This window comes from Brevundimonas sp. GCM10030266, assembly GCF_042666595.1.
Classification (GTDB): Bacteria; Pseudomonadota; Alphaproteobacteria; order Caulobacterales; family Caulobacteraceae; genus Brevundimonas.
The window spans coordinates 50,606-271,880 of sequence record NZ_JBHTCY010000001.1; the positions used below are offsets into that span (position 1 = coordinate 50,606).

At 68.5% G+C, this 221,275-nt stretch carries 228 protein-coding genes, 2 tRNA genes and 1 pseudogene (2 of these 231 cut by a window edge); 114 read left to right on the plus strand and 117 right to left on the minus strand.

The window, feature by feature from the left end; all coding sequences use genetic code 11:
* From ACFQQC_RS00360 to ACFQQC_RS00385, 6 genes are all read left to right on the plus strand, one after another.
* A protein-coding gene (locus ACFQQC_RS00360; RefSeq protein ID WP_376858595.1) for a VOC family protein crosses the window boundary here: on the plus strand, window positions 1-335 show its 3' portion. It extends 61 nt beyond the left edge of the window; the window shows 335 of its 396 coding nt (coding positions 62-396); its start codon lies off the left edge, out of view; its stop codon occupies window positions 333-335.
* Window positions 332-1,000, plus strand: a complete 669-nt coding sequence (locus ACFQQC_RS00365) for an SDR family oxidoreductase (RefSeq protein WP_376858597.1) — start codon at window positions 332-334, stop codon at window positions 998-1,000. Before ACFQQC_RS00360 ends, ACFQQC_RS00365 begins: the two co-directional genes overlap by 4 nt.
* Before the next feature lie 15 nt (window positions 1,001-1,015).
* On the plus strand, window positions 1,016-1,414 hold the full coding sequence (locus ACFQQC_RS00370) for a heme-binding protein (RefSeq protein ID WP_376858599.1): 399 nt from the start codon (window positions 1,016-1,018) through the stop codon (window positions 1,412-1,414).
* 51 nt (window positions 1,415-1,465) lie between these two features.
* Window positions 1,466-2,287, plus strand: coding sequence for an SDR family oxidoreductase (locus ACFQQC_RS00375; protein ID WP_376858601.1), 822 nt, complete (start codon window positions 1,466-1,468; stop codon window positions 2,285-2,287).
* A gap of 63 nt (window positions 2,288-2,350) precedes the next feature.
* Entirely contained in the window at window positions 2,351-2,872 is a 522-nt protein-coding gene (locus tag ACFQQC_RS00380) for a nuclear transport factor 2 family protein (RefSeq protein ID WP_376858603.1), read from the plus strand.
* A gap of 96 nt (window positions 2,873-2,968) precedes the next feature.
* Window positions 2,969-3,913 (plus strand): DUF808 domain-containing protein, encoded by a 945-nt coding sequence (locus tag ACFQQC_RS00385; protein ID WP_376858605.1) that lies wholly within the window; start codon window positions 2,969-2,971, stop codon window positions 3,911-3,913.
* A 53-nt stretch (window positions 3,914-3,966) separates the two neighbouring features.
* Here the strand turns inward: ACFQQC_RS00385 and ACFQQC_RS00390 are convergent, their stop codons facing one another.
* Window positions 3,967-4,419 (minus strand): DUF3617 domain-containing protein, encoded by a 453-nt coding sequence (locus ACFQQC_RS00390; protein WP_376858607.1) that lies wholly within the window; start codon window positions 4,417-4,419, stop codon window positions 3,967-3,969.
* A 216-nt stretch (window positions 4,420-4,635) separates the two neighbouring features.
* Here ACFQQC_RS00390 and rpmB point away from each other — a divergent pair, with 216 nt between their 5' ends.
* On the plus strand, window positions 4,636-4,932 hold the full coding sequence (gene rpmB / locus ACFQQC_RS00395; RefSeq protein ID WP_376858609.1) for a 50S ribosomal protein L28: 297 nt from the start codon (window positions 4,636-4,638) through the stop codon (window positions 4,930-4,932).
* A gap of 114 nt (window positions 4,933-5,046) precedes the next feature.
* A complete protein-coding gene (locus tag ACFQQC_RS00400) occupies window positions 5,047-6,777 on the plus strand; it encodes a M1 family metallopeptidase (RefSeq protein WP_376858611.1) in 1,731 nt (576 codons plus the stop codon).
* A 9-nt stretch (window positions 6,778-6,786) separates the two neighbouring features.
* Here ACFQQC_RS00400 and ACFQQC_RS00405 read toward each other — a convergent pair whose 3' ends face one another.
* Window positions 6,787-7,566 (minus strand): transglutaminase family protein, encoded by a 780-nt coding sequence (locus ACFQQC_RS00405; protein ID WP_376858613.1) that lies wholly within the window; start codon window positions 7,564-7,566, stop codon window positions 6,787-6,789.
* Window positions 7,567-7,728: 162 nt separating this feature from the next.
* Between ACFQQC_RS00405 and ACFQQC_RS00410 the strand changes: the two genes are divergently transcribed.
* Window positions 7,729-8,115, plus strand: coding sequence for an OmpA family protein (locus ACFQQC_RS00410; RefSeq protein ID WP_376858614.1), 387 nt, complete (start codon window positions 7,729-7,731; stop codon window positions 8,113-8,115).
* Between the two features lie 30 nt (window positions 8,116-8,145).
* On the opposite strand, the gene ACFQQC_RS00415 is transcribed toward ACFQQC_RS00410, so the two are convergent.
* From ACFQQC_RS00415 to ACFQQC_RS00425, 3 genes are all read right to left on the minus strand, one after another.
* Window positions 8,146-8,706 (minus strand): HNH endonuclease, encoded by a 561-nt coding sequence (locus ACFQQC_RS00415; protein ID WP_376858616.1) that lies wholly within the window; start codon window positions 8,704-8,706, stop codon window positions 8,146-8,148.
* 158 nt (window positions 8,707-8,864) lie between these two features.
* Window positions 8,865-9,512 (minus strand): trimeric intracellular cation channel family protein, encoded by a 648-nt coding sequence (locus ACFQQC_RS00420; RefSeq protein ID WP_376858618.1) that lies wholly within the window; start codon window positions 9,510-9,512, stop codon window positions 8,865-8,867.
* Window positions 9,513-9,529: 17 nt separating this feature from the next.
* On the minus strand, window positions 9,530-10,186 hold the full coding sequence (locus tag ACFQQC_RS00425; protein WP_376858620.1) for a DNA-3-methyladenine glycosylase family protein: 657 nt from the start codon (window positions 10,184-10,186) through the stop codon (window positions 9,530-9,532).
* A gap of 133 nt (window positions 10,187-10,319) precedes the next feature.
* Between ACFQQC_RS00425 and gluQRS the strand changes: the two genes are divergently transcribed.
* Window positions 10,320-11,165 carry a tRNA glutamyl-Q(34) synthetase GluQRS gene (gene gluQRS / locus ACFQQC_RS00430; RefSeq protein ID WP_376858622.1) on the plus strand — a complete coding sequence of 282 codons (846 nt, stop codon included), beginning with the start codon at window positions 10,320-10,322 and terminating at the stop codon, window positions 11,163-11,165.
* On the opposite strand, the gene ppk2 is transcribed toward gluQRS, so the two are convergent.
* Window positions 11,162-11,911, minus strand: a complete 750-nt coding sequence (gene ppk2, locus ACFQQC_RS00435; RefSeq protein ID WP_376858624.1) for a polyphosphate kinase 2 — start codon at window positions 11,909-11,911, stop codon at window positions 11,162-11,164. The two genes, gluQRS and ppk2, sit on opposite strands and share 4 nt — an antisense overlap.
* 138 nt (window positions 11,912-12,049) lie before the next feature.
* Between ppk2 and ACFQQC_RS00440 the strand changes: the two genes are divergently transcribed.
* The 3 genes from ACFQQC_RS00440 to ACFQQC_RS00450 all read left to right on the plus strand — a co-directional run bounded on the left by ACFQQC_RS00440 (window position 12,050) and on the right by ACFQQC_RS00450 (window position 14,465).
* Window positions 12,050-13,219: a serine hydrolase domain-containing protein gene (locus tag ACFQQC_RS00440; RefSeq protein ID WP_376858626.1), complete on the plus strand. Its 1,170-nt coding sequence runs from the start codon at window positions 12,050-12,052 to the stop codon at window positions 13,217-13,219.
* 51 nt (window positions 13,220-13,270) lie between these two features.
* A complete protein-coding gene (locus ACFQQC_RS00445; RefSeq protein WP_376858628.1) occupies window positions 13,271-14,032 on the plus strand; it encodes an extensin family protein in 762 nt (253 codons plus the stop codon).
* A 229-nt stretch (window positions 14,033-14,261) separates the two neighbouring features.
* Window positions 14,262-14,465 (plus strand): cold-shock protein, encoded by a 204-nt coding sequence (locus ACFQQC_RS00450; RefSeq protein ID WP_376858629.1) that lies wholly within the window; start codon window positions 14,262-14,264, stop codon window positions 14,463-14,465.
* A 164-nt stretch (window positions 14,466-14,629) separates the two neighbouring features.
* Here the strand turns inward: ACFQQC_RS00450 and ACFQQC_RS00455 are convergent, their stop codons facing one another.
* On the minus strand, window positions 14,630-15,304 hold the full coding sequence (locus ACFQQC_RS00455) for a hypothetical protein (protein WP_376858631.1): 675 nt from the start codon (window positions 15,302-15,304) through the stop codon (window positions 14,630-14,632).
* A gap of 333 nt (window positions 15,305-15,637) precedes the next feature.
* Here ACFQQC_RS00455 and ACFQQC_RS00460 point away from each other — a divergent pair, with 333 nt between their 5' ends.
* Both ACFQQC_RS00460 and ACFQQC_RS00465 read left to right on the plus strand, forming a co-directional pair.
* Window positions 15,638-15,976, plus strand: a complete 339-nt coding sequence (locus ACFQQC_RS00460) for a type II toxin-antitoxin system RelE/ParE family toxin (protein WP_376858633.1) — start codon at window positions 15,638-15,640, stop codon at window positions 15,974-15,976.
* Between the two features lie 11 nt (window positions 15,977-15,987).
* Window positions 15,988-16,284, plus strand: a complete 297-nt coding sequence (locus ACFQQC_RS00465; protein ID WP_376858635.1) for a helix-turn-helix domain-containing protein — start codon at window positions 15,988-15,990, stop codon at window positions 16,282-16,284.
* Between the two features lie 57 nt (window positions 16,285-16,341).
* Here ACFQQC_RS00465 and ACFQQC_RS00470 read toward each other — a convergent pair whose 3' ends face one another.
* From ACFQQC_RS00470 to ACFQQC_RS00480, 3 genes are all read right to left on the minus strand, one after another.
* Complete coding sequence (locus ACFQQC_RS00470) at window positions 16,342-18,000, minus strand: AIPR family protein (RefSeq protein WP_376858637.1); 1,659 nt, start codon at window positions 17,998-18,000, stop codon at window positions 16,342-16,344.
* A 90-nt stretch (window positions 18,001-18,090) separates the two neighbouring features.
* Window positions 18,091-20,436, minus strand: a complete 2,346-nt coding sequence (gene uvrB / locus ACFQQC_RS00475) for an excinuclease ABC subunit UvrB (RefSeq protein ID WP_376858639.1) — start codon at window positions 20,434-20,436, stop codon at window positions 18,091-18,093.
* Between the two features lie 93 nt (window positions 20,437-20,529).
* Complete coding sequence (locus tag ACFQQC_RS00480) at window positions 20,530-21,438, minus strand: hypothetical protein (protein WP_376858641.1); 909 nt, start codon at window positions 21,436-21,438, stop codon at window positions 20,530-20,532.
* Window positions 21,439-21,564: 126 nt separating this feature from the next.
* Here ACFQQC_RS00480 and ACFQQC_RS00485 point away from each other — a divergent pair, with 126 nt between their 5' ends.
* The 4 genes from ACFQQC_RS00485 (at window position 21,565) to ACFQQC_RS00500 (ending at window position 23,971) form a co-directional block, all read left to right on the plus strand.
* Window positions 21,565-22,074, plus strand: a complete 510-nt coding sequence (locus tag ACFQQC_RS00485) for a methylated-DNA--[protein]-cysteine S-methyltransferase (RefSeq protein WP_376858643.1) — start codon at window positions 21,565-21,567, stop codon at window positions 22,072-22,074.
* A 62-nt stretch (window positions 22,075-22,136) separates the two neighbouring features.
* Window positions 22,137-22,835 carry a hypothetical protein gene (locus tag ACFQQC_RS00490; RefSeq protein ID WP_376858645.1) on the plus strand — a complete coding sequence of 233 codons (699 nt, stop codon included), beginning with the start codon at window positions 22,137-22,139 and terminating at the stop codon, window positions 22,833-22,835.
* Window positions 22,828-23,037 (plus strand): helix-turn-helix transcriptional regulator, encoded by a 210-nt coding sequence (locus tag ACFQQC_RS00495; RefSeq protein ID WP_376858647.1) that lies wholly within the window; start codon window positions 22,828-22,830, stop codon window positions 23,035-23,037. Before ACFQQC_RS00490 ends, ACFQQC_RS00495 begins: the two co-directional genes overlap by 8 nt.
* A 109-nt stretch (window positions 23,038-23,146) precedes the next feature.
* Window positions 23,147-23,971 (plus strand): sulfite exporter TauE/SafE family protein, encoded by an 825-nt coding sequence (locus tag ACFQQC_RS00500; protein ID WP_376858649.1) that lies wholly within the window; start codon window positions 23,147-23,149, stop codon window positions 23,969-23,971.
* Window positions 23,972-24,036: 65 nt separating this feature from the next.
* Here the strand turns inward: ACFQQC_RS00500 and ACFQQC_RS00505 are convergent, their stop codons facing one another.
* Together ACFQQC_RS00505 and ACFQQC_RS00510 are read right to left on the minus strand one after the other, a co-directional pair.
* Window positions 24,037-24,546 (minus strand): TIGR02281 family clan AA aspartic protease, encoded by a 510-nt coding sequence (locus ACFQQC_RS00505; RefSeq protein ID WP_376858651.1) that lies wholly within the window; start codon window positions 24,544-24,546, stop codon window positions 24,037-24,039.
* A 112-nt stretch (window positions 24,547-24,658) separates the two neighbouring features.
* Window positions 24,659-24,889, minus strand: a complete 231-nt coding sequence (locus tag ACFQQC_RS00510) for a DUF1289 domain-containing protein (RefSeq protein ID WP_376858653.1) — start codon at window positions 24,887-24,889, stop codon at window positions 24,659-24,661.
* Window positions 24,890-25,043: 154 nt separating this feature from the next.
* Here ACFQQC_RS00510 and ACFQQC_RS00515 point away from each other — a divergent pair, with 154 nt between their 5' ends.
* Window positions 25,044-25,202 (plus strand): hypothetical protein, encoded by a 159-nt coding sequence (locus tag ACFQQC_RS00515; protein ID WP_376858655.1) that lies wholly within the window; start codon window positions 25,044-25,046, stop codon window positions 25,200-25,202.
* Between the two features lie 209 nt (window positions 25,203-25,411).
* Window positions 25,412-26,209, plus strand: a complete 798-nt coding sequence (locus tag ACFQQC_RS00520) for a crotonase/enoyl-CoA hydratase family protein (RefSeq protein ID WP_376858657.1) — start codon at window positions 25,412-25,414, stop codon at window positions 26,207-26,209.
* Here ACFQQC_RS00520 and ACFQQC_RS00525 read toward each other — a convergent pair.
* Entirely contained in the window at window positions 26,196-27,350 is a 1,155-nt protein-coding gene (locus tag ACFQQC_RS00525; protein WP_376858659.1) for an MFS transporter, read from the minus strand. The two genes, ACFQQC_RS00520 and ACFQQC_RS00525, sit on opposite strands and share 14 nt — an antisense overlap.
* Window positions 27,351-27,403: 53 nt before the next feature.
* Between ACFQQC_RS00525 and ACFQQC_RS00530 the strand changes: the two genes are divergently transcribed.
* On the plus strand, window positions 27,404-28,273 hold the full coding sequence (locus ACFQQC_RS00530; RefSeq protein WP_376858661.1) for a LysR substrate-binding domain-containing protein: 870 nt from the start codon (window positions 27,404-27,406) through the stop codon (window positions 28,271-28,273).
* A 13-nt stretch (window positions 28,274-28,286) separates the two neighbouring features.
* Here the strand turns inward: ACFQQC_RS00530 and ACFQQC_RS00535 are convergent, their stop codons facing one another.
* Genes ACFQQC_RS00535 through ACFQQC_RS00545 form a run of 3 tightly spaced genes read right to left on the minus strand, consistent with a single transcriptional unit; the run spans window position 28,287 to window position 31,251 of the window.
* Window positions 28,287-29,300, minus strand: a complete 1,014-nt coding sequence (locus ACFQQC_RS00535) for an HlyD family secretion protein (protein ID WP_376858663.1) — start codon at window positions 29,298-29,300, stop codon at window positions 28,287-28,289.
* A gap of 26 nt (window positions 29,301-29,326) precedes the next feature.
* Window positions 29,327-30,082 carry an ABC transporter ATP-binding protein gene (locus ACFQQC_RS00540; RefSeq protein WP_376858665.1) on the minus strand — a complete coding sequence of 252 codons (756 nt, stop codon included), beginning with the start codon at window positions 30,080-30,082 and terminating at the stop codon, window positions 29,327-29,329.
* Entirely contained in the window at window positions 30,079-31,251 is a 1,173-nt protein-coding gene (locus ACFQQC_RS00545) for an ABC transporter permease (protein WP_376858667.1), read from the minus strand. Before ACFQQC_RS00545 ends, ACFQQC_RS00540 begins: the two co-directional genes overlap by 4 nt.
* A gap of 189 nt (window positions 31,252-31,440) precedes the next feature.
* Between ACFQQC_RS00545 and ACFQQC_RS00550 the strand changes: the two genes are divergently transcribed.
* Window positions 31,441-33,534, plus strand: a complete 2,094-nt coding sequence (locus ACFQQC_RS00550; RefSeq protein WP_376858669.1) for a S46 family peptidase — start codon at window positions 31,441-31,443, stop codon at window positions 33,532-33,534.
* A 172-nt stretch (window positions 33,535-33,706) separates the two neighbouring features.
* Complete coding sequence (locus ACFQQC_RS00555) at window positions 33,707-35,779, plus strand: S46 family peptidase (RefSeq protein ID WP_376858670.1); 2,073 nt, start codon at window positions 33,707-33,709, stop codon at window positions 35,777-35,779.
* A gap of 165 nt (window positions 35,780-35,944) precedes the next feature.
* On the opposite strand, the gene pgsA is transcribed toward ACFQQC_RS00555, so the two are convergent.
* From pgsA to ACFQQC_RS00585, 6 genes are all read right to left on the minus strand, one after another.
* Window positions 35,945-36,580 carry a CDP-diacylglycerol--glycerol-3-phosphate 3-phosphatidyltransferase gene (gene pgsA / locus ACFQQC_RS00560; protein WP_376858672.1) on the minus strand — a complete coding sequence of 212 codons (636 nt, stop codon included), beginning with the start codon at window positions 36,578-36,580 and terminating at the stop codon, window positions 35,945-35,947.
* Window positions 36,581-36,649: 69 nt separating this feature from the next.
* Window positions 36,650-37,273 (minus strand): carbonic anhydrase, encoded by a 624-nt coding sequence (locus tag ACFQQC_RS00565; RefSeq protein ID WP_376858674.1) that lies wholly within the window; start codon window positions 37,271-37,273, stop codon window positions 36,650-36,652.
* A gap of 43 nt (window positions 37,274-37,316) precedes the next feature.
* Complete coding sequence (locus ACFQQC_RS00570; RefSeq protein WP_376858676.1) at window positions 37,317-40,373, minus strand: tetratricopeptide repeat protein; 3,057 nt, start codon at window positions 40,371-40,373, stop codon at window positions 37,317-37,319.
* A 67-nt stretch (window positions 40,374-40,440) separates the two neighbouring features.
* Window positions 40,441-42,342, minus strand: a complete 1,902-nt coding sequence (gene uvrC, locus ACFQQC_RS00575) for an excinuclease ABC subunit UvrC (RefSeq protein ID WP_376860813.1) — start codon at window positions 42,340-42,342, stop codon at window positions 40,441-40,443.
* A gap of 49 nt (window positions 42,343-42,391) precedes the next feature.
* Window positions 42,392-42,838, minus strand: coding sequence for a DMT family transporter (locus ACFQQC_RS00580; RefSeq protein ID WP_376858678.1), 447 nt, complete (start codon window positions 42,836-42,838; stop codon window positions 42,392-42,394).
* A gap of 9 nt (window positions 42,839-42,847) precedes the next feature.
* Window positions 42,848-43,321, minus strand: a complete 474-nt coding sequence (locus ACFQQC_RS00585) for an NUDIX domain-containing protein (protein ID WP_376858680.1) — start codon at window positions 43,319-43,321, stop codon at window positions 42,848-42,850.
* Window positions 43,322-43,348: 27 nt separating this feature from the next.
* Between ACFQQC_RS00585 and ACFQQC_RS00590 the strand changes: the two genes are divergently transcribed.
* The 6 genes from ACFQQC_RS00590 (at window position 43,349) to ACFQQC_RS00615 (ending at window position 46,219) form a co-directional block, all read left to right on the plus strand.
* Entirely contained in the window at window positions 43,349-43,480 is a 132-nt protein-coding gene (locus ACFQQC_RS00590) for a hypothetical protein (protein WP_376858681.1), read from the plus strand.
* A complete protein-coding gene (locus ACFQQC_RS00595; RefSeq protein ID WP_376858683.1) occupies window positions 43,473-44,231 on the plus strand; it encodes an SDR family oxidoreductase in 759 nt (252 codons plus the stop codon). Before ACFQQC_RS00590 ends, ACFQQC_RS00595 begins: the two co-directional genes overlap by 8 nt.
* Before the next feature lie 3 nt (window positions 44,232-44,234).
* Complete coding sequence (folB, locus tag ACFQQC_RS00600) at window positions 44,235-44,630, plus strand: dihydroneopterin aldolase (protein WP_376858685.1); 396 nt, start codon at window positions 44,235-44,237, stop codon at window positions 44,628-44,630.
* Between the two features lie 81 nt (window positions 44,631-44,711).
* Window positions 44,712-45,416 (plus strand): hypothetical protein, encoded by a 705-nt coding sequence (locus ACFQQC_RS00605; protein ID WP_376858687.1) that lies wholly within the window; start codon window positions 44,712-44,714, stop codon window positions 45,414-45,416.
* A gap of 13 nt (window positions 45,417-45,429) precedes the next feature.
* Entirely contained in the window at window positions 45,430-45,825 is a 396-nt protein-coding gene (locus ACFQQC_RS00610; protein ID WP_376858689.1) for a hypothetical protein, read from the plus strand.
* A 106-nt stretch (window positions 45,826-45,931) separates the two neighbouring features.
* Complete coding sequence (locus ACFQQC_RS00615; RefSeq protein WP_376858691.1) at window positions 45,932-46,219, plus strand: GNAT family N-acetyltransferase; 288 nt, start codon at window positions 45,932-45,934, stop codon at window positions 46,217-46,219.
* A gap of 6 nt (window positions 46,220-46,225) precedes the next feature.
* On the opposite strand, the gene ACFQQC_RS00620 is transcribed toward ACFQQC_RS00615, so the two are convergent.
* The 3 genes from ACFQQC_RS00620 to ACFQQC_RS00630 all read right to left on the minus strand — a co-directional run bounded on the left by ACFQQC_RS00620 (window position 46,226) and on the right by ACFQQC_RS00630 (window position 50,645).
* Window positions 46,226-46,540, minus strand: a complete 315-nt coding sequence (locus ACFQQC_RS00620) for a hypothetical protein (RefSeq protein WP_376858693.1) — start codon at window positions 46,538-46,540, stop codon at window positions 46,226-46,228.
* A gap of 119 nt (window positions 46,541-46,659) precedes the next feature.
* The gene (gene dusA / locus ACFQQC_RS00625; protein WP_376858695.1) at window positions 46,660-47,685 is read right to left on the minus strand and encodes a tRNA dihydrouridine(20/20a) synthase DusA; all 1,026 of its coding nucleotides are present in this window, start codon (window positions 47,683-47,685) and stop codon (window positions 46,660-46,662) included.
* Between the two features lie 128 nt (window positions 47,686-47,813).
* Window positions 47,814-50,645: a M16 family metallopeptidase gene (locus ACFQQC_RS00630; protein WP_376858697.1), complete on the minus strand. Its 2,832-nt coding sequence runs from the start codon at window positions 50,643-50,645 to the stop codon at window positions 47,814-47,816.
* 123 nt (window positions 50,646-50,768) lie between these two features.
* Between ACFQQC_RS00630 and ACFQQC_RS00635 the strand changes: the two genes are divergently transcribed.
* A complete protein-coding gene (locus ACFQQC_RS00635) occupies window positions 50,769-51,071 on the plus strand; it encodes a UBP-type zinc finger domain-containing protein (RefSeq protein ID WP_376858699.1) in 303 nt (100 codons plus the stop codon).
* Window positions 51,072-51,080: 9 nt separating this feature from the next.
* On the opposite strand, the gene ACFQQC_RS00640 is transcribed toward ACFQQC_RS00635, so the two are convergent.
* On the minus strand, window positions 51,081-52,943 hold the full coding sequence (locus ACFQQC_RS00640; protein ID WP_376858701.1) for a monovalent cation:proton antiporter-2 (CPA2) family protein: 1,863 nt from the start codon (window positions 52,941-52,943) through the stop codon (window positions 51,081-51,083).
* Window positions 52,944-53,088: 145 nt separating this feature from the next.
* Between ACFQQC_RS00640 and ACFQQC_RS00645 the strand changes: the two genes are divergently transcribed.
* The 5 genes from ACFQQC_RS00645 (at window position 53,089) to ACFQQC_RS00665 (ending at window position 59,737) form a co-directional block, all read left to right on the plus strand.
* Complete coding sequence (locus ACFQQC_RS00645) at window positions 53,089-54,828, plus strand: von Willebrand factor type A domain-containing protein (RefSeq protein ID WP_376858703.1); 1,740 nt, start codon at window positions 53,089-53,091, stop codon at window positions 54,826-54,828.
* 67 nt (window positions 54,829-54,895) lie between these two features.
* Window positions 54,896-56,092, plus strand: coding sequence for a winged helix-turn-helix domain-containing protein (locus ACFQQC_RS00650; protein ID WP_376858704.1), 1,197 nt, complete (start codon window positions 54,896-54,898; stop codon window positions 56,090-56,092).
* Window positions 56,093-56,325: 233 nt separating this feature from the next.
* Entirely contained in the window at window positions 56,326-56,889 is a 564-nt protein-coding gene (locus ACFQQC_RS00655) for a TetR/AcrR family transcriptional regulator (RefSeq protein ID WP_376858706.1), read from the plus strand.
* On the plus strand, window positions 56,886-58,577 hold the full coding sequence (locus ACFQQC_RS00660) for an MFS transporter (RefSeq protein WP_376858708.1): 1,692 nt from the start codon (window positions 56,886-56,888) through the stop codon (window positions 58,575-58,577). The genes ACFQQC_RS00655 and ACFQQC_RS00660 overlap by 4 nt, the downstream gene beginning before the upstream one ends.
* Window positions 58,578-58,612: 35 nt before the next feature.
* Window positions 58,613-59,737 (plus strand): HlyD family secretion protein, encoded by a 1,125-nt coding sequence (locus ACFQQC_RS00665; protein ID WP_376858710.1) that lies wholly within the window; start codon window positions 58,613-58,615, stop codon window positions 59,735-59,737.
* Between the two features lie 159 nt (window positions 59,738-59,896).
* Here ACFQQC_RS00665 and ACFQQC_RS00670 read toward each other — a convergent pair whose 3' ends face one another.
* Complete coding sequence (locus tag ACFQQC_RS00670) at window positions 59,897-61,390, minus strand: aldehyde dehydrogenase family protein (protein WP_376858712.1); 1,494 nt, start codon at window positions 61,388-61,390, stop codon at window positions 59,897-59,899.
* 93 nt (window positions 61,391-61,483) lie between these two features.
* On the opposite strand from ACFQQC_RS00670, the gene ACFQQC_RS00675 reads away from it, so the two are divergent.
* The 3 genes from ACFQQC_RS00675 to ACFQQC_RS00685 all read left to right on the plus strand — a co-directional run bounded on the left by ACFQQC_RS00675 (window position 61,484) and on the right by ACFQQC_RS00685 (window position 64,551).
* Window positions 61,484-61,894 carry a CBS domain-containing protein gene (locus tag ACFQQC_RS00675; protein ID WP_376858714.1) on the plus strand — a complete coding sequence of 137 codons (411 nt, stop codon included), beginning with the start codon at window positions 61,484-61,486 and terminating at the stop codon, window positions 61,892-61,894.
* A 96-nt stretch (window positions 61,895-61,990) separates the two neighbouring features.
* On the plus strand, window positions 61,991-62,563 hold the full coding sequence (locus tag ACFQQC_RS00680; RefSeq protein WP_376858716.1) for a hypothetical protein: 573 nt from the start codon (window positions 61,991-61,993) through the stop codon (window positions 62,561-62,563).
* Between the two features lie 212 nt (window positions 62,564-62,775).
* The gene (locus ACFQQC_RS00685; RefSeq protein WP_376858718.1) at window positions 62,776-64,551 is read left to right on the plus strand and encodes a PAS domain-containing sensor histidine kinase; all 1,776 of its coding nucleotides are present in this window, start codon (window positions 62,776-62,778) and stop codon (window positions 64,549-64,551) included.
* Between the two features lie 3 nt (window positions 64,552-64,554).
* Here the strand turns inward: ACFQQC_RS00685 and ACFQQC_RS00690 are convergent, their stop codons facing one another.
* The 17 genes from ACFQQC_RS00690 to ACFQQC_RS00770 form a co-directional block, all read right to left on the minus strand.
* Window positions 64,555-65,049 carry a periplasmic heavy metal sensor gene (locus ACFQQC_RS00690; RefSeq protein ID WP_376858720.1) on the minus strand — a complete coding sequence of 165 codons (495 nt, stop codon included), beginning with the start codon at window positions 65,047-65,049 and terminating at the stop codon, window positions 64,555-64,557.
* A complete protein-coding gene (locus tag ACFQQC_RS00695) occupies window positions 65,046-65,474 on the minus strand; it encodes a hypothetical protein (protein ID WP_376860814.1) in 429 nt (142 codons plus the stop codon). The genes ACFQQC_RS00690 and ACFQQC_RS00695 overlap by 4 nt, the downstream gene beginning before the upstream one ends.
* Window positions 65,475-65,479: 5 nt before the next feature.
* Window positions 65,480-66,043 (minus strand): RNA polymerase sigma factor, encoded by a 564-nt coding sequence (locus ACFQQC_RS00700; RefSeq protein WP_376858722.1) that lies wholly within the window; start codon window positions 66,041-66,043, stop codon window positions 65,480-65,482.
* 65 nt (window positions 66,044-66,108) lie between these two features.
* Entirely contained in the window at window positions 66,109-66,693 is a 585-nt protein-coding gene (locus ACFQQC_RS00705) for an EF-hand domain-containing protein (RefSeq protein ID WP_376858724.1), read from the minus strand.
* A gap of 62 nt (window positions 66,694-66,755) precedes the next feature.
* Entirely contained in the window at window positions 66,756-69,635 is a 2,880-nt protein-coding gene (locus tag ACFQQC_RS00710; RefSeq protein WP_376858726.1) for a bifunctional [glutamine synthetase] adenylyltransferase/[glutamine synthetase]-adenylyl-L-tyrosine phosphorylase, read from the minus strand.
* Window positions 69,632-71,068, minus strand: a complete 1,437-nt coding sequence (locus tag ACFQQC_RS00715) for an ATP-binding protein (protein ID WP_376858728.1) — start codon at window positions 71,066-71,068, stop codon at window positions 69,632-69,634. The genes ACFQQC_RS00710 and ACFQQC_RS00715 overlap by 4 nt, the downstream gene beginning before the upstream one ends.
* On the minus strand, window positions 71,068-71,466 hold the full coding sequence (locus ACFQQC_RS00720; protein WP_376858730.1) for an endonuclease domain-containing protein: 399 nt from the start codon (window positions 71,464-71,466) through the stop codon (window positions 71,068-71,070). The genes ACFQQC_RS00715 and ACFQQC_RS00720 overlap by 1 nt, the downstream gene beginning before the upstream one ends.
* A gap of 64 nt (window positions 71,467-71,530) precedes the next feature.
* Complete coding sequence (locus tag ACFQQC_RS00725; protein ID WP_376858732.1) at window positions 71,531-72,202, minus strand: response regulator transcription factor; 672 nt, start codon at window positions 72,200-72,202, stop codon at window positions 71,531-71,533.
* A 69-nt stretch (window positions 72,203-72,271) separates the two neighbouring features.
* Window positions 72,272-73,816: a Do family serine endopeptidase gene (locus ACFQQC_RS00730; protein WP_376858734.1), complete on the minus strand. Its 1,545-nt coding sequence runs from the start codon at window positions 73,814-73,816 to the stop codon at window positions 72,272-72,274.
* 111 nt (window positions 73,817-73,927) lie between these two features.
* Complete coding sequence (locus tag ACFQQC_RS00735; protein WP_376858736.1) at window positions 73,928-74,419, minus strand: cytochrome c-type biogenesis protein CcmH; 492 nt, start codon at window positions 74,417-74,419, stop codon at window positions 73,928-73,930.
* Complete coding sequence (locus tag ACFQQC_RS00740; RefSeq protein WP_376858738.1) at window positions 74,416-76,398, minus strand: heme lyase CcmF/NrfE family subunit; 1,983 nt, start codon at window positions 76,396-76,398, stop codon at window positions 74,416-74,418. The genes ACFQQC_RS00735 and ACFQQC_RS00740 overlap by 4 nt, the downstream gene beginning before the upstream one ends.
* The gene (gene ccmE, locus ACFQQC_RS00745; protein ID WP_376858739.1) at window positions 76,395-76,865 is read right to left on the minus strand and encodes a cytochrome c maturation protein CcmE; all 471 of its coding nucleotides are present in this window, start codon (window positions 76,863-76,865) and stop codon (window positions 76,395-76,397) included. The genes ACFQQC_RS00740 and ccmE overlap by 4 nt, the downstream gene beginning before the upstream one ends.
* A complete protein-coding gene (gene ccmI, locus ACFQQC_RS00750) occupies window positions 76,862-77,668 on the minus strand; it encodes a c-type cytochrome biogenesis protein CcmI (protein ID WP_376858741.1) in 807 nt (268 codons plus the stop codon). Before ccmI ends, ccmE begins: the two co-directional genes overlap by 4 nt.
* Before the next feature lie 37 nt (window positions 77,669-77,705).
* Window positions 77,706-79,070 carry a hypothetical protein gene (locus tag ACFQQC_RS00755; protein ID WP_376858743.1) on the minus strand — a complete coding sequence of 455 codons (1,365 nt, stop codon included), beginning with the start codon at window positions 79,068-79,070 and terminating at the stop codon, window positions 77,706-77,708.
* A gap of 86 nt (window positions 79,071-79,156) precedes the next feature.
* Entirely contained in the window at window positions 79,157-80,602 is a 1,446-nt protein-coding gene (locus tag ACFQQC_RS00760; RefSeq protein WP_376858745.1) for a sensor histidine kinase, read from the minus strand.
* Window positions 80,599-81,279, minus strand: a complete 681-nt coding sequence (locus ACFQQC_RS00765) for a response regulator transcription factor (RefSeq protein ID WP_376858747.1) — start codon at window positions 81,277-81,279, stop codon at window positions 80,599-80,601. The genes ACFQQC_RS00760 and ACFQQC_RS00765 overlap by 4 nt, the downstream gene beginning before the upstream one ends.
* A gap of 8 nt (window positions 81,280-81,287) precedes the next feature.
* On the minus strand, window positions 81,288-81,572 hold the full coding sequence (locus tag ACFQQC_RS00770) for a hypothetical protein (protein WP_376858749.1): 285 nt from the start codon (window positions 81,570-81,572) through the stop codon (window positions 81,288-81,290).
* Window positions 81,573-81,875: 303 nt separating this feature from the next.
* Between ACFQQC_RS00770 and ACFQQC_RS00775 the strand changes: the two genes are divergently transcribed.
* A complete protein-coding gene (locus tag ACFQQC_RS00775; protein ID WP_376858751.1) occupies window positions 81,876-82,247 on the plus strand; it encodes a hypothetical protein in 372 nt (123 codons plus the stop codon).
* A 450-nt stretch (window positions 82,248-82,697) separates the two neighbouring features.
* Here ACFQQC_RS00775 and ACFQQC_RS00780 read toward each other — a convergent pair whose 3' ends face one another.
* From ACFQQC_RS00780 to thiD, 3 genes are read right to left on the minus strand one after another with little or no spacing between them, the layout of a single operon-like run.
* A complete protein-coding gene (locus tag ACFQQC_RS00780) occupies window positions 82,698-83,507 on the minus strand; it encodes a PhzF family phenazine biosynthesis protein (protein WP_376858753.1) in 810 nt (269 codons plus the stop codon).
* Window positions 83,507-84,079 carry a nucleotidyltransferase family protein gene (locus ACFQQC_RS00785; protein ID WP_376858755.1) on the minus strand — a complete coding sequence of 191 codons (573 nt, stop codon included), beginning with the start codon at window positions 84,077-84,079 and terminating at the stop codon, window positions 83,507-83,509. Before ACFQQC_RS00785 ends, ACFQQC_RS00780 begins: the two co-directional genes overlap by 1 nt.
* Window positions 84,076-84,873 (minus strand): bifunctional hydroxymethylpyrimidine kinase/phosphomethylpyrimidine kinase, encoded by a 798-nt coding sequence (thiD, locus tag ACFQQC_RS00790; protein WP_376858757.1) that lies wholly within the window; start codon window positions 84,871-84,873, stop codon window positions 84,076-84,078. Before thiD ends, ACFQQC_RS00785 begins: the two co-directional genes overlap by 4 nt.
* A 126-nt stretch (window positions 84,874-84,999) precedes the next feature.
* Between thiD and ACFQQC_RS00795 the strand changes: the two genes are divergently transcribed.
* Window positions 85,000-85,422: a DUF1579 family protein gene (locus ACFQQC_RS00795; protein ID WP_376858759.1), complete on the plus strand. Its 423-nt coding sequence runs from the start codon at window positions 85,000-85,002 to the stop codon at window positions 85,420-85,422.
* A 99-nt stretch (window positions 85,423-85,521) separates the two neighbouring features.
* Window positions 85,522-86,766, plus strand: a complete 1,245-nt coding sequence (locus tag ACFQQC_RS00800) for an NAD(P)/FAD-dependent oxidoreductase (RefSeq protein ID WP_376858761.1) — start codon at window positions 85,522-85,524, stop codon at window positions 86,764-86,766.
* Here the strand turns inward: ACFQQC_RS00800 and folP are convergent.
* From folP to ruvC, 20 genes are all read right to left on the minus strand, one after another.
* Complete coding sequence (folP, locus tag ACFQQC_RS00805; RefSeq protein WP_376858763.1) at window positions 86,750-87,562, minus strand: dihydropteroate synthase; 813 nt, start codon at window positions 87,560-87,562, stop codon at window positions 86,750-86,752. The two genes, ACFQQC_RS00800 and folP, sit on opposite strands and share 17 nt — an antisense overlap.
* The gene (locus tag ACFQQC_RS00810; protein WP_376858765.1) at window positions 87,562-87,864 is read right to left on the minus strand and encodes a winged helix-turn-helix domain-containing protein; all 303 of its coding nucleotides are present in this window, start codon (window positions 87,862-87,864) and stop codon (window positions 87,562-87,564) included. Before ACFQQC_RS00810 ends, folP begins: the two co-directional genes overlap by 1 nt.
* A 2-nt stretch (window positions 87,865-87,866) precedes the next feature.
* Complete coding sequence (locus ACFQQC_RS00815; protein ID WP_376858767.1) at window positions 87,867-88,517, minus strand: hypothetical protein; 651 nt, start codon at window positions 88,515-88,517, stop codon at window positions 87,867-87,869.
* A gap of 73 nt (window positions 88,518-88,590) precedes the next feature.
* Window positions 88,591-89,802: an acyltransferase family protein gene (locus tag ACFQQC_RS00820; protein WP_376858769.1), complete on the minus strand. Its 1,212-nt coding sequence runs from the start codon at window positions 89,800-89,802 to the stop codon at window positions 88,591-88,593.
* Window positions 89,803-90,348: 546 nt separating this feature from the next.
* Entirely contained in the window at window positions 90,349-92,301 is a 1,953-nt protein-coding gene (gene ftsH / locus ACFQQC_RS00825; RefSeq protein ID WP_376858771.1) for an ATP-dependent zinc metalloprotease FtsH, read from the minus strand.
* A 36-nt stretch (window positions 92,302-92,337) separates the two neighbouring features.
* Window positions 92,338-93,744, minus strand: coding sequence for a tRNA lysidine(34) synthetase TilS (tilS, locus tag ACFQQC_RS00830; RefSeq protein WP_376860816.1), 1,407 nt, complete (start codon window positions 93,742-93,744; stop codon window positions 92,338-92,340).
* A complete protein-coding gene (locus ACFQQC_RS00835; RefSeq protein WP_376858773.1) occupies window positions 93,627-94,526 on the minus strand; it encodes a tol-pal system YbgF family protein in 900 nt (299 codons plus the stop codon). The genes tilS and ACFQQC_RS00835 overlap by 118 nt, the downstream gene beginning before the upstream one ends.
* Window positions 94,527-94,565: 39 nt before the next feature.
* Window positions 94,566-95,645, minus strand: coding sequence for a DUF3667 domain-containing protein (locus ACFQQC_RS00840; RefSeq protein ID WP_376858775.1), 1,080 nt, complete (start codon window positions 95,643-95,645; stop codon window positions 94,566-94,568).
* Between the two features lie 108 nt (window positions 95,646-95,753).
* Window positions 95,754-96,308 (minus strand): peptidoglycan-associated lipoprotein Pal, encoded by a 555-nt coding sequence (gene pal / locus ACFQQC_RS00845; protein ID WP_376858777.1) that lies wholly within the window; start codon window positions 96,306-96,308, stop codon window positions 95,754-95,756.
* 139 nt (window positions 96,309-96,447) lie between these two features.
* Window positions 96,448-97,806, minus strand: a complete 1,359-nt coding sequence (gene tolB / locus ACFQQC_RS00850) for a Tol-Pal system beta propeller repeat protein TolB (RefSeq protein ID WP_376858779.1) — start codon at window positions 97,804-97,806, stop codon at window positions 96,448-96,450.
* 115 nt (window positions 97,807-97,921) lie between these two features.
* On the minus strand, window positions 97,922-98,740 hold the full coding sequence (locus ACFQQC_RS00855) for a TonB C-terminal domain-containing protein (RefSeq protein ID WP_376858781.1): 819 nt from the start codon (window positions 98,738-98,740) through the stop codon (window positions 97,922-97,924).
* Between the two features lie 4 nt (window positions 98,741-98,744).
* Window positions 98,745-99,200, minus strand: coding sequence for an ExbD/TolR family protein (locus ACFQQC_RS00860; RefSeq protein ID WP_376858783.1), 456 nt, complete (start codon window positions 99,198-99,200; stop codon window positions 98,745-98,747).
* 2 nt (window positions 99,201-99,202) lie between these two features.
* Window positions 99,203-99,928, minus strand: coding sequence for a protein TolQ (gene tolQ / locus ACFQQC_RS00865; RefSeq protein WP_376858785.1), 726 nt, complete (start codon window positions 99,926-99,928; stop codon window positions 99,203-99,205).
* A gap of 155 nt (window positions 99,929-100,083) precedes the next feature.
* On the minus strand, window positions 100,084-100,509 hold the full coding sequence (locus ACFQQC_RS00870; protein WP_376858787.1) for a hypothetical protein: 426 nt from the start codon (window positions 100,507-100,509) through the stop codon (window positions 100,084-100,086).
* A 4-nt stretch (window positions 100,510-100,513) separates the two neighbouring features.
* Complete coding sequence (gene ybgC, locus ACFQQC_RS00875) at window positions 100,514-100,981, minus strand: tol-pal system-associated acyl-CoA thioesterase (RefSeq protein WP_376858789.1); 468 nt, start codon at window positions 100,979-100,981, stop codon at window positions 100,514-100,516.
* Window positions 100,978-101,346, minus strand: coding sequence for a hypothetical protein (locus ACFQQC_RS00880; RefSeq protein ID WP_376858791.1), 369 nt, complete (start codon window positions 101,344-101,346; stop codon window positions 100,978-100,980). The genes ybgC and ACFQQC_RS00880 overlap by 4 nt, the downstream gene beginning before the upstream one ends.
* A 50-nt stretch (window positions 101,347-101,396) precedes the next feature.
* Window positions 101,397-101,891: a hypothetical protein gene (locus ACFQQC_RS00885; RefSeq protein WP_376858793.1), complete on the minus strand. Its 495-nt coding sequence runs from the start codon at window positions 101,889-101,891 to the stop codon at window positions 101,397-101,399.
* Window positions 101,888-102,934, minus strand: coding sequence for a Holliday junction branch migration DNA helicase RuvB (ruvB, locus tag ACFQQC_RS00890; protein WP_376858795.1), 1,047 nt, complete (start codon window positions 102,932-102,934; stop codon window positions 101,888-101,890). The genes ACFQQC_RS00885 and ruvB overlap by 4 nt, the downstream gene beginning before the upstream one ends.
* Window positions 102,935-103,087: 153 nt before the next feature.
* Complete coding sequence (ruvA, locus tag ACFQQC_RS00895) at window positions 103,088-103,711, minus strand: Holliday junction branch migration protein RuvA (RefSeq protein ID WP_376858797.1); 624 nt, start codon at window positions 103,709-103,711, stop codon at window positions 103,088-103,090.
* Window positions 103,708-104,223 (minus strand): crossover junction endodeoxyribonuclease RuvC, encoded by a 516-nt coding sequence (gene ruvC, locus ACFQQC_RS00900; RefSeq protein ID WP_376858799.1) that lies wholly within the window; start codon window positions 104,221-104,223, stop codon window positions 103,708-103,710. Before ruvC ends, ruvA begins: the two co-directional genes overlap by 4 nt.
* A 100-nt stretch (window positions 104,224-104,323) precedes the next feature.
* On the opposite strand from ruvC, the gene ACFQQC_RS00905 reads away from it, so the two are divergent.
* Together ACFQQC_RS00905 and ACFQQC_RS00910 are read left to right on the plus strand one after the other, a co-directional pair.
* Entirely contained in the window at window positions 104,324-104,728 is a 405-nt protein-coding gene (locus ACFQQC_RS00905; protein ID WP_376858801.1) for a MarR family winged helix-turn-helix transcriptional regulator, read from the plus strand.
* Window positions 104,721-105,947 carry an MFS transporter gene (locus ACFQQC_RS00910; RefSeq protein ID WP_376858803.1) on the plus strand — a complete coding sequence of 409 codons (1,227 nt, stop codon included), beginning with the start codon at window positions 104,721-104,723 and terminating at the stop codon, window positions 105,945-105,947. Before ACFQQC_RS00905 ends, ACFQQC_RS00910 begins: the two co-directional genes overlap by 8 nt.
* Before the next feature lie 120 nt (window positions 105,948-106,067).
* On the opposite strand, the gene ACFQQC_RS00915 is transcribed toward ACFQQC_RS00910, so the two are convergent.
* A complete protein-coding gene (locus ACFQQC_RS00915) occupies window positions 106,068-106,766 on the minus strand; it encodes an MgtC/SapB family protein (RefSeq protein ID WP_376858805.1) in 699 nt (232 codons plus the stop codon).
* A 36-nt stretch (window positions 106,767-106,802) separates the two neighbouring features.
* Window positions 106,803-107,363, minus strand: coding sequence for a hypothetical protein (locus tag ACFQQC_RS00920; RefSeq protein WP_376858807.1), 561 nt, complete (start codon window positions 107,361-107,363; stop codon window positions 106,803-106,805).
* Between the two features lie 338 nt (window positions 107,364-107,701).
* Between ACFQQC_RS00920 and ACFQQC_RS00925 the strand changes: the two genes are divergently transcribed.
* The 3 genes from ACFQQC_RS00925 (at window position 107,702) to ACFQQC_RS00935 (ending at window position 110,396) form a co-directional block, all read left to right on the plus strand.
* The gene (locus ACFQQC_RS00925) at window positions 107,702-108,508 is read left to right on the plus strand and encodes a hypothetical protein (protein ID WP_376858809.1); all 807 of its coding nucleotides are present in this window, start codon (window positions 107,702-107,704) and stop codon (window positions 108,506-108,508) included.
* A 79-nt stretch (window positions 108,509-108,587) separates the two neighbouring features.
* On the plus strand, window positions 108,588-110,177 hold the full coding sequence (locus tag ACFQQC_RS00930; protein WP_376858811.1) for a ShlB/FhaC/HecB family hemolysin secretion/activation protein: 1,590 nt from the start codon (window positions 108,588-108,590) through the stop codon (window positions 110,175-110,177).
* A gap of 9 nt (window positions 110,178-110,186) precedes the next feature.
* Window positions 110,187-110,396, plus strand: a complete 210-nt coding sequence (locus tag ACFQQC_RS00935) for a hypothetical protein (protein ID WP_376858812.1) — start codon at window positions 110,187-110,189, stop codon at window positions 110,394-110,396.
* On the opposite strand, the gene ACFQQC_RS00940 is transcribed toward ACFQQC_RS00935, so the two are convergent.
* Together ACFQQC_RS00940 and ACFQQC_RS00945 are read right to left on the minus strand one after the other, a co-directional pair.
* Window positions 110,381-111,010 carry an energy transducer TonB gene (locus tag ACFQQC_RS00940; protein WP_376858814.1) on the minus strand — a complete coding sequence of 210 codons (630 nt, stop codon included), beginning with the start codon at window positions 111,008-111,010 and terminating at the stop codon, window positions 110,381-110,383. The genes ACFQQC_RS00935 and ACFQQC_RS00940 overlap by 16 nt on opposite strands.
* Window positions 111,011-111,014: 4 nt before the next feature.
* Entirely contained in the window at window positions 111,015-111,788 is a 774-nt protein-coding gene (locus ACFQQC_RS00945; RefSeq protein WP_376858816.1) for a YebC/PmpR family DNA-binding transcriptional regulator, read from the minus strand.
* Window positions 111,789-111,944: 156 nt separating this feature from the next.
* Between ACFQQC_RS00945 and ACFQQC_RS00950 the strand changes: the two genes are divergently transcribed.
* Window positions 111,945-112,145, plus strand: a complete 201-nt coding sequence (locus tag ACFQQC_RS00950) for a hypothetical protein (protein WP_376858817.1) — start codon at window positions 111,945-111,947, stop codon at window positions 112,143-112,145.
* 13 nt (window positions 112,146-112,158) lie between these two features.
* Here ACFQQC_RS00950 and ACFQQC_RS00955 read toward each other — a convergent pair whose 3' ends face one another.
* The gene (locus tag ACFQQC_RS00955; protein ID WP_376858819.1) at window positions 112,159-112,596 is read right to left on the minus strand and encodes an acyl-CoA thioesterase; all 438 of its coding nucleotides are present in this window, start codon (window positions 112,594-112,596) and stop codon (window positions 112,159-112,161) included.
* Between the two features lie 199 nt (window positions 112,597-112,795).
* Here ACFQQC_RS00955 and ACFQQC_RS00960 point away from each other — a divergent pair, with 199 nt between their 5' ends.
* Entirely contained in the window at window positions 112,796-113,929 is a 1,134-nt protein-coding gene (locus ACFQQC_RS00960) for a zinc-dependent alcohol dehydrogenase family protein (protein ID WP_376858821.1), read from the plus strand.
* On the opposite strand, the gene ACFQQC_RS00965 is transcribed toward ACFQQC_RS00960, so the two are convergent.
* On the minus strand, window positions 113,926-114,666 hold the full coding sequence (locus ACFQQC_RS00965) for an NYN domain-containing protein (RefSeq protein WP_376858822.1): 741 nt from the start codon (window positions 114,664-114,666) through the stop codon (window positions 113,926-113,928). The two genes, ACFQQC_RS00960 and ACFQQC_RS00965, sit on opposite strands and share 4 nt — an antisense overlap.
* 123 nt (window positions 114,667-114,789) lie before the next feature.
* Between ACFQQC_RS00965 and ACFQQC_RS00970 the strand changes: the two genes are divergently transcribed.
* Window positions 114,790-115,224, plus strand: a complete 435-nt coding sequence (locus ACFQQC_RS00970; protein WP_376858823.1) for a hypothetical protein — start codon at window positions 114,790-114,792, stop codon at window positions 115,222-115,224.
* Window positions 115,225-116,485: 1,261 nt separating this feature from the next.
* Entirely contained in the window at window positions 116,486-117,388 is a 903-nt protein-coding gene (locus tag ACFQQC_RS00975) for a DUF3883 domain-containing protein (protein WP_376858824.1), read from the plus strand.
* Here ACFQQC_RS00975 and ACFQQC_RS00980 read toward each other — a convergent pair.
* From ACFQQC_RS00980 to ACFQQC_RS00995, 4 genes are all read right to left on the minus strand, one after another.
* The gene (locus tag ACFQQC_RS00980) at window positions 117,381-117,578 is read right to left on the minus strand and encodes a hypothetical protein (RefSeq protein WP_376858826.1); all 198 of its coding nucleotides are present in this window, start codon (window positions 117,576-117,578) and stop codon (window positions 117,381-117,383) included. The genes ACFQQC_RS00975 and ACFQQC_RS00980 overlap by 8 nt on opposite strands.
* Window positions 117,579-117,631: 53 nt before the next feature.
* Window positions 117,632-118,384 (minus strand): SseB family protein, encoded by a 753-nt coding sequence (locus ACFQQC_RS00985; protein ID WP_376858828.1) that lies wholly within the window; start codon window positions 118,382-118,384, stop codon window positions 117,632-117,634.
* A 120-nt stretch (window positions 118,385-118,504) separates the two neighbouring features.
* Window positions 118,505-119,068: an OmpA family protein gene (locus ACFQQC_RS00990; RefSeq protein WP_376858830.1), complete on the minus strand. Its 564-nt coding sequence runs from the start codon at window positions 119,066-119,068 to the stop codon at window positions 118,505-118,507.
* Complete coding sequence (locus tag ACFQQC_RS00995; protein ID WP_376858831.1) at window positions 119,068-119,271, minus strand: hypothetical protein; 204 nt, start codon at window positions 119,269-119,271, stop codon at window positions 119,068-119,070. The genes ACFQQC_RS00990 and ACFQQC_RS00995 overlap by 1 nt, the downstream gene beginning before the upstream one ends.
* A gap of 40 nt (window positions 119,272-119,311) precedes the next feature.
* Between ACFQQC_RS00995 and ACFQQC_RS01000 the strand changes: the two genes are divergently transcribed.
* Entirely contained in the window at window positions 119,312-120,154 is an 843-nt protein-coding gene (locus ACFQQC_RS01000) for a hypothetical protein (RefSeq protein ID WP_376858833.1), read from the plus strand.
* A 36-nt stretch (window positions 120,155-120,190) separates the two neighbouring features.
* On the opposite strand, the gene lepA is transcribed toward ACFQQC_RS01000, so the two are convergent.
* Entirely contained in the window at window positions 120,191-121,999 is a 1,809-nt protein-coding gene (gene lepA / locus ACFQQC_RS01005; RefSeq protein WP_376858835.1) for a translation elongation factor 4, read from the minus strand.
* 227 nt (window positions 122,000-122,226) lie between these two features.
* Between lepA and ACFQQC_RS01010 the strand changes: the two genes are divergently transcribed.
* Together ACFQQC_RS01010 and ACFQQC_RS01015 are read left to right on the plus strand one after the other, a co-directional pair.
* Window positions 122,227-123,375, plus strand: a complete 1,149-nt coding sequence (locus tag ACFQQC_RS01010; protein WP_376858837.1) for an efflux RND transporter periplasmic adaptor subunit — start codon at window positions 122,227-122,229, stop codon at window positions 123,373-123,375.
* A gap of 15 nt (window positions 123,376-123,390) precedes the next feature.
* The gene (locus ACFQQC_RS01015) at window positions 123,391-126,522 is read left to right on the plus strand and encodes an efflux RND transporter permease subunit (protein WP_376858839.1); all 3,132 of its coding nucleotides are present in this window, start codon (window positions 123,391-123,393) and stop codon (window positions 126,520-126,522) included.
* Window positions 126,523-126,827: 305 nt separating this feature from the next.
* Here ACFQQC_RS01015 and ACFQQC_RS01020 read toward each other — a convergent pair whose 3' ends face one another.
* A complete protein-coding gene (locus ACFQQC_RS01020) occupies window positions 126,828-129,467 on the minus strand; it encodes a TonB-dependent receptor (protein ID WP_376858841.1) in 2,640 nt (879 codons plus the stop codon).
* Between the two features lie 244 nt (window positions 129,468-129,711).
* Window positions 129,712-130,911, minus strand: coding sequence for a Na+/H+ antiporter NhaA (gene nhaA / locus ACFQQC_RS01025; RefSeq protein ID WP_376858843.1), 1,200 nt, complete (start codon window positions 130,909-130,911; stop codon window positions 129,712-129,714).
* A gap of 193 nt (window positions 130,912-131,104) precedes the next feature.
* Between nhaA and ACFQQC_RS01030 the strand changes: the two genes are divergently transcribed.
* From ACFQQC_RS01030 to ACFQQC_RS01085, 12 genes are all read left to right on the plus strand, one after another.
* Complete coding sequence (locus ACFQQC_RS01030) at window positions 131,105-132,523, plus strand: protein adenylyltransferase SelO (RefSeq protein ID WP_376858845.1); 1,419 nt, start codon at window positions 131,105-131,107, stop codon at window positions 132,521-132,523.
* 102 nt (window positions 132,524-132,625) lie between these two features.
* Window positions 132,626-132,844, plus strand: coding sequence for a hypothetical protein (locus ACFQQC_RS01035; RefSeq protein ID WP_376858847.1), 219 nt, complete (start codon window positions 132,626-132,628; stop codon window positions 132,842-132,844).
* A complete protein-coding gene (locus ACFQQC_RS01040; RefSeq protein WP_376858849.1) occupies window positions 132,841-133,035 on the plus strand; it encodes a helix-turn-helix transcriptional regulator in 195 nt (64 codons plus the stop codon). The genes ACFQQC_RS01035 and ACFQQC_RS01040 overlap by 4 nt, the downstream gene beginning before the upstream one ends.
* A gap of 62 nt (window positions 133,036-133,097) precedes the next feature.
* Window positions 133,098-134,075, plus strand: coding sequence for a TraB/GumN family protein (locus ACFQQC_RS01045; protein WP_376858851.1), 978 nt, complete (start codon window positions 133,098-133,100; stop codon window positions 134,073-134,075).
* A 305-nt stretch (window positions 134,076-134,380) separates the two neighbouring features.
* Window positions 134,381-134,803 (plus strand): DoxX family protein, encoded by a 423-nt coding sequence (locus ACFQQC_RS01050; RefSeq protein ID WP_376858852.1) that lies wholly within the window; start codon window positions 134,381-134,383, stop codon window positions 134,801-134,803.
* Between the two features lie 157 nt (window positions 134,804-134,960).
* Window positions 134,961-135,446: a MerR family DNA-binding transcriptional regulator gene (locus ACFQQC_RS01055; protein ID WP_376858853.1), complete on the plus strand. Its 486-nt coding sequence runs from the start codon at window positions 134,961-134,963 to the stop codon at window positions 135,444-135,446.
* 2 nt (window positions 135,447-135,448) lie between these two features.
* Complete coding sequence (locus ACFQQC_RS01060; protein WP_376858855.1) at window positions 135,449-137,233, plus strand: acyl-CoA dehydrogenase C-terminal domain-containing protein; 1,785 nt, start codon at window positions 135,449-135,451, stop codon at window positions 137,231-137,233.
* 122 nt (window positions 137,234-137,355) lie between these two features.
* On the plus strand, window positions 137,356-138,519 hold the full coding sequence (locus tag ACFQQC_RS01065; RefSeq protein WP_376858857.1) for an acyl-CoA dehydrogenase family protein: 1,164 nt from the start codon (window positions 137,356-137,358) through the stop codon (window positions 138,517-138,519).
* Window positions 138,520-138,558: 39 nt separating this feature from the next.
* The gene (locus tag ACFQQC_RS01070; protein WP_376858858.1) at window positions 138,559-138,816 is read left to right on the plus strand and encodes a type II toxin-antitoxin system Phd/YefM family antitoxin; all 258 of its coding nucleotides are present in this window, start codon (window positions 138,559-138,561) and stop codon (window positions 138,814-138,816) included.
* The gene (locus ACFQQC_RS01075; RefSeq protein WP_376858860.1) at window positions 138,813-139,073 is read left to right on the plus strand and encodes a Txe/YoeB family addiction module toxin; all 261 of its coding nucleotides are present in this window, start codon (window positions 138,813-138,815) and stop codon (window positions 139,071-139,073) included. Before ACFQQC_RS01070 ends, ACFQQC_RS01075 begins: the two co-directional genes overlap by 4 nt.
* On the plus strand, window positions 139,070-139,789 hold the full coding sequence (locus tag ACFQQC_RS01080; RefSeq protein WP_376858862.1) for a 16S rRNA (uracil(1498)-N(3))-methyltransferase: 720 nt from the start codon (window positions 139,070-139,072) through the stop codon (window positions 139,787-139,789). The genes ACFQQC_RS01075 and ACFQQC_RS01080 overlap by 4 nt, the downstream gene beginning before the upstream one ends.
* A gap of 194 nt (window positions 139,790-139,983) precedes the next feature.
* Window positions 139,984-141,345, plus strand: a complete 1,362-nt coding sequence (locus ACFQQC_RS01085; RefSeq protein WP_376858864.1) for a glutamate--cysteine ligase — start codon at window positions 139,984-139,986, stop codon at window positions 141,343-141,345.
* On the opposite strand, the gene ACFQQC_RS01090 is transcribed toward ACFQQC_RS01085, so the two are convergent.
* On the minus strand, window positions 141,346-141,732 hold the full coding sequence (locus ACFQQC_RS01090) for a hypothetical protein (protein WP_376858866.1): 387 nt from the start codon (window positions 141,730-141,732) through the stop codon (window positions 141,346-141,348).
* A 120-nt stretch (window positions 141,733-141,852) separates the two neighbouring features.
* Between ACFQQC_RS01090 and ACFQQC_RS01095 the strand changes: the two genes are divergently transcribed.
* The 8 genes and pseudogenes from ACFQQC_RS01095 (at window position 141,853) to ACFQQC_RS01130 (ending at window position 147,990) form a co-directional block, all read left to right on the plus strand.
* Window positions 141,853-143,412 (plus strand): ATP-binding protein, encoded by a 1,560-nt coding sequence (locus ACFQQC_RS01095; protein WP_376858867.1) that lies wholly within the window; start codon window positions 141,853-141,855, stop codon window positions 143,410-143,412.
* A gap of 63 nt (window positions 143,413-143,475) precedes the next feature.
* Window positions 143,476-144,111 (plus strand): hypothetical protein, encoded by a 636-nt coding sequence (locus ACFQQC_RS01100; RefSeq protein ID WP_376858869.1) that lies wholly within the window; start codon window positions 143,476-143,478, stop codon window positions 144,109-144,111.
* Between the two features lies 1 nt (window position 144,112).
* A complete protein-coding gene (locus ACFQQC_RS01105) occupies window positions 144,113-144,541 on the plus strand; it encodes a hypothetical protein (RefSeq protein ID WP_376858871.1) in 429 nt (142 codons plus the stop codon).
* Between the two features lie 67 nt (window positions 144,542-144,608).
* Window positions 144,609-144,740: pseudogene (locus ACFQQC_RS01110) on the plus strand (DUF72 domain-containing protein); the annotation flags it as partial.
* Window positions 144,741-145,188: 448 nt separating this feature from the next.
* Entirely contained in the window at window positions 145,189-145,938 is a 750-nt protein-coding gene (locus ACFQQC_RS01115) for a DUF72 domain-containing protein (RefSeq protein WP_376858873.1), read from the plus strand.
* A gap of 111 nt (window positions 145,939-146,049) precedes the next feature.
* On the plus strand, window positions 146,050-146,241 hold the full coding sequence (locus ACFQQC_RS01120; protein ID WP_376858875.1) for a hypothetical protein: 192 nt from the start codon (window positions 146,050-146,052) through the stop codon (window positions 146,239-146,241).
* A 150-nt stretch (window positions 146,242-146,391) separates the two neighbouring features.
* A complete protein-coding gene (phbB, locus tag ACFQQC_RS01125) occupies window positions 146,392-147,117 on the plus strand; it encodes an acetoacetyl-CoA reductase (RefSeq protein WP_376858877.1) in 726 nt (241 codons plus the stop codon).
* Window positions 147,118-147,198: 81 nt separating this feature from the next.
* Entirely contained in the window at window positions 147,199-147,990 is a 792-nt protein-coding gene (locus tag ACFQQC_RS01130) for a DUF4908 domain-containing protein (protein ID WP_376858879.1), read from the plus strand.
* A 3-nt stretch (window positions 147,991-147,993) separates the two neighbouring features.
* Here ACFQQC_RS01130 and gloB read toward each other — a convergent pair whose 3' ends face one another.
* Complete coding sequence (gene gloB, locus ACFQQC_RS01135) at window positions 147,994-148,716, minus strand: hydroxyacylglutathione hydrolase (protein WP_376858881.1); 723 nt, start codon at window positions 148,714-148,716, stop codon at window positions 147,994-147,996.
* Window positions 148,717-148,761: 45 nt separating this feature from the next.
* Here gloB and ACFQQC_RS01140 point away from each other — a divergent pair, with 45 nt between their 5' ends.
* The 5 genes from ACFQQC_RS01140 to ACFQQC_RS01160 all read left to right on the plus strand — a co-directional run bounded on the left by ACFQQC_RS01140 (window position 148,762) and on the right by ACFQQC_RS01160 (window position 153,476).
* Window positions 148,762-149,535: a class I SAM-dependent methyltransferase gene (locus ACFQQC_RS01140; RefSeq protein WP_376858883.1), complete on the plus strand. Its 774-nt coding sequence runs from the start codon at window positions 148,762-148,764 to the stop codon at window positions 149,533-149,535.
* 9 nt (window positions 149,536-149,544) lie between these two features.
* Complete coding sequence (locus tag ACFQQC_RS01145; RefSeq protein ID WP_376858885.1) at window positions 149,545-150,045, plus strand: SixA phosphatase family protein; 501 nt, start codon at window positions 149,545-149,547, stop codon at window positions 150,043-150,045.
* Window positions 150,042-150,398 (plus strand): DUF952 domain-containing protein, encoded by a 357-nt coding sequence (locus ACFQQC_RS01150; RefSeq protein ID WP_376858886.1) that lies wholly within the window; start codon window positions 150,042-150,044, stop codon window positions 150,396-150,398. Before ACFQQC_RS01145 ends, ACFQQC_RS01150 begins: the two co-directional genes overlap by 4 nt.
* Window positions 150,389-151,426 (plus strand): quinone-dependent dihydroorotate dehydrogenase, encoded by a 1,038-nt coding sequence (locus tag ACFQQC_RS01155; protein ID WP_376858887.1) that lies wholly within the window; start codon window positions 150,389-150,391, stop codon window positions 151,424-151,426. Before ACFQQC_RS01150 ends, ACFQQC_RS01155 begins: the two co-directional genes overlap by 10 nt.
* A 67-nt stretch (window positions 151,427-151,493) precedes the next feature.
* Complete coding sequence (locus tag ACFQQC_RS01160) at window positions 151,494-153,476, plus strand: ATP-binding protein (protein WP_376858889.1); 1,983 nt, start codon at window positions 151,494-151,496, stop codon at window positions 153,474-153,476.
* Here ACFQQC_RS01160 and ACFQQC_RS01165 read toward each other — a convergent pair.
* A complete protein-coding gene (locus tag ACFQQC_RS01165; RefSeq protein WP_376858891.1) occupies window positions 153,440-153,883 on the minus strand; it encodes a very short patch repair endonuclease in 444 nt (147 codons plus the stop codon). The genes ACFQQC_RS01160 and ACFQQC_RS01165 overlap by 37 nt on opposite strands.
* A gap of 111 nt (window positions 153,884-153,994) precedes the next feature.
* The gene (locus tag ACFQQC_RS01170; RefSeq protein ID WP_376858893.1) at window positions 153,995-154,480 is read right to left on the minus strand and encodes a peroxiredoxin; all 486 of its coding nucleotides are present in this window, start codon (window positions 154,478-154,480) and stop codon (window positions 153,995-153,997) included.
* A gap of 129 nt (window positions 154,481-154,609) precedes the next feature.
* On the opposite strand from ACFQQC_RS01170, the gene ACFQQC_RS01175 reads away from it, so the two are divergent.
* Window positions 154,610-155,179 carry a YqgE/AlgH family protein gene (locus tag ACFQQC_RS01175; RefSeq protein ID WP_376858895.1) on the plus strand — a complete coding sequence of 190 codons (570 nt, stop codon included), beginning with the start codon at window positions 154,610-154,612 and terminating at the stop codon, window positions 155,177-155,179.
* Between the two features lie 99 nt (window positions 155,180-155,278).
* On the opposite strand, the gene ACFQQC_RS01180 is transcribed toward ACFQQC_RS01175, so the two are convergent.
* From ACFQQC_RS01180 to coxB, 11 genes are all read right to left on the minus strand, one after another.
* A complete protein-coding gene (locus ACFQQC_RS01180) occupies window positions 155,279-156,946 on the minus strand; it encodes a putative bifunctional diguanylate cyclase/phosphodiesterase (protein WP_376858897.1) in 1,668 nt (555 codons plus the stop codon).
* A gap of 26 nt (window positions 156,947-156,972) precedes the next feature.
* Window positions 156,973-157,563, minus strand: coding sequence for a GNAT family N-acetyltransferase (locus tag ACFQQC_RS01185; protein ID WP_376858899.1), 591 nt, complete (start codon window positions 157,561-157,563; stop codon window positions 156,973-156,975).
* Between the two features lie 24 nt (window positions 157,564-157,587).
* Window positions 157,588-158,799, minus strand: a complete 1,212-nt coding sequence (locus ACFQQC_RS01190; RefSeq protein WP_376858901.1) for a M16 family metallopeptidase — start codon at window positions 158,797-158,799, stop codon at window positions 157,588-157,590.
* Window positions 158,800-158,846: 47 nt separating this feature from the next.
* Complete coding sequence (locus ACFQQC_RS01195) at window positions 158,847-159,626, minus strand: SURF1 family protein (RefSeq protein ID WP_376858903.1); 780 nt, start codon at window positions 159,624-159,626, stop codon at window positions 158,847-158,849.
* Entirely contained in the window at window positions 159,619-160,008 is a 390-nt protein-coding gene (locus ACFQQC_RS01200) for a DUF983 domain-containing protein (RefSeq protein ID WP_376858905.1), read from the minus strand. The genes ACFQQC_RS01195 and ACFQQC_RS01200 overlap by 8 nt, the downstream gene beginning before the upstream one ends.
* The gene (locus ACFQQC_RS01205) at window positions 160,005-160,913 is read right to left on the minus strand and encodes a cytochrome c oxidase subunit 3 (protein ID WP_376858907.1); all 909 of its coding nucleotides are present in this window, start codon (window positions 160,911-160,913) and stop codon (window positions 160,005-160,007) included. Before ACFQQC_RS01205 ends, ACFQQC_RS01200 begins: the two co-directional genes overlap by 4 nt.
* 58 nt (window positions 160,914-160,971) lie before the next feature.
* Window positions 160,972-161,544, minus strand: coding sequence for a cytochrome c oxidase assembly protein (locus tag ACFQQC_RS01210; protein WP_376860818.1), 573 nt, complete (start codon window positions 161,542-161,544; stop codon window positions 160,972-160,974).
* Window positions 161,545-161,546: 2 nt separating this feature from the next.
* The gene (locus tag ACFQQC_RS01215) at window positions 161,547-161,726 is read right to left on the minus strand and encodes a hypothetical protein (protein ID WP_376858909.1); all 180 of its coding nucleotides are present in this window, start codon (window positions 161,724-161,726) and stop codon (window positions 161,547-161,549) included.
* 5 nt (window positions 161,727-161,731) lie between these two features.
* Window positions 161,732-162,694 carry a heme o synthase gene (cyoE, locus tag ACFQQC_RS01220; RefSeq protein ID WP_376858911.1) on the minus strand — a complete coding sequence of 321 codons (963 nt, stop codon included), beginning with the start codon at window positions 162,692-162,694 and terminating at the stop codon, window positions 161,732-161,734.
* Between the two features lie 72 nt (window positions 162,695-162,766).
* Window positions 162,767-164,431 carry a cytochrome c oxidase subunit I gene (gene ctaD / locus ACFQQC_RS01225; protein WP_376858913.1) on the minus strand — a complete coding sequence of 555 codons (1,665 nt, stop codon included), beginning with the start codon at window positions 164,429-164,431 and terminating at the stop codon, window positions 162,767-162,769.
* 24 nt (window positions 164,432-164,455) lie between these two features.
* On the minus strand, window positions 164,456-165,448 hold the full coding sequence (gene coxB / locus ACFQQC_RS01230; RefSeq protein ID WP_376858915.1) for a cytochrome c oxidase subunit II: 993 nt from the start codon (window positions 165,446-165,448) through the stop codon (window positions 164,456-164,458).
* A gap of 245 nt (window positions 165,449-165,693) precedes the next feature.
* Here coxB and ACFQQC_RS01235 point away from each other — a divergent pair, with 245 nt between their 5' ends.
* From ACFQQC_RS01235 to tldD, 4 genes are all read left to right on the plus strand, one after another.
* Entirely contained in the window at window positions 165,694-166,059 is a 366-nt protein-coding gene (locus ACFQQC_RS01235) for a PadR family transcriptional regulator (protein WP_376858917.1), read from the plus strand.
* A complete protein-coding gene (locus ACFQQC_RS01240; RefSeq protein ID WP_376858919.1) occupies window positions 166,056-166,634 on the plus strand; it encodes a DUF1700 domain-containing protein in 579 nt (192 codons plus the stop codon). The genes ACFQQC_RS01235 and ACFQQC_RS01240 overlap by 4 nt, the downstream gene beginning before the upstream one ends.
* 15 nt (window positions 166,635-166,649) lie before the next feature.
* Window positions 166,650-167,426, plus strand: a complete 777-nt coding sequence (locus ACFQQC_RS01245) for a GIN domain-containing protein (protein WP_376858921.1) — start codon at window positions 166,650-166,652, stop codon at window positions 167,424-167,426.
* A gap of 105 nt (window positions 167,427-167,531) precedes the next feature.
* Window positions 167,532-168,962 (plus strand): metalloprotease TldD, encoded by a 1,431-nt coding sequence (gene tldD, locus ACFQQC_RS01250; protein ID WP_376858923.1) that lies wholly within the window; start codon window positions 167,532-167,534, stop codon window positions 168,960-168,962.
* Between the two features lie 84 nt (window positions 168,963-169,046).
* Here tldD and ACFQQC_RS01255 read toward each other — a convergent pair whose 3' ends face one another.
* Complete coding sequence (locus tag ACFQQC_RS01255) at window positions 169,047-170,006, minus strand: TraB/GumN family protein (protein WP_376858925.1); 960 nt, start codon at window positions 170,004-170,006, stop codon at window positions 169,047-169,049.
* A 171-nt stretch (window positions 170,007-170,177) separates the two neighbouring features.
* Here ACFQQC_RS01255 and ACFQQC_RS01260 point away from each other — a divergent pair, with 171 nt between their 5' ends.
* A complete protein-coding gene (locus tag ACFQQC_RS01260; protein ID WP_376858927.1) occupies window positions 170,178-172,229 on the plus strand; it encodes a TonB-dependent receptor plug domain-containing protein in 2,052 nt (683 codons plus the stop codon).
* Between the two features lie 128 nt (window positions 172,230-172,357).
* Window positions 172,358-174,439, plus strand: a complete 2,082-nt coding sequence (locus ACFQQC_RS01265) for a TonB-dependent receptor plug domain-containing protein (RefSeq protein ID WP_376858929.1) — start codon at window positions 172,358-172,360, stop codon at window positions 174,437-174,439.
* Between the two features lie 100 nt (window positions 174,440-174,539).
* Here ACFQQC_RS01265 and ACFQQC_RS01270 read toward each other — a convergent pair whose 3' ends face one another.
* Window positions 174,540-176,381 carry a peptide MFS transporter gene (locus ACFQQC_RS01270; RefSeq protein WP_376858931.1) on the minus strand — a complete coding sequence of 614 codons (1,842 nt, stop codon included), beginning with the start codon at window positions 176,379-176,381 and terminating at the stop codon, window positions 174,540-174,542.
* A 164-nt stretch (window positions 176,382-176,545) separates the two neighbouring features.
* Here ACFQQC_RS01270 and ACFQQC_RS01275 point away from each other — a divergent pair, with 164 nt between their 5' ends.
* From ACFQQC_RS01275 to ACFQQC_RS01320, 10 genes are all read left to right on the plus strand, one after another.
* Window positions 176,546-177,484 (plus strand): hypothetical protein, encoded by a 939-nt coding sequence (locus ACFQQC_RS01275; RefSeq protein WP_376858933.1) that lies wholly within the window; start codon window positions 176,546-176,548, stop codon window positions 177,482-177,484.
* A gap of 39 nt (window positions 177,485-177,523) precedes the next feature.
* Entirely contained in the window at window positions 177,524-178,720 is a 1,197-nt protein-coding gene (locus tag ACFQQC_RS01280) for an isoaspartyl peptidase/L-asparaginase family protein (protein ID WP_376858935.1), read from the plus strand.
* On the plus strand, window positions 178,717-179,190 hold the full coding sequence (locus tag ACFQQC_RS01285) for a methyltransferase family protein (protein WP_376858937.1): 474 nt from the start codon (window positions 178,717-178,719) through the stop codon (window positions 179,188-179,190). Before ACFQQC_RS01280 ends, ACFQQC_RS01285 begins: the two co-directional genes overlap by 4 nt.
* Window positions 179,191-179,210: 20 nt before the next feature.
* Window positions 179,211-179,447 carry a hypothetical protein gene (locus ACFQQC_RS01290; RefSeq protein ID WP_376860820.1) on the plus strand — a complete coding sequence of 79 codons (237 nt, stop codon included), beginning with the start codon at window positions 179,211-179,213 and terminating at the stop codon, window positions 179,445-179,447.
* Window positions 179,448-179,528: 81 nt separating this feature from the next.
* A complete protein-coding gene (locus ACFQQC_RS01295) occupies window positions 179,529-180,284 on the plus strand; it encodes a hypothetical protein (protein WP_376858938.1) in 756 nt (251 codons plus the stop codon).
* Window positions 180,285-180,342: 58 nt separating this feature from the next.
* Window positions 180,343-181,356 carry a fumarylacetoacetate hydrolase family protein gene (locus tag ACFQQC_RS01300; protein ID WP_376858940.1) on the plus strand — a complete coding sequence of 338 codons (1,014 nt, stop codon included), beginning with the start codon at window positions 180,343-180,345 and terminating at the stop codon, window positions 181,354-181,356.
* An 84-nt stretch (window positions 181,357-181,440) separates the two neighbouring features.
* Window positions 181,441-181,974 carry a DUF1453 domain-containing protein gene (locus ACFQQC_RS01305; RefSeq protein WP_376858942.1) on the plus strand — a complete coding sequence of 178 codons (534 nt, stop codon included), beginning with the start codon at window positions 181,441-181,443 and terminating at the stop codon, window positions 181,972-181,974.
* A gap of 104 nt (window positions 181,975-182,078) precedes the next feature.
* Entirely contained in the window at window positions 182,079-182,924 is an 846-nt protein-coding gene (locus ACFQQC_RS01310) for a hypothetical protein (protein WP_376858944.1), read from the plus strand.
* 99 nt (window positions 182,925-183,023) lie between these two features.
* Window positions 183,024-183,108: transfer RNA gene (locus ACFQQC_RS01315), tRNA-Leu, on the plus strand.
* 142 nt (window positions 183,109-183,250) lie between these two features.
* Window positions 183,251-184,090: a hypothetical protein gene (locus ACFQQC_RS01320; RefSeq protein WP_376858946.1), complete on the plus strand. Its 840-nt coding sequence runs from the start codon at window positions 183,251-183,253 to the stop codon at window positions 184,088-184,090.
* A 234-nt stretch (window positions 184,091-184,324) separates the two neighbouring features.
* Here ACFQQC_RS01320 and ACFQQC_RS01325 read toward each other — a convergent pair whose 3' ends face one another.
* Window positions 184,325-184,459, minus strand: a complete 135-nt coding sequence (locus ACFQQC_RS01325) for a hypothetical protein (RefSeq protein WP_376858948.1) — start codon at window positions 184,457-184,459, stop codon at window positions 184,325-184,327.
* Between the two features lie 280 nt (window positions 184,460-184,739).
* Between ACFQQC_RS01325 and ACFQQC_RS01330 the strand changes: the two genes are divergently transcribed.
* The 7 genes from ACFQQC_RS01330 to ACFQQC_RS01360 are packed head-to-tail and all read left to right on the plus strand — an operon-like array spanning window position 184,740 to window position 193,370.
* Window positions 184,740-184,832, plus strand: a complete 93-nt coding sequence (locus ACFQQC_RS01330) for a potassium-transporting ATPase subunit F (RefSeq protein ID WP_376858950.1) — start codon at window positions 184,740-184,742, stop codon at window positions 184,830-184,832.
* A gap of 13 nt (window positions 184,833-184,845) precedes the next feature.
* Complete coding sequence (gene kdpA / locus ACFQQC_RS01335; protein ID WP_376858952.1) at window positions 184,846-186,549, plus strand: potassium-transporting ATPase subunit KdpA; 1,704 nt, start codon at window positions 184,846-184,848, stop codon at window positions 186,547-186,549.
* Window positions 186,550-186,561: 12 nt separating this feature from the next.
* Window positions 186,562-188,631, plus strand: a complete 2,070-nt coding sequence (gene kdpB, locus ACFQQC_RS01340) for a potassium-transporting ATPase subunit KdpB (protein ID WP_376858954.1) — start codon at window positions 186,562-186,564, stop codon at window positions 188,629-188,631.
* A gap of 31 nt (window positions 188,632-188,662) precedes the next feature.
* Window positions 188,663-189,400: a TorF family putative porin gene (locus ACFQQC_RS01345; protein ID WP_376858956.1), complete on the plus strand. Its 738-nt coding sequence runs from the start codon at window positions 188,663-188,665 to the stop codon at window positions 189,398-189,400.
* An 11-nt stretch (window positions 189,401-189,411) separates the two neighbouring features.
* The gene (gene kdpC, locus ACFQQC_RS01350) at window positions 189,412-189,999 is read left to right on the plus strand and encodes a K(+)-transporting ATPase subunit C (protein ID WP_376858958.1); all 588 of its coding nucleotides are present in this window, start codon (window positions 189,412-189,414) and stop codon (window positions 189,997-189,999) included.
* Window positions 189,996-192,671 (plus strand): DUF4118 domain-containing protein, encoded by a 2,676-nt coding sequence (locus tag ACFQQC_RS01355; protein ID WP_376858960.1) that lies wholly within the window; start codon window positions 189,996-189,998, stop codon window positions 192,669-192,671. Before kdpC ends, ACFQQC_RS01355 begins: the two co-directional genes overlap by 4 nt.
* Window positions 192,672-192,680: 9 nt before the next feature.
* Window positions 192,681-193,370 (plus strand): response regulator, encoded by a 690-nt coding sequence (locus ACFQQC_RS01360; protein WP_376858962.1) that lies wholly within the window; start codon window positions 192,681-192,683, stop codon window positions 193,368-193,370.
* Between the two features lie 15 nt (window positions 193,371-193,385).
* Here the strand turns inward: ACFQQC_RS01360 and arsC are convergent, their stop codons facing one another.
* The gene (gene arsC / locus ACFQQC_RS01365; protein ID WP_376858964.1) at window positions 193,386-193,733 is read right to left on the minus strand and encodes an arsenate reductase (glutaredoxin); all 348 of its coding nucleotides are present in this window, start codon (window positions 193,731-193,733) and stop codon (window positions 193,386-193,388) included.
* An 80-nt stretch (window positions 193,734-193,813) separates the two neighbouring features.
* Here arsC and ACFQQC_RS01370 point away from each other — a divergent pair, with 80 nt between their 5' ends.
* The 6 genes from ACFQQC_RS01370 to ACFQQC_RS01395 all read left to right on the plus strand — a co-directional run bounded on the left by ACFQQC_RS01370 (window position 193,814) and on the right by ACFQQC_RS01395 (window position 201,410).
* Complete coding sequence (locus ACFQQC_RS01370; protein WP_376858966.1) at window positions 193,814-195,070, plus strand: multidrug effflux MFS transporter; 1,257 nt, start codon at window positions 193,814-193,816, stop codon at window positions 195,068-195,070.
* Window positions 195,071-195,123: 53 nt separating this feature from the next.
* The gene (locus tag ACFQQC_RS01375; RefSeq protein ID WP_376858968.1) at window positions 195,124-197,064 is read left to right on the plus strand and encodes a M1 family metallopeptidase; all 1,941 of its coding nucleotides are present in this window, start codon (window positions 195,124-195,126) and stop codon (window positions 197,062-197,064) included.
* A 300-nt stretch (window positions 197,065-197,364) separates the two neighbouring features.
* Window positions 197,365-198,450 (plus strand): 4-hydroxyphenylpyruvate dioxygenase, encoded by a 1,086-nt coding sequence (gene hppD / locus ACFQQC_RS01380; protein WP_376858970.1) that lies wholly within the window; start codon window positions 197,365-197,367, stop codon window positions 198,448-198,450.
* Entirely contained in the window at window positions 198,451-198,639 is a 189-nt protein-coding gene (locus ACFQQC_RS01385) for a hypothetical protein (protein ID WP_376858972.1), read from the plus strand.
* Between the two features lie 9 nt (window positions 198,640-198,648).
* Window positions 198,649-199,101, plus strand: a complete 453-nt coding sequence (locus ACFQQC_RS01390) for a hypothetical protein (protein ID WP_376858974.1) — start codon at window positions 198,649-198,651, stop codon at window positions 199,099-199,101.
* Window positions 199,102-199,265: 164 nt separating this feature from the next.
* A complete protein-coding gene (locus ACFQQC_RS01395; protein ID WP_376858976.1) occupies window positions 199,266-201,410 on the plus strand; it encodes a putative bifunctional diguanylate cyclase/phosphodiesterase in 2,145 nt (714 codons plus the stop codon).
* 4 nt (window positions 201,411-201,414) lie between these two features.
* Here the strand turns inward: ACFQQC_RS01395 and ACFQQC_RS01400 are convergent, their stop codons facing one another.
* Genes ACFQQC_RS01400 through ACFQQC_RS01410 form a run of 3 tightly spaced genes read right to left on the minus strand, consistent with a single transcriptional unit; the run spans window position 201,415 to window position 206,865 of the window.
* Window positions 201,415-204,699, minus strand: a complete 3,285-nt coding sequence (locus ACFQQC_RS01400) for an error-prone DNA polymerase (RefSeq protein WP_376858978.1) — start codon at window positions 204,697-204,699, stop codon at window positions 201,415-201,417.
* The gene (locus ACFQQC_RS01405) at window positions 204,696-206,306 is read right to left on the minus strand and encodes a Y-family DNA polymerase (RefSeq protein WP_376858980.1); all 1,611 of its coding nucleotides are present in this window, start codon (window positions 206,304-206,306) and stop codon (window positions 204,696-204,698) included. Before ACFQQC_RS01405 ends, ACFQQC_RS01400 begins: the two co-directional genes overlap by 4 nt.
* Complete coding sequence (locus tag ACFQQC_RS01410; protein ID WP_376858982.1) at window positions 206,212-206,865, minus strand: hypothetical protein; 654 nt, start codon at window positions 206,863-206,865, stop codon at window positions 206,212-206,214. Before ACFQQC_RS01410 ends, ACFQQC_RS01405 begins: the two co-directional genes overlap by 95 nt.
* Window positions 206,866-207,020: 155 nt before the next feature.
* Between ACFQQC_RS01410 and ACFQQC_RS01415 the strand changes: the two genes are divergently transcribed.
* Window positions 207,021-208,172: an N-acetyltransferase gene (locus ACFQQC_RS01415; RefSeq protein WP_376858984.1), complete on the plus strand. Its 1,152-nt coding sequence runs from the start codon at window positions 207,021-207,023 to the stop codon at window positions 208,170-208,172.
* On the opposite strand, the gene mscL is transcribed toward ACFQQC_RS01415, so the two are convergent.
* The 8 genes from mscL to aroA form a co-directional block, all read right to left on the minus strand.
* Complete coding sequence (gene mscL / locus ACFQQC_RS01420) at window positions 208,169-208,594, minus strand: large-conductance mechanosensitive channel protein MscL (RefSeq protein ID WP_376858985.1); 426 nt, start codon at window positions 208,592-208,594, stop codon at window positions 208,169-208,171. The two genes, ACFQQC_RS01415 and mscL, sit on opposite strands and share 4 nt — an antisense overlap.
* A 14-nt stretch (window positions 208,595-208,608) precedes the next feature.
* Window positions 208,609-208,890: an integration host factor subunit beta gene (locus ACFQQC_RS01425; protein WP_376858987.1), complete on the minus strand. Its 282-nt coding sequence runs from the start codon at window positions 208,888-208,890 to the stop codon at window positions 208,609-208,611.
* Between the two features lie 240 nt (window positions 208,891-209,130).
* Entirely contained in the window at window positions 209,131-210,834 is a 1,704-nt protein-coding gene (gene rpsA / locus ACFQQC_RS01430) for a 30S ribosomal protein S1 (RefSeq protein WP_376858989.1), read from the minus strand.
* A gap of 163 nt (window positions 210,835-210,997) precedes the next feature.
* A complete protein-coding gene (gene cmk / locus ACFQQC_RS01435; RefSeq protein ID WP_376860822.1) occupies window positions 210,998-211,645 on the minus strand; it encodes a (d)CMP kinase in 648 nt (215 codons plus the stop codon).
* Window positions 211,642-211,926 (minus strand): hypothetical protein, encoded by a 285-nt coding sequence (locus tag ACFQQC_RS01440; RefSeq protein ID WP_376858991.1) that lies wholly within the window; start codon window positions 211,924-211,926, stop codon window positions 211,642-211,644. Before ACFQQC_RS01440 ends, cmk begins: the two co-directional genes overlap by 4 nt.
* Complete coding sequence (locus ACFQQC_RS01445) at window positions 211,916-212,179, minus strand: hypothetical protein (protein WP_376858993.1); 264 nt, start codon at window positions 212,177-212,179, stop codon at window positions 211,916-211,918. Before ACFQQC_RS01445 ends, ACFQQC_RS01440 begins: the two co-directional genes overlap by 11 nt.
* Window positions 212,176-212,505, minus strand: a complete 330-nt coding sequence (locus tag ACFQQC_RS01450) for a hypothetical protein (RefSeq protein WP_376858995.1) — start codon at window positions 212,503-212,505, stop codon at window positions 212,176-212,178. The genes ACFQQC_RS01445 and ACFQQC_RS01450 overlap by 4 nt, the downstream gene beginning before the upstream one ends.
* A 44-nt stretch (window positions 212,506-212,549) precedes the next feature.
* The gene (aroA, locus tag ACFQQC_RS01455) at window positions 212,550-213,845 is read right to left on the minus strand and encodes a 3-phosphoshikimate 1-carboxyvinyltransferase (RefSeq protein WP_376860824.1); all 1,296 of its coding nucleotides are present in this window, start codon (window positions 213,843-213,845) and stop codon (window positions 212,550-212,552) included.
* Window positions 213,846-213,981: 136 nt separating this feature from the next.
* On the opposite strand from aroA, the gene ACFQQC_RS01460 reads away from it, so the two are divergent.
* The 4 genes from ACFQQC_RS01460 (at window position 213,982) to ACFQQC_RS01475 (ending at window position 215,633) form a co-directional block, all read left to right on the plus strand.
* Window positions 213,982-214,446 (plus strand): TIGR02300 family protein, encoded by a 465-nt coding sequence (locus ACFQQC_RS01460; protein ID WP_376858997.1) that lies wholly within the window; start codon window positions 213,982-213,984, stop codon window positions 214,444-214,446.
* Window positions 214,447-214,625: 179 nt separating this feature from the next.
* Window positions 214,626-214,701 (plus strand) — tRNA-Ala (locus ACFQQC_RS01465).
* 167 nt (window positions 214,702-214,868) lie between these two features.
* Window positions 214,869-215,288, plus strand: a complete 420-nt coding sequence (locus ACFQQC_RS01470; RefSeq protein ID WP_376858999.1) for an Hsp20 family protein — start codon at window positions 214,869-214,871, stop codon at window positions 215,286-215,288.
* Window positions 215,289-215,372: 84 nt separating this feature from the next.
* Window positions 215,373-215,633 (plus strand): DUF1150 family protein, encoded by a 261-nt coding sequence (locus ACFQQC_RS01475; protein WP_376860826.1) that lies wholly within the window; start codon window positions 215,373-215,375, stop codon window positions 215,631-215,633.
* Between the two features lie 143 nt (window positions 215,634-215,776).
* Here the strand turns inward: ACFQQC_RS01475 and ACFQQC_RS01480 are convergent, their stop codons facing one another.
* The 7 genes from ACFQQC_RS01480 to ACFQQC_RS01510 all read right to left on the minus strand — a co-directional run.
* Window positions 215,777-216,244 carry a PTS sugar transporter subunit IIA gene (locus ACFQQC_RS01480; RefSeq protein ID WP_376859001.1) on the minus strand — a complete coding sequence of 156 codons (468 nt, stop codon included), beginning with the start codon at window positions 216,242-216,244 and terminating at the stop codon, window positions 215,777-215,779.
* 74 nt (window positions 216,245-216,318) lie between these two features.
* Window positions 216,319-216,978, minus strand: a complete 660-nt coding sequence (gene hpf, locus ACFQQC_RS01485) for a ribosome hibernation-promoting factor, HPF/YfiA family (protein WP_376859003.1) — start codon at window positions 216,976-216,978, stop codon at window positions 216,319-216,321.
* Window positions 216,979-217,065: 87 nt separating this feature from the next.
* A complete protein-coding gene (gene rpoN / locus ACFQQC_RS01490) occupies window positions 217,066-218,574 on the minus strand; it encodes an RNA polymerase factor sigma-54 (protein ID WP_376859005.1) in 1,509 nt (502 codons plus the stop codon).
* 144 nt (window positions 218,575-218,718) lie between these two features.
* The gene (locus ACFQQC_RS01495) at window positions 218,719-219,411 is read right to left on the minus strand and encodes a hypothetical protein (protein ID WP_376859007.1); all 693 of its coding nucleotides are present in this window, start codon (window positions 219,409-219,411) and stop codon (window positions 218,719-218,721) included.
* Window positions 219,412-219,542: 131 nt separating this feature from the next.
* On the minus strand, window positions 219,543-220,127 hold the full coding sequence (locus ACFQQC_RS01500; protein ID WP_376859009.1) for a hypothetical protein: 585 nt from the start codon (window positions 220,125-220,127) through the stop codon (window positions 219,543-219,545).
* A gap of 3 nt (window positions 220,128-220,130) precedes the next feature.
* Window positions 220,131-220,646 carry a hypothetical protein gene (locus tag ACFQQC_RS01505; RefSeq protein WP_376859011.1) on the minus strand — a complete coding sequence of 172 codons (516 nt, stop codon included), beginning with the start codon at window positions 220,644-220,646 and terminating at the stop codon, window positions 220,131-220,133.
* Window positions 220,647-220,765: 119 nt separating this feature from the next.
* On the minus strand, window positions 220,766-221,275 hold the 3' portion of the coding sequence (locus tag ACFQQC_RS01510) for a TonB-dependent siderophore receptor (RefSeq protein WP_376859012.1). It continues 1,593 nt past the right edge of the window; the window shows 510 of its 2,103 coding nt (coding positions 1,594-2,103); the start codon falls outside the window, past its right edge; the stop codon is at window positions 220,766-220,768.

The window sequence follows — 221,275 nt, forward strand, 5'->3', positions numbered from 1 at the left end:
TCCGCATCGTCGCCGAATGGGTCTACGCCGACGAACAACGGGCCTATCTGGCCCCGCCGACCGACGACCATTTCTACGTCGAGGTCCTGGGCGGCGGCGAGCCCGCCCCGATCGAGGTTCGCCCCTACACCGACCTGGGCGACAGCCTGAAATACCGTGGCTACCACCACTTCTGCCTCAACGTCGCCAGTGTCGATGCGACGGTGGAGGCCCTGCGCGCCCGCGGCGTGACCATCGTCACAGAGCCGTTCGTGCTGGAGGCCATCAGCCGCAAGCTGGCCTTCTTCTGCGACCCCTTCGGCAACCTGATCGAGCTGGCCGAGGTGCTGTCGTGAGCGGCGCGGTCCTGATCGTCGGCGCCGGTCCGGGCATCGGGCTGGCGGCCGCAGAGCGGTTCGGCCGCGAAGGCTGGACCGTCGTCCTCGGCGCCCGCAATCCGCGCGCGCTGGACGCCATGGTCGCCCGTCTGGTCGGCCAGGGCCTCGACGCCCACGGCCTGATCGTGGACGCCACCGACGCCGCCGCGATCCAGTCCGCCGTCCGCAACGCCGACCGTCTGACCGGCGGCATGACAACGGTCCTCTACAACGCCGCCGTCGTCCGGCAACAGGACCTGTTCAGCATGACTGACGCCGAGGTCTCGGCCGACGTCGCCGTAAACATCACCGGCGGGCTGAACACCATCCGGGCGGCCGAAAGAGTCTTCGCCGAACGGGGCGGGACCATCCTGGTCACCGGCGGCGGACTGGCCCTCAGCCCTCACGCCGGCTGGGCCAGCCTTGGCCTCGGCAAGGCGGCGTTGCGCAATCTCGTCGAGGGACTGGCCCCCGATCTGGACCAGCGCGGCATCCGCATCGCCATCGCCACGGTCGCCACCCTGGTCGCCCCCGACAGCGCCGAAGCCACCGGCGTCGCCGAGACCCTTTGGGCGCTCGCCTCTGATCCCTCAACCGGCTGGGAGCGGACCTATCCGCCCCTTTCCCTCAACCAAGCCGCCTGACCCAAGGACAACGCCATGATCACCTCCGACCAGGCCCTGACCATCCTCGCCGCCGCCACGACAAAGGCGAACGAACTGGGGATCGCCGCCAATATCGCCGTGCTGGACGCCGGCGCCCACCTGAAGGTCTTCCACCGGATGGACGGCGCGGTGCTGGGCTCCATCGACGTCTCGATCGGCAAGGCTCGGACCAGCGTCCTCTTCGGCATCACCAGTGAAGCCGTCTGGGACTACTGCAAGCCCGGCGCTCCGGCCCCCGGTCTGGACCGCTCCAACGGCGGCCTGATGACCTTCGCCGGCGGCGTTCCCCTCGCCTTCGAAGGCGGCCTGATCGGCGCCGTCGGCGTCTCGGGCGGCAGCCCGGCGCAGGACGCCGAGATCGCCCGGGCCGGCGCCGCTGCCCTCTCCCTCTGAACTGCCCACCACCACCCCGACTGCAAACCTTCAAATCAAAGGAACACGACCATGACCACCACCCGCAAAACCATCCTGATCACCGGCGCTGGTTCGGGCTTCGCTGAAGCCGCCGCCATCGGCATGGCCCAGGCCGGCCACCGCATCATCGCCACGGTGCAGATTTCGCCCCAGGTCACGCCGCTGCGCGAAAAGGCCAAGGCCCTCGGCCTGAAGGACTTCGAGGTCCTCAAGCTGGACCTGCTCGACCCCTACGACATGGCTTACATCGAGAAGCTGGCCCCGGAGGTGGACGTGCTCTGGTCAAACGCCGGCGTCGGCGAGGCTGGTCCGGTGTTTGAAATCCCTTTGGACCTCGTGCGCCGCAACTATGAGGTCAACGTCTTCGCACCGCTGGCTCTGAGCCAGGCCTTCGTGAAGACGTGGATCGCCGCCGGCCAGAAGGGCAAGAAGGTCGTCTTCACCTCGTCGATGGGCGGCCTGTTCACCCCGGCCAACTGGGGCGTCTACGTCTCGACCAAGCATGCCCTGGAATCGATCGCCGAAGCGATGCAGCAAGAGATCGCCCCCCATGGCCTGAAGGTCCAGACCATCAACCCGGGCGCCTACTACACCGGCTACAACGAGACGATGGCGGACACGCCGTTCCGCTGGCTGGACGATGCGGTGAACGTCACCAAGCGCGCCGCCCTGCGGGCCGAGTTCGACGCCTTCCTGTCGGCTCCGGACGGACACATGGACGCCCGGGAACAGATCGACCGCATGATCGAGATCGTCCCCGCCGACGAGGGCCTGTTCCGCAATGTCTCGCCCAAGGCGACCGAGGACATGCTGAAGGCCCACCAACTGGCCGCCTGGGACAACCGGATCTGATCTCGCCTGAGCCGCCGCCCCCGCAACGGGCGGCGGCTTACTCTTTTCGACAGGAGACCTGACATGCGCCCGATCCTGACCACCCTCGCCGCCCTGACCCTCGCCTTGACCGCCACTCCCGGAGTGACCGCCGTGACCCGCGTTCCCGACATTTCCGCTACACAGGCCTCGAGCCATACCGATGCCGAACTTCGGAATCTGGCGGCTGTCCAGACCGCCTTCGACGCCTGGCGCGCCGGAACGGGCGGCCCGTTCGACCTGCTGGCCGAAGACGCCGTCTGGACCATCACCGGACGCTCGGACGCGGCCGGAACCTATGAGGGCAAGGCCGCCTTCATCGACCGCGTGATCGCCCCGTTCAATGCCCGGATGATCGCGGGCATTCGTCCGACGATCCGCTCGATACACGTCGACGGCGACACGGTGATCATCTTCTTCGACGCCTCCGGCATGGCCCACGACGGCCTGCCCTACGACAACACCTACGCCTGGTTCATGACCTTCAGCGGCGACCGGGTGATCCGCGTCTCCGCCTTCTACGACTCCCTCGCCTTCAACGCCCTGTGGCGTCGGGTCCAACCCTAGGCGGCGCCGCCGAACACGGGGCGGGACGCATCGACACCCGCCCCGGCTTCGCTTACCTCTGCCGCCTCCTCTTTTCTCTCAGGCGCAGACCTTCCCATGCCCTCCGGACTGATCGCCCTGCTCGATGACGTGGCGGGGATCGCCAAGATGGCGGCGGCGTCGATCGACGATGTCGGCGCTGCGGCGGGCAAGGCGGGAGCCAAGGCGGCGGGCGTGGTCATCGATGACGCGGCCGTTACGCCCAAATACGTCACCGGCCTGTCGCCCAGCCGCGAACTGCCGATCATCGGCAAGATCGCCGTCGGCTCGATCCGCAACAAGCTGCTGCTGATCCTGCCGGTGGCCCTCCTGCTGAGCAGCTTCGCGCCCTGGGCGCTGACGCCCATCCTGATGCTGGGCGGAACCTACCTCTGCTTCGAGGGCGCGGAGAAGCTCCTGGAGATGTTCGGCGGCGGTCATCATGACGACGCCGGGGAAACCTCCGACGACCCCGCCCATCTGGAGAAGAAGACCGTTTCCGGCGCCGTGCGCACAGACCTGATCCTGTCAGCCGAGATCATGGTCATCGCCCTGAACGACGTCGCCGACCGCCCGCTCCTGACCCAGGCCAGCGTCCTGCTGGTCGTCGGCGTCGCCATGACCATCGTCGTCTATGGCGCGGTCGGCCTGATCGTGAAGATGGACGACATCGGCCTGCACATGGCGCAGAAGCCCTCGCGTCTCAGCCAGACCATCGGCCGGGGGCTGGTGAAGGGCATGCCGATCATCATGTCAGCCCTCTCCGTCATCGGCACCTTCGCCATGCTGTGGGTCGGCGGCGGCATCCTGATGCACGGGACGCACGAGCTGGGCCTGCACTGGCCGGCGGAACCGGTCGAGCATCTGGCCCACGCCGTCGCCCATGCAACCGGCCCGCTGGGCGGCCTGCTGGGCTGGCTCGTCACCGCCCTGATTTCGGCGGTCATCGGCGTGGTCATAGGCGGCGGCGTCGCCTTCGCCCTGCACCAGATCGCCCGCCTCAAGCCCGACGCCGCCCACTGAAGCAAAAAGGCCCGGGATCGCTCCCGGGCCTCTTCGTTCAGGCGCGCATCGCCTCAGAAATATTCGGCGTCGGCCGGGCAGGTCGCGCTGATGCGGCGGGCATTGATCGAGGCCGGCAGATAGGGCGTGCCGCGCGCCAGCTGGGCGCCGCCGCGGAACGAGAACTGCTCGGACTGGTAGGTGCCGTTCAGGCGCACGTTCACCCGGCGATTCTTGCGGTCGGTGCAGGTGCCCTCGAAGCGAGCCACGCCGTTGCCGACCTGGCGCACCGGATAGGTGCAGCTCCAGCGGCGCGTCGACAGGCCGCCGAAGAAGCGGTTGATCTCGCTGGGCCGCACGCATTTCTGCTCGGTGTCGCGAATCCCCACCGCGCTGGTGGTGTACTCCCAGTAGCCGGGCAGCACGGTGGCGGGGCCGGTCTGGGCGGCGCGCGGGGTCGTCGGCGCGGCCAGCATCAGGGCCCCGGCGATGGCGGGAACGGCGACAACGGCGGCGCGGGTCAGCATGGTCTTCATCCTTGCCCCTCGAAAAACGGGTCGGCTCATGGGTAGAGGGGATATATGGCGGGAATTGAACGGGGGCTGAACGGTTCCCGGCTCCGGACGCCTTGACGCCCGCCGGACTCTTCCTCTATACGCCCCACCTCTCGCGCTGGACGGTGTCTCGCGCGCACCTGTTTCATGCGTCTGCGCCCGTCGCGGACCGCTCCGAAGGATAGTCAGATGTCGCGTCGTTGCGAACTCACCGGTATCGGCCCCATGGTCGGCAACAGCGTGAGCCACTCGAACATCAAGACCAAGCGTCGCTTCCTGCCGTCGCTGAAGGCCGTCAAGGTGACCTCGGACGCCCTGGGTCAGACCTTCTCGCTGCGTATCTCGAACGCCGCCCTGCGCACCCTCGACTACAAGGGCGGCCTGGACGCCTTCATCGTCAAGGCCCGCGACGAGCAGCTGTCGATCGCCGCCCAGCGCATCAAGCGTCAGGTCAAGGCCAAGCTGGCCGAGCAAGCCGCCGCCTAAGCGACGCCGCTCAGAAAGAGTTCTGAAGAGGCCGGTGGAAACGCCGGCCTTTTTGTTTGCCTGAACGGTCCCGCCCGGCCAGTCTGCCCGCCTGTTCGCCGGGGAGCCTGTCTCGTGTCCAAGTCCGTCCGCCGCGCCGCCCTTCTGGGCGCCTCCCTGTTCGCCCTGGCCGCCCCGGCCCTCGCGCAGGAGGTCGATCCCGCGACGGTCGAGGTCACCCGCGATTCGACCCCCTTCACCCTCGCCACGGACCAGCCGCGCACGCCCGAGCAGGAGGCTGTCCGTTTCGACAAGGCGGACCTGTCGATCAAGGTCATCCCGGACGAGAAGCGGATCGAGGGCGTCGCCGTCCTGGACTTCACCGCCCTCGCCCCGGTCAGCATCCTGCCGGTCGAACTGGATACCCTGCTGCCGGTCTCGTCGGTGCAGGTCGATGGTCGTGAGATCGAACAGGGCGAAGGCGGCTGGCGCAATCCGGAGGGCCGTCTGTGGATCGATCTGGGCCGCGACCTGGCCGCCGGCGACACCGTCCAGATCCGCATCGCCTACGCCGGCGCCCCGCGCGTCGCGCCGCGCGCGCCATGGGACGGCGGCTTCGTCTGGGCGACCGCCCCGTCGGGCGAGCCGTGGATCGCCACCGCCGTCCAGCCCGAGGGCTGCGACATCTTCTGGCCCTGTATCGACAGTCCGCTGGCCGAGCCGGGCCGCGTCGACCTGCACATCACCATCCCGTCCGACCTCGCCGCCCCGTCCAACGGCCGTTTCCTGGGCAAGACGGACCACGGCGACGGCTGGACCACCTGGAACTGGTCCGCGGCCAATCCCAACACCTACGCCATCGCCCTGAACATCGGGCCGTACGAAGAGATCAGCGCCGACTATCGCAGCCGTTTCGGCAACACGATCCCGATGTCCTACTGGTATCTGCGCAGCGACGATCCGGAGAAGGTCCGCGCCCTGTTCGCCGAGTTCGCGCCGATGATGGACTTCTACGAATCCACCGTCGGCCCCTTCCCCTTCGGCGACGAGAAGATGGGCGTGGTCGAGACCCCGCACCTGGGCATGGAGCACCAGACCATCAACGCCTACGGCAATGAGTACCGGCTGGACGGCAAGGGCTACGACTGGCTGCTGCACCATGAACTGGCGCACGAATGGTTCGGCAACCAGATCACCAACGCCAACGCCGACGACATGTGGCTGCACGAGGGTCTGGGCAGCTATATGCAGCCCCTCTACCTGCGCTGGCTGCGCGGCGAGCGCTATTTCCAGGCCGAACTGCTGAAGCAGCGTAACGGCCTGCTGAACCGCTATCCGGTCGTCTCGGGCACGCTCAAGTCCGAGGATGAGGTCTACAAGGGCGACGTCGGGCCGGGGAACGACATCTACAACAAGGGCTCGCTGATCGCCCACTCCCTGCGCCTGCTGATCGGCGACGAGGCCTTCTTCCGCTCGGTGACCCGACTGGTCTATGGCCGCCCTGATCCGCGCCCCGGCAATTTCACCACCCGCTTCGCCTCGACCCCTGACTTCCTGGCCATCGTCAATGACGAGACCGGACAGGACCTCGGCTGGTTCTTCCAGGGCTATCTCTACAACGCCGCCCTGCCCGACCTGCGCCAGACCCGCGAGGGCGAGACGCTGCGGCTGGAGTGGGTCACCGGCGACGGCCAGACCTTCCCCATGCCGGTCGAGATCGAGATCGACGGAGAGGTCGTCACCGTGCCCATGACCGGCGGCCGGGGCCAGATCACCGCCCCCGCGACCGCCCACATCCTGATCGACCCGCAGAACAAGGTGCTGAAGCGCGAGGTCTTCATCGAGGAATGGCGCGCCGGGTTCTGACGCCCTGCGTCAGTCGGCGGCCACCGCGCTGACCGACTGACGCACGAAGCTGCACGTCCCCTGGGTCGTCAGGAAGGCGATATCCGCCGCATCGCGCCCGCAGGCGATCCGCACCAGCCCCTCGACCGGCGCCAGCCCGGTCGGGTCCACCAGCCACCAGCCGTCCGACAGCCAGACCTCGAAGATGGCGTGGAAGTCCGGCGGCGTCAGGTCGAAGGCATAGGCGCTGACCGCCCGCGCCGGAATGCCCGACGCCCGGCACAGGGTGATGCCCAGATGGGTGAAGTCGCGGCACACGCCCGCCCGGTCGATGAAGGTCCGCGCCGCCGTCGTCTCGCTGTCCGACGATCCCGGCTCATAGTCGATATTGGCCTTGATCCAGTCGAGGATGGCCAGCACCCGCTCGCCCCCGACCGTGCCGCCGAAGGTCCGCTCCACGAACCGTCCGAACTGGTCCGACGGGCAGTAGCGGCTGGGGTTCAGATAGGTCAGCACCTCGGCCGGCAGATCATTCCAGTCATGCTGCACCGTCACCGGCGGCAGCCCCTTCAGGATGCCGTTGTCGACCACCGCCTCATAGGTCAGGGCCACCTCGCCGCTCAGGTGCGCCCGTAGGGTCCGCGCCCCGAACTCGTCGTCCTGGTTCTCGATGAAGTCGACATGCGGCGTCGCGGTCAGCCGCTCCTCGAGGATGTTCTGCCCCGGCCAATGCGCCACCTGCAGCTTGTAGATGGCGTCCGTCGGAGGATCGAAGCGATAGACGAGTTCGGCGCGGACGCGGATTTTCATGGCGGCTCGAATGCGGCGACAAAGGCCCGCCGTCAACGTGGGGATTCGAGCGGTGTTCCGTGGGCCTCTCCGCGCTACCACCGGGTCGACACGACCTTTTATTGTGTGCACCGCCTCACCGTGCGAGCCTGCGGCGGCTCTCGACCGAACCTGGAGGGTACGATGCTCCGCGCTGTACTGGCCGCTGCTGTGCTCCTGTCGGCACAACCGGCGTCCGCCCATGAATGGGCGGGCTGGTTCGAGTACGGACGCACCGAGCTTTCGGCCCGGGGCTATCAGGTGGCTGCGGAGGTCGCCGATTACGCAAGGCGCGTTGAGCTGCGCCGTATCGTCATTACCGGCCATATGGACACAGCCGAAGCGGTGGAGTTCAGCGATGAGCTGTCCCGGCGCAGGGCGCAGGCCATGGCGATGGAAATTGTCCGGCTGGGCGTCAGACCTGACATCATCGAACTTCGCGGGAATGGTGCGGGAACGCTCGCCCGGCCCACACCCGGAGGCGTTCAGGAGCCTCTCAATCGACGCGTGATCGTTGACGCCCATCGCTGATGGCGGGACGCCAATTCGCCGTTGGCTGACCTACGGCTCCAGCTCGATATCCCAGTACAGATAGTCCAGCCAGCTCTGGTGCAGGTAGTGCGGCGGGAACCTCCGCCCGTGTTCCTGCAACTGCCAGGCGCTGGGCCGGTGCGGCGCGCGGCGGATCGCCATCTGGGCCTGCTGCGGCGTGCGGCCGCCCTTGCGAAGATTGCAGGGGCCGCAGGCGGCGACGATGTTCTCCCACGTCGTGCGGCCGCCGCGACAGCGCGGGATGACGTGGTCGAAGGTCAGTTCGGTGGAGTCCCCGCAGTACTGGCAGACAAAGCCGTCGCGCAGGAAGACGTTGAAGCGGGTGAAGGCGGGCTGCCGGTCCTGATCCACATAGCTCTTCAGCGCGATCACGCTGGGCAGCTGGATTTCCATGGACGGGCTGCGCACGACCTTGTCGTACACCGAGACCACATCGACGCGGTCCTGATACACCGCCTTGACCACCTCCTCCCACGGCCAGATCGACAACGGATAGTAGGACAGCGGCCGGAAGTCGGCGTTCAATACCAGAGCGGGCCAGCCCGAGGGGGGACGACTGAGGACCTGCATCAGGTCCGCTCCGCGGTACGGAGGGTTATCAAGGCGACAGGACTGAAGACACGTCTCCTTCCCTCGTCATGCCCCTTTCAGGGCAATCAAACCCTATCCCCGATTCGATCCCTTGGCGATGACCGGACGACGACGCTTTCGCGACGGTCGCGGCGGACTCAGCGCGTCACCGTTCCGGGGAAGGCCGGCAGGCTCCAGCCCCAGACCAGCGCCCCGGCGCGCAGCGCGAAGCCCAGCGAGGCGCCGACGAAGGCCGCCGGCCACAGGTCCAGCCCGGCCACCCGCGCCACCACGAACACCGTCGCCGCCAGCAGGGCCGCCGAAACGGTGATCTCGCGCCTCAGCAGGATCGACGGCTCGCCCGCCAGCAGGTCGCGCACCACCCCGCCGAAACAGGCGGTCAGCGCCCCCATGACGATGCAGATCAGCGGCGCGATGCCGAAGGCGCTCGCCTTGGCCGCCCCCATCACGCCGTAGGCGGCCAGCCCGAAGGCGTCGAGCCACAGCAGGGCCCGGAAACGCCAGGGCCTCGCCCCCACCAGCCACACGGCCAGAGAGGCGACCAGGCAGACGGCGATATAGCGCCAGTCCTGCACCCAGAAGACCGGCGCACCGATCAGCAGGTCACGCAGCGTCCCGCCGCCGACGCCGGTGATGGCGCCGAAGAAGGCGAAGGTCACAAGGTCATGCTTCTGGCGCGCGGCGGCCAGCGCCCCGGTCGCGGCGAACACGGCCACGCCCGCGAAATCGAGCGCGCCGAGAACCGTCTCGGGATTGGCGATGGCGGGGTCGACCAGAGGCGTCATGGTCACAACCCTAGCCGCTATGCGGGCGGGTTCTCCAGCACGATCTCGCCGCGCTTCACCGCCCCGTACCAGGCCCACAGCAGATGGGCCGCGACGCTGCGATGCGGGGACCACAGCTCGGCCCGCAGATTGGCCGCCTTTTCCTTCGGCCGTTCAGGCGACCCGTCGGCCCAGCGCATCGCTTCCTGCAGGGCGATGTCCCCGCCGGGAAAGACATCCGTCCGCCCCTCGCAGAACATCAGGAAGGTGTCGGCGGTCCACCGGCCGACGCCCTTGATCGCGACCAGCTTCGCCACCGCCTCTTCGTCCGACAGCCGCTCCAGATGGTCGAAGTCGATCCGCCCCTCCACATGCGCCCGCGCGATCTCGTGGCCATAGGTCGCCTTCTGGATCGACAGTCCCATGGCCCGCAGCGCCTCGATATCCGTGGCCAGCGTCCGCTCGGGCGTCACCTCCCCGCCCAGCCCGTCGAACACCCGCTTCCAGATGGCGGCGGCGGACTGCACCGAGACCTGCTGCTCCACGATCATCCGGAACAGCCCCTCGAACCCGCCCGTCCGCGCCCGCCATGCGAAGACGGGCATGCTGGCGTGCGCCGTCGCCAGTCGCGGGTCGAGCGCGATCAGCGCCTCGCGGGCGGCGGCGATCTGTTCAGGGCCGGGGACGGAAGGCATCGGGTCTCATCGACAGGGGACGACGGCTGATCTAGGCGTGGATCATGCTCTGGAGGACCGACCTGATCCATTCAGCCCCGCCCGCGCAAGCGGCGCCGGGCGATGACGTCCGGAAACCGCGAGGCCGCGCCCGATGATCACCCGCTTCGCCCCTTCCCCCACCGGCCGTCTGCACAAGGGCCACGCCTTCTCGGCCCTGACCGCATGGACGGCGGCGAAGGCCTCGGGCGGCCGCTTCCTGTTGCGCATCGAGGACATCGACCCCACCCGCTGCAAGCCCGAGTTCGACGCCGGCATTCTGGAAGACCTGCACTGGCTCGGCCTCGACTGGGAAACGCCGGTGCGTCGCCAGTCCGAGCACCTGACCGACTATGCCGGCGTTGTCGACGTGCTGGACCGGCGCGGCCTGCTGTACCGCTGCTTCCGCACCCGCAAGGAAATCCTCGACGCCATCGGCGACGCCCCGCACGGCAGCGCCGAGGCCGTCCGGCCCGGTCCGCATCCGCCGGAGGAGGAAGCCGCCCTGCTGGCCGAGGGCCGGGCCTTCGCATGGCGGTTGTCGCTCGACCGCGCCCGCGAGGCGCTGGGCGACCGGGCCTGGGACGCGCTGGCCTTTGTCGAGGAGGGCGAGGCCCCCGACGGCGAGCGCGGCCTGATCCGCGCCCGGCCCGAGACCGCCGGCGACGTCGTCGTCGCCCGCAAGGACGCCGGGACCGCCTACCATGTCGCCGTCACCCACGATGACGCCCTGCAGGGCGTGACCCACGTCATCCGCGGGCTCGACCTGTTCGAGGCGAGCCACATCCAGGTCCTGCTGCAGGCCCTGATGGGCTGGCCCACCCCGACCTACCGCCACCACCGGCTGGTCAGCGGCCCCGACGGTCGTCGCTACGCCAAGCGCGACGGCTCGGTCACCCTGGCCCATCTGCGGTCGGAGGGCCTGTCCCCCGCCGCACTGCGGGCCGAGCTGGGATTCTAGCGGAACAGCCGGTCGAGGTTGTCCGCCGCCGGGAAGACGACCTTCGGGTCCGGCGCCTCCACCTTGCCCCCCGGCCCGCCGATGCTGTTCAGCACATGGCGGATGATGTTCAGCCGCGCCGTCTTCTTGTCGTCCGTCGCCACGGCGGTCCAGCGGGCGGCGCGGGTGTCGGTCTCCTCCAGCATCCGGTTACGCGCGCCGCTGTAGGCGTCCCAGCGCGCCTCGGCCTCGGCGTCCAGCGACGACAGCTTGAACTGCTTCAGCGGGTCCTCCCGCCGCTCGGCCAGCCGCTGCGCCTGCTCCTGCCGCGAGATGTCCAGCCACAGCTTGATCAGCACGATCCCGTCGTCCGTCAGCATCCGCTCGAAGCGTGGCGCGTCCTTCAGGAACTGGGCGTGCTGTTCGGGCGTGCAGAAGCCCATCACCGGCTCGACCCCGCCGCGATTGTACCAGGAGCGGTTCAGGATCACCGTCTCCCCCGCCGCCGGCAGGTGGCCGACGTAGCGCTGGAAATACCACTGGCTGGCCTCGCGCTCGGTCGGCTTGGGCAGGGCGACGACCCGCGTCTGGCGCGGCGACATGTATTCGGTCAGCCGCTTGATCGCCCCGTCCTTGCCCGCCGTGTCCCGGCCCTCCAGCACGATCAGGGTCCGCAGCCCCTGCGCGATGGTCCAGGCCTGCGTCTCCACCAGCGCGACCTGCAGCCGCTCCAGCGCCTTGTCGTAGTCTTCGCTTTTCTTGCCCATGCGCCCACCGTGCGCGCCCGCGACGATCAGGGCAATGTTGCAGGCGTGTTTCAGGGCCTGCCCCAAACCTTTCCGCGTTCTAACGTGTAGCCGACCGTCGATACGGCTAAGCCTGACGCCTCGCACAGGAGACCCCGGATGATCGCTTCCCGCCGCCGCCTGCTGACCGGCCTCGCCGCCGTCCCCGTCGCGGGCGCCCTGCCCCGCCTGTCCCACGCCCAAACCCCCGACCAGACCCCCACGCCGACTCCGCAGCCGCGCCCCGCCGCCGACGCCGCGCTGGATGAGGTCTTCGCCAGCGCCGCCCCGCCCGCCGTGGCCGCCGGCATCCTCGGCGCCGACGGAGTGATCTGGTCCGGGGTGCGCGGCGTGCGCCGCCAAGGCGAGCCCGACCTCGCCACCCTCGACGACCGCTGGCACCTGGGCTCCAACACCAAGGCCATGACCGCCGCCGTGCTGGCCCGGCTGATCGAGCAAGGCCGCGCCCGCTGGGCCATGCCCCTGTCCGAGGCCTTCCCCGGCCTGACGATAGACAGCGGCTGGGACGGCCTGACCCTCGATGATTTCCTGCACCACCGCGCCGGCCTGCTGGACGGGCCGGTCATCAACCGCGACTGGCTGGTCGCCTCGCGCGCCGACGCCCGCCCCCTGCCCGAGCAGCGCCGCGCCCTCGTCGAACGCGTCCTGGCCGCCCCGCCCGCGGGCCCGCGCGGCGCCTTCGCCTATGGCAACGCCAACTACATCCTCGTCGGCGCGGCCATCGAGCGGATCACCGGCCAGCCGTGGGAAGAGGTCATGCGGGCCGAGCTCTACACGCCGCTGAACCTGGCCACCGCCGGCTTCGGCCCGCCGCCCGGCCGGGACGCCCCCTGGGCCCACCGCCTGATCGGCGAAGCCCGCACCGCCATCCCGCCCGAGCATCCCGGCGCCGACAATCCCCTGGCCCTCGGCCCGGCGGGCACCGCCCACATGAGCCTGCCCGACTACGGCCGCTTCATCAGCGCCGTGATGGGCGGCGCCCCCGGCTGGCTCAGCGCCGACAGCCTGACGCGCCTGATCACCCCGCCCGCCGGATCGCCGCCGCCCTATGCCTGCGGCTGGGGCGTGCGCGAGCAGCCGTGGGGCGGCGTCGGCGGGCCCGGCCCGGTCATCGGCCACGACGGCTCCAACACCATGTGGCACTGCACGGTCGCCGCCGCCCCGCAGCGCAAGCGCGCGATCATCGTCCTGACCAACGACGGCCCCAGCGGCCGCGCCGCCTGTCAGGCCCTGTCGGCGAAGCTGGTTCCCATCGCCTTCGCCGCCTGAGGGCCGATCGGCCCTTGCCCGCGCCGCCGGGGCGGTTAACCCTGTCCCGGCATGAAGCGCGACTTCGCCGATTTCTGGAACCTGCTTTGGGAGGCCGCGCTGGGCGTCTGCGCGGCCTTCGCCCTGCTCAACGCCTTCGCCCCGCACCAGGACCTGCCCTGGAAGCCGCTGGACCTGAACCACCCGATTGGTCAGGCCACCGCCGCCAAGGTCAGCGATTTCGAAGTCACCCGCGCCTCCGCCCCGGAGGAGGTGACCGCCGTCACCGAGGCCTGCATGCGCACCCTGCGAGAGGCGGGGGTGCAGGTCGAACGCGCCGACGACCGCGACGACGGCGGCTTCTGCGTCGTCCAGGGCGCCGTGCGCCTGACGGGCGGCGACATAACGCCGCTGTCTCCGGGCGGTCTGGTCATGCAGTGCCCGCTGGCGGTCCGCTACGTCATCTGGGACCGGCAGGTCCTCCAGCCGGCCGCGCAGGAGATCCTCGGCTCCCCTGTCGCGCGAGTGGAGAACTACGGCTCCTACGCCTGTCGCCGCATCTACAACTCCGACCAGGCCGACGCCCGGCCGAGCGAGCACGCCCGCGCCAACGCCCTCGATATCGCCGCCGTGACACTGGAGGACGGCCGCACCGTCTCCATCGTCAACGACTGGAACGGACAGGGGCCGGAGGCCGAGCCGAGGGCCCGTTTCCTGCGCCGTCTCAGGGACGGGGCCTGCCGTGTCTTCTCGACCGTTCTGACCCCGGACTATAACGCGGCCCACCGCGACCACCTGCACGTCGACGGGGCCTCGCGCGGGCTTTGCCGTTAGGGAAGGAAAGCGACACGGTAAAGCTTCGCTTACCCTGTTCGCCTTGCGAGTGAATCGCTTTGCTGTTGACCGGCGCTGTTTTGCGGGTGAGAACTTCGCCCGCAGTCCGGATTTCACGCGGTCTCCATCCCCGCGTAGCGCTCCTTCTACCGAACGAGCTTGTCCAGATGGGCTGACGGACGACCCCGCCGGGGCGTCCGCCTGGAAAGCGCGTTTACGGAGACGCATTATGGCGACCGGCACGGTCAAGTGGTTCAACCCGACGAAGGGTTTCGGTTTCATCCAGCCTGATGGCGGCGGTCAGGACGTCTTCGTCCACATCACCGCTGTTCAAAAGGCCGGCCTCGCGGGCCTGGATGAGAACGCCAAGGTCGAATACGAGCTGGAATCCCAGCGCGGCAAGACCTCGGCCGTGGACCTGAAGATCCTCTAAGGATCGACACCCACGTCGAAGAATACGGGCGCGGAGGCTTCGGCTTCCGCGCCTTTCTTTTTGGGCCGCGATCAGAAGGCTCCGCCTTCTCGACCCGACGCGGCCGCGCGTTTTCTTTTGCCTGACAGGGTTGGCGCCTCTCACCGAAAAATCGCGAAACCCTGTCATCCCGACACTCCCTGACCCTTATCCACCTCGGCCTGCACCGCGCGGCGGCGGATGAGGTCGTCCTTGAGGGTGGCGTAGGGCTCGGGCAGGTCGCGCCCGGCGAACAGGTCTTCGGCAAGATTGAGGGCGCGTTCGCGGATGAAGAGCTGCATCTGCTGATAGCGGAACTCGGCGCTCTCCTCGGCGTCGGCCACATCCGCGTCCGCCCAGTCGAGGATGGCGTCCAGCCGGGCGATCTCGGCGGCGGCGCGGGCCAGCCGCAGGGCGTTCAGCCCCTCCCCCGTCTTCAGCGCCGACATGGCCCCGGCCAGCGCCTTGCGCGCCAGATCCTGCGGCCGGATGGTCAGGGGCGCGCGCCAGTGCGCCAGCACCTCGGCCTCGCGCGCGGCCTCCGGGTCCATCGGGACGGCGTCGGGCGATGAGGGTTCAACGCCGGGACCGACCCCGGCCTGTCGGGCGATGGCCCGCGCCCCCGGCGGGATCAGCCAGGGGGTGACGCGCGCGGCGAAGGCCGCCTTGGTCCAGCCCTCGCGCCCGGCGCGCCGCCGGATCGAGGTCTCCGACACCCCGAACCGCGCCGCCACCGCCGGCGCCGACATCCCCGACAGATAGGCGCCCCGGATCAGCCCCCAGGTCTCCGGACTGGCCGTCACATACCGTGTGCGCGGCAACCGCCGCCGCCGTGAAGTTTCCTGCATCGTCGCCTCCCCGAATGTTCAGCCTCCGACGCGCGGAGTCTGACACGCCGGTGCGTCGAATTTGGTCGTAGGGGCGAGATGGCAGGGTTTGGTGGGCGGGTTTGGCAGGGAGGGAGGGTGTCGGGAGTGGTGGGCGAAGACAGATATTTGTTCTTGATTTGTTCGATTTTCGCCACCTACAGTCAGCCTAGGGCACCGCGTTGCGTTTCGTATCTTTTATAGTACAATCATTCCTGCTCTGTCGGAGAGCGTCGAACCTGTGAGCGAGGGGAATGGTAATGAACACGATCCGAAAGGTCGGGGGATATGTACGTTGTCCACTTCTACAGAACGCCAACCGGCAATCCCGTCATTCAGGAGTGGCTGCGCGACTTCGATAAGCCGGATCGGGCGATCCTTGGCTTCGACCTCAAACGGATCCAGTTCGGGTTTCCGATGGGGCTTCCGCTTTGCCGCTCTCTCGGAGACGGCCTTTGGGAAGTCCGCTCGACCCTGACCGACCGTCGCGAGGCGCGGATGATCTTCTTCCATGACCGGGCGAACCGCTCGCTGGTCGTGGTTCACGGCTTCATCAAGAAGTCGCAGAAGACGCCAAAGGCCGAGATCGACATCGCCCTGCGCCGCATGAAGGAACGCAGCCTCTAGAGAGGCCGCCCATGACAGACCCCAAGTTCCGCGATCCCTCGGACCTCGACACCCTGGACGCCTTCCTCGACGAAGAGGGCATCCGCGAGGAGGTCACCCTGCGCGCGATCAAGAGCGTCATCGCGCTCCAGCTCCGCCAGGCGATGAAGGACCGCAACCTGACCCTCTCCGCCATGGCCGCCGAAATGGACACCAGCCGCGCCCAGTTGAACCGGGTGCTGGACCCGGACGCGGCCAATGTGACGCTGGAAACGCTCAGCCGCGCCGCGAAAGTGGTGGGGCGGGGGTTGAAGGTGGAACTGGTTTAGTGAGGTTTTGGAAAAGAGCGCGCGTCTCCCCTTCTGCCTCATCATTCGAATAGCGGCTCAGGCCATAACCCCGAGAAGCTCAAGTTGTTTGTCCTGATTTTTGAATACGTTGCCAGGATATGCGTCTGAGAAACGTCCGTTAATTTCAAAAATCAACTTTGGGAGTGCCTCATCGATCAACTTCTGAATCTGAGCATCTGACGTCACCTCCCCTGTCCTCATTTTCTCGAAAACGAAGTACAGAAGGAAACGGTTTCCATGAACCGCCACTAACCGATCACGGCCTGACATATTAGCTGCATGCTTCGCGAGATGATCATCAACCAAGCGCATGATCTTAACTTTGCGCCACAGGTCTTGAGCTGTGGTGGAGGCGTTGAATAGCTTTACATACGGCTCCTTTTTTGGATTCTCCCACAAGCCGCTGATGTACCTCTTCGAGGCTACCGCCAAGCGAAGTTCGCCTGACGAACAAGCAGCCGCGATAGTGGCCGCGCGGATATCGAACCCGTGGTCACGAGGAGGTTCGCTATCACCACGTCGAAATGAGTATGTCAGACTCTGTTGGGCCGCCTCTTTACGAAGGCGTTCTTGGTTGGGATCTGCGGCGACAAAATCTACCGGGTTCAGATCGTTTTGCGTATTATTGGCGTTAGTGACGCTGGTGGCGAAATCTTCGGGCGTATCCTTTAGAGAAATGATTCGGATCGGCACTCGCGCATCATCCAGCGCTGCGCCAGCTTTCCGAGTACGCAATAGAGTTCCAATGGTCTGTGCACCATTGATGACGCTAATCCGTTTGATTTCAAAGACACCGCTTTCCGTTCGAGCACCCCCCATTGGGGTTTTTGCAAAAGTCTCGCAAATCGCAGTCACACCGTTGTTGAAATACCAAAAGTGACTGGGCTCAGATTCAGCAGTGGAGAAGATTGAATCGTTCACTTCTGACTTCTCAATCGTGAACCTCAAGTTCTCCGCAAACAACTTATTACCGTGCTTCTCGTGCCAATCCGCAAGATCATCAGCAGCTATAGTTCCATAAACAGCCTCATATGGACTCTGAATTTTCCCCCAATGCGACAGAAGAGCGGAAACATCTATATTAGCAGGCCGAGCCTGATACCTCGCAGCAATAGCGCCGTGAGATAAATCAAACTCTATAAATTCAATAAAATCTGGATTGTATTTATTCTGATCAGAAATAAATTTCTTCAACTGCGCGTTGATGTGTTTTGATAGAGGCTCCGCACTAGTATGAGCAAAAATCATAACGACACGCGTCTCAATGTCCGTCAGAGATTTTTCTATATCGGACTGAAATCTATGTAGATTTGCGTTAAGTGGCGACCAGTCTAAATTTAGAACGGACTTCACGCCGTCCCGGAACCTAGTCACTTCAGCGAGGTCAATGCCGCCAGCCGGATTTTGTTTAAATTTACTTTGTACGAAATAGATTCTTTTCGAAGCTTGATCGACGAATACGGCGTCTATTCCGTCGTCATCGCCACCGTCCGTAATAGAGTTTGCAGCATCTTCAGGGGACACTCCAGTGTGCGCGAGCAACGAAAGCGCTGCGTAACCCCTAGTGCGAAAAAACGGTTCTTGATGATCCGCAGACTTGGACGAAACATCGCCCATATCGATTTTACCATCGAAGATTTCGTGCAGTCGGGCAGCGATCTGCTGAACTGTCAGTTGAGCGGGGGAGTTGGTCATTGTAGCTGCGAATCGTTGACGACGGCATCACGATGCACGTGGAGGTGGCCGTTGAGAAGCGAATGCTCGCTGAGGTGATAGCCCGCCCCCTCACCGCCCCTTCCGGAACGCCTCCGCCTTCTCCGCCGCAGCCTCGGCCCGCCAGCGTTTCGGCGCCGACTTGTCGACCTCTTCCCCCGCCCCGGTCAGGGCTTCGTTGGCGAACTCGAGGTCGAGGAGCTTCATCTTCTTGATCTCGTCGCGCAGGCGGGCGGCTTCCTCGAACTCGAGGTTGGCGGCGGCGTTGCGCATGCGGCCTTCCAGGTCCTTGAGGGCGGCCTGGAAGTTGGAGCCGATGAAGGGTTTGGCCTCCTCGGCCACGCCCGGGCGGGTCAGGCGGTCCATCTCGCGGGTCTCATAGGGCGAGGCCATGATCTCCTTGATGTCGCGCTTGACCGATTCCGGCGTGATGCCGTGTTCGGCGTTGTAGGCCTCCTGCTTCTCGCGCCGGCGGTTGGTCTCGGCGATGGCGCGCTCCATCGAGCCGGTCATGCGGTCGGCGTAGAGGATGACGCGGCCGTCCACGTTCCGGGCGGCGCGGCCGATGGTCTGGATCAGGCTGGTTTCGGAGCGCAGGAAGCCCTCCTTGTCGGCGTCGAGGATGGCGACCAGACCGCACTCGGGAATGTCGAGGCCCTCGCGCAGCAGGTTGATGCCGATCAGGACGTCGAATGAGCCCAGACGCAGGTCGCGCAGGATCTCGATGCGTTCGAGGGTGTCGACGTCGGAGTGCATGTAGCGGACGCGGATGCCCTGCTCATGCATGTATTCGGTCAGGTCCTCGGCCATCTTCTTGGTCAGGGTGGTGACGAGGGAGCGGTAGCCCTTCGCCGTGGTCTGGCGGACCTCGTCGATGACGTCGTCGACCTGGTTGCGGGTGGCGCCGGAGACGGGGCGGATCTCGACCGGGGGGTCGATCAGGCCGGTGGGGCGGATGACCTGTTCGGTGAAGACGCCGCCGGTCTGGGCCAGCTCCCACTGGCCGGGGGTGGCGCTGACGTGGACGGTCTGGGGCCGCATGGCGTCCCATTCGTCGAACTTCAGCGGGCGGTTGTCGATGCAGGAGGGCAGGCGGAAGCCGTACTCGGCCAGGGTCGATTTGCGGCGGTAGTCGCCGCGGTACATGGCGCCGATCTGGCCGATGGTGACGTGGCTCTCGTCCACGAACAGCAGGGCGTTGTCGGGGATGTATTCGAAGAAGGTGGGCGGCGGCTCGCCGGGGGCGCGGCCGGTCAGCCAGCGGCTGTAGTTCTCGATGCCGGCGCAGGAGCCGGTGGCCTCCATCATCTCCAGATCGAAGCGCACGCGCTGTTCGAGACGCTGGGCCTCCAGCAGCTTGCCGTTCTCGACCATCCAGTCGAGCGTCTCCTTCAGCTCGGCCTTGATGCCGGTCATGGCCTGGTTCAGCGACGGGCGCGGGGTGACGTAGTGGCTGGCGGCGTAGACGGTGATCTCTTCGAGGTCAGCGGTCTTCTTGCCGGTCAGGGGGTCGAACTCCTGGATGGATTCCAGCTCGTCCCCGAACAGCTGGATGCGCCAGGCGCGGTCCTCCATGTGGACGGGGAAGATCTCGAGGGTGTCGCCCCGCTTGCGGAACATGCCGCGCTCGAAATGCAGGTCGTTGCGCTTGTACTGCAGCGCAATCAGGTCAGCCCGCAGCTTGGCCTCGTCGATCTGGTCCCCGACCTTCAGGGTAAAGGTCATGGCCGTATAGGTCTCGACCGAGCCGATGCCGTAGATGCAGCTGACCGAGGCGACGACGATGACGTCGTCCCGCTCCAGGATCGCCCGCGTCGCCGAGTGGCGCATCCGGTCGATCTGCTCGTTTATGGACGAGTCTTTTTCGATGTAAGTATCTGATTTCGGAACATAAGCTTCCGGCTGGTAGTAGTCGTAGTACGAGACGAAATACTCGACCGCATTGTCCGGGAAGAAGCTCTTGAACTCGGAATAGAGCTGGGCCGCGAGGGTCTTGTTGTGGGCGAGGATCAGGGCCGGGCGCTGGGTCTGTTCGATGACCTTGGCCATGGTGAAGGTCTTGCCCGAGCCGGTGACGCCCAGCAGCACCTGATCGCGGTCGCCCTCCTCCGCCTGTTCGACCAGTTCGGCGATGGCGGCGGGCTGGTCGCCGGCGGGGGTGTATTTCGTCTCCAGCCGGAAGGGGACGCGCTTCTTGTCGCCGGGCCGGTCCGGGCGGTGCGGGACCCAGTCGGCGGGCTTGCCGGGCGCTTCCTCGGGCGTCAGGCGGGGGCCGGAGACAGGCGCGAACATGGGCATGCGCGAGCCGCCCGCGCCGACGGGACCGTCCTGGATGAAGGGGGCCTGCGCCTCCTGCATGCCCGGAGAGTGGACAGGCTTGGGCGTGCCTTGCGGGGTCGGACGGGTGGAACGGGCCATGAACGCAATCTAGTCAGCGGAAGGGGCGCGCGCCAGTGACGCACGCCCCTTCGAGGTTCGCCTGCTGACAGCAGGTTGGCAGCAGCGCGAGGCTTATCGGCGGATGCGGGCGCGGGTCTCCAGATCGCTGATCCGGCGCTCCAGATAGGTGCGGTCATCCGACGACGGCTGGATGCGGCTGTAGGCGGCCTCCAGACGGGTCAGGTCGCCGAGTTCGACGCGGATCTGGGCCTGAACGGAGCTGCTGAGGCCCGAGGACGACAGGGCGCGCTCGACGTTGGTCAGGCGGGTGCGGTTGTCGAGATAGCCGCTGTTGCCGCCGCCGGGGCCGTCTCCGACACGGGCGTCCAGGGCGTCGAGGCGGCTGTCGAGATCGTCGCGCTCGGTGGAGGTCAGGCGGCCGTCGCGCAGGTAGTTGGCCTCGACCCGGATCAGATCCTGATAGTCGGTCTTCAGCCGGGTGCCCTGGGTGCGGGTCAGGCGGCGGGCGCTGACGGCGGCGTCGACGCGGGCCTCGAAGTCGCGGCGACCATCGGCGACGCTGCTGCGGCCCGAGGAATAGTCCGAGCCGCCGGCTTCAACGCGCTGGGAAAACTCACGGTACTGGGCGACCAGATCGGCGCGCTCCTGCGTCGTGACGCGGCCGTCAGCGGTGTAGCGGGCCTCGAGATCGACGAGATCCTGGTATTCATTGCGCAGGCGGTTGGCCTCGCTGCTGGACAGGCGGCCCGAGCGGACGTCGGTGTCGAGCCGGGTCTGGAACTGGGCGCTCTGGTTGGACAGGGGCCGACGACCGCGGCTCCATTCGGATTCCAGCGAGGTCGAGACGCCCAGCCGGTCGCCGAACAGGGCGCCGAGGATGGCGCCGAAGGCGTCCTGCTGCTGGGTCGACTGCGGCTGCTGTTGGGTGGAGCCGTAGGGCGTCTGGGCCATGGCCAGCGGGGCGGCGGCCAGCACGACGGCGCCGGCGGCGATAGCGGAAAGATGTTTGGCGGAAGGCATCGGGTCATCTCCGACCGTTGTTCGGGTCGGGAGAACGACGGCGCCGGAGGATGGTTGCCTTACGCCGTCGGGGTGAAGGTCCGAAAGCCGCGAGCCTTTCGCGCGAAGTCGGGGCAGGATGCGGGGATGATCCTGACCGTCTCCACCCTGCCCTCCCCCGTCGGCCCGCTGGCGCTCGCCTGCGATGCGGAGGGGCGGCTGCGCGGGGTGTCGTTCGGCGAGGGGCTGGAGCGCTGCATGCGGCGCGAGTATCCGGGCGCGATGCTGGTCGAGGGCGGGACGCCGGAGGCGTTGCGGACGGGGCTGGAAGCCTATTTCGGCGGCGATCAGGCGGCGCTGCACCGCGTCCCCTGGTCGCTGGAGGGCGCCGTGGCCGCCGAGGGCTTCCAAGCGCGGGTCTGGCGGGCGCTGGCGGAGATCCCGGCGGGCCAGACCATCAGCTACGGCGAGATGGCCAGACGCGCGGGCGAACCGGGCGCGGCGCAGGCGGCGGGCGTGGCCCTGAACCGCAATCCGATCGCCGTGGTCCTGCCCTGCCACCGCGTCGTCGGAGCGGACGGCGCCATGGTCGGCTTCGGCGGCGGGCTGGAGCGCAAGACCTGGCTGCTGAGACACGAAGGCGCCCTGCTGCTCTGACCGCTTGACTCATGTAACCCACAGGTGACATGTAACCCGTAGGTGACACGAGAGGCAGGGCCATGCGGACGAGAAGCGCAGCGGAGATCGAAAGACAGCGGGCACTCCGGTTCAACATCGCAGCGATCCTGCTGGTGCTGGGCGTGCTGATCGCCGCCACCTCGATGTACCTCAGAGACAATGCCGCGCCTGACCAGCTGACGCTGCTGGCTGTGACAACCTTCGCAGGCATCGCCATGATCTTCATCGGGCTGGGCGGACTGTTCGCCTTCCGTCGCGACCTGGCCGAACAGGTTCGCGACGGCGAGGGCAGCTATCGCGACCGCGTGCAACGCCATTGGGTCGGCGCCCTGGCCGTCCTTCCGGCCGGAACGCTGGGCCTGACACTGGTCGCCATGATCCGCGCAGAGGAGTGGCTGAGCGGCGAGGACACGAGCTTGAGCGGGGTCCTCCTGGCCGGGGTGGCCGTGGTGCACCTGCTGATCATTCCCCTGATGCTGATGGGGTGGGACGGCGGCTACCGGAAGATGAAGCGCCTGCTCGATGACGAACTGACCCGAGCGTATCGCGCCAGCGCCATCACCTGCGCCTTCTGGGTGCTGCTGGTCGGAATCGCGGGAGCCTATCTGCTGGGGCTCTGGAACGCGGACGCGGCCGTCATCGCGATGCCGCTGGTCCTGTGGGTCGCGGCGACGACGGCGGCGCTGCGTTTCGCGCAACTGCACCGCCGGGCGGAGCGGGAGATGGGCGCCGATGACTGAGGCTCGCCTCGGCTCTCGCCTCAAAGAAGTTCGACAGGCGGCGGGCCTGACGCAGGCGGAGCTGGCCGAGAAGGCCGGGGTGTCGCGCAAGACCATCAACACCGTCGAGAACGGGGTCTTCACCCCCTCCACCATCCTGGCGCTCAGCCTCGCGCGGGCGCTGGATGTGAAGGTCGAGGATCTGTTCTGGCTGGCGGACTGAAGGCAGAAGCAGAAGGATCGCACGCGTTGGCGAAGAGCGCAGCCTCCCTATTGCCTACTGCCTATCTGCCTGCTGCCTTTCCCCGCCCGAGCCGCTACACCCCCTCCCCATGACCGCCCTCCCCCTGTCCGAAATCCTGATCCTGCTGGCTGCGCTGGTCGCGGCGGGCTTGGCCGGAGGCTTGGTGGCGGGGCTATTCGGCGTCGGCGGGGGCACGGTGATCGTGCCTGTGCTGTTCTATGCCTTCGAGGTGCTGGGCGTCGGAGGCGAGAGCAATCTTCACGTCGCGGTGGGCACCTCGCTGGCGACCATCGTGGCGACCTCGTTGCGGTCGCTGAAAGCCCACCGCAGCCACGGCGCGGTTGATGAGGCGGTGCTGAAAAGCTGGACGCCCTGGGTCGGGATCGGCGGACTGATCGGCGCGGCCATCGCCGGCGTGGCCTCGATGGAAGGACTGGCGATCGTCTATGGTGTCTGTCTGGCCCTGATCGGTCTGCAGCTCGGCCTGCTGCCGGAGCGCTTCACCCTGGCGAAAGATCTGCCGACAGGATGGATGCGTCGGGTCGTCGGGTCGGTGATCGGCGGACTGTCGGCCATGATGGGGATCGGCGGCGGCAGCTTCGGCGGACTGGTGATGACCCTGTGCGGACGGCCGATCCATCAGGCGGTGGCGACGGCCTCGGGCTTCGGCGTGGCCATCGGCGGGGCGGCGGCGCTGGGCTTTCTGGTGTTCGGCTGGGACGCCGCCGGACGGCCGCCGTTCTCGATCGGCTACATCAACATCCCGGCCGCCATCATCATGGGCGTGCTGACCACCGCCGTCGCGCCCTGGGGCGCCAAGCTGGCGCACCGGCTGGACAAGCGCGTCCTGCGCCGGGTTTTCGCCCTGTACATGATCGGCACGGCGCTGTCGGTGGTGGTGAAGGCGTTGTGAGGGAGCGGGCAGTAGGGTCGCAGACGGCTGGCGGAGGACGCGATCGTCCTACTGCCTATTGCCTTCTACGGATTCAGCGTCAGCGCCGCCGGGGTCGCGGTGAAACCGGACAGGCGACCAAGGTAGCTCATGCCCAGCAGGGAGTGGGGCAGGCCTTCGGCGACCACCAGAGCCTCCACCGCCTCGACCTGCGCGCCGGACACCGAGACAGACTGCAACTGCACGGGCGCGGCGCGAACGGGGCCGGACGCCGTCACCAGCCGGGCGTCGAAATTCTCGGGCGTCAGCCCCAGGCCTAGCCGGACCGCGTCTTCCTTCGTCAGGACCATGACGCTGGCGCCGGTGTCGACCATGGCGCGGATGGTGCGACCATGAATCCGGACATCGGCCCAGTAGTGGCCGTCGGACGCCTTGAGCACCCGGGCGGGACCACCCGTGGCGGGCGCGCTGATCGCGACGGTCTCGGCGGCGCGCGCCTCGCTTCGCAGCCCGGCCTGATCCATCCACCACAGGACGGTCAGGGACGAGGCGACGGCGAGCCCGACGACACCGAGCGAAGACAGGTTGAAACGCATCGACACACGCATCCGCGACAGCCACCGCGTCCTGCGGCGTCCGTTTTCTGTCGCACAGGGCCGATTGGGATGCGGTGAAGGAGGATGGTGGACGAAATCTGAATCCGCGGCGTCAGGCCGGCCCCAGCTTCGCCGGGTCGATGCGGGAGCGCCGCGACGGCAGCTCGGTCATGATCTCCGCGCGCCGGTCGTCGGACAGGGCGCTCCAGCCGCCGATCTCCTGCAAGGTGCGGTAGCAGCCGAGGCAGAGCCCCGTCGGACCATCAACGATGCAGACCTTGACGCACGGCGTCACGACCGGTCGCGGAGGTTGTCGGGCGGCGTCAGAAGCGGTTGATGACATCTGGATAAAATATGGTCCGCTACCGGAGTAAAAAGGATTGCAATTCGCATCAAGCTACGCTACATGGATCATGACGCGAAACGACTATGACGGTGAGACCCCCGATCAGCACGACGTGTCTCTTTTCATCGTTCAACGAAAGGAGACATCACAGATGAACGATAAGGACCGTAACCTTCAGCACGCCATGATGAGCTTTGCGCTCTGGGGCGGCATGCTGGTGAACACGAAGAACACCAATGGAGCGGGCGATCGCGTGATCAGCCACCCCTCCAACTTCGTGCCGATCAAGATCGACAGGGCGCGCCGGTAAGGCGAGACCCGGATTCGAAGAACACAGAACCCCGGGCCGCAAGGTCCGGGGTTTTTGCTTGCCAGAAGGGCGCTACCGCTCGCGACGCGGTCGCTCGCTGCTTGAGCGAATGGCGAGTGGCAGGTTTGCGCCTTGGGCGGGCGCGGGCCAGAAGAGAGTTGAGATCACCTCGCCCCCTCGAACCTCGAACCTCGAACCTCCTCCCTTCCATGACCCTGATCCACATTGAACGTCGCGGCCCGATCGAGCTCTGGACGCTGGACCGCGCGGACCGGCTGAACGCCCTGCCCGATCCCGGCGACGGCGCCGCCTTCGCCCGCGCCTGCGAGGCGGTGAACGCCGACCGCGCGGTGCGCTGCGTGGTCCTGACCGGGGCCGGGCGCGCCTTTTCGGCGGGCGGCGACCTGAAGGCCATGCGCGACAGGGCGGGCGCCTTCGCCGGCGCCGGCGCGGACATTCGCGAAGGCTACCGCCGCGAGGTTCAGCTGATCGTGCGCGCCCTCTACGGGCTGGAGGTTCCGCTGGTGACGGCGGTGAACGGGCCGGCGATGGGGCTGGGCGGCGACATCGCCGGACTGGCCGACATCCGCATCGCCTCCGAACAGGCCACGTTCGGCGCGCCCTTCCTGCGGCTGGGCATACTACCGGGCGATGGCGGGGCTTGGCTGCTGCCGCGCAACGTCGGCTATGCCCGGGCCGCCGAGATGCTGTTCACCGGCCGCACGGTGGACGCGCGCACGGCGCTGGAGTGGGGGCTGGTCAACCGGGTGGTCCCGGCCGACGCCCTGATGGAGGAGGCGATGAAGACGGCGGGCGAGATCGCCGCCCAGGCACCGCATGCGCTGCGCATGACCAAGGCCCTGTTGCGTCAGGGCCGCGACGCCACCTTCGACCAGATCCTGGAAATGACCGCCGCCATGCAGGCCCTCGCCCACCTGACCGAGGACCATGCCGAGGGCGTGGCCGCCGTGCTGGAGAAGCGGACGCCGGAGTTCAGGGGGCGCTGACCGGGCGCAGGCCCAAGGTCAGGGCGAAGACGCCCAGACAGATCAGGCTGGACAGGGCGAGCGCCACGAGGGGAGACACCCCGATCGCCAGCGCATAGGCCGCTGGCGCGACGGCCTGCAGATAGCGGGCGGGGGTCAGCACCAGCGCCTGCCGCACGGCGTAGCGCTCCGGCCCGAAGACGTGCAGCGGCAGCACGCCCGAGGCCACGGACAGCAGGCCGTTGCCGAGCCCCTGCCCTACCGCCAGCAGGGGCGCCAGACGCGCGCCGCCGAGAACGGCGAGCGCCGCGCCCATCGGATGGAACAGGGCCGCGACGCGAACGGTCAGCACCGGATGCGAGCGATGCAGGACCAGCAGGTCGAACAGGCGCGCGGCGACCGCGCTGGCCGCCGTCAGTCCTGCCGCCCAGGCCGCATGGACCGGGCTGAGACCCAGATCGCCGAGCAAGCGCGGCAGATGAGCCCCCATGGCGGTCGAGACCATCCAGCCCCCGGCGAAGACGCCCGCGATCTGGACCATCCGGCGGTCCCACAGGATCGGCTGCGACGGGGCCGCCTTCGAACTGGAAGGCGATGCCCGATAGCCGGGCAGGAGCAGGGCTGTCAGCGGCAGACAGACCAGCAGGTGAGCCGCCGCCCAGACCAGACAGGCCGCGCGCCAGTCGGCGGCTTCGATCACCGACCGGCTGATCGGCCACCCCAGCCCGCCGCCGAGCGCGCCCAGCAGGGACACGGCGGTGATCGACCGCCGGGCCGCCGCGCCGTGGATCTGGACCAGCAGGGCGAAGGCCGTGCCGTACATGCCGATGGACATGCCGAGCCCCAGCAGGGCCACGCCGATCAGCAGGACCAGGGCTGAAGGCGCCAGCCCCATGAGCAGCAGCGCGCCGGTAAAGGCGACATGCGCCGCGCCGAGCACACGCCGCCCGCCCCGCCTCTCGATCCAGCGCCCGCCAAACGGGGTGAGCACCGCCGAGATCAGGAAGGCGACGGACAGGGCGGTGAAGACAGCGGCGGGCGGCAGGTCGAAACTGCGCGCCATCGGCTCTCCCAGCACACCCAGCAGATAGTAGCTGGAGGCGAAGGCGACCATCTGGCCGAGGCCGAGAACGGGAACGACGAAGTAGGCGCGGAGGGACATGGCGCTGGATCGCGGGATTGCCCGTCCGGTGAAAGCGACATATCTGCTGAAGCATGTTCGAAAACCTCACACCCCGGACCGGCCTGCCGTCGCTGAACGGTCTGCGGGCGTTCGAGGCGATGGGGCGCACCGGCAGCGCCACCCGCGCGGCGCAGGAGCTGAACGTCACCCACAGCGCGGTCAGCCGACAGGTGAAGGCGCTGGAGGCGGCGCTGGGCGTGCGCCTGTTCGAGGGGCCGAAGCATCAGCTGCGCCTGACGGAACGGGGGCGGACCCTGTTGGCCGGGCTGACCGAGGGGTTCGATGCGCTGGCCGCCGCGGTGGGGCGGGTGCGGGAGCGGCGCGAACTGCGGCTGGCCGTGCACCCCAGTCTGGCGGTCAAATGGCTGGTGCCCCGGCTGGCCGATCTGGAGACGCGCCATCCGGAAATCGTGCTGCATGTGACCGAACTGGAGAACCGCGCCCTGCGCCAGCGCGGCGCCGATCTGGCGCTGCGGCATGTCGACGGCGCGATGCGCGACACGCCGGGGCTGGAGGTGCTGGCGGAGAACCGGATCGGGCTGGTCTGCGCGCCCGACCTGTCAGACTCGCTGGCGACGGCGGCCCGGTTGACCACCCGGACGCGCGAGATCGCCTGGACGGAGTGGAGCGCGCTCAGCGGCCATGCGCCGCCCGGCGGTCGCAACCGGGTGCTGCCGCATCAGCATGTGGTGCTGGACGCCGCCCTCGCAGGCCTGGGCGCGGCGGTGCTGCCGTGGATGATCGTGGCGGACGATGTGGGCGCCGGGCGACTGGTCGCGCCCTTCGGCTTCATCCAGAGCGACGGCGCGCTGGCGCTGATCCGCAACGGCGGCGAGCCGGACAGCGCCGAGCGGACCCTGATCCGCTGGCTGAAGGATCAGGCGCGCGCGACCCACGCCTGATCCGTTTTCTCGATCACCCCTGGCGGGCGGGAGCCTGCATCGACCGGTTGGCGGGGACGCCGGTGCTGACGGTGCGCGGGGCGCCGGCGGTCTGGCCGGGCTTCATGAACTTGACCAGCACGCGCTGGCCGATCAGCAGGGGCGCGTCGCCGGCGGAGACCACCACCTCGACGACCCGCTCGTCCGAGCGTTGCGAGGGATCGTCCGACGCCAGCTTGCGGGCGCCGAAGACGGCGGCGCGGCGCATGACCGCTCCGATATAGACCTTGGACGGATCGCCTTCGGGGGTGATCTCGACGGCCTGGCCGTCGCGGATGTTCGGGATGTCGCTCTCGACGATCTCGGCACGGGCGATGCGCGGGGCGTCGGGCTCGAGGTCGAACATGTTCGACACGTTCAGGGTCGAGGCGCCCGCGCCCGGATTGGCGTAGCGGCGCACGATGCGGCCGTCGGCCGGCGAGCGGATGATGGTCAGTTCGACGTTATAGGCGGCCTGGTCGCGGCGGGCGCGGGCGGTCTGGACAGCGGCCTGCTGGGAGCCGAGACGGGCCTGGGCCTGGGCGATGGCGTCGCGGGCCTGATCCATGCGCTGGGCGGCGACGAAGTTGGTGGCGACCAGACCTTCCAGACGCTCGTACTCGCGCTGGGCGGTGCGGATGTCGACCTGGATCAGGCGCAGCTGGCTTTCGGCCGCGGCCAGATCGGCGTTGGCAGTCTGCAGCGACAGGCGAGGCTCATCGTCCTCCTGACGGGCCAGGATCTGGCCGGCGACGACACGGTCGCCTTCCTGCACCAGCACCTCACGGACGACGCCGCCGCGACGGGCCGCGATCTGGATAATGCCGCCCTCGATATCGATCTTGCCGTTGGCGATGGCCGCATAGGGGCTCTCGACCTTCTCGGCGTCGGCCTTCTCGTCGGCGGCCTTCTTGGCGGCCGCCTGTCCCTGCAGGAACAAGAATACGGCGACGACCAGGGCGATCGCGACCAGGCCGATCCAGAGCCATTTGTTCTTGAGGATGCGCATCGAAATTCTCGGTCCGGAAAGGGCGTTCAGTGCGACGCCAGGGCGGCGTCAGGATTGGGGGTGCGGCGTTCGTCGCTGATAATGACGCCGTCCTCGATGTGGATGACCCGGTCGGCCCAGGCCTCGAGGCGGGGATCGTGGGTCACGCAGATGACCGCGGCGCCGTGTTCGGTGGCGGCGCGACGCAGCAGGCGGATGACCACCTGACCGTTCTCGCCGTCCAGCGCCGAGGTCGGTTCGTCGGCGAAGAGGATGTGCGGATCCTTGGCCAGGGCGCGGGCGATGGCGACGCGCTGCTTCTCGCCGCCGGACAGGGCGGTCGGACGCTGGTGCAAGCGGTGGCCGAGGCCGACCTCCTCCAGCGCCAGCTGGGCGCGCTTCTTCGCATCGCCCTTGGACAACCCCTGGAACTTCAGCACGATCTCGACCTGCTGCAGGGCCGACAGGGCCGGGAACAGGTTGAAGCCCTGGAAGATGAAGCCGCAGTGGTCGAGGCGGAATTTATCGATCTGGCCGGAGGAGAAGCTCCACAGGTCATCGACGTCCAGCGCATCGACACGGCCCTTCTCGGGACGCAGCAGGCCGGACAGGGCCGCGATCAGGGTCGACTTGCCCGAGCCCGACGGTCCCATGACCATGGTCAGGTCGCCGTGACGGGCGTCGAAATCCACGCCCTTGAGCACCTCGACATAGCTCTTGCCGGACTTGAACCTCTTGATCAGGCCCTTGGCCTCGATCGCGAAATCGCCGTGCTTTCCGTGAACCTTGGTGTGGCCGGTCATCGCAGCAGGTCCGCCGGTTGGCTGTTCTTGAGGATGCCGAGCGACAGCAGGCCCGACAGCATGGCGATCAGGATCAGGCCGCCGCCGACGATAATCAGCAACATCGGCGGCAGGGCGATGATCACCGCATTGGCCAGCGCCAGCAGGGACACCAGCCAGGTCAGGAAGATCGCCGCGACCACGCCGACACAGCCGACCCAGAAGCTGAGCTCCATGACGATGCGGCGCAGGCTGCCCATGCCGACGCCCAGCGCGCGCAGGGAGGCGAACTCCTTGATGTTGGCCATGATGGCGCCGCGCAGGGTCTGCCATGTGATGGCCACGCCGATGATGGTGCCCAGCACCACGCAGCCGCCGATGATGATGACGAGAATGCCTTCCTCAAACATGGCGCCGGCGTTGGCGTCGGCCAGTTGCTGGCGGGTCCAGGCCTTCCACTGACCGTCGCCCTGGACGTTCAGTTCCTCGGCCACGCGCTCGGCTTGCGACGGGTCGCTCAGCTTGATCATCAGCGGACCGACGCGCGGCCCGGTGGATGTCTGGCCGAGCATCCGCAAACTGTCGCGCGACATGACAACCGAGGCCTGCATCATGTTCGGATAACCGCGGGTGATGCCGACCACAGTCACTGTCGATCCGTTGAACATGGCTTTCTCGCCAAGCTTCACGCCCAACTTTGGCAGGGCGGTCTCGTCAACGGCGACGGTGAAGGGCTGCCGCAGGGCATCGACCAACTCAGGTGAGTAGTCCGTAGGAATAGTCACTGCGCCTGGCGTGGTGTCGATGATCTGGACGGAGACCTGCTCCTGACGCGGCGCCCCTTGTCGGGCCCGCTCCGCCTGCGACATGGTCGGGTCATAGTTCTTGACCGACTGGAACTGGCCCCATCCCCGATCCAGTGGTTGAACCTCAACCACCGCCGGATTGCGATAGGCCAAGGGAATGAAGCGACGCGGCACGCCCGTCGATCCATTCATCAGGCTCTTGGCCCCGGGCTGCATGATGATGATGTCGGCGCTGGAGCGCTCGATGGTCGCGGTGAAGCCCTTGCCGATGCCGATGAAGACGCCGGTCATGGCCAGCACGAGCAGGCCCGAAAGGGCCAGCGCCATGACCGCGGCCATGTAGCGGCGCCACTCGTAGAGCAGGGTTGAGAGTGCAAGCGACATAGAGTGTGACGTTTCCCCGACGTTCCCCGCTATCTGACGATCCCTGCGGTTGTGGCCAAGTTAAATCGGGGTAAGGCGACCGGCGGTCAGGCAGAGACCTGTGCGGTAATCCGTGGACGACCGCGGAGGAGTGGCGCTAGTTATGCTGTAACAGGTCGGCGATCGGGATCGACCTGACGGAGAAAACCCATGCTGTTCCGCTCGCTGCGGTCCGCCGTACAGGCGACCGCCTCCATCATCGCCGTCGGCGGCGCCATGGCCATTATCGGCGCCCCGGACACCGCCAAGGCGGACGAGGGGATGTGGACCTATGACAACTTCCCCATCGCGACGGTGAACCAGCGCTATGGCACCCGCATCGACCAGCAGTGGCTGGACCGCGTGCGCAACGCCTCGGTCCGCATCCAGGGCTGCTCGGCTTCCTTCGTTTCGCCGGAAGGCCTGATCCTGACCAACTGGCACTGCGTCGTCGGCTGTTCCCAGGAGCTGTCGTCGCCGCAGGAAGATCTGGTCAAGAACGGCTTCCTGTCGGCGACCCGCGAGGAAGAGCGCCGCTGCCCCGGCCAGACCGCCGAGGTCCTGACCGAGATCGTCGACGTCACCGACCGCGTGCTGGCCGCCGGCGAGGGCCTGGAAGGGGCCGCCTTCAATGCCGCCCGTTCGGCCGAGATCAGCAAGATCCAGCAGGAAGCCTGCGCCGGCGACGCCAAGTTCAACTGCCAGGTCATCAGCTTCTACCGCGGCGGCAAATACGCCCTGTACAAGTTCCGCAAGTACGACGACGTCCGCCTCGTCTTCGCGCCGGAAAACCAGGCCGCCTTCTTCGGTGGCGACCCCGACAACTTCAACTTCCCGCGCTACGCGCTCGATGCCGCCTTCCTGCGCGCCTACGAGAACGGTCAGCCGGTCAACGTCGGCCCGAACCACCTGCGCTGGAACCCGAACGCCCCGGCGGAGGGCGATGTGACCTTCGTCTCGGGCAACCCCGGCTCGACCTCGCGCCTGCTGACCATGAGCCAGCTGGAGCGCCTGCGTGACCAGCAGCTGCCGGTAACCCTGATCCAGGCCTCGGAGCTGCGCGGCCGCCTGCTCGAGTACTCGCTGACCGGCGATGAGGCCAAGCGCGTGTCGTTCGACCCGATCTTCGGTCTCGAGAACAGCTTCAAGGTCTTCTACGGCCAGCAGGGCGCCCTGACCGACCCGGCCTTCATGGCCAAGAAGCGTGAGGAAGAAGCCGAACTGCGCGCCCGCGTCGCCGCCGATCCCGCGCTGGTCCAGCGCATCGGCGATCCGTGGGCCGATCTGGAGCGTGTGCAGTCGACCGCCCGCGACCTGTACCTGCCCTTCCGCCAGCTGGAGCAATCGGCCGGCGGCGGCTCGCAGCTGTACGCCTACGCCCGCGCCATCGTGCGCGCGTCGAAGAACACCAGCCTGACCGAGGCGCAGCGCACCCAGATGGCGACCGCGATCGCTGCCGAGACGCCGATCTACACCGACATGGAGGAAATCCGCCTCCGTTACTGGCTGTCGAAGACCCGTGAGTATCTGACGGTCGACAATCCGCAGGTGAAGGCGCTGCTGGGCCGCGAAAGCCCGGAAGCCCTGGCGGACCGCCTGATCTCGGGCACCAAGCTGGCCGACCCGGCCTTCCGCGCCCAGGCCCTGACCATGACGACCGAGCAACTGATCGCCGCCGATCCGCTGTTCGCCTTCGTGGCCGCCAACGATGACGCCGCCAAGGCCATCGGCGACCGCTGGAACGCCGAGGTCAACGCCCCGACCGCCCGCGCCGCCGAGAAGGTCGCCCAGGCCCGCTTCGCGGTCTACGGCACCAACCTGTACCCTGACGCCACCTTCAGCCTGCGCCTGTCCTACGGCCAGGTTCAGGGCTGGAGCTACCGCGGCGTGACCGTGCCGCCCTTCACCTACATGGGCGGCCTGTACGAGCGCGCCACCGGTTCGGAGCCGTTCAACGCCGCCCAGGCCTTCATCGACAACGAGGCCCGGGTGAACAAGGAGACGGTCTACGACTTCACCTCGACCAACGACATCATCGGCGGCAACTCGGGCTCGCCCGTGATCAACGCCAACGGTGAAGTCATCGGCACGGCCTTCGACGGCAACATCCACTCGCTGGGTGGGTCGTTCGGCTATGATCCGGAGCTGAACCGCACGGTGTCGGTCTCGACCGCCGCCGTCACCGAGGCCCTGCGCAACATCTACCCGAGCCCGCGCCTGCTGCAGGAACTCGGCGTGGACCAGCCGCAGCGTCGCCGCCGGTAAAGACTGAAGCCCTTCTCCCCCGGGGGAGAAGGTGGCTCGCGGAGCGAGACGGATGAGGGGGCAGGTTGACGCCTGTCCCCTTTTTCCGTTCTGGATGCCGTCAGAGCCCCCTCATCCGAGCCCTTCGGGCCCACCTTCTCCCCCGAGGGGAGAAGGAAGACTGGAGTTGAACATGCGCTACACCCCCGCCCTCGCCGCCGCCGTTCTGACCCTCGCCGCCGGCTCCGCCGCGAAGGCGGAGGAAGGCATGTGGACCTTCGACAACTTCCCGATCGCCCGCGCCAACCAGACGCTGGGCACGAACATCGATCAGGCCTGGCTGGACCGGGTGCGACTGTCGTCGGTGAAGTTCGGCGGCTGTTCGGCGGGTCTGGTCTCGGCCAGCGGGCTGGTGATGACCAACAACCACTGCGTCGCCACCTGCGTGGCCAATCTGTCGACGCAGGAGACCCACTACGCCGAGACCGGCTTCACCCCGCGCAGCCGCGAGGAGGAGCTGAAATGCCCGGGCGGCACGGCGGAAATCCTGACCGACATCAGCGACGTGACCGAGCGCATGCAGGCCGCCGGCGCCGGCCTGTCGGGTCAGGCCTTCACCCGCGCGCGTGACGCCGAGGCCAGCCGCATCGAGCAGGAGGCCTGCGGCGGGGCGACGGACAAGCGTTGTCAGGTCGTGACCCTGTACCGCGGCGGCCAGTTCAAGCTGTACACCTACAAGCGCTATTCCGACGTCCGTCTGGCCTGGGCGCCCGAAGATCGCGCGGCGACCTTCGGCGGCGATCTGGACAACTTCTCCTTCCCGCGCTTCGCCATCGATGCGGCCTTCATCCGCCTGTACGAGAACGGCGCCCCGGTGGAGACGCCGACCCACTTCAAATGGAACGCCGACCAGCCGGTCGAGGGCACGCCGGTTTTCGTCACCGGCAGCCCGGGCGCGACCCAGCGCCTGCTGACCCAGGACCAGCTGTTCAGCGTGCGTGATGTGGTCCTGCCGATGGACCAGTTGATCGCGTCCGAACTGCGCGGCCGCCTGATCCGCTACTCGGAAGAGGGCGAGCGTCAGGCCTTTGAGGCGATGGACCCGATCGTCTCGATCGAGAACACCTACAAGCGCGGGCTGGGCCGGATGCGCGCCCTGACCGACGCCAGCTTCATGGCCATGAAGGCCGAGCAGGAAGCCGACTTCCGCGGTCGCGCCGAGGCCGGCGTCGGCGCCGACAATCCCTGGACGACCCTGACCGGCGTGCAGCCGATCCTGCGCGAAAGCTATCCGGCCTACGCCCTGCTGGAAGGCACCACCGGCATCGGCACCACGCCGGTGGCGGGCGGCTCGCAACTGTTCCTCTGGGCGCGGACGCTGGTGCGCGGCGCGCAGGAGCGGGAGAAGCCATCGGCCGAGCGTCTGCCCGAGTTCGCCGACAGCCGTCTGGCCGGCGTGCAGAGCGGTCTGTTCGCCGAGCGCCCCGTCTATCCGGGTCTGGAGCAGGTCCGCATGGAATGGTGGCTGTCCAAGACCCGCGAGTGGCTGACGGTCGACAACGCCAACACCCGCGCCCTGCTGGGTCAGGAATCGCCGGAAGGCCTGTCGGCGCGCCTGATCGAGGGCACGACGCTCGCCGATCCGGCGGTGCGCCGCGCCCTGTGGGAAGGCGGTCTGGCGGCCATCGAGGCTTCGGATGATCCGCTGATCCAGTATCTGCTGCGCATCCAGGAGCCGACCCGCGCGGTCCGCGCCGCCTGGGAAGAGCAGGTTCAGGCCCCGACCGACCGCGCCTCGGAACGCCTCGCCGCCCTGCGCTTCCAGGCCTATGGCGACACCGTCTATCCGGACGCGACCAGCACCCTTCGCCTGACCTACGGCAAGATCGAGGGCACGGACGTGCCGGGCCAGCGCTTCGGCGCCTTCACCACCTTCAGCGGCCTGTGGGACCGCGCGACGGGCGCCGCGCCGTTCGATGTCGCGCCGAAGCTTCTGGCCGCGCGCGACCGCATCGACGGCTCGACCGTGCTGAACATGGCGGTGTCGTCCGACACCATCGGCGGCTCGTCGGGCTCGCCGGTCGTGACGGCGGCGGGCGAGATCGTGGGGGCGAATTTCGACTCCACCGTCCTGACCCAGCGCAACGCCTATGGCTACGACCGCAACGTCAACCGCTCGGTGATCGTGACCACCGGCGCGGTGACCACGGCCCTGCGCGATGTCTACGGTATGCAGCGGCTGGTGGACGAACTGGGGGTTCGCTGAGGCTCAAGTGGCGAGTGGCGAGTGGCGAGTTTTCGCCGCGTCGCCTGCCTTTGCTAAACAAGAAGCCCCGTCCGGTGATCCGGACGGGGCTTTTCATTGTGCGTTCAACAGCGGCTTCGGCACACTGGCCACTCGCCACTCGCCACTCGCCACCGCGGCAGCGGCCTACAGCTGGCTCATCTTCTGCTGGGCCTTCGAGAAATACTGCCAGCCGGTCCACAGGGTGACGATGGCGGCGATCCAGATCAGGACGTAGGCGAAGGTCTGGAAGTGGGGCTGCCATTCCAGCGGGAAGCCGAAGCCGTCCCACAGCAGGGCGATCTGGATGGTGGCCAGCGCCACCATCTGCAGCACCGTCTTCCACTTGGCCAGCAGGGTGACCGGCAGCTTGACCTTGCCCGCCACGGTCTCGCGCAGGGCCGAGACGGCGAACTCGCGGAACAGGATCAGGCCGCAGGGGATGGCGATCTCCGGCAGGGCGCCCCAGGCCAGCACGCCCAGGATGGCGCCGGTGACCAGCACCTTGTCGGCGATCGGATCAAGGATGGCGCCCCAGCGGGTCGTGGCGTGCCAGCGGCGGGCCAGGAAGCCGTCGACCCAGTCGGTCGAGGCAGCGACCACGAAGATGAAGAAGGCGGTCCGGCCGAAGCGGAACTGGTCGTCCGGCGACAGATACTCGGACAGGACCGGAATGCCCTGCGGCGCCGCGCCCGCCAGGATCAGGAACATCACCACCCCGGCCAGCAGGCGCAGGCCGGTCAGGATGTTGGGGATGGGATTGGCGTGAGGGTTGGGGGTCATCGCGGCCTTCCGAAACAGGACGTCCGGTGTGCCACGCTTCGCGGCGCGAGGCGAGGCGTCAGAACGCCCTCAGGTGAGGGGCTCGAACGGCCCCGGCCCCTTCAACGCGCGAAGCACGCCCTCGGCGATGCCGAAATGCAGGCCGATCAGCTTCAGCGTGCCTGCGGCCTCGCGCTCGGCGATCCACGGGAAGGTGCGCAGATTGTCCAGCGACAGGCGAACCACCGCCTCCTCCGCCGCCTGCCCCTGCTGTTCGGGCGCGACTTCCTCGCACACACGGCGCACGACGGGCGCCCCTTGAGCGACCCAGGGGGCGACGAAGTCCTGCACATTATCGGGCGCGCCGTGGATCATGGCGTTCACCCCGCCGCAGAAGGCATGGCCCATGACGACGATGCGCGAGACGTTCAGCACCTTCACGCCGAACTCCAGCGCCGCCGAGACGCCGTGCAGATGGCCATCCGGCTCGTAGGGCGGCACAAGGTTGGCGACGTTGCGCACCACGAACAACTGGCCCGGGGCGGCGTCGAAGATCAGGGCCGGATCGGCGCGGCTGTCCGAACAGGCCACGATCAGGGTGTGCGGCTGCTGCCCCTTGGCCAGCGCCTCATACTCGGCCCGGGCCTCGGGCCAGCGGTCGGCGCGGAAACGGCGGTAGCCGGCGGCCAGTTCATTCTCGGGTGACTCGCTCATGGAAGCGGCCATGCCTCAAACGCGCCGGTCGCGCCAGCCCACCCTACTTCACCAGTTCGGGATGACGGGCCTCGAACACAGCAAAGTCCTCGGCCACGTCGACATCCCGGGCGCGGGCGCGCGTCAGATCCTCCGCCCCGCCCGCGTCGCCCAGCGCCAGCCGGCTCAGACCCAGACCGTACAGGGACGGCGCAAGATCGGGCGCGATGGACAGGGCGCGTTCATAGTCGGCCTTCGCCTCGGCGTAGCGCTCCATCTGCAGCAGAACCATGGCCCGGCTGTCGACATAGGCGGCCTCGCCGGCGGACAGGGCCGCGTCGCAGTCGATGAGCGCCTGCTCCAGATCGAAGCCCGCCAGGGCCTGCGCCCAGCAGACCGTGTTGCGGACGTCAGGATCGCTCGGGTCGGTCTGACGGATGACAGCGAAGTCCTCCCGCGCCCCCGTCTCGTCGCCGGTCAGGGCCCGGACCTGTCCGCGCAGCGCGAGGTGATCCACGGCCTCCGGCGACCCCTCGATCGCGCGATCCAGCGCCGGAAGGGCCTCTTCAGGCGTTCCGGCCTGCGTCTCGATCCGCACCAGCCTCTCCAGTCCGACATAGTCGGCGGGATCACGCGTCAGGCGCGCGGAGATCAGCCCGCGAGCCTCCTCGGGCCGCTCCAGACGGATCAGCGCACGCAGCTCGCCGAATGGACCCGCAACGCTGTCCGGAGCGGTGGTCTTGAGGGTCCGATAGTCCGCCAGCGAACGGTCCCAGCGGCCGAGCTGGTAATAGGCCGCGGCGCGGGTGCTCAGGGCGCTCGTGTCGGACGGGTCGAGGCGCAGGGCCACCGACAGATTGACCACCGCCTCGCTGTACCGGCCCTGGTAATAGGCGGCGATGCCCTGCCCCGTGGCCGCCAGCTGATCCGCCGGATCGAGGTCGGCCGCGTGGTCATAGTCCGCCCGGGCGCCGTCATAGTCGCGGGCGTCGATCCGCGCCGAGCCCCGCGCCCTGCGCGCCTCGGCATGGTCCGGCTCGCGTTCGAGGGCGGCATCCAGCAGGGCCAGGGCGCCGTCCGTGTCGCCCATGTCGCTGAGGCGGCCGGCCCGGGTGATGAGATCATCGATGTCGCTGTCACGGGGCTGGTAGCGGGCGCTGTCCTGTTCCGTCGCCACATAGTTCGCAGGCGCGCGAAGGCGCAGGGGCAGCGAGGCCGTGCTCTCAGCCCGCGTCCTCGCGGTCGCCATCTCGGCGGCGCTCAGTTCCGGGACGAGGCTCGTCGTCGTGATCTCGACCTCGGCAACGCCGTCGTTGAGGACAGCGCGACGCTCGAGGCGATAGCCGCCGCCCTCGACCGTCTGGTCTCCGCCCTCAAGCTGGAAGCCGCGCCCGCCATGCGGCAGGGTCACGCGGAAGACCGCCCGGTTCATGAAGGGATGACTGATGGCGTAGGGATGATCCCTGAACAGCGCCAGCACGCCCCTGCGCTCCGCAGACGCCGGAACGACGAGGACGCTTTCATCGATGCTCGTGACACGACCGGACGGACCGTTGACCCAGCTCATCCGGGTCTTGCCAGTCAGGATCATGCGCAGTTCGTTCGCGGCCTCGTCGTAGCGCGTCTCGACCGTGTCGATGGTCATGCCTTCCTCGCCATCGAACTGGGCCTTGAACATGGCTTCCAGCTGCTCCGGCGGGATCGATCCGACCTGGCGCCGCATCGAGGTCGCGACGTCGCCGCGGGAGATCATTTCCATCACCATGCCGACATCCGCATCCAGCCCCGCGCTGGCGTCGACGCTCAGGCGCATCTCGGTCAGGGGCGTGTTCAGCGGCGGTTGCGGGATGGCCTCGAGCGATGCGCCCTCGGCCCGGACAGGGAGGCCCCAGCGGTAAGGCGGAGGCGTCAGGTCCTCGATCCGGCGATCCCCGATCCGGGTGCCGTCCATCCAGTAGGACTTCCCGTCCACGACCGCATGGACGATGACATGGTCGAACCAGGCCATGAGCGGCAGCCGTGTCTCCAGCCCGTCGCCCCAGCGGGTGCTGACCAGCAGGGCTTCCGCCTTGATCCCCAGCCCCTCGAGCAGGGCCATCAGCAGCACCGTCTTGCCCTTGCAGTCGCCGTAGCGTCGGCGCCAGACCTCGTCGGCGGACATGGGGGTGTAGTTGCCCTCGCCCATCGAGAGGGCGAGATAGCGAACCTGATCCTCAACCAGCCGCAGCGCAGCCCCGGCCCGCGCGGCGTCCGTCGAATGAGCGGCGCGGATGCGCTCGATCTCGGCCCGCAGCGGCGAATCCGGCTCCAGCGTCGCGCCCCTCGCATACAGCGGCGCCATCATGCGGGAGGCGTCGGCCCAGGATGCATAGTCGGTGAACTCGACGAAGCGCTTCAGGGCGAACCGCACGGGCAGGTCTTCCGGAATGCTTTCGGCGCGAAGGTCTGTCGCATCGATCTCATAGACCCAGTCGCCGCCTTCGCGACGCGGCCGGATGTCCGTCCATGGGGCTGCGGCGGCGACCTGCACCGGATGGTCGTCAGACCAGCTGGCGCGTAGCCGGTAGCGATCGAGACGTTCCGCGCTGGGACTGGCGAAGGCCTCCACGTGGGGGGCCAGAACGCCGAGGGTGTCGTGGGTGGTGAAGGCCAGTTCGAGGACGTCGCCGACCCGCAGATCACGGGGCTGGAGCGTGGCGGTCAGCTGGCCGTCGAGCATCGCCGCTTCGAGATTGTTCTCACGGCGCAGGGTCTCGAACTCCTGGCTGGCCAGAACGTCAATGACTTCGCCGTTGCGGACGATGCGCAGCAGATGAACCTGGATGGTCTCGCGCGGCGGCGTCCAGACCAGGCTGACGGTCCCTGCGCTGCTCAGCCCCTGACGGGTCAGCACCTCGAACCGCTGGAACACGTAGGTGTGGGAGCCCTCCGCGTCGAAGCGGATCTGGTTGTCGATAACCTGAACACGGAACGCGGCGTCGCCGAGCGGCGCCGACGGCGCATCCTGAAGCGGGGGCTTCACCCAGGCCGGCACGGGCGCGCGCTCGACCTCCTGTGCAGAAACTGAACTGGCAAGCAGGGTCGCGCACACGACAGCGGCCGCGACAAAAGTCCTGAACATGAAATCCCCCGGTATCCCGAACAGGGATTTATCACGCCGCGAACGAACTACCAGAGGGTGCGGCGATCTATGCCTTGCGGAAGAAGCCGTGGATTCGCTCGGCCAGCGCCTGGCTGACGCCCTCGACCTTGATCAGATCGGCGACCGAGGCCCGGCCGACGCCCTTGGCCGAGCCGAAGGCGTGCAGCAGGGCGCGCTTGCGGCCGGGGCCCACCCCCTCGATCTCGTCCAGCGGGTTCTTCTTGATGTCCATCGAGCGCCGCTTGGCGTGGGCGCCGTTGGCGAACCGGTGCGCCTCGTCGCGCAGGCGCTGGACGTAATAGAGGACCGGCGATTTCAGCGGCAGCATGAAGGGCGGCTTGCCGGGGATGAAGAAATGCTCCTTGCCCGCGTCGCGATCCGGCCCCTTGGCCACGCCGACGGCCAGGATGTCGTCCAGCCCCAGATCGGCCAGCACCGCCAGCACCTCGGCCAGCTGCCCGGCCCCGCCGTCGATCAGCAGCAGATCCGGACGCTCGACCTCCTCGCCCTCGTCCTCTTCCTTGACCAGACGGCTGAAGCGGCGACGCATGACCTCGCGCATCATGCCGTAGTCGTCGCCGGGGGTGAGCTCGTCGCCCCGGATGTTGAACTTGCGGTACTGGTTCTTGAGGAAGCCCTCGGGCCCGGCGACCACCATGCCGCCGACGGCGTTGGTCCCCTGGATGTGGGCGTTGTCGTAGATCTCGATCCGCTCGGGACGGCTGTCCAGACCGAAGGCCTCGCACAGTTCGTCGAGGATTTTCGACTGGGCCGAGCTCTCGGCCATCTTGCGGCCCAGCGCCTCGCGGGCGTTGGTCAGGGCATGGTCGATCAGGGCCTTGCGGTCGCCCCGCGCGGGCCTCTCGATGGTCACGACCCGGCGGCCGTCGTCCAGCTTGGCCTTCATCGAGAAAGCCTCCTCCAGAAGCTCCTTCTCGTGCGGGACCACGTTGGACAGGATCTGCCGCGGCACCGGCTTGTCCTCGTAGAACTGGCCCAGGAAGGCGGCGAGGATTTCGGGATCGGTGTCGGCCCGGTCCACGCGCGGGAAATAGGCGCGCCCGCCCCAGTTCTGGCCGCCGCGATAGAAGAAGACCTGCACGCAGGCCTGACCGCCGTCGGAATGCAGGGCGAAGACATCGGCCTCGGCCACGCCTTCGGCCGAAACCGAGTTCTCCATCGATATGGCCGACAGGGCGCGGATGCGGTCGCGGACGCGGGCCGCCTGTTCGAAATCCATCTCGTCGGACGCCGCCTGCATCTCGGCGGACAGGCGACCGATCACCGCCCGCGACTTGCCGCGCAGGAAGGCCTCGGCCTCATCGACCAAACCCTCGTAGTCCTCCAGCGAGATCAGCCCCGTGCACGGCGCCGAGCAGCGCTTGATCTGGTGCAGCATGCAGGGCCGGGTGCGGGTCTCGTAGACGCTGTCCGAGCAGGACCGCAGCAGGAACGCCTTCTGCAGGGTGGTCAGGGTCCGGTTCACAGCCCAGGTCGAGGCGAAGGGGCCGAAATAGTCGCCCTTGATGGTGTGGGCCCCGCGATGCTTGCGAACCTGCGGGGCGCGGTGGTCGCGGCGGATCATCAGTTCGGCGAACGACTTGTCATCGCGCAGCACCACGTTGAAGCGCGGCTTCAGCTTCTTGATGAAGTTGGATTCCAGCAGAAGGGCCTCGGTCTCCGAGGCCGTGACCACCAGCTCCATCGAGCGGGTCAGCGACACCATCAGGCCGATGCGCTGGGTGTGGAACCGCCCCTGCGCGTACTGGAGGATGCGCTTCTTGATGGACCGCGCCTTGCCCACATAGAGACAGGTCCCGTCCTCGCCGTACATGCGATAGACGCCCGGCTTGTCCGGCGCGCGGCGGGCCTCGTCGCGGATCAGATCCGCGGCCTGAAGCATCGCTTCCGGCAGGGGCGAATCGGTGGCGGGCGTCTCCTCGGTCATCGGGGGCAATATAGGCGTCCCGGCGCTGCCGCGAAGCGTCAGCAGAGGTTCAGAAGCGACGAACCATCAGCACGCCCGCGATGACCAGCGCCACGCCGCCCATCCGGCCCCAGCTGATCGGGCTTTGCGGCGTCCCGAACGCGCCGAAATGGTCGAGAACCAGACCGATCAGAAGCTGGCCGGCCACCATCAGGGTAATGGTCAGGGCCACGCCCAGACGCGGCACACCCCAGGCTGCGGCGACCACGAAGATCGCGCCGTACAGGCCGCCGATCCAGGCATACCAAGGCAGCCCCCGGGCGGCGGTCAGGTCCGGCTTTGTATGCAGGATCATGGCGACGATGCCCAGGGCCGCCGTGCCCACGGCGAAGGAGACGAAGGCCGCATTCACCGGCGAGCCGACGGCGGTGGCCATCTTGGCGTTGGTCGGCGCCTGGAGGGCGGTGGCGCCGCCGGCGAGGATGACGGCGATCATGGACAGAAGCGTCGGGTTCATCAGGACTGGCTACCAGCTTGTCGGGCTGACCGCACCGGCGAAGATTTCCGCCAGCCGGTCCCGCGTCGACCGGTGCGCATCGTCCGGCAGGGCCCCCGGGTCGAACCAGCCGATCTCGGCGATCTCGCCGTGGCTGGAGCGTTCGGTCATCGAGAACCGGTCCATCCGGTAGACCAGCACATGGTCGCCCCGGAAATAGCGTTCGTTGGAGTGAACGCTGACCAGTTGCGGCCGCCCTTCGACGACCAGCCCGGCCTCCTCGCGCATCTCGCGGATCAGGGCCTCCTCGGCACTCTGGCCGCGCTCGACGCCGCCGCCGGGCAGCCACCAGCCGTGGACATAGGTGTGCTTGACCAGCAGCACCCGCCCCTCGCCGTTCACCGCCACCCCACGCACGCCCAGCGTCATTCCCCGCGTGGCGCGCGAAAAGGCGAAGAACAGGGGCCGGGTGAAGGGTTCGATGCGGGTGCGCCAGGTGGTCATCCGGCGACGATAGGCGTTCGAGCATTCTTGAACAGCGGGGCGGGGCGCTTTAATGCCGAAAGCATCAAGGAGCACACCATGCTGGCCCTCTACATCATCCTCGGCTTCGTCGTTCTGCTCGGCGTGATCAACTTCATCGAGTTCGGCCGGGTTGACTAAGTCGTCCGCCGATCGCGGCGCCGCGCTGGTCACCGGCGGCGGCAAGCGGATCGGCAAGGCGATCTGTCTGGAGCTGGCGCGCGCCGGCTTCGACATCGTGGTCCATTATCGCGGATCGAGGGACGCGGCCGAGGCCGTGGCCGATGAGGTGCGCGCGCTGGGCCGCCGGGCGGCGACCGTCAGCGGCGACCTGTCCCGCGAGGATCAGGTGCGCGGCATCGTTCCCGCCGCCGTCGCGGCGATCGGTCCGCTGAACGTGCTGGTCAACAACGCCTCCGTCTTCGAGGATGACCGGGTCGGCGACCTGAGCCGCGAAAGCTGGGACGCCCATATCGAGACCAATCTGCGGGCGCCGGTCGTCCTGTCCGAGGCCTTCGCCGCCCAGGCGGTCGAGGGAAGCACCATCGTCAACCTGCTGGACCAGCGCGTTCTCAAGCCCGATCCCCGCTTCTTCTCCTACGCCCTGTCGCGCAACGGCCTGTGGTGGGCGACGCGGACGATGGCGCAGGCGCTGGCGCCGCGCATCCGCGTGAACGGCGTCGGCCCCGGCCCGACCCTGCCGTCGATCCACCAGAGCGCCGAGGACTTCGCCGCCGAGGCCGCCGCCGTGCCCCTGCAGAAGGCCGGCAGCCCCGAGGCCGTGGCCGCCGCCGTGCGCTGGCTGGTTGAAGCCGATCTGGTGACGGGCCAGATGATCGCCGTCGACGGGGGCCAGCATCTGGCCTGGCAGACCCCGGACATCGTGGAGTAGCCCGTGGCAGCCCCCTCCCCCCTTCCCTTCAACGCCCCCGGCGCCCCGGTCCGCGAGGCCCTGACGGTCTTCGTGCGCGGCCTGGAGGTCGAGGCCGGCATCGGCGTGTACGACCACGAGCACGGTCGCCTGCAGCGGCTGGTGATCGATGTAACGCTGGAGATGACCCCGGCGCTGATCGAAAGGCTGGGCGACACCATCAACTACGAGACCGTCGCCGAGGCCGCGCGCTCCATCGTGGCGGAAGGCCACATCGGGCTGGTCGAGACCTTCGCCGAACGACTGGCCCTGGCCATGCTGCAGGACGCCCGCGTGCGCCGCTGCGCGGTAAGGATCGAGAAGCCGGGCGCCTTGGGCGGGGCCGCCGTGCCGGGCTGCGAACTGGTTCTGGCGCGCTGATCCCCCGGTTGATGCGGGCGGGGCGGGTTGCGCCGTCCGGGCCGGGCCGTCATACCTGACAGCGGACTTGAAGGACCTCCGATGGCCGAACCCGGCGATCCGCAACACCCTGACGATCATGACGATCATGTCGGCTTCTCCTCTCCGGCGTCGCTGCAGGGCCGTGCGCGCGAGGTCGCGCCGCCGCCCGCGCCCGAGCCTGAGCCTGAGCCTGCACCCGAGCCGGTGATGTCCGCGCCGGAGCGTGAGCCCGACCTGTTCGACCCGCCGCCCGCGCGCCCGGTGATCGAGACGCCGGAACCGGTGATTCCGGTGCTCACCCCGACGTCCGCGCCTGCGCCTGAACCGAGCCCGGCGCCGAAGCCCGCGCCCGCCTCGGCCGATTCGATCTTCGCCCCCACGCCGGGCTTCACCGGCCGGTCGAAGGACCGTGAGCCGGTTCAGGATCCGCCCGGCGGCGGCGTCGGCCTGTACGCCGTCTACGCCCTTATCCTGCTGGCCGTGCCAACGCTGGGCGTGTCGGCCCTGATCGCCCTCCTGGCGGTGACCGGGCGTCCGGGCCCGGAGGACGACCTGTCGCGGTCGCACTTCATCTACCAGCAGCGCACCCTGTGGGCGGCGGCCATCGCCGTTCTGGCGGGCGTCATCCTGCTGGCCGCGCCGTTCGGCCTCGGCGTGCCCCTGCTGTTCCTCGCGGCCCTGTGGGTCGTGCTGCGCGGCGCCACCGGCGTCTGGAACCTGAAGTCGGGCCGGTCCATTTCCAGACCACGGAGCTGGTGGATCTGAGAAAGGCGTACGCATGTCCCATGTCATTCCGGAGAACGACGCCGCGCCAGGCGGAACCGGAACGCAGGGACGGACGACCGCGCTGATCAGCTGGATCCTCTACGCCCTGACGCTGCCCAGCGGCGGACTGACCGCCGTCATCGGCGCGATCATCGCCTATGCGACACGCCGCCGGGCGACGGGCCTGAGCCGCAGCCACATCGACAGCCAGATTCGGCTGTTCTGGTCCGGGGTCATCTGGGCCGCCCTGTTCTCCGTCGCCTGGGTGATCAGCGCCCTGCTGGCCCAGTTCTATGTCGGCGTGGTGCTGATCTTCATCGTCTGGGCCGCCCTGCTGCTGCTGGCGATCTGGTTTACGGTGAAGGGGGTTCTGGGCGCCGTCGCCCTGTCCGGCGGACGCGAGCCCTGAGGCCGCGGCGCCACGCCGGCTCGCGATCCGGTCGCGGCAGGGAACACCCGGCCCGTCAGCGGATTTGAGCGTTGTCGGTCCGCCGATAAAAGTCAGGGAGCCCCGCATGACCACCTTCCGCGATGTCCGCGCCGAACACCGCTTCGAGCAGGGATTCACCGATGCCGAGGGCGAGGTGCGGGTGGTCTTCGCCGACTATGCGGTGCACGACGACACGCGGGTGATCCTGCACGTCGAAGCCGACCCGGCCCTGCGCGGCGGCGGCGCGGCCGGGCGCTTCATGCAGTCCCTGGCCGCCCATGCGCGGACCGAGAAGCTGAAGCTGCAGCCCCGCTGCAGCTATGCAGTGCTGTGGCACCGGAGGCACCCGGAGTACGACGACGTTCTGGCCTGACCGGCCTCAGAGCGCCCGGCCGACGATGGCCTTCAGGGTTTCGGACTTGGACGGCAGGTCGCTGGCCAGTCGTCCAGCGATCTCGCGGGCGCCGACCGGATAGGCGTCGCCGCCTTCCGCGATCTCCTTCGCCATGGCCGCCGCCTGCATCAGCACCGCCTCCAGCGCCTCGACCTGCTCGACCGCCAGCGCCTTCGCCTCCAGTTGAAGTCGCTTCACGCGATCGGCGGTCGTCTCCGGCTGGCGCATGAGATCGTAGATCTCGGCCTCGGCCTGGACGAGGCGAAGATCGGGCTGGGCGGGCGGCGTGCGCTTGGGCATGACGGTCTCTCCTGCAAAGGCAATGCAGGTCGCGAGTCCGGGGTTCCCACGTTAATCGAGCCGGGTTCCACAAAAGCGGCACTGTGTCATTCCCGCCGCAGGCGAGCTTGGCGACAGGATCAGGCCGCGTCCTCACGCATATCCATGCGGGCCTCGGCCTCGCGAACGGCCTCGATGGCGCGGTCCACGACGTCGATCCCGGCGCCGGCCTTGACGCTTTCCACGGTCAGGATGCGGCGGAAGGCGCGGGCGCCGGCGCGTCCGTGCATGACACCCAGCAGGTGCCGGGTCATGTGCGCCAGATGCACCCCCTCCTCCAGTCGCGCGACCAGATAGGGACGATAGCGGGCCAGCGCTTCATAGGCGTCCACGTCGGGCGTATCGGCGCCGAACATCCGGCGGTCCGCCTGCCCCAGCAGGGCGGGCTCGTGATAGGCGGCGCGGCCCAGCATGACGCCGTCCAGCTGCACCCCGTCGTCGGCGACCATGTGCGCCTCGGCCTGATCGAGGTCCGGGATGCCGCCGTTGATGCTGATCGACAGATGCGGACGCTCGCGCTTCAGGCGGCGCACAAGACCATAGTCCAGCGGCGGCACGTCCCGGTTTTCCTTGGGCGACAGCCCCTTCAGCCAGGCCTTGCGGGCGTGGACGATGAAGGTGTCGATGCCGACGGCGGCGCTGGCGTCCACGGTCGCGAACAGGCTGACCTCCGGGTCCTGGTCATCGACGCCGATACGGCATTTGACGGTGGCGGGAACGGAGACCGCTTCCTTGATCGCGGCCATGCAGTCGGCGACCAGTTCCGGCTCGCGCATCAGGCAGGCGCCGAACTTGCCCGACTGCACCCGATCGGACGGGCAGCCGACGTTCAGATTGATCTCGTCATAGCCATAGCCCTCACCGATCCGCGCCGCCTCGGCCAGCTGGGCCGGGTCCGATCCGCCCAGTTGCAGGGCCACCGGATGCTCGACCGCATCGAAGCCCAGCAGCTTGTCGCGATCCCCGTGCAGAACCGCCGGGGCGGTGACCATCTCGGTATACAGCAGGGCGCGCGTCGACAGGGCGCGATGGAACGCCCGGCAATGCCGGTCGGTCCAGTCCATCATCGGGGCGACGGACAGCCTGCGGTCGAGGGTCTTGGGCATTGAGGGCGGAGGAGGTTCGGAACGGGAGGTCAGGAGCGCGCTATATAGGCGAGACCGTCCCGGAACGCGATGCGCCCCTCGAAAGGCGAAGGCCCGACCGGATCACCGGCCGGGCCTCTGTCACATCCTTAGCGGATCGGCTGTTCCTCGATCGGCAGGCCGAGGGCTTCCAGTTGCGGACGCACGACGGAGGCGTCGCCGACCACCACCCAGACGAACTGGTCCGGATGGATGTCGCGGCGGGCGGCGGCGTCCATCTGGTCCGCGGTCAGGGCGCGGGTGCGGCTGGCCAGGGTGGTCTGATAGTCGTCCGGACGGCCGTACAGGGCGTTCGAGCGCAGGGCGCCGAGGATCTGGCCCGAGGTCTCGTAGCCACCGGCCAGCGACCGGGTGTTGCCGTTGATGGTCCGCTCCAGTTCCTGCGGCGAGACGCCTTCGGTTTCCAGGAAGCGGTCATACTGGGCGATCAGGGCCGCGATGGACTCGCCGGTGCGGTTGGCCTGGACCGGCGCGTTGACGATGTAGGGCACGCGATGCTCCAGCGTGTTCACGCTGCCGCGCACGCCGTAGGACCAGCCCTTGGTTTCACGCAGGTCCGAGTTGATCCGCGACAGGAAGTCCGAGCCGAGGGTGACGTTGGCGGCGTTCAGCGCCAGCAGGTCATCGGTGCCCGACACCGGCAGGACCGCGCCGCCGTAGATCAGCGACTGCGGCGACTGCGGACGGTCGATCAGGACGATGCGGTTGCGCGGCGCCGGGATGGCGGCCGAGAAGTCCTTGGTCCCCTTGGCCGCCGACGGCGCGCGCCAGTCGCCGAAGGCGGCTTCCAGCTGCGAGGTCACCTGGGCCAGCGGCAGGTCGGACACGACGAAGATCGTCGCATTGTCCGGACGGATCCAGGCGTCGTGGGTGGCGACCAGATCGGCGCGGGTCAGGCCGGTGATGGTCGCTTCGTCGCCCGAGCCGGTGAACGACCGGCCATAGGGGCTCTGCGCGCCATAGATGATCGGCGGCAGGGCGCGCGAGGCGATGGCGCCGGGGTTGGTCCGCTCGCTGGCCAGACCCGACAGGCGGGTGGCGCGGATGCGCTCGACCTCGGCCGGGGCGAAGGCCGGATTGCGCACGACGTCCGACAGAAGGGTCAGGGCCGGCGACAGGTTCGCCGTCACGGTCGACAGATCGGCCGAGGTGCGGTCCATCGAGGCGCCGAGGCCGATCGAAACGCCGAGGCGCTCCTTCTCTTCGGCCAGCTGGTTGGCGTCACGGCTGGTGGTGCCTTCGTCCAGCAGATCCAGCATCATCGCCTGGGCGCCGAGACGATCCGCCTGGTCCGCGGCGTAGCCGGCGTTGAACTCCACCGTGACACGGGTGACCGGCACGGTGTCGACGTGGGCGTAGACCACCTCGACGCCGTTCGACAGGCGCGTGCGCTCGACCGCCGGGAAGGTCAGGTCCGGCACCTGGCCGATTTCCGGCATCGGCATGCGGGCCACGCGCTCGATCTCGGCGGCGGCGGCCGGCGCGGCGCCCGAGGGGCTGGCGGCGGCTTCGGTGTAGGCCTCACGCTCGCCGGGGGCGATGGTCATGTCGAAGACCGGGCGGGTCAGCCAGCGCTGCATGGCGGTCGTGACCTCGGCCGGAGTGACCGAGGCGTACTCGGCCAGCTCCTTCTTGTAGTGGTCCGGATCACCCGAATAGAGCTGGCCTTCAGCCAGAACATTGGCCTTGCCGTTGACCTGCTCCAGGCTCTGGATGCGGCGCGAGACGTACTGGGTGGCCACGCGGGAGACTTCTTCCTCGGTCGGGCCGTTGGCGATGAAGTCCGCGACGATGGCGTCCAGACGACGGCCCACCTCGGCGGCGTCCTGGCCCGGCTTCACATCGACCGAGATGTCGAAGATGCCGACGCGGTGGAAGTCCGACAGCGAGGCGGACACCGAGACGGCGCTCTGCTCGTCGCGGACCAGCTGGGTGTCCAGACGCGAGGAGGCCAGGCCGCCCAGCACCTGGGCGGCGACGGCCAGCGGCACGGCGTCGTCGCTCAGCAGGCCCGGAACGGCCCAGCTGCGGGTCAGGCGGGTGTTGGCCACGCGGTCATGCATGGTCGCCACGATCGGCGCCGACAGGGTCGGCACATCGGCTTCGGCCGGGGTGTTCACCGGGCCGCGGGCGATGGGGCCGAAATAGCGGTTCATCAGGGTGCGGGCGGTCGCCTCGTCGATGTCGCCCGACAGGACGACGACGGCGTTGTTCGGGCCGTAGTTGTCGCGGAACCAGTTGCGCACCGTCTCAAGGCTGGCCGCGTCCAGATCGGCCATCGAGCCGATGGTCGAGTGACGGTAGGGGTGGCCTTCCGGGAAGAGGGCCTCGAGCTGGGCGTACTCGAACATGCCGTAGGGCTGGTTGTCGCCCTGGCGCTTCTCGTTCTGGACGACGCCGCGCTGCAGGTCGAGCACGTCCTGGCCGACCTCGCCGAGCAGATAGCCCATGCGGTCGCTTTCCAGGAACAGGGCCTGCTCCAGCGCCGGGGTCGGGACGGTCTGGAAGTAGTTGGTGCGGTCGAACCAGGTCGTGCCGTTCAGGTTCGACGGCCCGAGGTTGCGCATGCGGCCCAGATAGCTGCCCGGCGCATTTTCCGAACCACCGAACATCAGGTGTTCGAACAGGTGGGCGAAGCCGGTCGAACCGGCGGGCTCGTCCTTGGAGCCGACGTTGTACCAGACGGACACCGCGACCACCGGGGCCTTGCGGTCCTCGTGCACGATGACCGTCAGGCCGTTGTCCAGCTGGAAGCGGGTCCAGGGAATGTTGACCTCGGACACCAGCTCGGAGACCGGCGCGGCCTGCAACTCGGGGGCCTGGGCGGCGGCGTGGGCGGCGTGGGCGGAATGCTGGGCGAAGGCGACAGCCGGCGATGCGACGGCGATCAGGGCGGCAAGCGATACGGCGCGGAACTTCATCTACAGGGATCCTCGGTAAGCAAAAGCTGCCGGACCTTAGCGGCAACCTCCCGGGACACAATCCTGACACCTTGCGAAAGCTGCGACTTGTCGCGAACATCGCCGCGCGACAGGAGAAACGCCATGGCGGCATGCGGTCATGTCAGCACCATCAACCGGGTCACCCCGCAGTCGAAGGGCTGCGAGGAATGCCTGAAGACCGGCGGCTGGTGGGTGCACCTGCGGCTGTGCCGGTCCTGCGGTCATGTCGGCTGCTGCAACGACAGCCCGAGCCGCCATGCGACCGCCCATCACAAGGCGACGCACCACCCGATCATCGAGGGCTATGACCCGCCCGAGGGCTGGGGCTGGTGCTATGTGGACGAGGCGTTCGTCGATCTTCCGGACCAGACCCCGCAACTGGGGCCGATCCCGAAATTCTTCTGACCGGCGCGATCAGGCGCCGGTCTTCTCGCGCTCGTCTTCTTCCTCTTCCAGAGCCTCGGCGGCCTCTTCGTTGAGCGCCTGCCCCTTGCGACCGGGCTTGATGTAGGGCTCAGGCTTGGTGGTGCGGATGTTGCCGCGCATCAGCGACCGCCCGCCGGTGATGCCCTCGACCATCTGGATGGCCAGCCGCTCCTCGTCGCGACGGCGCACGTCCTCGATGGTCTCCTCCACCTCCTGATGGGTGAAGCCCAGGTCGATCAGCACCTGATAGCCGAACACCAGGGCGCTCTCGAAGGTCTCGCGGATCTGGTACTCGACCCCCGCCTGCACCAGACGGATGGCGTGGCCGCGGTCATAGGCGCGGACGAACAGCTTGGTCAGCGGGAACTCGGCCTTGACCAGTTCGACGATCTTGTCGGCGTCCTCCTGCTTGTCGACGCAGACGAGGATGGTCTCGGCCTTCTCGGCCCCCGAGGCGCGCAGCACGTCCAGCCGGGTGCCGTCGCCGTAATAGACCTTGAAGCCGAAGTTTCCGGCGGCCTGGATCATCTCCACGTCCATGTCGATGATCGACACATCGACATCGCGGGCCAGCAGGGGCTGGGCCACCACCTGGGCGAAGCGACCGAAGCCGATGATCAGCACCCGCTCGCGCAGGTTCTTCGCCGCATCGACGCCGTCCGCCTCTTCCGGATTCAGCGTTTCCGGCGGCATCAGCTTGCTGACCACGATGGTCGTCACGGGCGTGAGCATCATCGACAGGATGACCACCGCGCTGGCGATGGCGGCGATGCGGGCGTCGAACACCCCGGTCGCCAGCGCCGCGCCGTAGAGCACGAAGGCGAACTCGCCGCCCTGGGCGAACAGGACGGCGCGCTCGACCGCCTCACGCTCGCTGGCCCTGAACAGCCGCGCGACGCCATAGATGGCGACGGCCTTCACGGCCATGAAGGCGATCACGCCGCCGACGACAACCCGCCACTCGGCGAACACCACCGACAGATCCAGCGACATGCCGACGCTGAGGAAGAACAGGCCCAGCAGGATGGCGCGGAAGGGCTCCACGTCCGCCTCCAGCTGGTGACGGAAGGTCGACTCGGACAGCAGCACGCCCGCCAGGAAGGCGCCCATGGCCATCGACAGGCCGCCCAGGTCCATCAGCCAGGCCGCGCCGACCACGACCAGCAGGGCCGCCGCCGTCATCACCTCGCGCCCGCCGTAACGGGCCAGGATGCGGAACACCGGGTTCATCAGGAACTTTCCCGCGACCAGCACGATGCCGACGGCGCCGACGGCCAGCAGCAGGGTGCGCCACAGCGGCGGGCCGCCCTCACCCGCCAGCCCCATGACCGAAGCCATGACGGCCACGACGGCCAGCAGCGGCACGATGGCGAGGTCTTCCAGCAGCAGGATGGAGATGGCGCGGCTGCCGCGCGGCGTGGCCATCTCGCCCCGCTCGTCCAGCATCTGCATGATCACGGCGGTCGAACTGAGCACGAAGCCCATGGAGGCGATGAAGGACACCGGCGCCGTCAGGCCCGCCGCCATGCCGGTGAAGGTCAGCAGCAATCCCGCGCCGAACACCTGGGCGGCGCCGAGGCCGAAGATGTCCTTTCTCAGACTCCACAATCGCGAAGGCCGCATCTCCAGTCCGATGATGAACAGGAAGATGACCACCCCGAACTCGGCGACGTGGAGGATGGTCTCCGGCTCGGTGAACAGGCCGACGCCGAACGGGCCAATGGCCAGACCGGCCGCCAGATAGCCGAGCACCGAGCCGAGCTGCAGCCGCCGGAGCAACGGCACGGCCACCACGCCCGCCGCCAGCAGGGCCGCAACATGCCCCAGCTCAAGTCCACCGGCTTCCGCCATGATCGCCCCCGTTTTCGTCGAATGCTCATTGTGGGGTGCGACGGGCGGTCGCGCCAGCCCACACTGTCAGGCTTCGTCAGGTTGCAGGGCCGCTGTTTGGGGCGAGGGTGGTCGGCCAGAGGACTGGACACCAAGGAGAACGAGAATGAGCCGACATTTTCCGAACCGACCGATGGCCGCAGTCGCCGCCCTAATGGTGGCCGGCCTGAGCGCCTGCGCCACCAGCGAGACCGCTCAGGCCCCGACGTCCGACGCCTTGGGCGAGGTGGTGGTCACCGGAACCCGCGTGCGCGCCGACAGCGCCGCGCCGTCCGCGGTCGGCCCCAATCGCAGGCCGCTCCCGGCGCCGCCTCCCCCGCCACCGCCGCCTCCCCCACCGCCACCTCCGCCACCTCCGCCGCCGCCGCCCCCGGCGCCGCTTGCGGAACGGCAGATCATCCGGCCTGCCCCCGACACGGAACGCTACCCGGACGCCCTGCCCAATCCGGTGCGCCGCGTCGCCGAGGAGCCCGTCTCGACCTTCTCCATCGACGTGGACACGGCCAGCTACTCCAACGTTCGTCGCTTCCTGGATCAGGGCTCCCGCCCGCCGGTCGATGCGATCCGGCTGGAGGAGATGATCAACTACTTTGACTATGGGTACGCCCGGCCGCGCTCGGCGTCCGAGCCGTTCGCCGTCAGTACCGTGGTCGCGGCGGCGCCGTGGGCGGAGGGGCGCCAGATCGTCCACATCGGCCTGCAGGGCTATGAGCTGCCCGCCGGCGAGCGCCGTCCCCTGAACCTGACCTTCATGGTCGATGTGTCCGGCTCGATGATGTCGGCGGACAAGCTGGAACTGTCCCGGCAGGCGATGAACCTGATCATCGACCGTCTGCGGCCCGAGGATCGCGTGGCGATCACCACCTACGCCAGCGGCGCGTCCGTGGTGCTGGCGCCGACCTCCGGCGATCAGAAGGACGTGCTGAGAGCCGCTGTCGCCGGGCTGCGCGCGGGCGGCGGCACCGCCGGGGCACAGGGCATGGTCACCGCCTATCAGCAGGCCGAGTCCGCCTTCGGCAAGGACAAGGTGAACCGCATCCTGATGTTCACGGATGGCGACTTCAACGTCGGCGTCACCGAGAACCAGCGTCTGGAGGACTATGTCGCCGCCAAGCGCGAGACCGGCATCTATCTGTCCGTCTATGGCTTCGGGCGCGGCAACTATCAGGACGCCCGGATGCAGGCCATCGCCCAGGCGGGCAACGGGACGGCCGCCTATGTCGATGACCTGAACGAGGCGCGCCGCCTGTTCGGCCCGATGTTCGACCGGGGCGCCTTCCCCATCGCCGACGATGTGAAGATCCAGGTCGAGTTCAATCCCGCCCGTGTCTCCGAGTATCGGCTGATCGGCTATGAGACCCGCCTGCTGAACGAGGCGGACTTCAACAATGATCGCGTGGACGCCGGCGAGGTCGGCTCCGGCGCCTCGGTGACCGCCATCTACGAGATCACCCCTGTCGGCGGTCCCAGCCAGATCCCCGAGCGGCGCTATGACCAGAACCGCATCGGCGTCGGCGGCGGTGATGCGTCGGGCGAAATCGGCTTCGTGCAGGTCCGCTACAAGCAGCCGGGCGAGGCGGAGTCGCGCCTGATCCAGCAGGTCATCTCGAACCGCGGCCAGTCCGGCGCCTCGGCCCAACCGCCGGAGAGCACCCGCTGGGCGCTGGCGGTCGCCGCCTTCGGCCAGCGCCTGCGAGGCGACCCGTGGCTGCCCTCGGACTATGGCTGGGACCGCATCCTGGAGCTGGCGCAAGGCGCACGGGGAGAAGATCCCTACGGCGAACGGGCGGAGTTCGTGCAACTGGTCCGGTCAGCGCAAGCATTGCCCGCGCGGGCGACGCCGTAGCCGCTTTCCGCCAGTCGGGCGCGCCACCCCCATGGCGCGCCCGACGACTTTTGGGCAGGCTGATCCGGTGACCGAAACCATCAGCCTCAGGACCGCCCGCCGCATCGCCCTGGCCGCGCAGGGCTTCGGACGGACCCGCCCCGGATCGCCGGGGCGGAGCCATGTCCGCGACCTCGTCCGCAAGCTGGGCGTGGTGCAGATCGACAGCGTCAATGTGGTGACGCGCACCCACTACCTGCCGGGCTTCTCGCGCCTCGGCCACTATCCGCGCGAGGCGCTGGAGGCCGAGGCGTGGGGGCCAAAACGCAGCCTGTTCGAATACTGGGGCCATGAGGCCTCGCTGATGCCGATGGAGCTTCAGCCCCTGTTCCGCTGGCGCATGCAGCGGGCTCAGGAGGGGGCCATGTGGACCGGCATCGCCCGGTTCGGGCGCGAGCGACGTGACTATATCGACGGGGTTCTGGCCGAGATCGAACGGCGCGGGCCGGTCACCGGCGGCGACTTCGCGACCGGTCCGCGCGGCCAGCCCGGCTGGTGGGAGTGGTCCGACGGCAAGCGCGCGCTGGAGTGGCTGTTCTGGGCCGGGATGATCACGACGAAGACGCGCAACGGTTTCGAGCGCGTCTATGACCTGACCGAGCGCGCCCTGCCCGCCCGCATCATCGACCTGCCGACCCCGGACGAACCGGACGCACAGCGCGAACTGGTCCGCATCGCGGCGCGGGCGCTGGGGGTGGCGACGGAGGCCGATCTGCGCGACTGGTTCCGCATGCCGGTGGCGGAAACGAAGGCGCGGATCGCCGAATTGGTCGAGGCGGACGAACTGACTCCGGTGCAGGTCAGGGGCTGGCGGCAGATCGCGTATCTGGCGCCCGGCGCACGGACGCCGCGCAAGGTGACCGGACAGGCCCTGCTGTCGCCGTTCGACAATCTGATCTGGGCGCGCGACCGGACCGAGCGGCTGTTCGGCGTGCGGGTGCGGCTGGAGATCTACACCCCCGCCCACAAGCGCGAGCACGGCTACTACGTCCTGCCCTTCCTCGAGGACGAGGCGATCACCGCGCGGGTCGATCTGAAGGCTGACCGCAAGGCCGGGGAGCTGCTGGTGCAGGCCGCCTGGCGCGAGCCGGACGCGACGCCCGAGACGCCCGCGCGACTGGCGAACGAGCTGAAACTGATGGCCGGATGGCTGGGTCTGGAGAGTGTGAAGGTCGTCGGCAAGGGCGATCTGGCGGAGGCGCTCGACAGCGCGCTTTCTTCTTAGCTTTCGTCATCCTCCGGCGAGCGTAGCGAGACCGGGGGACCCAGCGGCGCCGCGGCGGCGAAACTCTGAAGATCGAAGTTGAAGCATTGGCGCTCCCCACAGCTTCGCGCTCACGCGCGCCGCTGGGTCCCCCGGTCTGCGCCGCTACGCGGCTTGCCGGAGGATGACGATAGTAACGAAATGAGATGCGGCCCCTTGATTAAGTGGACACCCGTGTCCACTTAGCCGCTATCATGGACCGCCCCCTCAGAAAAGACGCCGCCGACAGACGCGCCGCGCTGCTGGACGCCGCCCGCGCGGTGTTCGCCGAGGAGGGCATCGACGCGCCGCTGGATCGCATCGCCGAACGGGCGGGCGTGGGCCGGGCGACCCTGTACCGGAACTTCCCCGGCCGAACCGAGATCGCGCTGGCCGTGCTGTTGGATGACGTGGCCGAACTGGGCGAGCAGTTCGCCGAACCGACCGCGCCCGACGCCTTCCTCGACTTTCTGGTGGACCTGTCCGCCCGGCTGGTGCGCAACACGGCGCTGGGCGGGGTGGTGCGGGCCTCGCCGTCGCCGGACATCCTGACCCCGTTGCGTCAGGCCATGGTCAAGGCGGCCATGCCGTCGCTGAAGGTTTCGCAGGCCGCGGGCGTCGTCCGCGACGATCTGAAGGCCTCCGACATCCGGGTTCTGGCCGCCATGCTGGGCGGCGGCATCCACAACGCCAGGCCCGCCGAACGGAACGCCATCGCCCGTCGCACGCTGGAGCTTGTGCTGGACGCCGTGAGGGCGCGCGTCGGAGACGGGGCATGAGCCGTCGGAACTTCAGTCTTCCGTGGGCGGAATACGTCCAGACGCTGAAGCCGCACGAGCGGCCGATGTTCCCCGGCTCGCCCGCCACGCCGGACCACACCCTCCCCTATCGCCTGGCCTACTTCGCCGTCGGCATGCTGGTCACCGCCACAGGCGGGATCGGCGCCGCCATGGTCACCGCCAACACCCAGCAACTGGCCGGGGCGCTGGGCGTCTCCCTGACCGAGGCGGCCTGGCTGCCGGTCGTCTTCGTGATGACCAACGCCTGCATGAACCTACTGCTGGTCAAGTTCCGCATGCAGTACGGCCTGCGGCTGTTCGCCCAGATCTTCCTGATCGCCTATGCCCTGATCGCCTTCGGAGCCCTGTTCTTTGAGGATTATCAGTCGACCCTGATCGTGCGGGCCTTCGCCGGCATGGCCTCGGCGGCCCTGACCACGCTGGGCGTCCTCTACACCATCCAGGCCTTCCCGGCGGCGCACCGGCTCAAGGGTCTGGTGCTGGCCATCGGCGCCTCCAGCCTGGCCATTCCGGCGGTCCGCATCTTCTCCAACCATCTGGTCGACCTGTCCGAGTGGCGCGGTTTCCACGTCTTCGAACTGGGCCTGTCCCTGCTGTCGCTGGCGGCCGTGTTCGCACTGAAGGCCCCGCCGTCAGAGCGGTTCAAGGCCTTCGACAAGCTGGACTTCCTGACCTTCGCCCTGTTCGCGCCAGGGATCGCCCTGCTGTGCGCGGTGCTGGGACTGGGCCGGATCGTCTGGTGGACCGAGGCGGCGTGGATCGGCTGGGCGCTGGTCGGATCGATCGTGCTGCTGACCGCCGCCGTGGTCATCGAGTACAATCGCACCACGCCGCTGATAAACCTGAAATGGATGGCCGGGCCGGACATCATCCGGTTGGCCCTGATCATCGTCGGCATCCGCGTCGTGCTGTCGGAACAGACCTACGGCGCGGTGGGCCTGATGACCCAGATGGGCCTGGGCCCCGACCAGATGCACGGGCTCTTCTGGCTGATCCTGATCGCCACCATCGCCGGCTCGCTGACTAGCGCCTTCACCATGAACCCGGCCAAGCTCTACAAGCCGATCGCCATCTCGCTGGCCCTGATCGCGGTGGGGGCCTTCCTCGATTCCCACTCCACTGTCCTGACCCGACCGGGCCAGCTCTATTTCAGCCAGGCCCTGCTGGCCTTCGCCGCCGCCTTCTTCATCGGTCCGGCGATGATGAGCGGCGTGGTGCAGGTGCTGCAGAAGGGCGCCCACAACTTCGTCAGCTTCATCGTCATCTTCGGCATCGGCCAGAACGTCGGCGGCCTGCTGGGCTCCGCCGTGGTCGGCACCCTCCAGACGTGGCGCGAGAAATTCCACTCCAACCAGCTGTCCGAACAGATCAACCTCGGCGACCCCGACGTGGTCCAGCGGCTGCAGCAACTGTCCGGCGCCTACGCCCGGGTGATCGGCGACCCCGCCCTGCGCACCGCCGAGGGCCAGGTTCTGCTGCAGCAGCAGATCAGCCAGCAGGCCCATGTGCTGGCCTACAACGATGTCTTCCTGCTGATCGCCGTCTTCGCCGCCATGGGCAGCTTGTGGGTGACCTTCCACCACCTGCGGCCCCGCTTCACCGCCCGTCGCGCCGCGCGACAGGCCGAAAAGGTCGATGCCGCCGCGGCCGCCGCCGCCATCGACTGATCCCCTTTTCACACGCCCCCCGAACCGTTGCCCCCATGACCGACACCACCGCCCCCGCTCCCGCCGCACCGCAACCGGCGCCCCAACCCGCGCCGCCGCCGCCCGCCGCCGCGCCTGCGGAGCCGCCGCAGAAGCGGGTGCTGATCAGCGTCCTGCTGATCGCCGTCGCCATCGTCGGAGTGCTGCTGGTGCTGTGGGCGTGGCGGCTGCCGCCCTTCACCTCGGGCGTGCAGCACACCGACAACGCCTATGTGCGCGGGCAGGTGACGGTGATCGCGCCTCAGGTGACCGGCTATGTCACCTCGGTCGAGGTGCAGGACTTCCATACCGTGAAGCAGGGCCAGTTGCTGGCCACGGTCGATGACCGCATCTATCGCCAGCGGCTGGAACAGGCGCAAGCGCAGCTGCATTCCGCCGAGGCTGCCCTGGCCAACTCGACCCAGAGCCAGAACTCGGCGCGCGGATCGGTGGCGCAGAGCAACGCTTCCATCGCCGCCGCCCGCGCCAATGTCGCCAAGGCCCAGGCGGACTTCAATCGGTCGCGCACCCTGTTCGAGGGCGGCTGGGTGGCGCAGGCGCAGGTGGACGTGACCCGCACCGCCCTTCAGGCCGCGCAGGCCCAGTTGGCCGCCGCGCAAGCCGCGACCGGCATCGCCGAGACCGGCGTCACCTCCGCCGTCGTCAGCCGGGGCTCGCTGGAGGCCGCCGTCGAGAACGCGCAGGCCGCCGTGCATCTGGCCGAGATCGACCTGTCCAACACCCGCATTGTCGCGCCCCGCGACGGGCGTCTGGGCGAGATCACCGTGCGTCAGGGCCAGCAGGTCGCCGTCGGCACCCAGCTGATGGCGCTGGTCCCCGACCGCATCTGGGTGACGGCCAACTACAAGGAGAACCAGCTGCGCGACATCCGCGTCGGCCAGCCGGTCGAGCTGTCGGTCGATGCCCTGGGCGGCCGGACCCTGACTGGCAAGGTCGAGCAGATCGCCCCGGCCACGGGCTCGGAATTCAGCGTCATCCGCCCGGACAACGCCACCGGCAACTTCACCAAGGTGGCCCAGCGCGTGCCGGTGAGGATCGCCCTCGACCCGGGTCAGGACGGCCTCGACCGCCTGCGTCCCGGTTTGTCGGTGGTGGCGCGGGTGGATACGCGCGCCCGCTGAGGCCCTCTATTTCTTGCGACGGCTCAACAGGACGATGATCGCCGCGACGCCGCCGATGGGTCCGACGAGAAACACGAGCACGATGATCCAGTGCCAGATGCTGAAGCTGCCCATCGTGGTCCTTGTCGTTCGGGATGAAGGCCGGAGGCCGAGGGTCTGTTAAACGTCGAATCTCACGCCCTGCGCCAGCGGCAGGGCGGACGAGAAATTCACCGTCTGGGTCTGGCGGCGCATATAGGCCTTCCACGCATCCGAGCCGGACTCGCGCCCGCCGCCAGTGTCCTTCTCGCCCCCGAAGGCCCCGCCGATCTCGGCGCCCGAGGGGCCGATGTTGACGTTGGCGATGCCGCAATCCGAGCCCCAGGCCGACAGGAATTGCTCAGCCTCACGGACACTGTCAGTGAAAACGCAGGAGCTCAGCCCCTGCGGCACGGCGTTCTGCAGCTCGACCGCCTGATCGAAGTCCGACCACGTCAGCACATACAGGATCGGCGCAAAGGTCTCGTGCTCGACCACCGCCGTCTGGGCGGGCATGCGGACGATGGCGGGCTTCACATAGGCCCCTTCCGCTTCGACCCGATCGCCGCCGGTGATGATCTCGCCGCCCTGCTGAACCGCCTGTTCCAGCGCCGCCTCAAAGGCTTCGACGGCGGGGATATCAATCAGCGGGCCGACCAGCGTACCGGCCTCGCGCGGGTCGCCAATGGGCAGGGACTCATAGGCTTTCTTCAGTCGTTCCAGCAGCTTGCCGGCCACGCTCTCGTGCACCAGCAGACGGCGCAGGGTGGTGCAGCGCTGCCCCGCCGTGCCGACCGCCGAGAAGGCGACCGCCCGCACCGCCATGTCCAGATCGGCGCTGGGCGTCACGATCATGGCGTTGTTGCCGCCCAGCTCCAGCAGCGAGCGCCCGAGCCGCGCGGCGACCGTTTGCGCCACCGCCTTGCCCATGCGGGTCGAGCCGGTGGCCGAGACCAGCGGGATGCGGGCGTCGGCGGCCAGGGCCTCACCGGCCTCGCGCCCGCCGATGACCAGTTGCGACAGACCTTCCGGCGCATCCCCAAACCGCGCCAGCGCCCGCTCGAAAACCGCCTGCGTGCCCAGCGCCGTCAGCGGCGTCTTCTCCGACGGCTTCCAGATCACCGGATCGCCGCAGACCAGCGCCAGACAGGCGTTCCAGGCCCACACGGCGACCGGAAAGTTGAAGGCCGAGATGACCAGCACCGGCCCCAGCGGCTGATACGTCTCGCGCATGTGGTGGCCGGGCCGCTCACTGGCGAGGGTCAGGCCATAGAGCTGGCGCGACAGGCCGACAGCGAAGTCGCAGATGTCTATCATCTCCTGAACCTCGCCGAGGCCCTCCGACACGATCTTCCCGGCCTCCAGCGTGACCAGCCGGGCGAGGTCGTCCTTCGACGCGCGCAGCTCCTCGCCGAACAGGCGGACCAGCTCGCCGCGACGCGGGGCGGGGACGCGCTTCCAGGCATGGAAGGCCTGGACCGAACGGGCGACGACGCCGTCCAGATCGGGCGTCTCCGCCACCGATCCGGCGCTGGAGCCGTCGATCGGCGAGCGGGTCGGCAGATGGCCGTTCCAGACCGTGGCGCTGACGCCCAGTCGCTCAAGGATGGCCTTCGCCTCGTTCGCCGCCGTCATCCGCCCGCCCTTCGTTGTCCCCTTCGGGTGTAGCGCGGAACCCGGCTCGGCGGCGAGGGGTTCTGTCCGCGAACCGATGCAGGAGAGACTCCGATGAAGGTACGCGATCTGATGAGCAAGGACGTGCAGGTGGCCCGTCCCGGCGACACCCTGCAGGAGATCGCCCGGCGCATGCACGACGGCGGCTTCGGCTTCATGCCGGTGGCTGACGGCGACAGCCTGATCGGCGCCATCACCGATCGCGACATCGTTGTGCGCGCCATCGCCGGTGGCGCGGCGGTGACCTCGCCGGTGGTGGAATTCATCACCCGCGACCCGCACACCGCCCGCGCCGATGACGACCTGAAGACCGTGCTCGACGCCATGAGCAGCCGTCAGGTTCGTCGCCTGCCCGTGCTGGACAAGAACGACCGTCTGGTCGGCGTGGTCTCGCTGGGCGACCTGTCCACGCGGGTGAAGGAAAAGTACGCCGGCGAGGCGCTGGAAGACATCTCGCGCAACTGAGCCGGCGGCGGGCGTTAAGGTCCACTTTACCCTCTCACCAAACGGCCTGTTCATCCGCAGGCTGCATGATGCGCTGTCGATAGTCCGGAGTGCATCATGGCGCGCGCGCAATTCCAGAAGGGCCAGAAGGTCTGGGTCGAGTGCGTCGGCGCATGGGCCCAGATCGAGAAGGTCCAGCCTGTCTGGGCCAAGGGCTTCGAGGAACCGGTGCGCGTCACCTATGACGTCGGCCTCGGCCGCGAGTTCCTGGCGCACGAGTTGCTGCTGCCGGTCGAGGATTCGGCGGTGGACGACGGCCAGCACTGGCGCCTGATGCGCGCCCGGAACAAGTGGCAGAACGCCGAGGATTGCCCGCACCACCCCTTCCCCGGCACCTATCCGGTCGTGGTGACCGACAAGGCCGACTGGGGCGGCTGGCGCGTGCCCGGCGCCGAATACGACCGCGATCCCGAACAGATCGAATTCCAGGCCCGCCTGATCGCGGCCGCGCCGAAGCTGATGGCGCTGGCGACGCAACTTCTGGCCTCGGTGGACGAGGCGCCGGACGACGCCCCGCCCGAAATGCGCGCCCTCGCCCGCGACGCCCGCGCGACGCTGAAGACCATCACCGACGTGCTGGCGGCCCCCACCCTCGAGACCTCTTCGCCGACCTCTTTCCAGGCGGCCTGAGTCTGGTCGGGTCGCCGAGTGCGACTCTCCAGACTCACCCCGTTCAAGAATGTTGATCAGGGATTAACCCTGCTCGACACGAATCCGCGACGCAGCCTAGATTCAGGGCTCGTTGTCGAATCGTCCGGGAGAGCGCCTTGCGGGGTGAGGAACGCCGCATATCACCACAGGGACGACGCGCCTCCGATCGTGAGCGCGGAGCCCCGGCGTGGTTGCGCATCTCCATCCTTGCGCTGGCCCTCGCGATCGCGGCCCATGTGCTGCTGGTCGCGCGCGGCGTCGCGACGCCGGACGCGGGCATGGGCGGCTTCTCCGCCGTTGAGCTGTGGGTGCTGGGCCCGCCGATCGGCATCGGCCTGTTCACCCTCGTCCTCGTCGTCGTCATGCAGCGCCGCCAGATGGGCATCAGCCGCGAATGGGCGGCGTCCGAGCGTCGCTTCCGCGGCGCGGTCGAGGCGGCGCACTGCGGCGTCTGGGACTGGGACATCGACGCCGGTCAGGTGATGATCTCCGACTATATGGCCAGCCTGATGGGACTGGACCGCAGCGGCAATATTCCGGAAGACACCTTCGTCGCGCGCATCCACCCCCGCTATCGCGAGGCGGTCCAGCATGCCCTGCGTCAGGCCCAGACCTACGGCGCCTTCGAGGTCAGCTTCCCGGTGCCCGACGAGAACGGTCGCGCCCGCTGGATCGACGCCCGGGGTCAGGCGCGCGGCGAGCGCGGCGCTGACGGCTTCACCTCCGTGCTGGGCGTGGCGCTGGACACCACCGAAGCCCGCCGCGCCAAGGCCCAGGCCCAGTCCGCTGAAGGTCGCCTGCGCGACGGCATCGAGAGCGTGTCCGACGCCTTCGTCCTGTTCGACAAGTCGGGCCGTCTGATCCTGTCCAACCAGGCTTTTGAGGACGCCTTCGCCTTCGAGCCCGGCGTGGTGCGCAAGGGCGCCTACAAGCAGGATCTGAACCGCATCGCCGCCCTGGCCATCAAGTCGGAGCAGGCGGCGGCCGGGGGTCGGGCCGGCGCCCGCGAGGTCGAACTGGTCGATGGTCGCTGGCTGCAACTGGTCGAGCGCTTCACCTCGGACGGCGGTTCGGTGGTCACGGCCGCCGACATCACCGCCATCAAGCAGAAGGAAGCCGAGCGTCAGCGCGCGGTGGAACGCCTGCACGTCACCATCGCCGAACTGGAGGACCGCGAGGAGAAGCTGTCCCTGCTGGCCCGCAAATACGAAGTAGCGATGACCCGGGCCGAGGCCGCCAACCAGGCCAAGTCCGAGTTCCTGGCCAACATGAGCCACGAGCTGCGCACCCCTCTGAACGCCATCAACGGCTTCTCGGAGATCATGGCCGGCGAGCTGTTCGGCCCGCTGGGCGACCAGAAGTACAAGGGGTATGCAGGCGACATCCTGAAGTCGGGCCAGCATCTGCTCAGCCTGATCAACGACATCCTCGACATGGCCAAGATCGAGGCCGGCAAGCTGACGCTGCACTATGAGGCGGTGTCGCTGAAGGAGATCGTCGGCGACGCCACCCGACTGATGCGCGGCAAGATCGAGGAGGCGGGGCTCAGGCTGGTGGTCGACGCCAAGGACATCCCGCAGATCGAGGCGGACCATCGCGGCCTGAAGCAGGTGGTGCTGAACCTGATCTCGAACGCGGTGAAATTCACCCCCGAGGGCGGCGAGATCGTGGTCGCCCTGTCGCAACTGGACGACGACCGGGTTCAGGTGTCGGTCACCGACACCGGCATCGGCATCGCGCCGGAGGATCTGGCGCGTCTGGCCCGCCCGTTCGAACAGGTCGAGGGCCAGCACTCCAAGACGACGCAGGGCACGGGCCTGGGGCTGGCCCTGACCAAGTCGCTGATCGAACTGCACGGCGGCGAGCTGATCATGGAAAGCGAGCCGGGACGCGGCACCACCGTCCGTTTCGACCTGCCGATCCAGCGCCCGATGGGGCAACCGCAGGCCCACGCCCGCGCGGCCTGATCCCTATTTGCGCTCGGCCTGGGGACCGTCGTTGCGGTCCCGCGCGCCCCGGCCGCGACGTGACAGGATTTCCGACAGCACCGCCCGGTCGTCCGGCGAAAGGGTGGCCAGCAGGGTCACGGCCTCGGCCTCCAGCCGGGCGCGGCCGCGCAGTTCCGCGGCGCGGGACTGGTCCAGCAGGGTCCTGACGCGGGCGGCGTCGAAGCCGTTCGAGGCCGACAGATCGATCGCCTCGCGGCGCTTGGCGCGGGCTTCCTCGAAGTCCGGCTTGGCGGCCAGCGCCGACGCCTTGAGCGCCTGACGGACATCGCGCCGAACCTCCGGGCTCAGACGGGCGATGACGCTCATCGTCGAATGCTCGCGAGCCGGGCGCTGCTGCGCCTCGATCCGCTGTTCGGCGCGCTTGTGGGTGACCCAGATCGTGCCCCCCGCCGCCACGGCGAAGAGGTTGAACGCGACCGAGGCCGCCAGGACGATCTTGAGGGCTTTCGGGCTCAACCCAGAACCTCCGAGTCGTCCACGCCTTGCAGGGTGGACTGATACAGGATCGCGTCGGCCTGGGCGTCGGCGGTCAGATGGCCGGTCATGATGACGCCGGCGGCGACACCGGCGCAGGCGGCGGCGGCCCAGCCGGCGCCGAAGATCAGGGTCAGGCGGTCCAGCCAGCGGCGGCCCTGACGGCCCGCCTTCAGCCCGGCCTGCGCCGCCGAGGCGATGACCCGATCCCGCAGCGCCATCGAAACCAGGGGGGGCGGCGCCGCGTGCAGCAGGGCGTCGACGGCGTCCGCCTCCGACAGGGCCGCGCGCGCGACCTCGGGCTCCGCCGCCATGAAGGCCCGGGCCGCATCCCGCTCGCTCTCAGGCCAGCGCCGTTCGTCGGCGCCATAGGCCGCCGCCAGGGCGATGAACCGATCCGACGTCATCACACTCACGCTCCTTCAGCGTCCGGCCGCATATCGGCCAGCGCCACTCTCAACGCCCGCCGCCCTCGCGACAGCAGGCTTTCCAACGCCTCGACGCTGATCTCCATCAGGGCCGCGGCCTCGATATTGGTCAACTCCTGATAGTGACACAGGACGATGGCCTCTCTCTGACGTTCGGGCAGACGGGCCAAAGCCGCCTCGACCCGCGCGCCGGTGTCCGCCGCGATCAGCCCCCGGTCCGGAGCCGGGCTTTCGTCCGGCCGGTCGGGCGGCGTGTCCGTGGCGATCTCGCGTCGCCGACGCAGCCGGTCGTAGCAGAGGTTCAGCGCCACCCGGTGCAACCAGGTGTCGAACCGCGCCTTGCCCGGCGTCCAGCGCGGCGCCTGTCGCCAGGCCCGCAGCATGGCCTCCTGCGCCACGTCTTCCGCCTCCACGGCGTCGCCCAGCATGCGACGCGCCAGCGCCAGCATGCGGGGCAGCTTCCTCGCCACCATGGACTGGATCGCCGCGGGATCGCCCTGACCCACGCGGCGCACCAGATCCTCGTCGGGGTCGGCGATCAGCGCCAATCGGCCCTCGTTCGAACGTCATCGAGAGGGTCGCGCGGCGCAGAACCGTCGTCCCCGACATCTCCTTACTCCGAAGCGGGCGCCGGAGGCGACGTCTGTTGCGACGCCGCGCGCCGGTTCATGCGATCCCGACGCTGCTCCCGCATCGCCTCACGTCCCGCCCGACGTTCCTGCGCACTGAGGAAACCGTCGCTGTCCGTATCCAGACGGGTGAAGGCCTGATCGGCGCGGGCGCGGGCGTCGGCGATGACCACCGGTCCGCGGTCGCCGCCGCGCATGCTGCGCTCACCGCGCGGACCGTGCTCGCGCCGGACCCGTTCCGGCCGTCCCTGCCCGGCGCCGGCGACGAATTCCTCGCGGCTCAGGCGACCGTCCCTGTCGGCGTCGAGGCGGTCAAAGCGGGTCGCGGCCTGTTCCTGCCGGGCCGCCCGGACATGAGCCCGGCGCTCCTCGCGGGTCACCGTGCCGTCCCGGTTCGCATCGGCGGCGACCAGACGTTCGACGCGGTGCTCGACATAGTCCGCGCGGCTGACCGGCGCGGGGGCCGGGCGTTGCGCCTGTTGCGCCACGGGCGGTCGGGCGGTGGCCACGCCCGCGGCGGCGGCCAGTGCGACGACGGCGAAGCCGCCGATCAGTAGGGTCCTGCTCATTCGATGATCTCCATGGCCATTCGGCCTTGTCGTCCCTGTCAGGAGATCAAACGGGGGACGGATCAATCTCCGTCGCGAACCGGGGGCAGCGCCGTTTCGAACGCCGCGCGGGCCTTGCGACGGACCTGCTGGAGATGCGTGGACAGGGCGTCGAAGTCCGCCGCCCCGCTGGCCTCCGCCAGCCGATTGCGGAAACCTTCAGGCTCGTTCGAGGGATCACCCGGCGTGTCGAAGGCGGCGGCCAAGACCTGTCCCAGCGCCTGCTGCAGCCGCCAGGCCTCGGCCAAGGCCGGCTCGCCAGCCAGCGCCTCCAGCGTCGAAACGGTCAGGGGTTCGCCGATCGCCGCGGCGTGGAGCTGGCCCACCTGCGCCACGAACTCCGCATCCACCTGTCCGCCGGGCGCCAGCTTCAGATCCCAGTCGCCCTTGCCCGGACGTTCGCGGGCCATCAGGTCGCGCATGCGGCGGGCGTCGGCGGCGACGTCCACCCCCGGCCTGGGCCTGCGCAGGACCGCCTCCAGCGCCGCGGTGACCTGTCGGCCAAAGGCGGGGTCGTTGGCCCAGACCACCCGCCCCCGCGTCAGGGCCATGAACTCCCAGGTGTCGCCCTCGGTCGCGTAATAGTCCTGCAGCGCCGACAGCCGCAGGGACACCGGCCCCTTGGCCGCGCCGGGGCGCAGGCGCATGTCGACCTCATACAGGCCGCCCTCGGCGGTGTGGGCGGACAGGGCCGCGATCAGCCGCTGGGTGAACCGCGAGTAGAAGACCCCCGCCGCCCAACCCTTGCCCGCCGACATCGCATCGGCCGGGGCGTCATAGAGGGTCATCAGGTCCAGATCGGAGCTGGCCCGCATCTCGCGCGACCCGGCCTTGCCCAGCGCGATCACCGCGACCTTGCCGCCTGCCAGGGCGCCGCCCTGCCGTTCGGCCTCGGCCAGGGCGACCGGCGCGAGGGCGGCCATCACCGCGTCGGCCAGGGCGGTCAGCGCCCGCCCCGCCGCCTCCGGCCCGGCACGACCGGTCAGGATCTGCAGGCCAATCCGGAACATCTGGTCCCGGTGAATGCGGCGCACGGCGTTCATGGCCGCCTCGAAGTCCGACGCAGCCACGGTCTCAGCCAGCATCTGTTCAGCGATGCCGCTGTCCGCCTCCAGATCCTGGGCGAAGCGGGCGTCCAGCATGCTGTCCAGCGCCGCCGGATAGCGGCCCAGCGTCCGGGCCAGACGCGGGGCGAAGGCCATGACGCCGACCACCAGCTCGAACAGCCGGGGCTGGGCCAGGAACAGGGCCTGCACCTGCACCCCGGCGCTGAGCCCCGCGAAGAAGACGGCGAACCGGCGGAAGGCGTCGTCCGCCGCGCCGGTGTCGGCCAGGGCGGTCAGCAGGCGCGGCGCCAGTCGGGTGAACAGTTCGCGCCCGCGTTCAGTGCGCGTGGCCGGGATGCGCCCGTGGTGCCAGCTGCGGATCGTGTCCGCCACGCCCGCAGGCTCGGAGAAGCCCATCCGTTCGAGGGTCAGCAGGGTCTCGGGATCGTTCTCGACCCCGGTGAAGACCAGCGAGCCATAGGGGGAGGACAGCTCCTCCCCGCCCTCGAACAGTTCGCCGTAACGCCCGTTCACCCGGATCAGCAGGGCTTCGACCCGGGCGTCGAAGGCGGAGAGCGCCCCCTCCCCCGCCAGCGCGGCGACGGCGGCCCGGCGGACCGGGTCGAGCGGCAGGCTATGGGTCTGCTCGTCGTCCAGCATCTGAACGCGATGCTCCAGCCCGCGCAGTTCGACATAGGCGGCGGTCAGTTCCTCACAGACCCCGGCTTTGACATGGCCGGCGTCCCGAAGGGCGGCGAGGGCGTCCACTGTCCGCGGCGTCCGCAGCTTCGCATCGCGACCGCCGAGGATCAGTTGCTGGGTCTGGGCGAAGAACTCGATCTCACGGATGCCGCCGCGCCCCAGCTTCAGGTTGGCGCCGGCGGCTTCCAGCCCCTCGCCGGTCTTGTGGACGTGGATCTGTCGCTTGATCGACTGGATGTCGAGGATGGCCGGATAGTCGAGACTGCGCCGCCAGATGAAAGGAACCAGCGCCTTGAGGAAGGCCTTGCCCGCGCGCGGGTCGCCCAGCATGGCGCGCGCCTTGATGAAGGCCGCCCGCTCCCAGTTCTGACCGACGCCCTCATAGTAGGTCAGGGCGAAGGGGACAGAGACGACCGGCGGGGTCGAGGACGGATCGGGCCGTAGCCGCAGGTCGACCCGGAACACATAGCCGTCGCCGGTCCGCTCCTGCATCAGGGTGGCGAAGGCATGCGCCAGCCGATCGAGGAAGCGCTGCGGCTCCACCCCTTCGGCCAGGGCGGGAGTCAGCGCCTCCGGATCCCAGAACAGGCTGATGTCGATGTCGGACGAATAGTTCAGCTCATCGGCGCCGTGCTTGCCCATGGCCAGACCGAACAGGCCGGGCACCGGACCGCGCCTGTCATCGGCCGCAGAAACCAGCTTGCCCCGCTCCCGCTGGTCATGAGCCACCGCCGCCAGCGCGGCACGGGACGAGATGTCGGCGAAGCGGCTGAGCGCACCGGTCACCTGATCGAGGGTCCAGAGCCCGCCCAGATCGGCCAGGGCCGTCAGCAGATGCAGTTCGCCCTTCAGCCGCCGCAGCGGCGCACGCAGGTCGTCGGCGCCGCCGGTCAGGGCGTTCGTCCGCGCCAGCACATCGGCCAGTCGGGCGTCCGGCCCCTGTTCCAGCAGGGTCCGCAGGGTGTCGGGCCAGCGCCGGGCCAGACCGAACAGATAGGGCGAGGCGGCGAAGACCGGCTCAAGCGCGGGCCAGTGGGCCTCAAGCAGATCGGCCCAGCCGCCCTCGGTGGCGGCTTCGGACAGACGCTCGTGGGCGCGGGCCGCGGCGTCGGCGTCCACAACCGGGCCGCAAGGGCTCAGGACCGCCTCGCTCATGCCTCCGCCGCCGGCAGCACCAGCGCCACGCGCAGGCCCGGGCCGGAGCCCTCGAAGGCGCCCGGACCTTCATCCAGGGTGATGCGCCCGCTGTGCGCCTCCATCACCGCGCCGACCAGCGACAGGCCCAGACCCGATCCCGGCTCGGTGCGGCTGTTGTCCAGACGGACGAAGCGCTGGATCACCCGCTCGCGGTCTTCCTCCGGCACCCCCGGCCCGGTGTCGGTCACCGAGAACTCGATCTCGCCGGACGAGCGACGACGGGCGCGCAGCATCACGGCGCCGCCGACCGGGGTGTACTTGATCGCATTGTCGATGATGTTGGCCAGCGCCTGCGCCAGGAAGGGCTGGTTGGCGTTGACCATCAGGCCGCGCTCGATCTCGGACGAGAACTCCAGCCCCTTGTCCTCGCTGGCGGGCTCGTAGAGCTCGGCCATGTCGGCGGCCAGATCCGCCGCGTCGAACACGGCCGGGTCCGGGATGCGGCCCGATCCGGCGGCGGCCTGCAGGCGGGCGATGGCCAGGACGGTGTTGAAGGTCTTCAGCAGGTCGTCGGCCTCGGACAGGGCCAGCTCCAGCGCCTCGGTCCCGTCGATCTTGCCGGCCTCGGCGTCGATCAGCGCCACCTCCAGCTTGGCCCGCATCCGGGTCAGGGGCGAGCGCAAATCGTGGGCGATGGCGTCGCCCGCGTGGCGGATGGAGGCCATCGAGCCCTCCAGCCGGTCCAGCATGCCGTTCAGCCCCTGCCCCAGCTCGTCCCACTCGTCGCCCGTGTTGCGGACCGTGGCGCGGGCCTTCAGATCGCCGTCCTGCACCGCCGTCACGACCGTCTTCAGCCGACCCATGGCGCGTTCCAGATTGCGGCTGACCAGCAGACCACCCGCCAGCCCCAGCAGCAGGACGATGCCCATGGCGGCCCACAACGCCTGCGTCAGGCGGGACAGATAGGCCTCGGTGTCGCCCATCGATTCACCGACGAACAGCACCTCGCCGCCCGACAGCCGCGCCTGCACGCCCAGCGACTGCGGCCGGGTCACCCGGCCGCTGGCGTCATTGTCGGTGTAGGTGAAGGTCTGCCACGTCGGAACGGTCCCGCCGTCGCCCTGACCGCGCGGAACGATGTCGATGGGCGACTCGGTCAGATTGCCGGTGATCAGCCCCCCGTTCGGGTCCATCAGGATGTAGAGATAGGGTCCGCCCCGGATGGTCCGGTCCACCAGCGCCGCGTTCAGCGCATCAGGCCCCCGCTCGCGATAGATGCCGGTCAGCACCTCGAACTCGGTCGTCACATCCGCCTGGGTCTTGGCCCGCGCCTCATTGGCCGAGGCGATATAGACATAGGCCAGCACCGCGCTGGCCGCCGCCGCGAACAGGGCGACGAACAGCAGCGTCAGCCGGAATGGCGTCCGACGAAGGAGGGAGGGAAGACGCACTAGAAATCTCCCTCCCCGGCACGGGGAGGGTGGTCGGCGCGAAGCGACGACCGGGTGGGGCGGGCAAGGCAACGCATCCGCACCTCTTCAATCACCTCAGCCAACCTGTCTCGAACTGCTTCATTGGTTATCCGAAACGTCAGAAAGCCGAGCCGCGCAAGAACTGCATCGCGGACCCGATCCTTTCGCGCCCTGTCTTCCTGGACATGCGAACCGCCATCGACTTCCACGATCAGCCGCCGGTCCAGACAGACGAAATCGAAATAATAGCCTCGTTCCGGATGCTGTCGGCGGAAGTGCAGCCCTTCGTGACGAAGCCGCCGCAGCTGAACCCACAGACGGGCCTCGGCAGGCGTCATCGCCTTTCTGAGGGCCCTTGCCTTGGCGATGACGGCCATGTCGCCGACCCCTCCCCACCCGGTCGCTGCGCGACCACCCTCCCCGAACGGGGAGGGAAATCAGTCAGGCTTCCAATCTATAGCCGGCGCCTCTGACCGTCTGCAGCATCGCCTTGTCGAACCCCTTGTCGATCTTGGCGCGCAGGCGGCTGATGTGGACGTCGATGACGTTGGTCTGGGGGTCGAAGTGGTATTCCCAGACCTTCTCGAGCAGCATGGTGCGGGTCACCGACTGGCCGGCGTGGCGCATCAGGAACTCCAGCAGCTGGAACTCGCGCGGCTGCAGGTCGATCTCCTGACCGGCGCGGTGCACGGTGCGGGCGATGAGGTTCATCTCCAGATCGCCGACCTTCAGCATGGTGGCGACCGAGCCGGTCTCGCGGCGGCGCGACAGGGCCTCGACACGGGCGATCAGCTCGGAGAAGGCGTAGGGCTTGACCAGATAGTCGTCGGCGCCGGCCTTCAGGCCCGTGACGCGGTCCTCGACCTCGCCCAGCGCCGACAGGAACAGGACCGGGGTCTGGTCGCCGTCCTTGCGCAGGGTCTCGACCATGCCGATGCCGTCCAGACGCGGCATCATCCGGTCCACGACATAGACGTCATAGCCGCCCTTCTGGGCCTCCAGCAGACCGAAGGCGCCGTCGACGGCGTGGGTCGTGTCGTGACCGGCCTCGGTCAGACCGCGAACCATGGCGGTCGCGGCCTCGGCGTCGTCCTCAACAACCAGAATGCGCATGGAATCAGCCCCCGAATGCAAAATCGCCGCCGATGTTAGCGCATCGGCGGCGATCAAGTCAGTTAAGCCTTATTCAGACTCCGGAAGTTCCAGCACGGTCGGCACATTGCCCTGCGGCGTCCAGACCAGGATGAAGACCCCGGTCCCCGCAGAGCGGGCGGCCTGCACCGCCGCCTGGAAATCCGCGACCGAGGTCACGGCCCGCTGGCCGGCGCGCATGATGACGAAACCGGGCTGGTAGGCGCGATTATCGCCGCTGCCACTCTGGGTGATCACCACGCCATTGACGTTGGCGGGGATATCATAGCGCTGACGCAAGGCCGGGCTGATCGGCGCGACGGTCAGGCCGCCCACCGCGGTGCCGGCCACGGCGCCGTTCGGCGTGGGCTCCGCACCCGGCTCCGCCCCACCTTCCGCGTTCAGCGCCGCCTCCGACGGACGGGTGCCCGAGCGGACATTGAGGGTCTGACGACGGCCGTCGCGCCATACCTCAAGGCGCAGGTTGTCGCCCGGACGCGCCTGACCGACCCGACGGGTCAGATCGTTGCCGTCGCGGACCTTCTCGCCGTTCAGCGTCAGCACGATGTCGCCCTGCTGCAGGCCGCCACCTTCGGCCGGCCCCCCAGGTGTTACACTTTGAACGTACGCGCCTTCCCGACTTTCAAGCCCCAACGGCCCTAACCACTCACGCTCAACTGGCCTTATCTGGACGCCGAGATAGCCGCGCTCGATCGTCTCGCCGCGCATCAGACGGTCGGTGATCGGCTTGGCGGTCGAGGCGGGGATGGCGAAGCCGATGCCGACCGAGCCGCCCGACGGCGAATAGATGGCCGAGTTCACGCCGATGACGCGACCGTAGATGTCGAAGGTCGGCCCGCCCGAGTTGCCCCGGTTGATGGCGGCGTCGATCTGGATGTAGTCGGTATAGGGCGTCGAGCTGTCCAGTTGGCTGCGTCCCTGGGCCGAAACGATGCCCGCCGTGGCGGTGCCGCCCAGACCGAAGGGATTGCCCACGGCCACGACCCAGTCGCCCACGCGGGGCTGGGCCGTTTCCTCGAACTCCACATAGGGGAAGTCCGAACCGTCGACCTTCAGCACAGCCAGATCGGTCGACTCGTCGCGACCGACCACGCGGGCGGTCAACTCACGTGCATCCGCCAGCTTGACGGTAATCTCCACCGCGTCGGCGACGACGTGGTTGTTGGTGACGATGTAGCCGTCCGCTGTGATAAAGAAGCCCGAGCCGGAGCCCATGGCCGTCCGCCCCTCGTCCTCGCCTTCCCCGCCCTGGCCGCCGGGAGCGGGGACCGGAACGGCGCCGAGGCCGGGGATCTGGATGAAGCCCTGGCGCGGGGTGGCGACGCGGGTCTTCACATCGATCTGCACGACCGCCGGGGCGACCTGTTCGAAGATGTCGGCGAAGCTGCGCGGCGCGCCCTGCGGCGGGGCGAAGGCGGCGCCCGCTGCGCCGGCGCTGGGGATCAGACGTCCGCTGACGCCCGACACGGGCCCGGCGTTGGCGGTCGGCCAGTCAATCACCCCACCCGCGGTCGCGGCGGCGGCGAAGGCCAGGCCGGCGACGGCCCCGAGCATGAATTCCTTGCGCTTCATCATAGGCAGTCAGCGATCCTCTCACCGGGCGATGGAGCGCCCGTCAGGCGATGAATATAGAGCGTTTGCGAGTCTCACCAACGCCCGTGCGACGATGTTGGCTCCCGCCCCGCGTCAGTCGTCGGACCGCTTTGCGTCAGGATCGCGGCGAAGCTGGCCTTCGGCGAGAATATCAGACAGTCGGGCCTCTTCCTCGGCCGACAGCGGCGCGACCTCCGGCTTGCGACGGCGCGCGAAGGCCAGCAGGGCCGCGCCGACCGCCAGCACCACGGCGAACGGGCCGAACCACAGCAGCCAGGTGCCGATCCGCAGGGGCGGGGTGAACAGGACGAAGTCGCCGTAGCGGCGCACCAGATCCTCGCGGATGGCCTGATCGCTGCGCCCGGCGGCGATCTGGTCGCGGACCAGACCGCGCATGTCGGCGGCGATCCCTGCGGGGCTGTCGGCGATGGCCTCGTGCTGGCAGACGACGCAGCGGATATCCTCGAACAGCCGTTTGGCCCGCGCCTCCTGCGCCGCATCCGGCAGGGGCCTGTCGGGCGCGGGCGCCGGCTCGGCGGCCATCAGCCCGAGGGCCGCGACGGCGATGACGAGAGCGCGCTTCATGCCGTGGCCTTCCGCGGAGCGACGGCCAGTCTGAGACGGCGATCCATCAGCGACAGCACTCCGCCCAACGCCATGATCAGCGGACCCAGGAAGATCAGCCGCGCCCACGGGTTCCACCAGACCCGCACGCTCCAGGCCGGCGCGCCGTCGGTCGCCTGCGCCCGCTCGCCCAGCACGACATAGACGTCGTCCAGCCCCCGGAAATCGAGCCCGACCTCGGTCGTGGTCTGGCCGCCAGTGGGGAAGAAGCGGCGCTCGGCGGTGACCACCCGGGTCCGCCCGCCAGGCACGGAGACGCTCAGATGGCCCTGCTCGGCCAGATAGTTGGGCCCCTCGACGATACGGACGTCATCCAGCGTCACGGTCCATTTGCCGGCCTCCAGCGATTGGCCGACGGCCAGCGGACGGGCCGCCTCGATGCGGTAGCCGGTCTCGACCACGGCGCCGAGCACGAAGACCCCCAGCCCGGCGTGGGCCAGCGTCATGCCCCAGGCGCCGAGCGGCAGCCCCTTCGCCCGGCGCAGGGTCTCGGCCAGCGGCGCGCGGAACAGGCGGGTGCGCTCGGCCGTCTCGGCCAATGCGCCAAGGATCAGCCAGACGCCCATGCCGACGCCCGCCGCCGACAGGGCCTTGCGCGGCTCGAACACGGCGAAGGCCGCGAGCGCCAGCACGATCGTCAGCCCCCCGGCGACGGCCAGCCGCTGCAGCGCGCCCCGGGCGTCGCCGCGCTTCCAGGCCAGCAAGGGGCCGGCAGGCAGGATGATCAGGGCCACGGCCATCAGCGGCACGAAGGTCAGGTTGAAGTAGGGCGGCCCGACCGAGATGGTCGCCCCGGACGCCGCCTCGAGGATCAGCGGATAGAGGGTGCCCAGCAGCACGGTCGCGGCGGCGGCGGTCAGGAACAGGTTGTTCACGACCAGCGCCCCCTCGCGGCTGATCGGGGCGAACATGCCGCCGCCCTTCAACTGCGGCGCCCGCCAGGCGAACAGAGCGAAGGCCAGCCCCGCCGTGACGCCGAGGATCGCCAGCAGCACCAGTCCCCGTTTGGGATCGACAGCGAAGGCGTGGACGCTGGTCAGCACGCCGGAGCGCACCAGGAAGGCGCCCAGCATGGAGAAGCTGAAGGCCAGCAGCGCCAGGAAGGTGGTCCAGCCCGCCAGCGCCCCGCGCCGCTCGGTCACCACCGCGCTGTGCAGCAGGGCCGCGCCCGCCAGCCAGGGCAGGAAGCTGGCGTTCTCGACCGGGTCCCAGAACCACCAGCCGCCCCAGCCCAGCTCATAGTAGGCCCAGAAGCTGCCCAGCAGGATGCCGACGGTCAGGAAGGCCCAGCTGGCCAGGGCCCACGGCCGCACCCAGCGGCCCCAGGCGGGCCAGAAGCTGGCGTTGGCCCGGCCCTCGATCAGGGCGGCGACCGCCAGCGAGAAACACACGGAGAAGCCGACATAGCCCGCGTAGAGCAGCGGCGGATGGAAGGCGAGCGCGGGGTCCTGCAGCAGCGGGTTCAGCGACTGGCCCTGGAACGGGGCCGGGTTCAATCGGGTGAAGGGGTTGGAGGTGAAGACGGTGAAGGCCAGGAACAGGGCGCCCAGCGCCCCTTGCGTCGCGACCGCGCAGGTCTTCAACCCGAACGGCAGGTTCTGCGCCCGCGCCAGCGCCGCGCCGAACACGGTCATGACCAGACACCAGAGCACCAGCGAGCCCTCATGACTGCCCCAGGCGGCGGCCACCTTGTAGAGCATGGGCTTGTCGGTGTGGCTGTTGGCCGCGACGTTGGCGACCGAGAAGTCCGACACCACGAAGGCGAAGATCAGAGCCGCGAAGGCGACGGCGACCAGCCCCGCCGCGGCGATGGCCGACCCGTTGGCGGCGCCCGCCAGCACCGGGCTGCGACGCAGGCGACCGGCGGCGGCGATGATCGCCTGCAGCGTCGACAGGGCCAGGGCCAGAATGAGGGCGAAGGCCCCTGTTTCGACGATCACGAGACGGGGCCTCCGGCTTCGGGACGCCACTCGCCCTTGGCCTTCAGGCTCTCCTGAACCTCGCGCGGCATGTAGTTCTCGTCGTGCTTGGCCAGCACCTGTGTCGCCCGGAACGAGCGGTCCGGCAGGAAGGCGCCCTGGGCCACAATCCCCTGCCCCTCGCGGAACAGGTCCGGCAGGTCGCCGCGATAGACCACGCGGGTCGAGGCGAGGTTGTCGGTGACGACGAAGGCGACTTCACCGTCGTTGGAGCGCTGGACGCTGCCCATCTCGACCAGTCCGCCCAGCCGGATCACCCGGCCCTCCGGCGCCTTCTCCAGCGTCGCCTCGGACGGGGAGAAGAAGAAGGTCACGCTGTCGCGCATGGCGTAGAGCGACAGGCCCACGGCCAGGGCCAGGATCGGCGCCACGGCGACGAAGATCCACAGACGACGCCGCGCCTTGGGCGATTTCGGCAACCAGCTCATTGCGCGCCTCCGAACGGCGGCAGGCGGCGCTCAAGATCAGCCCGGCGCGGGTCGGCCGGATCGAGGACCGAGATCAGCGGCAGCCACAGACGGCGCGTCTCCGCCCCGTCGCCCCGCGCCAACGCCGCCTCGCCGAGGAAGTAGAGAGCGCCCAGCTGGCCGGGGTCCAGCTTCAGGGCCTCGCGGAAGGCGGCCTCGGCGTCGGCGCCGATCGTCCCGCCATTGGCCCGCACCAGACTTTCACCCAGCCGCGCCCAGCCCTGGGCGTCGTTCGGCGTCAGGGTCAGCATCCGGCGGAAGGCCGAGGCCGCGCCGATGGCGTCCCCCGCCTCGAACCGGGCCGCGCCCAGCATGGCCAGCGCCTGCGGATTGTCCGGCTGTTCCTTCACCTGCCGTTCGATCACGGCGGCGATCTGTTGCGCCTCCAGCGGCTCGGACAGCGTCGCCCACTGGTCGACGCGTCGCTCATAGGACTGGTCCGGCAGGCCCGCGGTTCCGACAACCAGATAGAGCCCCAGCGCCGCGGCGACGGTCGCGCCGATTCCGGCCAGCACCCAGACCCGGTCCTTCGCCCCGGCGCGAACCTCGGTCGGCGCACGCTGGGCGGACAGGATGCGACGGCCCGCCTCGGCCCGGGCGGCGGTCCAGCCGGCCTCGTCCAGCAGGCCACGCGTCTTCAGCCGGTCCAGCTCGGCCAGTTCAGCGGCCGCGGCGACCGTTTCCACGGCCTCGCCCGCGCCCGCGCCACGCCGGGCGCCGGCCAGCACCAGCAGGCCCGCGAGGGCCGCCAGAAGGGCTGTCATGATCCAGAAAAACATCATCGTTGCGCGATGTAGCCGATCAGGCTGCGCGCGACGAGGCCCCGGCTGTCGCAGGGCGTCCGCCGGCGACCGCCGCCCGCCGCCGCACCGCCCGCGCCGGCTCCTTCGCCTCGATCAGTTCAAGGTAGCGGGCGGCGATGGACACCAGCCGCAGGGCGTGGGCTTCGTCCGGCGCCTCGCCGTCGTTGACCAGGGTCAGGACCTCGTCCGCATAGCCGCCCAAGCGCTCGGTCAGGGCCTCGACCAGCGTCCGACGCGCCGCCTCGCTGCCGAACACGGCCGCCGCGCCGCGCGTGGCGCCGACCAGCCGCAGCAGGGCCAGAGCGGCGTCGGCGGCCTCGCCCCGGGCGGGGGCCTCCAGCATCGGCGCCATCCGGCTCATCCGGCCGGAGGTCTGGACACGCGTCAGCGGCAGGGCCCTGTCCACCGCCTTGTCCGCCGTGCGCAGCAGGCCCGCCAGCCAGGCGGACACCTTGGTGCGGCTGTCGCGCACCCGGCGGCCCCATTCGGACGACGGATCCAGCGTCAGGGTCACGTCCAGCTCGGCCAGCACGCCCGCGCACCAGTCCAGATCGGCGATGACCGCATCCACGCCGCTCTCGCCCGCTTCCGGCCGATAGCTCGCCAGTCGCCCCGCGCGCTCATCGACGCCGCTGAGCAGGCGATCCACGAACCCGGCCAGTTCGGAGGCGCTGAGGAAGCCCTTCCGCCCGGCCACCTCGGAGCTGCGGGTGATGATCCGCAGCACCAGCACCGCGTCGTCCAGCTGGGAGAACAGCATCTCCAGGAAGCGGCTCGCGCCGTCCTGATGGATGTCGGAACAGTCCTTCACCAGCAGGCGGAGTTCGGCCAGCTGGTCATCATCGGGCCGCTTGAGCCAGACCTCGATGGAGGGCAGGCCGCGCCGGGCCAGATGCGCCAGATCCAGACTGGCGGCCAGATCGAACAACCCCTGTTCGCGACGGTCGGGCTGCAGGTCTTCCGGCCAGATCAGCGCGGGCCGGTCGCGCACGGCTGCGGCGGCGGACTGGCAGTAGCGGTTGGCCACCGTCACCGCGTCAGGATTGTCGGGATCGTCGAGCCGGGTCAGCAGGTCCGGCTCCCGCTCGATCGCGGCCCGCCACAGGCGCGGCAGGACGGCGGGCGGGAAGCTGATGGCGGCGATGCCGTCCGCGCGCGGCTGGAACATGCGCGTGATGGGCGCCAGCACCATGGTGCGACGGGCCCGGTCCCGCATCTCCTCGGCCAGCATCAGGCGCAGCTCGGCGGCGCGACCACCGGGCAGGGCGGCGACCGCGGCGGAGACGGACTTGAGGACGTTCTCCGGGCATCGCCCGATCAGGGCGGCTAGCGCAATTCGATGGGCGGCGGTCAGCCCGGACATGAAACCCTTTCGAGCCGGAACGTCTTCCGGAAGAGCCCCAAGATGGAGTAGCCAAGGTTAACAGCGGATAACCAGCTGTTCCGGCGTCAGATTTCCGCTGTCGGAAGCTCCAGAAGCACCTTCAGCCCGCCCATGTCGCTGTCGCCCAGGGTGATGCGGCCGCCGTAGGCGCGGGTCAGTTCCACGACGATGGACAGGCCCAAGCCCGAGCCCGGCGTGGTCTCATCCATCCGCATGCCGCGCTGCAGGGCAGCCTCACGCTGGTCGGCGGGGAGGCCCGGGCCGTCATCTTCGACCACCACGACCATCTGGCCCAGCCCGGTGGCGCCGGCGGCGATGCGCACCCGGCGCTTCGACCATTTGCAGGCGTTCTCCATCAGATTGCCGAGGATCTCCTGCAGGTCCTGCCGTTCGCCGCGGAAGCCCAGTTCGTCGGGCGCGCGCCAGTCGATCTCGACGCCCTTCCACTCGAACACCCGCTCCAGCATGACCGCCATTTCGTCCAGCACCTCGGCGATGGGCGTGCGCTCGCCCAGCACATGGGCGCGGGCGGCGGCGCGGGCGCGGCGAAGATGGTGATCGACCTGGGCCTTCATGACCTCGGTCTGCTTGCGCACCAGATCGGGCAGCGCCCCTTCCTGCGTCCCCGCCTCGGCCAACATGACCGACAGCGGCGTCTTCAACGCGTGGGCCAGGTTGCCGACGTGGGTCCGCTGGCGCTCCACCGTCTCCTGATTGTGGTCCAGCAGGCGATTGACCTGCTCGGCCAACGGCTGGATTTCCAGCGGATAGCTGTGAACGATCCGCGCGGCCTTGCCCTTGCGGACGTCCGAGATTTCGTTGCGCAGGCCGAAAAGGGGCCGCAGGCCGATCTGCACCTGCAGGAACACCGCCACCACCAGACCCAGGCCGAGGATCAGCAGCGCCGTCCAGGTGAAGGTCGCGAACTGGCGGGCGTCGGCGTCGATCATCGACCGGTCGATCCCGGCCATCAGCACCAGCGGCGCCTCCCGCCCCGGCAGGGTCTTCAGGCTGGCGGCGACCCGCAGGGGTTTGTCGATGGGGCCGATAGCGTTGTAGCTGATCGTCTGGCCGAAGGCGTTGTTCAGGCGATCCGGCAGGCTGGCCGGCACCACCAGATCCTCCCCCGCCAACGACGGCGACCGCGCCAGGATGCGCACGCGGCCATTTCGGGTCAGCTCGCCCAGCGCCCAGTATTTGCCGGACAGGGGACGGAGGGTCCGCGAATCCTTGATCTCGGCCACCGTCACGCCGTCGGGCGTCACGGTCGCGGCCAGCACCACATCGTCGATGGTCTCGTTCAGCACGAAGCCGAGCCGACGCAGGGTGCTTTCCTCGTACTGGCGGGTCAGCACCCAGCCGGTCAGCAGCAGGGCGACCACGATCCACGCCGCGGCCAGCCAGATCAGGCGACGGGTCAGGCTGCGGCCCGGACGGAGCCAGCGCCCCAGCCGTTTCGCTTCGGTCGGCGACTCCTCGCCTCGGGCCGTGCCCCCCGCCGCGTCGGTCACGCCGCTTCGGACTCCCCGGCCAGCGGGGTCAGGCGGTAGCCGAGGCCGCGCACGGTCTCGATCCGGTCGGAACCGATCTTCTTGCGCAGGCGGCCAACGAAGACCTCGATGGTGTTCGAGTCGCGGTCGAAGTCCTGATCATACAGGTGCTCGACCAGTTCGGTGCGGCTGATGACCCGGCCCTGATGCATCATCATGTAGTGCAGCAGCCGGTACTCGAGCGAGGTCAGGCGCAGGGGCTCGCCGTTGACGCTGGCGCGCGCCGCGCGCGGGTCGAGGCGCAGGCCGCCGCACGACAGGGTCGCCGAGGCGATGCCGGCCGAACGACGCAGCAGGGCGCGCAGACGGGCCAGCAGCTCCTCGGTGTGGAAGGGCTTGGTCAGATAGTCGTCGGCCCCGGCGTCGAAGCCCGACACCTTGTCCGACCAGGCCCCGCGCGCGGTCAGGATCAGGACCGGCGTGGTCTTGCCGTCCCGACGCCAGCGCTCCAGCACGGACACCCCGTCGATCTTGGGCAGGCCGAGGTCCAGCACCACCACGTCATAAGGCTCGTTGTCGCCGAGGTAGTGAGCCTCCTCGCCATCCGCCGCATGATCCACCGCATAGCCGGCGTCGCCCAGGGCGACCTTCAGCTGCCGCGACAGATCGACATCATCCTCAACCAGAAGAACGCGCATTGATGATCCTACCGGCTGGCGTCGACGGTGACGTTGAAGATGCGGCCGTCGCGCTCGAAGGCGAAGACATAGCTGTTCCCGGACTGTCCGCGATACCCGACGAAGCGGGCGTCGCCGGCGCGCGACTGGGCGATGCGCTGGGCCTCGGACTGGCTCATCTGCGGGCGTTCACGCTCACGCGGCTGCGACTGCTCACGGCCCGGCGAGCGGCGATCACCGCGCGGACCATCCTGCGCGGCGGCGGCCGACAGGGGCGCGATCGCCATCAGGGCGGCGACAACAATGACAGGCATCCGTTTCATGATGACGGGTTTAGTCTCGCGGCTCTGAACGACGGCTGAACAGCCAGTCTAGACATGTTTCATCGCCCTCGCGTCGTCCGGCGTGCATCAGGAGACTCTTTTTTGCGAGCCCGGGTGATCCCCCTCACGCGCGCACGGATCATTCTTCAATCGCGACGAACGCCCCCGGAGCGTGACGGCGATTTCATCCTGATGAACGCTAACTGACTTTCGCTGTTCAGATCGGGCTCAGGCCGGGGGTGCTTTTCTCCATGTCAACGCAGCCACCTCGGTTGCGCCAACAGGAGAGACCCGATGTTCAAGAAAGCCATCATCCCCGCCCTCGTCCTGGCCGCGGCTTCCGTCGCGGTCCCGGCAGTCGCCTCGGCCCAGTCGCACCGCTACGACGGTCCGCGTTACGAGCAGAACCACCGTGGCTGGCAACCGATCGCCCAGCGCAAATACAATCTGGATCGCCGCATCGACGTCGGCCAGCGCAACGGCTCGCTGAGCCGTCGGGAAGCCACCCGCCTGCGCGGTCAGCTGAACGAGCTGGTTCGCCTCGAGTACAGCTACCAGCGCGGCGGCCTGACGGTCCGTGAGCGCAACGATCTGGACCGCCGCTACGACAACCTGTCGCGTCAGGTCCGCTGGGAACGCGCCGACAACAACGGCCGTCGCCGGTAACATCTGACCTTCCCTCCCCGAGAGGTCAGCGAGGGGCGCGATCCGCAAGGGTCGCGCCCCTTTCCCTTGGGCCGCGCCCGGGTGGAAAGTGCACTCAAAAAAAGGGGTCCAGACTGACCAGATCGTCCACTTTCGCGCGTGCGCCGGAGGGGGTGTTCGATTGTCAAAGACCAGAGAACGCAGTCTAGCAGGGTGATGCGTCAGATTTGGACGTACGGTCGGATTCCCTTCTCCCGATGGGAGAAGGTGGCGGGGCGGAGCCCCGTCGGATGAGGGGCGGCTGCTTCAGTCGGCCCAAGCCGACCGCCCGGAACAGCGACACGGCTTACGCCGAATGCCAACGAGCGCCCCTCACCCTTTGGCTGCTACGCGCCGCCCTTCGGGTCGCGCAGCCACTCGCTACGCTCGCGGGCGCTCAAGCCCTCTCCCATCGGGAGAGGGACCGGAACCTCAGACCCTCAACCGGCTCTCGATCACTGTCATCGCCTGCCCGCGCAGCAGGACGCGGTCGCCGTTCAGGACAGTGGCGATGTCGCCGCCGCGGCCGGGGAAGACCTGCCGGAAGCGGACGTCGGCGCGCCCCAGCTTGTCCGCATACAGCGGCGCCAGGATGCAGTGGGCCGAGCCGGTCGCCGGATCCTCGTCCACCCCGCAGCCGGGGGCGAAGAAGCGGTCGACCACATCGACGTCGTCAGACGGTTCGGCGGGGGCGCAGACAATGACCTGGCCGGGTTCACCCGCTTCGCCCTGCAGGGTGGCGAGGCCGCGAATGTCGGGCGCACAGGCGTGAACGGCGGCGGCATCAGCGAGCACAGCGACCAGATAACGCCCGGCCCAGACCTCCAGCGGCGCGACACCCAAGGCCTCGGCCAGTCCTTCGACGGCGCCGGTGCGACGGGGCGGATCGGCCGGGAAGTCCATCTCATAGCCGCCGTCGCTCGCCCGCACGATCAGCGGCCCGGAGCGGGTGTCGAAGGTCAGGGCGTCAACCGACAGCCCCAGCTCGGCCAGCAGCACATGGGCGGAGGCGAGGGTGGCGTGCCCGCACAGATCGACCTCCATCCGCGGGGTGAACCAGCGCAGGCCGAAGCGGGCGGGATCATCGGTCCGCAGGAGGAAAGCGGTCTCGGCCTGATTGTTCTCCTTCGCCAGCGCCTGCATCCACGCAGCGTCCGGCCACTGGTCGAAGGGCTCCACCACACAGGCGGGATTGCCCTTGAAGGGGGCAGAAGCGAAGGCGTCGATGGTCCACTGCTTCACTATGCTGTCTCCACCCTCAGCTCAGGCCACCGCTCTTTCGCGCTCGCCACCGCCTTGTCCCAGCCCTTCGCCAGCGGGCGGTTCGGGTTGGGGCGCAAAACCATAGCGAACATGTCGTCCAGCCCGAAGGGCGCCGCGACGCTGATGCTGTCATCCGCCTCCAGCCGCACGCCGACCGAGAAGGCCGGGGCGACGAAGCGGCTGAGGGCCGTGTCTGTGTCGGGCAGGGCCTCATAGGGCTCGCCGAAGCGCTCAGGGAACCAGATGTGGACGCGGGCCTGATTGCGGACCTCGACGATGTCGCGGAAGGGCGGCTCGAAGGCGGAGGCGACCTTCTTGATCACCTTGTCCTCGGCGTCCCAGCTGGTGTCCGGGTCGAAATAGCCGAGGTCGTAATCCTTGATCCCGTAGCCGACCGGGCGGCCGGTCAGGTCGTTCCAGACGGCCTGATAGACAGCGCCCGAGAACACCCGCCAGTCGTTCAGCCCGAGACCACGCACCGTCGTCAGCACGTGCATCAGGTCGGGGTTGGCGCGAACGATCTTGCCGAGCCGGACCTCCAGATCGCTCATCGGCGCAGCGTCCAGCCGTGATCCAGCGGACCGTGCCCGCCGCCGAGGCCGGGGGCGCGGCGGATGGCTTCGGCGACATAGGCCCAGGCCTCGGTCACGGCGATTTCGAGCGGCAGCCCCTTGGCCAGACCGGCGGCGCAGGCGCTGGCCAAGGTGCAGCCGGTGCCGTGGGTGTGGCGGGTGTCGACGCGCTCGCCCTCCAGCAGGGTCTCGCCCTCCGGGGTGACCAGAACGTCGGTGACGCGGTCGCCGGTGGCGACGTGGCCGCCCTTCATCAGCACCGCCTTGGCGCCCATGCCGAGCAGGAACTCGCCCGCCCGGCGCTGGCCGTCGAGGTCGGCGACCGTGAGGCCGGTCAGGGCCTCGGCCTCGGGCGCGTTGGGGGTCAGCAGGGCGGCGCGCGGGATCATCAGCGACCGCACCGCCTGCACCGCCTCGTCCGGCAGCAGGGGGTGGCCGCCCTTGGCGATCATGACCGGGTCCACGACCACGGCGGCGTCGGAGGTGTCGAGGATGGCGGCGACCCGCTCGACCACATCGGTGGAGCCCAGCATGCCGGTCTTGATGGCGTCGGCGCCGATGTCGTCCAGCACCGCCCGCGCCTGCGCCTCGATCAAGTCCAGCGGCAGGGGATGGACGCCGTGAACGCCCAGGGTGTTCTGAACCGTGATGGCGGTGATGGCGGTGGCCGCGAAGCCGCCCATGGCCGTCACGGCCTTGGTGTCCGCCTGTATGCCCGCGCCGCCGCCCGAGTCCGAGCCGGCGATGATCAGGACGCGTCCGAGAGAGGTCATGGACTGCGAATGGCCGAGTCCGGAGCGGCGGGCAAGCGGCCAGAGGCATATTGACGCCCTCGCCCGCCGACACCGATCCAGGTTCGCCTGTCGCCGTTAGGGTCAGACCGCAGCAGGAGAACGATCATGAGCGACTGGCTGGACCGACTGGTGGGCGAGTGGACCTATGAGGCCGACAGCATACCGTCCGATCCCGAACGGCAGAGCACGGGCGCGGAGACGGTGACCCGGCGGGGCGCCTGGATCGTCATCGAGAGCGATGACCACGCCCGCTTCCAGCTGGCGCTGGACAAGGAGACCGGGCGCGTCACCGGCGACTTCATCAGCTGGGAGTATGCGGGCCTGTGGGTCTATGATGGCGCGCCGGACGGGGACCGCATGACTCTGGCCAGCCGCGGACCGCGCATGGACGGGACGCCGGGCGAGACCGACTATGAGGACACCTGGGAGATCGTGTCGAACGATGAGCGGACCACCACGGGCCGCTTTCGCGACGACGACGGGGAATGGCGGGACTTCAATGTGACCCGCTATCGCCGGAAGCGCTGATCCGGGCTGCGGCAACCTGACCGTCGGAAAACAGCGCTCCGGACGAGCATTCCGGCGCGATATTCACTAGATAGGGAATATCGGAACAGGAGAGCTGTCGTGTCGAGGAAGACCGTGGTGATCGTGGGCGCCGGATTTGGCGGGCTGGCCGCCGCGCGCGCCTTCAGGGGCGCGGATGTCGATGTGGTGCTGATCGATCGGACCAACCACCACCTGTTCCAGCCCCTGCTCTATCAGGTCGCCACCGCCGCTCTGTCGCCCGCCGACATCGCCACGGCCTCGCGCACCCTGCTTCGCGGCCAGAAGAACGTCACCGTCCTGATGGGCGAGGTGACGGGGGTGGATGCGACGGCGAAGGTGGTGCGGCTGAAGGACGGGCCGGATCAGGCCTATGACTGGCTGATCCTGGCCACCGGCGCGGCCTACAGCTTCTTCGGGCATCCGGAGTGGAGCGACGAGGCCGAGGTGCTGAAGTCGCTGGACGACGCCCTGACCATCCGCCGCAAGCTGCTGGCCGCCTTCGAGAAGGCCGAGCTGGCCGACGATCCGGAGGAGGCGCGCCGGCTGATGACCTTCGTCGTCGTGGGCGCCGGGCCGACCGGGGTCGAGACCGCCGGGACCATCGCCGAGATGGCGCGGATGACCCTGCGCCACGAGTTCCGCCGGATCGACACGACCCGGGCGCGGGTCATCCTGTTCGAGGCCGGACCGCGCGTGCTGGCCGCCTTCCCCGAGGACCTGTCGGCCTATGCGAAGACGGCGCTGGAGGAGCTGGGCGTCGAGGTGCGGACAGGGACCGCGGTCGAGATGATCGCGGACGGCGTGGTGCGCGCGGGCGGCGAGACCGTCGAGGCCGCCGCCGTGCTGTGGAGCGCCGGGGTCGAGGCGCGACCGGCGGCGCAATGGCTGGGCGCCGAGGCGGTGCGCAACGGCGGGGTGGTGGTCGGATCGGACTGCGCCGTGCCGGGCGTGGCGGATGTCTTCGCCATCGGCGACGTGGCCAGCTTCCGGCAGGACGGCAAGCCCCTGCCCGGCCTCGCCCCGGTGGCCAAGCAGCAGGGCAAATGGGTCGGCAAGCTGGTCCGCGCCCGCGCCGAGGGGCGGCCCGATCCGGCGCCGTTCCGCTATCGCGACTGGGGCACGATGGCGGTGATCGGCCGGTCGAAGGCGGTGGCCCTGCTGGGGCCGTGGAAGCTGAAGGGCTTCATCGCCTGGCTGGCCTGGTCGATGGTCCACCTGATGCTGCTGATCGACTTCCGCAGCCGGGTCATCGTCTATGTGAACTGGACCTGGGCCTGGTTCACCATGGGTCGCGGCGCAAGGCTGCTCACCCGGCTGCCATGACAGCGGCCTGAACCGACAGGGCCTGGACGGTCTCGCGGACGTCGTGGACGCGGATGATCTGGGCCCCGCGCCGGGCCGCCTCCAGCGCCAGCGCCAGCGAGCCGCCGAGACGGTCAGTAGCCTGAATGGCCGTCGGGTCGATGGCGGCGATGGTGCGCTTGCGGCTGGCGGCGTAGAGGACCGGAAGGCCGGTGGCGCCCAGCCGTTCGAGGTTCGCGGTCAGGGCCATGTTGTGCGCCAGCGTCTTGCCGAAACCGATGCCGGGATCGAGCCACAGCTTGTCCGGCGCGACGCCCGCGGCCATCACCTCGCCCGCCCGGACGGCCAGCCAGTCGACGACCTCGGAGACCACGTCGTCGTAGTGGGGGGCGTCCTGCATGGTGCGCGGCTCGCCCTTCATGTGCATCAGCACCACGTCGCAGCCGAGGTCCACGGCAGTCGGCAGGCTGGCGGGCGAGAAGCCGAGGGCGGTGACGTCGTTCCAGATATTGGCGCCCGCCCCGACGGCGGCGGCGGCCACCTCGGGCTTCATGGTGTCGATGCTGATCGGGCCGTCCCAGAGGGCGCGCAGGCCGGCGACGACGGGGGCGGTCCGCATCACCTCATCCTCAATGCTGACGGGCTCGGCGCCGGGCCGGGTGCTCTCGCCGCCGATGTCGAGGATGTCTGCGCCCTGCCGGACCAGCTCCAGCCCGTGGGCGATCGCGGCCTCGACCGTGTCGTGCCGCCCGCCGTCCGAGAAGCTGTCGGGCGTGACGTTGACGATGCCCATGACGCGGGGACGCAGAACGGCCATCAGCCCTTGCCCCCGATCAGGTTGCCGAGCGCCATCAGGTAGCTCTTGAAGGCGTTTCGGCCGGGTTCGGTGATGGAGACGCGGGTCAGGGGCTTGTTGTTCACGAAGCTCTTGTCGATGGCGACATAGCCCGCCTCCTCCAGCTTCTTGAGGTGGACGGAGAGGTTGCCCTGGGTGGCCTCCAGGACGGTCTTCAGCTCGGTGAAGTCGGCGGTCTCGACGTCGGCCAGATAGACCATGATCCCCAGCCGCATGCGACCGTGGATGACCTCGTCGATCCGTCCGAGATCGGCCAGCCCCATGCTCAGGCGGCCTTCAGCCCGGCCTTGCGGGCGTCGCGGTACAGGATCCAGCCCGGCAGGGCGAACAGCAGGAACAGGGCGACGGTGCAGACGCCCAGATAGGCCAGCGGCTGGCGCACCAGCACGCCCAGCGCCACCGCCGCGACCCAGCCGCCGAGGGCGACGGCCAGCATCCAGCCCTTCTTCTTCAGCATCCAGGCGACGTACCAGGCGGCGGCCTGAAGGGCGAAGACGATGGCGGCGTAGTAGAGCCAGACGGCGAAGTCCTGATCGCGCCAGGAGCCGACCGCGAAGACAATGATCACCGCCGTATTGGCCATGCCGGTGGCGTTGAAGGCGGCGCTGGTCACCCTTGAGGCCAGCGGCCCGCGATTGCCCGCCCCCGTCTTGCGGTCCCGCAGGATCGCCCAGGTCAGGATGGACAGGAAGGTCCCGGTGATCGCCACCACGAACAGCAGGTTGGCGAGGTCGGGCCAGTCGATGATCCCGAACACCTGACCGAGGTGGAACAGGCACTGCAGGCCGTACAGCAGACCGCCGGCGAGGTAGCAGACGGCCAGGGTCATGGGCACGCTGCCGCCGCCGCCCTCGACGATCGAGCGCATGAAGGCGAGGTCATCCTCGGGCGAATGCAGACGGGGCTTGGCGGGCATAGTGGTCCCTCTGGGCGATTCTCTTCGGGCTGCCGACTGATCCGGGGTGGACCAGTCGGCGAGGCTTCGCAAGTTATTCAGCAGGGATGGCGGCGGGATCGGCGACCGGCTTGCGCCAGGGGATGCGGCGGCCGTTCAGCCATTTACCCATGGAGCCGTGGCGAACGGTCAGCTCATAGGACAGCAGGCAGACGGCGAAGACGCCCAGCGACACCCCGATCAGCTTCAGCCACCAGGGCGCGGCCCAGTCCTGCACCCAGACCTGGGCCAGCATGACCAGCGGCAGGTGCAGGATGTAGACCCAGTAGGAGGCGTCGGCGAGGTAGCGACGCACGGGGCTGTGGCCCGACAGGAAGCGCAGGCACAGGGCGACGGCGGCCAGGGCCGAACTGAAGACGGCCATGGCGACGACGGCGGCGGCGACGGCCTTGGCCTGGGTCGGCTCGGCCATGGGGGCGAGGCTGGGCCCGCCGGCGAGGATGTAGCTCCACACGCCCGAGACCACGGCCAGGATCAGATAGACCGGCCACCAGCCGGCGATGCGGCCCAGCAGGTCGCGGCGGCGGTCCAGCAGGAAGCCGAGCGCGAAGGCCGCGCCGAAGCCGACGAGGGCGGCCGTGTGCGGGACCAGACCCGCGTCGGGGGTCGGGATGGCGAAGAAGGCGATCCACTTCGGGTCCAGCCAGAAGGCGACGGCCAGCGGGGCGGCCAAGACGAATGGCGTCCACCAGCCGATCAGGGCGCCGGTCAGACGGTCCACGGCCCGGCCCCAGCCGCCGCCGCGGTCCAGCGCTGCGAAGGGCGCGCGCAGGATCAGGGTCGCAAGGCAGAACAGGGTCAGGACGTAGAGGAACCACAGGTGGGTCAGCGGGATGTTGGTCCAGTCATAGGTCGGCGGCGGGGGCGGCGGGGCGCCGGGGACGACCAGCCCCTGGACATGGGCGTTCCAGACCAGGGCGGTGACGATCCCGGCCATGACCGGAAACCAGAAGGCCAGCAGCGGGCCGGTGATGCGGACAGCGCGGTCCCTGGCGAAGCCCAGCCAGCCTTTGCGGGCCAGCATCATGTGGGCGAACAGGCCGGCGATCAGGAAGAAGGCGGTCATCCGGAACAGGTGGATGGCGAAGAAGACCCAGGCCGCGCCGATGGAGGTGTGCTCGTCGGCGACGATCCAGATCTGCTGCGGGAAGAAGGACAGGCTGGCATGCAGGACGACGCCCAGCAGCAGGGCGCCGCCCCTCAGGGCGTCGAGGCCGTGCAGGCGCTCGGTGGGTTGATGGGTCATGACGGGGCTCCCCTCGTTTGAGGAACGACGATCTACAATAGACTTGTTTGAATTGCAAACTTGTTGGCGAGCGGTTTGGGCGAGGGTATGGGACTGGGCGTGGGAGTGGAGAGAATATCCAGTCGAAACAGACGACTGACTGAAATCCGCCGCCGGATCGGAGACGGGTGAGACGGTGGAGACGGGTGCGAATACACCGTCTATCCCGTCTATGGAGTCTATGCCGTCTATCGGCGGAGGCGGCAGGCAGGCAGGCAGGCAGCAGGCAGCAGGCAGCAGGTTAGCAGGGCGGTGCGTCAGAATTGGACGTAGCCCCTCCCTGCTATCGTCATCCCGACGAAAGTCGGGACCCAGCGGCGCGCGTGAGCGCGAAGCTGTCGGGAGCGCAGCCGCCCGAACTTTCGAGGAAGGTGTTTCGCCGCCGTCGCGGCGCCGCTGGGTCCCGGGGTTCGCTTCGCGCCCCCGGGATGACGATAGCTAGAGGGGGCAGGCAAAAGGGCCGGGGATTGCTCCCCGGCCCTCCTTCAGTTCAACGACGCGCGACGGTCAGTGGACCGTGGGCGTTTCGACTTCCGTGCCGTCGGACACCGGGGTGATCGGCACCGAGACCGAGGGGCCCGAGTTGGGGAAGTTGTTCTCGTCGCGGTTCGGGGCCAGGCCCTTCTCCAGCAGGTCGCGGATCTCCTCGCCCGAGAGGGTCTCGTATTCGAGCAGGGCCTGCGACAGCTTCTCGTGGTCCTCGGCCTTCTCGGTGAGGATCTTGCGCGCCTCGGCCCAGCCTTCGGTGACCAGACGCTTGATCTCCTCGTCGATGATCCGGGCGGTCTCTTCCGAGACGTTCTGGCTGCGGGCGACGGAGTGGCCGAGGAAGACCTCTTCCTGGTTCTCGCCATAGGCGACGGTGCCCAGCTTCTCGGAGAAGCCCCAGCGGGTGACCATGGCCCGGGCCAGTTTGGTGGCCTGCTGGATGTCCGAGCTGGCGCCCGAGGTGATGTGGTCCTTGCCGAAGATCAGTTCCTCGGCGACGCGACCGCCGGCCATGATGGCGATGCGATCCACCATCTGCTGGTAGTTCATCGAATAGCGGTCGCCTTCCGGCAGCTGCATCACCATGCCCAGCGCGCGGCCGCGCGGGACGATGGTCGCCTTGTGCACCGGATCGGCCATCTTGACGTTGATGGCGACCAGGGCGTGACCGGCCTCGTGATAGGCGGTCAGCTTCTTCTCGTCCTCGCTCATGGCCATCGACTTGCGCTCGGCGCCCATCATGACCTTGTCCTTGGCGTCCTCGAAGTCGCGGTGCGTGACCATGCGACGGTCCTTGCGGGCCGCCATCAGGGCCGCCTCATTGACCAGATTGGCCAGGTCGGCGCCGGAGAAGCCGGGGGTGCCGCGGGCGATGGTCTTGACGTTGACGTCGGCGGCCAGCGGCACGTCCTTCATGTGAACGCGCAGGATCTTCTCGCGACCGGCGACGTCGGGGTTCGGCACCACGACCTGACGGTCGAAGCGACCCGGACGCAGCAGGGCCGGGTCCAGCACGTCAGGACGGTTGGTGGCGGCGATCAGGATGATGTTCTCGGACGCCTCGAAGCCGTCCATCTCGACCAGCAGCTGGTTCAGGGTCTGCTCGCGCTCGTCATTGCCGCCGCCCAGACCGGCGCCGCGATGACGGCCGACGGCGTCGATTTCGTCGATGAAGATGATGCACGGAGCATTTTTCTTCGCTTGTTCGAACATGTCGCGGACGCGCGAGGCGCCGACGCCGACGAACATTTCAACGAAGTCCGAACCGGAGATGGAGAAGAAGGGCACGCCCGCCTCGCCCGCGACGGCGCGGGCCAGCAGGGTCTTGCCGGTGCCGGGAGGGCCGACCAGCAGGGCGCCCTTGGGGATCTTGCCGCCCAGGCGCTGGAACTTGCCCGGATCCTTGAGGAAGTCGACGACCTCCTGCAGTTCGTCCTTGGCCTCGTCCACGCCGGCGACGTCCTCGAAGGTCTTGCGGCCCTTGTGCTCGGTCAGCAGCTTGGCCTTGGACTTGCCGAAGCCCATGGCGCCGCGCGCGCCGCCCTGCATCCGGTTCATGATGAAGAACCACAGGGCGATCAGCAGGATGAAGGGCGCCAGACCGACCAGAACGCTGACCCAGATGCTCTGGCGCGTGCTCTTCACATCGACCGTCGCGCCCTTTTCGTTCATCGCCGAGATGAGGTCGACGTTCGGCAGCGGGGTGGTGACGTTGTAGACCTTCTGGTCCTTCAGGGTGACCTTGACGTTCTCGCCATGGACCTCGGCGCTGTTGACCTGGCCCGCGTTCACCGCGCGCTGGAGGTCCGAGAAGCTCATGGTCCCGGGACGCTGGGCGGTGGCGGGAGCCTCGGCGGCGGCGCCGGCGGCGCCGGGCGCGGTCGGCATCGCGCCGGTCCGGTTCAGGACGATATAGCCCCCGGACAGCACCAGCACGAGCACGCCCAGTATGGCCAGATTACGCAGGTTCATTCTCGTCTCATTTCCTGAAACGCCGGCGGCGCTTCGCTAGGCAATCAATCTCACGCCTGAAAATAGGTGGTTCCGGGGCGGGGCGCCATGCGCCATCGCATCCGGAGCCGGTTCATGCGTCATTCCGTCCAGCGCGAACGCCAGTCTCTGTTCGATCAGGGCATGCGCCCCGACCGCCTCTCCTGCAAGAACCGTTGCAGGTGGATTGTTCCGGATCAGCACGGGCCGACCGCCCCGCACGGCGGCGGGAAGGGCCCGCAGACGCGCCTGATCGGCCGCGGACAGCGCCGCCATGCGACCGGCGGCCGGGGCGACGGACCAGCCGGGTTCTTCGACGGTCAGGGACCAGCGCCCGTCCCAGACCGTCTCGACGCCGGGCGGCAGGGGCAGCGGCTCGGCGCCCAGGCGGCGGAACTCGCCGGGCTCGCGGGTCAGGAACACCCCCTCCTCCATGGCGATGATGCGGGCGCCAGAGAGGGTGGCGGTGAAGACCTCCCCCTGCGCCAGCCGCTCCCGCAGCCGGGCAAGCCGGTCGCCGCGCGGCGGGCGCTCGTCTCCGCCGGCGCAGACCACCGCCGCCGCCAACGCACGGGCGGAAGCATCGCGGGCCAGATGGATCAGGTCGTCCTCGACCGCGCGCACGCCATGGACGGGGCCGGGCTCGGGCGGGACCGGCGACGGAGCCGGATGTTGTCCGGCGAGCGCCTGACGCGCGCGGGCGCGGGTGAAGCGGGGGTCGGCGTTGGCGGGGTCCTCGATCCAGTCGGCGCCGCGGGCGGCGAGCCAGTGGCGCAGATCGGCGCGCCTGACATCCAGCAGGGGACGCAGGAGCATCAGCCCCCTGCCCTCCGGCCAGACCGGCGACGGCGACCAGTCGCGCAGGCGCCCGAGGGTGGAGCCGTCGGCCCGCATGAGCTCGCCCTCAGCGACATCATCGGCGGTGTGGGCGAACAGGATGACCGAGGCGCCGGCCTGTCGCGCGGCCCCGGCGATCAGGCGGTGGCGGGCGGTGCGGGCGGCGGCGGAGATCCCGGCGGCGGGCTTGTCGCCGGTCCAGCGCAACTCGCGCCAGTCGGCCCCGACGGCGTGGGCGGCGGCGCGGGCGCGGCGGCTCCAGTCGGGACTGTCGGGATTGAGGCCGTGATCGACGGTCAGGGCCAGCAGGGGCCGACCGTGCTCCCTCGCCCAGTCGGCGGCCAGATGCAGCAGGGCGACCGAGTCCCCGCCGCCGGACAGGGCCAGGGCGACGGGGCGCGGATCATCGGTTCGCAGCCGGGCCGTCAGCCGCGCGGCGGCCCTGAGGGTCCAGTCGGGGGCGAACGGGCTCAGCCGGGGCGCCGGGCCGGGGCGCGGGCCGCGGGCGCGCGCGGGGCCGCGCAGGCGAAGCGCGTTCCCAGTTCGGTGGCGCGTGTCCGCTGGGTCGCCGAGGCGGTGGCGGCGTATCGGTTGGTGAACTCGGTCAGGGCTCCGCAGGCGTCGGTCTTGCGGTCGGCCGAGTTCAGGGCGTTGGCCAGCTCCAGGGTGGTGGCCGGGGCCCAGGGCGTGGTCGGCCAGCCGCGCAGGGCCGAGGAATAGGCCCGCACGGCATTGTCGAAATCGCCGTCCGAGACGCGCAGGTCGCCGAGGCGGCTGAAAGCCTCGCGGGCCTGCGGCGCATCCGGCCAGGCCAGGGTCACGGTCTGCAGGGCGCGGTCGCCGAGCGCCGGATCGGTGGCGGCCAGACGCACGGCGGCGGACAGGTCACGGGCCGGGTCGCCGGTCGGCGAGGTGCTGGAGATCGGCGAGTTCAGCTCGTTCTCGCGGGCGGCGGCCTGCTCCATGCTGCGGACCCGCCCTTCGGACTCGCGCAGGCGGGTCGACAGGGCGGCGTTGTCCCGCTTGCCCTCATCCACGGCGAAGGTCAGGCGTTCGAGGTCGCCGTTCACACGCTGGACGGTGGCTTCCAGATCCTGGAGGCGGCGGTCCATCAGCTCGACCCGGCCCTGCAGGGCGATGACCTCGGGGTCCGGCTCGACCAGCACCGGCTGGCCGGCGGCGTTGCGCTGGGTCACGGCGCGTTCGAGGCGGCGGACGTTGCGATCCAGCTGGTCCAGCCGGCGCTTGTCCCACTGGATCGGCTCCAACGGCACGGTCTGGGCGACGACCGTGGTCGTGCCGGCGATCATCACCACGCCGATGACGGAGATGAGGGTCTTGCGGGACACCGAGGTCAGGAGCTTGGGCATGGGAACAGTTTCACCGGATTTGGGGCGGTCGCAAGGCGATCAGACGCCGACCGCCAGATAGAAGATCGCCGTGACGAACAGGCCGACGATGATCCAGCAGAAGTTCTGCAGGAAGAAGAACCGCCAGATGGTCGAGAACCAGCCGAGCTCATAGCCGCCCTTGAGCTGGGCGAACTGGTGGACCGGCAGGCCGAAGATGATCGCGAACCACGCCAGACCGCCCAGCACCGGATGGATGAAGCCCAGGCCGATGGCGATGAGGCCGACCAGAACCACGAAGGTCAGCGAATACAGAACGAAGACGCCGTGGTCATAGAGGGTGGTCTTGCGCCGCCACAGGAACAGCAGGGCCATGAAGGGGATCGAAAGCGGCACCAGCAGGAAGGCGAATTTGTAGAAGGTCTGCTGGATTTTGTAGATCGCCAGATCGGGGTTCATCATCTTCTTGGCGATCTTCTTGGCGCCCGGACCGACGTTCGGATCAGAGTAGACATCGCTGGCGATCTCGCTGACCGCCCCCTGCCAGCTGTCCGTATCCACGCCGCCGGCATGCGCGGCGTCGGCGCCTCCGTCCTTCTTGCTGATCCCCGCCAGGACGCCGTCGGCGACATCCAGCGCCGCCTTGTCCGCGGCGGTCGTGGCCTGGGCGCGGGCGGCGGCGATCTCCTCACGCCCCCTCTCGAACTCGGCCGCGCCCTCTTCACCGGCGACCGTGCTGACCGGGTGGTAGGAGGACTCCGGCATGTGCACGAAGCTGAGGGCGAAGAAGGTGATGAAGACCGTGAACAGGAACATCGCCAGCGGCGAGACGTAGCGGGTCCGCTTGCCGTGGATCCACTCGCGGGTCAGCTTGCCCGGATTGAAGGCCAGCAGCGGCAGGGTGCGCCAGATGCGGGCGTCGAAATGCATGACGCCGTGCAGGACTTCCTCGCCCAAATGCAGAAGGGTGCGGTGGACGTGGGTCGGCTGGCCGCAGTTGGAGCAGAAATTGCCCGAGGTCTCGGCCCCGCAGTCCGCGCAGGTTCCGTGGTGCGCCTCGCCCGCCTTGCCGGTCGGCTTCTCGACCGCCCCCGCGATCAGTCCGGCGGTGACCGCGCCGCCCGCTGCCTCGATATCCATACGCATCCCCCAATGACCGTATCGGCCGCGATTTTGCGGACCCGGCCCTCAAAAGAAAAGGGGCGCCGGCCGCGCCGACGCCCCTTCCCTGTGGTCTTCAGCCGTCGATCAGCGCGTGGCGCCCGAAACGATGGCGGTGTGGGCGTTGCGGTTGCGGGCCCACGACTCCTCGCTCGAGCCGGCGGCGATCGGGCGCTCCTTGCCGAAGCTGATGGTGTCGATGCGGGCGGCCGGGATGCCGCGCTCGATCAGATAGGTGCGGACCGACTCGGCGCGGCGGGCGCCCAGGGCCAGGTTGTACTCGCGGGTGCCGCGTTCGTCGGCGTTGCCCTCGATGCGGACGGTGACGCCCGGATAGCGCTGCAGCCACTGGACCTGGGCGTCCAGACGCGGACGGGCCTCCGGACGGACGGTGTAGCTGTCGAGGTCGAAATAGACGCGGTCGCCGACGTTGACGATGAAGTCCTGCTCCGAGCCCGGAGCGGCCGAGCCGAGGTTGCCGCCGTCGATGCCGCCGCCGGGGTTGGACGGGTACTGCGGGTTGGTCGGCGGAGCGACTTCGCCCGTGCCGGTCTCGACCGGACGACGCGGCGTACAGGCCGCGATGGCGGTGACGGCCACGCCAACGGCGGCCAGGCGAACGAGGGTCGTGGTCTTGATCATCTGGATCGTCTCCTGTGGGCGCCGGGGCCTGCGCCCCGATTTAGCTTTGCTGTATATGGTCGTTAATGTCGCACCAGCGGCTTGGCCAATCACGATAACGCGGGATTGAAGCCAAAGGCTCCGCTTGGGGTCGGGCGCCCTAGTTCGGACAGGCGTCCGGACCGCCCGAGCCGGGGCGGACGGGCGCGTCGTCCAGCAGGGGCGACCACGACGGATCGGTGCCGCGCCCGTTGTACCCGGACTGGTTCACCACCCGACCGGACAGGTCGACCGTCCACAGGCGGGTGTCGCCGCCGGGGCTCTGGCGGGCGAACATGATGTAGCGGCCGTTCGGCGCCCAGGACGGGCCTTCCTCGAAATAGCTGGACGACAGGATGCGCTCGCCCGAGCCGTCGGTGTTCATGACGCCGGTCGAGAAGCGGCCGCCGCCCTGTTTGGTGAAGGCGATCAGGTCGCCGCGCGGGCTCCAGCTGGGGGCGGTGTAGATGCCGCCGCCGCGCGAGATCGGGCGCTGGCCCGAACCGTCGGCGCGCATGGTGTAGAGGCGGGCGCTGCCCGACCGGTCCGAGGTGAAGACGATCTGGCTGTTGTCCGGGCTGAACGACGGCGAGGTGTCGATGCCCGGATCGTTGGTCAGGCGGCGCACCTGACGGCTGGCCAGGTCCATCACATAGACGTCGGTGTTGCCATTGCGGATAATCGAGAAGGCCATCTTCGTGCCGTCGTTCGAGAACCGCGGCGCCAGCACCTGGCCGTCGAACTCGCCCAGGCTTTCGCGGCGCTGGGTCTGCAGATTGAGCAGGTAGATGCGGCTGTAATCCTTGCCGAGCCCCACATAGGTGATCTCGTTCGGATCACTGAGCGAGAAGCGGGGCGACATGATCACCTCTTCGCCGGTGGTCAGGAACTCCGGATTGACGCCGTCCTGATCGGAGATCGCGAGGCGCGAGACGCGGTTCAGTTGGGTGCCGCTTTCCGCGACGAAGATCACGCGGCTGTCGAACAGGCCGCTTTCGCCGGTCATGCGGGAATAGACCATGTCGGCGATCTTGTGCCCGATCCGGCGCCATTGCTCGGGCGTGGCGGTGAACTGGTACGAGACCAGCTGGCACTGGCGGTACGGGTCGTAGAGGCGGAAGCCGAAGTCGTTGCGGCCGTCCGAGCGCGGGGTGACCGAGCCGTACAGCACCGCCTGCGCCCCGATGGAGGTCCACTGCGGGAAGTTGGGCGCATTGGCCAGCGTCAGGCCGGTCTCGACGAAGGAGGCTGGATCGAGCGGCTCGAAATAGCCGGTGCGACGCAGGTCGGAGCGGATCACGCCGGACAGTTCGGAGCCGTACTGGCCGCTGAAATTGGCGACGGCGATCTGGAAGGCGCGGATGCGGCCCTGATCGACGATGACGTCCGGCTCCTGGGATTGCGGGGCCTGGGCCGCGACCACGCCCGGCAGGCAGGCCGCGAGGGCTGCAGCCGAAACCATCAGAACTTTCAAACGCATCGAGACCTCCAGGTCGGGTCGGTTTGGGACCAGTCTGGCCCCGGCCTGTCACCGGAGCCAGCTTGGGTGTGATTGAGGCGACTTTCAGGCCCGAAAGCCTGACAGTCAGTTTCCATCAGCGGTTCGCGCACATCGTGGCGGTCCGGAACGACATGTTGATTTCCATCTGCTCGTAGTCGGGGGGCATGTCGAACGGCACGGAGGCCCGGATCGCTCTCTCAACGCCGTCGGCGATGGCCCGGTTCGAATGGGTCGCGCGCGCCGGGCCCACGAGGCGACCGCGTTCGTCAAGCGTCAGCCGCACGGCGATGGTCGCGTCGCGGCCGCCGGGCAGGTCGCAGGGCACATCCCAGTTGTTCTGAATCTGGCCCGCCAACGCCTGCAGCGAAGCGCGGCCGAGGGTGCGGGGCGCGTTGCCGGTGGCGCCGCCGCCGGTCGCCGGGGGACGACGGCCGGTGTTGGGGCTGGGGCGCAGGGCGCCGGCGTTGGCGTCCGGGTTGAAGCCGGGCTGGGGGCGTTCCGCGGGCGGGCGCGAGGGCGGGCGGGGCGGCGTCGGCTGGGCGCGCGGCGGCGTGGGTTGCGAGCGCGGCGGTTGAGGCTGGGGCCGGGGCGGCGTCGGCTGGGGCGTGGGACGCGGCGGCGGGGTTGGACGCGGGGTCGGCGCGGGCGTCGGCGGCGTGGGGGTCGGCTCGGGCGGCGTGGGCTCGGGCAGCGATTCCATCGGCGCGGTGTTGGTTTCCTCGATCAGTTCCTCGCTGGGGTTCAGCGGGGCGGCGCCCAACACCTCGACATCCGAGACGACCTGCACCGGCACGGCGTTGCGGATCTCCACCGACTTTGGCGGAGGGGCGAACAGCAGCGACCACGCGATCACCCCGGCGATGCCGGCGTGAATCGCGAGCGATCCGATCAGGGCGGGGCCGGGACGCTCCACGCCGTCAGCCCTCGGGAGACGCGCTGGTGTCGGTGATGAGGTTCAGCTTGGCGAAGCCTTCCGACGACAGGCGGGCCATGACGCGGGCCACGGCCTGATAGGGCGCGCGGCCGTCGGCGCGGATGAAGATCGGCTTCTCGCGCGCGTCGGCGCCGCCTTCGCGGGCCACCGTCGGGACCAGATCTTCCCAGCGCACCTGATTTTCGCCGACGAAGATCTCGCCGTTCTGCTGGATGGCCACCGTCACCGGCTCGCTGGTGGTGTCCACCGAACTGGCCTCGGTCTTGGGCAGCTCCACCTCAACGCCGGTCGTCAGCAGGGGCGCCGAGATCATGAAGATGATCAGCAGCACCAGCATGACGTCGACCAGCGGGGTGACGTTGATTTCGCTGAGCGGACGCTTGCGCGCCCGACGACGACCGCGAACGTGTCCGCCGCCGCCTCCTCCTCCCATCGCCATGCTCAGACCTCCCGGCGGGTGTCAGCGGCGGGCGCCGAGCCCAGACGGCGGGCCACGGCGGCCTGCAGGTCGTCGGCGAAGCTCTCCAGACGGCCGGTGAACTTGCCCGCGTCGATCGAGAATTTGTTGTAGGCGATATAGGCCGGGATGGCGGCGAACAGGCCGATGGCGGTGGCGAACAGGGCCTCCGAAATGGCCGGGGCCACGGTCGTCAGATTGGTGTTGCCGGCCGAGGCGATGGCGCCGAAGGCGTTCATGATCCCCCACACCGTGCCGAACAGGCCGATGAAGGGCGAGGAGGTGGCGACCACCGACAAGACGCCCAGACCATTCTCGACGCGCTGGCCCTCACGGGCGATCAGGCTGTCGAGGGCGCGGTCGATGCGCGACATCAGCAGGTTGGCCTGGGCCTCGCTGGTCAGGCCGCGGGTGCGGGCCTCGCGCCAGTCGCTGAGGGCGATGACCAGCATGCGCGGCAGGGGATGGGCCGGAGCCGGTCCCGCCTGGGCCGCGATTTCCTCAAGCGAGCGCCCGGACCCGACCGCCTGTTCGAAGGCGTTGGCCTGGCTGTTCAGCGAGGCGAAGCCGAGGGCCTTGCTGATGATGACCGCCCACGACCAGACCGAGGCGACGGCCAGACCGACCATGACGGCCTTCACCACATAGTCGGCCCGCAGGAACAGTTCGACGGGGTTCAACATCGAAGAGGCTTCGGCGGCGATAGTCATTCAGGCGTCCTTCCGTATCCGTCCCTGTGCACCGGACGGGCGTGGCGGTTCTGTGGCGAGTCAGGTCTCGTCAGGCCGGTTTAGCGTCGTGTAGCGGCACGGTCACGCTTGTGCACATGACAGGTTCGCTATCGTTCAGACGCCGGAGCAACAGGCTACTCCGGGCGGCGCGGCGTGTTCGGCTGGACCGCGACCGAGACCGGGGCGCCGACGCTGATGATCACGCCTTCGTGGCCTTCCTTGGCGATGGAATAGGTGGCGGCGTCGCGCAGCAGCTGGTCCTCGCAGGCCCGGTCGCCGGCGCGGTTCAGGTCGGCGCAGCCGCGTTTGGCGGCGTCGGCCCAGCCGCGCACCCGGCGGGTGGCGGCCTCGGCGCGGCTGATGGCGGCCTCGTCCTCGGCCCTGGCCTGGGCGATCAGGGCCTGACGGGCGCCCTGCTGGTACTGCAGCTCGGCCTGACCGGCCATCTTGCGCTCCCAGATCTTGTAGTGCGGACAGCCGACGAGGCCGCCGCCGACGAGCAAGGCCAGCAGGATGAAGAGGGTGAGCACGGCGCCAACGCCCATTCCGCTCTGGTTCATCGGTTCAATCCTTCGCATCAGCAGGAGTCTTCGCGGCCAGCCACGGGCTGACCTTTTCGATCAGGGCCTTTGTCGGACGACGCGGGCGGCCGTCCATGTGGATGCAGACGACCTCGACCTCGGCCCGGCACAGGGCGTCGTCGCCGCGCGCGACCTCCTGGGTGATCAGCAGGCGCGGCCCCTTGGCGGCGTCGTACCAGGTGCGGACGACCAGTTCGTCGTCGATGCGGGCGGGCTTGAGGAAGGTCAGCGCCATCTTCGAGACGACGAAGGCCATCGGCTGGTCGTGGTCCAGCAGCTCGGCGTGACCGATGCCCATCAGACGCAGGCAGTCCGACCGCCCGCGCTCGAAATAGCGGACGTAGTTGGCGTGATAGACCAGACCGGTGAAGTCGGTGTCCTCGTAATAGACGCGCACCGGCAGGCGATGCTCGCGGCCCTCGAAGCGGCCGGCGGTGGGACGGTCGGTCATTGCGGCAGGTCTCCCCGGCGTTTGAGGAAGCCGGGACAGAGGTCCGACTGGTTCTGCTCGAACTCGATCTTCAGCGGATCGGTCTCCAGCATCAGGCGATTGGGGCGCGAGACGAAGGCGACGACCTCGTTTCCGTTGCGCAGGTAGCCGCAGACGGCGCGGCGACGCCCGGTCTCGGTATAGGTGACACGGGCCTTCTTGCCGACGAGGGCGTGGACCTGGGTCTGGGCGCGCTGTTCCGGCGTCGGCTCCTGATGGCCAAAGGCGTTGCGGCTGACCAGCCACAGGATCAGCAGGCCGAGCAGCACGATCGCGCCGCCCAGCACGATGATCAGACGTTCAGTCCGGATTGTCCGTTTCGCCATGCGGCCCTCCTCGGCGCGACCATGCCGGGGTTCGGCGCGGAGGTGAACCCTCAGCTGACCATCCGGCCGTCGATGGTGCGGGTGACGAAGCGGGCCATCTCGTCTCCACCGGCTCTCGCCATGATCCGGCCGACGAGGACCGTGAAGCAGAAGAGGGCGAGCACGGCGAAGAGGGCGAGCGCATGGCCATACCTCCCCGTCGACAGGCCGTTCCAGGCGGCCGGGCCGCCGATGGCGAGCACACCGCACAGCCAGACGGCCGAAAAGATCCAGATGAACCAGCTCATCCCGGCGCGCCAGACGATCCGTGAGCCCGTATCGGTCGCCCGGACACTGAAGCTGAACTCGCTGCGAAGATCATTGCCCCGGGCCGACCGCTGACGCAGGACACCGCCATCGGGGGTGATGTGGCCCCGGATATCCGGGCCGTCTGTGTAGTCAAAGTCCGGGCCGATCACGGCGGACAGGCGCGCATGGCATTCGGCGGGCGTCAGCGCGGTGACGATCTGTCCGCCCTTGCCGAGGATGAGGTCGAGCAGACTCACTTGCCGCCGAACAGGTCGCCGGGCGCGCCGGTTACGGGCGGAACCTTCGGCGGCTCCGACAGACCGAGATGACTGTAGGCGCGGGCGCAGGCCATGCGGCCGCGGGGCGTGCGCTGGATGAAGCCCTGCTGGAGCAGATAGGGCTCGATCACGTCCTCGACCGCGTCGCGCGCCTCGGCGATGGCCGCCGCGAGGGTGTCCATGCCGACCGGGCCGCCGCCATAGTTCTCGATCAGGGCCTTGAGGAAGCGGCGGTCATTGGAATCGAGGCCGACCTCGTCGATCTCGAGCCGGGCCAGGGCGCGGGCGGCGACCAACTTGTCGATGGCCGGCGCGCCCTCGGCGTCGGCGAAGTCGCGCACCCGGCGCAGCAGGCGACCGGCGATGCGGGGGGTGCCGCGTGAGCGAGAGGCGACCTCGAAGGCGCCGTCCTCGGTGATGGCCGCGCCCATCTTGCGCGCCGTGCCGATGACCACGCGGGTCAGCTCCTGCGGGGTGTAGAATTCGAGCCTGAGCGGAATGCCGAAACGGTCGCGCAGCGGGGTGGCCAGCAAGCCCGCGCGGGTGGTGGCGCCGACCAGCGTAAAGGGCGCCAGATCAATGCGGACCGAGCGCGCCGAGGGGCCTTCGCCGATGATCAGGTCGAGAACGTGATCCTCCATCGCCGGATAGAGGATCTCCTCCACCTGCGGGCTGAGGCGGTGGATCTCGTCGATGAACAGCACGTCGCGCGGTTCGAGATTGGTCAGGATGGCCGCGAGGTCGCCGGGCTTGGCGAGGATGGGGCCGGAGGTGGCGCGGAAGCCGACACCCAGCTCGCGCGACACGATCTGTGCCAGGGTGGTCTTGCCGAGGCCCGGAGGGCCGAACAGCAGGACGTGGTCCAGCGCTTCCTGACGCCCGCGCGCGGCGTTGATGAAGACCTGCAGATTGCCCTTGGCCTGCTCCTGCCCGACGAACTCGGACAGGGTCTGGGGGCGCAGGGCGCGGTCGTAGGCTTCGCCGGGGGCGGCTGACGGGTCCACCAGTCTTTCGTCAGTCATGCACACACCCGCTCATCCCGGCGAAAGCCGGGACCCAGTTCTGTCCAGCAAGGCTCCGGCGCTTCAGGACGACGGTACGATGCACGCTCTTCGGCTCACCATCACCCAAAACACTGGGTCCCGGCTTTCGCCGGGATGAGCGGAATCGAGACATCAACGCCCCAGCTCCTGCAGGGCCGCGCGGATGACAGCCGACAGGTCCGCCTCCTCGCCCAGCCGGATCAGGGCCTGATCGACGGCGCGGCGGGCGTTGATCTCGGCGACGCCGAGGCCGAGCAGGGCCGAGACAGCCTCGCCGGTCAGGCTGGGGATCGGGACGGCGACGGCGGCCTCGACATGGACGCCGGGCGCGGTCGGGGTGAAGGAGGCCTCGCCCAGCGACTTGCCCTTCAGCTCGGTGACGATGCGCAGGGCCAGCTTGGGGCCGACGCCGTTGGCGCGGGCGACCGCGGCCTTGTCCTCACGCGCGACCGCCGAGGCCAGCTCGCCCGGCGGCAGGACGTCGAGAACGCCCAGCGCCGCCTTGGGGCCGACGCCCTGGATGGCCAGCATGGTGGTGAAGGCCCGGCGCTCGTCGCGGGTCAGGAAGCCGTAGAGGCGCGGACCGGCGTCCTCGCTCCACTGCGAATGGATGTGCAGGGTCGCCTCGTCGCCGGGCGCCGGGAGACGGCCCAGCGTCCGCGCGCCACAGGCCACGACATAGCCGACGCCCATGCAGTCCAGCAGGCAGTGATCCTGTTCGACCTCGGCCAGAACGCCGCGCAGACGACCGATCATGCCGCGCCTCGCAGGGTCTCAAGCAGGGCCCGCTTGCGCAGCTGGGCATGGGTGATGGCGACGGCCAGGGCGTCGGCGGCGTCGGCCTTGGCGTCGCCCGAGGTCGGCAGGAGGCGCTTCACCATGAAGGCGATCTGGCCCTTGTCGGCGTGGCCGGCGCCGACCACCGCCTTCTTGATCAGATTGGGCGAATATTCCGCGACCGGCAGGCCGCATTTGGCCGGGGCCAGCATGACGGCGGCGCGGGCGTGGCCCAGCTTCAGCGTCGAGGACGGATTCACGTTGACGAACACCTCTTCCACCGCCGCCTCCTCGCAGCCGTAGTCGCCGCACAGGGCGGTGACGGCGTCCAGCAGATGCAGCAGGCGCTCGGCGAAGGGGGCGGTCTCGGGCGGGGTGACCACGCCATGGGCGATCCAGCGCAGGCGCGAGCCCTCGGCGGAAATCACGCCCCATCCGGTGCGTCTGAGGCCGGGGTCCAGCCCGATGATCCGAGTCGCTTCGTTCGCCATCCGTTCCCTTTTGCCCGAGAGATGCCTAACGGACAATGACCGGATGGACGCAAGTTGTATTGCATATGCAACGCCGCTGTGTTTTGCATATGCAATGGACATGACCCCCTGCATCTGCGGTCGCCTGCGCCGCACTTCCCGCGCCCTGACGCGGCTGTATGACGAGGCGCTGGCGCCGGTGGGGATCACCGTGACCCAGTTCTCGGTTCTGCGGACACTGTCGCGGATGGAACGGCCGACGCTGGTCGAGCTGGCCGAGGCGACGGCGCATGAGAAGAGCGCCCTGTGGCGGACCTTGCAGCCACTGGTGAAGAAGGGCTGGGTCGGGGCGGCGACGGACAAAGGCGCGCGCGGCCAGCGGTTCGCCCTGACGCCCGCGGGCCTCGAGAAGCTGAACGACGCCCTGCCCCACTGGCGGGCGGCGCAGGCGAAGGTGTCCGAAACCTTGGGCGAGCGCGAAGCCGCCCTGATCGCCCTGCTGAAGGAGGTCGAGACCCATGTCTGAGGCCATCTCGTCCAAGCTGTCGACCCGGGTCTGGATCATGATCCTGACCGGGGCGGTGATCGTGACCCTGTCGATGGGCGTGCGGCAGTCATTCGGCCTGTTCCTCGGCCCGCTGGGGCTGGAGCTGCAGGTAGACCGCCAGACCTTCGGCCTGATCGTTGCGGGGCAGAACCTGCTGTTCGGCCTGCTGCAGCCCTTCGTCGGGGCGTGGGCAGACCGGCATGGTGCGGGCAAGGTCGCCGTGGTCGGCGCGGCGGTCTATGTCATCGGCCTGATCGTGGCGGCGACGGCGGCGAACGCCGTGGGGCTGGCCATCGGCTTCGGGGCGCTGGTCGGGCTGGCCATGGCGGGCTGTACCTTCACGGTCATTCTGGGCGCGGTCGGAAAGATCGTGCCGGCGGACAAGCGGACGCTGGCCTTCGGCATCGTCACGGCGGGCGGATCGTTCGGGCAGTTTCTGGTGGTGCCCGCCGCGCAGGGGCTGCTGGACGCGCTGGACTGGCGTTGGACCCTGATCGTCATGGGCGGGCTGGTCGCCCTGATCGTCCCGCTGGCGCTGGGCGTGGCGGGCAAGCCGCCGGCCTCCATCAGCGAGCAGGACGGCCCGCCGATCGGTCAGGCGCTGAAGGAGGCGTTCGGAGACCGGTCCTTCTGGCTGCTGAACGCGGGCTTCTTCGTCTGCGGCTTCCACATCGCCTTCGTCGGCACCCACCTGCCCTCCTATATCCGTGATCAGGGCCTGCCCGCGGAGGTCGGCGCCTGGTCGCTGGCGCTGATCGGCCTGTTCAACATCGCCGGATCATGGCTGTGGGGCGCCTGGGGCTCGAAGCGGTCGAAGAAGGGACTGCTGGCCCTGCTCTATGCGTTGCGTGCCGTGACCATCGTCATCTTCCTGCTGCTGCCGATCACCCCGGTCAGCGTGCTGGTCTTCGCCGCGACCTTCGGCTTCCTGTGGCTGGGGACCGTGCCGCTGACCAACGGGCTGGTGGCGCAGATCTATGGACTGAGGCACCTGTCGGCCCTGGGCGGGATCGTGTTCCTGAGCCATCAGGTCGGAGCCTTCCTCGGCGCCTGGCTGGCGGGCGCGGCCTTCGACGCGACCGGCTCCTACCTGCTGATCTGGCTGGTCTCCATCGGACTGGGCCTGCTGGCGGCGGCGGCCAATCTGCCGATCCGTGAGGCGCCGCTGGTCCGGCCTGAACAGGTTCCGGCGGAATGACCCGCAAGCTGCTGATCGGCGCCGGCGTCGCCCTGCTGGCGGGGCTGGGCCTGTGGCTGTGGAGCCGGAACGGGCTGGCGGTGTTCGTGGACGCCGCCGTCGCCTTCTGCACCTGAGCGGTCAGTCGTCGCGGGGATCCAGCGAATAGCCGACCACGCCGTCAATGCCGCGCAGGCGAGCGCCGAGGGCCTTGAGCGCGGGCTCGCCCTCGATGCGGAAGCGGAAGCTGCGGCGCAGCTTCGCGCCGTCGTCGATCAGTTCGAACCGGTCGGCCTTCGCGGAGCGGTGCAGCCCGGCCAGCGCGGCCTCGATCCGGTCCTCGGCCCCGACGGCGTCACGCCGCCAGACGATCTCGGCGTCCACCACCGCCTGTTGCGGCAGACGGCGGCTGACCAGACGCAGGGCGACAAGGATCAACACGGTCAGCACAGTTCCCGTCGCGCCGAGCAGGAACAGGCCCGCGCCGAACAGCAGGCCGATGGCCGAGGTGATCCACAAGGACGCCGCCGTGGTCAGGCCGTGGATCGAGAAGCCGGCGCGGAAGATCACCCCGGCGCAGAGGAAGCCGATGCCGGTCAGGACGCCGTGGGCCAGACGGGCGGGATCGGCGATGACCTGCGCCCCCTCGACCGGCATGAACCGCCAGGCCGCCTGCGTCACGGCCAGTTCCATCAGCAGGGCCGAGGCGAGGCAGACGAGGATGTGCGTGCGGAACCCCGCGGCCCGCCCGCGCCACTCCCGCTCGAACCCTATCAGCCCGCCCGCCAGAACGGCGGCGAGCAGGGGCAGGGTGAAGCCGGGCAACTCATTGAGGGTCATGCCCGACCAACGGAAGGCGAGCGTAGCGGTTCCGGCTCAGGCCGCGGGCGTGGGGACAGGAGGCGGCGGCGGCGCGGCCTCATCCCGCCCCGTCGAGAACTCGATGGTGAAGTTGACGGTGCTGCGGACGGGACGGTCGTCCACCAGTAGCGGCTTCATCCGGGCCGGAACCAGGGCGGGCGACAGGCGATCTGAAAGACCGGTTCCGGCAGGCGTCTCGGTCCCCTTGCAGTCCGAGAGCACGCCCTGCTGATCCAGCTTGCAATCGAAGCGGACGGCGACCTTTTCGACGCCCTCGGGCAGGCTTTCCGTCGTCAGTCGGGGCCATACCGGCTCGACCGTCCATTCAACAGGCCCCTGCACCGGCGCGGGCGGCGATTCCGGAGCCGCGGCTTCGGCCTCGGCCTTTTCGCGCGCCTCGCGCTCGCGGGCGTATTCGGCGGCGCGCGCTTCGCGCCAGGGCGTCGCCGCGCGGTACTCCCCGATCAGATGGATCAGCGACACCCCGCCGGCGACGGCCAGCGTGAGGCCGACGAGCCAGACCCTGATCCTGTCCGCCCGGTCGCTTGCCGGCGCGGTCTCCTCGTAGTGGCTCATGTCGTCTCCCCGCCCGATCTGACCCATCCCATCTGACGGCCCCGAGCGCTTATTGCAACGCCGTCCCCGCCGGGGTGCGATCAGACGGGCAGATCCAACGCGCGGCGCGGATTTTGCCCGATTTTCGCCCCACGTAAGATTCCTGAGTAATCGTCACGTAGTTAACGGCAATATCTGAAAATTTCTGAAAAGCAGACGTTGTTGTTGTTTTTACGGGCCGCACAAAGTTAATGACAAACTAACGAAATATGAACCTCATGACAAACCCGTGATTACTGAAATCGCGGTGGGAACAACATTACGCCGCTCTTCTTTTCGGCTCGTGGAAGGAGAGACCCATGCGTGACACAACCAAAGGAACCAGCAAGGCATTGATCTGCTGCGGGATTGCAGCGGCGGCCCTGATGATGACCGCGTGCAGCGGAAGCCGGACCTATTCACTGGCGGGCGGCGGCGGCTTCGGCGCTGACGGCGCGGCAGGCGCCCCGGGCGAACCCGGAGAGCCCGGCGCGCCCGGTCAGCCCGGCGCCCCCGGCTCGCCCGGCCTGCCTGGTCTGGCCGATCTCGGCGAGACCACCGGCCTGAACGACCTGACCGACGGGCTGGGCCGGGTGAGCGTCGGCGACCGCACCATCCTGGGCGCGAATGGAGACGGCGGCCCGCTGGGCGTCAGCGTCCTGTCCCCGACCCAGCAGACGGGCAGCGTCGCCACGGTCGGCGTCCTGTCGGGCGGCTCGGTGGCCACGGTCTCGACCGGAACGCCGACCACCGCGGTCGGCAATGCGAGCGGTCAGGCCAACGGCCTGCTGGGCGTCACGGTCGGCGGCAACCAGCTGATCGGTTCGGGCAGCGGAAATCCGGCGATCGACCTGAACGTCCTGTCCTCGGGCAGCGCCTCGGGCACGGCGGTCACCGGCAACGTCCTGTCGAACGGCCAGCCGCTCGGACTGGGCGTCAACGGCGGCGCGGTCGCCGGCGGGGCCAATCCGGTCGGCGGACTGGTCACCGGGGTGACCGGCACGGTCGGCGGCGTCCTGGGCGGCGCGACCGGCTCTGGCACGGGCGCCGGCGCCACCGGCGCGCTGGGTGGCGTGACCGGAACCGTCGGCGGCCTTCTGGGCGGCCTGCGCCGTCCCGGAAACTAGCGGACCGGCAGCTGAAGGACCGGCGGGCGACGCCGAGAGACGTCGCCCGCCTTCCCCGCCCCTGAACAAGGAAGACTGAATGATCGCGCCCGCCCTGCTGGCCGCCCTGACGATGACGACGCCGGCCGGTGGCCCGCAGGACGGACTGATCGTTGACCGAGGTCGACTGGATCGCGCCGCGCCCCTGCCCGATGCGTCGGAGCGCGCGCCCCTGTCGCCCGAGGCGGCGTCGGCGGAAGCGCCCATCGCACCCTTCGTGCTGCGCGCCGTCGACATCCGGACCGCGCCCGCCGTTGAGGAGGACATCCGCCGCGCGGTGGAGCCGTTCATCGGAGAGACGCTGGACCTGAATGGTCTGGCCAGGCTGCGGGCGGCGGTCAGCGGGGCCCTGGGCCAGCACGCCGCCCTGCCCATTGTCGCCATCGACACGCGGGAATCCGCCTCCGGCATCGTCCGCATCACGGCCGCGCCCGGAAGGATCGGCCGCGTCGCCATCTATGGAGACATCGACCCCGATGTGGAGTTGCTGCGCCAGTATGCCGGACGCCTGGCCGCCGAGGCGCCGCTGACCCGCGAGACATCGGAGCGCTACCTGTCGCTGATCGCCGACATCCCCGGCGCGAAGACGACCCTGGAGAGCGTGCCGTCGGCGACGCCCGGCGCGGTCGACCTGGGCTTCAACGTCGATTTCTCGCGCTGGGTGTTCGAGACCGACATCAACAATCGCGGATCACAGGCGCTGGGCCGGACCCAGTTCACCGCCGCGATCACCCAGAACGGCGGGTTCCGCATGGGCGACCAGACCCGGCTGGCCCTGACCGTGCCGACCGACCCGGAACGGTTCCAGTATCTGAGCCTGTCGCACCGGCAGCCGCTGGGGGGCGACGGCATGGCCGTGACCCTGAGCGCCGGGCGCCTGCGCACCCGCGTCGACGGGCTGGACGGCGACGCCACCTCGTTCGGCGGGGTCGTCAGCTGGCCGATGATCCGCAGCTATCGCCGCAATCTGGTGCTCAGCGCCGGACTGGATGGACTGAACAGCGACAACGCCGTGTTCGGCAATCTGGTCGCGACCGAGAAGGTTCGGGCCCTGCGCGGCTCGGCGGCCTATGGCCTGACCAGCCCCCGGTCTTCGCTGAACGCCAGCCTGACCCTCAGCCGGGGCCTCGACGGGCTGGGCGCCGAGGTGGATCCGTCGGCGGAGGCGGACTTCACCAAGGTCAACGGCCGGATCGACGCCGCCCGCGCCTTCGGCCGGAGCGTGCGGGTCAGCGGCGCCCTGGCCATGCAGTATTCAGAGGATCGCGCCCCGACGGCGGAGCTGTTTAGCCTGGGCGGAACGGACTTCGGCCGGGGCTTCGGCTCGGGACTTCTGGTCGGCGACAGCGGCTATGGCGCCAAGATCGAAACGGCGTGGAGGCCCGGCTTCACGCCCCGCCCCTTCGCGGGCAGCGAGGTCTACGCCTTTGCCGACGGCGGCGAGGTGCGGGTCAATGCGCGCGGCCCGCTGACCGAACAGACCGAGACCCTGATGTCCGCCGGGGCCGGGGTCCGCATCGCCATCGCCGACCGGGTGATGATCGAACTGGAGGGCGCCCGCGCCGTGGACGATCCACGACCCGACGGCGGACGCACCCGGTTCGGCTTCGCAGTGTCGGCCAGATTCTAGGAGACCGTCATGGCCCGATACCCCGACCGCCGACTGGCGCCGGACGACTTCGCCGCCCTGAGGGCCGAGGTCATCCGCGCCGCCGTGGAACTGTCCGACGAACAGCTGATGGACCTGACCGACGCCCTGCACGGCCTGAGACGCCTGCGTCGCCCCGGCCGTCCGGTCAGCCACGCCTCGGGCTGGCTGGAGGAGGAGTCGCCCTATCTGGCGCTCTGAGCCGTCTCCTGCGCGAGGCGGAAGGTCGAGTTGATCTCGACAATCGCGCCCGGACGCGCCGAGGCCACGCTGGCGGGCGACAGTCGCGCCGTCGAGGCGGCGGACAGGACCGCGGCGCCGAAGTCCGCGCCGACCGGATGCTCGGACAGCACCACACAGCCGGTCAGAGCGCCGTCAGGAGCGACGACGCAACGGGCCCGGGCCTGACCCGACTCGATGCCCCGCTGCGACGCCCGCGTCGGGAACTCGATCACGGGGGCGATGTCCCACCGGGGGTCCGTGATCACCCCGGGCCGGGGGTCGGCTTCACTGGCCCGCAGGCCTTCGGGCACAGGCGCCTCGACACGGGTTTCGAACTGCACGGTCGCGCCGGCGGGAATGCCTTCCGGCGGGACAACGAGGCGCGCCGAGGCCGCCCTCGACAGCGCGATCTCGCCATAGCCGCCCCCGGCAGGCTCGGACACCACGGTGCACGGCCCCACCCGGCCTTCGGGGCTGACGCCGCAGTCCAGCGACACAATGCCCGGAGCGTCCTGCGCCGCAGCCTCTCCGCCGGACAGGACCGCAACGACCGCGACCGCCGCCAGGGTGACGAAGCCCCCCGCGCCCGTCATCCGGTCAGCCCGCGTACTTGGCCGCGTCTTCGTCCGAGATGTCCTCGTTCGAATAGACGTTCTGGACATCATCCTCGGCGTCCAGCGCGTCGAGCAGCTTGAACAGGGTGCCGACGGCCTCGCCGGTGACCGGCACGTCCGACTGGGGCCGCCAGACGATGGCGGTCGACTTCGGGTCGCCCAGCACCTTGGACATGGCCTCGGCCACCTCGTTCAGATCCTCATAGGCGGTCCAGATGGTGTGGCCCGGCGCGTCCTCGTAGATGTCCGGCTTGACCAGATCGCTCTCGACGTCCGAGGCGCCGGCCTCGATCGCGGCCTCCATCACCTCGTCCTCGGTGCCGGCCTCGGCCTTGTAGATGATCTGGCCGACCTTATCCCACATGAAGGCGACCGAGTTCATTTCGCCCAGCGCCCCGCCGTTCTTCTTGAAGGCGGTGCCGATGTTGGAGGCGGCGCGGTTGCGGTTGTCGGTCAGGGCCTCGACGATGATGCCGACGCCGCCCGGGCCGCGGCCCTCGTAGCGGACCTCCTCCATCGTATCGACGTCGCCCGACGAGGCCTTGTTGATGGCGCGCTGGATGACGTCCTTGGGCAGGCTTTCGGCCTTGGCGTTGTTCACGGCCAGACGCAGGCGCGGGTTCATGGCCGGGTCAGGCATGCCCGACTTGGCGGCGACGGTGATGTCGCGCGACAGCTTGGAGAACAGCTTGGACCGGGCGGCATCGGCGCGGCCCTTGCGGTGCATGATGTTCTTGAACTTGGAATGGCCGGCCATGAATTTGTCTCTGGGTACGTAGTGCGCTGACGCTCGCGGCGCGGCCGCGGCGAAAATGTCGGTGCCGCGATCTAGCCGATGGCGGACACGGTGTCACGGTTCAGGAACCGGTAGAGCTTTACAGGCATTTTGCCGATCAGAAGACGGAGCCCCCCTATGACCGCCGAAGACGCCATCTACGCCGCCGAAGGCTACCACGACGAAGACCTGCATGAGGCCGACATCGTCGAGTGGTACGAGGCCCGCCCCGTCACCGTTCCCACCGCCGTCGCCACCGGCGCCGTCATCGGCGCCTTCGTGCTGGGCGCCCTGACGGCGATCGGCGCCCTGGCCCTGATGGGCCGCCTGGACGACTGACGGCGGAAGAGCGTCAGCTCTTCAGGCTCTCCAGGAACCCGCGCATCTTCTCGTCCACCGACACGGGCCGCTTGGTCTCGCGGTCGACGTAGACGTGGACGAAATAGCCGACGGCGGCGGCGTCCTGCTCGTTGTTGCGGAACAGGGCGATCTCGTAGCGGACCGAACTGGTGCCCACGTGGGCGACGCGGACGCCCGCCTCGATCTCGTCCGGGAAGGCCGTCGGCGAGAAGTAGCGGCAGCCCGTCTCGGCCACCAGACCGATGGTCTTGCCCTCGTGGATGTCCAGCACGCCATTGACCACCAGCAACCGGTTCACCGCCGTGTCGAACCACGAATAGTAGACGACGTTGTTCACGTGGCCGTAGACGTCGTTGTCCATCCAGCGGGTCGAGATCTGCTGGAAGCGACGATAGTCGCCGCGCTTCGTGCGTTCGATGGTGCCGGTCATAAAGTCTCCCTTTGTGCGCTATCGCTCGCGACGCGGTCGCTCGCTGCTTGAGCGCGAAGGGTGCGCTGTCGCCCGGCGGCGGCGCCTCGCTGCGGGAGCGGGGCTGGTGGTTTCGTCCCATTGGAGCGGGTCTGCGCCTGCTTCCGATATCGACGGTCGGACTTGGCGGACGCCGCGTCAAGCGCCTAGCGTCATTCCCATGAGCACGATCCAGACCCGCGCCGCCGTCCTTCGCGCCATGGGGGCCGCGCGGCCCTATGCCGACAGCCGGCCTCTGGCCATCGAGACCGTGACGCTGGACCCGCCGGGCGCCGGGGAGGTGCTGGTGGCGGTGAAGGCGGCGGGCCTGTGCCATTCGGACCTCAGCGTCATCAACGGCGACCGGCCCCGCCCCATGCCGATGGCGCTGGGTCATGAGGCGGCGGGGGTGGTCGAGACGGTCGGACCGGGCGTCGACGACCTGAGCCCCGGCGACCACGTGGTCATGGTCTTCATGCCCAGCTGCGGCCATTGCCAGCCCTGCGCCGGCGGACGTCCGGCCCTGTGCGAGCCCGGCGCGGCGGCCAACGGCAAGGGCGAGTTGCTGGGCGGCGGAACCCGGCTGCATGGCGAGGGCGGCGACCTGCATCACCACCTCGGCTGCTCGGCCTTCGCCGACCGGGCCGTGGTCTCGCGCCGGTCGCTGGTGAAGGTTCCGGCGGACCTGCCGTTCGAGCATGCGGCCCTGTTCGGCTGCGCTGTGCTGACCGGCGTGGGCGCGGTGGTGAACACCGCGCAGGTGCGGGCCGGACAGTCGGTGGCTGTGGTCGGTCTGGGCGGCGTCGGCCTGGCCTCGGTGCTGGGGGCCCTCGCCAGCGGCGCCAGCCCGGTGGTGGCGGTGGACCTGTCGGAGGACAAGCTGGCGCTGGCCCGGTCGCTGGGCCCGGTCCTGACCGTCAACGCCGCCGATGCGGATGCGGTCGAGCAGGTGCGCAGCCTGACCGGCGGCGGCGCCGATGTGGTTCTCGAAATGGCCGGCTCCGTCCGCGCCCTCGAAGCCGCATGGAAGATGACGAAGCGCGGCGGGACCACGGTCACCGCCGGCCTGCCCCCGCCCGAGGCGGCGCTGGCGGTCAATGTGGTCAACCTCGTGGCCGAGGAGCGGACCCTGAAGGGCAGCTATATCGGCACCGCCATCCCGTCGCGCGACATCCCCCGCTACATCCAGCTGTTCCGCGACGGCCGCCTGCCGGTCGACCGGCTGCTGACCGGCACGGTCCGGCTGGAGGACATCAACGCCGCCTTCGACGCGCTGCACGCGGGCGAGGCCGTGCGGACGGTGGTGACCTTCTAGGCCTTGTCGCGGACGCGCAGGGCGCCGCCCACAGTCTGGACCTCGAACCGCCCGGTCGCGCGGATCAGGTCCGACAGCTTGGTGTGGCCGTAGGATCGCTGGTCGAAGTCCGGGTACGCATTGCGCAGCCGGCTGCCGATTCCGCCGACCGCGACCCAGCCGTCGCCGTCCTCGTCCATGTCGGCAATGACGGAGGCGATCAGCCGCGCCGCCTCGGCGGGCTTTCCGCGCCCGGCGACGGCCCGCGGCGCCTTGGCCTCGGCGGGCTCCGCCACGTCCTCGGCCTCGGCGCGGGCGGTCAGGTTCTCGGTATAGATGAAGCGGGTGCAGGCCTGCCGGAAACTCTCGGGCGTCTTCTGCTCGCCGAAGCCGTAGACATCCATCCCCTCCTCCCGGATGCGCGACGCCAGCCGGGTGAAGTCGGCGTCCGACGAGACCAGACAGAAGCCGTCGAACCGACCGGAGTGCAGCAGGTCCATGCCATCGATGACCAGGGCGATGTCGCCGGAATTCTTGCCCTTGGTGTTGGCGAAATTCTGCTGGGGCTGGATGGCGAAGCGGGCCAGCACCCGGGTCCATCCCGCCAGCTGGGGACTGGCGAAGTCGCCGTAGATGCGTCGGGCGGACGCCTCCCCGAGGGTGGCGATCTCGGTGAACAGGGCCTCGGCGATGCGCGAGGAGGCGTTCTCTGCGTCGATCAGAACGGCCAGACGGGGCGGTTTGACGGCTGGGGGCATGGGGCGCTCTTTCAGGGTCTGGAGGAGATGGTCGGCTTCGGCGGGGGGTTCGGTCAACGGATCATCGGCGGAGGGTTCGGGAGGCGGATGCGGGGGCGTCCGCTTTGCGCTACACCCGCCGCCATGACCCAAGCCCCTCTGCGCCGCCTGATCGACCTGCCCGGTATCGACGCCCTCGAGATGAAGGCGCTGATGAAGCCGCGCATGGCCGACCCGGACGAGCGCCATGAGTTCCCCGAAATCGACGAGGCGGCGAAGGCCGTCTTCGGTCTGACGCCGGAGGAGGCCGAGGCCATCGCCCTGCCGGACGACTGGGACGGGATCGACCGGCTGGAGGGGTTCGACCTGACCGACGCCTTCGAGGCCGAGGGCTGGGACGTCACGGACAGCAAGCGCAAGCCCCTGCGCATGATCCGCCACTGGGCCCTGCCGCTGGCGCTGGCCATGCGCGGCGCGGCGGGAGAGCTGCCCTTCGCGCCCGAGCCGGGACCGGACGAGCCGGGCGACGACTGGGGGGCGAAGATGGCGGCCGAGGCGACGCGATTCCGCAAGCGGTAGGGGACCGTGCTCAATCCCTCTCCCTTGGGAGAGGATGGGGCCCGCCGACGCAGTCGGTGGGAGGGTGTGGGGCTGGGGTGTCGGTCGTTTGGGCGCGGGGATGTTCATTAGCGGTCGGTCTGATGGTCCGGTGATGCGGCAGGCCGTGCTGGTTCACACCAAGGACACCAAGGAGGACACGAAGGACACCAAGGGTGCGGTGGGTCTTTCGAGCGGCTGCGCCATTCGCCTTCGCGGATCAAAATTGATCGCGAAGCGATCCTTCAGCTTCGCTGACAGCGCTCCGGATTTGGCCCATCGCGCACCGGCGCCTTGGTGTCCTTTGTGACTTCTTCTTCCTTGGTGTCCTTGGTGTGAACCTCCACTTCCGACTTTCAGGCAAGCGTCTTCGCCGCTTCGCGCGGAAGCGGTGATGGGAAGGGCGCGGGACGCCGGGCCTCGCCCGGTGCTGTTTTGTAGTTTTACCGTTTCGACGAGATCGACGTCCCGCGTCGCCGTTTTCCACGCGTCCCTCCGGCTGGCGGCCTTGTGCTTAGGGCCTTGCCGGATCATCCGCCGGCGCCATTGCTGACGCCGACGCGGGGCGGACGTAACGAACGGATCGTCATCGGCCCGGCTCCTGAGGACGCGCGGCGAGCAGGCGGACGGGATCCATCCCCGCCCTCAAGGCCCCCTGCACTCTCCATCGCGCAGGCTTCATCGCTCGGCCACAGCCCGCCGTCGTCGAGAAGCGTGGATCCGACGCCCTCCCCATCGACGGGATGAGAAGAGTATGCGGGTGGGGCTACCTCAGGCGGGCTCAGCGGGAGAGTTTTCTGAAAGGGTGAGTGGCGTCAGAGGCTTGGAACGCCGCGATGCGCGGGTTCAGCATGAACTCTCGCGTATTTTTGCAGGACGGACCGGGGGTGTGGGTGTGGGGAGAAGGCCCGCTTGTCATCCCGGCCGAAGCGAAGCGGAGAGCCGGGACGGTGGCGCCTTTCCCATGATCCACGCCCGGACAGCCCGACCGGGCTGAGCCGGGCGACAGCCGGTCGAGGGCCGGCCTGCTCCCGGATAAGCGCCGTGCGCTTTCCGGGAGGGTTCGGAAAGAACGGGAAGCGTCCCGGCTCTCCGCTTCGCGTCGGCCGGGATGACAAGGGCTGCGGCTGACGCCGAATGCTGAGACCTCACTCCCTCCCACGCCTGCAGCGCGGGCCCCTCCCTCTCCCTTGGGGAGAGGGTTGAAAAATGCGGGCGACCACCTGGCGCCGCTTGGCCGCCTGTGCCTAACCTGGGATGGGCAGGGCGCATGGCAGACCAATCCAAAGTAGGTACCGACTGGCAGGCGGATGAGCTGGAGGCGATTGTCGCCGACTACTTCTCCATGCTCGTCGATGAGCTCGCTGGACGGCACTACATCAAATCCCACCACAACAAGGCGCTGCAGGCGCGGATTGGGCGGACAGCCGGCTCGATCGAGCGGAAGCACATGAACATCTCCGCCGTGCTGCGCGAACTCAGCCTGCCTTTCATCGACGGCTACAAGCCCTTCTCGAACTTTCAGGACGCTCTGGGCCGCACGATCGAGCGATATCTGGTCCGGCATCCGGACATCCTGACCGGCGACGCCATCCTGCCGGCTTGGGCGCGCCGAACGCCGGCCTCCGAGTTCTCGGTCGTCGCGGAGGCGCCCGCCCTGTTCGAAGACGCGCAGCCGCCGTCGCCTGCGCTGCCCAGACAACCGCGCCCGGAAGGCCTTGAGCGACTTGTCCGCAAGTTCGATCCGACGATGCGAGACCTCAGGAACCGAACGCTCGGCAAGGCGGGAGAGGCGCTGGTCTTCGACTTTGAGCAACGACGGCTCACCGCCCTTGAGCGGCCAGATCTCGCGAAGAAGGTGCGTTGGGTGGCGGATGAAGACGGCGACGGCGCGGGTTACGACATCCACTCGTTCGACCGGCACGGCAACGACCGGCTGATCGAGGTGAAGGCGACGGCCGGCGGGCGAACCTCCCCCTTCTTCGTGACCCGCAACGAACTGGCGCTATCACAGGAGCGGCCTGACCATTTCCGCCTGTACCGGCTCTACGAAATCGCCAAGGCGCCGCGCATGTTCAGACTGAAGCCGCCCATCGAACAGGCCGTAACCCTGGAGCCTGAAACATGGCGTGCCCGGGTCAGCTGAACCTGATCAGCTCATATTTCTCCGCAAACCACGCCACGAAATCCTCCGGTGTCTCGCCGACGCGCCAGTAGCGGAGGACGTCGTCGTCGGACCAGCCGGCGTCGTCGGCGTCGATGCACCAGTCGCGCTTCATCACCGCGTTGACGCGATCGAGCCAGTCACGACAGGCCTGAGGCAGTGCGGCGGACATGCGGTCGATGCTGTTTCAGCGCCGACCGCGATGCAACCATCCGTGGGTTGTGGCTAAACCACCTTCACCCCCACCCCGTCCTCGTTCGTGCGTCCCACGGCGACGTCGAAGACTTCCTGGCCGAAGGACAGGCCGGTGACGGCGCGGTTGAGGATGGCGACGACCTCGTCGGAGGGGCGGTCGGTGCGGACGTCGAGATACCAGCCGACACGGTTGTCCGACGCCCAGGCGGCGCGGGCCAGCCAGGCGCTGTCGACGGGATAGCCGGCGAAGGCCGTCTTCAGGCGGTCGATCAGGACCACCGGCTCCTGACCGGTGACGACGGGATAGAGCTGGACCGCGCCGGTGGGGCGGAGGGGCGCGGGCGCGGGGGCGTGTTCAAGCACGGCCTTGAGCTGCTCGGGGGCCAGCACGATGCCGCGACCACCGTCCGGATTGAGCAGGACCAGAGAGTTCTGCAGCATCGACAGCAGGGCGCGGCCCTTCATGGCCAGGATGCGGGTGTCCTCGCCGAACATGCCGACGGCGCGGCGCGGATCGGTGAACAGGGTGACGGTGTCGCGGCCGTCGTTGAGGACGACCCCGCGCAGGACCAGTTGCTCGCCCTCGCGCAGAACCTTGTGGCCGTCGTCGCCGTGGACGCCGCCGACGCTGCCGGCCTCGGGCACGGCGTAGAGATCGGCTTCCAGCATCAGGCGCTCGAACAGGCCCATCTTCGACGGATCCGCCAGCCCTTCGTAGAGGGCGACCTCGAGCGGGTTCAGCGGATTGTCGGTGAAGACGAAGGGCGCGGTCGCGTCGGTCATGGTCGGCTCACTGGAAACGGGCCGACAGATGACGGGAGCAGGCGCTCGGCGTCAACGAAGAACGCAGGGCCTGACGGCGACCGGAAGGGGGTAGCCGCCGTCAGGATGCGCCTGTCCGGTTTACGCCAGGACGACGATGGTCACGCGGCGGTTCTGGGCGCGGCCTTCCTCGGTGTCATTCGAGGCGACCGGGTTTTCCTCGCCGTAGGAGATGGCGCCCATGCGGTTCAGGGCGACGCCGCGACGGCTGAGGTAACGCCGCACGGCCTCGGCGCGGGCTTCGCCCAGGCGGTCGTTGTGGGCCTCGTCGCCGACGCTGTCGGTATAGCCCTGGATCTCGAGGTAGACGTTCTGGTTTTCGCTGGCGAGACGCTGGGCGAACTCGGTCAGGCGGGACTCGGCCTCGGGCGACAGGGTGTTGCCGTCGGTCGGGAACTTCACCGAGTCATCGGACAGAACGACTTCATACAGGAACTTGCCTTCCGCCAGCTTGTGGGCCGCATTGGCGCGGGCGAGCGCCTCGCCGGCGGTGCCCTCGACCGTGGTCACGCGGGCGTCGACGACGGCGGTCTGGTCGCGCACGAAGCGGTGGCTGGCGCAGCCCGAAGCGGCGACGCCGAAGGCCAGGATGACGCCGACGGCGGCTGCCGTTCTGAATTGCGGTTTGATCAAGTGTCTCTCCATCAATGATCCGGTGCGCCAAGCCCGGTTGTCGCGCGTGCCACCCAGCACAGGTTGCCCAACGGCGAACGGCGGCCAAGGTTGCATGAGACGAAAAGAAGCTGTGCAGAGAACTGATCGAAATTGATCTGGTTCGGATAACGGTAAAGCTTGAACTGGACTGCGTGACGGGCGCCATGATGCTGACGCGGATGCAGGATCATCATGCATCGTCGGAAACTGATCTAACAGCGTTCGGGAGAACGGATGAGCGAGACGGGACGACGCCGGACCCTGAGGCATACGGGCGCCGCCGCCGGGGCGGTGCTGGCGCATCTGGTCCTGCTGCCGGTGGTGTTCGCTGCGCGCGAGACGCCTGACGACCTGTCCCTGCCTGTCGAGCCCGTGGTGATGGTGGAGCTGTTCACGCCGCCGCCCCCTCCGCCACCGCCGCCACCGCCCGCGCCGACGGACGCCCCGCCGCCTCCGGGCCCGAAGGCCGAGACGCCGACACCCGCCCCGGCGGCGGCCCAGCCCGCGCCGACCGTTCGCCCGCCGGCGACCCGCCCCCCGCCCCGGCTGCGCCCCGCCCGCCCGACGCCGCGCATGGATTCGGTCCCCCTGCCCGCCTCGACGCCCCCTACCCCGCCCGAGATCGCCATGCCGACGATCGGCGACGCCCAGTTGGCCGGCGCCCTGCGCGCGGGCGCGGGTTCGGGCGGCGGCGGCGGTGGAGGCGGCTCGGGCGGCGGGGGCGGCGGCGGATCCGGCGACGGCGGCGGCTGTGATCTGGTGCGCGAGATCCAGAACGCCCTGCGCGAGGACGGCGAGGTGCGCGAGGCGGTGATGGCGGCCCACCGCGCCGCCGGCTCGAACCGCGCCCTGCTGGTCTGGGACGGCGACTGGCGCCAGACGCCGGGGCAGTCGGGCAAGGGGCTGGCGGGGGTGCGTCAGGCCATCGCGCTGGAGGTCGCCTTCGCCCCGCAGGCCTGCCGTCGCGAGGCGATGCGCGGCATGGTGCTGTTCACCCTCAGCGACGGACCCGGCGCGGCCCGGGTGGCGCTGGGCGCGGGCAGCTGGCGATGGAGTGATCTGCTGGGCGGGCGGTAGAAAAAAGGGGAGCCGAACCGGCTCCCCTCGTGTCTCTCAATCCTCGTCCATCTTGAGCGCGGCGATGAAGGCTTCCTGCGGGATTTCGACCTTGCCGAACTGCCGCATGCGCTTCTTGCCTTCCTTCTGCTTCTCCAGAAGCTTCTTCTTCCGGGTGGCGTCGCCGCCGTAGCATTTGGAGGTCACGTCCTTGCGCAGGGCGCGGACGGTTTCGCGGGCGATGATCTTGCCGCCAATGGCCGCCTGGATCGGAATTTGGAACATGTGCGGAGGGATCAGCTCCTTCATCTTCTCGACCATGCCGCGGCCGCGGGTCTCGGCGCGGTTGCGGTGGACCAGCATCGACAGGGCGTCGACCGGCTCGGCGTTCACCAGGATCGACATCTTCACCAGATCGCCGACCTTGTAGTCCGTGATCTCGTAGTCGAACGAGGCGTAGCCCTTCGAGATCGACTTCAGGCGGTCGTAGAAGTCGAAGACCACCTCGTTGAGCGGCAGTTCGTAGACGACCATGGCGCGGGTGCCGACCCAGGTCAGTTCCTTCTGCTCGCCGCGACGGTCCTGACACAGCTTGATCACGCCGCCGAGGTACTCCTCGGGCGTCAGGATGGTGGCTTTGATCCACGGCTCGGAGATGTCCATGATCTGCATCACGTCCGGCAGGTCCGCCGGGTTGTGCAGGTCGATCTGCGAACCATCGCGCAGGTCGATCTTGTAGACGACCGAGGGGGCCGTCGCGATCAGGTCGAGGTTGAACTCGCGGCTGAGGCGCTCCTGGATGATCTCGAGGTGCAGCAGGCCGAGGAAGCCGCAGCGGAAGCCGAAGCCGAGGGCCGCCGAGCTTTCCATCTCATAGGTGAAGGAGGCGTCGTTCAGGCGCAGGCGGGCGATGGCCGCGCGCAGGTCCTCGAAGTCGGCGGCGTCCACCGGGAACAGGCCGCAGAAGACCACCGACTGGACTTCCTTGAAGCCCTTCAGCGGTTCGGCGGTCGGCTTCTTCTCGTCGGTGATGGTGTCGCCGACGGCGGCGTGGGCGACTTCCTTGATCTGGGCGGTGATGAAGCCGACCTCGCCCGGGCCGAGCTGATCGACCGGGGTGTTCTTGGGCAGGAAGACGCCGACGCGGTCGACCAGGTGGGTCGAGCCGTTCTGCATGAATTTCACGCGTTGGCCGGCCTTCAGCACGCCATCGAAGACGCGGACCAGCAGCACGACGCCGAGGTAGGGGTCGTACCAGGCGTCGACCAGCATGGCCTTCAGCGGGGCGTCGATGTCGCCCTTGGGCGCCGGCAGACGGGTGACGATGGCCTCCAGCACATCCTCGATGCCGATGCCCGACTTGGCCGAGGCCATGACGGCCTCCGACGCGTCGATGCCGATGACGTCCTCGATCTGGGCGCGGACCCGGTCGGGTTCGGCGGCCGGCAGGTCGATCTTGTTCAGGACCGGCACGATCTCGTGGTTGTTGTCGATCGCCTGATAGACGTTGGCCAGCGTCTGGGCCTCAACGCCCTGCGAGGCGTCGACGACCAGCAGCGAGCCTTCGCAGGCGGCCAGCGAGCGCGACACCTCATAGGCGAAGTCGACGTGGCCCGGCGTGTCCATCAGGTTCAGGACGTAGTCGAGCCCGTCCTTGGCCTTGTAGGTCAGGCGCACGGTCTGCGCCTTGATGGTGATGCCGCGCTCCTTTTCGATGTCCATGTTGTCCAGGACCTGCGCGGACATTTCGCGCGCGGTCAGCCCGCCCGTGTACTGGATCAGGCGGTCGGAGAGCGTGGACTTGCCGTGGTCGATGTGGGCGACGACGGAGAAGTTGCGGATGCGTTCGATAGGGGTGGTCGGCATGGTCCGGCGCGCCTAGCACGGCAGGCGGAAAAGCGCCAACGGAACGGCGTCACGGTTAATCCCCGCTACTGATTTTGTTACGGATTACATCCTCGTAACGCGACGCTTTGTCGGTTTCCGACAGCTTGGGGAAACGTTATTCAACGACGGATGACAACCGGACGCCCCGATGGGCGTTGTTTCGCTCGACCGCGCGCCTCCCCGCGCGGCCGCCAAGGGGATTCCAAGTGTCGATCAAGCTTCAAGGCCGCTGGACTGTCGCCGCCACCCTGATGACCGCAGCCGTCGCGCTGGCGGCCTGCGGCGGGGGCGAGGAGAAGGCGGACACGGGCGCCAGCGCCCAGACCGTCGCCGTCCAGACCGCGACCACGCAGAATCTGGCCCGCACCGTCACGGCCTCGGGCACGGTGACGGCCTGGGAAGAGGTGCCGGTGGGCGCCGAGACCGGCGGACTGGTGGCCACGGCCGTCTATGTCGATGAAGGCTCCTATGTGCGTCAGGGACAGCCGCTGGTGCAGATGAACACCGCCCTGCTGGACGCCCAGGTGCGCCAGCAGCAGGCGGCGGTGCAGACCGCGGAGGCCAACGCCGCCCGCGATGACGCCGCCCTGGCCCGGGCGCAGGAGCTGAAGGAACGCGGCTTCCTGAGCCAGGCCTCGCTGGATACGGCGCTGGCCAACCAGCGCGCCTCGGCGGCCAATCTGGCCTCGGCCCGCGCGGCCCTGGCCGAGACCCGCACCCGCCAGTCGCAGGCGACCATCCGCGCGCCCGTCTCGGGCCAGATCATCAGCCGCAGCGTGACCCGCGGCCAGATCATCAGCGCCGGGACCGAGCTGTTCCGCATGGTGCGTGACGGCCGTCTGGAGCTGGACGCCCAGGTGCCGGAGACCGAACTGGCCCTGATCCGCGCCGGCCAGACCGCGCAGGTGACCTCCAGCCAGGCCGCGCCGACGACCGGCACGGTCCGGATCGTGACGCCGGAAGTGAACGCCGAGACCCGGCTGGGTCTGGCCCGTGTCGCCCTGGCGCCGGGAAGCGCGCTGCGCCCCGGCATGTTCGCCCGCGCTGTCATCGATGTGGGCGAGCAGCCCGCGACCGTCGTGCCGACCGCCTCCATCCTGTACCGCAACAATCAGGCGGGCGTGTTCGTGATGGCCAGCGGCGACACCGTTCGCTTCCAGCCCATCACGGTGCTGAACCGCCAGCAGGACCGCACCGCGGTGTCCGGCGTCGCCGTCGGCGCGCGGGTGGTGGTACAGGGCGCAGGCTTCCTGAACCAGGGCGACCGGGTTCGCGTGGCCTCGGCGACGCAGGCCCAGCAGGCCGTCACCCAGCAAACCGAAGCCCAGTCGGCCGCCCCGGCCAGCGCCCACTAAGCGGAAGCGACCGACATGAACCAGATTTCCTCCTGGTCGATCCGGAACCCGATTCCGATCATCCTGCTGTTCGTCCTGCTGACGATCGCCGGCGCCGTCGGCTTCGCCAGCATGCGGATCAACAACAACCCCGACGTCGACTTCCCGCTGGTCTCGGTCACCGCCGCCCGTCCGGGCGCGGCGCCGGCCGAGATGGAGGTGCAGGTCACCCGGCTGATCGAGGACTCCCTCGCCGGCCTGTCTGGCGTGCGTCACATCAATTCGAACATCTCCGACGGCGTCTCCTCGACCATCATCGAGTTCGAACTGGGCACCGACACCGACCGCGCGACCAATGACGTGCGCAACGCCATGACCGGTCTGCGCGCCAGCCTGCCGCAGGACATGCAGGAACCGGCGGTTCAGCGCATCGACATCACCGGCGACGCCCTGATCACCTATGTGGTCCGCTCGCCGACGATGTCGCCGGAGGAGATCAGCTGGTTCATCGACAATGAGGTCAGCCGCTCGCTGCTGGCGCTGGGCGGGGTCGGAGAGGTCAACCGCTCGGGCGGCGTGGATCGCGAAATCCGCGTCGAACTGGACCCCCAACGCCTGTCCGCCTACGGCGTGACGGCGGCCCAGGTCAGCCAGGCGCTGACCAGCGTGAACAACAACCTGCCCGGCGGCCGCGTGACTGTGGCCGGGTCGGAACGGGCTGTGCGAACGGTCGGTTCGGCGACCTCCGTGCAGCAGCTCCGTGAGACGCTGGTGCCGCTGGACGGCGGCCGGACGGTGCGTTTGGGCGATCTGGGCTCGGTCGAGGACAAGTGGGGCGAGCCGCGCCGGATCGCCCGCTATGACGGTCAGGAGGCCGTGACCTTCAACTTCCTGCGCTCGCGCACGGCCTCCGAGGTCAAGGTGGCCGAAGCCGTCCGCGCGGAAGTCAAACGCCTGGACGAGGCCAATCCCAACCTGACCATCCAGCAGGTCACCTCGAGCGTGAAATACATCGAGGAAAGCTACCTGGCCTCGCTGGAAGCGCTGGGCCTCGGCGCCCTGCTGGCCGTGATCGTGGTGTTCATCTTCCTGCGGGACTGGCGCGCGACCTTCATCGCGGCAATGGCCATGCCGTTGTCGCTGATCCCGACCTTCGCTCTCCTGGCGCCCATGGACCAGTCACTGAACACGGTGACCCTGCTGGCCCTGTCGCTGACCATCGGCATCCTGGTCGACGACGCCATCGTGGAGATCGAGAACATCGTCCGGCACATGCGGGACGGGAAGCCGCCCTATGCGGCCTCGATCGAGGCGGCGGACGAGATCGGGCTGGCTGTCGTGGCGACCACCGGAACCATCATCGCCGTCTTCGCCCCGGTCGGCTTCATGCCGGGCATCATCGGCCAGTTCTTCAAGGCCTTCGCCCTGGCCGCCTGTATTTCAGTCTTCTTCTCGCTGGTCGTGGCGCGGACGCTGACGCCGCTGATGGCGGCCTTCATGCTGAAACACACCAAGCACGAGGACAAGGATCCGTTCTGGATGAACGGCTACCTGCGGGGGCTGCGCTGGTCGCTGGCCAACCGCTGGAAGGTCTTCGTGCTGGGCTTCCTGTTCCTGATCGGCTCGATCGGCGCGTCGGTCGTGGCGAAGATGTCGTTCGAGTTCATGTCGCCCGCCGATGAAGGTCGCGCCGCCTTCCAGGTGGAGACGCCGCCGGGATCGACCCTGGCCCAGACCGACGCCGTCGTGCGCGAAGTCACCCGCAAGCTGGAAGCCCGGCCCGAGGTCACCTCCGTCTATGCCGCCATCGGCGGTCAGGATGTGAACCAGGCCAACATCTATGCGGACATGGTGGGCAAGGGCGATCGCGACCTGACCCAGCAGCAGTTCGCCCGGGTCATGGTCGATGAGATGAAGACCATCCCCGGCGCCCGCATCCGCGCCGGCATCGCCCAGCAGGGCGGCGGACCGGGCGACGGCACCAGCTACACCTTCTCCATCCTGGGCGACGATCCCGCGACGCTGGACGCCGCCGCCCGCAAGGTCGAGGAGGAGATGCGCGGGGTCCAGGGTCTGGCCAACATCGTCAACACCGCCGCCATCGCCCGCCCCGAGATCGTGGTCACGCCCCGGGCTGACGAAGCGGCCCTGCTGGGCGTGTCGGCCGGTTCGATCTCGCAGGCCGTGCGGGTCGCCACCATCGGCGACATCGACCAGAACCTGCCGAAGTACAATCTGGGCGACCGCCAGATCCCGATCCGCCTGCAACTGACCGAAGCAGCGCGCGAGGATCTGACCGTGATCGAGAACCTTCGGGTGCCGACCGCCACCGGCGGACAGGTGCCGCTGAGCGCCGTGGCGGACGTCGCCTTCGGCGCGGGCCCGGCCACGGTCACCCGTCAGGACCGCTCACGAGTAGCCTCGATCACCGCCGAACTGAACGGCATCACCACCGGCGCCGCCGGTCAGGCGGTGAACCAGCTGCCGTCGGTGAAGAACCTGCCCGCGGGCGTGCGTCAGGTGCCGGCGGGCGATGCGGAGTTCATCCAGGAGATGATCATCGGCTTCGCCATCGCCTTCGTCTCGGGCATCCTGCTGATGTATGCGGTGCTGACTCTGCTGTTCAAGAGCTTCGCCTACCCGATCACCATCATGGCGGCCTTGCCGCTGGCCATCGGCGGCGCCTTCATCGCCCTGGCGCTCGCGGACAAGAATTTCTCCATGTCCGCCCTGATCGGGGTGCTGATGCTGATGGGGATCGCGGCCAAGAACTCCATCCTGCTGGTCGATTATGTGATCATGGCCGAGAAGGAGGGGATGAGCCGCTACGAGGCCATCATGGACGCCGCCCACAAGCGGGCGCGGCCGATCCTGATGACCACCTTCGCCATGGGCGCCGGCATGGTGCCGATCGCCATCGGCGTGGGCGCGGACGTCGAGTTCCGCTCGCCGATGGCGGTGGCGGTGCTGGGCGGGCTGATCTCCTCGACCTTCCTGTCCCTGCTCTACATCCCGGCCATCTTCACCATCGTGGACGATATCGCCGGCTGGATCGGTCGCCATTTCGGCGGCGGACTGGCGGCCCGCAAGGCCGAGGGCGAGGGCCGACAGGCGGCGTTGGCGCAGCCTGCCCCGGAAGGGCCGGACGGGATCGACGAGCGCTGGTAGGGCGCTTGAGTGGCGAGTGGCGAGTGGCGAGTGGCGCGCCCGCTCCGACCCGGGTGATTGGTGATTGGTGATTGGGGCGGGGCGTTTTCAGACGCTCCGCCCCTTTCGTTACTGCGCCAGGCCGACCCCCTGACGTTCCAGACCCGGTCGGCCCGCCCAGGCCCACATCGAAAACGGCCGTGGGGCCGCCGCTCGCCTGTTCACCAATCACCAATCACCCCCCGCCCGCCCGGCGGTGAGCGGCCAAAACAAAACCGGCCGGGGTCGCCCCCGGCCGGTTTCCCGTTTCAGCGATGCTGAAGCGATCAGTATTTGAAGCGCAGGCTCACACCGTAGGTGCGCGGCTGGCCCAGGAAGGCGTCGTAGGTCTGGGTGTCCAGGTTGCCGTTATAGAAGGTGCCCGGGTGGGTGCCGCCGGTCTGCAGGGTCGACTGGAAGGCGGTGCCTTGCAGCGGACCGTTGTAGGCGACCTGCACATACTCTTCGTCGGTCAGGTTCTGGGCCCAGACGTCAACCGTCCAGCTGTCGTCCTCGGCGCCGAACGAGATACGGCCGTTCAGCGTGGTGAAGGCGTCCTGCATCTTCCAGGGCAGCAGATCCGAACCGGTGTTGTACTCGCTCATGTACTTGCCGGCGAGGCTGAAGCCGGCGCGCAGGCCGTTGCCGATGCTGCGGTCATAGTTGACCGAGGCCGACAGCGACCATTCCGGAGCGAACGAGGCGCGGGCGCCCGGCAGCAGCGACAGCTGCGGGAAGTTGCCCGGGTTGGTCAGGTCGGCGGCGGTGAAGTTGCCGTACTCGGTGTTGGTGTAGGTCACGCCGCCGCTCAGGCTCAGGCCCTCGACCGGGGTGAACCACAGCATGTCGGCGTCGATGCCGCGCGAGGTCAGCTCGGGGATCGATTCCACCACGAAGGCGGTGCCGAGGAAGGTGTTGAGCTGGAAGTCGTTGAACGTCTGGTCGAAGTAGGTGGCGTTCAGCAGCAGGGTGCGGTTGACCAGCGTCATCTTCACGCCGGCTTCGTAGCTGTCCACCACTTCCGACGGGAACAGCAGCGAGGCCACCGGGGTGATGCCGGTCTGCACGCGGTCCAGGTTGTAGCCGAAGCTCTTGTAGCCGCGAGCGTACGACGCATAGGCCATGACCGAGTCGTTCAGGCGGTAGGACGCCTTGATCGTTCCGCTCAGCTCACCGTCATCGAAGTTTTCCTCGATGTTGCGGTTGGCGTAGGCGGCGTTCGCCCAGGGCAGGCAGGCGTTGCCGATGATGGTCGCGGCCGTGGCCGGGCTGCCCAGGGCGCCGGCGATGGCGGCGGCGTTGGCGCCGAAGGCGGCGCAGGTCGCGCCGTTGCCGTTCACGTTACGCTGCTGGGCGCTCAGGCTCTTGTCGTCCTGGGTGTAACGCAGGCCCAGGGTCAGGTCGAACTGATCGGTGATGTGCCAGGTGTTGTTGGTGAAGATCGCCAGCGACGACGATTCCTGGTCGTAGAAGTCGGCGACGCCCTGGCCGACGACGAAGCCCGGGCCCGAGGCCGGGACGGCGCCGTAGAGGCAGCCGCCGAGGCCGGCAGCGGTCTGGCCCGGCGCGGTGAAGCAGCCGATACGGCCCGGGTTGATCGGGATCGGTCCGGGAGGGGTCGGGGCGCCGGCGGTGGCGGCGTTCAGCTGGGCGGTCAGCAGCAGCGACAGGAAGGGACCGTAGTCGGCGCCGAAGTAGTAGGTGTCGCCGCGACCGATACGCTCACGGGTGGCGAACACGCCGACCAGCCAGTCCAGACGCTCGTTAGAGCCGGCCAGGCGGAATTCCTGGGTCAGGTTGTCGACCGAGTAGCCGTAACCGCCGTTCTGTTCGCGATACAGGATGTCGGCGCCGGTGTAGTCGATATCCATGCCGATATCGCCGCTCCAGTCGCGCCACGACGAGATCGAGGTGAAGGTCGCGCCGCCGAACAGGTCCGGGAGGTCGATGTTGGCTTCCAGCGAGACACCCATGTCCTGGATGTCCTGGCCGGTGCCGCGGTTGGCGAAGGCCTGACGCGAGAACGGCAGGGCGCCGAAGCCGGTGGCCGGCGGACGCTGGCCGGTGCCGTTCGAGACCAGGTCGACCAGCGGATAGGTCGGGCCGGTGCGGATCTGGACGCCGGTGCAGCAGTATTCATCGCGGGTCGTGTAGTCGGCGATGAAGCGGATCGAGGTGTTGTCGTTCGGCAGCCACAGCAGTTGGCCGCGGAAGGTCGAGAAGTCCTGGTTCTGGTCGTCCTTCTCGGCGCGGGGACCGTCGCCGATGTTGACGTCATAGAAGCCGTCACGCTCGCGGTGACCGGCGTACAGGCGGAAGGCCAGCTGGTCGGTGATCGGGCCGGTGACCGAGGCCGAGACGCCGACGGCGCCGTAGTTGCCCATCGTCAGCTCGCCGCTGGCGCCGTAGTTGAACGACGGCGCTTCGGTCAGGATGTTGATGACGCCGGCCGAGGTGTTCTTGCCGAACAGGGTGCCTTGCGGCCCCTTCAGCACCTCGATGCGGCTCATCTCGCCCAGGTCGCCGAAGCCGACCGAGTTGCGCGAGCGATAGACGCCGTCGATCACGACGCCGACCGAGCTTTCCAGACCGGGGTTGTCGCCGACGGTGCCGACGCCGCGGATACGCGCGGTGGTCGAGGCTTCCGACTGGGTCGAGGTGACGGTCATGCCCGGGGTCAGGATCTGCAGATCCTTGATGTCACGGACGCCCGCGTTCTCCAGCTGCTCGGCCGGCAGGCTGGTGACCACGATCGGCACGTCCTGCAGGTTCTGCTCGCGCTTCTGGGCGGTGACGATGATGTCGTCGATGGTCGTCGCCTGCTCCTGCCCGGCGCTCTGCGCGGAGGCGACCCCGGCGAAGCCGAAGACACAGGCGCCGATGACGGCGGCCGAAACGGTGGTGCGAAGATTGTTGGTGAGGCGCATGCCCACTCCCCGACTGAGGCCGGGCCCGCACTTTGGCGGAGACCGCGGCGTTTCCTGATCCCATGGGCCGCGCTCTTACGTGGAACGCGATACTCCAGTTGTCTTTGGGTAACTCAGGCGGGACTCACCGACAAGGAGCGCTGTTTGGCCACGCCGCATTTCATGGGTAGGCGAAGCGGAACTGTGACGCAAAAGCGACAAAAACCGATGACGCAACGTCAATATTTGCTCAGTTCTTGCGATTTTACGGGGCGCTAGCGGCCAATTTTTTGCGCTTTCTGGCCGCGATCCCGAGAACAATTGCGCCAGTGATCGCTGATAACATAGAGCCGGCGAGCACCCCGATCTTCACCTCGACCTGTTCCGGCGAGTCGATCGCGCCCGGGAAGGCGAGCACGCCGATGAACAGGCTCATGGTGAAGCCGACGCCGCAAAGCAGGCTGACGCCGTAGAGCTCCAGCCAGGTCGAACCGGTCGGCCGACGCCCAAGCCCGGTCACCGACGCCAGCACCGCCGCGCCCATCACCCCGATCTGCTTGCCGATGAACAGGCCCAGGGCGATGCCCAGCACCAGCGGCGCGAAGGCCTGCTCCAGCGACAGGCCGGCGAAGCTGACGCCCGCCTTGGCGAAGGCGAAGATCGGCAGGATGACGTAGGCCACATAGGGGTGGAGGTCGTGCATCGCCTCGCGCAGGGGGCTTTGCCCGTCGGAGCGCCGCTCCTGGATCGGCACGATGGCGGCGAAGGCCACGGCGGTCAGGGAGGTCGACAGCCCCGCCTGCACAGTCAGGTACCAGACCATGCCGAAGCCCAGCACCCAGAAGGGCGACGGGATCTTCTTCCAGCGCGCGACCAGCGCCCCGATGACCAGCAGGCCGGCGATCCAGAGCAGGGGCCCGATCTGGACCCCACTGGAGAAGAGGATGGCGATCAGGGCGATGGCACCCAGGTCGTCGACGATGGCGAGGGTCAGCAGGAAGACCCGCAGCGAGGACGGCAAATTGCGCGCCACCATGGCGAAGACGGCCAGGGCGAAGGCGATGTCCGTGGCCAGCGGGATCGGCCAGCCCGCATGCGGCCCGGCGAAGGCGGTGGAGAAGATCAGATAGATCAGGCCGGGCGCCAACATGCCGCCGATCGCGGCCAGCACCGGCGTCGCCAGCTTGCGCGGATCACTGAGCTCGCCGCGCAGGATTTCGTATTTGATCTCCAGCCCCACGACGAGGAAGAAGATCGCCATCAGACCTTCCTTGATCCAGTCGGAGATCGTCAGCTCGAGCATGATGGGGCCGAGCTGGAGGACGTGCTCGCTCTTCAGCCAGCCGAAATAGTCCTTCGACCAGGGCGAGTTGGCGACGATCAGCGCCAGCAGGGCGGCGAAGCCGAGAACCGCGCCGGAGCCGGCCTCTGTCTTGAGGAAGTCGAGTGTCAGTTTGCGCGCCATGTCGCCTCCGAACCAAATGGGGGTTTCATGACGCCCGGTTATCGACGGACGCCGGACCGGATTCACCTGGGCGCCGGCCTGACCACAACCACGAAAGCGGCGGGCCCGATGTCTGCCTTTACAATACGGTCGGAGGCCTGAGGTTCAAGGCAAAACGGTTGCGAAAGGCCGATTGAGGCCGCATCTGCGCCCCATGCCCGTCTCCCCGACCTACCGCCCCGAGCCCCGCTTCTTCGATCTGGGAGGCGAGTACGGCGATCCCGTGCGCGCCGCCGACTTCCCCGAGACCCGCCTGCGCTTCCGCAACGACCGGGCGGCGGCGACCGTGGGACTGGAGACGCTGACGGACGCGGAGTGGATCGCCCATTTCGGCCGCTTCGTGCCCCTGCCCGGCCAGCCGGGTCCGGTGGCCATGCGCTATCACGGCCATCAGTTCCGCCACTACAATCCGGACCTGGGCGACGGGCGGGGGTTCCTCGCCGGTCAGCTTCGAGACGATGAGGGGCGCCTGCTGGACCTGGGCACCAAGGGGTCAGGCACGACGCCCTGGTCACGCACGGCGGACGGGCGGCTGACGCTGAAGGGCGGGGTGCGCGAGGTGCTGGCGGCGGAGATGCTGGAGGCGCAGGGCGTGCCGACCAGCCGGGCTTTCAGCCTGATCGAGACCGGCGAGGCACTGCAGCGCGGCGACGAGCCCTCCCCCACCCGCTCGGCGGTGCTGGTGCGGCTGTCGCACAGCCATATCCGCTTCGGCACCTTCCAGCGTGCGGCCTATTTCGGAAGACCGGACATGGTCGAGGCGCTGGTCGAGCATTCGCGGTCGCTCTACCACCCCGACCTGGCCGAGGGCGACGTTCCCGGCTTCATGCGCGCCGTGGTCGAGGCCTCGGCGCGGCTGACCGCGCGCTGGGTGGCGGCGGGCTTTGTGCACGGGGTGCTGAACACCGACAATCTGAACGTCACCGGCGAGAGCTTCGACTACGGCCCCTGGCGCTTCCTGCCGTATTACGAGCCCGGCTTCACGGCGGCCTATTTCGACCAGACGGGGCTCTACGCCTTCGCCCGCCAGCCGGAGGCGGTGTTCTGGGCCCTGACCCAGTTGGGCGGGGCATTGAAGCTGATCGCCGACGCCGAGGCCCTGACCGAAGCGCTGAACGGCTTCGGCCCGGCCTATATCCGCGAGCTGCGCGCGGCCTTCCTGTCGCGACTGGGGGTGAAGAGCCTCGGCGAGGCGGCGGACCAGAGGCTGTTGGACACCACCCTGGCCCTGTTGCGCGAGGGCGGCGAGGCGATGCGCTGGGAGCCGTTGTTCCATGACTGGTTCGGCGGCTTCGCCTCTTCGGCCCGGGCGCTCTCGGGGCCCCGCGCGACCCTGTACCAGAGCAAGGTCTTCGCCGACTTCCGCTTCAGCCTGTTCGACCACGAGCCGGACCGGCCCGAGCGTCTGGAAGCCGCGCCCTTCGCCCGGCCCGAGCCGGAGGAGATGGTGATCGACGAGGTGGAGACGATCTGGGCCGCCATCGACGGCGGAGACGACTGGACGCCCTTCCACGAGAAAATCGCTCGCCTGCGAGCCATGGGAGCCGCCCGAAACCCCACTGAAAGCCCCTGACTGCGGGCTTCAGGCAAGCTTGCTTGTCATGATGTAAAACACGCTTGACTTAGACTGGCGGCGATGTAAAACACCCTTGTCACAACGACAGGGAGCCTTGTCATGACCAAGTCGATTTCCGAATACGAATGGCGCTCGCCGGGCGCCGCCACCTTCATGCTGCTGATCACCGTGGTCGTCGCGTCGGGGCTGACGGAGCCGCTGCCGCTGTGGCCGGAACACTGGGGCTACACGCCGTCGATCGGTTCGGCGGCCATCGTGGTCGCCCTGCTGAACGCCCTGATCAGCTTCAGCCGCCGCTACGGGTGGGACGCCGAATGAGCCCCGCTCTTCCGCTGAAAACGCTTCGGCTGGAGCGCAACCTGACCCAGGCGGAACTGGCCCGCCGCCTAGGGATCTCAAGCCGGACAGTTCGGGCGATGGAGGCCGGGACCTACTCGCCCTCCATCACCCTCGCCTGCCGCGTCGCCCGCGAACTGGGCCGCCCCGTGGAAGCCATCTTCCACCCCTGAGCCCCAGGCTCTGCTTCTTTCCGCGGGATCGACCCGCACCCCACACATCAAGGAACACGACCATGACCACCAGCACCGCTCTGGGGCGCGCCGCCTCATGCCTTGAACGCTTCGCCGGCGGGCTCTGCCTGACCCTCGTCGCCAGCGCCTTCCTCCATGTCGCCGGAGCCCAGGCCCAGGAGGCGCCCGCCGCCGCTCCGGCCGCTGCTGTCGCCGCCCCCGCGCCCCGCGCCGCCGGCGACGGCCCGCCGCTGTGGGTGATCCGCGACGCCGACTCGACCGTCTATCTGTTCGGCACGATCCATCTGCTGCGCCCCGGCACGGCCTGGGGGTCGGACAAGGTCGACGCGGCCTTCGATAGCGCCTCCGAAGTCTGGTTCGAACTGTCGAACCCGGACGACCAGACCGCCATGATGACCGCAATGCGCGACCATGGCCTGTCGCCGGACCGCCCGCTGTCCAGCCGCCTGACGCCCGAAGAGAAGGCGCGGCTCGACGCGACGGTACGGTCGATGGGCATGGATCCGGCGCAGATCGATCCGATGCGCCCCTGGTTCGCCGCCATGATGGTCGCGATGACGCCCCTGACGACCGCCGGCTACGACCCGACCGCCGGCGTCGAACCGAACCTGCGCAGCCGGGCGCTGGCCGCCGGAAAGACGCTGCGCGGCTTCGAGACGATGGACCAGCAGATGGCCGGTCTGGCCAGCATGAGCGAGGACGGCGAGACCACCTATCTGCGCCACTATCTGGCGACCCATGACACGGCCGCGCAGCAGCTGGACCGCGCCGTCGCCGGCTGGACGGCCGGAGATCTGGACGCCATGGCGGTCTACGCCCGGAACAACGGGCGTGACATTTCCGATGAGGCGCACGAGATCTTCATGGCCCGCCGCAACGCCGACTGGGCCGGACAGATCGAGACCCTGCTGGCCGGATCGGGCACCGCCTTCATCGCCGTCGGATCGGCCCATCTGGTCGGCGAGGACAGCGTGCAGGCGCTGCTGGCCGAGAAGGGTATCCACGCCGTTCGGCAGTGATCGCATCGCCTGCTGACAGGATGTTGGCAGCAGGGCTACGGTACAGCTTCCCGGGTCGGCGCAGCGTCGGCCCGGGAGTTGTCATGACCTGTCGCCAGACGCCGTTCCAGAGCCCGTCGGACCGCCGGGAGAGCACACTCACATTACAGCGATTTATGATTGCGGCCACGCTTCCGCCGCGAGCCGCTGTCACAGGAAAGTCACGTATCGTTACGCTCCGATCCGGACCTCTTGCAGGACCGCGAAGCCAATCCGATATCGCGCCTGTTACCAATACAAGAGCGCCCTCGACGGCGTCATCGAAAATGACTTCTCAGACCTACACCCCCGCCCGCGCGCGGCTGAACGCCAGCTACCGGAACCTGACCCTGTGGACCCTGCAGGGCTGGGTCGCGATGTTCTTCGTCGCGGCCGGTTACGCCAAGCTGACCGAGCCGTTCGCCAATCTGATCGACCTGATGCGCTGGCCCGCCTTCGCGCCGGAGAACCTCGTGCGCGGCCTCGGCGTCGCCGAGATCGTACTGGCCGTGCTGATGCTGGCGCCGGTCATCTCCTGGAAGCAGGGCCGCCCGCTGCTGGTCGTCGCCGCCGCCGGCCTGCTGGCGCTGGAAACGGTCATGCTGGCGATCCACGCCACCGGCATGGACGTCGGCCCGGCCGTGACCAACCTGATCCTGATCGCCATGACCGCGCCGGTCCTGTGGCTGCGGGCGCGGGAAGTGCGCTGATCTGAGGCAGCAGGTTTCAGGCAGCAGGCAGCAGGGCCGCGGCGGAAACGCTGCGGCCCTTTGCACGTCTGACGCCGCCTCACTCCTGCTGCCTGCTGCCTGCCGCCTCGAAAAGCTTCCCTTTACGTCCGCGTAAAGTTTGCGCTATGCCTTTCGCATGGCGACCGCTGACGATCACCGCACCTATTCCATCCGCCAGCTGTGCCGCGAGTTCAGCGCGACGGCGCGCGCCCTGCGTTTCTATGAGGACAAGGGGCTGCTTAATCCGGCGCGCAAGGGTCAGACCCGCGTTTATGACGCCCGCGACCGCGCCCGGCTGAAACTGATCCTGCGCGGTCGCCGCATCGGCTTCAGCCTGCAGGAAATCCAGTCGATGCTGGATCTGTACGACCGCAAGGACCACAACGCCCATCAGATGGCCGTGGCCCTGCGCCAGCACCGCGCCCAGATCGCGGCGCTGAAGCAGCAGCTGGAAGACATCGAAGGCGCCATCGAGACGGCGGAAGAAGCCTGCCGCTGGATGGAGGAGAAGCTGGGCGAATACCGTCCCGACCTGCTGCCCGGCGCCGACGAATACGCGAGCCTGATGAAGGCGCGCCTGAACACCGAACACCACCACCAGCCCTTCAAAGCGAGAGCCTGATCATGGCCTACAAGGCGCCTGTCCGCGACCTGACCTTCATCCTGTCCGAAGTGCTGGAGATCGATCGCTACACCAACCAGCCGGGCTTCCAGGACGTGTCGTCCGAGCTGGCCCAGCAGATCCTCGAAGAGGCGGGCAAGTTCGCTGACGAGGTCATCGCCCCGATCAACAACCCGGGCGACAAGGAAGGCTGCACCTGGGCCGAGGGCGGCGTGGTCACCACGCCCAAGGGCTGGAAGGAAGCCTATCACCAGATGGTCGAGGCCGGCTGGCCCTCGCTGATGATGGACCCGGCCTACGGCGGTCAGGGCATGCCTTCGGTCATCGGCTCGGCCGTGGGCCAGTTCACCGCGGGCGCCTCGGCGGCCTTCTCGATGTATCCGGGCCTGACGGCCGGCGCCTGGGCGGGCATCCACGCCAACGCCTCGGAAGAGCTGAAGCAGAAATATCTGCCGAAGATGTCGACCGGCGAATGGACCGGCACCATGAACCTGACCGAGCCGCAGTGCGGCACCGATCTGGGCATGGTTCGCACCAAGGCTGTGCCGAACGGCGACGGCAGCTATTCGATCACCGGCCAGAAGATCTGGATCTCGGCCGGCGAGCACGACTTCGCCGACAACATCATCCACACCGTGCTGGCCCGCGTCGAAGGCGCGGTCCCGGGCATCAAGGGCCTGTCGCTGTTCGTGGTGCCGAAATTCCTCGTCAACGAGGACGGCTCGCTGGGTGAGCGCAACACGCTGGAATGCGCAGGCCTTGAGCACAAGATGGGCATCCACGGCAACGCGACCGCCGTCATGCAGTACGACGGCGCCAAGGGCTGGCTGATCGGTGAAGAAGGCCGCGGCATGAACAACATGTTCGTGGTCATGAACGAGGCCCGTCTGGGCACCGGCCTGCAGGGGCTGGCCATCGGCACCGCCGCCTATCAGGCCGCCGTCGAGTTCGCCCGCGACCGTCTGCAGGGCCGCTCGCTGACCGGACCGAAGAACCCGGACGGCCCGGCCGATCCGATCATTGTCCACCCGGACGTGCGCCGCATGCTGCTGGAGGCCAAGGCCTTCGTCGAAGGCGGCCAGGCCTTCATCCTGTGGACCGCGCTGCAGGCCGACCTGGAGAAGTCGGAAGACGAAGCCGTCGCCACCAAGGCCAAGGACTACATGGGTCTGCTGACCCCGGTGCTGAAGGCCTATCTGACCGACAAGGGCTTCCACGCCGCCTCGCTGGCCATGCAGGTCCACGGCGGTTCGGGCTACACCGAACACTTCCCGGCCTCGCAGTACCTGCGTGATGCGCGCATCACCATGATCTACGAGGGCACCAACGGCATTCAGGCGCTGGATCTGGTCGGGCGCAAGCTGCCCGCCGCCGGCGGCCGCGCCATCATGAGCTGGTTCGGCGAGATCGACGCCTTCGTCGCCGAGCACAACGGCAATGACTCGGTGAAGCCCTTCATCGACGGCCTGGCCGACGCCAAGAAGAAGCTGCAGGACGGCACCATGTGGCTGATGCAGAACGGCATGGCCAACCCGGACAACGCCGGCGCCGCCTCGACCGACTATCTGAACATCTTCGGCATCACCGCCCTGGCCTATGTCTGGGCCCAGATGGCGATCGCCGCGCAGAAGCAGGTGGACGCCGGTTCGACCGACCCGTTCTACACCGGCAAGCTGCAGACCGGCCGCTACTTCGTCGAGCGCATCCTGCCGGACGCCGACGCCCATCTGAAGAAGCTGAAGACCGGCGCGGACGTCCTGATGGACATGCCGGCGGACGCCCTCTGACGACGCCTTCGGGCGCAAACGACAAGACGACAGCGGGCCGTCGCCTTCGGGCGGCGGCTTGACTGCCGCGACGTGACGCAACCAGTCACACACCAGTTCAACAGGAAACGCCGGGCCCGATCATGAACGTCCTCAACAGCCCCGACCCCACCTTCATGCAGGACGAGGAGATCACCCTCTTCTCGGACAGCGTCGGCAAATGGATCGACGAACACGCGCCGCTGGAGAAGGTTCAGCAATGGATCGCGGACTCGTCCGTGCCGCGCAAGCTGTGGAACGACGCCGGGGATGCGGGCCTGCTGGGCCTGTCGATGCCGGAAGAGGACGGCGGCTTCGGCGGCGACTATCGCCACGAAGTGGTGCTGATGCGCCAGCTGGGCTGGAAGGGCGCGGACCACTTCGGCATCTCGCTGCACAACGCGATCGTCATGCCCTACGTCTGGCACTACGGCACCGAGGAGCAGAAGCAGCGCTGGCTGCCGCGTCTGGTGTCGGGTGAACTGGTCGGCGCCATCGCCATGACCGAGCCGGGCGCGGGCTCGGACCTGCAGGGCGTGAAGACCACCGCCATCAAACAGGGCGATCACTACGTCCTGAACGGCTCCAAGACCTTCATCACCAACGGTCAGCTGGCCAATTTCATCATCGTGGTCGCCAAGACCGACCCGGCCGAGGGCGCCAAGGGCACCAGCCTGATCGTGGTCGAGACCGACGGCGCCGAAGGCTTCGAGCGCGGCCGGAACCTGCACAAGATCGGCATGGAGGCGAATGACACCTCCGAGCTGTTCTTCAACGACGTGAAGGTGCCGCTGGAGAACGTCATCGGCGGGACCGAGGGGCAGGGCTTCATCCACCTGATGCAGCAGCTCCCGCAGGAGCGCCTGAACATCGCCATCCAGGGCGTCGCCGCCGCCGAGCGCGGACTGGAGTCGACCCTGGCCTACGTCAAGGAGCGCAAGGCCTTCGGCAAGCGGATCCTCGACTTCCAGAACACCCAGTTCAAACTGGCGGAGGTGAAGACCAAGCTGACGGTGGCCAAGGTCTTCGTCGACCACTGCATGGGCCTGCACCTCGAGGGCAAGCTGGACGCCGCCACCGCCTCGATGGCCAAATACTGGGTCACCGACATCCAGGGCGAGGTCATCGACGAGATGCTGCAGCTGCACGGCGGCTACGGCTACATGAACGAGTATCCGATCGCCCAGCTGTACAAGGACGCCCGCGTCCAGCGCATCTACGGCGGCACGAACGAGATCATGAAGCTGCTGATCGCGCGGACGCTGTAATTCTTGCCCCAATGTACGCAATCACGTACATTGGGAGCCATGAACGCGATCTCGATCACCGAACTGCGTAAAAACCTCGCGGCCGCCGTAGACCGCGTGACGCAGGACCATGACTACACGATCATCACCCGGGATGGCGGCAAGCCCGCCGCGGTGCTGATGTCGCTTGAGGATTTCGCCTCGTGGCAGGAGACGGACTACCTGCTCCGCAGTCCGGCGAACGCCGCGCGACTGCGGGAGGCGATCGCTGAGCTGGACGCCGGGGGCGGGCAGGTTCGCGAGTTGATCGAGGAATGAAGCTCACCTTCCAGACGCGAGGCTGGGAGGACTACCTTCACTGGCAGGAGACCGACCGGAAGATGCTCCGGAAACTCAACGGCCTCATCAAGGAATGTCTTCGCACTCCGTTTGAGGGCACGGGCAAGCCGGAACCTCTGAAAGGTGAGTTCCGGGGGTGGTGGTCCCGGCGCATCGATCAGGAGCACCGGTTGATCTACCGCGCCACCGAAGACGGCTTGCTCATCGCCCAGTGCCGGTACCATTACGACCGATGATCCGCCTCCACATCCCCCAGCCCCTCACCCCCGGCGCCGCGCTGGCCCCGACTCTCGATCAGTCGCGTTACCTGACGCAGGTGATGCGGCTGAAGGCGGGGGACGAACTGCTGGCCTTCAACGGCAAGGATGGCGAGTGGCGCGTCAGCGTGGCCGAGGTGCTGAAGAAGGGCGTGGTGCTGAAGGCCGAGGCACAGGTCCGCGAACAAATCACGCCGCCGGACGTGCACCTGATCATCGCCACGGTGAAGAAGGCGGCGCTGGAGTTCGCGGTGGAGAAGGCGACCGAACTGGGCGCCGCGCGCATCCGGTTGACCACCACCGCCCGCACCCAGCCACAGCATCTGCGCCTCGATCGGCTGGACGCCATCGCCGAGGAAAGCGCCGAGCAGACCGGGCGGCTGGACGTGCCGCCGGTGGACAAGCCGGAAAAGCTGGACGCCCTGCTGGATGGCTGGGACGCCTCGCGCCGCCTGATGTTCTGCGACGAGACTGGCGGCGCCCCGGCCATGACTGCGCTGCAGGCGGCGGGCGCGGGTCCCTGGGCCATCCTGATCGGACCCGAAGGCGGCTTCACGCCCGAGGAGGGAGAGCGGCTGCGCGCCCTGCCCTTCACCACCGCCGTATCGCTGGGGCCGCGGGTGCTGCGGGCCGACACCGCCGCGACCACCGCCCTGACCCTGTGGCAGGCGGCGATCGGCGACTGGGACCGCTGACACGACCGGAAATGACGCATCCGCGGAGTAGTCTGATCGCCGACCAGATCCGCACTGTTCGCACTGTTCGCACCCTGTTTTTTACGCCGCGTGTTTTGCGGGGCGACCGACCGCCAGACATCAATTCAAACAGCCTCTTGAGCAAACGCCACGGTCGGCCCATCTAGCCGCGACACCAGAGGTTACAGATCGACATGGCCGACGCCGAACCGCTTTCCCGGGAAGACCTGATCGGGGCCATGTCGAAGGGCATCAAGCCGCGCGCCGAATGGCGCATCGGCGCCGAGCACGAGAAGTTCGGTTTTGACCGCTCGACCCTGCGCCGCCCGACCTATGAAGGCCCCAACGGCATCAAGGCCATGCTGGACGGCCTGACCCGCTTCGGCTGGGACAAGGTCTATGAGGGCGACAACGTCATCGCGCTGGAGCGCAGGAACGGCGAGGGTCTGAGCTCCTCGATCAGCCTGGAGCCGGGCGGGCAGTTCGAACTTTCGGGCGCGCCGCTGAAGGACGTCCACGAGATCTGCAACGAGACCGGCCAGCACCTGATGGAGGTCAAGCAGGTCGCCGACCAGCTGAACCTCGGCTTCCTCGGCGCCGGCTTCGATCCGATGTGGGCGCGCGAGGACGTGCCCGTCATGCCCAAGGGCCGCTACGGCATCATGCGCGCCTATATGCCGAAGAAGGGTTCGCTGGGCCTCGACATGATGCTGCGCACCTGCACCATCCAGTCGAACCTCGACTTCGAGAGCGAGGCCGACATGGTGGCCAAGTTCCGTACCTCGCTGGCGCTGCAGCCGATCGCCACGGCCCTGTTCGCCAACAGCCCCTTCACGGAAGGCAAGCCGAACGGCTTCCTGACCGCCCGCGCCAACGTCTGGACCGACACCGATCCGGACCGCACCGGCATGCTGGACTTCGTCTTCCAGGACGGCTTCGGCTTCGAGCGCTACGCCGACTATGCGCTGGACGTGCCGATGTATTTCGCCAAGCGCGGGGGTCATTACATCGACCTGTCGGGCCGCTCGTTCCGCAAATTCATGGAGGGCGGGCTGGATGATCTGCCCGGCGAGCTGGCGACGCTGAAGGACTGGAACGACCACCTGACGACCCTCTTCCCCGAGGTTCGGCTGAAGGCCTATCTGGAGATGCGCGGCGCCGACGGCGGGCCGTGGAGCCGCATCTGCGCCCTGCAGGCCCTGTGGGCCGGCGTCCTGTATGACGCCCCGTCGCTGGCCGCCGCCTGGGATCTGGTCAAGGACTGGGACATCGCCGATCACGAGCGCCTGCGCCGGGACGTGACCCGTCTGGGCCTGAAGGCCGAGGTCGGCGGGCGTACCGTCCGCGACGTAGCCGTCGACATGGTCGAGATCGCCAAACAGGGGCTGAAGAACCGCGCCCGCTTCTCGGGCGGCATGGTCGACGAGCGCGGCTATCTGTCCGAGCTGGAAGACATCGCTGACAGCGGGATCACCCCGGCCGAGCGACTGCTGGAGTTGTACCACGGCGAGTGGCAGGGCGACCTGACGCGGCTGTACCGCGACTTCGCCTACTGATCAGTTGGGGGTGACCAGCCCCTGCAAGCCGACGAGGATGGCGATCACGCCATAGACGGCAAGCACCAGACCGGCGCCGGTCGAGCCGCTGGCAGGCAGGTCACGACCGGTGCGCGTGCGCAGATTGAGCCGGTCCCAGAGCAGCAGGACGCCGGTAATGACGGCCACGATCTCGAAGTGGAAGACGCGCGGCCCGCTGATCAGATGGACGATCAGATACCAGCCGCCCGTCACCAGGGCGACGACACCCACGATCCAGCCGAACGGCCCCAGCCTGCGCGCGAAGCCGGCCAGATTGTCGCCGATGGACGGCAGCCGCGCCAACAGGCCGATGGCCAACAGGAAGCCGCCGAGAATATTTGCGAGGTCAAGCAGGAGAGCGATCATCCAGATCGAATGTCCGGCCGGGCGCCGCGTTCCGTCCAACTGACATCTGTGTCGGCAAGGCGACCTTAACGGTGACTGGCGTAGCGTCGATCTCATGCCGGGCCGGAGTCGACAAAGCTGATGAGTTGCGCCGAGCCGCCCCTCGCCTTCTTCACCCCGGCCAATGACGAGGAGCGGGGCGAGCTGTCCGCCTTTTTCGACGTCTCCCTCGACCTGCTGGTCATCCGCGACATCCACGGCTTCGTGATCCGCGTCAGCCCGTCCTGGCAGAGGACGCTGGGGTGGTCGCCGGAAGAGATCCTGGGCACCCGGCTGCTCGATCTGGTCCACCCGGATGATTTGCCCGACACGAAAGACAGCGCCGTCGAGGTCGAGAACCGTCGCCTCGGCGATCCGATCCACGGGCACATCAACCGCTACCGTCACAAGGACGGCCACTACCTGACCGTCGAGTGGCGGGCGCAGCGGCTGGGCGACTACGTCTACGGCGTGGCGCGGGACGTGACCGAGCGGGTCGCCGCCGAACAGGCGCTGCGCGAGGCCAAGGCCGCGGCCGTGGCGGCCAACGTCGCCAAGTCGGACTTCCTGGCCAATATGAGCCATGAGATCCGCACGCCCCTGAACGGCGTCATCGGCATTGTCGACGCCCTGTCGCGGACCCAACTGACCCCCGAGCAGACCGAGATGGTCGAGCTGATCCGCGGGTCCGGCGTGACGCTGGAGCGGCTGGTGTCCGACATTCTGGACGTGTCGAAGATCGAGGCCGGTCAGCTGGATCTGGAGGCCCGCGCCTTTGATCTGGACGAGGCGCTGGAGCCGCTGTCCGTCGTGAAGACGCGCGCGGTGGACAAGGGCCTGAGCTTCACCGTCAACCGCACGGCGGAGGCGCGCGGCGTCTTCGTCGGCGACAGCACCCGCATCCGGCAGGTGCTGGGCAATCTGCTGTCCAATGCGATCAAGTTCACCACGCAGGGCGGCATCACCGTCGATATCGCGGTCGAAACCGTCAGCGATGCTCCGCGGCTGACCATCGCCGTGGAGGACACCGGCATCGGCTTTGACGCCGACCATGCGGCGCGCCTGTTCGAGCGGTTCAATCAGGCGGACGGCACCATCACCCGACGCTTTGGCGGGACCGGGCTGGGCCTTTCGATCTGTCGTTCGCTGGTCGGGATGATGGACGGCGAGATCAGCGCCACCTCGACGCCGGGCAAGGGCAGTTGCTTCCGCTTCAGCGTGCCGCTGGAGCGCGGCGCACCGGTGGTCGAAACGGGCGTCGCGCCGATGCCGATGATCGCCCGCGCCCTGCGGGTGCTGCTGGCCGAGGACCATCCGACCAACCAGCGTGTTGTGCAGCTGATCCTGCAGGGACAGGGCGTCGAGGTGGAGATCGTCGAGAACGGCGCGGACGCGGTCGACGCCTTCAAGGCGGACGAGTTTGATCTGGTCCTGATGGACATGCAGATGCCGGTCATGGACGGCCTGAGCGCCACCCGCGCCATCCGGGCGGTCGAGGCCGCCTCCCCCCAGCGCCTGCGCGTGCCGATCCTGATGCTGAGCGCCAACGCCATGGACGAGCACCGCGCCGCCGGGGCCGAGGCAGGGGCGGACGGCCATATCGCCAAGCCGATCACCGCCGCCAGCCTGCTGGCCGGGATGCAGGATGCGCTCGCCGCATAGGGCGATGACGGGAGGGGCGCGTCTGCCTATGGTGGCGCTTCGGTTTGGCGTCGGGGGGCGGCGATGAGCGCGTTCGAGTTCTTCTTCAGCTTCTATGGTCTGGTGCTGGGCCTGTCGGTGGCGGTTCTGGCGACGGGCGCGGCGCGGGCGTTCAAGCATCGCAAGACGGTCCGGGTCGGCTGGAAGACGCCGCTGCTGGCGATCTTCGCCGCCTTCGACATCGCCACCTTCTGGGACGCGGCCTGGACCAATCTGGGCAAGGCTCCCTACAGCTACGGCATGCTGCTGGCCGGACTGGTGGTGGCCATCGTCTATTTCATCGCCGCCAACCTGATCTTCCCCGAGCCGGAGGATCAGGCGACCAGTCTCGACAGCCATTTCGAGGCCAACAAGAAGCCGGTCCTGCTGCTTCTGATCCTCGCCAACATCCTCATGGTGGCCCTGTGCCTGACCATGCTGGCGGGCAAACCCAATTTCGGGCTTATCGCGAGCATCTACGCGGTCAACTTCCTGCTTTATGTGGTGCTGGTCGTCCCGGCCGCCCTGTCGAAACGGGCCTGGGTGTTCGCCACGACGATCGGGCTGCACATCGCACTCTATCTGGTGCTCGCCGTCCTGAGCGTGACGAGCCCTCAGCTGATGGCGGCGGTGCCGACGATGGATACGCCGGCGACCCCGGCCTCGACCGGGGCCGATTGAGGTGATCGACACCGAGGGGTTTCGGCACTGGTTCCGTCAGGGCGGCGACATGGTGGTCTGGGCCGTCGCGGGCTGCGTGGCCCTGATCCTCGGCATCACCGTCTTCGGGCTGGACCAGTCCGGCTTCCGACGGTCCGCCGAGAATGCGGTGCGCGCGGAACTGGGCCAGCCGGACCTGAGCTTCGAGAGCCGCACGCTTCACAATGCGCCCCGGTACGACAAGGCGCTGGTCTGCGGTCATGTCGCCGGCGCCCCGGATCGCGTCTTCGCGGCGGAGTTCCACGAGATGCGGCGGCGGGGCGATCTCTATCCCCGGTACCTGAGGCTGAAGGGCGAGCTTCCCGCCCGACGACTGGTCGTTCCGGAAACAGGCGCCCGCCTGCATCCCTATGACGCCGCCCTGCTGGGCCTGTGCGACGGCGCCGAATAGGACGTCCGGCTTCCGCTTGCCCGTCGCGGTCGCGCGGCCTACCTGATTCCCCGACAGGGAGGATCACATGACCGGAACCATTCGCGTCGGCATCGGCGGCTGGACCTTCGAACCCTGGCGCGGCGTCTTCTATCCGGAGAAGCTGACCCAGAAGAAGGAGCTGGAATACGCCAGCTCGAAGCTGACCTCGATCGAAATTGTGTGCGGGGCTCTACACTAGATAACCCCTTGAAATTATAGGCTCTGAGGTACGAAGATGATTTCCATCCTTGCGTCGCTTCTGGTCCTAGCTGGACAGGCGGGCACAGAACAGCAAGCGCCACCCCTGTGCGCGACGCTCTATTTCGTGGGCTTCCAGCGCTCCAACGCTTCCGTCGTATCGGGCAACACACGATGGGAAGGGCTTCTCAGCGACTACGACCCCTCAACTGATATATCGGCCGCGTTTCGTCTTTGCCCAGTCAGCCGCCACGTTAGGATCATGACTGCTTCTGGAGAGGTGACGGTTCCCCTCCGGGAGGGACCCGGAGAAAATCATATCTTGGTGGACTCTAGAAACATCGGAGCCTCGGCCGCCCGACCGACAGCGCCGCTCCTAGATTAAATGACGCTCTATCCGATCGGATTACCATGAACGGAAACTTCCAATGACGAACGCCATCAGAGTGGGCATCGGCGGCTGGACCTTCGAGCCATGGCGCGGGGTATTCTATCCCGAGAAGCTCAGTCAGAAACGCGAGCTAGAGTACGCGTCGAGCAAACTCAGCAGCATAGAGATCAACGGCACCTACTATTCCGGCTTCAAGATCGACACCTGGATGAAGTGGCGCGACGAGACGCCGGATGACTTCGTCTTCGCGGTGAAGGCCAGCCGGTTCTGCACCAATCGCAAGGTGCTGTCCGAGGGCAACGAAAGCCTGGAGCGGTTCCTCGATCAGGGGCTGACGGCGCTGGGCGACAAACTGGGGCCGATCAACTGGCAGTTCATGGCCACCAAGAAGTTCGACCCGGTCGATTTCGAGGGCTTCCTGAAGCTGCTGCCCAAGGAGAAGGACGGGGTTCGCCTGCGTCACGCGCTGGAGGTCCGCAGCCCGACCTTCGACGTCCCGCAGTTCTATGATCTGGCGGCGAAGTACGGCTGCGCCATCGTCTATGCCGAGGACGACGAGGCGCCGGAGTGGCCGAAGATCGACCAGCCGACGGCCGACTTCACCTATGCCCGCATGATGTCCTCGAAGCCGGACGAGCCCACCGGCATGAGCTCCGCTGACCTGGACGGGATCGCGAAACAGACGCGCGACTGGGCAAAGCGCGGCGATGTGTTCGCCTACTTCATCGCCGGGGCCAAGGTGCGCAATCCGGCGGCCGCGATGGCGCTGATCGAAAAGCTGAAATAGCCCCTTACGTTCGGCTTATGCGGAGGCGCGGCTTCCGCATCGCGGGCTTACGGGCGACGGGCGCAAGGAAGGGGCGACGCCGCATCCGGCGTGGTCACGACCGCCTTCCCCATGCCTGCTCCCGTTCCCTGGCCGCCCGCCGTCATCGAGGTTTCGCCCGACCTGCACGGCTGGCGGATGACGTCCAGCGACGGGCTGTTCTTCGGCCTGTTCGCTGACCGGGCCAGCGCCGTCCGTTACGCCCGGGACGAGGCCGACGGCCATCCGGGGCATGTGGTGGTGGTGCGCGACCCGACCGCCTGACCTGTCTGGAGGATCGACAACCGTAATCACCGCGTCATCGTGGTGAGACAGTTTGCCCGCGCCTTGCGCGCAACGCTGTGCGGGGTAAAGCGTAGATCAGCAGGCGGCCCGGCAGAGGTCGCCGCTCCAGGAAAACAGAAGGAAGCGCTCATGGCTCGCGTGGCACTGGTGACCGGCGGCACCCGCGGTATCGGCAAGGCGATCGTCCAACGTCTGAAGGAGGACGGCCTGTTGGTCGCGGCCGGCTATTCCGGCAACACCGAAGCCGCCGAGGCCACCGCGCGCGAACTGGGCGTGATCGTGGTCAAGGGCAACGTCGGCTCCTACGACGACTGCGCCCGCGCCGTCGCCGACGTCGAGGCCGAACTGGGGCCCATCGACGTGCTGGTGAACAACGCCGGCATCACCCGCGACGGCTTCTTCCACAAGATGAGCGCCGACCAGTGGTCGGACGTGATCCGGGTCAATATGGACAGCGTCTTCAACATGACGCGTCAGGTGATCAACGGCATGCGTGATCGCGGCCACGGCCGGATCATCAACATCTCCTCGATCAACGGCCAGAAGGGCCAGATTGGCCAGACCAACTATTCGGCCGCCAAGGCCGGAATGATCGGCTTCACCAAGGCGCTGGCGCTGGAGAATGCGCGCAAGGGCGTGACAGTGAACTGCATCGCGCCGGGCTATATCGACACCGAGATGGTGGGGGCGATGGACGAGAAGGTTCTGGCCGGAATCGTCGCCCAGATCCCGGTCGGAAGGCTCGGAAAAGGCGAGGAAATCGCCGACATGGTGTCCTGGCTGGCCGGCGAGCGTGCCGGATATGTCACAGGCTGCACCCTGTCGCTGAACGGCGGTCAGTATCTGGTTGGCTGACAAAAGCCCGCCCCAAATCCGCCGCTTGCCGATTCCACCACTCTGCCCATGAAGTTGACGGGGAAGGTCAGAACGGCGCGAATGCCGCTTCAGACTGCGATGGCCTTTGCCGTCGCGGTGACGGCTGTGCTTTCCCTGCCCGTCTCCGTCGCCGCGCAGGAGCGGGGCAACGCCCAGGCGGAGCAGAGCCAGTGGCTGCGCAACCGCGGCGGCGCGGCGCCCCGCAGCCAGCCGACCGCCCGCACCCTGCCGCCCGTCAGCCGCTTCGCGTCCGAATCCGGTGAAGCCTTCACCCTGGACCGGTCGGGCCAGCGCCCGTTGCTGCGCTTTGATCGCCGGGACGAAACCTGGGTTCTGCGCGCGACGGCCGTGCCGCGGGGCGACGTCATCTACCGGAATGACGAAGGCCAGCAGATCCTGCGCATCAGCCCCGGCGGCGGCGTGACGGTCTATACGACCCGTGCGCCCGGCGGATCCCCGGCGTCGTTCACCGGCACGGGCGAGCGGCTGGCGCTGCCGTCGCTCGGACCCGCCCAGCTGTTCCAGCTGATGACCCGCCGCAGCGCCATGCTGAGTCAGACCATGGGCCGTCTGATCGAGATCAACGTCGACACCGACGAGGAGGCCGAGGGCCTGACCGTCGAGGCCCTGATCCTGTCGACCGACGCCGTGCTGCGCATCGCCCGCTCGCCGACGGGCCGCTCCTCACTGAGCCAGCTGCGCCGGATCGTCATCGCCCAGGGCTCCAGCGCCTCCGCCAACTATTCACGCGGCGAGCTGCGGATCGTCGTGGCGCCGGTTCAGGGCGTGGCGGGCCGCCCGTCATCTGCCCGGGTGATCCGCGCCCTGCTGCCCTCGGATCACGGCCGCTAAGCCCTAGAAGCTGTCCTTGGCCGCGCGCCGGGCCGCGAACTCCGCGGCGTCCTTCGCGCGCAGGAAGGGGTTGAAGGCCTTCTCCGAAGCGATGGTCGTCGGCACGGTCGGCTCGCCCCTCTCACGCGCGGCGAAGATTTCGTCCGCCCGCGCCTGCATCTCCGGGCGGTCATCAAGGCTGAGGGTGAAGCGGGCGTTGGACGCCGTATATTCGTGGGCGCACCAGATCACGGTCTCGTCCGGCCAGGCGGCGAGGGTCTGCAAGCTGGTCCACATCTGTTCAGGCGTACCCTCGAACAGCCGGCCGCAGCCCAGCACGAACAGGACGTCGCCGACGAAGGCCAGGTGGTCCGCGACCGAGCGATAGACGATGTGCCCCAGGGTGTGGCCCGGCGCGTCCGTGACCTCCAGCGGGGTCTCGCCCAGCAGGACCGTGTCGCCGCCCTTCACCACCCGATCCAGCGGCGCCGCCTTGCGGGCCTCCTCCGGTCCGATGATCTCGCAGCCCGTCGCCGCCTTGAGCGCGGCGTTGCCCTGGGTGTGATCCGGGTGCCAGTGGGTGTTCAGGATCAGGTCCAGACGGCCCCAGCCGGAGCGTTCCAGCTCGGCCAGGATGGCGTCGGCGTCAGGGGTGTCGACCGCAGCGACGGTTCCGGTCGCGCCGTCGCGGACCAGAAAGCCGTAGTTGTCGTTCAGGCAGGGGAACAGGCGGACTTCCAGCGTCATGACGTCATTCTGGCAGCGGCCCGGCGGCGGGTCTATGCTGGAGCCATGCGGCGCAGCATCGACGACCTGCGGATCTTCTATGGCGAACCGGCCGGGGCGCTGGCGCGGCGCATGCTGGCGCGGCGGCTGGACGACGCCTGGGGCGAGGCCGACAACTGCGACGTGCTGGGCCTCGGCTACGCCACGCCCTGGCTGGAGGCCTTCGTCGGCGCGCGCCGGCTGGTCGCCGCCATGCCGGGCGGACAAGGCGTCGAGCTGTGGCCGCAGGCGGGCAAGAACCGAACGGTGCTGGTCGACGACCGCCGCCTGCCCTTCGCCGCCGGTTCGTTCGACCGCATCCTGCTGGTGCATGCGCTGGAGGAGGCGGACGACGCCCAGGCGCTGATGCTGGAGGCCGTGCGGGCGCTGGCTCCGACCGGGCGCATCATCCTGATCGCGGCGGCGCGCGGCGGTTTGTGGTCCCGCTCCGAGAGCACCCCCTTCGGACACGGCCGTCCCTTCAGCCGCCGACAGCTTGAGCGGCTGGTGCGCGAGGCGGGGCTGGAGCCGACGGCCTGGTCCCAGACCCTGTATGTGCCGCCGTGGGGACCGCTGCTGCCGCTGGCCGACGGGCTGGAGCCGATCGGCAAACATGTGATGCCGGGCGCCGCGGGGCTGATCCTGCTGGAAGCCACCCGCCAGGCCTATGCCCGCGCCCGGCCCGGCGGAGCGGTGGCCACGGTCCCGGTGCGGACCCCCGCCCTGCAGCCGCAGCCCGCGTCGCGAAGTCACCGCGTGAGGGCCGGAGGTGATCTGGCGGGACCGGCCAAACACCCGTAAAGGCGGGCCATGCAGAGACTGATCCTGATGCGCCACGCCGAAGCGGAACGGGCGAGCGGCTCCGGCCGTGATCGCGACCGCGACCTGTCGGCGCGCGGGCGCAGCGATGCGGCGATGATGGGCCGGGCGCTGGCGGCGAAGGGCGTGCGCCCCGATCTGGCGCTGGTGTCCCCGGCCAACCGCACCCGGCAGACCTGGGATCTGGTCCATGACGCGATGGGCGATGTCGAGGTGCGCGGCGACGAGCCCCTCTACAACGGCTCAGCGGACACCCTGCGCCGCGCCATCGAGGCGGCCGAGGACGAGGCCGGAACCCTGCTGGTCGTGGCCCACAATCCGGGGGTTCATCTGCTGGCCGTCGAGTATCTGATCGAAAGCGCCGCCTCCCCCTCGATCCTTGATCGCATGAGCGGCGGCTTCCCCCCCGGCTCGGCCGCCCTGTTCACCGTCGATGTGGCCGGACGCTGCACCTTCGAGGGCTATCTGCAGCCCCGGGACATCGCGGGATGACCGACGTCGCCTTCAAGCTGGTGGATCGCGAGGAATGGGAGCTGGCGCGGCTGGACGGCGCCTATGCCGGGTCCGCCGTCGATCTGCAGGACGGCTACATCCATATGTCGACCTCGGCGCAACTGGCCGAGACCGCGCGCCGCCACTACGCCGGTAGCGGCGACCTGCTTCTGGTGACCGTGGACCTGACGGTTCTGGGCGAGGCGCTGAAGTGGGAGGCGTCGCGCGGCGGCGACCTGTTCCCGCATCTGTTCGGCGCCCTGCCCCTGTCGGCGGCGCGTGAGGAACGCGCCCTGTCGGTGGATGAGGACGGCTTGATGAAGTTCGAGGATGGAGTGGTCGGATGGGCCTGACGGATATCGGCGCCAGCCTGTTGCGGACGCTCGATCCGGAGACGGCGCACCAGCTGGCCATCAAGGCCCTGCAGTTCACGCCCCTGCCCGCTCCGTCCACGGACGATCCGGTCCTGCACACCCGTCTGGCGGGTCTGGACCTGCCCAATCCGGTCGGTCTGGCCGCCGGTCTGGACAAGAATGGCGAGGCCCTGCACGGGCTGGCGAAGCTGGGCTTCGGCTTTGTCGAGTGCGGCTCGGTCACCCCGCTGGCCCAGCCGGGAAATCCGAAGCCGCGCCTGTTCCGCCTTTACGAAGACCGCGCGATCATCAACCGCATGGGCTTCAACAACGCAGGCCTCGAGACCTTCGCGAACCATCTGACGGACCGTCCCCGGACGGCGGTGATCGGCGCCAATCTGGGGGCCAACAAGGACACCGAGGACAAGGCGGCGGACTATGTGAAGGGTCTGGTGCGGCTGAAGGGTCTGGCCGACTACGTCACCGTCAATGTCTCCTCGCCCAATACGCCGGGCCTGCGCGCGCTGCAGGGCCGGGCGGCGCTGGATGACCTGCTGGGCCGTCTCGCGGCCGCGCGCGGCGATGATCCGACCCCGGTGTTCCTGAAGATCGCCCCGGACCTGACCAGCGACGAAATCGGCCTGATCGTCGAGGCCAGCCTGGATCACGGGCTGGACGCCCTGATCGTGTCGAACACCACCCTGGACCGGCCGGAAAGCCTGCGCTCAGCGGACAAGGGCGAGGCGGGCGGTCTGTCGGGCGCGCCGCTGAGGGCGCGGGCGCTGGACGCCCTGCGCGCCGCCGCCGACGCCTCGGCCGGACGCCTGCCGCTGATCGCCGTCGGCGGCATCGACAGCGGAGCCGAGGCCTGGGCCCGCATCCGCGCAGGCGCCTCGGCCATCCAGATCTATTCCGCCCTGATCTATGAAGGTCCGGGGCTTGTCGGGCGCATCAAGCGTGACCTGGCCGATCGGCTGCGGGCCGAGGGCTTCTCCACAGTCGCGGACGCCGTCGGAACGGGCCGTTGACGGAGCGTTAGGGCAGACGCGCCATTCTGGCAGGAAGGGCGAACATGCCCATTCCTCGAGGAGACGCATGGCGAACGTCAGCGCCGCCAGCACCCCGTCGGTGACCGACCCCTGGGTCGTCGCCATCCGCCAGCGCCGCAAGGCGTTGCTGCAGCGCCTGTTCATGGCCGCCGCAAGCGCCCTCGTGTTCAGCCCCCTGATCGGCTGGGACGTCGCCGCCGCCTGGGTGATCGGCTATTTCCTGATCCAGTCGCTGGACCTGTGGACCTTCGCCCCGGTGATCGGGGGACGCGCCGAAAAGTTGACCGGCGCGCGCGCCCTGCTGGGCGACATCCTGCTGTTCGGCAACGCCAGCTATTTCGGCAGCCTGTCCATTCCCCTGTGGTACGTCGGCGGGCCGATGGGCGGCATCTGCGCCGCCATGCTGCTGTCGGCGGGCGCCATCTATTCGATGATCAACGCCCCGCGCTCACGCCGTGTCCTGGTGCTGACCGTCCTGCCGCAGTTCCTGTACCTGACCTCCATCCCCTTCTTCATGGCCATGTTCGGCGGCTCGACCGGCTTCGTGACCGCCGCCGCCATCGCCGTGGCCGTGTTCATCACCTACTGCCTGTCGACCTGGCAGCGCATGAACGAGGCCCGCACGGCCGAAACGGCCGCCCGCGTGGAGGCCGAGCAGAAGCGCATGGATGCAGTGCGCATCATGGAGGGCCGCAGCGCCTTCCTGGCCACCGTGGGCCATGACCTGCGCACCCCGATCAGCGCCATCCTGACCGGCGCGGCGGAGCTGGAGCGCGGGGCCGCCGACGGCGCCTCGCGCGGCCAGGCCCGTCTGATCAATGACGCCGGCCTGATGATGAAGGCCCTGCTGGACGACCTGCTGGACCATGCCAAGCTGGAAGCCGGCCATATGACGGTGGATGCGGTCGATTTCGACCTGCGCGAGCTGCTGAACCAGACCGTCCGCCTGTGGCGCGGTCCGGTGCGGGCCAAGGGCGTGAAATTCCGCGTCGAGGGCGCGGCGACCATCCCCTCGTCCGTGCGCGGCGATCCGATGCGCCTGCGTCAGGTGCTGAACAACCTGATCTCCAACGCGGTGAAATTCACCCAGACCGGCTCGATCACCGTCTGCCTGAAGGCCTGGGACGACGAGCCCTCGGGCCACGCGATCCTGATCGAGATCATCGACACCGGCCCGGGCATGACCGCGGCCCAGGTCGCCCGCCTGTTCACCCCCTTCGACCAGACGCAGGACGGCGTCAGCGCCCGTCACGGCGGCACCGGCCTGGGCCTGTCGATCAGCAAGCAACTGGCCGACCTGATGGGCGGCCGCCTGACCGCGCGCAGCCGTCCCGGCGAGGGCGCCCGCTTCACCCTGGCCCTGCGTCTGCAGCCGGGCGAGATGGCCGAGGCCGTCACTCCGGGGCTGGATCAGGAAGCCCGCGACGCCGTGGCCCGCGTGCTGGGCGCGCCCCCGTCCGCGGTGGCCCCGCTGGCGCCGCGCCTGCTGAACCAGACGCCCGCGCCGGTTGCCGCGCCCATCCCGACGCCTGCCCCCGCTCCGGCTCCGGAACCGGTTGTCCCGGCAAACCCCGAGGTCGTGGCCGAGGAAGCCGGTGAGGATGAGGGCGAGGACCGTCCGATGCGGGTGCTGGTCGTCGATGACCACGACATCAACCGCCGCGCCATCCAGCTGATCCTGCAGCCGCTGGGCTGTGACATCGCCACCGCCGCCGACGGCATGGCGGCGCTGAAGATCTGCGAGCAGACCGCCTTTGACCTGATCTTCATGGACGTGCGGATGCCGGAACTGGACGGTCGCGAGACCACCCGGCGCATCCGGGCGGGCGACGGTCCGAACGCCCATGTGCCGGTGATCGCCGTGACTGCGGACACCGCGCCCGAAGACATCGCCGCCTGCACGGCCGCGGGCATGACCTATTTCGTGCCCAAGCCGATCACCCCGCCGATGCTGCTGGGGGCCATCACCCATGTGATGACCATGGCCCAGGATCAGGGCGCGGACGATATCGAGACGGCGGCGGCCTGACCCCGCACCGCCGTCAGCAGGCGGTCAGCGAAATCGGGCGCCTTCATCGCGCATTCCCAGACAGTGACCACCCGCCAGCCTGCGTCCAGCAGGGCGTCGCTGCTGGCGGCGTCACGGGCGCGGTTGCGGTCGATCTTGGCGATCCAGTAGTCGGCGTTGGCCTTGGGCTGGCGCGCGCCCCGCGGACAATCATGGCCGTGCCAGAAGCAGCCGTGGACGAAGACGACGGTCCGCCTTCCCTTCATCACGATATCCGGCTTTCCGGGCAGTCCCGCGCCGCCGAGGCGATAGCCGATCCCGGCCGTGCGCAGGATGCGGCGCACGGCCAGTTCAGGCCTGGTGTCCTTCCCCCTCACGCGCCGCATGACGGCGCTGCGTTCTTCAGGGGTGAAGACGTCGGTGTTCACAGGTTCCTCCCCCTCCGGGGGAGGTGGCGCGGCGCGTCAGCGCCGTGACGGAGGGGGCCGCCCCCTCCACCACTTCGTGGTCCCCCTCCCCCGATGGGGGAGGAGCTCATGTCAGAGCTGACCCAGCAGGTGCTCGGCCGAGGAGACCTTGAACTCGCCGCCCTGCTCGATGTTCAGCTGTTCGACGACGCCGTCCTTGACCAGCATCGAATAGCGCTGCGAGCGCTCGCCCAGACCGAAGCCCGTGCCGTCCAGCGTCAGGCCGATCAGGCGGGTGAAGTCGCCGTTGCCGTCGGCCAGCATCAGGATGTCGTCCTTGCCGATGCCCTGGCTGTCGGCCCAGGCGCCCATGACGAAGGCGTCGTTCACCGAGACGCAGGCGATGGTGTCCACGCCCTTTTCAGCCAGAGCCTCGCGGTTGTCCTTGAAGCCCGGCAGGTGGCGGGCCGAGCAGGTCGGGGTGAAGGCGCCCGGCACGGCGAACAGGGCCACGGTCTTGCCGGCGAAGATGTCATCCGTCGTGACCGGCTTGGGGCCGTCGTCGGTGGCGCGGGTCAGGTTGGCCGAGGGAATGCGATCGCCGATCTGGACGGTCATGGAGTGGCTCCGAAAGAGGAAGGTTGAGGGTCAAACTCCCGGACCAGATAGGCGTTGCCGACGGTCCCGCCAACACCTGCGTCGACCGGTGTCCTTGCGCCGCCCCGCCCGGGCGCCAATGATAGGGGCATGGACGATTTCCAATCCCTCGTCGGGCGGCTGCTGGTGGCCATGCCGGGTATCGACGACGAACGGTTCGAGCACGCGGTGATCCTGGTCTGCGCCCACGGGCCGGATCATGCGATGGGCCTGCGGCTGGATCGGCCGGCGCCGGGCGTGGACCTGAAGGCGGTGCTGGACAAGCTGGACACCCGGGCGCCGGACTCGGCCTCGAGCCGCAAGGTGCTGGTCGGCGGGCCGGTGGAGCGGGAGCGGGGCTTTGTCCTGCACACCGACGACTGGATGATCGAGGACGCCTCCATGCCCTTCGGCGAGGGACTGGCCATGACCGGCACGCGCGAGGCGCTGGCGGCGATGGTCGACCCGTTCGCGGGACCGCGGAACTCGGTGCTGATGCTGGGCTACGCCGGCTGGGGCGACGGCCAGCTGGAGGATGAGCTGGGCGACAATGTCTGGCTGACCGCCGAGGCCGATCCGGGCCTGATCTTCGACACGGACTATGAGCACAAGTGGAGCCGGGCGCTGGCGACCCTGGGCGTCGATCCGGCCTGGCTGTCAGGTCAGAGCGGACGGGCCTGACAAGGTTTCAGGTTCTAGGGGTCAGGTTTCAGGGCGCAAGAAGCCCAGCTCCGCCTCGCTGACGCCTCCCCCTAGAACCTAGAACCTGAAACCCAGAACCTAAGCCGACCGCGCCTTGATCGGGGCCGTGCCGTCGGCGAGCGACTCGTTCAGATAGACCTCGGCCTCCTGCGCGGGCAGGGCCTGGGCGTAGCCGAAGCCCTGGCCATAGTGGCACTGGGCGTCGAGCAGGAGCTTGGCGAGGCCGGCGTTCTCGACGCCCTCGGCGACGACTTCCAGCGACAGGTCGCGGCCCAGATTGACGACCGATTTGACGATCTTGGCCGAGCCCTCGTCCTTGTCCATCGTCAGAACGAAGTAGCGGTCGATCTTCAGCGTATCGAACGGCAGCTTGGCCAGATAGCTGAGCGACGAGAAGCCGGTGCCGAAATCGTCCAGCGCCAGCGAGGCGCCGACGTCGCGCAGCCGTTTCAGCGTCTCGGCCGCACGCGTGGTGTCGCGCATGATGTCGCCTTCGGTGACTTCCAGCTTCAGGGCGCCGCGCGGCAGGTCGGCCTCGGCGATGATGCGGGCGACGTCCTCGACCAGATTGGGCCGCTCGATCTCGCCCACCGACAGGTTGACGCTGCAGAACAGCTTGCCCGCCGACGGGTGGCGCGCCAGCCATTCGGCCAGCTGGCGGGCCGAGGCGCGCATCATCAGCAAGCCCAGGTCGTTCATCAGGCCCATCTCGTCGGCCAGACCCAGGAACTCGTCCGGCGGGACCATGCCGCGCTTGGGATGACGCCAGCGGGCCAGGGCCTCGAAGCCCGCCACAGCGCCGGTGTTGAGGTTCACGATCGGCTGGTAGAAGGGCTCGATCTCGCCGCGCACGAAGGCGTTGCGGAGGTCGGCCTCCAGCGCGAGCCGGGACAGGCTGTCGCTTTCCAGCGCTCGGCCATAGGCGGCGATGCCGCCGCGCCCGGCGGTCTTGGCCTGTTCCACCGCCAGTTCGACCCGGCGCAGCAGTTCGGCGGGGTCGGCGGCGTCCGGTCCGCCCTCGACGGTGACGGCGCCGATGGAGACGGTCGGATAGATGTCAAAGCCGGCGACGCGCAGCGGCTGTTCCAGCGCCTCCCGAAGGCGTTCGGAGGCGGCGGAGGTTCCGCGCGGGACCAGAATGGCGAACTCATCCTCGCCGATGCGGGCGGCGTTGGAGCCATGCGGGAAGGCGGCGTTCAGGCGCGAGCCGAGGGCGGCCAGCACCAGATCGGCGCGCTCGTGGCCCAGGGCCTCGTTCAGGCGGCGCAGACGGTCGACGTCGGCCACGACCAGCTCGAACTCGCCGGACTGGGTCAGGGCCTCACCGGCGCGGACCAGGAAGGTGCGGCGGTCCAGCAGGCCGGTGAGCGTGTCCCGGTGGGAGGCGGCGAATTTGGTCTCGAGGGCGACGACCCCGGCGGCGCGCAGGCCGTCCTCCAGCCAGACGCCGCGCCAGATGCAGGTCTCGGCGTCGCGCATGCGCAGGCGGACAGCGACCTCGGTCCCCTCTTCCTGCGGCTTCAGGATGCGTTCCGCGAGCGCCCGGTCCTGCGGAACGGCCACGGCGGTGAAGGCGGCGCCGGAGCATTCGGGGGCCAGCGGTCCCAGCCCGAGAGCGCGGGTCGCGCCGGTGAAACGCATCTGGTCGTCGGCGGGGGTCCAGATCCACAGCGCCGTGTCAGCGGCCGCCAGCGCCTCAATGGCGGTGGTCGCATCCCAGGCCAGACTTCTGGAGCGAGTATTCACGCGCCGCGGTTCTCCGATGCACGGCGTCAGCCGGCGCGTCCGGCTCCGTCATTCACGCAGCCGAACAGCAGATGATCTGCCCAAGCGCCGTTAATTTTGAGATAAGCCCGGGCCTTTCCCTCAAGCGCGAAGCCCGACTTTTCGAGCACCCGGCGCGAGGCGGTGTTGTGCGGGACGCAGGACGCCTCCACCCGATGCAGCTTCAGGTCGGTGAAGGCGAAGTCGCGCATCGCCGTGACCGAGGCCGTGGCCAGCCCCTGCCCCGCGAACCGGCGACCGATCCAGTAGCCTATGGTGCCGGTCTCGGCGACACCGCGCCGGACGTTCGACAGGGTGATGGCGCCCACCAGCGTCCGGCCATGGTCGATGAAGATGAAGAAGGGCCAGGCGTTTCCGGCGTCCAGCTCACGCTGATAGATCGACAGGCGACGGCGGAAGGCGGCGCGGGTCAGATCATCCTCGGGCCAGGTCGGCTCCCATGGCTGCAGATAGGCGTAGGAGTCCTGACGCAGGGTGGCCCAGGCTTCATGGTCGGAAGCGCGTGGCGAGCGCAGGATGACCCCCCGCCCCTCCACCACGGGGCCGCCCGCGTCACTGATCCAGTCCAGAAGCGCCATGGGATCAGATTAGACCCGCCAGCGTCAGCCGAACAGTGCCGAGCGGAACGCCGCCCCCGCCGGCGCGGCCGCCTTCGGCCCCAACACCGCCGTCGCGGCCAGGCCGGGCGACAGGCAGGCCAGGGCGGCGGCGCGGACGTCGGCGGCGGTCTGGGACAGGACACGTTCGGCGGACACCTCGGACGCCACGGGCGCGCCATAGATCAGCGTCTGGGCCGCCGCCCGCGCCGCCCGGGACGCCGGGCTTTCGTCCGACATCCAGAGGCTGGCGTTCAGCACCGCCTTGGCGCGGGCCAGTTCGGCATCGGTCGGGCCGTGGTCGGCGAGCGCCTTCAGTTCGGCGGCGCAGACCTGGGCCAATTCGACCGCGCGGTCCGCCGATGCGCCGGAGTAGATACCGAGTACCCCGGCGTCCTCATAAGGCTCGTGCCAGGCGTCGATGGCATAGGCCAGTCCGCGCTCCTCGCGCGCGCTCTGGAACAGGCGCGAGGCCATGCCGCCGCCGAGGATCTCGGTCATCAGCCGGGTCGCCGGATAGAGGGCGTCCAGCGCCGAGGGCGCTGGCAATTCGAAAACGATGTTGGCCTGTTCGATGCGCCGGGTCAGGGCCGCGTCGCCGCCGGTGAAGACAGGCACGGCGGGGGCTTCCGCCGGGGTCGCCTGCTGATCGCCGAACCATAGCTCGGCCAGGGTCAGCAGTTCAGCCTCATCGACCGCGCCCGACGCCGCCACCACCATCCGGTCCGGCGAGTACAGGCGGGCGCGCCAGGCGGCGATGCTGGCCTTGTCGATGGGCTTCAGGCTGGCGACCGAGCCGAGGATCGGACGGCCCAGCGGCTGGCCGGCGAAGGCCCGCGTCTGGGCCATTTCGAAGACGTGGTCGTCGGGGGTGTCAAAGGCCTCGGCGATCTCCTGCGCCACCACATCCTTCTCGCGGATGATCTCGGCGGGATCGAGGGTCGGGCGGAAGACCAGATCGGACAGCACCTGCATGGCCAGCGGCAGGCCGCCCTTCAGCGCCCGCACCTCGAAGCTGGTGCGTTCATAGCCGGTGGCGGCGTTAATCGAGCCGCCCTCGGCCTCGATCCGCTCGACGATCTCGCGCGCGCCCATGTCGCCGGCGCCCTTGAACACCAGATGCTCGAGACAGTGGGACCAGCCGGACGTCGCCTCATCCTCCCATTTGGCGCCGCCGCGCACGGCGACGGTCAGGGCGAGGGTGCGCAGGCCCGGCATCGGATCACAGACGACGCGGACGCCGTTGGACAGGGTGTGGAGGGTGGTCAGGTCGAGCTCTTTTCAGACGGCGGGGCGCCGATCCGGCGCCGAAGCAGGGCGATGTAGAAGCCGACCAGCACGATCGCCAGTCCGAACCAGGTCATCGCATAGCCGAGGTGGTTGTTGGAAAAGGCCGCGGGCGGCGCCGAGGGCTGCAGGGCGGGCCAGTCGGGATTAGAGGAGGTGGTGGCGTACAGCCAGTAACCCCAGAGCATGCGCTCCTCATTCCGGGCGCCGAGGCGCTCCTGGTCCCGCAGCAGAACCTCCGTCATGGCCTCAAGGTCGCGCCCGTAGAAGCGATGCCCCTCCGGCGGCGGGGTCATTCCACCCGCGTCCGGCACAGTGCGGATCTCGGCCGTAAGCAAAACCGGCTTGTCCGAAAGCTGCTGCGCCGGGCGGGCGGAGACCGTGTCGGGAATGAAGCCCCGATCCACGACAAAGCGGTATCCGACCTGCCCGTCTCCAAAGCGTACTGGCTCGCTGACGCAAAGGGAGATCAGCCTGACCCCGGGTTGCCCGTCATGGATGGTCTGCAGTTCGACGTAGGGGGCGGTATCCAGTCCGGGACAGATCAGGCTCAGCTTCTGGAACTCGAATGACCGGAAGCCCTGCAGATTCTCGACACCGATCGGCGGCGCGGCCGCTGTGGCCTCGGCCTCCGCAATCAGGTATTCCTTCCAGTGCAGACGCTGCACCTGCCAGACGCCCAGCGACAGCAGCAGGACCAGGGCCGGGATGACGGCGAGCGTCAGGCCCCAGGGGAAACGGGCGCGCGGTTCAGACATGGTTCTGCTGTCCAGCCTTGTGGCGCATCTGAAGCGCGATCATCAGTCCCTTGCCGGGGCGCATCAGGCCGATGGACAGGCCGGCGACCAGCGGCAGGCTGATCAGCAGCAGAAGCCAGATCGGCGGGTTCCAGGCGATCATGGCCGCCAGGGCGCTGAACACCACCAGCCCGCCGGAAATCTGCATGATGAAGATGGCGGCGCCGTCGCCGGTGTTCAGCCGGGTGTAGTCGAAGCCGCAGGCCTCGCACCGGTCCACGACCTTGAGGAAGCCCGCATAGAGCGGTCCTTGCCCGCAGTTGGGACAGCGACAAAGCAGACCGGCGCGGATCGGGTCGATCCGCGCCGGTGCAGGAGATTGCCCTGTGGGGCCTTCGGTCACCCGAAGACGACGTAGACGAAGGCGAACAGGAACAGCCAGACCACGTCGACGAAGTGCCAGTACCAGGCCGCCGCCTCGAAGCCGAAATGCTTCTGGGGGGTGAAGCCGCCGGCCAGCAGGCGCAGCATGCAGACGATCAGGAACAGGGTGCCGATCAGGACGTGGAAACCGTGGAAGCCGGTCGCCATGAAGAAGATCGAACCGTACAGGCCCGAGTTGATGGCCGCTTCGTTGAAGAAGAGGTTCTCGTGGATGATGTGGTGGTACTCGTACGCCTGAACGCCGGTGAACAGGATGCCGAGCGCGATGGTGATGCCCAGGCCGATCTTGGTGGCGTTACGGTCGCCCTGCGCGATGGCGTGGTGAGCCCAGGTCACGGTCGTGCCGGACAGCAGCAGGATGACGGTGTTCAGCAGCGGCAGCTGCCAGGCGTCGAGGGTCTCGATGCCCTGCGGCGGCCAGCTGGACCAGGCCTTGGCCGTATCCGCCCAGGCGCCGACTTCCGGAATATGGGTGCGGGCCTCGTTGAACAGGGTCATCTCGAAGAAGACCCAGAAGAAGGCCACGAAGAACATCACTTCCGAGGCGATGAACAGCAGCATGCCGTAGCGCAGGCCGATGGAGACGACGGGGGTGTGATCGCCCGCATTGCCTTCCTTGACCACGTCGGCCCACCACAGGCCCGCCGACAGGAAGGTGCCGACCAGACCGGCGAAGAACAGGGCCTTGTCGCCCTTGGCCAGCAGGGCGCCGGCCACGACGCCGGCGTCGGCCGGAACCAGGCCCTTCATCCAGACCACGGCGCCGATCATCATGATCGTCACGGCGATGGAGGACAGCAGCGGCCAGGGGCTGGGGCTGACGAGGTGATAATCGTGGTGCGGTGTCGCGTGTGCGTCGGCCATTATTTGTTCTCTTAAACCGCTCGGAACGTCCCTATTTCAAATCAGGCTATAGCGTCCGCTATCCGGCCGCGCCAGTGGCATGCGCCACAGTTTGGGCGCCGTTCCCCGCCTGCTGGAAACGGTCCGTGGGATAGAAGGTGTAGCTGAGCGTGATTTCCCGCACGCCCTTGCTCTCCGCGTCCGTCGCCATCTCGGGGGCGACGAAATACTGGATCGGGAACTGGATGGTCGCGCCGGGCTGGATGATCTGCTCCTCGAAGCAGAAGCACTGCAGCTTCTGGAAGTAGGGACCGGCCCGGTCCGGCACGACATTGTAGGCGGCCTTGGCGCTGATCGGCTGGTCCGAGGTGTTGGTCACGTCGAAGAAGGCGATGCCGGTTTCACCGATCCGCACCCGCTGGCTGACCTGCTCGGCGCGGAACTGCATGGGCAGGCCGCGCACATTGGTGTCGAAGCGGATCAGGACGGTCTGGTCCAGCTGGACATCCGGCGCCTTTTCGGCGCGACTGACGGTGCCGTTGAAGCCGGTGACCTGGCAGAACAAACGATACAGCGGCACGGCCGCGAACGAGGCGCCGGTCATCCCCATCACGCCCAGCACGCAGACGATGGCGATGGCGTTCCGCGACATCTTCACTTGGCGTATCCGACCGGTTCGCCGGCGGCGACCGCCTCGGCGCGCGCGTCGATGTTGCGCTTCAGGTTCAGGATGGTGACGCCGAACACGATCACCATGAAGGCGACCAGCGCGCCGGCGATGGCCAGGTTGCGCTTCTTGCGGGCGGCGAGTTCTTCGGGGGTCAGCTGGCGCATGGGTCTTACAATCCCGGGGTGAAGCTCTCGACCAGAAGGGCCGCGAACAGGGCCATCAGGTACAGGATCGAGAAGGCGAACAGGTTGCGGGCGGGTTTGGCCTCGGCCCGGACGTCGTACAATGCGGCCTCTCGCCCCACGGCCTCGGCCTTGTCCGGCTGGTCGCCGGCGCGCGAGCGCCACAGGCGGACGGCCAGGAACAGGAAGGCCAGGCCACCCGCGATGGACACGACCAGATAGATGATCCCGCCCATGCCGGTCAGGCCCGGCGCCACGGCGGCGGCCAGGAAGACGAAGGTGTAGAGCAGGATCTGCAGCCGGGTGCTCTTGGCCCCGCGCGCCACCGGCATCATCGGGATCCCGGCCTTGGCGTAGTCGCCGGCGGAATAGAGGGCCAGGGCCCAGCTGTGCGGCGGGGTCCACAGGAAGATGATCAGGAACAGCAGCCAGGCCTGCCAGGAGGTCTGGCCGGTCGCGGCGGCCCAGCCGATCACCGGCGGAAAGGCGCCCGCGGCGCCGCCGATGACGATGTTCTGGGGCGTCCGGCGCTTCAGCAGCAGGGTGTAGAAGACGGCGTAGTAGAGGATGGTCAGCAGCAGCAGGCCGCCCGCCACCCAGTTGGTCGTCATGCCCAGCAGCATGACCGAGAAGACCGACAGGATGACCCCGAAGGCCATGGCGTCATTCTTCTTCACCCGACCGGCGGCGACCGGACGGCCGCGCGTACGCCGCATCAGGGCGTCGGTCTCGCCCTCCAGCGCCATGTTCAGCGCCCCCGCCGCGCCCGCGCCGACCGCGATGCAGAGCACGGCGATGGCCGAGGAGATCCAGTCCAGATCACCGTTGGCGACCACCAGCCCGACCACGGCGGTGAAGATCACGACCGACATCACGCGCGGCTTGAGCAGCTGGAAGAAGTCTTCCGGCTGGGCCGTGGAGATCGTGGGCTGGGCGGCGGGCTGGGTCATGACGCTTCTTAACGGATGAGGGCCGCCCCTGTGCAAGGAGCGGCCCCCGGTTACTGTCCGGCCGGGCCGGTCTTAATGGTCGTCGCTCTTGACCACCGGCAGTTCGTTGAACTGGTGCGCCGGCGGGGGCGAGGACAGGGTCCACTCCAGCGTGGTGGCGCCTTCGCCCCACGGGTTGGCGACGCCCGGACGACGACGGATGGCGGCTTCCAGCAGCATCACCAGGAAGACGGCGACGCCGACGATGGTGATGACGTAGCCGACCGACGAGATGTGGTTCCAGAACTCATAGGCGTTCGGATAGTCCACATAGCGGCGGGGCATGCCCTGCAGGCCCAGGAAGTGCTGCGGGAAGAAGACCAGGTTCACACCGACGAACATGATCCAGAAGTGCAGGCAGCCCAGGAACTCGTTGTACTTCACCCCGAACATCTTCTCGAACCAGTAGTAGAAGCCGGCGAAGATGGCGAAGACGGCGCCCAGCGACAGCACGTAGTGGAAGTGCGCCACCACGTAATAGGTGTCGTGCAGGCTGTAATCGATGGCCGCGTTCGACAGGACCACGCCGGTCACGCCGCCAACGGTGAACAGGAAGATGAAGCCGATCGCCCACAGCATGGGCGTCTTGAAGCTGATCGACCCGCCCCACATCGTCGCGATCCACGAGAAGATCTTAACGCCCGTGGGCACCGCGATGATCATGGTCGCGGCCACGAAGTAGGCGCGCAGGTTCACGCTCATGCCGACCGTGTACATGTGGTGCGCCCACACGATGAAGCCGATGAAGCCGATGGCGACCATGGCGTAGGCCATGGCGAGGTAGCCGAAGACGGGCTTCTTCGAGAAGGTCGAGACGATGTGCGAGATGATGCCGAAGCCCGGCAGGATCAGGATGTACACCTCGGGGTGGCCGAAGAACCAGAACAGGTGCTGGAACATGACGGGGTCGCCGCCGCCGGCCGGGTTGAAGAAGGAGGTGCCGAAGTTGCGGTCCGACAGCAGCATGGTGATGGCGCCCGCCAGAACCGGCAGCGACAGCAGCAGCAGGAAGGCGGTGATCAGCACGGCCCAGGCGAACAGCGGCATGCGGTGCAGGGTCATGCCCGGCGCGCGCATGTTGAAGATGGTGGTGATGAAGTTGATCGCGCCCAGGATCGACGAGGCGCCCGCGACGTGCAGCGAGAAGATCGCCAGGTCCATCGCCGGCCCGGTGTGACCCGAGGTCGAGAGCGGCGGATAGATGGTCCAGCCGCCGCCGAAGCCCTTGCCCGGTCCGCCGTCGACGAACATCGAGGCGCAGAGCAGCACCCAGGCCGAGACCAGCAGCCAGAACGAGATGTTGTTCATGCGCGGGAAGGCCATGTCCGGCGCGCCGATCATGATCGGAACGAACCAGTTGCCGAAGCCGCCGATCATGGCGGGCATGACCATGAAGAAGATCATGATCAGGGCGTGGGCCGTGACGGTGACGTTGTAGCCGTGCTTGGACGCCTCAACGAGGCCGAGTTGCTCGATGATGCCGCCGGGGACGAAATACTGGATGCCCGGCTCGGCCAGCTCCAGACGGATCAGGCCCGACAGGGCGCCGCCCACGATCCCCGCCATGATGGCGAAGATCAGGTACAGGGTGCCGATGTCCTTGTGATTGGTGGACAGGAACCAGCGGGTGAAGAAGCCCGGCTTGTGGTCGTGATGCCCGTCGTGGTCGTGGGCGAGGTTTTCAGCTGCGGTGGCCATGTCTGTAGGGGCTCTCGCGGATCGTTACTGGGCGGCCGGGGCGGCGGCGGGAGCCGCGGCCGGGGCCGGCGAGGCCGCGGCAGGCGCGGCGGGAGTGGCGGCGTCAGCGGCGGGAGCCGCGGCGGCGTCGGCGGGCGCAGCCGGGGCAGCGGCCGGAGCGGCGGCGCCTTCCGGAGCCGGCGGCGTCATCGAGCCGCCCTTGGTGACGACCCAGGCCTCGAACTCGGCCTGGCTGACGACGCGGATCTCGATCGGCATGAAGGCGTGATCAACGCCGCACAGTTCCGAGCACTGGCCGTAGAAGGTGCCGACGCGGTCAGCGCGGAACCAGGTTTCGTTCAGGCGGCCCGGAACGGCGTCGATCTTCAGACCGAAGGCCGGCAGGGCGAAGGCGTGGATGACGTCGGCGGCGGTGACCTGGACGCGGATGGTCTTGCCGACCGGCACGACGATCGGTTCATCGGCGGCCAGACGGTAGAGGTCGTGATCCATGCCGCGTTCGGCGATCTCTTCCTCGGACAGCATGTTCGAGACGTACTCGGCGATGCCCTGGTCGGGGTATTCGTAACCCCAGTTCCACTGGTTGCCGGTGGCCTTAACGGTCAGATACGGCTCCGGCATGTCGTTGTAGGCGAACAGCAGGCGGAACGAGAACAGCGAGATGCCGACCAGGATCAGCACCGGCGCCACGGTCCAGATCACCTCGATCAGGGTGTTGTGGCTCCACTTGGCCGGGGTCGGGTTCGACTTCTTGTTGTAGCGAACCACGATCCAGATCAGCAGGCCGAGCACCAGCAGGGTCACAAGCGTGATCACCGGCATCAGGACGATGTCGTGGAAGAAGTGCGCCTGCTCCTTGAGCGGCGACGCCGCCGGCTGCAGCGCAATGCCGCCCGGCGTGGGCTGCCCCATCCGGCCCCCATCCGACGCCAAAGCCGGCGTCACGGCGAAAACGGCCAGGCTCAGAGCGGCGATGCCACCACCGATCAGCGCCCGGGCCCGCGTGCCCATCCCCATGCGAGACATCCTCATAAAGCCGTTTCGTCCCAATAACTTGCGAATTAATCGCAAGTAGCCGCCGGGTTCCGTTCGCCCGTGGCAATACTATGGCCGGTCCATATCGTCCCCTCCCGCACTTGCCAAGCGTCCCGGCGGATCGGCGGTCTTGGGCCGCCAGATTAAATCGCAGTCATGTTTCGCCAGCTACCTTGCGTGACAAGATACCTTGCGATACCCCTTCAGACATCACGGGAGACGTTGATGTGCCTGAAACCATAGACATCCAGCTGAAGAAGGGGGCCCTGACGCTTTGCGTTCTGGCCGTCCTCAACCGGCGCGAAAGCTACGCCTATGAGATCGCCTCCACCCTGTCGGACGCGATCGGCATGGGAGAAGGAACCATCTATCCGCTCATGCGGCGGATGCAGGCCGACGGACAGGTCGAGACCTATCTGGTCGAATCGCCTGCGGGGCCTTCGCGCAAATACTACCGACTGACCGACGCCGGACGGCGGGCTCTTGAGACCCAGAAGTCCGAATGGCGCGCCTTCGCGCTCGCGGTCGAGACCATTCTGGACGATGCGGCAGCGCCCGTCGTCCGTGTCAGCGAAGAGGGAGCTGAACAATGACCCGCGCCGAATTCATGGCCCGGCTGAGACAGGGGCTGGTGGGCCTGCCGATGGTCACCGCCGCCGAGATCGCCGCAGACTACGAACTGCATTTCAAGGACGGCGCCGCCGCCGGACGCCGCGAGGAAGAGGTCGCGGCCGCCCTGGGCGATCCCGACCGTCTGGCTCGCGAACTGCGCGCCGAGGCGGGCGCCCGTCGCTGGACGCAGGAGCAGAACCCGTCGGCCGCCGCCGGCGCCATCTTCGGCCTGATCGGCCTGGGCGCGCTGGACATCATCATCATCCTGCCGCTGGTCCTGCCGATCTTCGGCACCATCCTCGGCTTCCTGGTCGCCGGGGTCGGCATCTTCATCAGCGGTGGCCTCGCCGCCGTCGTGGTGCCCTTCATGGGCGGACCGGGCGGCGTTCTGGGCGGCGTGCTCCTGGGCGTGGGCCTGATGGGCATGGGCCTGTTCCTGGGCGGCCTGATGGCCATCCTGACCAAATGGCTGATCGACGCCACCGTCTGGTACGCCCGCCTGCACTACCGGGTGCTGAAACCGGCGCTGAACACCCAACCCGCTGAACGGGCCTGAGGGAGGACCTGGATCATGATGCGCAATCTTCTCATCATCACCGGCGTTGGCTTCGTGCTGTCGCTGGTCGGGCTGGGCGGCGCCGCGGCGCTGGTCGGCAACGATGTCCGCAAGCACGACTGGACCTGGGTCGTCACCGACGACGGCCCCGGGGACTCCAGCTTCCGCTTCGAGCGGGGGCAGGCCCAGCCCGACATCAGCCGCACCATCGAGTGGGCCGGCGGCGACAGCCTGTCGATCGATGTCCCGGGCGAGGTCTCCTACGTCCAGGGCGAACAGGCCGGCATCCGGATCAGCGGCCCCAAGGAGGTCGTGGACAGCATCCGCTTCGCCGACGGTCGCCTGACCATGATCAGCGATGATCGCCCCGAACGCGGCTATGTCCGCTGGAGCGGTTCCGGCATCCGGGTGTGGAGCGAGACCGAAGCCCTGCGGATCGTCATCACGGCCCCTGCCGTGAACACCTTCGAGATGGGCGACAACGGCACGCTGCGGGTGCGCGGCTATGACCAGCCGACCCTGACGGTGATCACCCAGGGCGAAGCCGGGATCAGTGTCGAAGGCCGCGCCGACAAGGCCACGATCACGGTCAACGGCGACGGCGACGTCAACCTGTCCCGCCTGCTGCTGGCCGAGGCCACGGTCAATGTGCCCGGGCGTGGCGATGTGCGGGTCGGTCCGACCGAGCGCGCCGACATCGACATCTCGGGACAGGGCGACGTCCGCCTGACCCGCAACCCGGCGCAGGTGAACCAGACGATCACCGGCTGGGGCGAGGTCGAGATCGACTAGACAAACCCCGGACTTGTCCGAAATCCGAGCCGGACTGGACGACGTCCAGTCCGGCCGATTTCGGACAATGGTGACGCGGGGACGGCGAGCCCCTACTTAAGGCCCATGACCGTCCTCGTTTCCCCACCCGCCATCCTCGACAGCGCCGAGGTCGGCGCCGACGAAGCCCTCTCGATCCTTCAGGACGCCCTGACCGGAGCCGATGACGGCGAACTGTTCCTGGAGCGCTCCGAGTCGGAGTCGCTCGTTTTCGACGACGGCCGCCTGAAGTCCGCGGCCTATGATGCCACCGAGGGCTTCGGCCTTCGCGTCGTCGCCGGCGAGACCGCCGGTTACGCCCACGCCAACGAGATCAGCGGCCCCGCCATCCGCCGCGCCGCCGACAGCGCCGCCCTCGCCAAGTCCGGCCATGCCGGTATCGCCGCCGAGGCCCCGCAGGCGACCAACCGCAAGCTCTATGACGAGGTCGATCCCCTCGCCTCGCCCGCCTTCTCCGACAAGATCGCCCTGCTGGCCGAGATCGACGCCTGGGCCCGCGCCCGCGATCCGCGCGTGGTGCAGGTTTCGGCCTCTCTGGTCGGCGAGCACCGCCAGATCGAGATCCTGCGCGGTGACGGCCGCCTGATGCGCGACATGCGCCCGCTGGTTCGCCTGAACGTCTCGGTCACCGTCGAGAAGGACGGCCGTCGCGAAAGCGCCTCCTCCGGCGCGGGCGGCCGCGCGGGCTTCGAGGCCTGGATCGCGCCCGACCGCTGGCAAGGCCAGGTCGATGAGGCCCTGCGTCAGGCGCTGGTGAACCTGGAAGCCGTCGATTGCCCGGCGGGCGAGATGGACGTGGTTCTCGGCGCCGGCTGGCCCGGCGTCCTGCTGCACGAGGCCATCGGCCATGGCTTCGAGGGCGACTTCCACCGCAAGGGCTCGTCGGTCTTCACCGGCATGATGGGCAAGCGCGTCGCCGCCCCGGGCGTGACCGTGGTGGACGATGGCTCCATCGCCGGTCGCCGCGGCTCCCTGACCATCGACGACGAAGGCACCCCGACCAATCGCACGGTCCTGATCGAGGACGGCATCATGGTCGGTCTGATGCACGACCGTCTGTCGGCCCGTCAGCTGAATACGACCGCTACCGGCAACGGCCGCCGCCAGTCCTTCGCCCACATGCCGATGCCGCGCATGACCAACACCTTCATGGAGGGCGGCAAGGACTCCAAGGCCGACATGATCGCCAATACGAAGCGCGGCCTCTATGCGGCGAACTTCGGCGGCGGTCAGGTGGACATCACCAACGGCAAGTTCGTCTTCCAGTGCACCGAGGCCTATCTGATCGAGGACGGTAAGATCACCGCCCCGGTGCGCGGCGCCACCCTGATCGGCGACGGCGCTACGGCCCTGACGCAGGTGCAGATGATCGGCGACGACTTCGCTTTTGATCCGGGCGTCGGCGTCTGCGGCAAGGCCGGCCAGGGCGTCCCCGTCGGCATCGGCCAGCCCTCGCTGAAGATCGGCGGGCTGACGGTGGGCGGAACGGCTGTTTAGGTTCCGGGGATCAGGTTCAAGGGGCCAGGGCTGGCCCAGCGCGGTGCTCGCCGCCCCTGGAACCCAGACCCTGGAACCTCGCCCCTATTTCCACTCCGGCCCGACCACCTCGAAGCCGCGCGAGACGAGGCTGTCCAGCACGCCGCCCTCCTCGGCCAACAGGCGGACCGGGGCGACGCCCATGGTCGTGCCGGGCGAGATCATCGCCGTCTCGACCGCGGCCGCCCATTGCTGGTGTAGGCGCGGAGCCAGTTCCGGGTCGCCCCACGGCCAGCAGACATTCAGCGCCTGTTCGATCGGTGAGTTGACCACGTCCGGCACCCGGAAGGCCCTCCAGTCCATGGCGCGGTCGCGGGAGGATTCCGGCCCCGCCTCGGCCGCCGCGATGGCGCGCTCGGCGCAGGGGACGTGGGCGGTCTGGGGGGCCGAGATCAGGCTTTCGACCATCTCGTCCCCGCGCACCGTGCCGACCGGCCGCATGTCCGTGCGGGCGCGCTGACCGGCGCGGCGAACCACATCCACGGCGTCCTGGCCTTCGCGCCCCGCCCGGAAGCCGGCCTTGTCCTGCATCAGGTCGATACTGGTGAAGAGCAGGCTCTGGGCGCGCCAGTTCTGGCTGCGCTCGCCCGCCATCAGGGCCTCGAGGCGGGCCTGATACTCCGGCGACAGATAGTCGGCCGTGGTTTGTCCCTGCGGCATCCGGCCGATGGTGCGGGCGCGCCAGATGACGCGGAAGATGTCCGACAGGGATGCGCGGCCCTCCTGCGGCAGCAGGATCAGATCCGCCTTCGCCGCCGCCTGCTCCAGCGCGTCGGGATGCCAGGTCACGTCGCGCGGGATGGCCCGGATCGAGCCGACGAGGATCAGGGTGGAGTCCCCCCGCGTCACGGTCCACATCGGCGCGCCCGAGCGGCGGGCCAGCACGACGACCTCGTCCAGCTCCGTCGCTTCCTGTGCAGCAGGCGGCGAAGGTATCTGGGCATGAACCGGCGCGGCGACAGCCAGCGACAGAACGATTGATGCAACAGCAGCGACGGACTTCAAAACATCACCCGTTTGACTTGATGAAAGACAGTAACGAACAGACAACATCAGAACACGAAGATGACAGCCCTGTAATGCTGTCGCCGATTTAATCCACCTGTCCGTCTTGTAACTGGAGACAGACGGATCGTGCGGTCACACCTCTCGTCACACGACGAGGGGAGTTCTGCAATGACCAAGACCATTCTGATGGCAACGACGGCGATGATCCTGAGCGCCGGCGCGGCCGTCGCCCAGACGACGCCCCCCGCACCGCCCGCCGCCCAGCAGGGCGTCCAGGCCGAGGCCGGCCAGCAGGGCGTGCTGGTATTCACGCCCGACTTCTTCGCCGACCAGCGCCCGACGACGGCGCTCGACATGGTCAACCGGGTTCCGGGCTTCAGCGTCTCCGACGGCGACGGCAGCCGGGGCTTCGAGGGCTCGGTCGGCAACATCCTGATCAACGGCTCGCGCCCCGCCTCGAAGAATGACGCCGGATCCAGCGTTCTGGGCCGCACCCTGGCGAGCAATGTCGAACGGATCGAGCTGATCCGCGGCGGCGCGCCGGGCATCGACATGCAGGGCTTCTCGGTGGTGGTGAACGTCATCACCCGCCAGCAGTCCAGCCAGCAGACCATCGTCACCGGCAACGCCGTCCTGTTCGAGGGCGGGCAGGATGTGTACGGCGGCTCGATCCAGTTCACCGCCAAGGACGGCGACCGCACCTGGGGCTTCACCCTGAGCGACGGCCTGTCGATGAGCGACTCAAACGGCGTGGGGCCGGTGATCCGCCGGGATGCGTCGGGCGTCCTCCTGCGGGATGAGGACTTCTTCAACGACCAGAGGGGCGGCGGCCAGTCGGCCCGGGTCAACTTCGCCAGCCCCTTCCTGGGCGGCAAGATCGACCTGACCGCCCGCTACGGCGTGAACGACTACGAGAGCATCAACCTGCAGACCGCCCCCCTGGTGCGGCGCGAGAGCCTCTATGCGGAGGACGGCTCCAGCGGAGAGTTCGGCGCCGTCTACACCCGTCCGCTCAGCAGCCGTTTCAATCTGGAAACCCGCTTCATCCACGAGTTCAGCGACTTCGACGCGGTCTCGATCAGCCGCACGACCCTGTCAGGAGTCGGCAGCCCGCTGCAGCGCTTCGAATCCGTGGGCGAAGCCTCCGAAACCATCCTGCGGAGCCTGGTGCGGTTCGAGCAATCGCCGAAGCTGACGTGGGAGTTCGGCGGCGAGGTCGCCTACAACATGCTGGAGACCGACCAGGCCTTCAGCGTCGGCGGCGTCGCCGTGCCCCTGCCCTCGGCCTCGGTGACGGTCGAGGAGACCCGCGGCGAACTGTTCGGCAAGAGCACCTGGCGCCTGCGCGACGACCTGACGGTCGAAGGCGGCCTGCGGCTGGAAGCCTCCACCATCACCCAGTCGGGCGACGCCGATCAGGAGAAGAGCTTCTTCTTCCCCAAACCCCGCCTGCTGGCCACCTGGACCCCGATGCCCAACAACCAGCTGCGCCTGCGCTTCGAGCGTGAGGTGGGCCAGCTCGACTTCGGCGACTTCGCCGCCTCGGCCGATCTGGAAGACGAGAACGTCTTCGGCGGCAATATCGACCTGGAGCCGGAACAACGCTGGATCAGCGAGCTGATCTACGAGCGCCGCTTCATGGGCGACGGGATCGTCAGCATCGGCCTGCGCCACGACGAGATCGTGGACGCCATCGACGTGATCCCGCTGGACGACGGCCTGTCGGCGGTCGGCAACATTGGCGACGGCACGCTGGATCAGCTGGCGGTGAACATTCTGGTCCCGATGGACTGGGCCGGCTTCACCGGCGGCCGGCTGGGCTTCCGCAACACCTGGAACCACACGGAGGTCACGGACCCGACCACCGGGGAAATGCGTCCGATCTCCAATGTGCGCGCCTCGCAGGCGACGCTGACGATCGCGCAGGACATCGACACCTGGAAGCTGCAATGGGGCGCCGCCTGGATCCCGCTGCTGGGCCAGACCAGCTTCGATCCGGACCAGCGTTTCAGCTGGCGCGGCCGGGACTATTTCGAGGCCTGGGCCGAGTACAAGCCGACCCCGACCCTGTCGATCCGCGCCCAGATCAACGTGTGGGACAATTTCGATCAGGAGCGCATCGCCTACGCCGACCGGGTGACCCGCCCGATCTCCTACGTCGAGACGAAGGAGATCGACCCGCGCACCTTCTACCAGATCCGTCTGCGCAAGACGTTCTGAGACGGGCTCCGGTCGTCGCCTTCAGCGACCGGAGCTCCACGCGGCGGCGGAGGTTCCCTTACCCTCCGCCGCCGCAGCTTGCGACCAGTTCTCAACACAGGCATAGCTCCCCGAAAAGGGGAGGGGTCATGCGCAAGGCGATCTGGCTGACGGGCGTCGCGGCGTCCGTTCTGGCATGTCCCGCACTGGCGCAGGTCGCGCCGACCGGCGTCGCCGAGGCGCCGCGCCCGACCGGCCCCGTCAGCGAAGCCCCTGAGGTCGACGCCGCCCAGCGCGGCGTGCTGGTCTTCGAGCCCGCCTTCTTCGCCGCCAGCCGTCCGAACACAGCCTGGGACATGATCGCCCGCCTGCCCGGCTTCTCCTTCAGCAGTGGCGACAGCGGCACGCGTGGCCTGGCCGGCGCCGGCGGCAATGTGCTGATCGACGGCCAGCCGCCGGCCAGCAAGACCGACAGCCTCGACAATGTGCTGGGCCGCATCTCCGCCGCCTCCGTGGCGCGGATCGAACTGGTCCGGGGCGGCGCTCCGGGCATCGACATGCGCGGCCATCCGGTCATCGCCAACGTCGTGCTGGTCCGGACCGTGACCACCGAACGGGTGCTGGAACTCAACGCCTACACCTACCCGGACGGCTACCTCGGCCCGGTGCTGCTGATGGGCTGGTCCCGACGCGAGGGCGACCAGCAGATCGAGGCCGAGATCAGCGCCGCCAGCGACCGCACCGACGGCACCGGCCCGGGCTTCCGTCGTCGCTATGACGCCTCAGGGGCCCTGACGCAGGATGCCGAACTGGACCGGTGGGACCGCTACCGGAATGTGCGGGCGACCGGCGCCCTGCAACGCCGCTTCGCCGGCGGGCGACTGAGGATCAACGCCCTTCTGGGCCTGAACGACAGCGATGAGCGCCAGGCCGTGCTGATCCGGTCCGGAGCCGGAAGCGACAGCCTGAACGAGGAGACCGAGGAATCCCTGGAAGGCGAATTCGGGCTGAACTGGGTGCGCGACCTCGGCCCCCGTTCGGCGATCGAACTGACCGGCCTGCAGCGCTACGAAAGCGAGGACTATGTCGGCGTCTCCGAGGGCGGGGGCGACAGCGAGACCTTCACGGCGGACAGCACCGCTGGCGAGTCGATCCTGCGCGGCGCGCTGCGTTTCCGTCCGACGGACCGATGGGCCTTCGAGGCCGGCGTTGAAGGCGCCTGGAACGTCCTCGACAGCGCCACGACCTATGCCGAGAACGGCGTGCCCGTTCCCCTGCCGTCCGCCTCGGTGAGGGTCGAGGAACTGCGCGGCGAACTCTTCGGCCAGGCCACCTGGCGCCCCTCGCCCACCTTCACCCTTGAGGCCGGTCTCCGCATCGAGGGTTCGGAAATCAGCCAGTCCGGCGACAGCGACACCGCCAAGACCTTCACCTACGCCAAGCCCCGCCTGCAGGCGACCTGGACGCCGCGCACCGGGCACCAGCTTCGCCTCCGGCTCGAACAGGACGTCGGCCAACTGGATTTCGACGACTTCATCGCCTCGGCGGATATCGACATCGGAGAGGTGGAGGCCGGAAACCCTGACCTGGCCCCGCAGCAGGAGACGGTGCTCGAGGCCCTCTACGAGCGCCGCTTCTGGGATGACGGAGTCTTCGACGCCACGATCCAGCACGTCAGGATCGAGGACGTGGTGGACATTATCCCTCTGGCCGGAGGGTTCGATGGCGTCGGCAATATCGGCAAGGGCACGTCCGGCTTCCTGCGCCTGCGGCTGACCCTGCCGTTCGACCGGCTGGGCCTCGCCAACGCGCAGATGTTCGCTCGCACCACCTGGTCGTGGAGCGAGGTCACCGACCCCGTTACGGGCGAGATTCGCCGCGTCCAGGACGACCAGCCGTTCAGCTGCGAGGTGAACTTCAACCACGATCTGGACGGCGGCCGCTGGTCGTGGGGCTTCGAACACGGCTGCGACACCGACAAGGGCAAGGGCTATCGCGTCAGGGAGATCCGGACCTGGCGCGAGGAGCCGTTCGTGCTGGTCTATGGCCAGTGGAAGCCGCGCGACGACCTGACGCTTCGCCTAGACCTGGGCAACGCCGCCGACCAGAAGCTGGGGCAGGACCGCCTGCTGTGGAGCGGCCCGCGCGATGTGGCGCCGGTCAGCGGCCGCGAGGTCCGTCAGACCGAGGCCAGCCCCTGGCTGTACGTTCAGGTCCGAAAGACGTTTTAGGGGCGCTACCGCTCGCCGCGCGGCGCGAGCGGTAGCGCAAAAAAGAAAAGGGCGGAGCCGCGAGGCCCCGCCCTTTCCGTTTGACCGGATGGTCAGGCGATCAGTGGATGCCCGCCATGCCCTTCTTGAGCAGCGGCGAGATGACCAGCAGGAAGATGCCGACGCCGACGCCGACCCAGCCGATCGTTCCGAAGATCGAACCGTAGGTCGACAGGGCGCCCGCACGGTCGGTGACCACGCCGGCCACGGTGTCCGTCGCCGTCGCCTTGGCGATGATGCCGGCCACGATGTGGGCGACCGAGCTCGACAGGAACCACACGCCCATCATCATGCCCACCACGCGCGCCAGAGACAGCTTGGTGATCATCGACAGGCCCACCGGCGACAGGCACAGCTCGCCAATCGTGTGGAAGAAGTAGGTCAGGAACAGGAACAGCAGCGGCACGCGGAAGTCCGCATTGGCCATGTTCCCGGCGGCCCACATCAGGACCAGGAAGCCGAAGCCCACGAACATCAGGCCGAACGAGAACTTCACCGGGGTCGAGGGCTCGGCGTTACGCTTGCCCAGCCAGACCCACAGGGCCGCCACGATCGGACCACCGATGACGATGATGCCCGGGTTGAACATCTGGGTCATGGCCGCATTGAACCACGACGGCATCTCGGTGGACTGGTCAGCGAACAGGGTCAGCGAGGAGCCGGCCTGTTCGAACAGGGCCCAGAACAGGACCGAGAAGAAGATCAGGACCTGCGCCACCAGCATGCGGCTGCGCTCCGCGCCCTTGAGGCGGAAGACGGTGTAGCCGACGACCAGGGCGAAGATGACGCCCGCGATCCACGGCAGGCCGGTCTCGATGATCTCGTGGCTGCGCATCAGCAGCCAGGTCGGGAAGACGGCGACAAGGCCGGCGATCCAGAAGAAGGGCACCAGCGGCACGCCCAGGATGCTGCGGCCCTCGACCGGAACCGGCGGACCGCCGCGGCCCTCAAGCCAGTTCTGGCCGAGGATGAAGGTCAGCAGGCCGAACAGCATGCCGATGCCGGCCAGGCCGAACCCGTAGGCCCAGCCGTACTTGATGCCGAGGTACGAACACGCCGCCGTCGCCAGGAACGAGCCCAGGTTGATGCCGACGTAGAAGATGGTGAAGCCGCCGTCGCGACGCGGATCGTTCTCTTCATAGAGCGAGCCGACGACGGTCGAGATGTTGGCTTTCAGGAAGCCGACGCCGACGATGATCAGCGACAGGGCCAGGAACAGCACCGGCTCGCCCATCTGGGTGTCGCGGGTGGTTTCCAGCGTATAGGCGCCCGACGCCGTGAAGGCGGGGAAGCCGGCGGCGGCGGCCGCGGCCGGAGCCGCCTGGGTCGCCGGATCGAGCGTGCCGGCCGGAGCCGCGCCTTCGGTCGTCTCGGCCACGGCGGCTGCGGCCGCGTCAGAGGCGTTGGCGGCCGACGGCTCGGCGCCGACGGTCGAGACGCCTTCCGGGGTGATGGCGATCTGAACCCGCTCGTCGCCGTTGACGGCGAACATGCGGCGGTTCTGGTCACGGCCATCGACCTCGATCTGATAGGTCGTGTCGCCGATGGTCAGGCTTTCCTTGCCGCCCGATCCCTCGAACGCCATCGTGAAGTGACCGGCCACCAGCAGCACGGCGCCGATGATGACGGCCTTGCGCGACCCGAGATACTTGTCGGCGATCATGCCGCCCAGCACCGGCATCAGATAAACGAGCGCGGCATAGGCCGCGTAGATGCCCTGGGCTTCCGCCGGGCCGAACAGGAAGTGTTGGGTCAGGTACAGGACCAGCAGGGCCCGCATGCCGTAGTAGGAGAAGCGCTCCCACATCTCGGTGAAGAACAGGACGACCAGCCCGCGCGGGTGCCCCAGAAACGTCTTGCGGGGCTCAGCGCCAAGCTGGCCCCCGGTGTCCGTCGTACTCAACGGCCAACTCCCATAATGCTTGCGCCCCTACCTGACGCGATGGGCGCATAAGCAGCATGCGGAGCAAGCGACCACAAGGGTTAAGGGTAAATTGCTGAAAAGCCGCTTGTCCCCGCCCCTCGGCGCAGGATAGGCGCGATGCCGCACATTGCAGTTGGAGCCTTATGGCCACGCGGCGCGACACACTGATCGGACTGGGAGCGACCTTCGCGGCCGCCGCCTGCGTCCGCTCGCCGACCGCGCAGCGAAACGTCATCGCCGCCGGCCAGCCGGCCGCCCTGCTGATCTGGGCGGTGGCGCGGGATAGACTGGCCGGATGGCCCCGACGGCCGGACCCGGAATGCCTGGTCGGCCTCGCCGTCGGCGCCGCCGAACTGCCGGAACTGGGCGGCCTGTCCGGGCCGGTGCGGCTGGCCGACACCGCGACCCTGTCCGCCATCCGTCCGCGGCTGATTCTCGACTATGGCGACACCGATCCGGAGATCATCGCCCGCGGCCGGGCCGTCAGTGAGTCGCTGGGCGTGCCCTGGACGATCCTCGACGGCGCGCTGGAGCGCATTCCGGAGGCCTTTGTTCAGGCGGGCCGTCTGCTCGGCGACGCGGATCGCGGCCAGTCCCTCGCCGAGGACGCGGAGGGAGTTCTGGAGGACTGGAGACGCAGCACCGCCGGTCCGAGCTTCTACTACGCTCGCGGTGATGACGGATTGAGGACCAGCTATCGCGGCACGCTGGCGACCGAGGTGCTGGAAGGGGCCGGCTGGACCAATGTCGCGACCGGCGCCGAAGGCATACGCCAGGTCAGTCACGAGCAGGTGCGCAGCTGGGATCCAGAAGTCCTCGTCACACTCAATCCCGACTTCGCCAAGCTCGCCCAACGCGATCCGGTCTGGCGGACGCGCCGTGACGGCAGCCGCCGCCGCATCCTGCTGATGCCCGACCGCCCGTTCGGGTGGATCGACCGCCCGCCTTCGGTGAACCGCCTGCTGGGCTGCGCCTGGCTGGCGGCGCCCACCGCCGGGCCGAGCGCGCGGTTGGCGCGGCTCAGCCGCCGGCTGTACGGCATGGCCCCGGCGGAGATCCGCACGCCGAAATGGCTGCTCTGATCGCTTGAGTTCACGGCTCCGCTGGTCGAGTTTGCGGCCATGACCCGTATCCGCCTCGCCCTCGCGACCGCCCTCACCCTGATCGCCGCCCCCGTCGCGGCGCAGACCGTCGTGCCGGAGAACGTCACGATCGAAACGCCGCGCTGGTCCCTGGCCATCCACGGCGGCGCCGGGGTCATCGAGCGCGATAGCCTGACGCCGGAACAGGACGCCGCCTATCGCGCCGCCCTGCACCGCGCGCTGGAGGTCGGACAGGCGATCCTCGCCGAGGGCGGCTCGGCCATGGACGCCGTACAGGCCGCGATCCAGATCATGGAGGACGACCCGCTGTTCAACGCCGGGCGCGGCGCCGTCTTCACCGCCGAGGGCCGCAATGAGCTGGACGCCGCCGTCATGGACGGCTCGACCCTGGACGCCGGGTCGGTCGCGGGCCTGACCACCACCCGCCATCCCATCGCCGCCGCCCGCGCGGTGATGGACCAGTCGCCCCACGTCATGCTGATCGGCCCCGGCGCAGACAGCTTCGCCGCCTCGGTCAGGCTGGAGCAGGTGGACCCGAGCTTCTTCTTCACAGAGCGCCGCTGGCAAGGGCTGGAGCGCGAGCTGCGGCGCCAGAACCTGCCGATCCCCGCGCGCCCCGCCGGCGCGCCCGGTCCGCAGGCGGAGAACATCCTGCCCCAACCGCCGCTGAACGAGAGGAAGTTCGGCACGGTCGGCGCTGTGGCCATCGACAGCGAGGGCCGACTGGCGGCGGGCACCTCGACCGGCGGCATGACCGCCAAGCGCTGGGGCCGCGTCGGCGACGTACCGGTCATCGGCGCCGGCACATACGCCTCCAACGCCGACGGTTGCGCGGTCTCGGCCACCGGTTCGGGCGAGTACTTCATCCGGGCGACGGTGGCGCGGGATATCTGCGCTCGGATCGCCGCATGGAATGCCCTGACGCCAGAGCAGCAGTACGCGATCCACGACGCCGAGTTTCAGTCCGCCTGTGGCATTCCGGGCGGCGGGATGGAGACGATCTGTCTGACCCCCGCAAGACGCCGCGACCTGGTCGCGGCAGAGGCTGAAATTAAGGAAGTGGGCTCCCTCGGCGGCGAGGGCGGGGTAATTGTCATGACCCGGCGAGGCCTTCCCGCCTTCGCCATGAACACCTCCGGCATGTATCGCGGCGCGGTCGCCAGCGAGACCGCCGCAGAGGTCGCCATCTACGGCGACGAAGAGCTCCGTCCGTGACCGCACCCGACACCACCGGCCCCGTCCGCTTCCCGCCGCCGCTGATCTATGTCGCCTTCCTGTTCGCGGGCTGGGGGCTGGGCGCGCTGATCGATGAGCCTTCGGTCGGTCTCCCGACGGACGTCCGGCGCGGGCTGGCCTTCGCCCTGATCATCCTCGGCCTGCTGCTGGAGATGGCGGCCCTGACCCGCTTCCGCCGTCTGGGCACGCCGTCCGAGCCATGGAAGGCGACCACCGCCCTGGCCACCGACGGCCTGTACGCCTTCAGCCGCAATCCGATCTATGTCGGTTTCGCCCTGATCTACCTCGGCTTCGCCACCGCCATGGACAGCTGGGCGGCGCTGGCGATGGTCCTGCCCTGCATGGTCGTGGTCGACCGCTTTGTGGTCCTGCGCGAAGAGGCTTATCTGTCCGCCAAATTCGGCGCCGACTGGGACGCCTATCGTTCAAGGGTGCGCCGGTGGCTGTGAAAGACGACGAACTGTCAGAGATGGCCATCGAGGAGCTGGACGCCGCCTGCGCCCTGCCCTGGCCAGACATGAAGGCCGTCACGCCGTGGGGCGACACCTTCGAGGGCGTTGCGCCCTCGGGCCGCGATGTCGAGGTGGAGCGCCGCTACCTCTGGGCCCACCAGCCCGAAGGCGCCATCGCCGTCGAGGTCGAGGTGCGGCTGATCGGCGGACGCGAGGGCGCCGAGGCCAAGGCACTGATCCACCCGCCAGGCTGAATCCACAGCCGTTAACCTTTTCCGGTTGCCAAGCGGAGCCGTCCACGCAGAATGCCGTTCGGTCACTCAGCGGGAGCCTCCATGTCCTACGGCGCAGACTTCGCCACGGCCGATCCGGCCAACGCCCCGCTGGACGCCCCGATCTATTTCGGCGCCGATCCGGTGCTGTGGGGCGCGCTGATTCTCGGCCTGCTGGCGGCGGCGCTGCTGGGCTGGTTCCTGCACGGCCAGTCCGCGCCGAAGACCGGCGACGCCTCTGCCTCGATCTGGAAGGCCATCGACGGCGCGGCCAAGGACGCGATGAAGGCCGATGACAACGCCCTGCATGGACGCGCCGAGCATCTGCTCGCCGTCGTGGACCGGCGGCTGGGCCACACGCTCGCCCTGGCCGGCAATGGCGAGGGTCTGGCGGCCTGTGTCGCGGCCCTGAACGACGCCGTCGCCGGCAAGCGCCCGACCCCGCACGACGATCACGGGGACGATGCCGACCACGCCCACGGCAAGGATCATGACGACAAGCCCGGCGACCACGCCGACAAGGGCCCGGATCACGGTCATAGCCCCACCTCCAGCGTGGGCGCGGCGGCGGCCAACATCACCATCAACGTCGCGCCCTCGACGTCCGCCAGACCGGAAAAGCCGGAGCATGGTGGACATCCGCCGCACCCGCCCAAACCCAAGCCCCTCTCCCGGCGCGAGCAGATCGATCAGCTGCGCCTCGCCGTCGCCGCCTTCAATGAGCACTGGCGGCATGAGGGCGCGCGGACCGAGGCCCTGCGCGCCGCGCTGCGGGAACTGTCCGGCAGCTCACCCGGCCCCCGCCTCAGCCACGGCTGATCCGCCACCGACACGGCGCCCGGTTTCCCCTCGCGAGGAAACCGGCTAGGCGTTCGGCATGAAACTCGCCTCGCTCAAGCATGGCCGTGACGGCCGCCTCGTCGTCGTCTCCAGCGATCTCGCCTGGTTCACCGACGCCTTCCTGATCGCCCCGACGCTGCAGGCCGCGCTGGACAACTGGGACCGGGTCGAGCCCGACCTGCGCGCCCTGGCCGAAAGCCTGGAACACGGCGGGGTGCCACGCGGCCGCTTCCACGAGCGCGATGCCGCCTCGCCCCTGCCCCGCGCCTATCAGTGGGCCGACGGCTCGGCCTATGTGAACCACGTCGCCCTCGTGCGTCAGGCCCGCAACGCCGAGATGCCGGACAGCTTCTGGACCGATCCCCTGATGTATCAGGGCGGCTCGGACGGCTTCCTGAACCCGCGCGATCCGATCCCGCTGGCCAATGAAAGCTGGGGCTGCGACCTGGAGGCCGAGATCGTCGTCGTCACCGGCGACGTGCCGCAGGGCGTGACCCGCGAGGAGGCGCTGACGCACATCCGGCTGGTCGGCTTGGTCAACGACGTGAGCCTGCGCAACCTGATCCCGGCGGAACTGTCCAAGGGCTTCGGCTTCGTCCAGTCCAAGCCCGCCAGCGCCCTGTCGCCCGTCTTCGTCACGCCCGAGGCGCTGGGCGACCGCTGGAAGGACGGCAAGCTGCACGGGGAACTGTCGGTGCAACTGAACGGCGCCGACTTCGGCAAGGCCGACGCCGGCGTCGACATGACCTTCGACTTCGGAACCCTGATCGCCCACCTGGCCAAGACCCGCGCCCTGTGCGCCGGCACGGTCATCGGCTCGGGCACGGTCTCGAACCGCGACGCCGACGGCGGCCCGGGCAAGCCGGTGGCCGAGGGCGGTCTGGGCTACAGCTGCATCGCCGAGGTCCGCACCGTCGAGACCATCCTGCGTGGCAAGCCGGAGACCGGCTTCCTCAAACATGGCGACACGGTCCGCATCGAGATGCTGGACGAGAAGCACCACTCGATCTTCGGCGCCATCGAGCAGACGGTCGGTCCGGTCGAGGGCTGATCCGACAGGCCTTTACGCGCCTCGCCGGAACGCTAATCTCCCCCTGCCTGCGCCATTTCGCCGCAGACAGGGGGCGTTCCTTCAGTGACTCAACAACAGCTTGTTCCGCTGATCGCCATCGCGGCGGTGATCCCGTTTGTCCTGCTGCGGAACCGCAAGCCGCGCACCCTGCGACCCGAGTTCCTCTGGGTGGTCCCGCTGATCGTGGTCGCCGCCATCAGCTTCGGCTTCTGGGCCATGAGCATGAGCAGCCGGAGCGCGCCGCCGACCGATCCGGTGTCGCTGCTGATCCTTGCCGTCGGCCTGGCTCTGGGCGCCGCCTTCGGCTGGCAGCGCGGGAAGATGACCACCATCCACAAGACGCCGGACGGCGTGCTGAAGGCCCAGGCCTCACCCATCGGCCTGTTCATCATCATCGGCGTCATGGTCGGCCGTCGCGCACTGGAGCCCTGGCTCGAGGCCCATGCCGCGGACTGGCACATCAACCCGCTGGCCATCCTTGAGGCCTTCATGCTGTTCGCCGCCGGCATGGTCGTGACCCAGCGCATCGAGATGTTCATCCGCGCCCGCAACATCCAGCATGGCGGCACCGACGCCCACGTCGAGGCCGAGCGGTAACGACGCCCCTCGCAACCCGAAGTCACGCCTGCCGATCCGCGCAACTCTTTCCTCTCTTCGGGCGCTGACCTAGAACAGGTCTTCAGTCCGCGGGGGAAAGCGACATGAAACGGGTAATCACGGTCCTGACGATCATGGCGGTGAGCGTGCCCGCCCTCGCGCAGGACAACATCCGCGACTGGGATGTCCATCGCGACGATCGCCAGAAGCTGCACATCGTGTTTTCCGCACTCGACAACGGCCTGACCCTCGCCGTGCGGTGCGCGGACGGCAATCTCCAAGCCCTGCTGACCGGCCTGCCGGAACCGGAGGCACGGCGCGAAACCCGGACCTTGCAGGTCGCCTTCGGCGAGGATGAGTTCGAGCACCAGACCTGGAACATCGCCATGAACCGGGCGGTAGCGCTGAGCGAACGCCCCGCGCCCTTCGCGCGCAAACTGCGCGAGGGCGGTCGGCTGCAGATCCGCGTGCCGGGCGGCGCGGAAGGCGGGCGGCACCTGCGATACGACCTCAGCCTGCCTGCCTCCAGCGCCGCGATCGACGATGTGCTGACCACCTGCCGCAAGCCGCTCGTCGATCCGCGCGACGCCCAACTCAGGGATCTGCCCGAGGACGGGCTGCCGTCCGGGGTCACCTGGCGGCAAGCCCCCCGCCCCGAGTTTCCGGTGAGCCGTTACGCCAGAGGCTTCGCCGTCACCTCCTGCCTGACCTCCGAGGATGGCCGGCTGCGGGATTGTGTCATCGAAAGCGAGCACCCCGGCGACGGCGGCTTCGGTGAGGCGGCCCTGCGCGGCATCCGGCCGGCCATTGTGAACCAGCCCCCTTCGCCGGACGGCGTCTTCCGTCCTGTCATGGTGCAGTTCCGGTCGAACTTCGTCATGGAAGGCTACACGAACCAGGAAGATCGGATCCGCGCCCGGGAACAGCGCGGGCGCGGACAGCGCCCCTGAGCGCCGCCCCCTTCTCCCACCGCCCAAGGCGCTTGCCCGCGCGGAGGCGACCGGCTAGGTCATCGCTCCCGGCGACGCCTCGCGTCGTCCACGGCCTGTGCGGGCGTGGTGAAACTGGTAGACGCGCCGGACTCAAAATCCGGTTCCGAAAGGAGTGTCGGTTCGAGCCCGACCGCCCGCACCACGGCCCTGACGGCCCGCATGGCCTCACCTCCCAAGCGTTCCAAGCCCTGGCGAACCAGCCCTGACGCGCCGTGCTTGACGGGTCGCGCTTGACGGTCCGCGTCTTGGCCTTCTAGCTGACCACTCCGAAAGGTTGAGGGACCATGCTCGCTGAACTTGCTTTGCTCGCTTCCCTTGCAGGCCCTGCCCTGGGCCCTCCGTCCTCGCAGGACGGCGCCCTCGCTCCCGCGCCCACCCCTCTGGAGAGGTCGGCGGAAGAGTTTTTTCGGCGACAACGCGAGGAGATCTTCGACTTCACGATCCGTCGAATGGAGTATGTGATCTTCCATCAGGATATCAGTGCCGAGAGCGTGGACTGGCTGTCTGATGTGCTCGGCCAGAACGAGATTCTCGACGTCCAAAGTCTCGGGGGAGATGCCCGGGCCTCGTTCGAAATGTCGCGTATGGCGCGCGAGCGCCGTGCGCGCGTCCGCGTTACAGGGGAGTGCAGCTCTGGCTGTGCGATCGTCTGGATTACAGCCCGCGAGCGCCTGATCAACGGATTCACGGCCATCACCTTCCATGGCAGCCCGATCAGTTCTCTGGCCTGGTTCCGCGATCATCCTGATAGCATCACCGCGGACGAGCTCGAGTTTGCTGAAGAGCAAGCCGGCCGGATGACGAGCCTGCTTGAAGAAGCCGGTGTTTCACCGTGGCTGTTCCTTTGCGCAGCACGCCTTCAGAACGCCACACATACGTACACACCGAACCGGTCCACCAATCCCGGCACGCCGATCACGACGACCGCTGAATATCATTCGGTGTGGTTTCCCCGGTCTATTCTGGAGCAGGCCGGCGTTCGGGGGCTGGAGCGCTACGACGAGCCGAATGCGCGTCAACGACTGGAGATCGAGACGGAACACGGGAGTCTCTCCAGACCCAAGAGCATCTACTGGGCCAAGGATGGAGACTGCGATTTGGAGCGGACGGCGGCGGCGTCCTGAAAGACGCCGTCGCCGACGTCACTTCGCAACCTCGTCAGCCTCCCCGGTTGAGACGGTCGGCCTGGGACTGAAGGCGCCGGGCGAGCCTTTCGGCATCCCGGCATCGGGCAAGGGGTCGGGTCCGGCAGCCGTTCAGCGCCACGCACCAGCCGCCGCAGGCGCGCTCGACCACATACCGCCGCGCCTGCGGCGACGATGACCTCGGCGACGGGCGATCGTCGACGTAGCCGGACATCATCGGATGCGCTCCTGTCGGCTCGCGGCGGGGCGGGCGCCGAAGGCCTGACCGATCAGGTCCATGGTCATGCGCCAGACAGCGCGCTCCGGACGCGAATTCAGGGTGGCCTTCAGCAGGTGATTGCGGGTCATCTCGACCTCCGTTGAAGAGGTCGTCAATCGACACCCGCCGGGCCTCAGCGCGCCATTCGAAAACCGTCCGCCCGCATAAGCGGCGCATAAGCCGCCAGCCCGGCCTTATGGTTTCCTTATACCGCCGCGCTGAACCCGAATGGCGCCCTTACGCGGTTCGGGAGCCTTGTCCCGCCTCCACAAAGTCGGAGGCGTCGGCAATGTCCGATCTGATCTTTCTGGCGTTGGGCGGCGGAGCATTCCTGCTCTTCGCCGCCCTCGCTGCTGCATTGAAGAGGATGTGACGGTGATCGTTTCCATCCTCTGGGGCGTCGGCGCGGTCGTCGTCGCCGGTTACATGGTCGCGGCGCTGGTGCGCCCCGAGCGGTTCTGAGGGGGCCGCTGCAATGAACATTCAAGGCTGGGCGGAAATCGCCCTGACCCTGGGTCTCGCCACCCTGCTGGGCTGGCCGATCGGGGTCTATATGTCGCGCGTCTGGAATGGCGAGCGGACCTGGCTCGATCCGGTTCTGAAACCGGTTGAGGGTGTCTTCTACAAGGCTTCGGGTATCGACCCGAACCGCAGCCAGGGCTGGCTGGGCTACGCCGGCGCCCTGCTGGCGTTCAACCTGGCGGGCTTCGTCCTGCTGTACGGCATCCTGCGTCTGCAGGGCATCCTGCCGATGAACCCGCAAGGGTTCGGCGGTCTCACGACCGATCAGGCCTTCAACGTGGCCGTCAGCTTCGTGACCAACACCAACTGGCAGAGCTATGGCGGTGAGGCGACCATGTCGACCTTCAGCCAGATGGTCGGCCTGACGATGCAGAACTTCGTCTCGGCCGCCACCGGCGCGACCATCGCGGCCGCCCTGGCCCGCGCCTTCATCGCCAACCGTGGCGAGGGCGTCGGCAATTTCTGGGCCGACCTGACCCGGACGACCCTGTACGTCCTTCTGCCCCTGTCCTTCGTGCTGGCCATCGTGCTGGCCGGTCTGGGCGTGGTGCAGAGCCTCGCGGCCAGCGCCTCGGCGACGACCATGGAAGGCGGTTCGCAGACCCTGCCCCTGTTCCCGGCCGCCAGCCAGCTGGCGATCAAGCAGCTGGGCATCAACGGCGGCGGCATCTTCAACGTCAACTCGGCGCACCCGTTCGAGAACCCGACGGCCCTGACCAACTTCATCACGGCGGTCTCGATCAACGTGCTGGGCTGGGCGGCCTTCTTCGCCTTCGGGCGTTCGGCCCTGGCCAAGCGCGACATCAAGGCCCTGGTCATCGTCGCGACCCTCATCCTGAGCGCTTCGGCCGCGGCCATGTACGTCATCGAAACCCAGCCGGCTCCGGCCCTGGTGGCCGCCGGCGTCGACGCCTCGGTCAACATGGAAGGCAAGGAAGTCCGTCTCGGCGCTCCGGCCTCGACCGCCTGGGCGACCATGACGACCGGCGCCTCGAACGGCTCGGTCAACTCCATGCACGCCAGCTACATGCCGCTGGGCGGTGGCCTGCAGATGTTCCTGATGCAACTGGGCGAGATCCTGCCCGGCGGCATCGGCTCGGGCATCGCGGTCATGGTCCTGATGGCCCTGCTCTCGGTCTTCGTGGCAGGCCTGATGGTCGGCCGCACGCCGGAATACCTCGGCAAGAAGATCGAGGCTCGCGAGATCCAGTACACCATGGTGGCTGTCCTCGTTCTGCCGCTGGCCATTCTCGGCTTCGCGGCGGTGGCGGCGGTCCTGCCGACGGCGCTGGAAGGCCTGCTGAATGACGGTCCGCACGGCCTGTCGGAGATCCTGTACGCCTACACCTCGGCGGCGGCGAACAACGGCTCGGCCTTCGGTGGTCTGTCGGCCAACTCGCCCTGGTGGAACACGACGCAAGGCATCGGCATGCTGTTCGGGCGCTTCGTCCCCGCCGTCGCCGTCCTCGCTGTCGCGGGCAGCCTGGTCGCCAAGCCGAAACTGGCCCCCAGCACCGGCACCCTTCCGACCCACGGCGGCCTGTTCATCGGCCTGCTGATCGGCGTGATCATCATCCTCGGCGGACTGCAGTTCTTCCCTGCGCTCGCTCTCGGACCCATCGTCGAGCATTTCCAGATGCTCGGCGGGGCGTTCTGACGGACATCCCCAATGACATTCGCAAATCCTGAACTGCCGGGCGGCAAGGCCCGTCCGGCGCCTCTCGCGGGAGGGCTCAACGGCGCCATGCTGGGCCGCGCGCTCGGCGACGCCTTCATCAAGCTGGATCCGCGCAAACTGCTGCGCAATCCGGTCATCTTCGCCACCTGGATCGTGGCCCTGCTGGCGACCGTTTCGGCGGTCGCGGCGGTGGCGGCGGGCCAGTCGGCGGGCTTCGCGGTGCAGCTGGCGCTGTGGCTCTGGGCCACCGTCCTGTTCGCCAACATGGCCGAAAGCGTCGCCGAAGGGCGGGGCAAGGCGGCCGCCGACAGCCTGCGCGCCACCCGGGTGACGACCAAGGCCAAGCTGATCATCGATCCCAAGACCGGAACCATCGTCCCCACGCCGGCCCATGAGTTGGTCGTCGGTTCGGTGATCCTGGTCGAGGCGGGCGATGTCATCGCCTCGGACGGCGAGATCATCGAGGGCGTCGCCTCGGTCAACGAGGCCGCCATCACCGGTGAAAGCGCCCCGGTGATCCGCGAAAGCGGCGGCGACCGTTCCGCCGTCACCGGCGGCACCACCGTCGTCTCGGACTGGATCAAGGTGCGCATCACCTCGGCGCCGGGCTCGACCTTCCTCGATCGCATGATCGCCATGGTCGAGGGCGCCAACCGTCGAAAGACGCCGAACGAACTGGCCCTGTCGGTTCTGCTGGCGGGTCTGACCCTGGTCTTCCTGATCGCGGTCGTGACCCTGCTGGGCCTGGGCGCCTATTCGGGCGTGAAGCTGGACCCCATCGTTCTGGGCGCCCTGTTCATCACCCTGATCCCGACGACCATCGGCGGCCTCCTGTCCGCCGTCGGCATCGCCGGCATGGACCGCCTGCTGAAGGTCAACGTCCTGGCCACCTCGGGCCGCGCCGTTGAAGCCGCCGGCGACGTCGACACCCTGCTGCTCGACAAGACCGGCACCATCACCTTCGGCAACCGCATGGCCACCGAAGTGATCCCGGTCCCGGGCATCCGTCCGGAAGGCGCCCTGCGCGCCGCCGTCACCGCCTCTCTGGCGGATGAGACCCCGGAAGGCCGCTCGATCGTCGAACTGGGCCGCAACGCCGGGATCGTGGTCGACGCCCCGGTCGGCTCGAAAGCCATCCCCTTCACCGCCGTGACCCGCCAGTCGGGCCTCGACGCGGGCAAGGACAGCTGGCGCAAGGGCGCGGTCGATGCGGTGCTCAAGTCGCTGAACATGGACGAGACCATGGTGTCGTCCGAGTTCCGCACCGCCGTGGATCGTATCGCCCGCTCGGGCGGCACGCCTCTGGCGGTCACCGAGAACGGCATGCTGGTCGGCGTCATCCACCTGAAGGACGTGGTCAAGCCGGGCGTGAAGGAGCGCTTCGCCGAACTGCGCCTGATGGGCCTGCGCACCGTCATGATCACCGGCGACAACCCGGTCACGGCGGCGGCCATCGCCTCGGAAGCCGGGGTGGACGACTACCTCGCCGAGGCCACGCCCGAGGACAAGATGCGCCTGATCAAGGCCGAGCAGTCCAAGGGGCGTCTGGTCGCCATGTGCGGCGACGGCGCCAACGACGCCCCGGCCCTGGCCCAGGCAGACGTCGGCGTAGCCATGCAGACCGGCGCCCAGGCCGCGCGCGAGGCCGGCAACATGGTCGATCTGGACTCCGACCCGACCAAGGTCATTGAGATCGTCGAGGTGGGCAAGCAACTGCTGATCACCCGCGGCGCCCTGACGACCTTCTCGATCGCCAACGACGTGGCCAAGTATTTCGCCATCATCCCGGCGATGTTCGTGGTCGCCCTGCCGTCGCTCGGCGCGCTGAACATCATGCAGCTGGGATCGCCCGAAAGCGCGATCCTGTCGGCGGTGATCTTCAACGCCCTGGTCATCGTCGCCCTGATCCCGCTGGCCCTGCGCGGGGTCAAATACCGCGCCGTGGGCGCCGGGAAGCTGCTCGGCCGCAACCTGCTGATCTACGGCCTCGGCGGTCTCGTCGCGCCCTTCGTCGGCATCAAACTCATCGACATCGTGATCACCGGCCTCGGCCTGGCCTGATCCCCTCTCTCTTCTTCAAGGACAAACTTCCATGCACCGCAAACGCACCTTCAAAGCCTCGGGCCGCAACGATCTGTGGTTCTCGGGCGTCTGCATCGCCGCCCTCCTCGTCATCGGCGTGGTCGGCAGCGCCCGCGCCCAGGAAGCCACCGGTCCCCAGATCTCCTGGAACGGCGCCGTGACCTCCGACTACGTCTTCCGTGGCGTCAGCCAGACGATGGAAGACCCGGCGATCTCGGCCGGCGTCGACCTGACCCACAACGGCTTCTACGCCGGCGCCTGGGCCTCGAACGTCGACTTCGGCGACGGCGAGACCGACGCTGAAGTGGACCTCTACGCCGGCTACCGCCCCGAGGTCAGCGGCTTCAACCTCGACTTCGGCGTGATCGGCTACCTCTACACCAGCCAGCCGAACGGCGCGGACTACGACTACGTGGAGTTCAAGGCCGCCGCCTCGCGCGCGGTGGGACCGGCGACGGTCGGCGCCGCGGTCTTCTATTCGCCGGACTTCTTCGGCGCTTCGGAAGATGAAGCCACCTACCTTGAGGTGAACGGCGCCTGGAGCCCGGCCGACAAGTGGACCCTGTCGGGCGCCGTCGGCCGCCAGTGGGTGTCTTCGGACTTCGACTACAACACCTGGAACGTTGGCGCGGCCTACCAGCTGACCGACAATCTGGCGGTGGACGTGCGCTATCACGACACCGATGAAAACGACTTCGGCGACAACTACGGCTCGCGCGCCGTGGCGACGCTGAAGGCGGCTTTCTAAGGAGCGAGATCATGATCTCCCACCTTCGTCCGGCCATTGTCATGACCGGGCTGTTCACCCTGGTGCTGGGCGGAGCCTATCCGCTGGCGGTCACGGGCGTCGCCCAGGCCGCCTTCCCGGCCCAGGCCAACGGCAGCCTGATCAAGGACCGGGATGGCGCCGTGCGCGGCTCGGCCCTGATCGGCCAGTCGTTCGCCGAGGCCCGCTACCTGCACCCCCGCCCCTCCGCGGCGGGCGACGGGTACGACGCCTCGGCCTCGTCGGGATCGAACCTCGGACCGCTGAACGCGGACCTCAAGACCGCGGTGGCCGAGCGCGCCGCCGCGATCCGGGCTGAGGGCAGCGTTGGGGACGGCGCGGGTGCCATCCCCGCCGACGCGGTCACCGCCTCCGGCTCGGGTCTCGACCCGGACATTTCCCCGGCCTACGCTCGGCTTCAGGCCCTGCGCATCGCGACGGCCCGGGGCGTCTCCGTGGATCAGGTCCAGCGCATCATCGAGAAGCATGTTGAGCAGCCGGTGCTCGGCTTCATCGGCCAGCCGCACGTCAATGTGCTGATGACCAACCGCGCCCTCGATGCGGAGTTGCCGCGATCTTGACCGCGTCCGGACCTGACCCGTCCGCATCGCCAGCCGCCCGCCGGAAACGCGGGCGGCTGAAGGTGTTTCTCGGCATGTCTCCCGGCGTCGGGAAGACCTACGAGATGCTGCGCGCGGCCCGTAGGCGTAAGGCCGAGGGTGGCGACGTCGTGGTCGGGGTGGTCGAGACCCATGGCCGCAAGGAGACCGAAAGCCTGCTGCGCGGGCTTGAGGTCATGGCCCGCAGCCCTATCGACTACCGGGGCCGAACCCTTCTGGAGTTCGACATCGACGGCGCTATCGCCCGCCGTCCCGACCTGCTGCTGGTCGACGAGTACGCCCACTCCAACGCCCCCGGCTCGCGTCATCCCAAGCGCTGGCAGGATGTGGAAGAGATCCTCGACGCCGGGATCGACGTCTGGACCACCCTGAACGTCCAGCATCTCGAAAGCCTGTCCGACGTCGTCCTGCGCATCACCGGCGTACGCCAGCGCGAGGCCGTGCCGGACAGCGCCCTCAGCCGCGCCGACGACATCGAGGTGATCGACATCACCCCGGACGAGCTGCGCAAGCGGCTGGGCGAGGGCAAGGTCTACGTCCCGGAAACCGCCCGGCTGGCGTCCGAGAATTTCTTCAAGGTCGAGAACCTCACCGCCCTGCGCGAGCTGGCCCTGCGCCGCGCCGCCCAGACCGTGGACGACCAATTGGTCGCCGCCTTGCGCGAGAAGGGGGTGGAGGGGCCGTGGGCCGCGGGCGAGCGCATTCTGGTGCTGGTCGGCGGCGACGCCATGGCCGCCACCCTGGTCCGCACCGGACGGCGCCTGTCCGACATGATGATGGACGCCCCCTGGACCGTGGCCCACGTCGACCGGCCCAGCGCGGGCGCGCCCGATCCCGTCGCCTCCGCCCGCCTGTCCGAAGCCGCCCAGCTGGCCGAACAGCTCGGCGGCGGCAGCGTCCGCCTCAGCGGCGACGACGTGGTGCGCGCGGTGATGGACTACGTCCGTCGCAACAACATCACCCAGATCGTGCTGGCGCGGGGGAGCGAGAACCGCTTCAGCGCCTTCCTCGGCCGGTCGCTGGCCGCCGAGCTTCTGCGGGCCTCCGAAGGCGCCGCGGTCCACATCATCACCGACGCCGCGCCCCCGGAGCGCCCCGCCCTGCGCTGGCCGACGGCCTCGCATGCGGGCTGGACCGGCTACGGCGTCGGCGTGGTGCTGGTGGCCGCCGCGACCGGGCTGGGCCTGCTGCTGGACAACAGTTTCGAGCGCGTCGATCTGGGCGTCATCTACCTCGCCGCCGTGGTCTGCGCGGGCGTGCTCTACGGCCTGCGCCCCGCCCTGGCGGCGGCGACGGCGGCCTTCCTCGTCTACAACTTCCTCTTCCTGAGACCGCTCTACAGCTTCTCCATCGGCTCCCCGACGGATCTGCTGACCCTGATCCTGTTCTGGGGCGTGGCCCTGACCACCGGCGCCCTCGCCGGGCGGGTGCGCGAACAGGTCAGCCGGGCCCAGCGCCGCGCCTCCGCCGTCTCCGCCCTGCTGGCCGCCAGCCAGACCCTGTCCGGCGCCGAGGACGCCCGCGCCACCGCCCGCGCCCTCGCCGAACAGGCCAGCGCCGCCGCCGGGGCCAAGGCAGTCGTCCTGCTGCCCGAGGGCGAGGACCTGGCCGTCGCCGCCTCCGCCCCCGTGGTCGAGCCGCCGCTCCAGCTGGGCGCCGCCGCCATGGCCGCCGCCCGCTGGGCTTGGGAGAAGGGCGAACCCGCCGGCCATGGAACGGGCACCCTGCCCCAGACCAGCTGGACCTTCCGCCCTCTGCAGGGCGTGCGCGGTCGCTCCGGCGTCGCGGGGATCGAGGCGGACGCCCTGGCCCCCGGCTCGGACGAGGAGCGTCTGGCGCTGGCCATCCTGGGTCAGGGCGCTGTCGCCATCGAGCGGGCCGAACTGGCCGGTCAGGCGCTGGAGACCGAGACCCTCAAGCGCGCCGACCGCTTCCGGGGCGCCCTGATGAATTCGGTCAGCCACGACCTGCGCACGCCCTTGTCCACCGTACTCGGCTCGGCCACTACCCTGATCGACTACGGCGACAGCCTGAAGCCCGACGTCCGCGCCGACCTGCTGCTCAGCATCCGCGAGGAGGCCGAGCGCCTGAACCGCTACGTCGGCGACCTGCTGGACATGACCCGGCTGGAGGGTGGCGGGCTCAACATTCGCGCCGACTGGACCGACGTCCGCGACGTGCTCAACGCGGCGGCTCAGCGCGTCAGCCGCCGCCTCGGCGCCCGCGACCTGACCCGCGACTTCCCCGCCGACCTCAGCATGGTCATGGTCGATGAAGGCCTGCTGGAACAGGCCGTGGTCAACATCCTCGAGAACGCCATCGCCTACAGCCCGGACGGCTCGCGCATCGAACTGGCGGCCTATGAGGATCGCGGCTCGGTCGTCATCTCCATCGAGGACGAGGGCAAGGGCATCCCCACCGCCGAACTGGAGCGGGTGTTCGACAAGTTCCGCCGCATGGAAGAGCCGTCCGACCGCACCCAGGGCGCCGGGCTGGGTCTGGCCATCGCCAGGGGCTTCGTCGAGGCCATGAACGGCCGCATCGCCGCCGCCAGCCCCATCGTCGACGACCACGGCACCCGCGTCCTGATCAGCCTGCCCAAGGCCATCGCCACCCACCGCGACCTGCTATGAGGGCGTAAGATGTCCGCCTCCAGAACCACCATTCTCGTCATCGACGACGAAGCCCAGATCCACCGCTTCCTGTCGCCCGCGCTCGACGCCGCCGGGTTCGATCCCAAGCGCGCGGACAGCGGTCAGGAGGGCCTGCGCGCCATCGCCCTGTGGAACCCCGACGCGGTGGTTCTCGACCTCGGCCTGCCCGACATGGACGGCAAGGACGTGCTGGCCCGCGCCCGCGAGTTCTACAGGGGGCCGATCATCATCCTGTCCGCCCGCGATCGTGAGGCCGAAAAGATCGAGGCGCTCGACCTCGGCGCCAATGACTACGTCGAAAAGCCCTTCGGTGTCGGCGAACTGCTGGCCCGGGTCCGCGCGGCCCTGCGCCAGACGGCGGAACACATCGCGCCGCCCGGCCCGCTCACACTAAGGGACGTCACCATCGATCTGGATCGCCGTCTGGTGCTGCGTGGGGGAAGTCCGGTCCGGCTCACGCCCAAGGAGTACGACGTGCTCGCCCATCTGGCCCGACACGTCGGCAAGGTCATCGGCCATCGGGATCTGTTGACGGCGGTCTGGGGCGCGGCGCATGCCGAGGACACCCAATACCTGCGCGTCGTCGTCGGCCAGCTGCGGCAGAAGCTCGAGGCCGACCCGGGACAACCCCGGCTGATCCAGACCGAGCCCGCGGTCGGCTATCGACTGGACGCCTGACCCGGCGCGGCCAGCCTACAGAACGTCCAGCACCTTCTCCTTGGGGCGCGCTAGCACGGTCCCCTTGGGCGTCCGTACGAAGGGCCGTTCGACCAGCACCGGATGCTCGACCATGGCCGCCAGTATGGTGGCGTCCGACGTCCCGTCGTTCAGCAGCCCCAGCCCTTCGGCCAGTTCGCCCTTGGTCCGCATCGCCTCGCGCGGGGTCAGACCGGCCTCGTTGAACAGGGCGGTCAGTTGCTCCGCCGTCCAGCCGGTCTTGAGATACTGGACGACCTCCGGCTCATGGCCGGCATCGCGGATCATCTGCAGCACATTGCGCGACGTGCCGCAGTTCGGATTGTGGAAGATCGTGATGCTCATGGGCCGACTTATAGGGTCCGTCGCAGACTTTTCACCCTTTAGCGGTTGCGCTTGGCGACACAGGGTCGCATCTGGCCCGGATGACCTCCCCCCAGTCTGCCGTCGCCCCCGCTCGCAAGGGACCGGGCTTCCCCGAGTTCGTCTGCCTGATCGCCTGCCTGATGGCGCTCAATGCGCTGGCCATCGATTCCATGCTCCCGGCCCTGCCCGATATCGGCAATGCGCTGGGCGTGCTGCGCGAGAACGACCGGCAGTGGATCATCACCGCCTATCTGCTCGGCTTCGGCGTGGCCCAGATCCTCTATGGCCCGCTGGCCGATCGGTATGGACGCAAGCCCATCCTGATGATCGGGGTTGGCCTCTACGCCGTCTTCGCCCTCGCCGCGGCCCTGGCGCCGACCTTCGAGCTGCTGATCGCCGCCCGCGTCGGCTGCGGCATCGGCGCGGCCTCGCTGCGAGTGCTGGCCGTCTCCATCGTGCGCGACCGCTACGAGGGCCGGACCATGGCGCGGGTCATGTCGCTCAGCTTCCTGGTCTTCCTCGGCGTGCCGATCATCGCACCCAGCCTCGGCGCCGCCATCCTGCATGTGGCTCCGTGGCCGTGGATCTTCGGCGTGCTGGCCGTGGCCGGCGTGATGGTCATGGTCTGGGCCGCCATTCGCCTGCCCGAGACGCTGAAGCCGGAGGATCGCCTGCCGATCCAGCCCGCCCGCATCGGCGCGGCCTTCAGGGAGGCGCTGACCGAGCGACAGTCGCTCGGATACACCCTGGCCATGACGGCGATCACCGGCGCCCTGTTCGGCTTCCTGAACTCGTCGCAGTCGATCTTCGAGCATGTGTTCCACGCCGCCGACCTGTTCCCGCTGATGTTCGCCGCCATCGCCGGCGGCATCGCCGCCGCCAGCCTGCTGAACGCCACCTTCGTCGAGCGCTTCGGCAGTCGCCTGATCTCGCACACCGCCCTGATCGGCTTCATCACCGTCACCGCCATCCATGCCACGGTGTCGGCGCTGGGCCATGAGACACTCGCGGTCTTCGGCGTGCTGCAGGGCCTGACCATGTTCTGCTTCGGCTTCATCGCCGGGAATTTCGGCGCCATGGCCATGGAGAAGATGGGCCTTATCGCCGGCACGGCCAGCTCGGCCCAGGGCTTCCTGTCGACCACCTTCGGCTCCCTGGCCGGCTTCGCCATCGGGCAGCAGTTCGCGGGCACCGCCACGCCGATGCTGGTCGGCTTCACCCTGATGGGGATTCTGGCCATGGCGGCGGTCCTGTTCGCCGAGCGGGGGCGGCTGTTCCACTCGCACCACCTGCCGCCGGTTACGCAGGCCTCTTGATCTTTTGGGCGCGGCGGGGCGTTGTCCCGCCACGTTCTGAAAGAGGTAGTTCGATGATCCGTACGGCCGGCCTGGTTTCCGCCCTTGCCCTTGCGCTCGCCACGGGAGGGTGCGCCACGATGAACGCCTCCGGTTCCGACATGCCGCCGCTGCCCGCCTCGGCCACCGCGCCGATCCAGTATGTGCGCGACATCCACTCCTATGCGCGACCCGAGATCGCCCACGTCCGCCACGTCTCGCTGGACCTGACCGCCGACTTCGGCGCGAAGACCCTGACCGGGACGGCGACGCTGGATGTGCAGGGTGTCCCCGGCGCGACCGAGGTCATCCTCGACGCCCGCAACCTCGACATCCAGTCGATCACCGACGCGTCCGGCGCCCCGCTCCAGTTCACCCTCGGCGCCAATGACCCGATCCTGGGCCAGCCGCTGACCGTCCGCATTCCCGCGCTGGCCGCGGGCGCCACGCAGAAGCTGGTCATCCGCTACGCCACCCGTCCCGACGCCGCGGCCCTGCAATGGCTGACCCCGGCCCAGACCGCCGGTGGCCGTCAGCCCTATCTGTTCAGCCAGGGGCAGGCGATCCTGACCCGCACCTGGGTGCCGACCCAGGACAGCCCCGGCATCCGCCAGACCTGGGACGCCCGCATCGTCGCGCCGTCCGACCTCAAGGTCGTCATGAGCGCCGAGACCCTGACCACCGATGGCGAGCCGGCGGACGGCGGCAAGGCCTGGCGCTTCCAGATGACCAATCCGGTCCCGCCCTATCTGATCGCCATCGGCGTCGGCGATGTGGCCTTCGAGGCCATCGACCACCGCACGGGGGTCTGGACCGAGCCGTCGCGCCTGCACGCGGCCCATGACGAACTGGTCCCCACCGCCCGCATGGTCGATGTGGCCGAGCAGCTCTACGGCCCCTATCGCTGGGGCCGCTATGACCTGCTGGTCCTGCCGCCCTCCTTCCCGTTCGGCGGGATGGAGAACCCGCGCCTGACCTTCGCCACCCCGACCATCATCGCCGGCGACCAGTCATTGGTCTCGCTGGTCGCGCACGAACTGGCCCACAGCTGGTCGGGCAATCTGGTGACCAACGCCACCTGGGCCGACTTCTGGCTCAACGAGGGCTTCACCGTCTATTTCGAGAACCGGATCATGGAGGCCCTCTACGGCGAGGAGCGCGCCCTGATGCTGCAGTCCCTCGGCTGGGGCGACCTGCAGGCGACGCTGGCCGACCTGCCGCCCGCCGACACCCGGCTGAAGATCGATCTGGCCGGTCGCGATCCGGACGACGGCCTGACCGACATCGCCTACGAAAAGGGCGCCGCCTTCCTGCGCACTATCGAGCGCATCGTCGGCCGTGAGCGCTTCGACGCCTGGCTGAAGGGCTATTTCGAGCGCAACGCCTTCCGCCCGATGACCACCGAACTGTTCCTTGAGGACATCCGCACGCATCTGGTGACGACCAGGGCGCTGGAAGACCAGCTGATGATGGACGCCTGGATCTACCAGCCGGGCATGCCGTCCAACTGGCAGCCGCCGGTGTCCAACGCCTTCGCGCCCGTCGACGCGGCGGCCTGGGCGTTCCATTCGGGCGGACCGGCTTCGGCCATTCCCTGGGCAAGCTGGTCCACGCAGGAGCGCCAGCGCTTCCTCGCCTGGCGTCCGCCGGTCGGCGACGGTAGTGGCCGCTGGTTCTCCGAGGCCCAGCTGGCCGATCTGGAATCGACCCTGAACCTGAAAGCCGAAGGCAACTCCGAGGTTGTCTTCGCCTGGCTGCAGATCGCGGTGAAACACCGCTATCAGCCCGCGGTGCCGACGCTGGAGCATTTCCTGACGACCCAGGGCCGCCGCAAATTCGTCCTGCCGCTGTTCACCAGCCTGTGGGCCGAAGGCGACTGGGGCCGCCCCATCGCCACCCGCGTCTACGCTCAGGCCCGCCCGGGCTATCACCCGGTCACCACCGGCTCGGTGGATGCGGTGGTGGGGAGGCCCTGATCACTCCCTCTCCCGATGGGAGAGGGCTTGAGCCTCCGAGAGCGAAGCGATCGGCAAGGCGAAAGGGTGAGGGTCGACTTTCGGCATTCGGCGGTGAGCCGTTTCCCTGTTCCGGGCGGCGGCTAAGGCGGACTCATACAGCCGACCCTCATCCGACGGGGCTCCGCCCCGCCACCTAAGGGTTCGAGTGCCCCCCCCACGAACCTGTGTGCCGTCGCACCTTGGCTTCAACCGTTCCGGACACTAGGTTCCGCCCGACAAACGGCGACCCAACGCCGCCCTCATTTCAGGAGACGCCCGATGACTGATGCAGCCACGATCGACCAGGAAAACCCGCTCGGCGTCGACGGCTTCGAGTTCGTCGAGTTCACCGGCCCCGAGCCCGAGGCCATGGTCGGCCGGCTGGAGCTGATGGGCTTCACCCGCACCCATGTGAACCCGGCCACCAACGCCGTCCGCCTGAAGCAGGGCGACATCACCATGCTGGTGAACCTGTCACCTAAGGGTCAGGCCGCCGACTTCGCCAAGGACCACGGCCCGTCGGCCAACGGCATGGCCTTCCGCGTCGGCAATGCGAAGGAAGCCTATGAAGGCGCCCTGGCCCGCGGCGCCGTCGCCGCCTCTGACGCCGCCGGCGGCGCGCTGGGCGACGACTATCCCTACATCCTGCAGGGCATCGGCGGTTCGCTGCTCTACGTCATCGACCAGTACGGCGCGAACGGTTCGCTCTACGACGGCTGGACCGAGATCGAGGGCTGGCAGGACGCCGAGAAGAAGAACTCGGTCGGCCTCGAAATCCTCGACCACCTGACCCACAACGTCCGTCGCGGCCAGATGCGCACCTGGTCGGGCTTCTACAACTCGATCTTCAACTTCGAGGAGCAGAAATATTTCGACATCAAGGGCAAGGCGACCGGCCTGTTCTCGCAGGCGATGATCGCGCCCGACCGCGCCATCCGCATCCCGCTGAACGAAAGCCAGGACGACAACTCGCAGATCGAGGAGTTCCTGCGTCGCTACAACGGCGAGGGCATCCAGCACATCGCCCTGACGACCGAGAACATCTTCGAGACCGTCGAGACGATGAAGGCCCGCGGCGTCGACTTCCAGGACACCATCGAGACCTATTTCGAACTGATCGACAAACGCCTGCCGAACCACGGCGAGGACGTGGAGCGGATGCGCAAGAATCGCATCCTGATCGACGGTTCGGACGAGGAAGGCCTGCTGCTGCAGATCTTCACCCAGGACACCTTCGGCCCGATCTTCTTCGAGATCATCCAGCGCAAGGGCAACGAGGGCTTCGGCAACGGCAATTTCCAGGCCCTGTTCGACTCGATCGAGCTGGACCAGATCCGTCGCGGCGTCATCAAGGTCGACGCCTGAATGCAGATGCGCCCGCCGTCCTGGCTGCCCTGGCTCGGCCCCGTCCTCGCGGCCGGGGTCGGGGCGCTGGCGGGCGAATTCTGGCTGGGTGGCGGGTTCTGGATGGTCCTCGCCGCCGCCCTCGTCTGCGGCTTCGCGCCGATCATCGGCTACCGCATCTGGCTGTGGCGCTGGCGGCGCAAGGGCTAAGGCCACGCCATGACGATCCGCTACCTGCACCTGCCCGCCGGATCGGAACCGCCCGTCATCGGGCAGGACGGCCCGTTCAAGGGCGTCGTGATCATCGAGCAGGACGTCGATCCGGATTGGCAGAACCGGATCAGTGATTGGCTGGTCCTCAGCGGCTGCCTCTACATGATGGCGTGGGGCCGAAAGGCGACCGAATGGGACGATAGTGTCGACTGGGCGAATCTCACCCTCCACGATTTCGAGGACATCCCTGACGACAAAAGCGTCATGACCACCTGGCATGACGACTGGCCGCTGGCCGAGGTCTTCTTTTTCGCGGGACACGAGGCCGAACATGGAACGGTCGAACTGACGGACGTCTGGATCATCGACATCCACCCCGACGATCGTCAGGGGCTGATGCTCCAGCAATATGCGGCGGCGCAGGAAGACGACCCCGCCGAACCGCTTCCGGCGGTCTGAGTGTTCCATGCGTTGGCAGCACTCACCTGCTGCTTGTTGTGCCGGAAAGGTCTGCGGCTCAGCTAGACCGCTGAAGAAACGTCGGTTTTCCGCCGTTAAGCACACTCCGTAGCCCCGGCTTAACTCAACCTATGGAAGCATCACCGTAACTGAGGTGATCTTTCATGCAGCTCCTGCTCCAGAATGACATCCTCGAGATGGTGGCCCGGGGCGAACCCCTGGCCGCCACCGCCGAGGCCCTTTGCGTCCGCGTCGAGGCTCTTCTGCCCGGCGTGGTCTGTTCGATCCTGACCGTCGATGACGATGGCCTGCTGCACCCGCTGGCGGCGCCGGGCCTGCCCCGCGCCTATGCCGCGGCCTTCGACAATCTGCCGATCGGCCCCGACGTCGGCTCCTGCGGCGCGGCCATCTATCTGAAGCAGCCGGTCGAGGCGACGGACATCGCCACCGATCCCCGCTGGGCGCCCTATGCCTATCTGCCGCTGGCCATCGGCCTGAGGGCCTGCTGGTCCACCCCGATCCTCAGCAAGGACGGCGACGTGCTGGGCGCCTTCGCCTTCTATTTCCGCCAGCCCCGCGCCCACACCCATCAGGAGGCCGAGGTCGTCCAGGCCAGCATCCACCTGTGCGCCATCGCGCTGGAGCGGGACCAGCAGGCGGCGGCCCAGTACCGACTGGCCTACCGGGACATCCTGACCGACCTTCCCAACCGCGCCGCCTTCAACGCCGCAAGCATCCGGCGGGCCGACGAGGACGCGCCCTGGGCCCTGCTGCTGATCGATCTCGACAACCTCAAGACCGTCAATGACACCTTCGGCCACCGCGCCGGCGACTGCCTGATCCGCGCCGCCGCCTGGCGGATCGAGAAGGCGGCGGGCGCCAACAAGACCTACCGGCTGGGCGGCGACGAATTCGCCGTCCTGATCGAGGGTCCGTCCGCCGATGACCCGGTCGCGGTGGCGGAGCGGATTCTGGAGAACCTGCACGAGCCGGTGGATTGCGACGGCCATCTGGCGGCGCCGCGGGCGACCATCGGCTGCGCGGTCGCGGCGGCGGATGCGGTCCCCGAGGACGTGCGCCAGAACGCCGACTTCGCCCTGTATCACGCCAAGGAGACCCGGCGTGGCGGGGCGGTCCTCTACAATCCCGATCTGGGCGGCGCGATGAGCCGTCGGCTGACCGCCATCCGTGATGTTGGCGTCGCCCTGCAGGAGGACCGGATTGACGCCCACTACCAGCCGGTCGTGCGTCTCGACACCGGTGAGATCGTCGGGCTGGAGGCCCTGTTCCGGGTCGTCACCAAGACCGGCGAGGTCATCCCGGCGGGCGACTATTTCGACGCCACCACCGACATCTACACCGCCACCCGGCTGACCGCGCGGATGCTGGATATCGTGGCGCGCGATGTCCGCGCCTGGCTGGACCAGGGCATCTGGTTCCAGCACGTGGGGATCAATGTCTCCTCGGCGGACTTCCAGGGCGGCGACCTGCATGAACTGATCCGGCAGGCCTTCGCCCGCGAGGACGTGTCGCTCCAGCACATCATTCTGGAGGTCACCGAGACGGTCTACATGGCCAGTGACGGACTGGTCGCCAACGAGATCCAGAAGATGCGGGCCAACGGCCTGAAGGTCGCGCTGGACGACTTCGGCACCGGCTTCGCCTCCCTGACCCACCTGCTGTCGGTGCCCGTCGATATCATCAAGATCGACAAGTCCTTCGTCGCCCGGATGGAGCCCGAGAGCCGCAGCACGGCCATCGTCGAGGGCCTGCTGACCATGGCCGGAAAGCTGGGGATCAAGGTCGTCGCGGAGGGCATCGAGAACCAGATGCAGGCCGAGCTGCTGCGCAATTTCGGCTGCACCCTGGGGCAGGGCTATCTCTACGCCCGGCCGGTTGATCGTCGGAAGATCACCGCCCTGCTGTCCGAAAAGGCGCAGAAGCGGGATCCCGACCTGGCCCTGGCCATCGGTCTGGTGCCCGATCAGCTGACCGAGTCGCTGGATCGACAGGCCGAGGGCGACGGACGCCTGATCCGCTACGCCATCCTGCTGTGCGGCGAGGACTGGCGGGTGGTGTCGGAACGGCGCCAGTTCGGCCGCTTCCCCAACCGCGCCGCCGCCTTCCAGTGCGCCATGCGCCTGGCCCGCGAAGCCAACGCCTCCGGCGCCACGGTCGAACTGCTGCACGCGGACACGGGCGGGGAGTTGAAGAGCTTCTACCTGACCGATCAGACCGAGACCCTGACGCTGGGGCTTGAGGACGCCGAGCCCGCGCCGCCTTCCACGGCTAAACGCGCCGGCACCTGATCTTTCAGTGGAAGTCCCGCGAGCCGGGCAGCACCCGGACGTCCCTCGGATGCCGTCCGCGTGTCGGCGCATGGCCTGAGCCCGGCGCCGCATCCGGCGTCAGGTGGCCCAGCATGGGGGTCCAGTCCTCCAGCTGTTCGACCACCAGATGGGTCACCCCCTCGGCGGTCTGCACCTTGCCCCGGGCCAGCACCATCCGCGCGCCCATGGCCACCGGCCGCAGCCGTTCGAACACGTCGGGCCACAGCACCAGATTGGCCACCCCCGTCTCGTCCTCCACGGTCATGAAGCAGACGCCCTTGGCCGTGCCGGGCCGCTGCCGCACCAGAACCACGCCCCCGACCACGACCCGCTTGTGGTTGGGCAGGTCGGCCAGCGCCGTCGTCCTCACCGCTCTCGCCTGATCCAGCCGCTCCCGCAGATAGGCCACCGGATGCCCTTTCAGGGACAGGCGGATGGTCTGGTAGTCGCCCACCACCTCCTCGGACGGCGCCAGCTCCGGCAAGGCCTCGGGCGGGCGTCCGTCCGCCTCGCGCAGTCCCATGGCCTCGAACAGGGGCGCACTGGCCGCCGGCGGCGCCCCCCGCGCGGCCCACATCCCCTGCCGCCGGGTCAGTTTCAGCGAGCCATAGGCGTCCGCCTCGGCCAACCGGTCCATCGCCGCCGGGGTCAGCCGCGCCCGCATCCGCAGGTCGTCCAGATCCACGAACGGCCCCTCAGCCCGCGCCGCCATGATGGCCTCGGCCCACCCCTTCTTGAACCCGTCGATAGCCCGCAGGCCGAGGCGCAGGGCCTTTCGACGGCGGCGTGGGCGCGGCTCCAGCGTCGCATCCCAGTCGCTGGCGTTCACATCCGGATGCCGGACCTCTACCTTGTGCTCGCGCGCGTCCCGGACGATCTGCGCCGGGGCGTAGAAGCCCATCGGCTGGCTGTTCAGCAGGCAGGCCGCGAACACATCCGGATACAGCCACTTCACCCAGGCCGACACGTAAACGAGGTGGGCGAACGAGCAGGCATGGCTCTCCGGGAAGCCGTATTCCCCGAAACCCTTGATCTGGTTGAAGCAGTTCTGCGCGAACTCGGGGTCATAGCCGCGCGCGATCATTCGCCCGACCATCAGTTCCTCATAGTTGCCGATGGTGCCGTTGTGCCGGAAGGTCGCCATCGCTCGGCGCAGCCCATTGGCCTCGTCGCCAGTGAACTCGGCGGCGACCATGGCGATCTTCATCGCCTGCTCCTGGAACAGGGGCACGCCCAGGGTCTTGCGCAGCACATTGGCCAGTTCGTCGGGATCGGCCGCTGAGCCCGGCATGGAAAAGCGATAAGGCGGCGCTCCCGGCCTTGCTTCATGCGCCCGCCGCTCCGCCCGGCGCTGCAGATAGGGGTGCACCATCTTGCCCTGGATCGGGCCGGGCCGGACGATGGCGACCTGCACCACAAGGTCGTAGAATTCGCGCGGCTGTAGCCGGGGCAACATCGACATCTGCGCCCGGCTTTCGACCTGAAAGACCCCCAGCGAGTCCGCCCTGCACAGCATCCGATAGACGCCCCGCCGCTCGGACGGCGCCGCCGCCAGATCCTTCAACGGGCGGCCATAGGTCGTTTCGATCATGTGGAAGGCGCGCTTCATCGCCGTCAGCATCCCCAGCGCCAGCACATCGACCTTCATCAGCTTCAGATGATCGATGTCGTCCTTGTCCCATTCGATGAAGGTCCGGTCGTCCATGGCCGCATTGCCGATCGGCACGATCTCCATCAGCGGGGTCTGGCTCAGCACGAAGCCACCGACATGCTGGCTCAGGTGGCGCGGAAACTTGATGATCTCCGCCGTCAGCCCCAGCGCCAGCTTCATCCGCGCGTCGTCGCGGCTCAGGCCCGTGCGGTCGACGTGCTCGTCCTTCACCGCGTCGCCCCACGAGCCCCAGACCGTGTCGGCCATACGGGCGGTGACGTCCTCGGTCAGCCCCAGCGCCTTGCCCACATCGCGAATGGCCGAGCGGGGGCGGTAGTGGATGATGGTCGCGACAATGGCCGCCCGGTCCCGCCCGTATCGCTCATAGACATACTGCATCACCTGCTCGCGCCGCTCATGCTCGAAGTCGACGTCGATGTCGGGCGGCTCGGACCGTTCGGAGGAGATGAAGCGCTCGATCAGCAGATCCTGCTTGGTTGGATCGACATTGGTCACGCCGAGGCAGAAACAGATCACCGAGTTGGCCGCCGATCCTCGCCCCTGACACAGGATCGGATCGGGCCGCGACCGCGCCCAGGCGACCACGTCGTGCACGGTCAGGAAGTAGGGGGCGTAATCCAGCGTCCGGACCAGCCTCAGCTCCTTCAGGATCGTCGCGCGGATGTGAGCGGGCACGCCCCGCGGCCAACGCATTCGTGCGCCCTTGAGCGTTAGTCGCGTCAACCAGCCCTGCGCGGTGTATCCCTCTGGAACAGGTTCGTCCGGGTACTGATAACTCAGCTCCCGCAGCGAGAAGGTGCAGGCCCGCGCCACCTCCATCGTCCGCACCAGCGCCGCCTCATGGCCCCGGAACAGCCGTCCCATCGTCTCCGGCGACTTCAGGAAACGCTCGCCGTTGGCCTGCAACCGCCGTCCCGCCTTGTCGATGGTCGTCCCCTCGCGGATGCAGGTCAGCACGTCCTGCAGCATCCGCCGGTCGGGGTGGTGATACAGCACCGCATTGGTGGCGATCATCGGCGCCCCGGTCCGCTCGGCCATGGCCGCCAGCCGCGCCAGCCTGCGCCGGTCATCGCCCCGCCACAGGGGCGCCGCCGCCAGATACAGATCGTCCGGCCACGCCGCCCGCCACCGCCCCAGCCGCGCCTCGAACGCGGCATCCGGCGTTTCGGGCGCGGGCGCCAGAGCGATCATGCCCTGCCCCAGACCGAGCGCCTGTTCGAACGTCAGCCGCGTCTCGGCCTTTTCAATCCGATCACCGTCGTCCTGTGCGCCGGCCTGCGGCACCGCCTCGCTCTTGCCCAGGGTCAGCAGGCGGCACAGGCGACCATAGGCGGCCCGTTCGCGCGGAAAGACCATCAGGTCCGTCCCGTCGGTGAACCCCAGCCGCGCCCCGATGATCAGGGGGATATCGACCTCTTCCGCCCCCATCAGGGCGCGCACCATCCCGGCCAGCGTATTCCGGTCCGCCACCCCCACGGCGGCCAACCCCATCGCCTTCGCCTGATGCATCAGCTCGCCCGGATGCGACGCCCCCTCCAGAAAGCTGAAGTTGGTGATCGCCCCCAGTTCGGCGTACCGACCGTCCCAATTGCTCACGCCAGCACCCCGTGCATCCACCACGACGGCGCGCGACGGTCGTCGCCGACGCCCGTATAGTCCCAGCCGTAACGGCCCTCGCGGAACAGCCAGTAGCGGCCGCCCTCGCCGTCCTCGACGCGGTAGTAGTCGCGGGTGCGCACCTCGCGCCCGTCCGGCCGGGGCCGCCACCATTCGGGCGACAGCCGCTCCGGCCCCTCGGCCCGCACGATGCGTCTACTGACCCGCCGCCAGGTGAAGCGCGCGGGCGCGCCGTCGGGCAGGTCGAACACCGGATCCTCCAGCGGCTCGGGCGGCTCCAGCAGCAGGATCGGCCGCCGCCCCACCTCCGCCGCGTCCACCGCCGGTGTCCGCCCCAGCGCGGGCACGAGCCGCTCGGCCCGCTCCGGGATCCAGCTGTCCACCGGCTCGGGCGTCAGCACCCGCCCCTCGCCCAGCCGCGCCGTCAGCCGGTCGATCAGCACGGCCAGACCTTCCGCCTGCTTCGCCTCCGCCTCGCTCTCCAGCACGCCTTGCCGCGCACTCATCGCCTCTGTCCGGTCGGCGGTCAGCATCAGGGCGTCCAGCCCGAAGCCCAGTTCCAGCCGCCCGAACCCTGCCTCGCGGAACAGCCGCATCCAGATCGACGCCTCCCGCCCCGGCAGGCCCATCCGCACCGACAGCGATGTCGTCTCCCCGTCCGTGCGGAAGCCGGTCAGGGTCAGAGCCTTCGCCCCCTGCCCGTCCCGCTCCAGCGCCCGCGACAGGTCGGCGGCCAGCTCCGGTAGCCGCGCCTCCACCCCGGCGATATCGCCCAGCGGCTCGGCGAAGGCCTGCCAGATGCGATAACGGGCGGGCGGGCGCACCGTGGTCAGGGCTTCGGCCACATGACCGCGCGCCTGATCCAGCCGCCGGACCAGCCCGATGGCGTCTCCGTCGCGGAACCGCTTCGCCAGCCCCGCACGCGGCATCGCATACAGGGCGCCGATGCTTTTCAGCCCCAGCCGACGCGCGGCGGAAACGGTCCGGTCGTCCAGCCGCAGCGCCTCAATGGGCAGGTCGGCCAGCAGGTCCGACAGGGTCTCGTCCGTGGCGACCGGATCCTGCCCCTCGCCCCACCGGGCCAGCGCCCAGGCCGCCCCCGGCGTCGGGGCCATGGCCACGCGCGCGGCGGTCCCCGTCTCGGCCAGTCGACCCCGTATCGCCGCCAGCAAGGCCGCCTCGCCGCCGAACAGATGTGAGGCCCCGGTCACGTCCAAGAACAGCCCTTCCAGCCCCTCCTCCGATGGATCGAGACTGACCGAGGGCGACCACCGCTCGGCCCACACCGCCAGCGCCTCCAGCGCCCGGTCGTCGGCGGCGACGTCGGCGGGCTGGCACAGCAGGTGCGGGATCATCGCCAGCGCATCGGCCTGCGTCTGGCCGCGTCTCAGCCCCGCCTTTCGCGCCGCCGGATTCAGGGCGTAGATCACCGCCGCGCCCCGGCGGTTCTTCAGGATCAGGGCGAAAGGGTTGGCGGGATCAAGCGCCGGATCAGGCGGCGAGGCCGGTCGCCGCGCCCGTTCCAGCGATCGGCGGCGGACCGAAACCGGCCAGTCGATCAGCCAGACGGAGACGATGCGTCTCATCATCCTGCTCCATCATCCAGACGCCGGGACGCTCGCCCCGGCCGCGCGTCATCCCGGCTGTCAGACGGGTCCGCCCCGGCGCGCGCGGATCGTCGGCGTCCGGCGCGGAAAGGGCCGTCGCCACCTGCCAGCGACGGCGGGCCGCGCTCAGCCCCTCCGGCGACCGCGGCAGCATCACCCCGACCGATCCGCCTTCCTTCGCCGCGAAATCCAGCCGTCGCGTCTGGGCCAGGGTGGCGCCGTCCACCGCGCCCAGCGCCAGCGACACCGCCCCGGACCGCAGGGCCTGCTCCAGCACCCACAGCCCCTCCGCCGCCGTCGCCACCGGCGTCAGGATCAGGGCGACGCCGGGCAGTCCCGGACCATAGGGCCGCCCGTTCTCGCCCAGCCAGACCCGCGACGCCGCCAGCAGGACCGGCCGCCCATCCCCCTGCGGCCGTCGCGACAGGGCGAACAGCAGGGCCGCCGCCCGGTCCCGGGGCATCGGCGCGCACACCTCTTCCAGAGGCGCGGCGGCCTCCGGGAAGGGCTCCGATGACAGGACGAAAGGGGCGGACATGACGGGCTCGGAACGACAGATGTTCATTATTTGTTCCAGCCGCCAGAGAGTCAAACCGGAATCCGGAACGGCTATCCCGCAGGCGCCGCCCGGTCCGATTTCTGCATCGTTCCCGGACGTGGAGACCCCCGCTCCCGAAACGAAACAGCTTGACCATGCCGACCCTCAGAGAGATCGCCGAGAGTAACTATCCCGCCGTGCAGGCCCTGCACCGCAGCGTCGGCTGGCCCGAGCGGTCGCTGGCCGGATGGCGCTGGCTGCACGCCAATCCGGCGCGGCTGGAGATCGGCGCGCCGGCGGGCTGGATCATCGATGGTCCCGACGGGGAACCGGCGGCGCATGTCGGCAACCTGATCCAGCGGTTCCGGCTGGGGGATCGGCGCCTCCACGGCGCGACCGGCTTTTCGATCATCGTCACCCGCGCCGCGCGGGGCGGCAGCCGGTCCATGCTGAAGACCTTCACCCGCCAGCCGGTTGTCTTCGCCCGCTACACCTTCAACGCCAATTCGAAGTCCCAGCCCCTCTATGTCCGCCACGGGATGCAGTCCTGGCCGGAGCAGACCCACGCCCTGAAGCTGAGCTGGGTGATCGACCCCCTGCCCTTGCTGGCCGGACGGGTCTGGAAGCGGCTTTACGATCTGACCCCCGGCGTCGTCGAAGGCCTGGGCGAGCGGCTGATGAACGACCGCCTGGGCCGCGCCGTGCGGCTGGACCTGCCTGAGGGCGTCGAGGTTCTGACCGACTTCAGCGACGGCTCATCCTATGCCGCCTTCTGGGAGGCTCTGGTCGCCGAGGGCCGCCTGCTGGCGGACCGCAGCCCGGAGGCCCAGCGCTGGCGGCTGCAGGATCCCGACCTGACCCAGGCGCCGCTGGCCCTCGCGGTCCGGCGCGGCGGCGCGATTGTCGCCTACGCCCAGGCCATGATGGCCAAGTCGAACATCCTCGAACCGCCGGTGCTGGAGATCATCGATCTGGAAGCGCTGAAGGATCACCCCGACGCCGTTCCGGCCCTGATGCGGGCGCTGAAGTCCGCCGCACGGACGATGGGGGCGGCGAAGCTGCGCCTGCAGACGGTGACGCCCGAAGCCATGCAGCGGCTCGGCGAGTTCGCGCGCACGGCCCGCCGCGAGGGCGGCTGGGGCCACTGTCATGTCCAGTTCGCGCAGGACGCGCCCGATCCGGCGCTGTGGTCGCCGACGCCCTATGACGGCGACTATGCGATCTGTCTGCGACCGATCCCGTTCAACACGGTCCGGCAGGGCGCGCGGGCGCCGCGCGGCGCCGCACAGACGGCCTCCAAGGCTTAAGCCTTCGGCCGGGCCTTCAGCTCGTCGCGGATCTCGGCCAGCAGGGCCTCGGTCGCGGTCGGCGCGGGCGGAACTTCCGGCGCGGGCGCGGCGGCCTGTTCGCGACGCAGCTTGTTGACCAGCTTGACCATCACGAACACCACCATCGCCACGATCAGGAACTGGATCACGGTGTTGATGAAGGCGCCGTACTGGATCGCGACCTTCTCGATCTCTTCGGTGACCGGGTTCTCCGGGACGAGCACCCATTCAAGGTTCGAGAAGTCTACCCGACCCAGCAACAGGCCGATCGGCGGCATCACAACCTGTTCGACCAGGCTGGTGACGATCTTGCCGAACGAGGCGCCGATGATCACGCCGACGGCCAGATCAATGACGTTGCCGCGGGCGATGAATTCCTTGAACTCGCTAACCAGTCCCATGGGGCTCCTGAAGGTCAGTCGGCGTTCAGCCGCTCACGCAGCTCCTTGCCGCTCTTGAAGAAGGGCACGGCCTTGGCCGGCACTTCAACCGACTCCCCCGTGCGCGGGTTGCGACCGGCGCGAGCCGGGCGTCCCCTTACGGAAAAGGCTCCGAAGCCGCGAAGTTCCACGCGACCGCCTTCGCCCAGCGCATCGACCATCTGGCCGAGCACGACGTTCACCACACGCTCGACCTCGGCATGGGTCAGATGCGTGTTTTCCGCCGCGAGCTTTTCGATCAGCTCTGATTTGATCATGCAGGCCCCCACCCTTCTCTGACCATCCCGGCCATACGGGTGCATCTGAACGCCGGATGCAAGCCCACACTAACGCTCGCGCACCGGGGGAAAAAGTCCCAATGCCCTGAGCAACGGTCGAATTGTGGGTTAACTGTCGGCAACCGTACATAATTTTACCGCCGCCCGGCCACCGGACACGAAAAAGGCGGCCGGATTTCTCCGACCGCCTGATCCGTTATTCGCCGATGGCGAAGGAGGTTAGTCCTTCGAGCCGGCCTTTTCGCGCAGGGCGGCGCCCAGGATGTCGCCCAGCGAGGCGCCCGAGTCGGACGAACCGAACTGTTCGATGGCCTCGGCCTCGTCCTTCATTTCCAGGGCCTTGATCGACACCGACACGCGGCGCGAGGCCTTATCGACGCCGGTGACCATGGCGTCGACGCGATCGCCGACCGAGAAGCGCTCGGTGCGCTGCTCGTTGCGATCACGCGACAGGTCCGACTTGCGGATGAACGAGGTCGCCGGAGCATCCTCTTCACCGAACTTGACCTCGATGCCGCCGGTCTCGATCGCCGTCACGGTGACGGTGATCTGCTGGCCCTTCTTGAAGGTATCGCCTTCCATCGGATCACCGCCGAGCTGCTTGATGCCCAGCGAGACGCGTTCCTTCTCGACGTCGACGTCCAGCACCTTGGCCTTGACGGTTTCGCCCTTGCGGTAACGCTGGATGGCTTCTTCGCCCGACACGTTCCAGTCCAGATCCGACAGGTGGACCATGCCGTCGATGTCGTTGTCCAGGCCGATGAACAGGCCGAACTCGGTGGCGTTCTTGACTTCACCCTCGACGGTCGAGCCGATCGGGTTGTTGGCCACGAAGGCATCCCACGGGTTGTCCTGGGCCTGCTTCAGGCCCAGCGAGATGCGGCGCTTGGAGGCGTCGACGTCCAGCACGACCACGTCGACTTCCTGCGAGGTCGAGACGATCTTGCCAGGGTGGACGTTCTTCTTGGTCCACGACATTTCCGAGACGTGCACCAGGCCTTCGACACCGGCTTCCAGCTCCACGAAGGCGCCGTAGTCGGTGATGTTGGTGATGCGGCCCGACATCTTGGCGCCGACCGGATACTTGGCTTCCACGCCGTCCCACGGGTCGGCCTGCAGCTGCTTCATGCCCAGCGAGATGCGCTGGGTGTCCGGGTTGATCTTGACGATCTGGACCTTGACGGTGTCGCCGACGGCCAGGACTTGCGACGGGTGCGAGACGCGCTTCCACGACATGTCGGTGACGTGCAGCAGGCCGTCGATGCCGCCCAGGTCGACGAACGCACCGTAGTCGGTGATGTTCTTGACGACGCCTTCGCGGACTTCACCCTCTTGCAGCTGGCCGACCAGCTCGGTGCGCTGTTCAGCGCGGGCTTCTTCCAGGATGGCGCGACGCGAGACGACGATGTTGCCGCGCGGACGGTCCATCTTCAGGATGGCGAAGGGCTGTTCCTTGCCCATCAGCGGAGCGACGTCGCGCACCGGACGGATGTCGACCTGCGAGCCCGGCAGGAAGGCCGAGGCGCCGCCCAGATCGACGGTGAAGCCGCCCTTGACGCGGCCGACGATGGTGCCGTTGACCGGCTGGCCATCGGCAAAGACGACTTCCAGACGGGTCCAGGCTTCCTCGCGGCGAGCCTTGTCGCGGCTGATGACCGCTTCACCCAGGGCGTTTTCGACGCGCTCCAGATAGACTTCGACGTTGTCGCCGACCTTCGGGATCACGGCGCCTTCGCCGATGCCGAATTCGCGGGCCGGGATGCGGCCTTCGGTCTTCAGACCGACGTCGATGATCAGGATGTCCTTTTCGATGCCGACGACGCGGCCGTGGACAACCTGGCCTTCGCCGAGGTCACGACCCTGCAGGGTCTCATCGAGCAGCGCCGAGAAATCGTCGCGGGTGGGGGAGAGGGTATCGGTCATGTAACTCTGGAGTTGGAGGAAAGGGTCTCTGCGCGCGACCGGATGGTCCCGCGCGAAGGGGGTTCAAAAAGGGGAAACAGGTCGTCGGGACGCGAGGCTTCAAACTCAGCCAGAGCGCCCGCGGAAGCCGAGGATGGGAGCGTTGGATTTGCGATCAGGGCCCTCAGGCCGATTTCGCGCGCGCCGCCTCGACGATACGGCGGGCCGCATCGAAGGCGGCTTCTATATCCATATCGGTCGTATCCAGCAAGACGGCGTCTTGCGCCTGCACCATGGGGGCGGCGCCCCGCCCGGCGTCGCGCTCGTCGCGCTTGATGATGTCGGCCAGCATGGCCTCGAAGGCGATCTCGTGCCCGCGCGCCGTCAGCTGCTTCCAGCGCCGGGTGGCCCGAACCTCCGGCGTGGCGGTGATGAACAGCTTGGCCTGGGCCTCGGGCGCGATAACCGTGCCGATGTCACGCCCGTCCAGAACCGCCCCGCCCGCCTGGGCGGCGAAGGCCTTCTGGAAGGCCAGCAGGGCGGCGCGCACACCCGGATAACCGGCGATCCGGCTGGCCGCCTCGCCCGCTCCGCCGCTGGTCAGCCGGTCGGTGTCGGTCAGATGGCTGGCGTCCAGCTTCAGCGCCACCGCCTCGGCGAAGGCCGCGTCATCCAGCGAGCCGCCCGCGTCCAGCACGCCCACGCCCACGGCCCGGTACAGCAGGCCGGTGTCCAGATGCGGCAGGCCATAGGTCGTCGCCAGCCGCGCGGCGATGGTGCCCTTGCCCGAGGCGGCGGGTCCGTCGACGGCGATGATGAGGGGCTGGGTCAGGACGCTGTCTTTCCGGTGGCTTCACGAAGGGCGATCAGCAGGCAGAGGATCGAAAGACCGCCCGCCAGCAGAACCGCCAGCCCGTAGAAGCCGCTCAGGGCCCAGAATACAAGCGGCGCGTCTTCAAGAAAGACATCCGGCCCCCGGCGGTTCAGGAACCGTCCGGCCTGCAGGCTTCGCCACAGGTCCTTGCCGCCCATGACGGCGCACCAGCCGATGAAGGCTCCGGCTGCGAGGGTAGCCAGCCAAGACAGGGGCGAGCCCCGGCGCTCAGTCGCCATCCCGGCCCTCCTGCGTTCCTCGCGACAGAACAAAGACCAGAGCCAGTGCGCCAAGAGCGATCCAGATCAGGGCGGCCACCAGGTTGAGGCCCACGGTGATGTCGAAGAAGACGGGCCGGTCCTCACGCAGCATCCAGCCGTACTTGCCCCGGATTCGCCCTTCGGTCAGGGCGATCCAGACCTGTTGTGAGACAAGCCAGAGCCCGCCGCAGCAGACCAGAAAGGCGAGACCGGAGAGAAGACGTCGGATCAATTCATACGCCGACCGGACCAACCGGCACCCTCATCTTCGGCAGATGGTCGCGGTTGCGCCGACCAACCTAGGGCGAAAACCCCAAACGTTACGCCGAGCAAGACTGAGGGCATCACACCCCGCAGCATCACGATCCGTTGGAACTGCCTTGGGTGCGTTTCATGCGCGACCCGATAGAAGCCGAAGTCGTTTACGTCGAAGCCGTCCTTCTCGACGAGCCAGGCATAACGTTGCTTTGTGCGATCCCAGGTCTGACCGTCGCCCAGATCGAGAACGGACCCGGCAACCCAGATCACAAGCACGCCCCCGAAGAACAGGCTCGCCACGCGAAGCGATCTTCGCGGCGTCCAGGGCGACGGCCCGGCCGTCGTCATTCGAGGCCCGCCCCCAGCCCTCGCATCATCTCCACAAAGCCCGGGAAGCTGGTGGCGATCATGTCCGGCTCGTCGACCGTGACCGGTCGATCGGCGGCGAGGCCCAGCACCAGATGGCTCATGGCGATGCGGTGATCGTGGGCGGTGTGCACCGTGCCGCCGCCCCGAACCGGACCGCCGGTGACGATGAAGCCCTCGGGCTCCTCTTCGACCTCGACGCCGCAGGCGCGCAGGCCCGCGACCATCAGGGCGATCCGGTCGCTCTCCTTGACCCGCATCTCGCCGACGCCGCGCATGACCGTCTGGCCCTCGGCGAAGGCGGCGGTGGCGGCCAGGATCGGATATTCGTCGATCATCGAGGCGGCGCGCTCTTCCGGCACGACCACGCCCTTCAGCGCCGAGTGGCGGGCGGTGATGTCGCCGACCTCCTCGCCCCCGGCCATGCGGCGGTTCGTGATGGTCAGATCCGCGCCCATCTCCAGCCAGGTGTCGAACAGGCCTGTGCGCAGCGGGTTGAGCATGACGCCATCGACCGTCACCACCGAGCCCGGGACCACCAGCCCCGCCGCCAGCGGGAAGGCCGCCGAGGACGGATCGCCCGGCACGGCCACGAAGGTCCCGGTCAGCGGCTGACCGCCCTTCAGCGTGATGACCCAGCCTTCGCCGTCTTCCTCGACCCCGACCTCGGCCCCGAAGGCGCGCAGCATCCGCTCGGTGTGATCCCGGCTCTTCTCCGGCTCGGTGACTGTGGTCACGCCCCCGGCGTTCAGTCCGGCCAGCAGGATGGCCGACTTGATCTGGGCCGAGGCGACGGTCTGCACATAGTCGATGCCGCTCAGGCGCCCGCCCGTCAGCCGCAGCGGAACCCGGTCCTCGGCGGCCAGCCAGTCGAAGCTCGCGCCCATCTGGGCCAGCGGCCCGGTGACCCGCTTCATCGGACGCTTGCGCAGGGAGGCGTCGCCGTCGAAGTCCGCCGTGATCGGATAGCCCGCCGCCGCGCCCATCAGCAGGCGCACGCCCGTTCCGGCGTTGCCGCAGTCGATGACGCTGTCCGGCGAGCGGAAGCCGCCGGCGCCGGTGATCCGCCAACGCCCGTCCCCCAGCCGCTCGACCTTGGCCCCGAAGGCTTCGGCGGCCCGGGCGGTGGCCAGGACGTCGTCGCCCTCCAGCAGACCTTCGACCTCGGTCACGCCGGCGGCCATGGCCCCGAAGATCATCGAGCGGTGCGACATGCTCTTGTCGCCCGGGGCGCGCACGGTTCCGGTCAGCGCGGGGCTGCGATGGGCGGTCAGATGTGTGGTGTTCGTCACCCGCGGGTCTCCGAAAGGGCATGGACGGCGCGGGTGGCGCAGACTTCGCTTTTGACAGCGGCCCCAAGGGGTGGCAAGGGACGCGCCCGAATTCCCCCTGAACGTGAGAGGCGCCTCCGTGGCTAATCCCGAACTGGGCCAGAAGCAGGTCTGTCCGAACTGCCAGGCCAAATTCTACGACCTGAACCGTCGTCCGGCCCACTGCCCCAAATGCGGCACCGACTTCGATCCCGAAGAAGCCCTGAAGCTGCGCAACCGTCGCGGCCGTCCGGCCGGCTACCCGGCTGACGACGAGGCCGAGGATCAGGTCAAGGACAAGAACGCCGACGGCGACGAGGACGAGGAAGAAGCGACCTCGACCCCGGAAATCGACGAGGAAGGCCACGAGCCGATCCTGACGCCGGACGACGACGATGACTCGCCGACCGATCCGACCGAAGAGAACGGCATGGGCGAAGCCAGCGACGACGATGACGACGTCCTGGGCGACGACGACGATGACTCGGTGCCCTTCATCGAGGATGAGGACGATGACGACTCGTTCGAGGACGAGATCGGCAAGCCCGAGAAGGACGAAGACTGATCGAATTCCGGGCGGATCGGAGCCTCTGATCCGCCCGGAAATCACCTTTCGAACAGCGTTCGAAAAAGGTGAAAATAAAAGGCGAAACTGGGCTTGATCCTCAATCGAGCCTGACATAGTTTCCGCCGCCTCGCCGGGGAGCAACACCAACACCTCGGCGCACTGACCGGCAACGGTTCGGGGCTTTAGCTCAGTTGGTAGAGCGCTTGCATGGCATGCAAGAGGTCAGCGGTTCGACTCCGCTAAGCTCCACCATGAAGGCCTCGCGGGACACCGCGGGGCCTTCTCCAATTCCGGCCCTCGCCTGCGCCATCGCGACCGTTGCGCCGCAGGCCTTCCGGCCCCATCTAGGAGCTGAACCGGCGCCCTGCCGATTGCGGGGGGCGCGGACGGTTCAACAGCCTGCTTCGGGGGCCAGAGAGATGACCACACGCACCGTCCTGTTCGACAGCCCCTTCCTGCTGGGCTTTGACCACACCCGGGCCCTGATCGATCGGGCGCAGCGGGCGGCGGCGGACAGCTACCCCCCATACAATGTCGAACAGCGCGGCGAGCGCTCCGTCCGCATCACCCTGGCGGTGGCGGGCTTCGGCCCCGATGATCTGGCCATCACCCTAGAGGGCCGCCAGCTGACCATCGCGGGCAAGCGCGAGGACGCCGGCAAGGATCCGCAGGCCTTCCTGCACCGCGGCATCGCCGGTCGCGGCTTCGTGCGCAGCTTCGTGCTGGCGGACGGGCTGGAGATCGACGGGGCGAAGCTCGAGCACGGGCTGCTCCACGTCGACATGAGCCGTCCGGATGACGTCCAGACCATCCGCAGGATCCCCATCACGACGGGCTGAGCGCCGTCGTTTTCGTCGGCTGCCGCATTCGGGGCCGAACCCATACGCCTCGGTGGCGTTAGTTGAGTGAAGGAGGCGGTCATGATGACGCCGGAACAGAAGATGACCCGACAGGACTTCGCCCATCTGGGCGCCCCGGACCTGGTCTATGTACGCGAGATCCGCGCGGCCGATGTGCTGGCCGATACGCCGATGACGGCGATGCACGGCCTGTCCGTCGACCCCGAAGCCACCCTCTACGCCGTGCACGGCGCCGACGGCGAGCGGCTGGCCATCATGACCGACCGCGAGACCGCCTTCGCCACGGCCGTGGCGCACGAGCTGGAGCCGGTGTCGGTTCACTGACATTGAGAGGGCGCTACCGCTCGGCTCGCGGAGCCTCGCTGCTTGAGCGCGGCTATGCTCTCAGGATCGCCCCTCTCCGCGCTCAAGCAGCCACCCGCCGCGCGGGTGGCGTTAGCGCCCCTCAAGAGAGCCGGAGGCGGCCGTCAGGCCGCCGTGGCCGGGACGTGGTCGCGCACGAACAGGGCGCGGATGGCGTCGACCGTGTGGGCCTGACGCAGCTGCTGGCGCATCTCCGACGAGCGCAGGGCGCGGGAGACGGCCGCCAGGGCCCGCAGGTGCTCGGCGCCGTCGCGGGGCGGGGCGAACAGGGCGAACAGCAGATCGACCGGCTGGTCATCCACCGAGCCGTAGGCGACGGGGGTGTCCAGACGCACGAAGACCGCCGTCACGCGGCTGACGCCGTCCAGACGGGCGTGGGGCACGGCGACGCCCGAGCCGAGACCGGTCGAGCCCAGGGCCTCGCGCTCCAGCAGGGCCTCCAGCACCCGGGCCTCGGGCAGGCCGAGCGCCTGCGCGGCGGCCTCGGCCACCGTATGCAGAGCCTGACGCTTTGACGACGCGCCGGTGCGCAGGACGACACCGCCCTCCGCCAGCAAATCACCGATGTCCATTGGAACCCCGACTCTACGCGATCATCCCGGGATGGGCGGGCGCCCTTTAGAACACCCGCCCCTCTTAGGGAAGACTATGACTTGTGACCGTTTGCTGAACCGTTGAGAGACACGGCCTTCCGGTCCGGGTCGATCCAGCCGACGTTGCCGTCCGGGCGCCGATAGACCACCGAGATGCCGCCGTGGGCCGCATTGCGGAAGACGACGACCGGATAGCCGGTCATGTCGAGCTCGGCCACGGCGCGGCCGACGGTGATCGAGCGGATCTCGGTCTCGTTCTCGGCGATGACCATGCCCACCGGCGGCGGGCCGTCCGGCTCGCCGGCGTTGCCGAAGGTGTCGTCCTCGACCTCGTCCGGATTGCGTAGGACGATGCTGCGGGCGACTTCGCGGGCGGCGTCCTCGGTCTTCTCCGGAGAGAGACGCTTGGGCCCGATGTGGTGATCCTTCAGGCGGCGCTTGTAGCGGCGCACCCGCTTCTCGAGCTTGTCGAGCGAGTCGGAGAAGGCGCCGTGGGCATCCCCCCCGAGGCCGGTGGTCACGATCGCCTGACCCGAGGCGAGGCGGACCCAACAGTCCACCTTGAATCCGTGACCGTCTTTCGAAACGACGACCTCAGCATCCTGAGCACCGCGTTCGAAATATTTTCCGATCCCGTCTTCGAGTTCCTGGGAGATGCGCGAGCCTAACGCTTCGCCGACATCTACGTGCTTGCCGCTGACCTGGACTTGCATGCCGATAGAACGCGACCGATCGGTTTTGGTGTCAACGGAGAACGCAGAATTCGACAGTCACGCTTGCGCGATTGGTCGCAGGGGGAGTTACGCAGTCTTGAGCAGCCGTTTCCGCTCCACAGAGGACGGAATTCGCAGGGCTTCCCGGTACTTGGCGACCGTGCGGCGGGCGATGTCGATGCCGGCTTCGCTGAGCAGTTCGACGATGCGATCGTCCGACAGAACGTCGCCGTCGCGGCCCTCGCCGTCGATCATCGACTTGATCCGGTGACGGACCGCTTCGGCCGAATGGAGCGCGCCGCCGTCGGAGGACTGGATGGCGGCGGTGAAGAAGAATTTCAACTCGAACACGCCGCGCGGGGTGGAGACGTATTTGTTGGAGGTCACCCGGCTGACGGTCGACTCATGCATGCCGATGGCGTCGGCGACGGTCTTCAGGTTCAGGGGGCGCAGGAACTCGACGCCGAAGGCCAGGAAGGCGTCCTGCTGGCGCACGATCTCGGAGGCGACCTTCAGGATGGTCTTGGCGCGCTGGTCCAGCGACTTGACCAGCCATGAGGCCTGGGCCGCGCAGTCGGCGACGAAGGTCTTCTCGATCTCGGAGCGGGCGCCGGACGCCACCACCCCGTGATAGCGCTTGTCCATGATCAGGCGCGGCAGGGTGTCGGAGTTCAGCTCGACCTTCCAGCCGCCCGCCGGGTCGGCGCGGACGTGGACGTCGGGGATGACGGTCTGGGCCGGTTCGCCGCCGAAGCCCGCGCCGGGACGCGGCGTCAGGGCCTTCAGCTCGGCGATCATCTCGGCCATGTCCTCGGCGTCGACGCCGCACAGCTTGCGCAGGCCGGTCAGATCCCGCTTCGCCAGCAGGTCGAGGTTCTCCAGCAGGGTGGCCATGGCCGGGTCGAAGCGGTTGCGCTCGATCAGCTGAAGCTCGAGGCATTCGGGCACGGAGCGGGCCATGATCCCGGTCGGCTCGAAGCCGTGGCAGGTCGCCAGCACCTGCTCGACCCGCTCAATACCGACACCCAGCCGGTCGGCCGCCTCGGCCAGGTCGCCGCGCAGATAGCCGCCCTCGTCGACCATATCGATCAGGGTCAGGGCGATGCCGTGGTCGGCGGGCGAGAAGCCGGCCTGCGAGGCCTGGGCCTGCAGATGCTCCCACAGGGTGGCGTCGCGGGTGTCGGGCTGTTCGCGCCCCTCCCCGTCCGGCAGGCCGCCGCCGGAACCGGCGCGGGACCAGTCGGTCAGGCCGGGCTGGCCGTCGTCGGTGCGGTCCGCCCCGCGCTCGCCCGGCGCCGCGTCGCCATAGACGTCATCGCCGCGCGCATCGACGGCGTCGCCGCCGTCCGCGGCGCGGCCGTCCTCGAAGCTCATCTCGGCGCGGTCGGCGACCTCGGCCCGTTCGGGCTGGAGTTCGCCGGGCTCGCCGCCCGGCTCGCCGTCCTCGCGCTGCAGCAGGGGGTTCTTCTCCAGCTCGGCCTCGACGAAAGCCTCCAGCTCAAGGTTCGACAGTTGCAGCAGCTTGATCGCCTGCTGCAGCTGGGGCGTGATGACCAGCCCCTGCCCCTGTCTGATCTCGAGCCTTTGTCCGAGCACGCGATTTTTCCCCTGCCCGGGCGGAGTGGCCCGGAACTTGCTTCGGCGACCATGTCGCCGAACCGGTTAACGACCCTTGAAGGGTTTCAGCAGCCCCGACGCGGGGGCGTGGACGGTTGACCGGACCCCCGGCCCGGCGCGGGATCAAGGATCGGACGCGGCGGAAAAATCCGGGTGCGAACCGTGCGGATCGGGCGGGGCGGCGCGCGCCTTGGCGGCGTCGAACGCGGCGAACTCCCGCTCCAGAGCCTCATCCGCGACGGTGTGCAGGTCGGTGAAGCGATGATAGTCCTCGGTGGAGAGATGACCCTGGCTCCAGGCCCGGCCGACGCGGACCTGGGCCACGCCCAGGGTGTTGATGTAGGCCATCCGCTCGCGCAGCGGCTTCAGGGCGTTGGCCAGGGCCTCGTCCGCGGCGCCCGAGCCCTGCGCCCGCGCCACCCGTTCGCGCCGCCGCTCGCGCTCGCCGTCGGCCTCGATCCGGGCCAGCAGCTTTTCATGCAGCCGCATCCACGACCCCGCCTCGCCCGCCCGCCCCAGTCGCAGCGCACGCCGCACCTGCACCAGCGCATCCGCCGCCAGGGCCGCGCAGTCGACAGGCTGATCCGCCTCGGGGTCGTCATCGGAAAGCGGCGGGGCGTCCGGCTGATCGCAGCGTCGCCAGCCCTCGTCGCGGGCGTGGTCCCAAAAGGTCCGTTCCTTCAGCCCATAGCGCCAGCAGACCTGCTCGGCGGACTCGCCGGCGACATAGTCCCGACGGGCGGCGTCCCAGATCTCGGGACTATGGACGGCGTGTCCGCGCGGGGCGGCGGGGGTGTCCGGGGTGTCCGGCTGCATGGCGCGATCCTCCTGTGAGGAGAATGATCGCACGCCGGTACGTCAAAATTGGTCGGATGGGGTGGTGGGAGCGGAAGCGGATTGCGTTGGGGGCGGACGTTGGTGGCTGTCAGCCTCCCCACGTCTCGGACCTAATCAGCTAAATCGCCTAGCTGTAGTTCCGGCGCGAAAATGTCCACGAGGCTATCGTAGATCAGGATCATCTCTTTCCGTGTCTCGGCTAGTCGGGCCTGCCGCTGCTTCTCGTCGTTGTAAGACACGCCTTCGCGGCGGGCCGTTTCGCTCCACCGCTCGCTAGCATCCCATGCAGCCCGCAAAGCGCGCTCGACATGCGGCTGGAACAGGAAGCGGCTCATCAGCATGGCGTCCAGATAGGCAATGCTCACGTCCATACCCGGTACTGATCGGGGCTTATCGGATGTGGAGTTCAACGCCTTCTGCGCTCGAGTTGGTCTTCCCGCGACCTGGCCCGTGGTTAGAAAGTAGGCGAACCACTTTGCTGATGCCTCGTAGACCGCGATGCGCCGATCAAAGAGGTCTGATCGCAGTTTGCGCTCCTCGATGGCAGATAGTCGTTCTTGTATCTTGGCCTGGCGGTTCTGAATGTCGACCTGCTTGAGCCCCACGCGGAACGCGGCGTAGACCGCCAGCGCGCCTGTGATCATCGCGGCGAAGGCCTCCCATGAGAGGTAAGCGAACTTCATTTCAGGGATCATGGCCTACTCACCTAGGTCGGCGGTGATGGCCTTGATCCCGTATTTCCAGCCCCACCCCGGTTTCAATTCGGGCGCGTTGACGAACTGAACGCTTGTGCTGAGCTTACGGGCCTGTCCCGGCGGAACGTCCACATAGAAAAGGGCATCGTCCTCACCAGTGGTCACGCACCCTGCATCATCTGTCGGGCTGGGACAGTCTTGGAGGAAAATGGTGAGGGTGAGCGACCTTAGGGGATGAGAACTGCGGTTGAGAACCGTCCCCTCAACGCGCCACCCATCATAAGGAGACTGGTAAAGCTGCATCCCCGTGATGCTCAACTGTGATGCAGAAATGGCCGTCTGCTCACGCTCCACCTGCGCGCGGTAGTCGCGTGTCTCCTTGTCGGCAAGGAACCAGAAGATTGCGATGCCAACGCCGAGAAGTGCAAGGACCCCGAAGCCGAAGCGTCGGAAACGCTCATTGGCATACATGAGGTAGGCGAAGCCGAGAACGGCAATGATCCCGATAATCCAAGCCATGAGGTGCGCCCCAGATCCCGAGCGCCACCATAGAGTGCGAGGGCGGCGTTACGCTACCTTCTTTGGGGCGAACGCCGCCAGCCTTCGTGCGGCCATCCACATTGAGCCCGCCCCTCCCCCTACAACCGCACCGTCAGCGACGCACGCACCGTGCGCGGGGCGCCGCGGCTGATCCACAGGTCGCTGTAGGAGCTGGCGGCGTAGTCCTCGTCCAGCAGGTTGTCGACCTCGATGCGGGCCGACACATGGTCGGTCAGGTCGTAGTCGACGGCGGCCTTGAGCTTCCAGTAGGCGGGCAGGCGGACGCCGTCGGCGGCGAGGGAGCCGGCGCGTTCGCCGGTCCAGGCGGCGCCGGCGGTGAGCGACCAGTCGCGGCCGTCGGGACGGGTGAAGCGGCCGACCACGAACAGGGCGCCGGCGTGTTCGGGCACATTGAGGACGGTGTCGCTGGCGAAGGCTTCATCGTCCGCCTTCGCGTCGGTCCAGGCGTAGTTGCCGATCACCTGCCAGGCCTCGCCCAGCCGCAGGACGCCGTCCAGCTCGATCCCGCGCGCGGTCAGCTGGCCGACCGGGGCGAGGAAATTGCCCCAGTCCGGCCAGTCCGGATTGTAAGGCTCGGTGGTCAGGAT

Bases quoted from the DNA above. Each gene is read 5' to 3' on its own strand.
- ACFQQC_RS00370 (WP_376858599.1), top strand. From the start codon at position 1,016: ATGATCACCTCCGACCAGGCCCTGACCATCCTCGCCGCCGCCACGACA.
- ACFQQC_RS00375 (WP_376858601.1), top strand. From the start codon at position 1,466: ATGACCACCACCCGCAAAACCATCCTGATCACCGGCGCTGGTTCGGGC.
- ACFQQC_RS00380 (WP_376858603.1), top strand. From the start codon at position 2,351: ATGCGCCCGATCCTGACCACCCTCGCCGCCCTGACCCTCGCCTTGACC.
- ACFQQC_RS00385 (WP_376858605.1), top strand. From the start codon at position 2,969: ATGCCCTCCGGACTGATCGCCCTGCTCGATGACGTGGCGGGGATCGCC.
- ACFQQC_RS00390 (WP_376858607.1), bottom strand. From the start codon at position 4,419: ATGCTGACCCGCGCCGCCGTTGTCGCCGTTCCCGCCATCGCCGGGGCC.
- rpmB (WP_376858609.1), top strand. From the start codon at position 4,636: ATGTCGCGTCGTTGCGAACTCACCGGTATCGGCCCCATGGTCGGCAAC.
- ACFQQC_RS00405 (WP_376858613.1), bottom strand. From the start codon at position 7,566: ATGAAAATCCGCGTCCGCGCCGAACTCGTCTATCGCTTCGATCCTCCG.
- ACFQQC_RS00410 (WP_376858614.1), top strand. From the start codon at position 7,729: ATGCTCCGCGCTGTACTGGCCGCTGCTGTGCTCCTGTCGGCACAACCG.
- ACFQQC_RS00415 (WP_376858616.1), bottom strand. From the start codon at position 8,706: ATGCAGGTCCTCAGTCGTCCCCCCTCGGGCTGGCCCGCTCTGGTATTG.
- ACFQQC_RS00420 (WP_376858618.1), bottom strand. From the start codon at position 9,512: ATGACGCCTCTGGTCGACCCCGCCATCGCCAATCCCGAGACGGTTCTC.
- ACFQQC_RS00425 (WP_376858620.1), bottom strand. From the start codon at position 10,186: ATGCCTTCCGTCCCCGGCCCTGAACAGATCGCCGCCGCCCGCGAGGCG.
- gluQRS (WP_376858622.1), top strand. From the start codon at position 10,320: ATGATCACCCGCTTCGCCCCTTCCCCCACCGGCCGTCTGCACAAGGGC.
- ppk2 (WP_376858624.1), bottom strand. From the start codon at position 11,911: ATGGGCAAGAAAAGCGAAGACTACGACAAGGCGCTGGAGCGGCTGCAG.
- ACFQQC_RS00440 (WP_376858626.1), top strand. From the start codon at position 12,050: ATGATCGCTTCCCGCCGCCGCCTGCTGACCGGCCTCGCCGCCGTCCCC.
- ACFQQC_RS00445 (WP_376858628.1), top strand. From the start codon at position 13,271: ATGAAGCGCGACTTCGCCGATTTCTGGAACCTGCTTTGGGAGGCCGCG.
- ACFQQC_RS00450 (WP_376858629.1), top strand. From the start codon at position 14,262: ATGGCGACCGGCACGGTCAAGTGGTTCAACCCGACGAAGGGTTTCGGT.
- ACFQQC_RS00460 (WP_376858633.1), top strand. From the start codon at position 15,638: ATGTACGTTGTCCACTTCTACAGAACGCCAACCGGCAATCCCGTCATT.
- ACFQQC_RS00465 (WP_376858635.1), top strand. From the start codon at position 15,988: ATGACAGACCCCAAGTTCCGCGATCCCTCGGACCTCGACACCCTGGAC.
- ACFQQC_RS00470 (WP_376858637.1), bottom strand. From the start codon at position 18,000: ATGACCAACTCCCCCGCTCAACTGACAGTTCAGCAGATCGCTGCCCGA.
- uvrB (WP_376858639.1), bottom strand. From the start codon at position 20,436: ATGGCCCGTTCCACCCGTCCGACCCCGCAAGGCACGCCCAAGCCTGTC.
- ACFQQC_RS00480 (WP_376858641.1), bottom strand. From the start codon at position 21,438: ATGCCTTCCGCCAAACATCTTTCCGCTATCGCCGCCGGCGCCGTCGTG.
- ACFQQC_RS00485 (WP_376858643.1), top strand. From the start codon at position 21,565: ATGATCCTGACCGTCTCCACCCTGCCCTCCCCCGTCGGCCCGCTGGCG.
- ACFQQC_RS00490 (WP_376858645.1), top strand. From the start codon at position 22,137: ATGCGGACGAGAAGCGCAGCGGAGATCGAAAGACAGCGGGCACTCCGG.
- ACFQQC_RS00495 (WP_376858647.1), top strand. From the start codon at position 22,828: ATGACTGAGGCTCGCCTCGGCTCTCGCCTCAAAGAAGTTCGACAGGCG.
- ACFQQC_RS00500 (WP_376858649.1), top strand. From the start codon at position 23,147: ATGACCGCCCTCCCCCTGTCCGAAATCCTGATCCTGCTGGCTGCGCTG.
- ACFQQC_RS00505 (WP_376858651.1), bottom strand. From the start codon at position 24,546: ATGCGTTTCAACCTGTCTTCGCTCGGTGTCGTCGGGCTCGCCGTCGCC.
- ACFQQC_RS00510 (WP_376858653.1), bottom strand. From the start codon at position 24,889: ATGTCATCAACCGCTTCTGACGCCGCCCGACAACCTCCGCGACCGGTC.
- ACFQQC_RS00515 (WP_376858655.1), top strand. From the start codon at position 25,044: ATGAACGATAAGGACCGTAACCTTCAGCACGCCATGATGAGCTTTGCG.
- ACFQQC_RS00520 (WP_376858657.1), top strand. From the start codon at position 25,412: ATGACCCTGATCCACATTGAACGTCGCGGCCCGATCGAGCTCTGGACG.
- ACFQQC_RS00525 (WP_376858659.1), bottom strand. From the start codon at position 27,350: ATGTCCCTCCGCGCCTACTTCGTCGTTCCCGTTCTCGGCCTCGGCCAG.
- ACFQQC_RS00530 (WP_376858661.1), top strand. From the start codon at position 27,404: ATGTTCGAAAACCTCACACCCCGGACCGGCCTGCCGTCGCTGAACGGT.
- ACFQQC_RS00535 (WP_376858663.1), bottom strand. From the start codon at position 29,300: ATGCGCATCCTCAAGAACAAATGGCTCTGGATCGGCCTGGTCGCGATC.
- ACFQQC_RS00540 (WP_376858665.1), bottom strand. From the start codon at position 30,082: ATGACCGGCCACACCAAGGTTCACGGAAAGCACGGCGATTTCGCGATC.
- ACFQQC_RS00545 (WP_376858667.1), bottom strand. From the start codon at position 31,251: ATGTCGCTTGCACTCTCAACCCTGCTCTACGAGTGGCGCCGCTACATG.
- ACFQQC_RS00550 (WP_376858669.1), top strand. From the start codon at position 31,441: ATGCTGTTCCGCTCGCTGCGGTCCGCCGTACAGGCGACCGCCTCCATC.
- ACFQQC_RS00555 (WP_376858670.1), top strand. From the start codon at position 33,707: ATGCGCTACACCCCCGCCCTCGCCGCCGCCGTTCTGACCCTCGCCGCC.
- pgsA (WP_376858672.1), bottom strand. From the start codon at position 36,580: ATGACCCCCAACCCTCACGCCAATCCCATCCCCAACATCCTGACCGGC.
- ACFQQC_RS00565 (WP_376858674.1), bottom strand. From the start codon at position 37,273: ATGAGCGAGTCACCCGAGAATGAACTGGCCGCCGGCTACCGCCGTTTC.
- ACFQQC_RS00570 (WP_376858676.1), bottom strand. From the start codon at position 40,373: ATGTTCAGGACTTTTGTCGCGGCCGCTGTCGTGTGCGCGACCCTGCTT.
- uvrC (WP_376860813.1), bottom strand. From the start codon at position 42,342: ATGACCGAGGAGACGCCCGCCACCGATTCGCCCCTGCCGGAAGCGATG.
- ACFQQC_RS00580 (WP_376858678.1), bottom strand. From the start codon at position 42,838: ATGAACCCGACGCTTCTGTCCATGATCGCCGTCATCCTCGCCGGCGGC.
- ACFQQC_RS00585 (WP_376858680.1), bottom strand. From the start codon at position 43,321: ATGACCACCTGGCGCACCCGCATCGAACCCTTCACCCGGCCCCTGTTC.
- ACFQQC_RS00605 (WP_376858687.1), top strand. From the start codon at position 44,712: ATGGCCGAACCCGGCGATCCGCAACACCCTGACGATCATGACGATCAT.
- ACFQQC_RS00610 (WP_376858689.1), top strand. From the start codon at position 45,430: ATGTCCCATGTCATTCCGGAGAACGACGCCGCGCCAGGCGGAACCGGA.
- ACFQQC_RS00615 (WP_376858691.1), top strand. From the start codon at position 45,932: ATGACCACCTTCCGCGATGTCCGCGCCGAACACCGCTTCGAGCAGGGA.
- ACFQQC_RS00620 (WP_376858693.1), bottom strand. From the start codon at position 46,540: ATGCCCAAGCGCACGCCGCCCGCCCAGCCCGATCTTCGCCTCGTCCAG.
- dusA (WP_376858695.1), bottom strand. From the start codon at position 47,685: ATGCCCAAGACCCTCGACCGCAGGCTGTCCGTCGCCCCGATGATGGAC.
- ACFQQC_RS00630 (WP_376858697.1), bottom strand. From the start codon at position 50,645: ATGAAGTTCCGCGCCGTATCGCTTGCCGCCCTGATCGCCGTCGCATCG.
- ACFQQC_RS00635 (WP_376858699.1), top strand. From the start codon at position 50,769: ATGGCGGCATGCGGTCATGTCAGCACCATCAACCGGGTCACCCCGCAG.
- ACFQQC_RS00640 (WP_376858701.1), bottom strand. From the start codon at position 52,943: ATGGCGGAAGCCGGTGGACTTGAGCTGGGGCATGTTGCGGCCCTGCTG.
- ACFQQC_RS00645 (WP_376858703.1), top strand. From the start codon at position 53,089: ATGAGCCGACATTTTCCGAACCGACCGATGGCCGCAGTCGCCGCCCTA.
- ACFQQC_RS00655 (WP_376858706.1), top strand. From the start codon at position 56,326: ATGGACCGCCCCCTCAGAAAAGACGCCGCCGACAGACGCGCCGCGCTG.
- ACFQQC_RS00660 (WP_376858708.1), top strand. From the start codon at position 56,886: ATGAGCCGTCGGAACTTCAGTCTTCCGTGGGCGGAATACGTCCAGACG.
- ACFQQC_RS00665 (WP_376858710.1), top strand. From the start codon at position 58,613: ATGACCGACACCACCGCCCCCGCTCCCGCCGCACCGCAACCGGCGCCC.
- ACFQQC_RS00670 (WP_376858712.1), bottom strand. From the start codon at position 61,390: ATGACGGCGGCGAACGAGGCGAAGGCCATCCTTGAGCGACTGGGCGTC.
- ACFQQC_RS00675 (WP_376858714.1), top strand. From the start codon at position 61,484: ATGAAGGTACGCGATCTGATGAGCAAGGACGTGCAGGTGGCCCGTCCC.
- ACFQQC_RS00680 (WP_376858716.1), top strand. From the start codon at position 61,991: ATGGCGCGCGCGCAATTCCAGAAGGGCCAGAAGGTCTGGGTCGAGTGC.
- ACFQQC_RS00695 (WP_376860814.1), bottom strand. From the start codon at position 65,474: ATGACGTCGGATCGGTTCATCGCCCTGGCGGCGGCCTATGGCGCCGAC.
- ACFQQC_RS00705 (WP_376858724.1), bottom strand. From the start codon at position 66,693: ATGAGCAGGACCCTACTGATCGGCGGCTTCGCCGTCGTCGCACTGGCC.
- ACFQQC_RS00710 (WP_376858726.1), bottom strand. From the start codon at position 69,635: ATGAGCGAGGCGGTCCTGAGCCCTTGCGGCCCGGTTGTGGACGCCGAC.
- ACFQQC_RS00720 (WP_376858730.1), bottom strand. From the start codon at position 71,466: ATGGCCGTCATCGCCAAGGCAAGGGCCCTCAGAAAGGCGATGACGCCT.
- ACFQQC_RS00725 (WP_376858732.1), bottom strand. From the start codon at position 72,202: ATGCGCATTCTGGTTGTTGAGGACGACGCCGAGGCCGCGACCGCCATG.
- ACFQQC_RS00730 (WP_376858734.1), bottom strand. From the start codon at position 73,816: ATGATGAAGCGCAAGGAATTCATGCTCGGGGCCGTCGCCGGCCTGGCC.
- ACFQQC_RS00735 (WP_376858736.1), bottom strand. From the start codon at position 74,419: ATGAAGCGCGCTCTCGTCATCGCCGTCGCGGCCCTCGGGCTGATGGCC.
- ccmE (WP_376858739.1), bottom strand. From the start codon at position 76,865: ATGAGCTGGTTGCCGAAATCGCCCAAGGCGCGGCGTCGTCTGTGGATC.
- ccmI (WP_376858741.1), bottom strand. From the start codon at position 77,668: ATGACAGCCCTTCTGGCGGCCCTCGCGGGCCTGCTGGTGCTGGCCGGC.
- ACFQQC_RS00755 (WP_376858743.1), bottom strand. From the start codon at position 79,070: ATGTCCGGGCTGACCGCCGCCCATCGAATTGCGCTAGCCGCCCTGATC.
- ACFQQC_RS00765 (WP_376858747.1), bottom strand. From the start codon at position 81,279: ATGCGCGTTCTTCTGGTTGAGGATGATGTCGATCTGTCGCGGCAGCTG.
- ACFQQC_RS00770 (WP_376858749.1), bottom strand. From the start codon at position 81,572: ATGCCTGTCATTGTTGTCGCCGCCCTGATGGCGATCGCGCCCCTGTCG.
- ACFQQC_RS00775 (WP_376858751.1), top strand. From the start codon at position 81,876: ATGTTCAAGAAAGCCATCATCCCCGCCCTCGTCCTGGCCGCGGCTTCC.
- ACFQQC_RS00785 (WP_376858755.1), bottom strand. From the start codon at position 84,079: ATGAGCGATCTGGAGGTCCGGCTCGGCAAGATCGTTCGCGCCAACCCC.
- thiD (WP_376858757.1), bottom strand. From the start codon at position 84,873: ATGACCTCTCTCGGACGCGTCCTGATCATCGCCGGCTCGGACTCGGGC.
- ACFQQC_RS00795 (WP_376858759.1), top strand. From the start codon at position 85,000: ATGAGCGACTGGCTGGACCGACTGGTGGGCGAGTGGACCTATGAGGCC.
- folP (WP_376858763.1), bottom strand. From the start codon at position 87,562: ATGGCCGTTCTGCGTCCCCGCGTCATGGGCATCGTCAACGTCACGCCC.
- ACFQQC_RS00810 (WP_376858765.1), bottom strand. From the start codon at position 87,864: ATGGGGCTGGCCGATCTCGGACGGATCGACGAGGTCATCCACGGTCGC.
- ACFQQC_RS00815 (WP_376858767.1), bottom strand. From the start codon at position 88,517: ATGCCCGCCAAGCCCCGTCTGCATTCGCCCGAGGATGACCTCGCCTTC.
- ACFQQC_RS00820 (WP_376858769.1), bottom strand. From the start codon at position 89,802: ATGACCCATCAACCCACCGAGCGCCTGCACGGCCTCGACGCCCTGAGG.
- ftsH (WP_376858771.1), bottom strand. From the start codon at position 92,301: ATGAACCTGCGTAATCTGGCCATACTGGGCGTGCTCGTGCTGGTGCTG.
- ACFQQC_RS00835 (WP_376858773.1), bottom strand. From the start codon at position 94,526: ATGCCCAAGCTCCTGACCTCGGTGTCCCGCAAGACCCTCATCTCCGTC.
- ACFQQC_RS00840 (WP_376858775.1), bottom strand. From the start codon at position 95,645: ATGGATATCGAGGCAGCGGGCGGCGCGGTCACCGCCGGACTGATCGCG.
- pal (WP_376858777.1), bottom strand. From the start codon at position 96,308: ATGATCAAGACCACGACCCTCGTTCGCCTGGCCGCCGTTGGCGTGGCC.
- tolB (WP_376858779.1), bottom strand. From the start codon at position 97,806: ATGCGTTTGAAAGTTCTGATGGTTTCGGCTGCAGCCCTCGCGGCCTGC.
- ACFQQC_RS00860 (WP_376858783.1), bottom strand. From the start codon at position 99,200: ATGGCGATGGGAGGAGGAGGCGGCGGCGGACACGTTCGCGGTCGTCGT.
- tolQ (WP_376858785.1), bottom strand. From the start codon at position 99,928: ATGACTATCGCCGCCGAAGCCTCTTCGATGTTGAACCCCGTCGAACTG.
- ACFQQC_RS00870 (WP_376858787.1), bottom strand. From the start codon at position 100,509: ATGAACCAGAGCGGAATGGGCGTTGGCGCCGTGCTCACCCTCTTCATC.
- ybgC (WP_376858789.1), bottom strand. From the start codon at position 100,981: ATGACCGACCGTCCCACCGCCGGCCGCTTCGAGGGCCGCGAGCATCGC.
- ACFQQC_RS00880 (WP_376858791.1), bottom strand. From the start codon at position 101,346: ATGGCGAAACGGACAATCCGGACTGAACGTCTGATCATCGTGCTGGGC.
- ruvB (WP_376858795.1), bottom strand. From the start codon at position 102,934: ATGACTGACGAAAGACTGGTGGACCCGTCAGCCGCCCCCGGCGAAGCC.
- ruvA (WP_376858797.1), bottom strand. From the start codon at position 103,711: ATGATCGGTCGTCTGCGCGGCGTTCTGGCCGAGGTCGAACAGGATCAC.
- ruvC (WP_376858799.1), bottom strand. From the start codon at position 104,223: ATGGCGAACGAAGCGACTCGGATCATCGGGCTGGACCCCGGCCTCAGA.
- ACFQQC_RS00905 (WP_376858801.1), top strand. From the start codon at position 104,324: ATGACCCCCTGCATCTGCGGTCGCCTGCGCCGCACTTCCCGCGCCCTG.
- ACFQQC_RS00910 (WP_376858803.1), top strand. From the start codon at position 104,721: ATGTCTGAGGCCATCTCGTCCAAGCTGTCGACCCGGGTCTGGATCATG.
- ACFQQC_RS00915 (WP_376858805.1), bottom strand. From the start codon at position 106,766: ATGACCCTCAATGAGTTGCCCGGCTTCACCCTGCCCCTGCTCGCCGCC.
- ACFQQC_RS00920 (WP_376858807.1), bottom strand. From the start codon at position 107,363: ATGAGCCACTACGAGGAGACCGCGCCGGCAAGCGACCGGGCGGACAGG.
- ACFQQC_RS00925 (WP_376858809.1), top strand. From the start codon at position 107,702: ATGCGTGACACAACCAAAGGAACCAGCAAGGCATTGATCTGCTGCGGG.
- ACFQQC_RS00930 (WP_376858811.1), top strand. From the start codon at position 108,588: ATGATCGCGCCCGCCCTGCTGGCCGCCCTGACGATGACGACGCCGGCC.
- ACFQQC_RS00935 (WP_376858812.1), top strand. From the start codon at position 110,187: ATGGCCCGATACCCCGACCGCCGACTGGCGCCGGACGACTTCGCCGCC.
- ACFQQC_RS00940 (WP_376858814.1), bottom strand. From the start codon at position 111,010: ATGACGGGCGCGGGGGGCTTCGTCACCCTGGCGGCGGTCGCGGTCGTT.
- ACFQQC_RS00945 (WP_376858816.1), bottom strand. From the start codon at position 111,788: ATGGCCGGCCATTCCAAGTTCAAGAACATCATGCACCGCAAGGGCCGC.
- ACFQQC_RS00950 (WP_376858817.1), top strand. From the start codon at position 111,945: ATGACCGCCGAAGACGCCATCTACGCCGCCGAAGGCTACCACGACGAA.
- ACFQQC_RS00955 (WP_376858819.1), bottom strand. From the start codon at position 112,596: ATGACCGGCACCATCGAACGCACGAAGCGCGGCGACTATCGTCGCTTC.
- ACFQQC_RS00960 (WP_376858821.1), top strand. From the start codon at position 112,796: ATGAGCACGATCCAGACCCGCGCCGCCGTCCTTCGCGCCATGGGGGCC.
- ACFQQC_RS00965 (WP_376858822.1), bottom strand. From the start codon at position 114,666: ATGCCCCCAGCCGTCAAACCGCCCCGTCTGGCCGTTCTGATCGACGCA.
- ACFQQC_RS00970 (WP_376858823.1), top strand. From the start codon at position 114,790: ATGACCCAAGCCCCTCTGCGCCGCCTGATCGACCTGCCCGGTATCGAC.
- ACFQQC_RS00980 (WP_376858826.1), bottom strand. From the start codon at position 117,578: ATGTCCGCCGCACTGCCTCAGGCCTGTCGTGACTGGCTCGATCGCGTC.
- ACFQQC_RS00985 (WP_376858828.1), bottom strand. From the start codon at position 118,384: ATGACCGACGCGACCGCGCCCTTCGTCTTCACCGACAATCCGCTGAAC.
- ACFQQC_RS00990 (WP_376858830.1), bottom strand. From the start codon at position 119,068: ATGGAGAGACACTTGATCAAACCGCAATTCAGAACGGCAGCCGCCGTC.
- ACFQQC_RS00995 (WP_376858831.1), bottom strand. From the start codon at position 119,271: ATGATGATCCTGCATCCGCGTCAGCATCATGGCGCCCGTCACGCAGTC.
- ACFQQC_RS01000 (WP_376858833.1), top strand. From the start codon at position 119,312: ATGAGCGAGACGGGACGACGCCGGACCCTGAGGCATACGGGCGCCGCC.
- lepA (WP_376858835.1), bottom strand. From the start codon at position 121,999: ATGCCGACCACCCCTATCGAACGCATCCGCAACTTCTCCGTCGTCGCC.
- ACFQQC_RS01015 (WP_376858839.1), top strand. From the start codon at position 123,391: ATGAACCAGATTTCCTCCTGGTCGATCCGGAACCCGATTCCGATCATC.
- ACFQQC_RS01020 (WP_376858841.1), bottom strand. From the start codon at position 129,467: ATGCGCCTCACCAACAATCTTCGCACCACCGTTTCGGCCGCCGTCATC.
- nhaA (WP_376858843.1), bottom strand. From the start codon at position 130,911: ATGGCGCGCAAACTGACACTCGACTTCCTCAAGACAGAGGCCGGCTCC.
- ACFQQC_RS01030 (WP_376858845.1), top strand. From the start codon at position 131,105: ATGCCCGTCTCCCCGACCTACCGCCCCGAGCCCCGCTTCTTCGATCTG.
- ACFQQC_RS01035 (WP_376858847.1), top strand. From the start codon at position 132,626: ATGACCAAGTCGATTTCCGAATACGAATGGCGCTCGCCGGGCGCCGCC.
- ACFQQC_RS01040 (WP_376858849.1), top strand. From the start codon at position 132,841: ATGAGCCCCGCTCTTCCGCTGAAAACGCTTCGGCTGGAGCGCAACCTG.
- ACFQQC_RS01045 (WP_376858851.1), top strand. From the start codon at position 133,098: ATGACCACCAGCACCGCTCTGGGGCGCGCCGCCTCATGCCTTGAACGC.
- ACFQQC_RS01050 (WP_376858852.1), top strand. From the start codon at position 134,381: ATGACTTCTCAGACCTACACCCCCGCCCGCGCGCGGCTGAACGCCAGC.
- ACFQQC_RS01055 (WP_376858853.1), top strand. From the start codon at position 134,961: ATGGCGACCGCTGACGATCACCGCACCTATTCCATCCGCCAGCTGTGC.
- ACFQQC_RS01060 (WP_376858855.1), top strand. From the start codon at position 135,449: ATGGCCTACAAGGCGCCTGTCCGCGACCTGACCTTCATCCTGTCCGAA.
- ACFQQC_RS01065 (WP_376858857.1), top strand. From the start codon at position 137,356: ATGAACGTCCTCAACAGCCCCGACCCCACCTTCATGCAGGACGAGGAG.
- ACFQQC_RS01070 (WP_376858858.1), top strand. From the start codon at position 138,559: ATGAACGCGATCTCGATCACCGAACTGCGTAAAAACCTCGCGGCCGCC.
- ACFQQC_RS01075 (WP_376858860.1), top strand. From the start codon at position 138,813: ATGAAGCTCACCTTCCAGACGCGAGGCTGGGAGGACTACCTTCACTGG.
- ACFQQC_RS01080 (WP_376858862.1), top strand. From the start codon at position 139,070: ATGATCCGCCTCCACATCCCCCAGCCCCTCACCCCCGGCGCCGCGCTG.
- ACFQQC_RS01085 (WP_376858864.1), top strand. From the start codon at position 139,984: ATGGCCGACGCCGAACCGCTTTCCCGGGAAGACCTGATCGGGGCCATG.
- ACFQQC_RS01090 (WP_376858866.1), bottom strand. From the start codon at position 141,732: ATGATCGCTCTCCTGCTTGACCTCGCAAATATTCTCGGCGGCTTCCTG.
- ACFQQC_RS01095 (WP_376858867.1), top strand. From the start codon at position 141,853: ATGAGTTGCGCCGAGCCGCCCCTCGCCTTCTTCACCCCGGCCAATGAC.
- ACFQQC_RS01100 (WP_376858869.1), top strand. From the start codon at position 143,476: ATGAGCGCGTTCGAGTTCTTCTTCAGCTTCTATGGTCTGGTGCTGGGC.
- ACFQQC_RS01115 (WP_376858873.1), top strand. From the start codon at position 145,189: ATGACGAACGCCATCAGAGTGGGCATCGGCGGCTGGACCTTCGAGCCA.
- ACFQQC_RS01120 (WP_376858875.1), top strand. From the start codon at position 146,050: ATGCCTGCTCCCGTTCCCTGGCCGCCCGCCGTCATCGAGGTTTCGCCC.
- phbB (WP_376858877.1), top strand. From the start codon at position 146,392: ATGGCTCGCGTGGCACTGGTGACCGGCGGCACCCGCGGTATCGGCAAG.
- ACFQQC_RS01130 (WP_376858879.1), top strand. From the start codon at position 147,199: ATGCCGCTTCAGACTGCGATGGCCTTTGCCGTCGCGGTGACGGCTGTG.
- gloB (WP_376858881.1), bottom strand. From the start codon at position 148,716: ATGACGCTGGAAGTCCGCCTGTTCCCCTGCCTGAACGACAACTACGGC.
- ACFQQC_RS01140 (WP_376858883.1), top strand. From the start codon at position 148,762: ATGCGGCGCAGCATCGACGACCTGCGGATCTTCTATGGCGAACCGGCC.
- ACFQQC_RS01145 (WP_376858885.1), top strand. From the start codon at position 149,545: ATGCAGAGACTGATCCTGATGCGCCACGCCGAAGCGGAACGGGCGAGC.
- ACFQQC_RS01150 (WP_376858886.1), top strand. From the start codon at position 150,042: ATGACCGACGTCGCCTTCAAGCTGGTGGATCGCGAGGAATGGGAGCTG.
- ACFQQC_RS01155 (WP_376858887.1), top strand. From the start codon at position 150,389: ATGGGCCTGACGGATATCGGCGCCAGCCTGTTGCGGACGCTCGATCCG.
- ACFQQC_RS01160 (WP_376858889.1), top strand. From the start codon at position 151,494: ATGGCGAACGTCAGCGCCGCCAGCACCCCGTCGGTGACCGACCCCTGG.
- ACFQQC_RS01170 (WP_376858893.1), bottom strand. From the start codon at position 154,480: ATGACCGTCCAGATCGGCGATCGCATTCCCTCGGCCAACCTGACCCGC.
- ACFQQC_RS01175 (WP_376858895.1), top strand. From the start codon at position 154,610: ATGGACGATTTCCAATCCCTCGTCGGGCGGCTGCTGGTGGCCATGCCG.
- ACFQQC_RS01185 (WP_376858899.1), bottom strand. From the start codon at position 157,563: ATGGCGCTTCTGGACTGGATCAGTGACGCGGGCGGCCCCGTGGTGGAG.
- ACFQQC_RS01190 (WP_376858901.1), bottom strand. From the start codon at position 158,799: ATGCCGGGCCTGCGCACCCTCGCCCTGACCGTCGCCGTGCGCGGCGGC.
- ACFQQC_RS01195 (WP_376858903.1), bottom strand. From the start codon at position 159,626: ATGTCTGAACCGCGCGCCCGTTTCCCCTGGGGCCTGACGCTCGCCGTC.
- ACFQQC_RS01205 (WP_376858907.1), bottom strand. From the start codon at position 160,913: ATGGCCGACGCACACGCGACACCGCACCACGATTATCACCTCGTCAGC.
- ACFQQC_RS01210 (WP_376860818.1), bottom strand. From the start codon at position 161,544: ATGTCGCGGAACGCCATCGCCATCGTCTGCGTGCTGGGCGTGATGGGG.
- ACFQQC_RS01215 (WP_376858909.1), bottom strand. From the start codon at position 161,726: ATGCGCCAGCTGACCCCCGAAGAACTCGCCGCCCGCAAGAAGCGCAAC.
- cyoE (WP_376858911.1), bottom strand. From the start codon at position 162,694: ATGACCCAGCCCGCCGCCCAGCCCACGATCTCCACGGCCCAGCCGGAA.
- ctaD (WP_376858913.1), bottom strand. From the start codon at position 164,431: ATGGCCACCGCAGCTGAAAACCTCGCCCACGACCACGACGGGCATCAC.
- coxB (WP_376858915.1), bottom strand. From the start codon at position 165,448: ATGGGGATGGGCACGCGGGCCCGGGCGCTGATCGGTGGTGGCATCGCC.
- ACFQQC_RS01240 (WP_376858919.1), top strand. From the start codon at position 166,056: ATGACCCGCGCCGAATTCATGGCCCGGCTGAGACAGGGGCTGGTGGGC.
- ACFQQC_RS01245 (WP_376858921.1), top strand. From the start codon at position 166,650: ATGATGCGCAATCTTCTCATCATCACCGGCGTTGGCTTCGTGCTGTCG.
- tldD (WP_376858923.1), top strand. From the start codon at position 167,532: ATGACCGTCCTCGTTTCCCCACCCGCCATCCTCGACAGCGCCGAGGTC.
- ACFQQC_RS01260 (WP_376858927.1), top strand. From the start codon at position 170,178: ATGACCAAGACCATTCTGATGGCAACGACGGCGATGATCCTGAGCGCC.
- ACFQQC_RS01265 (WP_376858929.1), top strand. From the start codon at position 172,358: ATGCGCAAGGCGATCTGGCTGACGGGCGTCGCGGCGTCCGTTCTGGCA.
- ACFQQC_RS01275 (WP_376858933.1), top strand. From the start codon at position 176,546: ATGGCCACGCGGCGCGACACACTGATCGGACTGGGAGCGACCTTCGCG.
- ACFQQC_RS01280 (WP_376858935.1), top strand. From the start codon at position 177,524: ATGACCCGTATCCGCCTCGCCCTCGCGACCGCCCTCACCCTGATCGCC.
- ACFQQC_RS01290 (WP_376860820.1), top strand. From the start codon at position 179,211: ATGGCCATCGAGGAGCTGGACGCCGCCTGCGCCCTGCCCTGGCCAGAC.
- ACFQQC_RS01295 (WP_376858938.1), top strand. From the start codon at position 179,529: ATGTCCTACGGCGCAGACTTCGCCACGGCCGATCCGGCCAACGCCCCG.
- ACFQQC_RS01300 (WP_376858940.1), top strand. From the start codon at position 180,343: ATGAAACTCGCCTCGCTCAAGCATGGCCGTGACGGCCGCCTCGTCGTC.
- ACFQQC_RS01310 (WP_376858944.1), top strand. From the start codon at position 182,079: ATGAAACGGGTAATCACGGTCCTGACGATCATGGCGGTGAGCGTGCCC.
- ACFQQC_RS01320 (WP_376858946.1), top strand. From the start codon at position 183,251: ATGCTCGCTGAACTTGCTTTGCTCGCTTCCCTTGCAGGCCCTGCCCTG.
- ACFQQC_RS01325 (WP_376858948.1), bottom strand. From the start codon at position 184,459: ATGACCCGCAATCACCTGCTGAAGGCCACCCTGAATTCGCGTCCGGAG.
- kdpA (WP_376858952.1), top strand. From the start codon at position 184,846: ATGAACATTCAAGGCTGGGCGGAAATCGCCCTGACCCTGGGTCTCGCC.
- kdpB (WP_376858954.1), top strand. From the start codon at position 186,562: ATGACATTCGCAAATCCTGAACTGCCGGGCGGCAAGGCCCGTCCGGCG.
- ACFQQC_RS01345 (WP_376858956.1), top strand. From the start codon at position 188,663: ATGCACCGCAAACGCACCTTCAAAGCCTCGGGCCGCAACGATCTGTGG.
- kdpC (WP_376858958.1), top strand. From the start codon at position 189,412: ATGATCTCCCACCTTCGTCCGGCCATTGTCATGACCGGGCTGTTCACC.
- ACFQQC_RS01360 (WP_376858962.1), top strand. From the start codon at position 192,681: ATGTCCGCCTCCAGAACCACCATTCTCGTCATCGACGACGAAGCCCAG.
- arsC (WP_376858964.1), bottom strand. From the start codon at position 193,733: ATGAGCATCACGATCTTCCACAATCCGAACTGCGGCACGTCGCGCAAT.
- ACFQQC_RS01370 (WP_376858966.1), top strand. From the start codon at position 193,814: ATGACCTCCCCCCAGTCTGCCGTCGCCCCCGCTCGCAAGGGACCGGGC.
- ACFQQC_RS01375 (WP_376858968.1), top strand. From the start codon at position 195,124: ATGATCCGTACGGCCGGCCTGGTTTCCGCCCTTGCCCTTGCGCTCGCC.
- hppD (WP_376858970.1), top strand. From the start codon at position 197,365: ATGACTGATGCAGCCACGATCGACCAGGAAAACCCGCTCGGCGTCGAC.
- ACFQQC_RS01385 (WP_376858972.1), top strand. From the start codon at position 198,451: ATGCAGATGCGCCCGCCGTCCTGGCTGCCCTGGCTCGGCCCCGTCCTC.
- ACFQQC_RS01390 (WP_376858974.1), top strand. From the start codon at position 198,649: ATGACGATCCGCTACCTGCACCTGCCCGCCGGATCGGAACCGCCCGTC.
- ACFQQC_RS01395 (WP_376858976.1), top strand. From the start codon at position 199,266: ATGCAGCTCCTGCTCCAGAATGACATCCTCGAGATGGTGGCCCGGGGC.
- ACFQQC_RS01405 (WP_376858980.1), bottom strand. From the start codon at position 206,306: ATGAGACGCATCGTCTCCGTCTGGCTGATCGACTGGCCGGTTTCGGTC.
- ACFQQC_RS01410 (WP_376858982.1), bottom strand. From the start codon at position 206,865: ATGTCCGCCCCTTTCGTCCTGTCATCGGAGCCCTTCCCGGAGGCCGCC.
- ACFQQC_RS01415 (WP_376858984.1), top strand. From the start codon at position 207,021: ATGCCGACCCTCAGAGAGATCGCCGAGAGTAACTATCCCGCCGTGCAG.
- mscL (WP_376858985.1), bottom strand. From the start codon at position 208,594: ATGGGACTGGTTAGCGAGTTCAAGGAATTCATCGCCCGCGGCAACGTC.
- ACFQQC_RS01425 (WP_376858987.1), bottom strand. From the start codon at position 208,890: ATGATCAAATCAGAGCTGATCGAAAAGCTCGCGGCGGAAAACACGCAT.
- rpsA (WP_376858989.1), bottom strand. From the start codon at position 210,834: ATGACCGATACCCTCTCCCCCACCCGCGACGATTTCTCGGCGCTGCTC.
- ACFQQC_RS01440 (WP_376858991.1), bottom strand. From the start codon at position 211,926: ATGGCGACTGAGCGCCGGGGCTCGCCCCTGTCTTGGCTGGCTACCCTC.
- ACFQQC_RS01470 (WP_376858999.1), top strand. From the start codon at position 214,869: ATGACCACACGCACCGTCCTGTTCGACAGCCCCTTCCTGCTGGGCTTT.
- ACFQQC_RS01475 (WP_376860826.1), top strand. From the start codon at position 215,373: ATGACGCCGGAACAGAAGATGACCCGACAGGACTTCGCCCATCTGGGC.
- ACFQQC_RS01480 (WP_376859001.1), bottom strand. From the start codon at position 216,244: ATGGACATCGGTGATTTGCTGGCGGAGGGCGGTGTCGTCCTGCGCACC.
- hpf (WP_376859003.1), bottom strand. From the start codon at position 216,978: ATGCAAGTCCAGGTCAGCGGCAAGCACGTAGATGTCGGCGAAGCGTTA.
- ACFQQC_RS01495 (WP_376859007.1), bottom strand. From the start codon at position 219,411: ATGCAGCCGGACACCCCGGACACCCCCGCCGCCCCGCGCGGACACGCC.
- ACFQQC_RS01500 (WP_376859009.1), bottom strand. From the start codon at position 220,127: ATGATCCCTGAAATGAAGTTCGCTTACCTCTCATGGGAGGCCTTCGCC.
- ACFQQC_RS01505 (WP_376859011.1), bottom strand. From the start codon at position 220,646: ATGGCTTGGATTATCGGGATCATTGCCGTTCTCGGCTTCGCCTACCTC.